At 64.2% G+C, this 230,686-nt stretch carries 168 protein-coding genes, 2 tRNA genes and 1 riboswitch (1 of these 171 cut by a window edge); of the genes, 75 read left to right on the top strand and 95 right to left on the bottom strand.

The genetic code is table 11. The annotated features are described in order from the left end of the window. On the top strand, positions 1 to 2,072 hold the 3' portion of the coding sequence (locus FFS30_RS13680; RefSeq protein WP_137913735.1) for a tetratricopeptide repeat protein. 154 nt of this gene lie to the left of the window's left edge; 2,072 of the gene's 2,226 nt are visible here — the last part of the coding sequence; the start codon falls outside the window, past its left edge; it ends in the stop codon at positions 2,070 to 2,072. Positions 2,073 to 2,252: 180 nt separating this feature from the next. On the opposite strand, the gene acpA is transcribed toward FFS30_RS13680, so the two are convergent. Beyond that, positions 2,253 to 3,833: an acid phosphatase gene (gene acpA, locus FFS30_RS13675; protein ID WP_249352449.1), complete on the bottom strand. Its 1,581-nt coding sequence runs from the start codon at positions 3,831 to 3,833 to the stop codon at positions 2,253 to 2,255. A 70-nt stretch (positions 3,834 to 3,903) separates the two neighbouring features. Here acpA and FFS30_RS13670 point away from each other — a divergent pair, with 70 nt between their 5' ends. Beyond that, entirely contained in the window at positions 3,904 to 5,145 is a 1,242-nt protein-coding gene (locus tag FFS30_RS13670) for a cytochrome c peroxidase (RefSeq protein ID WP_249352448.1), read from the top strand. A 77-nt stretch (positions 5,146 to 5,222) separates the two neighbouring features. On the opposite strand, the gene FFS30_RS13665 is transcribed toward FFS30_RS13670, so the two are convergent. The 5 genes from FFS30_RS13665 to FFS30_RS13645 form a co-directional block, all read right to left on the bottom strand. Continuing rightward, the gene (locus tag FFS30_RS13665) at positions 5,223 to 6,509 is read right to left on the bottom strand and encodes an energy transducer TonB (protein WP_171014606.1); all 1,287 of its coding nucleotides are present in this window, start codon (positions 6,507 to 6,509) and stop codon (positions 5,223 to 5,225) included. Positions 6,510 to 6,873: 364 nt separating this feature from the next. Continuing rightward, entirely contained in the window at positions 6,874 to 8,211 is a 1,338-nt protein-coding gene (locus FFS30_RS13660; protein WP_137913731.1) for an energy transducer TonB, read from the bottom strand. 119 nt (positions 8,212 to 8,330) lie between these two features. Beyond that, complete coding sequence (locus tag FFS30_RS13655; protein ID WP_137913730.1) at positions 8,331 to 8,897, bottom strand: hypothetical protein; 567 nt, start codon at positions 8,895 to 8,897, stop codon at positions 8,331 to 8,333. Between the two features lie 2 nt (positions 8,898 to 8,899). Continuing rightward, the gene (locus FFS30_RS13650) at positions 8,900 to 11,026 is read right to left on the bottom strand and encodes a TonB family protein (protein WP_137913729.1); all 2,127 of its coding nucleotides are present in this window, start codon (positions 11,024 to 11,026) and stop codon (positions 8,900 to 8,902) included. Beyond that, a complete protein-coding gene (locus FFS30_RS13645) occupies positions 11,016 to 11,387 on the bottom strand; it encodes a BlaI/MecI/CopY family transcriptional regulator (RefSeq protein WP_137913728.1) in 372 nt (123 codons plus the stop codon). The genes FFS30_RS13650 and FFS30_RS13645 overlap by 11 nt, the downstream gene beginning before the upstream one ends. 330 nt (positions 11,388 to 11,717) lie before the next feature. On the opposite strand from FFS30_RS13645, the gene FFS30_RS13635 reads away from it, so the two are divergent. Further along, positions 11,718 to 12,206, top strand: coding sequence for an 8-oxo-dGTP diphosphatase (locus tag FFS30_RS13635; protein WP_137913726.1), 489 nt, complete (start codon positions 11,718 to 11,720; stop codon positions 12,204 to 12,206). 24 nt (positions 12,207 to 12,230) lie between these two features. Here FFS30_RS13635 and FFS30_RS13630 read toward each other — a convergent pair whose 3' ends face one another. Next, entirely contained in the window at positions 12,231 to 13,064 is an 834-nt protein-coding gene (locus FFS30_RS13630; RefSeq protein ID WP_137913725.1) for an oxidoreductase, read from the bottom strand. Positions 13,065 to 13,174: 110 nt separating this feature from the next. On the opposite strand from FFS30_RS13630, the gene FFS30_RS13625 reads away from it, so the two are divergent. After that, positions 13,175 to 14,128, top strand: a complete 954-nt coding sequence (locus tag FFS30_RS13625) for an AraC family transcriptional regulator (protein ID WP_249352447.1) — start codon at positions 13,175 to 13,177, stop codon at positions 14,126 to 14,128. Between the two features lie 56 nt (positions 14,129 to 14,184). Here FFS30_RS13625 and FFS30_RS13620 read toward each other — a convergent pair whose 3' ends face one another. From FFS30_RS13620 to FFS30_RS13585, 8 genes are all read right to left on the bottom strand, one after another. Next, positions 14,185 to 15,639, bottom strand: coding sequence for a S41 family peptidase (locus FFS30_RS13620; protein ID WP_137913724.1), 1,455 nt, complete (start codon positions 15,637 to 15,639; stop codon positions 14,185 to 14,187). Positions 15,640 to 15,821: 182 nt separating this feature from the next. Beyond that, on the bottom strand, positions 15,822 to 17,612 hold the full coding sequence (locus FFS30_RS13615) for a metallopeptidase TldD-related protein (protein WP_137913723.1): 1,791 nt from the start codon (positions 17,610 to 17,612) through the stop codon (positions 15,822 to 15,824). Beyond that, positions 17,609 to 19,297, bottom strand: a complete 1,689-nt coding sequence (locus tag FFS30_RS13610; RefSeq protein ID WP_137913722.1) for a metallopeptidase TldD-related protein — start codon at positions 19,295 to 19,297, stop codon at positions 17,609 to 17,611. Before FFS30_RS13610 ends, FFS30_RS13615 begins: the two co-directional genes overlap by 4 nt. Positions 19,298 to 19,407: 110 nt before the next feature. Next, positions 19,408 to 21,405, bottom strand: a complete 1,998-nt coding sequence (tkt, locus tag FFS30_RS13605; protein ID WP_137913721.1) for a transketolase — start codon at positions 21,403 to 21,405, stop codon at positions 19,408 to 19,410. A gap of 84 nt (positions 21,406 to 21,489) precedes the next feature. Next, positions 21,490 to 25,131 carry a DUF748 domain-containing protein gene (locus tag FFS30_RS13600; RefSeq protein ID WP_137913720.1) on the bottom strand — a complete coding sequence of 1,214 codons (3,642 nt, stop codon included), beginning with the start codon at positions 25,129 to 25,131 and terminating at the stop codon, positions 21,490 to 21,492. A gap of 1,142 nt (positions 25,132 to 26,273) precedes the next feature. After that, positions 26,274 to 28,367 (bottom strand): S9 family peptidase, encoded by a 2,094-nt coding sequence (locus FFS30_RS13595; protein WP_137913719.1) that lies wholly within the window; start codon positions 28,365 to 28,367, stop codon positions 26,274 to 26,276. A 31-nt stretch (positions 28,368 to 28,398) separates the two neighbouring features. Further along, positions 28,399 to 29,781, bottom strand: coding sequence for a serine hydrolase (locus FFS30_RS13590; RefSeq protein ID WP_137913718.1), 1,383 nt, complete (start codon positions 29,779 to 29,781; stop codon positions 28,399 to 28,401). A gap of 105 nt (positions 29,782 to 29,886) precedes the next feature. Next, on the bottom strand, positions 29,887 to 32,736 hold the full coding sequence (locus tag FFS30_RS13585; RefSeq protein ID WP_137913717.1) for a valine--tRNA ligase: 2,850 nt from the start codon (positions 32,734 to 32,736) through the stop codon (positions 29,887 to 29,889). A 117-nt stretch (positions 32,737 to 32,853) separates the two neighbouring features. On the opposite strand from FFS30_RS13585, the gene FFS30_RS13580 reads away from it, so the two are divergent. Beyond that, positions 32,854 to 33,675, top strand: coding sequence for an arginase family protein (locus tag FFS30_RS13580; protein WP_137913716.1), 822 nt, complete (start codon positions 32,854 to 32,856; stop codon positions 33,673 to 33,675). Positions 33,676 to 33,723: 48 nt separating this feature from the next. Here FFS30_RS13580 and FFS30_RS13575 read toward each other — a convergent pair whose 3' ends face one another. The 3 genes from FFS30_RS13575 to FFS30_RS13565 form a co-directional block, all read right to left on the bottom strand. Further along, positions 33,724 to 34,317: an XRE family transcriptional regulator gene (locus FFS30_RS13575; protein ID WP_137913715.1), complete on the bottom strand. Its 594-nt coding sequence runs from the start codon at positions 34,315 to 34,317 to the stop codon at positions 33,724 to 33,726. 112 nt (positions 34,318 to 34,429) lie between these two features. Further along, positions 34,430 to 35,341 (bottom strand): peptidylprolyl isomerase, encoded by a 912-nt coding sequence (locus FFS30_RS13570; protein WP_171014605.1) that lies wholly within the window; start codon positions 35,339 to 35,341, stop codon positions 34,430 to 34,432. 155 nt (positions 35,342 to 35,496) lie between these two features. Then, the gene (locus FFS30_RS13565) at positions 35,497 to 37,824 is read right to left on the bottom strand and encodes a TonB-dependent receptor (RefSeq protein WP_137913713.1); all 2,328 of its coding nucleotides are present in this window, start codon (positions 37,822 to 37,824) and stop codon (positions 35,497 to 35,499) included. A gap of 371 nt (positions 37,825 to 38,195) precedes the next feature. Between FFS30_RS13565 and FFS30_RS13560 the strand changes: the two genes are divergently transcribed. The 4 genes from FFS30_RS13560 (at position 38,196) to FFS30_RS13545 (ending at position 45,227) form a co-directional block, all read left to right on the top strand. Continuing rightward, positions 38,196 to 39,716, top strand: coding sequence for a M14 family metallopeptidase (locus FFS30_RS13560; RefSeq protein ID WP_137913712.1), 1,521 nt, complete (start codon positions 38,196 to 38,198; stop codon positions 39,714 to 39,716). A 191-nt stretch (positions 39,717 to 39,907) separates the two neighbouring features. Beyond that, complete coding sequence (groES, locus tag FFS30_RS13555; protein WP_137913711.1) at positions 39,908 to 40,198, top strand: co-chaperone GroES; 291 nt, start codon at positions 39,908 to 39,910, stop codon at positions 40,196 to 40,198. A gap of 142 nt (positions 40,199 to 40,340) precedes the next feature. Continuing rightward, a complete protein-coding gene (groL, locus tag FFS30_RS13550) occupies positions 40,341 to 41,990 on the top strand; it encodes a chaperonin GroEL (protein WP_137913710.1) in 1,650 nt (549 codons plus the stop codon). A gap of 459 nt (positions 41,991 to 42,449) precedes the next feature. Further along, the gene (locus tag FFS30_RS13545) at positions 42,450 to 45,227 is read left to right on the top strand and encodes a TonB-dependent receptor (RefSeq protein WP_137913709.1); all 2,778 of its coding nucleotides are present in this window, start codon (positions 42,450 to 42,452) and stop codon (positions 45,225 to 45,227) included. Positions 45,228 to 45,314: 87 nt separating this feature from the next. Here the strand turns inward: FFS30_RS13545 and FFS30_RS13540 are convergent, their stop codons facing one another. Then, on the bottom strand, positions 45,315 to 46,889 hold the full coding sequence (locus tag FFS30_RS13540; protein WP_137913708.1) for a sulfotransferase: 1,575 nt from the start codon (positions 46,887 to 46,889) through the stop codon (positions 45,315 to 45,317). A gap of 497 nt (positions 46,890 to 47,386) precedes the next feature. On the opposite strand from FFS30_RS13540, the gene FFS30_RS13535 reads away from it, so the two are divergent. Further along, positions 47,387 to 50,221: a TonB-dependent receptor gene (locus tag FFS30_RS13535; protein ID WP_137913707.1), complete on the top strand. Its 2,835-nt coding sequence runs from the start codon at positions 47,387 to 47,389 to the stop codon at positions 50,219 to 50,221. Between the two features lie 40 nt (positions 50,222 to 50,261). Here the strand turns inward: FFS30_RS13535 and FFS30_RS13530 are convergent, their stop codons facing one another. The 4 genes from FFS30_RS13530 to FFS30_RS13515 all read right to left on the bottom strand — a co-directional run bounded on the left by FFS30_RS13530 (position 50,262) and on the right by FFS30_RS13515 (position 54,294). Then, the gene (locus FFS30_RS13530; RefSeq protein WP_137913706.1) at positions 50,262 to 51,842 is read right to left on the bottom strand and encodes a sulfotransferase; all 1,581 of its coding nucleotides are present in this window, start codon (positions 51,840 to 51,842) and stop codon (positions 50,262 to 50,264) included. A 73-nt stretch (positions 51,843 to 51,915) separates the two neighbouring features. Continuing rightward, positions 51,916 to 53,121, bottom strand: coding sequence for a fatty acid desaturase (locus FFS30_RS13525; RefSeq protein ID WP_137913705.1), 1,206 nt, complete (start codon positions 53,119 to 53,121; stop codon positions 51,916 to 51,918). Positions 53,122 to 53,248: 127 nt separating this feature from the next. Continuing rightward, positions 53,249 to 53,704 (bottom strand): PaaI family thioesterase, encoded by a 456-nt coding sequence (locus tag FFS30_RS13520; protein WP_137913704.1) that lies wholly within the window; start codon positions 53,702 to 53,704, stop codon positions 53,249 to 53,251. 5 nt (positions 53,705 to 53,709) lie between these two features. Beyond that, on the bottom strand, positions 53,710 to 54,294 hold the full coding sequence (locus tag FFS30_RS13515) for a TetR/AcrR family transcriptional regulator (protein WP_137913703.1): 585 nt from the start codon (positions 54,292 to 54,294) through the stop codon (positions 53,710 to 53,712). Between the two features lie 105 nt (positions 54,295 to 54,399). Between FFS30_RS13515 and FFS30_RS13510 the strand changes: the two genes are divergently transcribed. The 4 genes from FFS30_RS13510 (at position 54,400) to FFS30_RS13495 (ending at position 61,536) form a co-directional block, all read left to right on the top strand. Continuing rightward, positions 54,400 to 55,653 (top strand): acetyl-CoA C-acyltransferase, encoded by a 1,254-nt coding sequence (locus FFS30_RS13510; RefSeq protein WP_137913702.1) that lies wholly within the window; start codon positions 54,400 to 54,402, stop codon positions 55,651 to 55,653. Positions 55,654 to 55,869: 216 nt separating this feature from the next. Beyond that, positions 55,870 to 58,695 (top strand): TonB-dependent receptor, encoded by a 2,826-nt coding sequence (locus FFS30_RS13505; RefSeq protein WP_249352445.1) that lies wholly within the window; start codon positions 55,870 to 55,872, stop codon positions 58,693 to 58,695. A 97-nt stretch (positions 58,696 to 58,792) separates the two neighbouring features. Further along, positions 58,793 to 59,695: a MurR/RpiR family transcriptional regulator gene (locus FFS30_RS13500; RefSeq protein ID WP_249352443.1), complete on the top strand. Its 903-nt coding sequence runs from the start codon at positions 58,793 to 58,795 to the stop codon at positions 59,693 to 59,695. 95 nt (positions 59,696 to 59,790) lie between these two features. Next, on the top strand, positions 59,791 to 61,536 hold the full coding sequence (locus FFS30_RS13495; RefSeq protein WP_137913701.1) for a serine hydrolase domain-containing protein: 1,746 nt from the start codon (positions 59,791 to 59,793) through the stop codon (positions 61,534 to 61,536). An 85-nt stretch (positions 61,537 to 61,621) separates the two neighbouring features. Here the strand turns inward: FFS30_RS13495 and FFS30_RS13490 are convergent, their stop codons facing one another. The 4 genes from FFS30_RS13490 to dgcA all read right to left on the bottom strand — a co-directional run bounded on the left by FFS30_RS13490 (position 61,622) and on the right by dgcA (position 66,860). Further along, entirely contained in the window at positions 61,622 to 63,250 is a 1,629-nt protein-coding gene (locus tag FFS30_RS13490; RefSeq protein WP_137913700.1) for a serine hydrolase domain-containing protein, read from the bottom strand. Positions 63,251 to 63,262: 12 nt separating this feature from the next. Continuing rightward, positions 63,263 to 64,297, bottom strand: a complete 1,035-nt coding sequence (locus FFS30_RS13485) for a DUF1611 domain-containing protein (protein ID WP_137913699.1) — start codon at positions 64,295 to 64,297, stop codon at positions 63,263 to 63,265. A gap of 4 nt (positions 64,298 to 64,301) precedes the next feature. Next, positions 64,302 to 65,798, bottom strand: a complete 1,497-nt coding sequence (locus tag FFS30_RS13480; protein ID WP_137914043.1) for a D-aminoacylase — start codon at positions 65,796 to 65,798, stop codon at positions 64,302 to 64,304. 72 nt (positions 65,799 to 65,870) lie between these two features. Continuing rightward, positions 65,871 to 66,860 (bottom strand): N-acetyl-D-Glu racemase DgcA, encoded by a 990-nt coding sequence (gene dgcA, locus FFS30_RS13475; protein ID WP_137913698.1) that lies wholly within the window; start codon positions 66,858 to 66,860, stop codon positions 65,871 to 65,873. A gap of 52 nt (positions 66,861 to 66,912) precedes the next feature. Here dgcA and FFS30_RS13470 point away from each other — a divergent pair, with 52 nt between their 5' ends. Next, entirely contained in the window at positions 66,913 to 68,385 is a 1,473-nt protein-coding gene (locus tag FFS30_RS13470) for an amino acid permease (RefSeq protein ID WP_137913697.1), read from the top strand. 49 nt (positions 68,386 to 68,434) lie between these two features. Next, positions 68,435 to 69,247: a bifunctional DNA-formamidopyrimidine glycosylase/DNA-(apurinic or apyrimidinic site) lyase gene (gene mutM, locus FFS30_RS13465; protein WP_137913696.1), complete on the top strand. Its 813-nt coding sequence runs from the start codon at positions 68,435 to 68,437 to the stop codon at positions 69,245 to 69,247. 390 nt (positions 69,248 to 69,637) lie between these two features. Here the strand turns inward: mutM and FFS30_RS13460 are convergent, their stop codons facing one another. Both FFS30_RS13460 and FFS30_RS13455 read right to left on the bottom strand, forming a co-directional pair. Beyond that, positions 69,638 to 71,026, bottom strand: coding sequence for an MATE family efflux transporter (locus FFS30_RS13460; protein ID WP_137914042.1), 1,389 nt, complete (start codon positions 71,024 to 71,026; stop codon positions 69,638 to 69,640). A gap of 78 nt (positions 71,027 to 71,104) precedes the next feature. Continuing rightward, a complete protein-coding gene (locus FFS30_RS13455; RefSeq protein ID WP_137913695.1) occupies positions 71,105 to 72,406 on the bottom strand; it encodes an amino acid permease in 1,302 nt (433 codons plus the stop codon). 393 nt (positions 72,407 to 72,799) lie between these two features. On the opposite strand from FFS30_RS13455, the gene FFS30_RS13450 reads away from it, so the two are divergent. Next, the gene (locus FFS30_RS13450) at positions 72,800 to 73,960 is read left to right on the top strand and encodes a serine hydrolase domain-containing protein (protein ID WP_171014604.1); all 1,161 of its coding nucleotides are present in this window, start codon (positions 72,800 to 72,802) and stop codon (positions 73,958 to 73,960) included. On the opposite strand, the gene FFS30_RS13445 is transcribed toward FFS30_RS13450, so the two are convergent. Both FFS30_RS13445 and FFS30_RS13440 read right to left on the bottom strand, forming a co-directional pair. Continuing rightward, positions 73,957 to 74,373: a bleomycin resistance family protein gene (locus FFS30_RS13445; protein ID WP_137913693.1), complete on the bottom strand. Its 417-nt coding sequence runs from the start codon at positions 74,371 to 74,373 to the stop codon at positions 73,957 to 73,959. The two genes, FFS30_RS13450 and FFS30_RS13445, sit on opposite strands and share 4 nt — an antisense overlap. 65 nt (positions 74,374 to 74,438) lie before the next feature. Next, positions 74,439 to 76,907, bottom strand: coding sequence for a prolyl oligopeptidase family serine peptidase (locus FFS30_RS13440; protein WP_137913692.1), 2,469 nt, complete (start codon positions 76,905 to 76,907; stop codon positions 74,439 to 74,441). A 218-nt stretch (positions 76,908 to 77,125) separates the two neighbouring features. On the opposite strand from FFS30_RS13440, the gene FFS30_RS13435 reads away from it, so the two are divergent. The 4 genes from FFS30_RS13435 (at position 77,126) to hemC (ending at position 80,652) form a co-directional block, all read left to right on the top strand. Beyond that, positions 77,126 to 77,788, top strand: coding sequence for a carboxylesterase (locus FFS30_RS13435; RefSeq protein WP_137913691.1), 663 nt, complete (start codon positions 77,126 to 77,128; stop codon positions 77,786 to 77,788). Between the two features lie 16 nt (positions 77,789 to 77,804). Then, positions 77,805 to 78,884 (top strand): histidine kinase, encoded by a 1,080-nt coding sequence (locus FFS30_RS13430; protein ID WP_137913690.1) that lies wholly within the window; start codon positions 77,805 to 77,807, stop codon positions 78,882 to 78,884. An 81-nt stretch (positions 78,885 to 78,965) separates the two neighbouring features. Then, positions 78,966 to 79,700: a LytTR family DNA-binding domain-containing protein gene (locus tag FFS30_RS13425; RefSeq protein ID WP_137913689.1), complete on the top strand. Its 735-nt coding sequence runs from the start codon at positions 78,966 to 78,968 to the stop codon at positions 79,698 to 79,700. A gap of 37 nt (positions 79,701 to 79,737) precedes the next feature. Further along, positions 79,738 to 80,652, top strand: coding sequence for a hydroxymethylbilane synthase (hemC, locus tag FFS30_RS13420; protein ID WP_137913688.1), 915 nt, complete (start codon positions 79,738 to 79,740; stop codon positions 80,650 to 80,652). 78 nt (positions 80,653 to 80,730) lie between these two features. Here hemC and FFS30_RS13415 read toward each other — a convergent pair whose 3' ends face one another. Continuing rightward, positions 80,731 to 81,633, bottom strand: a complete 903-nt coding sequence (locus FFS30_RS13415; protein WP_137913687.1) for an endonuclease/exonuclease/phosphatase family protein — start codon at positions 81,631 to 81,633, stop codon at positions 80,731 to 80,733. Positions 81,634 to 81,654: 21 nt separating this feature from the next. On the opposite strand from FFS30_RS13415, the gene cutA reads away from it, so the two are divergent. Both cutA and FFS30_RS13405 read left to right on the top strand, forming a co-directional pair. Next, complete coding sequence (gene cutA, locus FFS30_RS13410) at positions 81,655 to 81,975, top strand: divalent-cation tolerance protein CutA (RefSeq protein WP_137913686.1); 321 nt, start codon at positions 81,655 to 81,657, stop codon at positions 81,973 to 81,975. Beyond that, entirely contained in the window at positions 81,975 to 83,759 is a 1,785-nt protein-coding gene (locus FFS30_RS13405) for an LTA synthase family protein (protein WP_137913685.1), read from the top strand. The genes cutA and FFS30_RS13405 overlap by 1 nt, the downstream gene beginning before the upstream one ends. On the opposite strand, the gene FFS30_RS13400 is transcribed toward FFS30_RS13405, so the two are convergent. Then, positions 83,760 to 85,112 carry an ATP-binding protein gene (locus FFS30_RS13400; RefSeq protein ID WP_171014602.1) on the bottom strand — a complete coding sequence of 451 codons (1,353 nt, stop codon included), beginning with the start codon at positions 85,110 to 85,112 and terminating at the stop codon, positions 83,760 to 83,762. Positions 85,113 to 85,230: 118 nt separating this feature from the next. Between FFS30_RS13400 and FFS30_RS13395 the strand changes: the two genes are divergently transcribed. Beyond that, entirely contained in the window at positions 85,231 to 87,078 is a 1,848-nt protein-coding gene (locus tag FFS30_RS13395) for a GGDEF domain-containing protein (protein ID WP_137913683.1), read from the top strand. Between the two features lie 159 nt (positions 87,079 to 87,237). On the opposite strand, the gene FFS30_RS13390 is transcribed toward FFS30_RS13395, so the two are convergent. Beyond that, a complete protein-coding gene (locus FFS30_RS13390) occupies positions 87,238 to 98,532 on the bottom strand; it encodes a cadherin-like domain-containing protein (RefSeq protein ID WP_137913682.1) in 11,295 nt (3,764 codons plus the stop codon). A gap of 300 nt (positions 98,533 to 98,832) precedes the next feature. Next, complete coding sequence (locus tag FFS30_RS13385) at positions 98,833 to 99,540, bottom strand: response regulator transcription factor (RefSeq protein WP_249352441.1); 708 nt, start codon at positions 99,538 to 99,540, stop codon at positions 98,833 to 98,835. Between the two features lie 494 nt (positions 99,541 to 100,034). Here FFS30_RS13385 and FFS30_RS13380 point away from each other — a divergent pair, with 494 nt between their 5' ends. Beyond that, positions 100,035 to 100,691: an ECF-type sigma factor gene (locus tag FFS30_RS13380; protein ID WP_137913681.1), complete on the top strand. Its 657-nt coding sequence runs from the start codon at positions 100,035 to 100,037 to the stop codon at positions 100,689 to 100,691. A gap of 293 nt (positions 100,692 to 100,984) precedes the next feature. Here FFS30_RS13380 and FFS30_RS13375 read toward each other — a convergent pair whose 3' ends face one another. Beyond that, positions 100,985 to 103,684, bottom strand: a complete 2,700-nt coding sequence (locus FFS30_RS13375) for a hypothetical protein (protein ID WP_137913680.1) — start codon at positions 103,682 to 103,684, stop codon at positions 100,985 to 100,987. 306 nt (positions 103,685 to 103,990) lie between these two features. Between FFS30_RS13375 and FFS30_RS13370 the strand changes: the two genes are divergently transcribed. Continuing rightward, positions 103,991 to 106,606: a serine/threonine-protein kinase gene (locus FFS30_RS13370; RefSeq protein WP_137913679.1), complete on the top strand. Its 2,616-nt coding sequence runs from the start codon at positions 103,991 to 103,993 to the stop codon at positions 106,604 to 106,606. A gap of 95 nt (positions 106,607 to 106,701) precedes the next feature. On the opposite strand, the gene FFS30_RS13365 is transcribed toward FFS30_RS13370, so the two are convergent. Next, positions 106,702 to 106,778: transfer RNA gene (locus FFS30_RS13365), tRNA-Arg, on the bottom strand. Between the two features lie 237 nt (positions 106,779 to 107,015). Between FFS30_RS13365 and queD the strand changes: the two genes are divergently transcribed. From queD to FFS30_RS13295, 14 genes are all read left to right on the top strand, one after another. Next, complete coding sequence (gene queD, locus FFS30_RS13360; RefSeq protein WP_137913678.1) at positions 107,016 to 107,372, top strand: 6-carboxytetrahydropterin synthase QueD; 357 nt, start codon at positions 107,016 to 107,018, stop codon at positions 107,370 to 107,372. A gap of 180 nt (positions 107,373 to 107,552) precedes the next feature. Next, positions 107,553 to 107,975, top strand: a complete 423-nt coding sequence (locus FFS30_RS13355; RefSeq protein ID WP_137913677.1) for a phasin family protein — start codon at positions 107,553 to 107,555, stop codon at positions 107,973 to 107,975. Between the two features lie 546 nt (positions 107,976 to 108,521). Then, positions 108,522 to 108,890, top strand: a complete 369-nt coding sequence (locus FFS30_RS13350; RefSeq protein ID WP_137913676.1) for an ATP synthase subunit I — start codon at positions 108,522 to 108,524, stop codon at positions 108,888 to 108,890. 39 nt (positions 108,891 to 108,929) lie between these two features. Next, positions 108,930 to 109,808: a F0F1 ATP synthase subunit A gene (atpB, locus tag FFS30_RS13345; RefSeq protein ID WP_137913675.1), complete on the top strand. Its 879-nt coding sequence runs from the start codon at positions 108,930 to 108,932 to the stop codon at positions 109,806 to 109,808. A 67-nt stretch (positions 109,809 to 109,875) separates the two neighbouring features. Then, positions 109,876 to 110,124: a F0F1 ATP synthase subunit C gene (atpE, locus tag FFS30_RS13340; RefSeq protein ID WP_171014650.1), complete on the top strand. Its 249-nt coding sequence runs from the start codon at positions 109,876 to 109,878 to the stop codon at positions 110,122 to 110,124. A 72-nt stretch (positions 110,125 to 110,196) separates the two neighbouring features. Next, a complete protein-coding gene (locus tag FFS30_RS13335) occupies positions 110,197 to 110,667 on the top strand; it encodes a F0F1 ATP synthase subunit B (RefSeq protein WP_137913673.1) in 471 nt (156 codons plus the stop codon). Positions 110,668 to 110,671: 4 nt separating this feature from the next. After that, positions 110,672 to 111,205 carry a F0F1 ATP synthase subunit delta gene (locus tag FFS30_RS13330; RefSeq protein ID WP_137913672.1) on the top strand — a complete coding sequence of 178 codons (534 nt, stop codon included), beginning with the start codon at positions 110,672 to 110,674 and terminating at the stop codon, positions 111,203 to 111,205. Positions 111,206 to 111,370: 165 nt separating this feature from the next. Beyond that, complete coding sequence (gene atpA / locus FFS30_RS13325) at positions 111,371 to 112,918, top strand: F0F1 ATP synthase subunit alpha (RefSeq protein WP_137913671.1); 1,548 nt, start codon at positions 111,371 to 111,373, stop codon at positions 112,916 to 112,918. A 95-nt stretch (positions 112,919 to 113,013) separates the two neighbouring features. Beyond that, positions 113,014 to 113,877, top strand: coding sequence for a F0F1 ATP synthase subunit gamma (atpG, locus tag FFS30_RS13320; RefSeq protein ID WP_137913670.1), 864 nt, complete (start codon positions 113,014 to 113,016; stop codon positions 113,875 to 113,877). A 78-nt stretch (positions 113,878 to 113,955) separates the two neighbouring features. After that, positions 113,956 to 114,354 carry a DUF5339 family protein gene (locus FFS30_RS13315; protein ID WP_137913669.1) on the top strand — a complete coding sequence of 133 codons (399 nt, stop codon included), beginning with the start codon at positions 113,956 to 113,958 and terminating at the stop codon, positions 114,352 to 114,354. A gap of 78 nt (positions 114,355 to 114,432) precedes the next feature. Further along, positions 114,433 to 115,866: a F0F1 ATP synthase subunit beta gene (gene atpD / locus FFS30_RS13310; RefSeq protein ID WP_137913668.1), complete on the top strand. Its 1,434-nt coding sequence runs from the start codon at positions 114,433 to 114,435 to the stop codon at positions 115,864 to 115,866. A 113-nt stretch (positions 115,867 to 115,979) separates the two neighbouring features. Then, positions 115,980 to 116,405, top strand: a complete 426-nt coding sequence (locus FFS30_RS13305) for a F0F1 ATP synthase subunit epsilon (protein WP_137913667.1) — start codon at positions 115,980 to 115,982, stop codon at positions 116,403 to 116,405. A gap of 199 nt (positions 116,406 to 116,604) precedes the next feature. Then, a complete protein-coding gene (locus FFS30_RS13300; RefSeq protein WP_137913666.1) occupies positions 116,605 to 116,997 on the top strand; it encodes a BlaI/MecI/CopY family transcriptional regulator in 393 nt (130 codons plus the stop codon). Next, positions 116,994 to 119,348 (top strand): M56 family metallopeptidase, encoded by a 2,355-nt coding sequence (locus FFS30_RS13295; RefSeq protein ID WP_137913665.1) that lies wholly within the window; start codon positions 116,994 to 116,996, stop codon positions 119,346 to 119,348. Before FFS30_RS13300 ends, FFS30_RS13295 begins: the two co-directional genes overlap by 4 nt. 79 nt (positions 119,349 to 119,427) lie before the next feature. On the opposite strand, the gene FFS30_RS13290 is transcribed toward FFS30_RS13295, so the two are convergent. Together FFS30_RS13290 and FFS30_RS13285 are read right to left on the bottom strand one after the other, a co-directional pair. Continuing rightward, positions 119,428 to 121,911, bottom strand: a complete 2,484-nt coding sequence (locus tag FFS30_RS13290) for an FtsX-like permease family protein (protein ID WP_137913664.1) — start codon at positions 121,909 to 121,911, stop codon at positions 119,428 to 119,430. A gap of 46 nt (positions 121,912 to 121,957) precedes the next feature. Continuing rightward, the gene (locus tag FFS30_RS13285; RefSeq protein ID WP_137913663.1) at positions 121,958 to 122,662 is read right to left on the bottom strand and encodes an ATP-binding cassette domain-containing protein; all 705 of its coding nucleotides are present in this window, start codon (positions 122,660 to 122,662) and stop codon (positions 121,958 to 121,960) included. On the opposite strand from FFS30_RS13285, the gene FFS30_RS13280 reads away from it, so the two are divergent. After that, positions 122,655 to 123,293 (top strand): arylesterase, encoded by a 639-nt coding sequence (locus FFS30_RS13280; protein WP_137913662.1) that lies wholly within the window; start codon positions 122,655 to 122,657, stop codon positions 123,291 to 123,293. The two genes, FFS30_RS13285 and FFS30_RS13280, sit on opposite strands and share 8 nt — an antisense overlap. A gap of 205 nt (positions 123,294 to 123,498) precedes the next feature. Here FFS30_RS13280 and rpmG read toward each other — a convergent pair whose 3' ends face one another. Both rpmG and rpmB read right to left on the bottom strand, forming a co-directional pair. Next, on the bottom strand, positions 123,499 to 123,663 hold the full coding sequence (gene rpmG, locus FFS30_RS13275; RefSeq protein ID WP_018972500.1) for a 50S ribosomal protein L33: 165 nt from the start codon (positions 123,661 to 123,663) through the stop codon (positions 123,499 to 123,501). A gap of 12 nt (positions 123,664 to 123,675) precedes the next feature. Beyond that, positions 123,676 to 123,912: a 50S ribosomal protein L28 gene (gene rpmB, locus FFS30_RS13270; RefSeq protein WP_137913661.1), complete on the bottom strand. Its 237-nt coding sequence runs from the start codon at positions 123,910 to 123,912 to the stop codon at positions 123,676 to 123,678. A gap of 296 nt (positions 123,913 to 124,208) precedes the next feature. Here rpmB and rplM point away from each other — a divergent pair, with 296 nt between their 5' ends. The 3 genes from rplM (at position 124,209) to FFS30_RS13255 (ending at position 125,219) form a co-directional block, all read left to right on the top strand. Further along, a complete protein-coding gene (rplM, locus tag FFS30_RS13265; RefSeq protein WP_137913660.1) occupies positions 124,209 to 124,646 on the top strand; it encodes a 50S ribosomal protein L13 in 438 nt (145 codons plus the stop codon). A 19-nt stretch (positions 124,647 to 124,665) separates the two neighbouring features. Next, entirely contained in the window at positions 124,666 to 125,058 is a 393-nt protein-coding gene (rpsI, locus tag FFS30_RS13260) for a 30S ribosomal protein S9 (RefSeq protein WP_137913659.1), read from the top strand. An 87-nt stretch (positions 125,059 to 125,145) separates the two neighbouring features. Then, positions 125,146 to 125,219, top strand: a tRNA-Gln gene (locus FFS30_RS13255). A 250-nt stretch (positions 125,220 to 125,469) separates the two neighbouring features. On the opposite strand, the gene FFS30_RS13250 is transcribed toward FFS30_RS13255, so the two are convergent. The 13 genes from FFS30_RS13250 to FFS30_RS13190 all read right to left on the bottom strand — a co-directional run bounded on the left by FFS30_RS13250 (position 125,470) and on the right by FFS30_RS13190 (position 141,917). Continuing rightward, positions 125,470 to 128,340: a type 2 lanthipeptide synthetase LanM family protein gene (locus tag FFS30_RS13250; protein ID WP_171014601.1), complete on the bottom strand. Its 2,871-nt coding sequence runs from the start codon at positions 128,338 to 128,340 to the stop codon at positions 125,470 to 125,472. Between the two features lie 110 nt (positions 128,341 to 128,450). Continuing rightward, a complete protein-coding gene (locus tag FFS30_RS13245; RefSeq protein WP_137913657.1) occupies positions 128,451 to 128,663 on the bottom strand; it encodes a DUF6229 family protein in 213 nt (70 codons plus the stop codon). A gap of 449 nt (positions 128,664 to 129,112) precedes the next feature. Continuing rightward, positions 129,113 to 130,285: an acyl-CoA dehydrogenase family protein gene (locus FFS30_RS13240; RefSeq protein WP_137913656.1), complete on the bottom strand. Its 1,173-nt coding sequence runs from the start codon at positions 130,283 to 130,285 to the stop codon at positions 129,113 to 129,115. 69 nt (positions 130,286 to 130,354) lie between these two features. Beyond that, complete coding sequence (locus tag FFS30_RS13235; protein ID WP_137913655.1) at positions 130,355 to 131,833, bottom strand: NAD-dependent succinate-semialdehyde dehydrogenase; 1,479 nt, start codon at positions 131,831 to 131,833, stop codon at positions 130,355 to 130,357. A gap of 25 nt (positions 131,834 to 131,858) precedes the next feature. Next, positions 131,859 to 133,007, bottom strand: coding sequence for a CaiB/BaiF CoA-transferase family protein (locus tag FFS30_RS13230; protein ID WP_137913654.1), 1,149 nt, complete (start codon positions 133,005 to 133,007; stop codon positions 131,859 to 131,861). Positions 133,008 to 133,029: 22 nt separating this feature from the next. Then, positions 133,030 to 134,190 carry an MFS transporter gene (locus FFS30_RS13225; RefSeq protein WP_137913653.1) on the bottom strand — a complete coding sequence of 387 codons (1,161 nt, stop codon included), beginning with the start codon at positions 134,188 to 134,190 and terminating at the stop codon, positions 133,030 to 133,032. Then, the gene (locus tag FFS30_RS13220) at positions 134,187 to 136,508 is read right to left on the bottom strand and encodes a TonB-dependent receptor (RefSeq protein ID WP_171014600.1); all 2,322 of its coding nucleotides are present in this window, start codon (positions 136,506 to 136,508) and stop codon (positions 134,187 to 134,189) included. The genes FFS30_RS13225 and FFS30_RS13220 overlap by 4 nt, the downstream gene beginning before the upstream one ends. A gap of 147 nt (positions 136,509 to 136,655) precedes the next feature. Continuing rightward, positions 136,656 to 138,101 carry an aldehyde dehydrogenase family protein gene (locus tag FFS30_RS13215; protein WP_137913651.1) on the bottom strand — a complete coding sequence of 482 codons (1,446 nt, stop codon included), beginning with the start codon at positions 138,099 to 138,101 and terminating at the stop codon, positions 136,656 to 136,658. 7 nt (positions 138,102 to 138,108) lie between these two features. After that, on the bottom strand, positions 138,109 to 138,879 hold the full coding sequence (locus FFS30_RS13210; protein WP_137913650.1) for a sugar isomerase domain-containing protein: 771 nt from the start codon (positions 138,877 to 138,879) through the stop codon (positions 138,109 to 138,111). Continuing rightward, a complete protein-coding gene (locus FFS30_RS13205) occupies positions 138,876 to 139,637 on the bottom strand; it encodes a nucleoside phosphorylase (protein ID WP_137913649.1) in 762 nt (253 codons plus the stop codon). Before FFS30_RS13205 ends, FFS30_RS13210 begins: the two co-directional genes overlap by 4 nt. Positions 139,638 to 139,669: 32 nt before the next feature. Further along, positions 139,670 to 140,512 (bottom strand): carbohydrate kinase family protein, encoded by an 843-nt coding sequence (locus FFS30_RS13200; protein ID WP_137913648.1) that lies wholly within the window; start codon positions 140,510 to 140,512, stop codon positions 139,670 to 139,672. Then, complete coding sequence (locus FFS30_RS13195) at positions 140,509 to 141,105, bottom strand: isochorismatase family cysteine hydrolase (RefSeq protein WP_137913647.1); 597 nt, start codon at positions 141,103 to 141,105, stop codon at positions 140,509 to 140,511. The genes FFS30_RS13200 and FFS30_RS13195 overlap by 4 nt, the downstream gene beginning before the upstream one ends. Positions 141,106 to 141,122: 17 nt before the next feature. Further along, complete coding sequence (locus tag FFS30_RS13190) at positions 141,123 to 141,917, bottom strand: GntR family transcriptional regulator (protein ID WP_137913646.1); 795 nt, start codon at positions 141,915 to 141,917, stop codon at positions 141,123 to 141,125. Between the two features lie 532 nt (positions 141,918 to 142,449). On the opposite strand from FFS30_RS13190, the gene FFS30_RS13185 reads away from it, so the two are divergent. Further along, complete coding sequence (locus tag FFS30_RS13185) at positions 142,450 to 145,875, top strand: mechanosensitive ion channel domain-containing protein (RefSeq protein WP_171014599.1); 3,426 nt, start codon at positions 142,450 to 142,452, stop codon at positions 145,873 to 145,875. On the opposite strand, the gene FFS30_RS13180 is transcribed toward FFS30_RS13185, so the two are convergent. The 6 genes from FFS30_RS13180 to rpoZ form a co-directional block, all read right to left on the bottom strand. Then, entirely contained in the window at positions 145,827 to 146,756 is a 930-nt protein-coding gene (locus FFS30_RS13180; protein WP_137913644.1) for a nucleoside hydrolase, read from the bottom strand. The two genes, FFS30_RS13185 and FFS30_RS13180, sit on opposite strands and share 49 nt — an antisense overlap. A gap of 88 nt (positions 146,757 to 146,844) precedes the next feature. Continuing rightward, the gene (locus FFS30_RS13175) at positions 146,845 to 148,170 is read right to left on the bottom strand and encodes a hypothetical protein (RefSeq protein WP_137913643.1); all 1,326 of its coding nucleotides are present in this window, start codon (positions 148,168 to 148,170) and stop codon (positions 146,845 to 146,847) included. A 22-nt stretch (positions 148,171 to 148,192) separates the two neighbouring features. Further along, a complete protein-coding gene (gene recG, locus FFS30_RS13170; protein WP_137913642.1) occupies positions 148,193 to 150,289 on the bottom strand; it encodes an ATP-dependent DNA helicase RecG in 2,097 nt (698 codons plus the stop codon). Between the two features lie 151 nt (positions 150,290 to 150,440). Then, on the bottom strand, positions 150,441 to 150,824 hold the full coding sequence (locus FFS30_RS13165) for a RidA family protein (RefSeq protein ID WP_137913641.1): 384 nt from the start codon (positions 150,822 to 150,824) through the stop codon (positions 150,441 to 150,443). Between the two features lie 356 nt (positions 150,825 to 151,180). Continuing rightward, positions 151,181 to 153,322 carry a bifunctional (p)ppGpp synthetase/guanosine-3',5'-bis(diphosphate) 3'-pyrophosphohydrolase gene (locus FFS30_RS13160; RefSeq protein ID WP_137913640.1) on the bottom strand — a complete coding sequence of 714 codons (2,142 nt, stop codon included), beginning with the start codon at positions 153,320 to 153,322 and terminating at the stop codon, positions 151,181 to 151,183. 99 nt (positions 153,323 to 153,421) lie between these two features. Beyond that, positions 153,422 to 153,712: a DNA-directed RNA polymerase subunit omega gene (rpoZ, locus tag FFS30_RS13155; RefSeq protein ID WP_137913639.1), complete on the bottom strand. Its 291-nt coding sequence runs from the start codon at positions 153,710 to 153,712 to the stop codon at positions 153,422 to 153,424. Between the two features lie 447 nt (positions 153,713 to 154,159). Between rpoZ and FFS30_RS13150 the strand changes: the two genes are divergently transcribed. Next, entirely contained in the window at positions 154,160 to 154,912 is a 753-nt protein-coding gene (locus FFS30_RS13150) for a VacJ family lipoprotein (RefSeq protein ID WP_343182329.1), read from the top strand. 27 nt (positions 154,913 to 154,939) lie between these two features. On the opposite strand, the gene FFS30_RS13145 is transcribed toward FFS30_RS13150, so the two are convergent. After that, a complete protein-coding gene (locus tag FFS30_RS13145; RefSeq protein ID WP_137913637.1) occupies positions 154,940 to 155,734 on the bottom strand; it encodes a DeoR/GlpR family DNA-binding transcription regulator in 795 nt (264 codons plus the stop codon). Next, positions 155,731 to 156,972, bottom strand: a complete 1,242-nt coding sequence (locus FFS30_RS13140) for an amidohydrolase family protein (protein WP_137913636.1) — start codon at positions 156,970 to 156,972, stop codon at positions 155,731 to 155,733. Before FFS30_RS13140 ends, FFS30_RS13145 begins: the two co-directional genes overlap by 4 nt. Before the next feature lie 257 nt (positions 156,973 to 157,229). On the opposite strand from FFS30_RS13140, the gene FFS30_RS13135 reads away from it, so the two are divergent. The 3 genes from FFS30_RS13135 to FFS30_RS13125 are packed head-to-tail and all read left to right on the top strand — an operon-like array spanning position 157,230 to position 160,643. Next, complete coding sequence (locus tag FFS30_RS13135) at positions 157,230 to 158,417, top strand: SIS domain-containing protein (protein ID WP_137913635.1); 1,188 nt, start codon at positions 157,230 to 157,232, stop codon at positions 158,415 to 158,417. Further along, positions 158,414 to 159,334, top strand: a complete 921-nt coding sequence (locus tag FFS30_RS13130) for a sugar kinase (RefSeq protein WP_137913634.1) — start codon at positions 158,414 to 158,416, stop codon at positions 159,332 to 159,334. The genes FFS30_RS13135 and FFS30_RS13130 overlap by 4 nt, the downstream gene beginning before the upstream one ends. Before the next feature lie 19 nt (positions 159,335 to 159,353). Then, a complete protein-coding gene (locus tag FFS30_RS13125) occupies positions 159,354 to 160,643 on the top strand; it encodes a D-tagatose-bisphosphate aldolase, class II, non-catalytic subunit (protein WP_137913633.1) in 1,290 nt (429 codons plus the stop codon). A 165-nt stretch (positions 160,644 to 160,808) separates the two neighbouring features. On the opposite strand, the gene FFS30_RS13120 is transcribed toward FFS30_RS13125, so the two are convergent. From FFS30_RS13120 to nudK, 8 genes are all read right to left on the bottom strand, one after another. Further along, complete coding sequence (locus FFS30_RS13120) at positions 160,809 to 163,787, bottom strand: TonB-dependent receptor (protein WP_137913632.1); 2,979 nt, start codon at positions 163,785 to 163,787, stop codon at positions 160,809 to 160,811. Positions 163,788 to 163,869: 82 nt separating this feature from the next. Then, positions 163,870 to 167,229 (bottom strand): TIM-barrel domain-containing protein, encoded by a 3,360-nt coding sequence (locus FFS30_RS13115; RefSeq protein ID WP_137913631.1) that lies wholly within the window; start codon positions 167,227 to 167,229, stop codon positions 163,870 to 163,872. A 408-nt stretch (positions 167,230 to 167,637) separates the two neighbouring features. Beyond that, a complete protein-coding gene (locus tag FFS30_RS13110; RefSeq protein ID WP_171014598.1) occupies positions 167,638 to 167,868 on the bottom strand; it encodes an STAS domain-containing protein in 231 nt (76 codons plus the stop codon). Next, entirely contained in the window at positions 167,865 to 168,503 is a 639-nt protein-coding gene (locus FFS30_RS13105; protein WP_137913629.1) for an ABC transporter substrate-binding protein, read from the bottom strand. Before FFS30_RS13105 ends, FFS30_RS13110 begins: the two co-directional genes overlap by 4 nt. 93 nt (positions 168,504 to 168,596) lie before the next feature. Continuing rightward, the gene (mlaD, locus tag FFS30_RS13100) at positions 168,597 to 169,109 is read right to left on the bottom strand and encodes an outer membrane lipid asymmetry maintenance protein MlaD (RefSeq protein WP_137913628.1); all 513 of its coding nucleotides are present in this window, start codon (positions 169,107 to 169,109) and stop codon (positions 168,597 to 168,599) included. A gap of 145 nt (positions 169,110 to 169,254) precedes the next feature. Further along, on the bottom strand, positions 169,255 to 170,022 hold the full coding sequence (mlaE, locus tag FFS30_RS13095; protein ID WP_137913627.1) for a lipid asymmetry maintenance ABC transporter permease subunit MlaE: 768 nt from the start codon (positions 170,020 to 170,022) through the stop codon (positions 169,255 to 169,257). Then, positions 170,019 to 170,855 carry an ATP-binding cassette domain-containing protein gene (locus FFS30_RS13090; protein WP_137913626.1) on the bottom strand — a complete coding sequence of 279 codons (837 nt, stop codon included), beginning with the start codon at positions 170,853 to 170,855 and terminating at the stop codon, positions 170,019 to 170,021. The genes mlaE and FFS30_RS13090 overlap by 4 nt, the downstream gene beginning before the upstream one ends. Before the next feature lie 142 nt (positions 170,856 to 170,997). Beyond that, entirely contained in the window at positions 170,998 to 171,573 is a 576-nt protein-coding gene (gene nudK, locus FFS30_RS13085) for a GDP-mannose pyrophosphatase NudK (RefSeq protein WP_249352436.1), read from the bottom strand. A gap of 86 nt (positions 171,574 to 171,659) precedes the next feature. On the opposite strand from nudK, the gene FFS30_RS13080 reads away from it, so the two are divergent. Further along, complete coding sequence (locus FFS30_RS13080; protein WP_137913624.1) at positions 171,660 to 172,415, top strand: DeoR/GlpR family DNA-binding transcription regulator; 756 nt, start codon at positions 171,660 to 171,662, stop codon at positions 172,413 to 172,415. Positions 172,416 to 172,424: 9 nt separating this feature from the next. On the opposite strand, the gene gmk is transcribed toward FFS30_RS13080, so the two are convergent. After that, positions 172,425 to 173,039, bottom strand: a complete 615-nt coding sequence (gmk, locus tag FFS30_RS13075; protein WP_137913623.1) for a guanylate kinase — start codon at positions 173,037 to 173,039, stop codon at positions 172,425 to 172,427. Positions 173,040 to 173,043: 4 nt separating this feature from the next. Beyond that, positions 173,044 to 173,922, bottom strand: a complete 879-nt coding sequence (locus FFS30_RS13070; RefSeq protein WP_137913622.1) for a YicC/YloC family endoribonuclease — start codon at positions 173,920 to 173,922, stop codon at positions 173,044 to 173,046. Between the two features lie 203 nt (positions 173,923 to 174,125). Here FFS30_RS13070 and rph point away from each other — a divergent pair, with 203 nt between their 5' ends. From rph to FFS30_RS13045, 5 genes are all read left to right on the top strand, one after another. Beyond that, the gene (gene rph / locus FFS30_RS13065) at positions 174,126 to 174,857 is read left to right on the top strand and encodes a ribonuclease PH (RefSeq protein ID WP_137913621.1); all 732 of its coding nucleotides are present in this window, start codon (positions 174,126 to 174,128) and stop codon (positions 174,855 to 174,857) included. Between the two features lie 30 nt (positions 174,858 to 174,887). Beyond that, positions 174,888 to 175,484 (top strand): RdgB/HAM1 family non-canonical purine NTP pyrophosphatase, encoded by a 597-nt coding sequence (gene rdgB, locus FFS30_RS13060; RefSeq protein ID WP_137913620.1) that lies wholly within the window; start codon positions 174,888 to 174,890, stop codon positions 175,482 to 175,484. After that, a complete protein-coding gene (hemW, locus tag FFS30_RS13055) occupies positions 175,481 to 176,662 on the top strand; it encodes a radical SAM family heme chaperone HemW (protein ID WP_137913619.1) in 1,182 nt (393 codons plus the stop codon). Before rdgB ends, hemW begins: the two co-directional genes overlap by 4 nt. Positions 176,663 to 176,667: 5 nt before the next feature. After that, complete coding sequence (locus FFS30_RS13050; RefSeq protein ID WP_137913618.1) at positions 176,668 to 176,862, top strand: CPXCG motif-containing cysteine-rich protein; 195 nt, start codon at positions 176,668 to 176,670, stop codon at positions 176,860 to 176,862. A gap of 63 nt (positions 176,863 to 176,925) precedes the next feature. Further along, positions 176,926 to 177,208: riboswitch (cobalamin riboswitch) on the top strand. A gap of 121 nt (positions 177,209 to 177,329) precedes the next feature. Continuing rightward, on the top strand, positions 177,330 to 179,171 hold the full coding sequence (locus FFS30_RS13045) for a TonB-dependent receptor (protein WP_137913617.1): 1,842 nt from the start codon (positions 177,330 to 177,332) through the stop codon (positions 179,169 to 179,171). Here FFS30_RS13045 and FFS30_RS24435 read toward each other — a convergent pair. After that, on the bottom strand, positions 179,138 to 179,263 hold the full coding sequence (locus tag FFS30_RS24435) for a hypothetical protein (RefSeq protein WP_283235211.1): 126 nt from the start codon (positions 179,261 to 179,263) through the stop codon (positions 179,138 to 179,140). The genes FFS30_RS13045 and FFS30_RS24435 overlap by 34 nt on opposite strands. Positions 179,264 to 179,391: 128 nt before the next feature. Between FFS30_RS24435 and pepQ the strand changes: the two genes are divergently transcribed. The 17 genes from pepQ to FFS30_RS12960 all read left to right on the top strand — a co-directional run bounded on the left by pepQ (position 179,392) and on the right by FFS30_RS12960 (position 198,501). Beyond that, entirely contained in the window at positions 179,392 to 180,717 is a 1,326-nt protein-coding gene (gene pepQ / locus FFS30_RS13040) for a Xaa-Pro dipeptidase (RefSeq protein WP_137913616.1), read from the top strand. Positions 180,718 to 181,117: 400 nt separating this feature from the next. Continuing rightward, positions 181,118 to 181,594 (top strand): EF-hand domain-containing protein, encoded by a 477-nt coding sequence (locus tag FFS30_RS13035; protein WP_137914040.1) that lies wholly within the window; start codon positions 181,118 to 181,120, stop codon positions 181,592 to 181,594. A gap of 180 nt (positions 181,595 to 181,774) precedes the next feature. Further along, positions 181,775 to 183,019, top strand: coding sequence for a histidine kinase (locus FFS30_RS13030; RefSeq protein ID WP_137913615.1), 1,245 nt, complete (start codon positions 181,775 to 181,777; stop codon positions 183,017 to 183,019). Next, the gene (locus FFS30_RS13025; protein WP_137913614.1) at positions 183,012 to 183,770 is read left to right on the top strand and encodes a LytTR family DNA-binding domain-containing protein; all 759 of its coding nucleotides are present in this window, start codon (positions 183,012 to 183,014) and stop codon (positions 183,768 to 183,770) included. The genes FFS30_RS13030 and FFS30_RS13025 overlap by 8 nt, the downstream gene beginning before the upstream one ends. A 25-nt stretch (positions 183,771 to 183,795) precedes the next feature. Beyond that, complete coding sequence (locus FFS30_RS13020) at positions 183,796 to 184,191, top strand: hypothetical protein (RefSeq protein WP_137913613.1); 396 nt, start codon at positions 183,796 to 183,798, stop codon at positions 184,189 to 184,191. A gap of 155 nt (positions 184,192 to 184,346) precedes the next feature. Continuing rightward, positions 184,347 to 185,093: an electron transfer flavoprotein subunit beta/FixA family protein gene (locus FFS30_RS13015; RefSeq protein ID WP_137913612.1), complete on the top strand. Its 747-nt coding sequence runs from the start codon at positions 184,347 to 184,349 to the stop codon at positions 185,091 to 185,093. A gap of 158 nt (positions 185,094 to 185,251) precedes the next feature. Beyond that, positions 185,252 to 186,193, top strand: coding sequence for an FAD-binding protein (locus FFS30_RS13010; RefSeq protein WP_137913611.1), 942 nt, complete (start codon positions 185,252 to 185,254; stop codon positions 186,191 to 186,193). A gap of 203 nt (positions 186,194 to 186,396) precedes the next feature. Further along, complete coding sequence (locus FFS30_RS13005; protein ID WP_137913610.1) at positions 186,397 to 188,355, top strand: acetoacetate--CoA ligase; 1,959 nt, start codon at positions 186,397 to 186,399, stop codon at positions 188,353 to 188,355. A gap of 9 nt (positions 188,356 to 188,364) precedes the next feature. After that, positions 188,365 to 189,792, top strand: coding sequence for a UbiA family prenyltransferase (locus FFS30_RS13000; protein ID WP_137913609.1), 1,428 nt, complete (start codon positions 188,365 to 188,367; stop codon positions 189,790 to 189,792). A gap of 1 nt (position 189,793) precedes the next feature. Continuing rightward, entirely contained in the window at positions 189,794 to 191,089 is a 1,296-nt protein-coding gene (locus tag FFS30_RS12995; protein ID WP_137913608.1) for an FAD-binding oxidoreductase, read from the top strand. A gap of 4 nt (positions 191,090 to 191,093) precedes the next feature. Further along, positions 191,094 to 191,834 carry an SDR family oxidoreductase gene (locus tag FFS30_RS12990; protein ID WP_137913607.1) on the top strand — a complete coding sequence of 247 codons (741 nt, stop codon included), beginning with the start codon at positions 191,094 to 191,096 and terminating at the stop codon, positions 191,832 to 191,834. Between the two features lie 13 nt (positions 191,835 to 191,847). Then, entirely contained in the window at positions 191,848 to 192,792 is a 945-nt protein-coding gene (locus FFS30_RS12985; RefSeq protein ID WP_137913606.1) for an NAD-dependent epimerase/dehydratase family protein, read from the top strand. Continuing rightward, on the top strand, positions 192,792 to 194,834 hold the full coding sequence (locus FFS30_RS12980) for a hypothetical protein (protein ID WP_137913605.1): 2,043 nt from the start codon (positions 192,792 to 192,794) through the stop codon (positions 194,832 to 194,834). The genes FFS30_RS12985 and FFS30_RS12980 overlap by 1 nt, the downstream gene beginning before the upstream one ends. A 106-nt stretch (positions 194,835 to 194,940) precedes the next feature. Next, complete coding sequence (locus FFS30_RS12975) at positions 194,941 to 196,236, top strand: NAD(P)/FAD-dependent oxidoreductase (protein ID WP_137913604.1); 1,296 nt, start codon at positions 194,941 to 194,943, stop codon at positions 196,234 to 196,236. A gap of 7 nt (positions 196,237 to 196,243) precedes the next feature. Next, entirely contained in the window at positions 196,244 to 196,702 is a 459-nt protein-coding gene (locus FFS30_RS12970; RefSeq protein ID WP_137913603.1) for a GtrA family protein, read from the top strand. A 178-nt stretch (positions 196,703 to 196,880) separates the two neighbouring features. Next, entirely contained in the window at positions 196,881 to 197,570 is a 690-nt protein-coding gene (locus tag FFS30_RS12965; protein WP_137913602.1) for an NAD-dependent epimerase/dehydratase family protein, read from the top strand. Next, positions 197,563 to 198,501, top strand: coding sequence for a glycosyltransferase family 2 protein (locus tag FFS30_RS12960; RefSeq protein WP_137913601.1), 939 nt, complete (start codon positions 197,563 to 197,565; stop codon positions 198,499 to 198,501). Before FFS30_RS12965 ends, FFS30_RS12960 begins: the two co-directional genes overlap by 8 nt. A 25-nt stretch (positions 198,502 to 198,526) precedes the next feature. On the opposite strand, the gene FFS30_RS12955 is transcribed toward FFS30_RS12960, so the two are convergent. The 16 genes from FFS30_RS12955 to FFS30_RS12880 form a co-directional block, all read right to left on the bottom strand. Further along, positions 198,527 to 198,904, bottom strand: a complete 378-nt coding sequence (locus FFS30_RS12955) for a GtrA family protein (protein ID WP_137913600.1) — start codon at positions 198,902 to 198,904, stop codon at positions 198,527 to 198,529. 41 nt (positions 198,905 to 198,945) lie between these two features. Beyond that, positions 198,946 to 200,727: a sugar translocase gene (locus FFS30_RS12950; RefSeq protein ID WP_137913599.1), complete on the bottom strand. Its 1,782-nt coding sequence runs from the start codon at positions 200,725 to 200,727 to the stop codon at positions 198,946 to 198,948. Between the two features lie 268 nt (positions 200,728 to 200,995). Beyond that, positions 200,996 to 201,670, bottom strand: a complete 675-nt coding sequence (locus FFS30_RS12945; protein ID WP_137913598.1) for a class I SAM-dependent methyltransferase — start codon at positions 201,668 to 201,670, stop codon at positions 200,996 to 200,998. A gap of 200 nt (positions 201,671 to 201,870) precedes the next feature. Beyond that, positions 201,871 to 204,045 carry a hypothetical protein gene (locus FFS30_RS12940; protein WP_137913597.1) on the bottom strand — a complete coding sequence of 725 codons (2,175 nt, stop codon included), beginning with the start codon at positions 204,043 to 204,045 and terminating at the stop codon, positions 201,871 to 201,873. Positions 204,046 to 204,202: 157 nt separating this feature from the next. After that, complete coding sequence (locus FFS30_RS12935) at positions 204,203 to 204,832, bottom strand: acetyltransferase (RefSeq protein WP_137913596.1); 630 nt, start codon at positions 204,830 to 204,832, stop codon at positions 204,203 to 204,205. After that, positions 204,829 to 206,541, bottom strand: a complete 1,713-nt coding sequence (locus FFS30_RS12930; RefSeq protein WP_171014597.1) for a glycosyltransferase — start codon at positions 206,539 to 206,541, stop codon at positions 204,829 to 204,831. The genes FFS30_RS12935 and FFS30_RS12930 overlap by 4 nt, the downstream gene beginning before the upstream one ends. Positions 206,542 to 206,552: 11 nt before the next feature. Continuing rightward, a complete protein-coding gene (locus tag FFS30_RS12925; protein WP_137913594.1) occupies positions 206,553 to 208,850 on the bottom strand; it encodes a glycosyltransferase in 2,298 nt (765 codons plus the stop codon). Then, positions 208,850 to 209,707: an ABC transporter ATP-binding protein gene (locus FFS30_RS12920; protein WP_212742474.1), complete on the bottom strand. Its 858-nt coding sequence runs from the start codon at positions 209,705 to 209,707 to the stop codon at positions 208,850 to 208,852. Before FFS30_RS12920 ends, FFS30_RS12925 begins: the two co-directional genes overlap by 1 nt. Then, entirely contained in the window at positions 209,596 to 210,381 is a 786-nt protein-coding gene (locus FFS30_RS12915; RefSeq protein WP_137913593.1) for an ABC transporter permease, read from the bottom strand. The genes FFS30_RS12920 and FFS30_RS12915 overlap by 112 nt, the downstream gene beginning before the upstream one ends. Positions 210,382 to 210,384: 3 nt before the next feature. Continuing rightward, the gene (locus tag FFS30_RS12910; RefSeq protein WP_137913592.1) at positions 210,385 to 211,536 is read right to left on the bottom strand and encodes a DegT/DnrJ/EryC1/StrS aminotransferase family protein; all 1,152 of its coding nucleotides are present in this window, start codon (positions 211,534 to 211,536) and stop codon (positions 210,385 to 210,387) included. 11 nt (positions 211,537 to 211,547) lie between these two features. Further along, positions 211,548 to 212,642 (bottom strand): GDP-mannose 4,6-dehydratase, encoded by a 1,095-nt coding sequence (gene gmd, locus FFS30_RS12905; protein WP_137913591.1) that lies wholly within the window; start codon positions 212,640 to 212,642, stop codon positions 211,548 to 211,550. A gap of 121 nt (positions 212,643 to 212,763) precedes the next feature. Further along, entirely contained in the window at positions 212,764 to 213,927 is a 1,164-nt protein-coding gene (locus FFS30_RS12900; protein WP_137913590.1) for a PLP-dependent aspartate aminotransferase family protein, read from the bottom strand. Between the two features lie 136 nt (positions 213,928 to 214,063). After that, on the bottom strand, positions 214,064 to 215,434 hold the full coding sequence (locus FFS30_RS12895; protein ID WP_137913589.1) for a pyridoxal-phosphate dependent enzyme: 1,371 nt from the start codon (positions 215,432 to 215,434) through the stop codon (positions 214,064 to 214,066). 222 nt (positions 215,435 to 215,656) lie between these two features. Then, entirely contained in the window at positions 215,657 to 215,881 is a 225-nt protein-coding gene (locus tag FFS30_RS12890; protein ID WP_137913588.1) for a YdcH family protein, read from the bottom strand. Positions 215,882 to 216,140: 259 nt separating this feature from the next. Next, positions 216,141 to 217,085, bottom strand: coding sequence for an OmpA family protein (locus FFS30_RS12885; protein WP_171014596.1), 945 nt, complete (start codon positions 217,083 to 217,085; stop codon positions 216,141 to 216,143). 29 nt (positions 217,086 to 217,114) lie between these two features. After that, positions 217,115 to 217,549 (bottom strand): DUF4398 domain-containing protein, encoded by a 435-nt coding sequence (locus FFS30_RS12880; protein ID WP_137913586.1) that lies wholly within the window; start codon positions 217,547 to 217,549, stop codon positions 217,115 to 217,117. A 71-nt stretch (positions 217,550 to 217,620) separates the two neighbouring features. On the opposite strand from FFS30_RS12880, the gene FFS30_RS12875 reads away from it, so the two are divergent. Beyond that, a complete protein-coding gene (locus FFS30_RS12875; protein ID WP_137913585.1) occupies positions 217,621 to 218,727 on the top strand; it encodes a PilT/PilU family type 4a pilus ATPase in 1,107 nt (368 codons plus the stop codon). 29 nt (positions 218,728 to 218,756) lie between these two features. Here FFS30_RS12875 and FFS30_RS12870 read toward each other — a convergent pair whose 3' ends face one another. From FFS30_RS12870 to hppD, 3 genes are read right to left on the bottom strand one after another with little or no spacing between them, the layout of a single operon-like run. After that, positions 218,757 to 219,755 carry a fumarylacetoacetate hydrolase family protein gene (locus tag FFS30_RS12870; RefSeq protein WP_137913584.1) on the bottom strand — a complete coding sequence of 333 codons (999 nt, stop codon included), beginning with the start codon at positions 219,753 to 219,755 and terminating at the stop codon, positions 218,757 to 218,759. Between the two features lie 16 nt (positions 219,756 to 219,771). Then, the gene (gene hmgA / locus FFS30_RS12865; protein WP_137913583.1) at positions 219,772 to 221,070 is read right to left on the bottom strand and encodes a homogentisate 1,2-dioxygenase; all 1,299 of its coding nucleotides are present in this window, start codon (positions 221,068 to 221,070) and stop codon (positions 219,772 to 219,774) included. Continuing rightward, positions 221,067 to 222,155 carry a 4-hydroxyphenylpyruvate dioxygenase gene (gene hppD, locus FFS30_RS12860; protein WP_137913582.1) on the bottom strand — a complete coding sequence of 363 codons (1,089 nt, stop codon included), beginning with the start codon at positions 222,153 to 222,155 and terminating at the stop codon, positions 221,067 to 221,069. The genes hmgA and hppD overlap by 4 nt, the downstream gene beginning before the upstream one ends. Before the next feature lie 138 nt (positions 222,156 to 222,293). Here hppD and FFS30_RS12855 point away from each other — a divergent pair, with 138 nt between their 5' ends. Beyond that, positions 222,294 to 222,764: a MarR family winged helix-turn-helix transcriptional regulator gene (locus FFS30_RS12855; RefSeq protein ID WP_137913581.1), complete on the top strand. Its 471-nt coding sequence runs from the start codon at positions 222,294 to 222,296 to the stop codon at positions 222,762 to 222,764. A gap of 54 nt (positions 222,765 to 222,818) precedes the next feature. Here FFS30_RS12855 and FFS30_RS12850 read toward each other — a convergent pair whose 3' ends face one another. The 3 genes from FFS30_RS12850 to FFS30_RS12840 form a co-directional block, all read right to left on the bottom strand. Further along, on the bottom strand, positions 222,819 to 223,817 hold the full coding sequence (locus FFS30_RS12850; protein WP_137913580.1) for an aldo/keto reductase: 999 nt from the start codon (positions 223,815 to 223,817) through the stop codon (positions 222,819 to 222,821). Positions 223,818 to 224,056: 239 nt separating this feature from the next. After that, the gene (locus FFS30_RS12845; protein WP_137913579.1) at positions 224,057 to 225,598 is read right to left on the bottom strand and encodes an oligopeptide:H+ symporter; all 1,542 of its coding nucleotides are present in this window, start codon (positions 225,596 to 225,598) and stop codon (positions 224,057 to 224,059) included. A gap of 267 nt (positions 225,599 to 225,865) precedes the next feature. After that, positions 225,866 to 226,732 (bottom strand): tryptophan 2,3-dioxygenase family protein, encoded by an 867-nt coding sequence (locus tag FFS30_RS12840; RefSeq protein WP_137913578.1) that lies wholly within the window; start codon positions 226,730 to 226,732, stop codon positions 225,866 to 225,868. Between the two features lie 198 nt (positions 226,733 to 226,930). On the opposite strand from FFS30_RS12840, the gene FFS30_RS12835 reads away from it, so the two are divergent. Beyond that, positions 226,931 to 230,686, top strand: a 3,756-nt coding sequence (locus FFS30_RS12835; protein ID WP_212742473.1) for a hypothetical protein, incomplete at its 3' end; no start/stop codon positions are given.

The following is a 230,686-nucleotide window of genomic DNA, read 5'->3' as shown; positions in this document are numbered from 1 at the left end:
GCGCCCTGCAATCCGGCAACCTGGCGCTCGCCGCGAAGCACTTCCGCACCTGTCTAAAACTGAATCCGGAGTCCGCCGAAACCTACAACAATCTCGGCGTCGCACTGCGCCGCATGGGCAGGCACGGCGAAGCCGTCGACGCATTCCGTTCGGCGCTGGCGATACGCCGCGACTACGCCAGCGCTGCCTACAACCTCGGCCTCAGTTTCGAGGCGATGAACGTGCCCGGCGAAGCCGAGAACGCGTACCGGCACGCACTGCAATCGAACGCAAACGACTTCAACAGTGTCAACGCGCTCGGCAATCTGCTGTTTCGCACTCAGCGAACGGCCGAAGCCGTGCCGTTGCTCAAGCTGGCTCGCCGGCTACAACCCGACAACGGCCACGCCAACGGCGTGCTCGCCCAAGCACTGCTTCAGCTCGACCTCTCGAACGAGGCACTCGAGTACGCACAGGCCGCCGCAACGATCGAACCCGACACCGGGAAATGGTGGGCCGCGCTCGGCCTGATCCGACGCCTGCGCCACGAAATGGAGCCGGCGATTGCCGCGCTGCGTCGGGCAATCGAACTCGATCCCGCCGATGAGCTGTCGAAATGCGAACTCGGCTTCGCTCTCGGCGAAGCCGGCGAGGTCGAAGAAGCGCGTGCGATCCTGCTCGCCGCCATGTCGAACGAGGACAACGCGGAGCGCCTGCGCTGGGCCGCGCGATTGTTGTTGCCGTCGGTCTACGCGAGCGAAGCCGAGGTCGACGCCGAACGCCTGCGCCTCAACCAAGGGCTCGAAGAGATCGAAGCGAAATTGGCGCTCGACACGCCGCATCAGCTTCAACGCACCTATCATGCCGTGCAAGGCGCAGCGATATTTCAGCTCGCCTACCAAGCCCGCGACAACACGGCTCTGCAATACCGCTTCGGCGCGCTGATCGATCGGGCCATGCGTGCCATCTCTCCAGGCATGCAAGCCTGCGACTGGCAAGCGCGAATGCACGGCGGTCGAATCCGCGTCGGCATCGTCAGCAATCACTTGATGCATCACACCGTATCGCGCTACTTCCGGCGTCTGCTGCTCGCGCTCGACCCGGAGCGTTTCGAGGTACATGTCTGGTACGGCGGCGAAACTCGCGATTTCAGCACCGAGCAAATCGCCGCTCGCGCCGCGAGTTTCACACAGACGATGGAAGACCCGCTCGACATCGCGGCGCGCATCCGTTCGACGCAGCTCGACGCGCTGATCTATCCCGAAATCGGCATGGATCCGCGCCATGCCCTGCTCGGCAGTCTGCGCCTCGCGCCGGTCCAGGCCATGCTCTACGGACACCCGGTCACCACCGGGCTCGCGAACATGGATTATTTTCTCAGCGCCGACGCGCTCGAGCCGGCGAATGCGCAGGAACACTATCGCGAAAAGCTGATCCGGCTGCCCGGACTAGGCACGTTACCCGAGCGGCCACCGCCGCCCGATGACGGCGCCTGGCTCGACGCCCATGCCGGCGGCGCACCGATTACGCTTTGTCTGCAGAATCACCTCAAGCTCACGCCGTCTTTCGACGATGTGCTCGCGCGCGTCGCGCTGGAAAGCGGTGCACGCATCGGCTTCTTCATACGCAACACCGGTGTCGCCCAGCGGTTTCGCCGGCGCATCGAGGCGGCATTCGCGGCGCGCGGCCTCGATCCCTCGCAGGCGTTGGCCTTTCTGCCGTCGAAGAGGCACGAAGATTATCTCGGCGCCATCGCGCGTGCGACGCTGATTCTCGACACGCCGGGCTTTTCCGGCGGCGCGACGAGCCTCGACGCGTTCAGCGCCGGCGCACCCGTGCTGACCTGGAACGGCACGATGGCGCGCGGCCGGCAGACGCAGGGCATGCTTGCGATGATGGGCGTGGACGGGCTTGTCGCTGCGGACGAGCAGGACTACGTAGACAAGGCCGTCGCGCTGATCGGCGACGCGCCGCGCCGCGAAGCGCTGCGTGCGCAGATCCTTGAACACAGCGCCGTGCTGTTCGAAGACAACGGCGTGACCGCCGCGTTCGCCGATTTCCTCGATACGGCAACGCGGCAGGCTGGCGTATAGCGGGAACCGCAGACTCGGACACGGATCAACACGGAAGGACACGAAAGAGAGCGGCCGGGCAATTTCATCTCTTAGCGACTGCGGCCTGAGATGACGCAATGCTCGCGAACGGTCTTCTTTTCCGCAGTCCGCTTTATCCGTGTCCTTCCGCGCTAATCCGCGTCGAAACCTCTCCGCCTCTCAGCGCGGAAGATCCCAAGCCTCGCTCAAATCGCCCATCGGCACCGCGCCTGCGGCCTTGAGCGCCGCGTCGCGCTGCTCGATGCCCGGCAGTGGCGCGAGGCGGTAGCGGCGGTTGATCAGGCGCTGGATCGAGCCGGTGTCGTATTGCGTATGGTCGACGTGATTGCGCTTGGCGTACGGCGAAATCAGGATCGCCGGAATGCGCGTGCCGGGCCCCCAGCGGTCGCCTTTCGGCGGCGCGACGTGATCCCACCAGCCGCCGTTCTCGTCGTAGGTGACGATGACGACCATGTTCTTCCATTGCGGGCTTTTTTCCAGGTGCGCGATCACTTCGGCAATGTGCTCGTCACCGGCGCTGACGGTCGCATAACCCGCGTGCTGGTTGAGGTTGCCCTGCGGTTTGTAGAACGTCACCTGCGGCAATTTGCCGGCGTCGATGTCGGCGATGAACTTCGCGCCGTCCATACCGCCGTCGCGCAGATGCTCGGCGCGCGCAGGCTTGTCGGGCGCGTAGTTCGCGTAGTAGTTGAACGGCTGGTGGTGATACTGGAATGCGATGCGCGAGAGTTCCTTGCCCTCGTCGAGCGCAACCTGCCAAGCGCCCGAGTACCAGGCCCAGCTCACGTTGGCCGCACTGAGGCGGTCGCCGATCGTCTCTGCAACCTGCGGGCTCAGCGTATTGCGCTTGTCGGCATCGGCATAACGCGCATCGCCGCCCTTGGCCGCGGTGTTGCCCGAAGGCTGGTACGGCGGCTGCATCGTATTGACCGCGTAGTAGTCCGGCGTGAGGTTGCCGTAGCGCACGAATTTCGGCGGCCCGTCGAGCGCCGACGCGGGATTCTTCGGATCGAGCTTTAAGCTGACGCCGTCGTCGTTGACCACGGAGACGTTGCTCGCATAGGTCTTCGGATCGGCCTTGGTCTTGAAGTCGAACGGCGCGCAGGCGCAGACCAGGTACTGGTGGTTGAGAAACGACGAGCCGAACGCGCCCTGGAACCAGTTGTCGGCGAGCGTGTACTTCTGCGCGATTTTCCACAGCGCCATCTTCGCGCCGTCGAAATGGCCCATGACCTCGCCACCCGCATCGCTGTACGCGGCGAACAGATCGTTCTTGCCGCCATTGATCTGCATCTGGTTGTTGTAGAAGGCATGGATCAGATCGTGCAGCTTGTAGTCGAGGCCGACGCCGTAGCCGTTGGGATCGTCGAGCGCGTACGGCCGGTTCGGGTGGCCGCGCGTCGCTTCGGTGGTGATCTGCTTCGGATCGGACGGATCGGTCAGGCCCTTCCCAGGCACGGGCGGCAGGCTCTTGAGCACGCTGCCGTCGCGGTCGCGCTGCAGGTACTGCTCGGGTTTCAGATTCTGCAGACCGTTCGCACCCGGAAAGTTGCCATAGAGATGATCGAAGGCGCGGTTCTCGGCGAAGATCACGACGATGTTTTGGATCGCGTCGAGTTTGGGCTTGGTCTCCGCGGCGCCCTGCTTCGGCGTATTCGACGTCGATGTATGCGGCGTGGTCTGGCACGCGGCAAGCAGGGTGACGGCGGCGGCAAGAGCGATCGGTCTCAAACTCGGCATGTGCATTCCCACTCGAAACAAGGTGTTGAGGCAAAATGGTCGCATGCGCCGCCTCAATTGTGTACTTTTTGTGACAGTCGCCAGCACCTGCGCCGCGCTGTTCGCCGCCGAAACCGATTCCATATCGTCCTATGCGCAGGCGCGTGAGCGTACCGCGCTGCTGCGCGAAGCCGGCCGCGCGATTTTTTCCGACCCGGCATTCTCGGCATCGGGCAAGCAATCCTGCGCAAGTTGCCACGATCCGGCCCGTCGCTACAACCCGCCGAATGTGCGCGACGTGCAGATCGGTGGCCCAGGCCTGCGCGAACAGGGCTTGCGCGCGCCGCCGACGCTGACTTACCTCAACCGCGTGCCGCCGTACGACAATCACTACTACGACTCCGAGGAAGAAGCCGACGGCTCGGTCGACAACGGCCCGACCGGCGGCCTGACCTGGGACGGCCGCGTCGACACCGGCGCGCAGCAGGCGGCGATTCCGCTGACGGCGAAATTCGAGATGGCGAACACGCGCGTCGGCGTCGCCGCGGCTGTGCGCAAGGCGCCGTATGCGGCGACGCTGCGACGCGCGCTCGGCGACGATGCGCTGGCCGACGACGAACGCGCTTTCGCGGCGGTCGTGCGCGCGTTAGGCGCGTTCGAGGAGGACTATGCCGAGTTCAGCCCGTACACGAGCAAGTACGACGCTTTTCTGACCGGGCGCGCCCAGCTCAGCGCGCAGGAGCGCCGCGGCCTCGACTTGTTCGATGACGAAAAGAAAGGCAATTGCGCGCAATGCCATCTGTCCAAACGCGGCCTCGACGGCACGCCGCCCGCGTTTTCCGACTACGGCCTGATCGCGCTCGCCGTGCCGCGCAACGCGGCGATCGCGCGCAACCGCGACGCGCGCTTCTTCGATCTCGGCGCCTGCGGCCCCGAGCGTACGGACAAGGCCGGCCAAGCCGAATATTGCGGACTGTTCCGCACGCCGACGCTGCGCAACGTCGCGCTCAGAAATAGCTTTTTCCACAATGGGAAATTCCACGACCTGCGCGACGTCGTCGATTTCTACGTCACGCGCGACATCACGCCCGAGCGCTGGTACGCAAAGGACGCCGTCGGCAAGACCATCGTCTACGACGATCTACCGGCGCCATACCACGCCAACATCAACCGCGATCCGCCGTTCGCCGGCCAGCATGCGAGGGCGAAACCTGCGTTGACCGCGACCGAGATCGATGATGTCGTCGCCTTTATGCGCACACTGAGCGACGGCTACCTCAAGGACAATCCGTATCGCGAGGAGCGGCGACGCGAGGCGAAACCGCCGCGTTGATTTGGCGCACGCGCCGGCCTTATCGCGCCGTGCGTGCGTTGCTTCGACGACCCGCGAACGCGATCCGACCTTCTTCGTTACGGCGCTCCGACGACGATGTCCTGCAGCGTGGCCGACACCGCCGGCAACGCCGCTTCGGCCTCGGCCGACGCAATCGGCGCGGCACCCGATAGACGGAATTCGACCGGCACGCGCACGTCGCTCGCGACCGCGCTGCCGTTCGCCAAAGCCGGATTGAACTGCCACGCCTGCACCGCTTCGAGCGCGGCCTCGCCGAGTTCGCTGGCCTCGACCGGCGCGACCACCTGCTCGACGCGCGCGGTGACAAGACGGCCGTCGGCCGCGAGCTGGCAACGCACGAACACCTTGCCGGCGATCTTCTCGCTCAATGCGTGCGCGGGGTAGACCGGCGCGGAAATGCGCCGATAGCTCGCCGCCTGCGCGCGCGACGGATTCGGCGCAGCCATCGGCAGAAAGCCGTTCGAGCCGGCGAGGCGGAACTTCACCGGCGTCGTGATCGTGCCGGCGACCGGACTGCCGTTGCGCAGCGCCGGCTTGTAGCGCCATTGCAGTGCGGCAGCGGCAGCGGCGCCGCCGAGATCGGCGGCGTAGGCCGGCTCGACCTCGACCGCTTCGGCCGACGTCGGCACGCCGCGCGCATCGACCGCAACGCTGACCTGCGCCTCGCCCTGCACGCCCGCGCGCGCGGCCTCGGCCGGATAGCGCGGCGGTTGAAGCATGCGTGAGCGCGGGATTTCCGCCGGTGCAGCGTCCGTCGCGACGACGGGTTCGGCATGCGTATCGGTAGCGACACGGTGTACGACCAGGGTCAGCATAAAGGCTTTGCTGCGCGTCGCCGGATTCTTGCCGTCGACCTGACCCGGGTTCTGCTCAACCGTCGCCGAATGGCCGTCGCGCACGATCGCGTAAGGATGGCTGATGAGATTGCCGTTGTACTTCAAATCCGAGGTCAGTTCGATCGTGCCGTCGGCGAGCGGTTTGAAGCGGCCGTCGAGCTGCCAGCGCTCGTCGCCACGCGCTGCGACCAGGGTAAAGGTCTCGCCAGCGCCGCTGCGCAGGCGCGCCGCCGCGCCGAACGGATCGCCCGACTTCGCCTCGACCTGACGCGCATAGAACTGGCTCTGCCAGCGCGCCGCTGCCGCCGCGTCATCGGCGCGGCCATCGACGACCTGGCCGTCGACGACGATCTTCGCCTCCGCCTCGAACAACGGCGCGGCCTCGCTTTCGGCCGTGACGACCGATGATGCGGGCGGCGCGTCCACAGCCGCTGCCGTCTGCAGCGCAGATGCGCCGATCAATCCGAATGCCGCGGCGGCAAGCCCTGCCGCGCATCGCCGTTTCATGCTCAATTCGTAGCGGATTGCCGCCATACCGATGTCCCCTGAGAAGTGCGGCGGCGATCTGCCGTCGCGATCAAAACCGTGACGACTTTAGCATTTCGATCGCCGAATGAGGACGGCGTAGATCGGCGCGCGCAGAAAAAACCGCAGCCCGATCTCGGCTGCCTTCATGTCTATCGCTTCTGCCGCAGAACGGGAGGCCGGCGAAAGCTTGAACGACGGAGAGCGCGGAGAAAACGATGAGCGTCGACTCTCTTTCCGTACTCTCGGTGTTCTCCGTGGTTGCCGCCTTTCGATCTTGCGTTGCAAGCAGATCGAACAAGCTCACCCAAGCCGCATCGTGCGCGGCTCACGCCAATGCGCGTGTTCAGTTCGCCGCGCCGGGCGCCACGACTTCGATAAGCTGCAACGTGCGCTTTGCCGGCAACGACGAGATGGCCAGCGCCGGCTTGACCGGCGCCGCCTGATTCTGGGCAAGACGGAATCGAAACGGCACGCGCACTGTGCTCGCGCTCGTGCGGCCATCCACCGTCTGCGGATTGAATTGCCAGGTCTTGATCGCTTCGATTGCGGCCTCACCGAGTTCCGCTGCCGCGGGCGGATCGATCGCCTCGACCTGCGCCGTCGTCGCTCTTCCGTCGGCGCCGACTTCGACCGACACGTACACCGTGCCTTCGACGCCGTTCGCGAGCGCATGCGCCGGATAGACCGGTGGCGACAGGCGGCGATAACTGGCGCCGAGCGGCCGCGCGGGATCGGGCTCGTTGATTTTGCCGCCGGAAAGCGTGAAATCGACCGGCACCGTCAGTGCGCCGCCAACTGCATGGCCGTTCTGCCGACCGGGTTTGTAGCGCCACTGCAACGCGGCGGCAACTGCGGCGCCACCGAGCTCAACCGCGGACGGCGGCTCAATGCCGAACACGTCGGCAAGTGTCGGCATGCCTTGCTCGTCGATCAGCACATTGACCAGCACCTTGCCTTGCACGCCTGCGCGCACGGCTTCGGGCGGATAGCGCGGCGGGTGCATGCGCCGCGTCTGCATATCGGCCGATGGCGGCGCATTGGCTGCGGGCGCCGCTTCGGCGGCCTCCGGCTTACGCTCCGTCAGATGCGCGCGCTGTTCCGCACTCAACGTCGACGCGTCGACGTGTTTGACGATCAGGTCGAGTCGGACGCCGGATGCGCCGGCACCACGTTCAGTAGCGTTCGAAGCGATCTCGACGCGCGCGCCGTCGCGCGCCGGCACGCGTACTTCGCGCACGAAGGCGCCGTTGTGCAGGAAGCGCGCATTGATTTCGTAGGCACCGTTCGCCTGCGGTAGCGAGGAGAGTTCCATGCGCCAGCTCTCGTCGCCGCGCTTCGCCTCGATCGTGAAGTTCTCGCCGGCACGGTTGAGCGGATGCACATCGTTGTCGTCGCGCGCGAGCGCATGCGTGGAAAATCCGCCGATCCAAGGCGACGGCGAACCGTCGAGCGGCTTCGCTCCCGCGATCATACCGCCCGTACCCATGACCGAGAGGCCGTCGATGCTCAGGGCAAAATCGGTTTGCACGATCGATGCGGGCCGCGCATCGGCAGCCGCCGGGGGATTCGCTGCATCGGGTGGTTGGGCCCAGGCTGTTTGTGCCGTGGCGATCAATACAAAAGCGAATAGGCGCAGGGTGGTCGCACCGTGGCGCGTGACGCAAGCTGAAAACAACGACATGACGATCCTTCGATTGCCGCGATGCCGCGCATGGTAGCAAAGGTTTCGCGGCGCGGTTCGGCGCGCTGCACGCGCTTTGTACTTTTCAACCGCTGCAGCGGCCTGCACCGCAGCGCGCGTCAGTTGTGTCGCGTCATCGCACCGACGACGGGCTTGCCGTCGCGTAGCTCGAAGCGGAAATCGAAATCGAGACTGAAGGGTTTCTTCTCGATGCTCGCCGGGCGCGAATCAACGATGTTGCCTTCGGCGTCCTTCACCTCTTCCCAGCGCGTGAATGTCAGCGGCGTGTAGAACCAGCCGCGCACCGCATCGCGCACCGCCTCGTCGAACTCGACCGGGCGCGGACTTGCCGGATCGGCCGGCACGATGCGCACTTCCTCGACCGTGCCCTGCGCGCCGAAGATCAGCTTCGCTTTCACCATCACCAGCGGCAGATGCAGCGCAATCATCGACGGCGGATAGACCGGCGGCGGGTTGTCGCCGGGCTGCGGAATCGTGGTCGATTCGTCGTCCTTTTCTTCGTAGTGCGTCGCCTGCGGATCGACGCTGGCCTTGTATGCCACCTTGGTGCGTGGCGGCGCGTGTTCCGGCTTGATCTCGTGCACGCAGCCGGCGAGGACGAACGCGCAGGCCGTCGCCAGCCACGCGCGCCCGCCAAGGCGGCAAGAAGGATTTCGCCGCCGCACCGTCAGCTCTTCGCTCCGGTGATCTGGATCGATTCGAGCGCACGCACCGATTCGGGATAGACCGGCGCCACATAGTCGACGGTCGACGGCGTCTCTCCCTCGATGCGGTACTTCATCGGCACCAGCACCTCGCTCTCGACCGCGCGCCCGTTTTGCATCGGCGGATTGAACTGCCAGCCCTTGATCGCGGCGAGCGCGGAATCCTTGAGCGCCAGCGCGATCGGCGGCGTGGCCTGATCGACATAGGCGTCGCTGACTTTGCCTTCGGCGTCGACGTGCGCACGCACGTACAAGGTGCCGGAGATTTTTGCCGCGATCATCTCTTTCGGATACACGGGCGGCCGCATCTTGCGATAGCTGACGCCAGCGTCGCCGGGCTCCGCGGCGACCGGCGCGAGCGGCTTGCTCGACTCGGTGTCCGACAGTACGAAGTTCACCGGCACCAAGATTTCGCCGGCGACCAGCCGGCCGTTCTCGACGGCTGGATTGAACCGCCATTGCATCGCCGTGGCGACCGCGGCATCGGCGAGAACGCGCGCCGACTGCGGCGGCTCGACGCTCTTCACTTCGGCCGAGGTCGGCGTGCCGTTTTCGTCCACCGCGACCCTGAGCATGACCTTGCCGCTGATGTGGTTGCGCACCGCTTCGGCCGGATACTTCGGCGGATACATGCGGCGATAGCTCAGATTCTCCGTCACCGCACTGTCGGGCCCGACACCGCCGCTCAGCTTGCGTGCGATCGCACCGTCGACCTTCCTCAAGGTGAAGTCGAGCTTGAAGCCTTTCGCGGGACCGTCGTTGATGCCGAACGCAGTCGCCGTACCGTCGTTCACGATCAAGCTCGGCATGCTGACCACGACCTGGTTGTGAAGCACTTTCGCGTTGAACGCGATCGTGCCGTCGGCGCGCGGCTCGGATACGCCGACGATCTGCCAGCTGTCGCCGCCTTTGCTCACGGTCGCATCCCAGGGCTGGCCGGCGCGGTTGAGCACGCTCAAGCCAGATCGGCCGCCGTTCACGACCACACCGTCATTCGTGTTGTTTAACTCGGCGCGCCAATGTCCGCCGTCGGATGGATTCTTGCCCGCGTCGGTCTTGCCGGTATCGAGAACGCGCTCGCCGTCGATCGTGACCACGAAATCGGTTCGCACGAACGTCGCCTGCGCCACCGCCATCGGCTCGGCAGTCGTTGCAGCTTCTGCCGTTGCGGCAGTCTTTTGCGGCTGTGCCGCCCAGCTCGTGTATCCCGCCGTCGATGCCAGCGCCACCAGCACCGCACTTGCGAGTGCGCGCCGCGGCGCGCTCGGTATAGGAAATTTCAACATTGCTATTCGCTCTTTCAATGGATGGCTCGTCGGCCAGTGACAACCAGCCGGAAGTCGCAGCTCCTGCCGCGACTCGCCGACCAGTTGTGCCTTCAACATCGCGTCGGCATACGACCGGCGCGCTTCCGGAAAACGGGACATGACCGCCGCGTCGCAGGCGATTTCCTGGTCGAAGCGAAAGCGCGAGGCGGCGAAATGGAACAACGGGTTGAACCAGTTGAGGCAGCGCAGCAGCGCGGCCAGCGCGTTGATCTGCGCGTCGCCGCGGACAAGGTGGGTGCGCTCGTGCGCAAGCACGAGTTCGCGTTCGCGCGGCGTGTAGCGCGACTCGAAATCGTTCGGCACGACGATGCGCGGGCGCAGTGCGCCGACCAGCGCCGGGCAGCCGGCCGTCGCCTGCGCACGCAGAGCGCCACCGTCGCTTGCGCTGAGCGCGCCGAGGTTCTTCACGTAGCGCCGTTGCTGCTGCACGAAGATCGCCACCAGTGCGAGCGTGCCGGCAATCCACAGTGCGAGCAGGTAAGGCGGCCAGTCGATCGCTGCCTCGGCCATCGCGGCCGGCAATTCGATCGGCGCCGACAGCGGCGGCGCGGATGGCGCGAGCGGCACTGCCGAGGCGAGCGGCCGTACCGGCGCGGGCAGGAAACTCGCGAGCGCGGCGACCGGCACGAGCAGCCAGAGCCGATAGGCGAAGGCAGCGCCGAGCCGGCGCCGGGCCGGCACGCGCAGGGCCAGCACGAGCGCCAGCGCGACACTCGCGGCGATTGCGCCGCGGCCCAGGGCAAAGAGCAGTTCATGCGTCATCGTCGAGCTCCTCGATCAGGCGCTTGAGTTCGGCGAGATCTTTCTTGCCGAGCTTGCCGGCCTCGGAAAAATGCGCCACGAGCGGCGCGACACGGCCGCCGAACAGGCGGTCGATCAGGCTCTTGCTTTCGCTGTGTACATATTCGGTGCGCTTGAGCTTGGCGCTGTACAGATAGCGCTTGCCATCGCGCTCGGCGACGATCGCGTGCTTCTTCAGCAGGCGGTTGAGCAGGGTCTTGATCGTCGGCTCCTGCCAGTCGGTCGTGTCGGCGAGCGCGGCGACGACTTCCTCCGCACTGAGCGGCCCTGCGGCCCGCCACAGCACATCCATCACCACGCTTTCGGCATCGCTGATCGACATCGCAAACTCCAATTACGCTCGTAATTGATATGGAGATTACGCGCGTAAATTGAAAAGTCAAGGACAGGATGTCCTTGTCCCCGCCAGCACAGGGATGTGTGATGAGCGGGGAGCCAGTTTCAGATGCTCGTCTACCGGCAAAGCGGTGAGCGGTGAGCGGTGAGCGGTGAGCGGTGAGCGGTGAGCGGTGAGCGGTGAGCGGTGAAGCGTCGGGTTTTCGTGGTGTTCGCGCAAGGGCGGCAACGCGGGTTTCGCGGTCGCGGCATTCGCGGGAATACGGGACGGCACCGTGCGCAGTTACAATCCGCGACTCGACGAAGAGAACTGCGCATGCCCTACACGCCCATCCTCGCTACGCTCGGCTACGTCCTCTCGCCTGACCGGCAGCGCGTACTGATGATCCATCGCAACGCCCGCGAAGGCGATCATCATCTCGGCAAGTACAACGGCCTCGGCGGCAAGCTCGAAGCGAACGAAGACGTCGTCGCCGGCATGCGCCGCGAGATTATGGAAGAGGCCGGCATTGACTGCCTCGACATGCACCTACGCGGCACTATCAGCTGGCCCGGTTTCGGCAAGCACGGCGAGGACTGGTTCGGCTTTCTCTTCGTCGTCACGCGCTACTCGGGCACGCCGCTCGATCGCAACGCCGAAGGCACGCTCGAATGGGTGGAGGTCGAGCGCATTCTCGATTTGCCGCTGTGGGAAGGCGACAAGCATTTCCTGCCGTTGGTCTTCGACGCTGACCCGCGCGCGTTCCACGGCATCATGCCGTACCGCGACGGGCGCATGCAGAGCTGGGCCTGCAGCCGCGTGTAGCAACCTCGCCGGCTCGCAGCCGAGTCAGCCGTCGGTCGAACGCGAGATTTCCTCCCAGCGATCGATCTCGGCGTTCAGATCAAGCAGCTTCCGGCGTACCAAGTCGAGCGCGTCGCTGCCGAGCAGCAGATGCGCAGGCGGCGAGTCGCTCGCAATCACGTCGAGCATTGCCCGCGCCGCTTTTGCCGGATCTCCGAGCTGCTTTCCGCTCTTTTGCTGGCGCGCTTCGCGGATCGGATCAAACAATCCGTCGTAGTCGGGAATCGAACGCGGCGTTCTGACCATGGAGCGCCCCGCCCAATCCGTGCGGAACGAACCCGGCGCCACAGCGGTAACGGCGATGCCGAGCGGCGCCACTTCTTTGCCGAGCGTTTCCGAAATGCCTTCGAGGGCAAACTTGCTGCCGCAGTAGTAGGCAATGCCCGGCAAGGTGATGTACCCGCCCATCGACGTGATGTTGAGGATATGCCCGCGGCGCCGCTGCCGCATATAAGGCAGCACGGCCTTCATCATGGCGACGGCGCCGAACACATTGACCTCGAATTGCCGCCGCATTTCCGCCAGCGGCGACTCTTCGAGAACGCCTTCGTGACCATAGCCGGCGTTGTTGACCAGCGCGTCCACCGCACCGACGTTCGCCTCGATCTCAGCCACCGCGCCGTCGATCGCATCGAAATCGGTCACGTCGAGAATGCGGCCTACGGCGCTGCCCGCAGCGAGCGTTTCGAACTCGCGCCGGGTCTGCGCGCTGCGCACGGTTCCGACCACGCGATGCCCCATTGCGAGAGCTTCCTGGGCGAGCGCCCTGCCGAACCCGCTGCTGACCCCAGTGATAAGCAAAGTCTTGGTTGCCGCCATCGCGCCACTCCTGAAGAATAATGAGAGGGTGCACAATAGACTCTTGTGAATGCGATTTTGACGCCTGATTTTCTTATTTTCTTGCCTATTCCTATGAGCTGCTGTCTGTCGTGAAAAAAGCCGAGCAGCCGCCGCGAGACGAACACCGGCGCATGGTCGCGCTGGTTCGAGGGCTCGCGCCCGACGAGGGATACAACCTCACGGCGCTGCCCGGCGTGCGCATCCTGCGCTCCGATCGAAGCCTGTCGCGCACGCCGGTTTTGTACGATCCCGGCATCGTCATCGTCTGCCAGGGCAGCAAGCGCGGCTATTTCGGCAACCAGGTTTACCTCTACGACGAGCAGCATTACCTCGCGGTTGCCGTGCCGGTTCCGTTCACGATGGAATCCGACGGCACGCCCGCACGTCCGCTATTGGCCGTCTATATCCATCTCGATTTTCAGATGGCCGCCGAGCTGATGATTCAAATCGATCGCCATCACCTGCCGGTCGATCGGCAGACACCGCTCAGCATGATGTCCAGCCCGATGGACTCGACTCTGCGGACCTCGCTGCTGCGCTTTCTGCAGGCAATGAACCGACCGTTGGAAGCGGCGGTTCTCGGACCGGGCCTGCTGCGCGAACTGTATTTCCGCGTGCTCACCGGACCTCAGGGCATGGCAATGCGCTCGGCGCTCGGCATGCACGGGCAATTCGGCAAGATAGGCAGAGCGCTACGCCGTATCCACCATGCCTACGCCGAGCCGATCAATCTGAGCCAATTGGCACGCGAAGCCGATATGAGCGTCCCCGCATTCCATCATCATTTCAGGACGGTCACGCGAACGTCGCCGATGCAGTACCTGAAGTGCACGCGGCTGCATCAGGCGCGTCTATTGATGGTGCGTCAAAGCATGACCGCGGAGGCGGCCGGCTACGCGGTGGGCTATGCGAGCGCGTCGCAGTTCAATCGCGAGTTCAAGCGGCTGTTCGGCCTGCCGCCCGTCGCGGAGGTGAAGCGCATGAGAAAAAATTTCGCGATACCTCCTGCGCAGGCAGCATCGGAATACGTCTCGTCGCACTGAGCGTTTCGCACTTTCCGCCAACACGAGAAGCGGATTCTCCGCGACAGTCCCCCGCGCTAACCGCCGTGCGCATTGGTAGTTCGTGCTGCGGCATTCTGCAATAGACGATCCAGCTCAGCCGTACCGATGTCGATATCGCGGCGAAAGCGCAGCGCATCGGGCGAAGTCGGCGCAGGCACCGGCGTCGCCACATCGGGCGGAACGCCGCTGACCTCGAATACCTTCCCATGCGGGTCCATGTAGATCTCGTTCGACAGGGAAAACGACCAGCCGTTGGGCAGGACTTTTTCCAGGCGGTCGGACAGCACGCCACGCGTCGGCTGGCCGATCTGTACGGTCGCGGGCAGCGCGCGCAAGGCCATCGTCGCCGTCTCCGCGGCGCTCACGGTGAAATCGCCGGTCAACACCGCGAGCGGCACGGGCAGGCGGTTCCCCGCGGACGGCCGTACCTGCATCGCATATGCCGGATGCGTCTTGCCTTTCTCATAGACGCGCTTGCTCCAGACTGGCCGCGGCGCCGCGGCGAAGCGCCCGGCGATCGCGAGCGCGATCGATTCCTCGCCGCCGCCGTTGTAGCGCAGGTCGACGATCACGCCCTTTACGCCGCGCAAGCCGGCGACGACTTCGTCCATCGCCGCATCGACCGAACGCACGCGTATATCCATCGGCACATGATCGTCGTCGCCCTCGCCGAAGCCGGCCATGGTGAAGATCGCCACGTAGCCGTAAGTCGCAGCGTCCTTGGCGTCGCCGGAGCGCGGCTTCAACTTACCGTAGTAAACCTGACGATTGCCGGCCTCCTTGGCCGCGGAGCTCAGCGGCGTGTCCTTGCCTTGCAGATAGGCCACGAGCTGCTTTTGCAAATAGTGATCGTCGAGCAGCACCGGCCCGTCCGGTCCCGCCTGCGTCGCGATCGGAAATTTCTTCACGCGCGCGACGCGTTTGCCATCGACCATCCTCACATGCGTGTCTTTCAGCAAGGCGAGCATCTCGGCGAAGATCGGAAACGGATCGCCGTCCTTCGGCAGCGCGGCGACGCGGGCGCGATAGCTCTCGCGCAGCGCCTGCCAATCCACACCGTGAGTGGCGAAGAACGCGTAGTGCGTGTCGAACGTGTTCCACAGATAGTCGAAGTTGCGCAGCGGGTCGCGGTTCGGCGGCGCGTCAGAGCAAGCGGCCGGCAGGCGGTCGAGCCGATCGACGGTCATGCCGGACACGATCAGATGCCAGGCCGCACCGGGCTCGCTCGCGTTGCGTATCCAGTCGCCATAACTGCCGCTGAATTGCGCAGGCGTCATAAACGATTGCCGCAGACATTGCGCACCGAGCGTCTCGTACAGCGTGACCTTCCCCGCCTCGACCTGGAAAATCGCGCCATAGCCGCGGCTCTGCCAGATCCCGGGCGGAAGACCCCTCTCGACGGGCGCGGCGCCGACGCCGAACGCAAGGCACGCCAGCAGCGCAGCCCATACCCCTTTGTCACCCAGGCACTTCCGCAACGACGGCATCATCACGATCTCCCATGGAGGCGGTTTGAGTCCAGTCTAAAGATGCGATGACAGAGCGAACGGTTTCTTACTTGCGAAAAAATTCCGGTAAGGGTTTGGGCGCTGCATGTTTCGGACACCTTTGCGTCCGAGGCACCGCGCACCGGCTTTTTTTGCAGATGCGCGCAACGCCGTAAGCGGCGCGCCTACTTCGCCAGCGGACTCTTGAGCAGCGGCGGCTTGACCGTGCTGCTGCGGTCGTCGCCCGCGGTCAGTTCCTCGAACAGCAGCGCCGGTGCGACGAACGAGACTTGGCGGTCGCCGTAGGCGCGCATGTAGAGCGAAGGCGTGTCGCCGAAGCCGACGATCGTGCGGAAGTCGCGCAGATCGACCTGGCCGAGGCGCACGTTGCGCACCGGTACCTTGCGGCCGTCGCGGTAGCGCAGGGTCGCGCGCAGTACGACTTCGCCGTTGCTGCCGCCGCCGAGCCAGTTGTTGTTACTGCCGGTCAGCAGGCGCTGCAGCGCGTCGTTGCTGTTGAGCCGCTCGATTTCCAGCGCGTAGGGCTGCTCGGCTTCGCCGGCCATGCGCTGCAGGTCGGCTTCGAGCGCGGCGTCGGTCTTGCCCTGCGCCGCATGCAGTTCCACGGTCGAACCGAACGGCGCGCCGCTGCGGTTGTTGCCCGGGCTGCAGTGCCGGCCGACCGGTGCGCGCGTGCACAGCACTTGCTTGAGGCGGCCGTTGACCACCAGTTCTTTGCGGCTCGCCGCCACGCCCTCGTCGTCGACCTTGAACGCGGACAGCAGGTCAGTGTCGCCGAAGCGCACGCGTGTCGGATCGTCGCTGACGCCGATACCCGGCGGCAGCACGGGCGAGCCGGTGCGCCGTTCGAGCGAACCAGTCGAAGCGCTCGCGCCCTTGCTCGAATAGGTGCGCGGCGCAGGCCAGAGCTGCTCGGCGAAATGGCCGCCGAACAAGTTCGCGGCGGCGTCGCCGGTGAACAGAATCGGACCGGTGTAGTCGTCGGCAAGGCGCGCGGCCTTGCGCTGGGCGATCACGCGTACGGCAAGGTCGCGCAGACGCGGTTCGAGCTTTTCTCGCGACGGCAGTTCGTTGAGATCGCGCAGGCCGATCGTCTCGTAGTCCCACACCGACAGGCCGTCGTCGGCGCGCGCGCGTGCGACTGCGCCGAACACAATTTCAGGAACGCGGCGTTCGACCGTCGTGCCTTCGCTGTCGAGGAAATAGGCATGGCGCGTGCGCAGCGACAGCCACACCTGCGACTGTTCGAGTTCGCGGTAGTCGGCGAACACGCGCGAGAGTTCGCGCACCAAGGCCTGTGCACGCTCGACGTCGAAAGGCACGGGCTTGGCGCCCTCGTCAGCCGCATGCAGCACCGGCGCAGGCGTCTGGTCGGGCTGGCGGTCTTGTTCGTCGCGCGCGGCGAGCACGCCGCGCTTGGCGGCGAGATCTTCGACAGCCTGCTTGTAGGCGCGGTCGGTGGCGAGCCAGAAGCTGCGGCGGATCGCGTCGTAGTCGTCCTCGGCCGCCAGTTCCATCAGGACCGGCTGGCGGCCGGCCATGCGGCTCGAATCGAGCTGGGCGTCGCCGACGCGCAGATCGACGCGGCCGTAGCGATAACTGCGCCGGCCCGAGAAGCCCATCGCGCCAAGCGAAGCCTGCGCTTCGAGCTGGTCGATTTCCTCGACGGCGTAGGCGATGAAGTACGGCTTGGCATCGCCGGCGACGCGCAGTTGCTTGAGCGAGCGCTGCATTTCGTCGCGCAGCGCGCGTTCGACCGCCCCATCGGCGGCGAATCCGCTCGGCGCGAACAGCACCGAGACGAGAATCGCCAACAAGACGGCGAGTCTCGAACCGGACCGCATCCGCGTGCAACGCGTGTCGACCGTACCGGCATCGACGCACCAACGGCGCCGCATCGCGGCTTTGCCGGCGGCGCTCGAAGCGAATGGATTGCCGCAACGGAGCGCGCTCATTTCGACGCCTCCGTCGACGGCGCTGGCAACAGCGGCGGGCGGTCCTGCGACTTCGGTTTGCGCTGCACTTCGATGCGGCGGATCAGCAGATCGGGAGCGACGGTCGACACGGGCACGAAGCCCGACTCCGCGCCGCACCAGCCGTGGAAGACGCCGTAGCGGCCGTCCGCGGCTTCGAGTTCGGCGAGCATGGTCAGCGGCGTGCCGACGAGATCGACGCCGCGCACGAGTTCTTCGTGGCCGTCCGCATAAAGCCGGTAAACCATGGTCGGCAGCAGCTTGGCGCCGCCGGTGCCCTGGCGCGCGGTCTCGGTGTAGCCACCGTCGAGATCGCGGATGATGAGGCCCCACGGCTTGCCCTGCTGGGCGATCTCGGCGAGCAGGCGTTGCTTGAGTTCGTCGTAGCCGACCGGCGCATCGACCGCGACGAGCATGTTCGACTGCCGCGCCACGGGCCGATAGCCGGGCTGCGAGCGGCCGTGGCCGTTCGATTTCGGAAAGCCTTCGACCGGCGTGCGTCCGAGCAGAAAACTCTTGAGCACGCCGTGTTCGATCACCGGCACGGGGCGCGCACGCACGCCGTCGTCGTCGGCCGCGTAGCCGCCCATCAGGGCCTGGCCGGCGAAATCGCTGCGGGTCGGATCGAACGTCACCGAAATCGACGCGGGCAGAATGCGTTCGCCGAGTTTCTTCTTCAGCGTCTGCGCGTCGTTCTCGTCGCGCAGACGGTGCGCTTCGAGACGATGGCCGACGACTTCGTGGAAGAATACCCCGGCCGCGCGATTTTCCAGGATCGCCGGGCCTGCATAGGCATCGACGACGGGCGCTTCGCGCAGCGCCTTGAGGTCGGCCATCAGGCCTTCGACGGCCTTCAGCACCGCCTCGTCGTCGGGCAGCGCATCGGGCTTGCTCGCGACGAAGCGCACCATGCCCGGCAGGTCCATGCCGTCGTCGGCCTTGGTCGCGGCGCGCACGTCGAGCAGATAGGTCAGCTCGGCGTGGCGCACGCGCGTGCCCTCGCTGTTGACCAGCCAGCGCGTGGTGCGTGCGACGCTGAGGCCGGCGCGGGCGAAATAGATCTTGGCGTCCTTGCGGAACGGCGCGCTGTACTTTTTCACCTTCGCGCGCCACAGCTCGGCGTCGATAGCGAAATCGAGCGCGGGTTCGACCAGTTCGAGTTTCCCCTCGCGGGTGAAATCGTCGGACTTGTCTTCGGCGGCCGTGCTCACGGCGGCGTCGGCCTTGGCCTTCTCCAGGTCTTCGACCGCCTGCCAGTAAGCGCCGTCGGTGGCGCTCCAGATCTCGGCGCGCAGCGAACGTTCGTCGTTGTCGATGCCGATGCGCTGCACGTTGTTGCCGCGCGCATAGCCGGGCGTACCGCTGGGCGACTGCGTCGCATGTGTGTTGTCGAACGCATAGTTGCCGGTGCGCAGCTCGACGCTGAGCGTGCGCATGCGATAGTTCGACGAATTGGTCAGCGTGCCGAACTCGGCGTTGACGTCGACGCGCTCGTCGTCGTTGACCCGGTAGCCGATGAAGTACGCCGGCACCTTGGCCTTGAAGTAAGCGCTTTGCGAACGCGCAAGCTCGGCCTGCATTGCGTCGAGAACGAGATCGTCCGCGGCATGCGCGGCCGGCAGCGCGGCCAACAGCGCGGCAGCGGCGAGGAACTTCCTGGGGAACAAGCGCGAAGACTCCAGTGACGATGTCGGGAACAAGACCTTGAACGGCTCGGTCTTGTTCCCGCAACTCTGCGTAGGCGGTGCCCTTCCCGCTCAGGGGAAGGAGGGCCGGCTTACTTCAGCGCCTTGACCGCGTCGGCCACCGCCGTCGCAGTGATGTCGAAGTACGCGTACAGCGCTTCGGCCGGCGCCGAGGCACCGAAACGGTCGAGACCGACGACGGCGCCGTCGAGACCGACGTACTTGCGCCAATAGGCGGTGACGCCCGCTTCGACCGCCACGCGCTTGCGGCACCACGACGGCAGCACGCCTTCGCGGTAGGCGAGCGGCTGGCGGTCGAACACTTCGGCGCACGGCATCGAAACGACGCGCACGTGGATGTCCTGCTGGGCGAGCTGGCGCATCGCGTCCATCGCAATGCCGACTTCCGAGCCGGTCGCGATCAGGATCGCGTCGAACTTCGCGCTCGCCGGATCGCTGAGCACGTAGCCGCCGAGCTGGATCAGGCCGACCTGCTCGTCGCTGCGCGCCTGATGCGGCAGGTTCTGGCGCGAGAAGATCAGGCACTCCGGGCCTTCCTTGCGCTCGATCGCAGCCTTCCACGCCACCGCGCTCTCGACCGCGTCGCACGGGCGCCAGACGTGGTTGTTCGGGATCATGCGCAGGCTGGCGATGTGTTCGACCGGCTGGTGGGTCGGACCGTCTTCGCCGAGTCCGATCGAGTCGTGCGTATACACGTGGATCGCGCGCGTCGGGATCAGCGCCGACATGCGCACCGCGTTACGCGCGTAGTCGGAGAACACGAGGAAGGTCGCATCGTACGGAATGAATCCGGCGTACACGGCGAGGCCGTTGCTGATCGCGGTCATGCCGAATTCGCGCACGCCGTAGTGCACGTAGTTGGCCTTGGCGTCGTTCGACTGCACGTCCTTCGAGCCTTTCCAGATGGTCAGGTTCGACGGCGCCAGGTCGGCCGAACCGCCGATCAGTTCGGGCAGCAGCGGGCCGTAGGCGTCGAGCGCCATCTGCGAGGCCTTGCGCGAGGCGATGGTCGGACCATCCTTCTGCATCTTGGCGATGAACGCATCGGCCTGTGCGGCGAAATCGGCCGGCAGCTCGCCCTTGGTGCGGCGCTCGAACTCGGCAGCGAGTTCGGGATGGAGCTTTTTGTACTTGGCGAAATTCTCGTTCCACGCGGCTTCCGCGGCGGCGCCTTTGGCCTTCGCGTCCCAGCCGGCATAGATCTCGTCCGGCACGACGAACGGCGGATAGTTCCAGCCGATGTGCGCGCGCGTCGCCGCGACTTCATCCTTGCCGAGCGGCGCGCCGTGGGTCGCCTCGGTGCCCTGCTTGTTCGGCGCGCCCCAGCCGATGATGGTCTTGGCGATGATCAAGGTCGGCTTGTCGGTGTCCTTGCGCGCCTGTTCGAGCGCGGCGGCGACCGCGGCCGGATCGTGGCCGTCGATCGGCCCGATCGCTTCCCAGCCGTAGGCCTCGAAGCGCTTGCGCGTGTCTTCGGTGAACCAGCCGTGCACTTCGCCGTCGATCGAGATGCCGTTGTCGTCGTAGATCGCGATCAGCTTGCCGAGCTTCCAGGTGCCGGCGAGCGAGCAGACTTCGTGCGAGATGCCTTCCATCAGGCAGCCGTCGCCGAGGAAGACATAAGTATAGTTGTCCACAATGCCGCAATCAGCCTGATTGAAGCGCGCCGCGAGCACCTTCTCGGCGAGGGCGAAACCGACCGCATTGGCAAGGCCCTGGCCGAGCGGCCCGGTCGTCGTCTCGATGGCCGGAAACTCACTCGCTTCGGGATGGCCCGCGGTCTTCGAATGCAGCTGGCGGAATTTCTTGAGCTGGTCCATCGGCAGGTCGTAGCCGGTCAGATGCAGCAGCGAGTACAGCAGCATCGAGCCGTGGCCGTTCGACAGCACGAAGCGGTCGCGCCCGGGCCATTTCGGATTCGCCGGATTGTGCTTGAGGAAATCGCCCCACAGCACCTGCGCGATGTCGGCCATGCCCATCGGCATGCCCGGATGCCCGGACTTGGCGGCTTCGACGGCGTCCATCGACAAGGCGCGGATGGCGTTGGCTAGTTCCTTGCGGCTCGGCATGGCGTTATTCGCTCGATCGGATCAGAAAAGGGCGCCTATTGTCGCCGATGCGGGCGCGCTTTGTCGCGCCCGCGGCTGCCGCGCTCATTGCAGCGTGAAGTCGGCCCGCGTGGTTTTGCCGGCGTCGTCGATGCCTTTCGCGTCGAGCTTCGGCGCGAGCGTCCACAGCCGGCGGTCCTCGATCTTGCCGTGCAGGAAGCCGACGATATGGCCGGCGCGGCGTTCGGCGAGATGCAGCATCGACGACTCGTCGACGGTCACGTTCGCTTCGAGCAGGCGGCGCATTTCTTCGGGCGGCTGCGACTTGGTCAGGAAGCCGAGGGTCTTTTCCTTTGGGAAATCGGCGTGCTTGTAGGCCGCTTCGAGATACTTGTCGGTCTCGGCCGGCGTGAGCGGCTTCGCCGACGCGGCTTCGTCGTCGCCGTGGTCATGCAGATATTCCTTGCGGATCAGTTCGTCGACGCCGACGCGGCGCAGGCCGTCGGTATCGAATTTCGGATCGGTGCGGCCGACGATGCCAAGATTGAGCGACGGCCGCTCGGTCAGCATTTTCGCGATCTGCGCGAGCTTGTCCCTGGCTGCATCGTCGAGGCGGTCGTCGCCCGCCGCGAACTCGACATAGCCGAGGCCTTCGCCGTCTCCGCCGCCGCCGCGGAACGCCGAGGCGAGCAGGCGGAACGGCGCCGTCGCCGCCTTCGCGATCATGCCGGCGAATGCGCGCCAGACCACGCCGCCGAGCGAGAACTGCGGATCGTCGAGCGAGCCCGACACGGGCACGTTGACGTCGATGACGCCGTTCGAGTCCTTGAGCAGCGCCACGGCGAGCTTGACCGGCAGATGGCTCGCGCCGGGGTCCTTGACCTCGTCGCCGAAGGTGAGCTGGTCGATGTAGATGTGGTTGTCGGCCTTGAGCTTCCCCTGGTCGAGCAGGTAGCTCACATCGGCGTTGAGTCGGCCTTTGACGATGGGGTAGCCGGTGTACTTGGCCGAATACGCCGAGAGATGGGTCAACTCGACGCCGTTCGCCTTGCCCTTGATCTCGACGTAGGCGATCGGTGTGAGCGGATTGATCTTGCCGTCGATGTCGACCTGCGCGTTGTCGTCGAGCAGGCCTTGCAGAGTGACTACGGCGGGCTCTCCGCCGTGGGTGCCGAACGCGCCGATCTTGCCGCCGAGACGGGTGATGTTGGCGGTGTAGTTCGGCTTGATGAAATTGTCGGTGTAGTTGAGATGGCCGCGAGAGAGCGTGATCTGACCGACCTGGATCGACGCCGCGGGCGCGGCCGGCGCAGCGGATTTCACCTCCACGGGTTTCGGCGCCGCCGGCTGCGGCGCCGGATTCGCCGGGCCTTCGGCGCGCGTCACCGACACGGGCTGCGCGCCGCCGGTGCCGGCGACGTCGGCGAGATTGAGCCGCCCGCTCGCGTTCATGATGATGCGCGCGTAGAAATCGCTCAGCGCAATGTCGCCGAGCTTGAGCTGCATCGGACCGGTGCTTTGCACGTAGTCGAGTGCGCCGATGTCGAGCGCGCGGAAGGTGAGGAAATCGTCGCCGGTCAGCTTGTCCTGCACGCGCACGCGGCCGAGCGCGACGCGGCCGCGGTACTCGGTCCTGGCCGGACGGCCCTCGCTGTAGTGCAGCTTGCCGTCGCTGCTCAGCACGGCCTGGGCGACGCGCACGTTGAGCGGCACGTCGGCGTACGGCTGGAAGCCGGCGACGTTCAGCTCCTTGGTCTTGATCTTGAGTTCGGCCTCCAGCGGCGTGGGCCGCACGCTGCCGTCGATCTCGAAGCTGCCCTTGTCGATCGTGCCGGCGAGGGCGAGCTTGAGCGGCTGCTTCATGTCGTCGCCGAGGCCGGCGATGTCGCCCGAAATCGATTCGACCGCGACCTCGCTCGGCTTCGCCGCCGAGTAGTCCTTGAGCTCCACTCTCGCATCGTCGAGGACGAGGCGCGCGATGCTCCACTTCCACACCGGCACCGGTTTGACCGCCTTGGCCGCGGCAGTCGCTGCGGCGGTGCTCTCGTCGAGCGCAGCCAAGTCGATCTTGCCGCCGTGGCTGCGCCGCGCTTTCACGCTGAGCCCGTGCACGACGACATCGCCGTGCCGCGCTTCGGCGGCGGCGAGATCGAACTTGGTCAGCGCAACGTCGAGCGCTTTCCAGGTGACGAGCGCCTCCTTGCTGTCGCGCATGCCGATCGCAACCTCGCGCAGATGCGCGCTCGCCGGCTCGATATGCAGATTGAACTTGCTCTTCCAGTCGGCATAAAAACTGCCTTCGGTGTCGAACAGTCCCTGCTGCACCTGGCCCTTGATCGCGGGCGCCGCGAACGGCTGCAGCGGCGCGACGCCGATGCCCTTCGCGCTCAACGTGCCGGTGTAGCGACTCGCCGGCAGATCGAGCTTGCCGCGCGTGGCGAGGCTGCCGCCGTTGAGCTTGCCGCCGACGTCGACCACCGCCGCGGCGTCGAGCGTGTTGAGACCGGTGACCGTGCCCGCGAGCGTATCGATCGTCAGCGTCGCGGGCGCTGCAACGGTGGCGTCCACGTAATCGAAGCGGCTAGCGGTCAGGCCGAGATTGGCGATCGCGACCTCGCTCGGCGGCGCCTTGTCGGCGGCCGGTTTCGGCGGCGCATAGAGGGCGTCGAAATTGCTGCGCCCGCCGGGCTGCGCGACGTAGCGCAGCTTGAGCTGATCGAGATTGACGTTGCCGAAACGGTAGCGCGAGATCAGCGGCTGCACGTCGGCGAACGAGGCGATCACGCGCGCGGCTTCGACGATCGGTATTTTCGCCTTGTCGCTCATGGCGAAATCGTCGAGCACGGCGACGCCGTCGAGACGCAGCCGCTGCCCGGCCTTGTCCTGGACAAAATGCGCGCGCACGCTGCCCGAGAGCAGGCCGCGCGGGATCGCGACCGGCAACTCGGCCGGCACGTAGGCCAGGTATTTCGGCAGATCGAGGCGGTCGAGAGTGAGGTCGATCGTCGATTCGAGACTGTCGTTGAACGGCTTGGTCTGGCCTTCGATGCGCAGCGGCCGGCCGTCGACGCGCATCGCCAGTAGCGGCTGCACAAACACGTCGACGTCGCGCGGCAGATTGGCGAGAAACGGAATGCCGATCTCGATGTCCTCGACACGATGCTGCGCGCCGGTCGCCTTGTCGTCGAAACGAATGTCGCCGCGATGCACGCTGATGTTCGACAGCGAGAAGCGCGCGGGCTCGGGCGGCGTGGATGGCGGCGCCGCCGGCGCAGGTGTCGCAGGTGCCGAAGCGAAGCGGTCGATGATGTCGGAGAAACTCAAGCGCTTGTCCGCCGTGCGCGCAAACGCGAACTGCGGATGCTCGAGCACGATCTCGTCGAACACCGGCGCCCAGCGGAACAACGAACTCCACGACGCATTGAGAACGAGCCGGTCGATATCAACGAACGGCGCCTTGCCGTCCGCGTCGGCCACATGCACTTGATCGGCACCGAGCTTGAGCGTGAACGGATTGAACTGCAGCGCGCCGATCGTTACGGGCCGACCGATCAGCTTTGCGGCATTGGCGTCGACCCAGCGATGCAGCAACGCCGGCACGGCAAAGAAGCCGAGCAAGGCGTAGACGACCAGCAGAATCGCCGCGATCAGCGCGAGCTTGCGCACGCGCCGCGACGTGTACAACGCCAGCACGCGCTCCCGCGCCCGGGCAACGTGAGTTTTCGGTGAGGCAGTCGATGCAGGCATGATGCGGATGTCCTCTCATCGAGACCGATGGGGCGATTCTCCCACAAGCGGCGGGTTTTTGACGGATTGCCGGTCGCTTGCGGTGGCGCGGTTCATGCTGTCGGGTTTGTGCCTATTCGCTGTTTGCGCGGAAGTGGCTGCTCGTTATTGCATGGTTGCTCGTCATTTCGGTGGGCGCTGGGTTTTCGGCAGCCGATGGACTGATTGGTCCTGCTTTGCTCGTCATTCCTGCGAACGCAAGGCTTTCAACAGCCGCAGGGCTGGTCATCCACCTTTTCTTTTGCTTGTCATTCCCGCGAAAGCGGGAATCCAGCTCTTGCTCTGCTCCGTTTAAGAGCAGAGCTTCCACTCGTCCTTTGGACGAGCGGGTCACTTTCTTGTCAACAGCGACAAGAAAGTAACCAAAGAAACGCCGCCTCGGGAGCCGCGCCGCCTGCGGCGGTTCGCGAGGTCATGCCGGGGTTCGCTCGATGGACATCCGTGTCCATTCGCGAACTCGCGCGCATGCTGCGCGCGACCCTATGGGCGAATCCGTCATGCCCTCGCCGCGACTGACGGGGACCCGAAGATCAAAAGACAGATCAAGAGCAGAGTAAAGGCAGAGCGGCTCGCGGAATGCCTGCTTTTTGCTCTGGCGTCGGCGCGCACGATGCGCGCTGCTCTGGCTTCCCCGGGTCCCCATTACATTGCGGCGGCAGCGGACGAAAAGGCCCGCTAGGGGCAGCGCGATGGATCGCGCCGATTCCGCTATTGCACACGGACGTGCAATTAGCGGAACCCGGCCGCTGACGCGGACCCGGAGCGCAGGATGCGCGCAGGGCGCAATGTTCTGGGGCGGCGTCTTTTGGTTACTTTTCTTCGCTGCTGAAGAAAAGTAACCCGCTCGCCCGCAGGGCGAGTGGAAGCTCTGCTCTTAAACAAACCAAAGCAAAGCAAAAGCTGGATTCCCGCCAAGAGCACGCGGGAATGACGAGCAAGGGCAAGAGCTGGATGACCAGCCCTACGGCTGGTGAAAGCCCTGCTTCCGCAGGAATGACGAGCGAAAGAAACAAAGCCGGGTGCGATGAATCGCACCCCTTACGCGCTAACTAAGCACGCTTCGCCGAAATGACGAACCAAGAGAGAAAAACCAACCTGCGCCGTCAGGGCGCCTTCGGCGCCTCATCCTTGAGCCAACGCGCCAACCACCCCTGCACTTCCGCATACCAGAACTTCGAGTTCTCCGCGTTGAGCACCCAATGGTTCTCGTCAGGAAACACGATGAGTTTGCTCTCGACGCGCTGGCGCTGCAGCGCGGACCAGTATTCGAGCGCGTTGTTGATCGGCACGCGGAAGTCGCGTTCGCCGACGGAGACGAGCGCGGGGGTTTTGAACTTGGCCGCGTAGCGGATCGGGTTCTGTTCGCGCCAGACCGCGTTCTGCTCCCATACCGGGCCGCCATTGCCGACTTCGCGGCCATAGATCGTGTCGGAGGTGCCCCACTGCGCTTCGAGATTGACCAGGCCCGCGTGGCTGACCAGGCAGCGGTAGCGCGTCGTCGTCGCCTGCATCCAGTTCGACAGGTGGCCGCCGTAACTCGCGCCCGCGGCGCACTGGCGGTTTGCGTCGATGAAGGAATATTTCTTGATCGCCTCGTCGGCGGCGGCATTGATGTCGTCGCCGGGGCCTTTGAGCGGATCGCCCTGGATCGCCTGCGAGAACGCTTCGCCGTAGCCGGTCGAGCCGACGTAGTTGGTCAGCAGCACGACGTAGCCCGGCGCGGCGAGCAGGTGATAGTTCCAGCGCAGCACCCACTGGTCGCGCCACTGCGAGAACGGACCGCCGTGCATGACGACGAGCAGCGGATACTTTTTCGCCGGATCGAAATGCGGCGGCTTCAACAATAGCGACTGCACGCGCTGGCCGCGCGCGTTGGTGAACCAGAAGTTTTCCAGCGGCGCCAGGTCGAGCTTGGCCGTCGCGGCGGTAGCGAACGAGGTCAGCTTCTGCATCTTGCCCGACGTATCGAGGCGCACGATCTCGGGCGGCTCGGTCGCCGATTCGTACTGTGCGACCAGCACCGGCGATTTCTCGCCGCCGCTGAGGCTTGCCCAGGTTCCGTGCACGGGCGCGCCGACCAGTTTGGCTTCCTTGTCGCCGTTCGCTGCGCGGTAGAGTTTTTCCTGACCGGCGTCTTCGGCGGTCAGATAGACGCTGCGGCTGTCGGGTGCGGGCGCGAAGCTGCCGAGCGAGAGTTTGTTCGGCAGTTCGATGCGCGTGCGCGCCGCGGCGCTCGGCCAGTCGATCACGGCGAGGCGCGTCGAGTTGTAGGTCTGCCCGGTCTGCGGCGTCACCGCGGCATAGAGGCTGCGGCCATCGGCGCTGAAGCGCGGCTTGCCGTAACTGTCGCCCGCGTCGAGCGCATCGGCGCCGGTCAGCCGCTTCGGCTCGCCGCCGGCAACCGGAACCTGGAACAGGTCGGCGTTGGTGAACTGCCACGCCGCGCGGTCGCGGTTGCGGCTGGCGACGAAGACGATCGAGCGGCCGTCGGGCGCCCAGGTCGCGCCGGCGTTTTCCTCGGGTGCGGAATAGCCCGGCAGCTTCGCGAGCGCGGTGCCGGCGAGCAGGTCGCGCGCGTCGTTCGCGCCGATCGTCTGCACGAACACGTGCGGGCGCTTGTCTTCGATCCACTTGTCGAAATTGCGGATCGGGAAGCCGGTGTAGACGTGGGCCTTGTACTTGCGCTCTTCGTGCTCCTTGGCGATGCGTTCGTTGTCCTTGTCGTCCTTCGCTTCGGTGTAGACGTGGCTGGTGAAAAGCAGGCGGTTGCCGTCGGGCGAGAACTCGGGTTCGGTCGCGCCGGTCGACAGCGTCGTCGCTCTGAGCGCCTCGCCGCCGCGGGCGAGATCGAGCACCCAGATCTGCGCGACCTTGTCGTCGCCGCGCTTGGCCGAAAACGCGATGCGCTTCGAATCGGGGCTCCAGGCGATGCCGCTCTCCGCGGTCTTGCTCGACGTCAGGCGCCGCGCCGGCACGCTGCCGTCGGTGGCGACGAGCCAGAGATGGGTCGCGCTCTCGTCCTTCTTGTAGCTCGGCTCGGTCACGTTGAACGCAGCGAACTTGCCGTCGGGACTGGCGACGGGCGCGCCGACGCGCGGCATCAGCCAGAGGTCTTCGTGAGTGATGACTTTTTTGTCTTCGGCAAACGCAGTCGCCGAAACCGCGAGGAGAACGAAAAACGAAATCTTCAACCGCATGGATGCTCCTACCGTCGCGAACGTGGTCGCGTCATTGATTTGCCTGTGCGTGCAACGCCGCGATGATCTGCACGATCGCCGACTCCACGCCGCCGTAGCCCATGCCCATACGCACGACGACGAGGCGCTCCGACGGCACGATGACGATATATTGCCCGAGCGCACCGCGCGCATAGAACATGTCTTTCGGCAATTGCGGCATGCCCCACGGCGCGTTCCACACCGGCACGCTGCCATGGTCGACAAGGTTGGTCCAAAAGCCGGCGCCATAGCCGGTGTCCAGCGTCTGCGTGCGGCTGTAGGCGACCCAGGTCTCCGGCAGGATGCGGCGGCCGGCCACGACGCCGTCGTCGAGATAGAGCTGGCCGAAGCGCGCCCAGTCGCGCGCCGACGCATACGAATTGCTCGCGCCGATCGGCGTGCCGGTCGCGTCGCAGTCGAGCTGCGCGGTGCGCATGCCGAGCGGCTCGAACAGTTCGCGGCGCGCAAAGCGTTCGACGTCGGCCGCGCTCTTGCCGACCGCGTCGCGCACGAGACGCGAGAGCACCATGTAGCCGGTGTTGCTGTAGCCCCAGGCGGCTCCGGGCGGGTGGTCGAGCGGCACCTTCGCTGCGTAGCCGGCCATGTCGCGCTCGAGGAACATCATGCGCGTCAGGTGATTGATCGGATCGTCGTTGTCGTCGAACGGCAGGCCGCTGGTCATGCGCAGCAGTTGATCGACGGTGACCGTGCGATGCGGATCGGAAGGCTCCTGCCATGCGGCGAGCCGCGCGGGCTCGCCGACGCCGAGCTTGTTCTCGCGCACGAGGATGCCGATCAGCGCATTGGTCAGTGACTTCGACAGCGAATGCGCCCAGATCGGCGTGTCCGGACCGTAACCCGGCGCATAGCGCTCGGCGATGAGCCGGCCGTCGTGCAGTACGACGAAGGCCTTGGTGTTGCGCGGGTCTTTCGGATCGGGTTCGGCGAAGGCACCGTCGAGCGCCTTGCGCAGCGCCGGGTCGGCCGGTTCGACAACGGCGTTCTGCTCGGCGAACGCATCGGCGAAACTCGGCGCTTCGATGCCGGCGGCCTCGGGCACGTCAGCGCCGTGGACGACGAGACAGCCGAGGCCTTCACGGTAGACCGTGCGCGCCGCGAACGCGCCGGCGACCGCCGCACGCACTTCGTGGTGATCGCGATCGACGGTGTAGCGCATCGCCCAGTCGAGCACACTGAGGCGCGGCCTTTGTTCCTCGGCATAGACGCGGTCCGGATCGACGTGCGAAACGAACGCCGCCGAACACAGCGAGCGGCTCACCGAACCGGTGGCGACGCGCAATACGTCCTTACCTTTCGGCGCGACCCAGGCCGCCGCGCCGAGCACGACGACGAAGATCACACCCAGTGCCCATTTCAGTATCCGCAGCCACATGCGTCATTGCCCTCGTCGAGTCCGCTCAATCCCTCGTTGACACGCAGTTGCCCTGCTCCGCCGCCGTTCGCCGCGTGCGTCCGCAACGCGGCGGGTGTGCGGCGGCTACAAATCCTTGAGGCGCTCCCACTGTTCGCGCAGGCCGTTCAGCGTCGTGGTGAAATCGGCGACGCGCTGCTTCTCCTGCTCGACCACGGCCGGCGGTGTCTTCGCACCGAAGTTGGCGAGCTTGGTGCTCGACTTCGCGATCTCGCCGTCGAGGCGCTTGATCTCTTTGTCCAGGCGCGCCTTCTCCGCCGACAGGTCGATCAGACCGGCAAGCGGGATCAGCAATTTCATCTCGCCGACGATCGCCGCAGCAGCGGCCGGCTCAGCCTCGCCGGCGTCGAGCCGGCGCTGCGATTCGGTGCGTGCGAGAAACGCGATCTGCGCGGCGAACTTGTCGACGCGCGCGCGATCGGCGGCACTGCCGTTCGCGTACAGCAGCGGAATCGTCTTGCCCGGCGCGATGTTCATTTCGCTGCGGATGCGGCGGATCTGGGTGAGCACCGTGCGCAGCCATTCGATCTCGGCGCTGGCCGCGGCATCGTCGGCCGGAAAATCTTCCACGCGCGGATAGTTGCGCTGGGCGATGCTGGTTTCTTTCAGACCGAGCAGCGGCGCGACCGACTGGAAAATCTCTTCGGTGATGAACGGCGTGATCGGATGCAGCGCGCGCAGCGCGGCTTCGAGCACGAACAGCAGCGTGTGCCGCGTCGATTCGGCGGCGGCCTTGTCCTCGCCGCCGAGCGCGGGCTTGGCGAGTTCGACGAACCAGTCGCAGTATTCGTTCCAGACGAATTCGTACAGCGCCTGCGCGACGAGATCGAAGCGGTAGAGCTTCATCTGCGCTTCGACTTCGACGAGCGTGCGGCGCAGGCGCGCGAGAATCCAGCGCTCGGCCTCGGTCGCGGTAGCCTTCGCGAATCCCGAATCGCCGGTTCCGAATCCCTGCCCCTCGCAATTCATCAGCACGAAGCGCGCTGCGTTCCAGAGCTTGTTGCAGAACGCCTTGTAACCTTCCGCGCGCTTGAGATCGAAGTTGATCGTGCGACCGTAAGTCGCCAGCGCGGCAAACGTGAAGCGCAGCGCGTCGGTGCCGACCGCGGCGATGCCTTGCGGATAATCCTTGCGGATGCGCTTCTCGACTTTCTCGCGCACCTGCGGAATCAGCAGCGAGGCGGTCGATTTCTTCACCAGCGATTCGAGGTCGATGCCGTCGATCAGGTCGAGCGGGTCGATCGTGTTGCCCTTCGACTTCGACATCTTCTGGCCTTCGGCGTCGCGCACGATGGCGTTGATGTAGACCTCGCGGAACGGCACCTTGCCGGTGAAGTACTGAGTCGCCATGACCATGCGCGCGACCCAGAAGAAGATGATGTCGAAGCCGGTGACGAGCACCGCACTCGGCAGGAACGCCTGATCCTGCAGCCAGTTCGCGACGATCTCGCCGCGCTCGTTCTTCACCGGCGCATCGCCCGGCCAGCCGAGCGTCGAGAACGGCCACAGCGCGGCGGAGAACCAGGTGTCGAGCACGTCCGCGTCCTGCCTCAGCACACCGACCGGCTGTGTCGTCGCATGCGCGAGCGCGTCGGCCTCGTCTTCGCCGACGAAGATGTTGCCGGCTTCGTCGTACCAGGCCGGAATCTGATGGCCCCACCAGAGCTGGCGGCTCACGCACCAGTCCTGGATGTTCTCGAGCCACTGGTTGTAGGTCGTCGACCAATTCTCCGGCACGAACTTGATTGCGCCGTCGCGCACCGCGGCGAGCGCGGGCTCGGTGATCGCCTTGCGCCCGCCCGGGCCGGGCTTGCCGTCGACGCGCGTGTCGCTCGTGAGATCGAGGAACCACTGGTCGGTCAGCATCGGCTCGATCACCGCGTCGGTGCGCTGGCTGACCGGCACCTGCAGCTTGTGCTTCTTGGTCTCGACGAGCAGACCCCCGGCTTCGAGATCGGCGAGCACGGCCTTGCGCGCAGCGAAGCGGTCGAGGCCGCGATATTTTTCCGGCGCGTTGTCGTTGATCTTCGCATCGAGCGTCAGGATGGTGATCGGCGTGAGCTTATGGCGTGCGCCGATCTGCCAGTCGTTGAAGTCGTGCGCCGGCGTGATCTTGACGCAGCCGGTGCCGAATTCGCGGTCGACGTAGTCGTCGGCGATGACCGGAATCTCGCGGCCGGTCAACGGCAGTTTCAGAGTCTTGCCGATCAGCGCCTGGTAGCGCTCGTCCTCGGGATGCACGGCCACGGCGACGTCGCCGAGCATCGTTTCCGGGCGCGTGGTCGCGACGACGAGGCCTTCACCGCCGTCGCTCGCCGGATAGCGGATCGACCACAGCGAGCCTTCTTTCTCCTCGTTGTTGACTTCGAGGTCGGAGACCGCCGTCATCAGCACCGGGTCCCAGTTCACGAGGCGGCGGCCGCGATAGAGCAGGCCGTCGCGGTACCACTGCACGAACACGCGCTTGACTGCCGCGGACAGCCCTTCGTCCATGGTGAAGCGCTCGCGCGACCAGTCGACCGACGCGCCGAGGCGGCGCATCTGGTTGGTGATGGTCGAGCCGGATTCTTCTTTCCATTTCCACACGCGCTCGATGAACGGCGCGCGGCCGAGATCGTGGCGCGACTTGCCTTCGACGGCGAGCTGGTTCTCGACGATCTTTTGCGTCGCGATGCCCGCATGATCGGTGCCGCCCTGCCAGAGCGTGCGGAAGCCGCGCATGCGGTGATAGCGCGTCAGCGCGTCCATGACCGTCTGCTGGAAGGCGTGGCCCATGTGCAGCGTGCCGGTCACGTTCGGCGGCGGCAGCAGAATGCAGTACGGCGTGCCGTCGCCGTGCGGCTTGAAGTCGCCCGCGGCTTCCCACGCGGCATACCACTTCGATTCGATCGCTTGGGGTTCGAAACTTTTTTCCATTCGTATACACCGGGCGCGGCCCGGGGCCGCCGCAAGAGTCGTGGGGGAATGCAGAATTGTACCGGTAATCCGCCGTCGCGCCCGGTAATATCGCCGCGTTAAAGCCGGAGACCGCAGATGGTGAAGATTTCTTTGCTCGGCATCCCGCACGACGACAACTCGTCGTACATGAAAGGCGCAGCCGAAGCCCCGCCGCTGATCCGCCGCGAATTGTTCTCCGACGTGTATACGAACTGGAGCGAGACCGGCGTCGACATCGCCGCGCCGGGACGCATCGTCGATCACGGCGATCTGCGTTTCGACGGCGCCGCCGACCCCTGGGACGTGATCGAACGCAACGTGCTGCGCGTGATTCAGCCCGGAGCGCCGCTGATCTGCCTCGGCGGCGACCATGCGATCACGCATCCGGTCATACGTGCCGTGTCGCGCCGCCATGCGCCGCTGACCATCGTGCACATCGACGCGCATCCGGACATCTATCACGAATATCAGGGCAACCCGCGTTCGCATACGTCGCCGTTCGCGCGGATCATGGAAGAGCAGCTCGCCGACCGCCTCATCCAGATCGGCCTGCGCACGGTCAACGACCATCATCGCGAGCAGTTCAAGCGCTTCGGCGTCGAAGCGATCGGCATCGCGCGCTGCGACGAACGCCTCGAACTCGCGCTGCGCTCGCCAGTGTACTTGTCGGTGGACATCGACGCGCTCGATCCGGCGTTCGCGCCTGGCGTCAGCCATCGCGAAGCGGGTGGCCTGTCGACGCGGCAGGTGATCCGCCTGATCCAGTCCATCGACCGGCCGATCGTCGCGGCCGACGTCGTCGAATACAACCCGCGCTGCGACATCTCCGGCATGACTGCCGGCGTTGCGGCGAAGCTGGTCAAGGAAATCGCCGGCATGATGGTCAGAACGAGCGGCGCGGAGCCGGCTCCGCTCTGAGCATAACCAGCGGGAACGCTGCGGCGGCGTGCCCGCCGGCGGCCCGGCTCAGTCCTCGTCGTGCTGTTCTTCGCCCATCACGCTCGGCGTGCCGACGTAGAGCAGGACGACGGTGGAGTTGGTGTCGTTGCGCGAGGAATGCGGCAACTGCGAATTGAAATGCATGCTGTCGCCGGGGCCGAGCACGGTCTCGATTTCGCCGACGCGCGTGTGGATGCGGCCCTTGATCACCATGACGAACTCCTCACCGTCGCGCTGGTCGGTCGGGAAGGCGTGGCCCGGCGGGATCTCCATGAGGATCGCGTCCATCATGCGATGGATCAGGCTCGAAGACAGATCGTAGAAGGTGACCGGCGAGTTGATGCGGATGCGCGGGCGTTCCTTGGCGCGGCAGACGATGCTGCGCTCGGTCGGGCTTTCGAGGAAGTACTGCAGATCGACTTTGAGCGCCTTGGCGAGCGCCATCAGCGACATGATCGACGGCACGGTCTGGTTGCGCTCGGCCTGAGACAGAAACGGCGCGGACAAACCCGAACGCGCGCCAAGCTCGCTCAGGGTCAGGCCGAGCTGCTTGCGCCGATGCTGGATGCGCGCACCCATGCCGATGCGCAGTTTTCGTTTTCGTGGTGCGGCCATGCTCATTCTTTTCTCCTCCCACCCCGAGGCGGCGCCGTCCGGCGCTGCGGATTCTAGCCGGCGTGGCTGTAACGAGTTGTATCGCCGTGCGCCATCGCGCGCGGCGATCCGCGTCCGTTCAGCGCGCCGCGGCCGGACGCACCGGCACGGCGACGTTGCACACGTCGATGTGCCCGGCCGGCACGGCATACCATTCTTCGCGATGGTTGCGCCGCGATTCGACGTAGGCGGCGAAGGTCGGCGTGTCGGTGCGCAGCACTTCGAGCTGCGTGCGCGCCGCTTCCGCCACGTCGGCGGCGACGCGGATGCTCTTGATCGGCGTACGCTGCTCTGGTTTCTCGTACATGCTGTAGGGACCGGTGCCGCGCGGCAGGGTCGAGAGCAGTTCCATGCCCTGCACGACGCGGCCGACCACAGTAACGTTGCGGTCGAGCTGGCGCGGCGCGGTGCCGATGACGACGTAGAGTTCCGGACCGCCGCCCGAATCGACCGGATTGAGCCGGCCGACGCCGACCGTGCCGTAGCAGTGCGTCAGCCAGGTGCGATGCGCTTTCATGTCGCGCGCCATGGCGAAGCCGTCGGAGAAACCGGTTTCGGGCGCGTAGCCGTCGGGATCAGGCAGGCGCGTGAACGGGATCTTCGCGTCCCAGGCGACGGTGAACTCGGGCGGCAGGCTGCGCTTGGCCGTCTTGATCGGTTTGCGCGTGGCCTCGTTCTCGTAGTCCGGGTCGTTCATCTGCACGACGTAGTTGTCCTGCGCGCGCACGATCGCGAGACCGTCGTAGTACTGCTCGCGCGTCAGCGCCTTGATGTTGGCGATGTGGTTCGGCGCGAACGCCGGCGCGAGTTCGATCACCACGCGGCCGGTCGGAAGCTCGATGTACAGCGTGTTCTGCGGATCGAGCGCGCGCCAGTCCGACGGCTTGGCCGCGGCGAGCACGGCGGCCGTGGTCGGCGCGGCGGAAGATTTGGCGGTAGGAGTCACGGGCGGCTTGGCGGTGTCTGCGGCGGCGTAGAGCGGCAGCATCATAGCCAGGCCGAGCGCGCAAAGCGAAGCGGTGCGCGCCGGGAAAGAATTGCGGGGATTTCGACGCTGCTCTGCCATCTCGTTTCCTCGAAAGTAGCCTAAAGATCCTGCCCGCCGCCCCCTCACGGCGGAGGCGACGGACAGGATGTTCCACAACCTCAGAACCAGTAGCGGAACGACGCGCCGATCGTGCGCGGCTGCACGCGGTAGGCGCCGTCCGGATAGAACGGCGTCGCCGAGACCTGGCGCACCACACCGTCGCTGTTGTTCAAGTTCTGCACGTACACCGAGGCTTCCATCGTCGCCCACTGCACGCCGGCACGCAGGTTGAGCGTGTCGTAGGCGTCCATCACGCGATACAGCGAATTCGCCGCGTTGAACTGCGTGGTGCGCTTGCCGACGTAGTTCCAGCCGCCCCAGACGAAGCCGTGCATGCCCTCGCCGAGCGGGAAGGTGTATTCCGCCGACGTGTTGAACGAGGTCTTCGGCACGAACGGCGCGAAGTCGCCCGCGCGCGCATTGAGCGGAGCCATGTCGGCGTCGAGCGTCGAGTGCGTGTACGAGCCGCCCGCGGTCAACTTCAGGCTCGAGATCGGACGCCAGGCGAGTTCGATTTCCGCGCCCTTGCTGGTCAGGCCCGCCGCGTTCTCGACGTAGTTGACGCCGCAGTTGAGGCCGCGGCGCACCTGCACGTTGTTCCACTTGATCAGGTACAGGCTGCCGTTCACCGTCAGATGGTTGTCGAGCAGGCTCGACTTGCTGCCGATCTCGTAGTTCCACAGATCGTCGGAGCCGTACTCCGGCGACGGATGCAGGCCGTTCGCGGCGATTTCCGCGCCGCAGAGATTCATCGGAATGACCTGGTTGACGCCGCCGTAGCGGAAGCCTTTCGCCGCCTGCGCGTAGACCTGGTTGTTCTCGTCGACGTCGTAGGCGACGTTGACCTTCGGATTGACGCCGTCTTCCTTCGAGTGCTGCATGCCGTTCGAGGTCGCGCCGCCGTTGAAGAAGCCGGACTGGTACTGCCAGTGGCGCTCTTTCCAGTCGAACGCGCGCAGGCCGCCGGTCAGCGAGAAGTTGCCAAGCTTGTAGGTCGCCTCGCCGAACAGGGCCGTCTCTTCGATGTGCACGTTCTGGATGCCCCAGAACGGATAGTCGGGCGGCGCACCGAAGTTGGCGCTCGGCAGGCCGGTCGCCGCGTCCCAGCCCGGATCGGGGAATGCGTTGATGTAGCCGCGGTTGCGCTTGTGGTAGTAGGCGCCGACGAGCCACTTCAGCGCGCCGTCGTCGTGCGACAGCGCGCGCACTTCCTGGGTGAAGTCGTTGAGGTGGGTCTGGTCGGCGAGCGACGCCATCGGCCCGTTGACCACGCCGAGCGACGGGAAGGTCGACTCGTAGATTTTGTCGAGATTCCAGCGGTTGAGCACGTTCATGTCGAAGTACGACGTCGCCGAGACGATGCTGCCCCAGCTCAGTTCCTGAGTCAGGGTCAGGTTCGACAGCGTGTAGTCCTGGTGCGAGTTTTCCGGCGACTTGTAGGCGCGCGTGTAGTTGCCGGTCTCGTCGAGGCCGCGGCCGTGATCGGTGGCGTCGTGACCCCAGATCGACAGATCGACGGTGAGGCCATCGCTCGGCAGCACGCGCAGGGCGACGCGGCCGCCGACGGCGTTGGTGCGGTTGATATTGTCTTCGCCGGTGGTCGTGTTCTTGATGAAGCCGCCGTTGCGGTCGTCGTACATCGACACGCGCAGGCCGGCCACGTCTTTGATCAGCGGCACGTTGATCACGCCGCGCAGGTCGTAACTGGTACCGCCGTGGTCGATGCCGGCGACCGACGCTTCGACGCTGCCTTCGACCGTGTCGAGCAGCGGCTTGCGCGTGACCAGGCGGATCGCGCCGGCCATCGAGCCCGCACCGTACAGCGTGCCTTGCGGCCCGCGCAGCACTTCGACGCGTTCAAGGTCGAACAAACCGAATTCGGGATTGAAGCCGTTGACCGAGACCGGCGAATCGTCGATGTAGAGACCGACGGTTTCCTGGGTCTGCGGATCGTCTTCCGACGCGTTGCCCGCATTGATGCCGCGCAGGATGATCTGCGAACGACCCGAGCCGGTCTTGAAGATGCCGAGGCTCGGCACGCTCGAAATCAAATCGGTGAAGTTCTGCGCGCCGGCATTGGTCAAGGCCTTGCCGTCGATCGCGGAAATGCTCAGCGGAACTTTCTGCAGAGATTCGGAGCGCTTGTTCGCGGTGACCGTCACCGTTTCCAACGAGGAAGACGCATTCGCGTCCGCCGGCTGCGCTTGCGCCTGCGGATCGGGATTCGCAGCGGCCGCATCGGCGGCGGCTTCGGTGTTGGCGGCGGCATGCACGCCGCCGAAAGCAAACACGGCAAGTGCACAGAAGACGGCGTGAGCGATCTTGTTGCGCGCCGGCTGCGGCAAAGAAGGTCGAGTGCCGGTGAAGGCAGCGGATTGCTTATTCATGGTGTTCCCCGGAGAAATGTGGAATGGGCGGGCGGCGGCATCCTGCCAGTGCGGCTCGTCAAGTTCCCCGAACGGCCTCGATGCCGTCCGGCGACTGACCTATCGAAGCCGGTGACGACGGCTGAAATACTCTGGTCACCGAATTTCGATATGTCAAAAAATTTTGATAGAGTGATACTGCTTTGATCGGCGACTGTCAAGCATGGCTCTGGTCATGGAGCCGCTGTTTGAAACAGGCAGTTCGTTCGCGACGGGGTATCGGAGTACGAACGGCAGCGCAAACGTGCCGCTCGTCCATCGACACCTCATGGCGAACGCGCGCCGATTGCAGACACAGACAAAGCCCGCATTCCATCATCCGAGGACACCGAATGACCGCATCGCCCGCACCGTCCCCGCTCACGCGCGCCGAGCGCAGCGGCTACAGCGAAACCTCGCTGCATGCCGACGTCACCGCGTTTATCGACTCACTCGAAGCACAGGGCGATCCGCGCCTCTGGGTTGGCGATTTCGGCACGACGCCGCAGGGCCGCAAGCTGCCGCTGCTCGTGCTGTCGTCGCACCGCCACTTCACTCCCGAAGCCGCACACGCCGCGGGCTTGCCGGTCGTGCTTATCGTCTGCGGCATCCATGCGGGCGAAGTCGAAGGCAAGGAGGCCGCGCTGATGCTCGTGCGCGACATTCTGCAGGGCCGCCACGGCGACCTGCTCGACCGGCTCACCGTCGTCGTCGCGCCGCTGTTCAATGCCGATGGCAACGATGCGCTCAGCGCCGACAACCGCAAACTCGACATTGCCAAACTGCACGGCCAGATCGGCCCCGCGCAGGTCGGCACGCGCGTCAACGCCGCGGGGGTCAATCTCAACCGCGACTATATGCGCCAGGAAGGCGCCGAGATGCGGCTGATGCAGACGCGCGTCTGCCAGCCGTGGAATCCGCATCTGGCGATCGACTGCCATACGACGAACGGCTCGATCCACCGTTTCGCGATGACCTACGACGTCCCGCACACAGTCGAGAGCGGCCGCCGCGAGCCGATCGAATACATGCGCGAACGCATGATGCCGGCGGTTTCCGCCGCGGTGAAACAGCACGACGGCCTCGACTCGTTCTGGTACGGCAACTTCATGCGCGACGAAGGCGGCCAGGGGCTTGGCTGGATCACCTACACGCATCATCCGCGTTTCGGCGGTAATTATCGCGGCCTGACCAACCGTCTCGATCTGCTGCTCGAAACGTATGCGTACCTTCCATTCGACGAGCGCGTGCGTACGGCTTACGGATTTCTGCGCGAATCGCTGAAGTACGCCGCCGCCCACGCCGCGGAAATCGTCTCGCTGTGCGCACGCTGCAGCGAACCGCCCGAGCGCATCGCCGTACGCTACCGCCTCGAAGCGTTCGCCGACCGCGATGCCGAAGTGCTGACGCGCGAACCCTACGCGCTCGACGGCGCGCCGATCAGCGTGCGCGTGCCGCACTACGCACGCTTCGTCGGCGATCACGTCGTCGCCCGGCCGCTGGCCTATGCCGTGCCGGCGCACGTCGCCGAGCACCTCGCGCTGCACGGTCTCGCGATCGAAGACGCGGTGCCGAACCAACGCCTGCTGGTCGAAGTCGCCAGCGTGCGCGGCACGGTCACCTCGGCGGGACGCGAGATTCTCGAAGCGAATGCCTCCGCGTATCTCGATGCCGACTATTCGCGCCAGACCCGCGCCCTGCCAGAAGGCTGGCGGCTCGTGCGTACCGCCCAGCAGCGCGGTGCGATCGCCGTCTACCTCTGCGAAGCCGGCAGCGACGACGGCCTGGTCGCCTGCGGTCTGATCGACATGCCCGCACCGGGCGCGGAGTTCCCGGCCTGGCGCGTGCTGGCGATCGAGCCCGCCGCGGACTGACGCTTTCCTCCGGCCACGGACGGCCGGATTTTCGTGTGCCCTTGAAAGCCCTTCGACGAGGCGCATATCTCGTCGGCGCGACGAGGCGTTTACAGGGGACTTGTTTCGTCGCTAAACTTGGCACTCAGCACACCGGAGTGCTAACAATCCGGACAAATTCCCCGTCTTTCAATTAGTTGAGGATAGATCTTATGAAACTTCGCCCACTGCATGATCGCGTGATCATCAAGCGCCTGGAAGCCGAGACCAAGTCGGCCGGCGGCATCGTCATTCCCGACACCGCGACCGAAAAGCCGATCAAGGGCGAGGTCATCGCGGTCGGCACGGGCAAGATTCTCGAGAACGGCAACGTGCGCTCGCTCGCGGTCAAGGCCGGCGACAAGGTGCTGTTCGGCAAGTACTCGGGCACCGAGGTCAAGGTCGACGGCGAAGAGCTGCTCGTCATGCGCGAGGAAGACCTCGTTGCGGTGATCGAGGGCTGAAAAGCGTGAGCGGAATAGCGGTAAGCGGTGAGCGGAAAGAGCCACGAGCTCCGACGGCCCTGCTTTTGCCGCTCACCGCTCACTGCTGACCGCTCACCATTCCAACCAACGCCGAACACATTTTCATATTGAGGACATTCCAATGGCAGCCAAAGAAATCCGCTTTTCCGAAGACGCACGCGCTCGCATTCTGCGCGGCGTGAACACCCTGGCCAATGCGGTCAAGGCCACCCTCGGTCCGAAGGGCCGCAACGTCGTGCTCGAGAAGAGCTTCGGCGCGCCGACGATCACCAAGGACGGCGTGTCCGTCGCCAAGGAGATCGAGCTGGCCGACAAGTTCGAGAACATGGGCGCGCAGATGGTCAAAGAAGTCGCTTCCAAGACCTCCGACGTCGCCGGTGACGGCACCACGACCGCGACCGTGCTCGCCCAGGCGCTGATCCGCGAAGGCCTCAAGGCCGTCGCCGCCGGCATGAACCCGATGGACCTTAAGCGCGGCATCGACAAGGCCGTCATCGGCGCCGTCGCCGAGCTGAAGAACCTGTCCAAGCCGTCGGCCGACAACAAGTCGATCGCCCAGGTCGGCACGATCTCGGCCAACGGCGACACGCACATCGGCGACATCATCGCCGAAGCGATGAACAAGGTCGGCAAGGAAGGCGTGATCACCGTTGAAGAAGGTTCGGGTCTCGAGAACGAGCTCGACGTCGTCGAAGGCATGCAGTTCGACCGCGGCTACCTGTCGCCGTACTTCATCAACAACCAGCAGAGCCAGCAGGTCGAGCTGGAAGATCCGTACATCCTCCTGCACGACAAGAAGATCTCGAACGTGCGCGAACTGCTGCCGGTGCTCGAAGGCGTGGCCAAGGCCGGCAAGCCGCTCGTGATCGTCGCCGAGGAAGTCGAAGGCGAAGCGCTGGCGACCCTCGTCGTCAACACGATCCGCGGCATCGTCAAGGTCGCGGCCGTCAAGGCGCCGGGCTTCGGCGACCGCCGCAAGGCGATGCTCGAAGACATGGCCATCCTGACCGGCGGCCAGGTCATCAGCGAAGAAGTCGGCCTCTCGCTCGAAAAGGCGACGATCAAGGATCTCGGCCGCGCGAAGAAGGTCGTCATCTCCAAGGAGAACTCGACGATCATCGACGGCGCCGGCGAAGGCAAGAACATCGAATCGCGCATCGCGCAGATCAAGGCGCAGATCGAAGAGACCTCGTCCGACTACGACCGCGAGAAGCTGCAGGAGCGCGTGGCCAAGCTGGCCGGTGGCGTGGCGGTGATCAAGGTCGGCGCCGCGACCGAAGTCGAAATGAAGGAAAAGAAGGCGCGCGTCGAAGACGCCCTGCACGCCACGCGTGCGGCGGTGGAAGAAGGCGTGGTCCCGGGCGGCGGCGTCGCCCTGGTACGTGCGCTCGACGCGATCAAGAAGCTCAAGGGCGACAACGAAGACCAGAACCACGGCATCATCATCGCCAAGCGCGCGATGGAAGCGCCGCTGCGTGAGATCGTCACCAACGCCGGTGAAGAAGCGTCGGTGATCCTCAACAAGGTCGCCGCGGGCAAGGGCAACTACGGCTACAACGCCGCCAACGGCGAGTACGGCGACATGGTCGAGTTCGGCATTCTCGATCCGACCAAGGTCACCCGCACCGCGCTGCAGAACGCCGCGTCGATCGCCGGCCTCGTCATCACGACGGAAGCCATGGTCGCCGAAGCGCCGAAGAAAGACGAAGGCCACAGCCACGGTGCACCGGGCGGCGGCATGGGCGGCATGGGCGGCGGAATGGATTTCTAAAAATCCAAACGCGGTCTGCGTCACGCAAAATAAAACCCCGCTTCGGCGGGGTTTTTTGTTGCTTGCAGGCTTGCGTCTGCGGGCTTCGCAGTCGACGTGACGGGTCGCGAACTCGCGGCCACGGGCGCGGCTGCTAACTCCACCTACATTTCTTTACCTATTCTCGTTTGACAAGAAAATAACAATTTCATTATCGTGCGTCGGTCGGGGGTACGACACGCCATTCGGTGGAGCGGATGGCACACAGACGTTGAGGTCGTACTCACGATGTTTTCTCGTGCATCGAGCAAGCGCGCTCGCCGCGTTTCATCATCCGAATCTTGTCGGGCTTTGCCTTCAGGCTGCCCGTTTGCGTTCGTCGAGCCCTCCCCATCTGTTCTGTCCCGATTGCCCGGCCGCTAAGGCTGGGCTCGCGTCATGTTCCGAAAAATTTTTCCTACAACTATTACGGAGAGGGTAATGAAACAGCGGCTATTGGTGTCTTCGATCATTATGGGCTTGTGCGCGAGTCTCGCCACAGGCAGCGTTATCGCGCAGAACGCGGATCAGAACTCGGCAGGGGCCGATCAGAAAAAGAAAGAACCGGCAGAGCTGCAGAAGGTGGTCGTCACCGGCTCGCTCATTCCGCAGGCGCAGATCGAAACGGCCTCGCCGACGATCACCATCAGCGCGAAGGACATGCAGAAGCAGGGCTTCGCCAACGTCTACGACGCATTGCGGTCCATGCCGATTGCCACCGGCGCCGTGCAGGACGGACAGTTCCAGGGCGGATTCACCCAGGGCGCGCATGAACTGAGCCTGCTCGGCCTCGATCCGGGCTTTACTCTGACCCTGATCGACGGCCATCCAATGGCCGACTATCCGCTGCTGTTCAATGGCACGAGCAATTTCGTCGACTTGACCAATATCCCTGTCGGCATGATCGATCACATCGACATCCTGCCGGGCAATCAGTCCGCGATTTACGGCTCCAACGCCATTGCCGGCGTCATCAACATCATCCTCAAGCAGAAAGTCGACGGATTCGAGGTCGACTATCGCGTCGGTGGATTCTCCAACGGCGGTGGCCAGAGCCAGCGCCTCGAACTGCTCGGTGGACACGATTTCGGCAATCTCAGCGTCGTCTACGGTCTGCAGATCAGCAATACCGATCCGATCTGGGGCTACCAGCGCGACCTGACCGCTTCGCAGAACGCGAACCCGAATCCGGCCGGGCGCTTCGGGTCTTCCACGTTCGGCTACTGGTACTACGACAACAGTTTCGTCCTGCACCGCGTCGATCCCGGCGCTGCGACCTGCGCCCAGGTCGCAGGCAATTTCCACGGCACGACCATCTACGATCACAGCGCCAGCGGCTATTACTGCGGTAGCCGCTATGAAACCGGCTACGGCACGATCAACAGCCAATCGCGCCAAGCGTCCGGGTATCTGAAAATCACCGACCGCATCAACGACAATATCGAGCTGTACGGCAATTTGCTTTTCAACGCCAATACGCAGCATTACAGCGATGGGCGGCGCTTCTGGAACGTCACCTTCCTCAATCAAGACACGCAGCGACTGGAGCTATTCCAGCACATCTTCTCGCCGGAGGAGTCGGGTGGTCTCGGCGTAGGAATGATCCACGATTTATCGCGCACCTATAATTTCTACGGCGGCGCGCGCGGCGGCATCGGCGGATCCAACTGGAACTACGACGTTTTCGTCGACCGTTCCGGCGCCTACAACGACACCAAGGAGCTGTGGCCGCTGAAGGCACCGGTCACGAGCTTCTTCGAGCAGCAGTTCCTCGGGCCGAAGCAGGGCACATCTTCTGGCTATCCCGTCTACTCGCCGAATCCGTCCAAGTTCTACCAGTCGTTGACGCCGGCGCAGTACGCGAGCTTCCAGGGCCAGATCGAAAGCCAGTCCAAGACCTGGACGCAGCACATCAATCTGCAGGTGACGAACACGGATCTGTTCTCTCTGCCGGGCGGCTCGGCCGGTATCGCCGGCGTTCTCCAGCTCGGCGACCAGTACTGGAGCAATCCGGTGCAGGCGTCGCTGCAAAACGGCGACTTCTTCGGCCGCACCGGCACCGCGGGCAACGGCCAGCGCTCCAACTGGGCGGCCGCAGTCGAATTGCGCGCACCCGTCCTCAGCACCGTCACGCTTACTGCTTCGTTGCGCTACGACAAATACGAGAACGACGGCGGCGGTAGTTACGACAAGCCGACCTACAAGCTCGGCGCGGAATACCGTCCGGTGGACACGTTGCTGTTCCGCGCCAACTACGGCACCGCGTTCCGCGCGCCCGACATGGCCTACACGTTCGGCGGTAAGAGCGGCTCCTTCCAGCCGGGCCTGACCGACTACTATCTCTGCGCCACCAAGCAGCCGGGCGACATCACCAAGTGCTCGTACTACAACACGGTCGATCCATTCATCCAGCACCAGGGCAATCGCGGACTGCAGCCGGTCACGGCGAAGTCCTGGGGCGGAGGCCTGGTGTGGTCGCCGACCAGCGACCTGACCTTGAAGGCCGACTACTACAAGATCAAGATCTCCAACGAGGTCAATCTGCAGAGCGCCGACACGCTGCTCGTGACCGAATCGGCCTGCCGCCTCGGCCAACTCGACATCAACTCGCCGACCTGCGTCGACGCGTTGAGCAAGGTGCAGCGCGGTCCGCAAGGGCAGATCACGCAGATCAACGTACTGCCGATCAATATCTCCAACGAATCGGTATCCGGCATCATCGCGTCGGCGAACTACAAGCTCGACGTGGGCCGCTACGGCGACTTCCAGTTCGGCCTGAACTACAACGACACGCTGAAGCACTCGCATCAGACCTTCCCGGGCGATCCGACCTACAACAACTTCGACGACCCGTTCAACGCGAGCACGATTGAGTTCAAGAGCATCCTCACCGGCTCGGTCACCTGGGACATCGGCCCATGGTCGACGACCGTGTTCGGCACGCGTTACGGTGCGATCCCAAATCACAGGGCCTATACGGTCGGATCTTTCGTTGCCGGTGCAGGCCACGTCGCGCCGTGGATGATCTACAACGGCTCGGTGTCCTACTCTTTCAGCGACGATGCGACGATGAGCTTCATCGTCAACAACATCCAGAACTCGATGCCACCGAAGGATCCGACCTACACGTCCGTGCCGTACTACAACTATCAGGTCTACAACGTGTACGGCCGCTCGATGTTCCTCGAAATGAACGTGAAGTTCGGACGCAGCAAGTAAGCATCTCTTGCAGGGGGCGCAGGCCAAGGATGGTCTGCCCCTCAGAACTTCATCGGGACGAGGGCTGGCATTATGCCGGCCCTTTTTTTATGCGCGGCTTTCCGACAGCGCGCGACGCAAAGGTTCGAGCTGACGCTCGTAACGTCGCCATTCGGCAAGCGACCTGGCGTGAATCGGTTCACGCACCTGGGCGGCGCTGAGCGTTGCCACGGGTCCTCCCGCCGCGCTCATATCGAGACACTGCGGCTCCCAAGGCAGCTCGCAGTGAGCGAGTATCTTGCGCACGCTGGTCTCGGTATCGGACACGAGCTCGGCATAGGAGATGTCGAGAATCCGGCCGGGCATGACCCCGTGCCAATGCTGCATCAGGCGCTCGTAGCGTCGATGGTGCGCGGCCAGCGCATCGAACGAATAGCTGTACGCGACCGCATCGCCGAACAAGGCTTTGTAATTGGAAAAACACAAACCGACCGGATCACGCACGATATGCAAAATCGGCGCTTGCGGCAGCGCTTTGTGAATGAACCCAGCCAGAAGATAGTTCGGCGGCAGCTTGTCGATGAAATGACGTTTGCCGCCCGCGCGCCATTGGGTCTGGCTTAGATAGCGTGCACCGACGGCGGCGTAGTCTTGTGTCGCCGCACGCTGCAGCATCACCTCGTCGATCATCGCCGGACTGTGATAGTCGAATTGCCAATGCAGCTGGCGGGCGAAATCATCGAGTTCGCCCGCGCTGGCAACCATCGAATGATTGGCGAGGATGCGTTCGAGCAGGGTCGTACCGCTGCGCGGCATGCCGATGATGAAGATCGGCGACGGATGCTCGGCCGGTGTATTCGCCGAGTGCAGGAATTCCGGCGTGCAGGTCTGCATCAGCAGATCGAACAGGCGCTGCTCGGATTCGTCGTCGTGCGGCAGACGCTGACGCATGATCTCGTTGCCGCGTTCGAGTGCGCGCCAGGCGTTGTCGGCATCGTCGAGGTCGTCGAACTCCTTGAACAGAGCAAACTCGAGCGCCGCGTGATCCACGCTTCCGGGCTCGGCTTGCGGCAGGCGCGCCTGCAGATCCTGCAGATGATTCCGCTCACGCGACTGCTTGCGCAGGCGAGCCCGCGCGAGCGCAGCCCGACCGAAGCCGGGGCGCGCAGCAAGGCAGGCCTGCGCCTCGCTCTCTGCTTCCGCGATGCGATCGTTGAACATGAGCTGGATGCAGCGGAAGTAGCTGAAGTCGGGCGTGTTGAGCCCATGCTCGCGCGCTCGCTCGATCACAGCCAATGCCTTAGCGTGCTCGCCGATGGTTTGATAGGCGTGGGCAACGCCGGCAAAGTCCGCAATTGTGCGCAGTTCCATCGCGGCGGCGCGATCGGCGCAGGCGCGCGCGGCGACGACTTCGCCGATGCGCAATAGAGACATGATCAGCATATTGAGCGTCGCGATGTCGTCCGGCGCCGCATCGACGGCAGCCAGCAATTGGCTGCTCGCGGCACGCACCTGCCCTTTCGCCATGGCGATTCCGGCCAACACGATGCGGGCTCTGACATGCTCGGGAATCAGCTCGATCAGTTCCTCGAGCGTGCTCTTCGCATCGTCGAACTGGTTTCCCGCAAGAAACGTTTGTCCTCGGCGCCAAAGGCGCCCCTCGCGTGTGGTCAATTCGCGCACGATGGGTATCCGTTATGTGTTCTACAAAGGCGGCGGGCTGCCGTCCGATTCGTTTTTATAGCCCTCGACGCGTTGTGATTCGCCAAACGATTCCTTCTGGCCCTGCCGCCTCTGCCCGGCAAAACACGCATGCCGAAGAGCGATAACAGGTAAAACTCGGGATTAAATGCAAATTGCGCCACAATTTCGCCCTTTCTAAGACATGAATTTGACAAGAAAATAACAATTTCATTATCGTGCGTCGATCGGGGGTACGACGCGCCATTCGGTGGAGCGGGTGGCACGTAGACGCTGAGGTTGCGCTCACGATGTCTTTTTCGGCGTTGAACAAAAACGTTCGTCGCGACGCATCATCCGGCTGTGCTCGGGCCTTTCATCGGGCCTGCCCGATCATTTTGATCGGGTCTTTCTCGTCCATTTCGTCCCGATTACCCGACCGCTAGCGATCGGGCGTGCATCGTGTTCCGAAAAATTTTTCCTACTGCATGGAGAGGGCAATGAAGCAACGCTTGTTGGTGTCTTCGATCATCATGGGCCTGTGCGCAAGCCTGACAACGAACGGCGCGTTGGCGCAGAACGCAGACCAGTCCACTTCGGACAGCGGCAAGAAAAGGGAGACCACCGAACTGAAAGGCGTCGTGGTCACCGGCTCTTTGATTCCGCAGGCGCAGATCGAAACGGCGTCCGCAACCCTCAAGATCACCGGCGCGCAGTTGGAGAAGCAGGGCTTCGCCAACGTCTATCAGGCGCTTCGTTCGATGCCTCTCGCCACGGGCGCAGTTCAAGACGGGCAGTCGTCGGGCGGCGGCTTCACGCCGGGCGCCCAGGAAATCAGCCTGCTCGGACTCGACCCGGGCTTCACTCTGATCATGATCAACGGCCATCCGATGGCCGATTTCCCGTTCCTGTTCAACGGATCGAGCAATTTCGTCGACCTGACCAATATTCCCGCCGGCATGGTCGATCACATCGATATTCTGCCGGGCAACCAGTCCGCGGTTTACGGCTCCAGCGCGATTGCGGGCGTAGTCAACATCATCCTGAAGGACCGCATCGACGGCTTCGAGCTGAATGCCCGCGTCGGTAGCTATAGCAGCGGCGGCGGACAAAACCAGCGCCTGGAATTCCTCGGCGGGCATACCTGGGGCAATCTCGATCTGACCTTCGGCCTCCAGCTCAACAATGAAAAGCCGATCTGGGGCTACAACCGCGACATCACCAAGTCCACCAATTCGAACCCGGACCCCAACGGCCGCTACGGCCAGCGCGACTTTCTCTACATCAACTACGGCCCCAACTACGGCTCGGGAACCTATGTCGATCCCGGTCAAGCCACCTGCAGCTCGCTCTCCAATCTATGGGGCGGCACTACGGACTACGAATACCGCCAGAAACTGGGGTACTACTGCGGCAGCAAGTACGCCGCCGGCTACGGCACCATTTTGAACAAGAACCGCTCAGGTACGGCTTATATCAATCTGAAGTATCGGCTCGACGACGATACGCAGGCCTATGCCAACATGCTGTACAGCGTCGGTTCGGTGACTTTCTCGAGCGGTGCAGGTACGTGGGCGACGAACAACAACAATGCGTTCTTCAACTCGAATACGGGAAATTTCGAGCTCTTCCAGCACCTCTTCTCTCCGGAAGAAATGGGGGGATTGGGTCCGAGCCTGGACACGCAGCTGAGCCGCCAGTACACGGCCTGGGCCGGGATCCGCGGCAGTTTCGGAAAGAACTGGGACTACGACCTGTTCTACGCGCGCTCACAGGACAACGTCTGGGAAAAATCCCCGTGGCTCCTCGGAGCGAAAGCCGATGCCTTGTTTGAGCAGTTGTTCCTTGGCCCGAAACAAGGCACTCAAAGCGGCTACCCGGTTTATGCGCCCAACGTAAACAACTTCTACAAGCCGCTCACGCCCGCTCAATACGCCAGCATCAACGGCACGATCCGCAGCAAAAACGTCGCCTGGACGCAGAATCTCAATTTGCAGGTCACCAACACCGACCTATTCAGCCTGCCGGCCGGCTCCGTCGGCTTCGCCGGCGTCGCCCAGATCGGCAGCCAGGCTTGGAACAATCCCAACGATCCGCGCGTCGTCGCGGGCGATTTCTGGGGACTGACCGGAACGTCGGGTAGCGGCACGCGCAGCAACTGGGCCTACTCCGGCGAGTTGCGTGTCCCGATCACAAGCATGCTGACGGCCAATCTTTCCGCCCGTTACGATCAGTACAAGAACAACGGCGCCAGCAGCGATGATCGCCCGACTTACAAGCTGGGCCTGGAATTCCGCCCGACCGACGCATGGCTGCTGCGTGCCAGCTACGGCACCGCCTTCCGCGCGCCGGACATGGCTTATGTCTTCGGCGGGAAGAGCGGCTTTTACAACTACGACGTCAACGATTACTACCGCTGCGCGACCGATCCTAGTCAATCGGGGTTGCCCATCGATCAGTGCAAGTACGCGGGGCTGGCGGTGTTTGCCGAGCACTACGGAAACCGCAAGCTGCAATCGATTACGGCCAAGTCCTGGGGCTACGGCGTGGTCTGGTCGCCCAACTCTGACTTCGACATCAAGGCCGACTACTACAACGTCAATATTTCCAACGAAGTCCAGTTGCAAAGCATGAACGGACTCCTGCAAATCGAAGCAGCCTGCCGTACCGGACAGATCGACATCAATTCTCCGACTTGCGTGACCACGCTCGCGCAAATAACGCGCAACCCGCCAGACAGCGCCAACCCGAATGCGCTACAGCAGGTCATCGTACTGCCGATCAATATCGCGAAGGAGAAGGTGTCCGGCATCATCGCGTCGCTGGACTACAAACTCGATCTCGCTCGCTACGGCAGCCTCGCATTCGCCGCGCAGTACAACGTGACTTTGGAGCATCGCCTGCAGCAGTATCCCGGCGACCCGGAAATCGACATGCTGCGCAGCCCCTACTATGCCTTCAGCGAGCAAAGCGGCCCGCAGTTCAAGACCATCGCGAATGCGTCGGTGACCTGGGACATCGGCCCGTTTTCAACCACGCTGTTCGGTACGCGCTATGGCAAGACGCCCAACTACATCGCCGCGAGCAACTCGACCGGCTATGCGACGCCCGGTTCGGGCAGCGTCGCGCCATGGATCCTCTATAACGGCAGCATCAACTACAGCGTCAACGACGATATGCGCGTGAGCTTCATCGTCAACAACATCAAGAACTCGATGCCGCCGAAAGATTCCTCCTGGACGGTTTATCCCTACTACAACGCCGGCAGCTACAACCCCTACGGCCGGCAAATGTGGCTGGAATTCGACTGGAAATTCGGCAGAAGCGGTTCGTAAACGCAATTCATCGAGGCCGGCCAGTCCGGCCTCGATGCTTTCAGGCTTGCCCTGACGCAATACCCGGAGGCTCGAACCACGCTTCATAGCGCCGCCACTCGCCTTTCGCGCGATCGTGGATGCCCTCGCGTACCTGCGCCGTGCTCAAAGTCGCGACCGGCGCGCTGTTGCGCGAAATGTCGATGCAGCCTTCCTCGAACGGCAGGCCACAGTGATCGAGGACGCGTCGTGCCATAGCTTCGGGCGCGGCGACCAGATCAGCGTAAGCCACGTCCAATATCCGTCCCGGCATGACTTGATGCCAGTGCCGCATCACGCGTGCGTAGTGGCTGTAATGAGCGGCGAGCGCAGGCAGATGGTAGCTGTAGGCGCAGGCATCGCCGAACAACGCCTTGAAGTTGGAGAAGCACACGTCCATCGGATCGCGCGACATATTCAGGATGCGCGCGTGTGGCAACGCGCGATGGATCGCGCCGGCGAGAAAATAGTTCGCGGGTAGTTTGTCGACGAAGAACGGCTTGCTCTGTGCGCGCCACTGCGTCTGTTCGAGATAGCGCGCGCCGATATTGGCGTAGTCGAGGCCGGGCATGCGCTGAAGCAGCACCGCGTCCAGCATCGTGTTCTCGTAGTGATCGGCCTGCCAGCGCAATTGATGCGCGAAGTCGTCGAGTTCGCCGGCCGATGCGACTTGCGAATGATTGCCGAGGATGCGTTCGAGCAAGGTCGTGCCGCTGCGCGGCATGCCGATGATGAAGATCGGCTGCGGCCCGTTCGCGCGCGCACTTTCGCGCGCCGACTGCGCTTCCGCGTGAATGTATTCGGGCGTCGACAATTCGATCAGGCGTTCGATAAGCGCATCGTGCTGCGCGATGTCGTACGGCACGCGCGCCTGCATGATCGCGTTGCCGCGTTCGAGCGCTTTCCACGCGTCGGCATATTCGCCGAGATCGTCGAGTTCCTTGAACTGGGCAAACTCGAGCGCCGCGTGTTCGACCGTGCCTTTTTCGACCACACCGAAACGCCGGCGAATATCGTCGAGATGCTGAGTGGCCGAAGTCACCTTGCGCAGGCGCGCACGCGACAAGGTTGCGCGACCGAAGCCGGGCTGTATGCGCAGGCAGCTTTCCAGCTGCGTCGCGGCACTGTCGAGCTTGCCGTTGAAGATCAGTTGGATGGCGTGGAAATAGCGCAGGTCGGCGTTGTCGGAACCGAGTGCGCGTGCACGCTCGATCAGCGCCAGCGCGCCCTCGTGCTCGCCGGTGGTCTGCAGCGCATGCGCGAGCGCAGCGCAATCGGCGCCCGACAACGTAGGCACCGACCGCGCCTGTGCAACGCATTCGCGCGCGGCGACGACTTCGCCGACGCGCAACAGCGCGAGCGCGATCTTGCTCGCCATCTGCGGCGCCAACGGGCGGGTCTGCGCCGCCTGCAGCAACTGCGCCGCGGTTTCGCGCACGCGGTGCTCGGACAGCAGAAGGCCGGCCAGCAGCAGCCGCGCATCGAGGTGCGCAGGCGCACGCTGCAGCAGCGACTCGCAGGTTATGCGTGCGGCGGTCAACTGGTTCGACGCGAGATAGCGCTGTGCCTTGAGCCACAGCCGATCTTCGGACGCGTTCGTCATGCCTGTTCCGATATGCACAAAAAACAAAACCCGCCGCAGCGGGTTCTGTTCAATTCGATCACGGCGACTGCCGTCATGCGCGTACCGGAGCGAGCGCGTAGCCGCGCAGGCGTGCGGCGAACGACGCGAGCGCGTGGATGCCCGAGGCTTCGGCTTCGCGGCACCAGTCGGTCAGGCCGTTCATCATCGCTTCGGCGCCGCCGCTGTTGCGTTCGAGTACCGTCGCCAGGCGCGCGCGGAAATCGCAGACCGTGCGCAGAGTCGGACGATGTTCGATCGCCGCGAGCATCTTCTGGCGCGAATGCTCGTCGAGCCAGCGGCCGCCGTTGCCGAGGGCGCGACGCAGCGCGCGCGGAATCCCGGCGATGCCTCTGCCGGCCTGCTTGGCGTCTTCGTGCAGGGTCGGCGCGATTACGCCGCGGAAGTAGTCGCTCATCACCTCGAACTTGTGCGAGACGAGCGCCTTGATCGTTTCGCCGTCCGGCAATTGCACGTTCGGCCGCACGTCGAGCGTCGGCGCCACGCGCAGTACCTTGGCAAGGCCGAACTTGCGCAGCACGCAGATCACCGCCCAGCCGATATCGACTTCAAACTTGCGCAGCGCGAACTTGGCCGAGCTCGGGAAAGCGTGATGGTTGTTGTGCAGTTCTTCGCCGCCGATCCACACGCCCCACGGCGACAGGTTCGTCGCCATGTCGGAGGTTTCGAAGTTGCGATAGCCCCACCAGTGGCCGATGCCGTTGACCACGCCGGCGGCCCAGAACGGGATCCAGATCATCTGCAGGGCCGAGATCGCCACGCCCCAGATGCCGAACAGGGCGATGTTGACGATGAAGGTCAGAGTTGGGCCCCAATACGCGTGTGGCGTATAGAGATGGCGCTCGATCCAGTCGTCCGGGCAGCCCTTGCCGTACTTTTCCAGTGTGTCCTGTTCGAGCGAGGCGACGCGGTACAGGTCGACGCCCTTCCACAGCACCGCGTTGATGCCGAAGATCTTCGGGCTGTGCGGATCTTCCTCGGTCTCGCACTTCGCGTGGTGCTTGCGGTGCACCGCAACCCACTCGCGCGTGACCATGCCGGTCGACACCCACGACCAGAAGCGCAGCACGTGCGCAACGACCGGATGGAAATCGACACCGCGATGACAGGCGCTGCGATGCAGGTACAAAGTCACCGCAAAAATCGTCAGCTGCGTAACGATGAGGAAATAAATGACCTTGAACAGCCAACCCGCTTGCAGCAGGCCGCCGTTAAGAAAATTCAGAACAGTATCAAGCATATGTTTCTCTTCCAGCCCCGACCCCTAGGTTAGCTTGAGACTATAAAGCAGGCGAAGAGTTCACGCCAGTGAAGCGGCGTAGTCATACGCTTGTTTGGACGGGGTTTCCGGCGCGAAAAAGCAGGCCCTATGCCTGCCGCTCGAAGACCAGCAAGGTCGACGTCGCCGAAGCGTAGAGCTTGCCGGCGGCGTCCTTCAGGGTGGCCTCGGCGAACGCCGCGCGGCGGCCGAAACTGAGCACGCGGCCCTCGGCGCGCAGCTTGCCGGTGTCCTTGGTGATCGGCTTGTGATAGGCGACCTTCAGCTCCAGGGTCGTGTAGCCCTGGGTCGGCGAGAGCTTGGAATGCGCCGCGCAGCCGCAAGCCGAATCGAGCAGGGTCGCCGCATAGCCGCCGTGCACGGTGCCGATCGGGTTGTACAGATGCAGCCCGGGCGTGCTCTCGAAAACGCCGTAGCCGTCGCCCGCATCGACAAAGGTGAAATCCATCGTATCGCCGATCGGCGGGCGGCCGCCCATCGCAATCAGCTTCTGCAGTTGTTCGAGACCGGTCAGACCGGTGGGGAGTTCGGCAACGATATCCATGGGGTTCAATCCAGTTGAAAGCGAAATTTCAGGGCCTGGCGCGAATGCGCCAGGATCGAATCGGAGCGCGCCTTGTCCGGCTCGGCGCGCGCGATCGCAAGCGCACCGACCAGCTCGGCGAGCATCGAATCGGCCAGCGCTTCGGCATCGGCGCGGCCGATCAGGCGCAAGGTGCCGGCAAGAATCTGCTGCATGCGCTGCATGCCCGCGGCGAAGCGCTGGCGTAGGGCGAGGCTCAGGCGCGGCAGGTCGCCGGCCAAGGCCGCGAGCGCGCAGCCGGCGCCGCGTGCGTCGCGATGGCGTGCGGAAAGATAGAAGTCGATATAAGCGACCAGGCCATCGTGTGGGGACAGCCCTTGCGTTTCCTCGCGGATGCGCGCGCGGCTTTCCTCGAACATGCGGTCGATGGCCGCGCCGATCAGCGCGTCCTTCGAGGCGAAATGCGCGTAGAAACCGCCGTGAGTCAGGCCCGCCTTGGCCATGACGCCGGCCACGGCCACACGGTCCGGGCCGCGTGCGCGGATCGCCGCGGCGGCGGCGGAAAGCAGCCTGTCGCGGGTCTGTTGCTTGTGTTCGACGGAATAGCGCATGGCTTGAAAGCACGTTATATGATGACTATCATACTATGGCCGCGATCGGCCGCAAGCCTCCCCCGAGATGCGCTGCCTCGGCGACCCTCTCATTCGGAGCACGTCATGAACGACATCTTCCTCGCCCCCGGCCTGCGCACCCCGTTCGTCAAGGCGGGCGGCGTCTACGCCAAGCATTCCTCGATCGCGCTGTCCGTGCCGCTCGTGCAGGCGATGGCGCAGCGCGCGCGGCCGGATTTCGTCATCTGGGGCCAGGTCATCACCCACCCCGACGTCTCCAATATCGCGCGCGAAGTTGTGCTCGATGCGCAGATCGATCCGACCATCCCCGCTTTCTCGACCACCCTCGCCTGTTCGACCAGTTTCATGAGCGCGATCGAAGCCGGCGCGATGCTCGGCCGCGGCGGCGCCCATCTCGCCCTGGTCGGCGGCAGCGAATCGATGAGCCACGTGCCGATCGCGCTGAAGCAGCGCGTCGCCGACGAGCTGACTTTCCTGTTCGCCAAAGACCCCGCGGCGGCGGCCGAGCGCCTGAGCAAGATCGGCGCGGGCGATTTCAACCTGCCGACGCGCGGTTGGGCGAACCGCAAAACCGGCCGCTCGATGGGCGAACACACCGAAGACACGGTCAAGCACTTCGGCATCTCGCGTGCCGATCAGGATCAGCGTGCGCTGCTCAGCCACCAGGGCGCGATCAAGGGCCAGGACGAGGGCTTTTTCGACGATCTGATCCTGCCGTTCGACGGCGTCGGTGCCGACAACCTGCCGCGCCGCGACACCTCGATCGAGAAACTCGCCAGCCTGAAGCCCGCGTTCGATGCGCAGCACGGCACGATCACCGCGGGCAATGCCTCGCCGTTGACCGACGGTGCCGCCTCGCTCTGGGTCGCCGACCGCGAAGGCCTCGCCCGCCTCGGCCTGCAGCCGACGGTGAAACTGGTCGACTGGGAACTCGCCGCGATCGACTACATCAACGGCGACGAAGGCATGCTGATGGCGCCCGCGCGCGCGATCGCACGCCTGCTCGCGCGGCACAAGCTCAAGTTCGCTGACGTCGCCTCGTGGAACGTGCACGAAGCGTTCGCCGCGCAGGTCGTCGCCAACCTGCGCATGGCTGCCGATGCGACCTATCGCAAGGAGCGCGCCGGTATCGACGCCGACCTCGGCGCCTTCCCGTGGGAGCGCGTCAACCCGCATGGCGGCTCGATCTCGATCGGCCATCCGTTCGCCGCGACGGGCGCGCGCGTGCTGAGCCAGGCGGCGAAGGAACTCGCTGCATTGCCCGTCGGTGCGCGAGGTATCGTCTCGCTCTGCGCGGACGGCGGCACGGGCACGGTCGGGCTGCTCGAACGCGTCTAAAAAAACTCCTCCAACGGAAACCGAAAACCCGCCGCGAGGCGGGTTTTTTCTTGCCTGCTCATCTCGACGCGCCGCACGCACGCCGTTCATCCGAGCGCCGACAACGTTTGACAATAAACTGACATTTGAATATTGTTGAAATTAAAATAACATTTGCCGCCGCGCTTCCAGCACGAGTCAGGCATCGGCTTTCTACAAAAAAACTGGGAGAGGGCAGTGAAACAACGAGTACTCGTGTCATCGATCCTGATGGGCCTCGCTGCGGGCTTCGCATGCGCCCACGCGTTCGCGCAAACCACCGACGCTTCCGCCGCGGACGGCGCGAAGAAAAAGGAGACGACCGAACTCGGCGGCGTCGTCGTCACCGGCTCGCTGATTCCGCAGGCGCAGATCGAAACGGCCTCGCCGACGATCCAGATCAGCAGCGTGCAGATGCAGAAGCTCGGCTTTGCCAATGTCTACGAGGCGCTGCGCAAGATGCCGCTCGCCAACGGCGCGGTGCAGGACAGCCAGTCGACCGCCAACTTCACCCCGGGCGCGCAGGAAATTTCGCTGTTCGGCCTCGATCCGGGTTTCACCCTGATCATGATCAATGGCCATCCGATGGCCGACTTCCCGCTCATGTTCAACGGCATGAGCAATATCGTCGACCTGACCAATATCCCGACCGGGATGGTCGATCGCATCGACATCCTGCCGGGCAACAACTCGTCGATCTACGGTTCGAGCGCGATCGCCGGCGTGGTCAATATCATCCTGAAAGACCGCGTCGAAGGTTTCGAACTCAACCTGCGCACCGGCGGCTACAAAGGCGGCGGCGGCGAGAATCAGCGCCTGCAATTTCTCGGCGGCCACAGTTGGGGCCAGCTCGATCTGACCTTCGGCGCGGAGCTCAACAACCAGCAACCGATCTGGGGGCGCCAGCGCGCGTTGACCCGTTCGACCGACGCCAATCCCGACCCGAGTGGCCGCTACGGTGTGCCCACGTTCGCAGTCGACAACTACGGCCCCGACCTGAGCGACGAGCTTAAAAACTATCTCGACCCGGGCGACGCCTGCGGATCGCTGAAAGGCTTGTTCAATGGCACCACCACGCGCGATTACCGGCCGAACCACGGTTATTTCTGCGGCAGCAAATATGCCAACGGCTACAACACGATCAACAACAAGCACCGCTCGGCGATCGCCTACGCCAATCTCAAATACAAGCTCGACGAGGAAACGCAGATCTACGGCAATCTCGTCTACAGCCTCAGCAAGGTGACTTTCAGCTCGAACTCGGCGTCCTGGAGTTCCAACGGCGGCCAGCCGCTCTACGACCAGAACACCGACAATTTCGAAATGTTCGAGCGCGTCTTCTCACCCGAGGAAACCGGCGGCCAGTGGCCGATGCTCGAATCGCAGATCAGCCGCACCTACACAGCCTGGGCCGGCATCAAAGGTGTGCTCGGCAAAGGCTTCGACTACGACCTCTACTACTCGCGCTCGCAGAACAACGTCGCCGACAAGAGCCCGTGGCCGCTGACCAAGCCGATCAACGAATTCTTCGAGAAGCAATTCCTCGGCCCCAAGCTCGGCACCACGAGCGGCTATCCGGTCTATGCGCCGAACATCGCCAATCTCTACAAGCCGCTGACGCCCGCGCAATACGCGAGTTTCAACGGCGTGATCCACAGCAAGAACTCCGCCTGGACGCAGAATCTCAACCTGCAGATCACCAACACCGAACTGTTCAATCTGCCCGCGGGCGCGGTCGGTTTTGCCGGCGTCGCGCAGATCGGCAGTCAGGCCTGGAGCAATCCGAACGATCCGCGCGTGATCAACGGCGAATTCCTTCAGCTCGCCGGCACCTCGGGCGGCGGCACGCGCAACAACTGGGCGTTCGCCGGCGAATTACGCGTTCCGCTGACGAGCATGCTGACCGCCAATCTCTCTGCGCGCTACGACCAGTACAGCGAGCACCGCGGCGGTACCGATGCGCATCCGACCTACAAGCTCGGCCTCGAATTCCGCCCGAACGACGCCTGGCTGCTGCGCGCCAACTACGGCAACGCGTTCCGCGCGCCCGATATGTCCTACGTTTTCGGCGGCAAGAGCAGCGCGTACCAGACCTTCAACGACAGCTACCTGTGCCAGACGCGCTATCCGGGCACGCCGATCGACCAGTGCCCGTACGCGCGCGAAAGCATCCAGACCGTGCACTACGGCAACCAGAATCTGAAATCGATCACGGCGAAGTCATGGGGCTACGGCCTGGTCTTCTCGCCGACGCCCGACTTCGACGTCAAGCTCGACTACATCAACATCAATATCTCCAACGAAGTGCTGCTGCAAAGCGTGAACGGCACCCTGCAGCTCGAAGCCGCCTGCCGCACCGGCCAGATCGACATCAAGTCGCCGACCTGCGTCGCCACGCTCGCGCAGATCGTGCGCAACCCGGCCGACAGTGCCAACCCGAACGCGTTGCAGAGCGTGACCGTGCTGCCGATCAACGTCGCCAAGGAGAACACGTCGGCCATCGTCGCCTCGCTCGACTACAAGCTCGACATCGGCCGCTACGGCAGCCTCACTTTCGCCGGGCAATACAACGTCACCCTGAAGCACATGATGCAGCAGTATCCGGGCGAACCGGCGATCGACATGCTGCGCAGCCCGTACTACGCATACACCGAGCTGAGCGGCCCCCAGTTCAAGACCATCCTTAACGGTTCGGTGACTTGGGACGTCGGCGCGTGGTCGGCGACGCTGTTCGGCATCCGCTACGGCAAGACACCGAACTACATCGCGCAGAGCAATACGACCGGCTTCGCCACGCCGGGCGCCGGCACGGTGGCGCCGTGGATCACCTACAACGGCAGCATCAATTACAACGTCAACGATGCCATGCGCCTGAGCTTCATCGTCAACAACATCAAGGATTCGATGCCGCCGAAGGATCGCACCTGGAACGTCGCGCCGTTCTACAACATCGGCAGCTACAACCCGTTCGGCCGGCAGGTGTGGCTGGAGTTCGACTGGAAGTTCGGCCGCGCCGGCAAATGAAGGAGCAGCGACACGCGCCGACCGCCGCGGCGCGTGTCATTCGCGCGCGGCGATGTTATCTTTCTGTCATCGTTGAGGACAGTACAAGGACGCGCCTGTGCCGCGGCAAAAACCCAAGGCGGACCAGAGACTCTTCGCCCAGATCGAAAGCGAAATGGACCAGTTCACCGAGTCCGAACGCCTGATCGCGAACTTTCTCCTGACCAATCGCCAGGGCATCCCGTTCGAGACGGCGAATTCGCTCGCCGCCAAGCTCGCGATCAGCCCGGTGACGGTAGGCCGCTTCTGCCGCCGCCTCGGCTACCGCAACTTCCGCGAACTCAAGAACGCGTTCAAGTTCGACGTCGCCGTCGCGCCGTGGCCGATCGGCGACGGCCTGCGTTCGGTGCTCCAGGCCGGCTCGGGCCAGCCGGCGCTGCAGCGCGATCTCGACCTCAACATCGCCGCGCTCGTCGAAGTCTACCGTCTCGCCGGCACGCCCGAATGGCAGGCCATCGTCGAGCGTCTCGCGCACGCGGCGAACCTGCATGTGGTCGGCTTCCAGACCGAGCGCGGACTCGCCGGCCATTTCGCTCACCTGCTGCAGTACGTGCGTGCCGGCGTGCGCGTCACCGATCTTTCCGCGGGCCATTTCTCCGAGATCCTGCTCGACGGCACCAAGAACGACTGCGTGGTGATCGTCGAGACGCGGCGCTATTCGCGCCAGGCGCAAACTCTCGCGCGGCATTGCCACGATCTCGGCTTGAACCTGGTCATCGTCACCGACAAATACTGTCACTGGGCGCGCAAATACACTTCGCACGTACTCGCCCTGCCGACCGAGAGCGGCCTGTTCTGGGACACGATGCTGCCGATCTTCGCCGCGCTGAGCCTGCTCGCCAACGGCGTTGTGCTCGAACTCGGCAGCGGCGTCGAGAAGCGGCTCGCGCAATTGTCCGAGCTGTATCAGGAATTCGTCGGCCACATCGGCCAACCCGGGCGCAAAGAGCCGGGCTCCTGAGTTTTCGCTGCACAGATCGGCAAGCATGACTTTTGCCGGTCGAGGCGAGGATTCGTGCGCGGGAATAATCGTCCTTTGCCCCGCGCAGGACTGTCATGCATCGCCGTACGTTCATCCATAGCTCCGTGGCAGCCGCGGCGGCGGCCGTTCTCGGCGCTTGCAGCAATCACAGAGCGGACATCGCCGCCGATCGCAGCGCGGCTTTGCGCGGATTCGTCGCCGAGCGCATGGCGCGCGGCAAGCTGGTCGGCGCGAGCGCCGCTCTCGTCGAAAACGGCAGACTGGCCTGGGCCGAAGGCTTCGGCTTGGCCGACCGAAACGCGGGCGCGGCCATGTCGCCGGCCACAGTGGTCGGCATAGGCTCGGTCACGAAGACGTTCACTTCCCTCGCGATCATGCAGTTGCAGCGGCGCGGGTTGCTCGACATCGACGTGCCGATCACGCGCTACGTGCCGCAGCTGCGCATCGGCACGCGCGGCGCCGATCTGCAGCAGGTGACGGTGCGTTCGCTGATGAACCACACCTCGGGCCTGCCGACCGACGTGTTCAAGTACACGGAGCTGGAGAAGGCGCGCTATACCGACGTCGTCGATCTGCTCAACGACACCGAGCTGGCGGCGTGGCCGCAGACGATCGGTCTGTATTCCAACATCGGCTACAGCCTGCTCGGCGTCGCGATTCGCAACGTCAGCGGCGAGGACTACCCGGATTACCTGAGGCGGCACGTCCTCGCGCCTTTGAACATGTCGCACTCCGGTTTCGCCGGCGACGCGGCCCTGTCGCCGCTGTCGGTGCTCTACTATGCCGACGGCCGCACCGCACCTGCGTTCGAATTGCGCGATCAGCCCGCCGGCGGCGTGTATTCCAATGTGGAAGACCTCTCGCGCTACGCGATCGCGATGATGGATGCGTGGCACGGCAAATCGAACGCCGTGATCGACGCCGACAGCGTGCGCCTGATGTTCACCCCGTCGAACGAGAACATCCTCGTCGAGAGCAACCGCAAGGGTCTCGGCTGGTTCACCTTCCGCAACTCCACTGCGTTCGCCATGTACCACGCCGGCAGCACGGGCTTCGCCAATGCGGCACTGCTGCTGTTCCCGCAGACGCGCGACGCGGCGGTCATTCTGGTCAACACCGTCGGCGGCGACCGTCTTGCCAACGAATATGCGTTCGACAAATTGAAAAGCCACGGTCTCAAAGTGGAGGACATCCGTCCGGTGCCACGACTGCCCGCGCTCGACAAACAGGCAACGCCCGTCGTGATGTCGGCCGAGATGCTCAAACAATGCGCCGGCGCCTACGCGCGCAAGCGCGACTTCGCTCTCGTCTCGCGCGACGGCAACGATCTGCTGCTCGTGGACGGCGACGAAACGTTGCGTCTGAAGAGTCTGTCCGACGGCAGTTTCCAGCCCTTTGCGACCGCGGCGACGACGACCCAGTCCGACCTCGACGGCGTGCGCTACCGCTTCGCCGACGCCGGCCCTTACCACGTGCTGTTCCGTATCGACGCGGACGGCGTGTGGCAGCAAGGCTATCGTCAGCCGGACTCCGCGACCGCAGTCGCATGGCGCGAACGGATCGGACGCTACGAGCTGTTCGGCTACCAGATCCAGGGCAACGAACGCATCGTCGCCGCCGAGATCAACGCGTTCGACACGCACCAGCCGCGCCTGCAACTGGTCTACAACACCGGCAAATTTGCGTACCCGCTCATCTTCGGCAGCGCGACGCATGCCGTGACGGGCGGACTCGGGCCGCAGACCACCGGCGAAGTCGTGCGCTTCAGCGACGACGGCAGCCAGCTTTTTTACTCCGGGCTGACCTTTCGCAAGGTCTAAGCCGAACGCAGCGCGAACCGCCGAAAAGCAGGATCGACAGGGCGTAGCGGTCGCGCGCCGCGCCCTGTCGATGCCATCTTCATCCTCAATGCGTTTTGCTGAAAACGACCCCACGCAAATCGGGCGTGAGCAGAACGGCGCTGCCGTCGGCGCGGAACTCGATCAAGCCAGCATGCCCGGCGCGGAACTTGTTCTCGGCGACCGGACGCAGCCGTGTCGTTTCCGTACCGAGCTTGGCCGTGAGCCCTTCCTTGCCCCCCGTCACCGTGAAGCCGATGTCGGCGTCGTCGCTGAAATAGCTGCCGACGTAAGGCTGCAGCGATTTCGGCTGCCACGGCTTGAGCAGACTGTAGACGTGCGGATCGATATCGAGGACGACGCGGTCGTTCGCAGGAAAAGCGACGTAGGCCATCTCCTCACCGCCGCTCAGCGGGTAGATGTTGCCCTGCCCCGCGCCGATCACGCCCTTGGCCTCGGACGAACGGATTTCCAGCCCCGACTTGCCGCGGCGCACTTCGAGCACCCCGCCGACGTCGTTCGCGTAGATGCCCGGCTGCACGGCGGATGCGGCGACGCCGGCGTGACGTTTGACGTTCTCGTTCGGCGGCGTGTCGGCGGTCGGATTGACCGGGCCGAGTTTGTCGCCGAGCCAGAGGTCGGCGAGCTTCGTCGTGTATTCGTGCGACTCCGCCTTCGGCGCGTTGCACAGTACGGCGACGCCGACGCCCTGATCGGGAAAACGCATCAAGTAACCGTGATAGCCGGCCCAGCCGCCCGAGTGCTCGATCGAGCGCAATCCGCGGTAGTGACCGACGTTGACGCCCATCGCGTAGTTGAGCTTGTCGCCGTTGTTGAGCACGCCGGTCTCGCTCATCTTTTCGACCAAGGCGCGGCCGCCGACGCGGCCGGTAGCGAAGTTCTGCTCCCACAGCGCTAGCTCGCGCACCGTGGTATGCACCTGGCCGTCGCCGGTCGGCTCCCAGGCGGATTCGTCGATCGCATAGCCGCCTTTGCCGTCGTCCCTATAGCCGCGCGCGAGCGCGGGCAGGTCGACCGGATAGTGATCGACGTAACTCGTCTCGCGCATGCCGAGCGGGCCGAAGATGTGTTCGGCGGCATAGTCGCGCATCGTCTGTTTCGACGCGCGTTCGACGACCACGGCGAGCAGGACATAACCGGTATTGCTGTAGACGTGTTCGCTGCCCGGCACGAAATCGGTGCCGCGCTGGCGCGCCATCAGTTTGAGCGTATCGTCTTCACTGAGCTTGTCGGCATAGTCGATACCCTTGATGTTGGCGAGCAGGTCGTAGTCGCGCAGACCGCCGGTGTGATGAAGCAGGTGGCGGATCGTCACCGGCTGCGCATATTCGGGCAGTTCGGGCAGGAACTTGCGGATCGAATCGTCGAGCGACAACTTGCCCGCCGCTTCGAGCTGCAGGATTGCGAACGCAGTGAACTGTTTCGAGATCGAAGCGATATTGAACAGCGTATCGGGCGTGATCTTGCGCTTCGTCGCCAGGTCGGCGTAGCCGAAGCCCCCGGCCCAGAGCACGCGGCCGTCGCGCATCACGCTCGCGGCGCAACCGGGCTGCGGCTTGCCCGTGGTCAGTTCGGTGAAGATCTTCGCCGACGCCGCGGCCGGATCGGCGGCGGCGTGTGCGGAAGCGGCGAAGGTCAACAATGTCGAAGCAAAAGCAGCGGCGGAGCAGCGCATGGTTTTTCCTCTTCAGGGAGTGGCTTCGGAAAGTACGGCCTCGCGCTGCGGAATCAGCGCGTCGACCACGGCGTCGGCGCCGGTCGCGATCGGATCGAAGGCGACAAGGCCGGTTTCACTGCGCACGGCGGCCAGCGCGCGCGCGCGTTCGGCATCGCTCATGCGATGCGTGTTGATGGCGATCGCGACGGCGCGCGCATGCGCATTGGTCAGGCGCGCGACCTGCTCGTTCAAGGCGATGCAGGCGGCGAGTGTCGGCAGCGGATAGTCGGGATAACCGTCGATATGCGTGCGGCGCGGATCGTGGCAGACCACGAGCGCGTCGGGCTGCGAGCCGTGCAGCAGCGCCAAGCTCACGCCCGCATAAGCCGGATGGAACAGCGAGCCCTGCCCTTCGATCACATCCCAGTGTTCGGGCGCGTTGCCAGGCGACAGCGCCTCGGCCGCGCCCGCGGTGAAGTCGCAAACCGTCGCGTCGATGGCGATGCCGCCGCCGGCGATCAGAATGCCGGTCTGGCCGGTCGCACGGAAGTCGGCGGCGATCCCGCGCTTCACGAGCGCGCGATGGATCGCGAGCGCGGCGTACTTCTTGCCGACCGCACAATCGACGCCGACCGTGAGCACGCGGCGCCCCGTGCGCTTGCGTCCCGAGGCAACGTCGAAGGTGCCGTTGCCGTGGCGCACGTCGAACAACTGCGCGCCCGATTCGCGTGCGGCGTCGCGGATCGCCGCAATGTCGCCGAGGCGCGTGTGCATGCCGCTGGCGACGTCGAGCCCGGCGCGGACCGCGGCGAGGATCGCTTCGACCCACTCCGGCTCGATCGCGCCGCCGAACGGCGCGACGCCGATCACCATCGTGCGGATTCCGGCCGCGGCCGCTTCGGCCGGCGTGTAGTCGCGCAGGCCGAGATCGACCGCGTCCTTGCTGAGCCGGTATTGGCCGCCGCACAATTCGGGACGCCAGTCGAGAATGCCGCTCGCAGTCTTTGCGTCGAGCGGGCGCGGCGTGTCGCCGAGGAACAGCAGATAAGGTCCTTGGATTTGCATGCGTTCAATGTCCTTTTTCGCGGAGCAGCGCGCGGCCCGGACGGGCACCGGTCGCTTTTCCGTCTTGATAAACCAGAGAGCCGTTGACCCAGACGCGCGCCACGCCGACCGACAGCGCGCCGGGTTCCTTGGTGGTGGCGCGGTCGGCCACCGTGGCCGGGTCGAACAACACGAGATCGGCGTAGGCGCCGTTGCGGATCTCGCCGCGGTCGGCGAGGCCCATATGCTTGGCGGCGAGCGAACTCATCTTGCGCACCGCCTCCTCCAGGGTCAGCAGCTTCTTCTCGCGCACATAGACGCGCAGCACGCGGGTGAACGAACCGGCGCCGCGTGGATGCAGATCGTTGAGCATGCCGTCGGAAGAAATGTTCGCGTGCGGCCAGGCGATGAGCTTGTCGATGTCGCGCTCGTCCATGCTCGTGCCGATCACTTCGATGTCGCCGTGGCTCGTTTCACTCTCGCGGATCAGCGCCATCGCCGCCGCGGGCTCGTCGATGCCGCGCATGCGCGCGATCTCGGCCACGGTCTTGCCGACCAATGTCGGATCGGGCGTGAAGCGCGACAGCAATAAACCGTTGGCCGGCGCGAGATGCTTGAGCACGAACTCCGCGGTTTCGCGGTTCTCGAAATCGCGCTTCGGCCAGAGCACGGTCAGCGTGCTCTGCCAGTTCGGATACGGATAGACGTCGAGCGTCGCGTCGATGCCTTCGGCGCGCGCCTTGTCGAGCACGCCGAGGAAACGATCGGCCTGGCCCCACCAGTCGGTCATGCCGAGCTTGGCGTGGCTGACCTGCACGGGCAGCTTCGCCACGCGGCCGATGTTGACGATCTCGTCGAGCGCCGCCCACAGCTCGCGGTCTTCGCTGCGCATATGGCTGATATAGCGCCCGCCGTACTTCGCCGCCTCGCGCGCGAGCGTCAGCACTTCGGACTTGTCCGAGTAAATGCCCGGGTCGTATTCGAGCCCGGTCGAGAGACCGAGCGCGCCGGCCTGCATGTCGGCGGCGAGCAGTTGGCGCATCTTCTCGACTTCGGCCGGCGTCGCCTTGCGCTTGAAGTCCTCGCCGAGCACCTTGTCGCGCAGCGAGTTGTGCCCCGAGTACGAGGCGATGTTGATCGCGGCCGGCTTGGCCTTGATCTTGCGGAAGAAATCGGCGAGCGGAATCTCGGAGCCGCCGTCCTGACCGGAGATGATCGTGGTCACGCCCTGGCTGACGACGGGCATCGCGTCGGGTTTCTTGTCAAGGCCGTCTTCGTGATGGCTGTGCGTGTCGATAAAGCCTGGCGCAAGCGCGAGGCCGTGTGCATCCACGACGGCTTCGCCCGGATTCGGTTTCAATTCTCCGATCGCGGCGATCTTGTCGTGCGCCACGCGCACGTCCGCGCGACGCGGCGGCGCACCGGTGCCGTCGACGAGCAGCGCGTCGCGGATCAGGAAATCGTCGGCGAACGCGGAAGCGCTGACCAACAGCGACAGAGCGAAAAGCATCTTTCCAGTCATCACGGCACCATCCGTTTATGTTAGAAAAATTTCATTGTTAATATTTATGAAAGAAAAATAACACAACTTCCTCTATCCCCACAAGGCGGCGGACGGCGGCGAGACGATGCCGCGTTCGTAGCGCAATCCATCGTCGCGGTCGCGGCCGATCAGCAGCGGGCCGTCGAGATCGGCGAAGCGCGCGGCGCCGGCTATCAGCATGGCCGGGGCCATCGCGAGCGAAGTGCCTTCCATGCAACCGACCATGAGACCGAAGCCGAGCTCGCGCGCCTGCGCGACCATACGCAGCGCTTCGGTCAGACCGCCGGTCTTGTCGAGCTTGACGTTGACCAGGTCGTAGCGTCCGCGCAGCGCGGCGAGGTCGGTGCTGACGTGCGCCGATTCGTCCGCGCAGATCGGCACGAGGTGGCGCAGGTCGGCCAGCGCCGCATCGGCGTTCGCCGGCAGAGGCTGCTCGATCATCGCAACGTCCGCGCGCGCCAGCGCAGGCATCACCGCGTCGAGCAGGGCGGCGTCCCAGGATGCGTTCGCGTCGACGATCAACGTCGCCATAGGCGCGGCCACGCGCACTGCCTCGACGCGCGCGATCACGTCGGCGGCATCCAGCTTGAGCTTGATCAGCGCGGCGCCACCCGCGTCGGCGGCCAGCGCGCGCGCATGCTCGGCCTGGCGTTCGGCGCTGTCGATGCTGATCGTCGTCGCCGTGCGCACCGGCTGCGGCGCGGCGATGCCGGCGAGTTCCCAGACGCGTTTGTTCGCCTGCTTCGCGCGCAGATCCCACACGGCGCAATCGATCGCATTGCGCGCGGCACCGGCCGGCGCGTCGGCGTGGACGCGCTGCCACGGCTCGCCCGCGGCGAGGCGCGCGGCGAGCGCGCGCGTGGTGGCGAGCACGCCTTCGATCGTCTCATTATAAAAACTGGTCGGCGTGCATTCGCCGCGGCCGACCGCACCGTCGTGCTCCAAGGTCGCCACGATCACGTCGGCGTAGTAATAAGTTTCGCTCGCGATCACGAACGGAGCGGCCAGCTCCCAGCGTTCGTGCCGGATGTCGGTGCGCATGGCGTTTTCCGCCTCTGGACAAGAATGATAGAAAGATGTCATAACATACATTATGAAAGATAAATTTCAAAACTTGGCGGCCGACGACGCCGCCGAACACGGACTGGCGCGCAGCCTCGGCCCGCTTCAGCTCACCCTGATCGGGATCGGTTCGGTGATCGGCGCAGGCATCTTCGTCATGACCGGATCGGCCGCCGCGTTCCACGCCGGGCCGGCCGTGGTGCTGTCTTTCGTGATCGCGGCGATCGCCTGCGGCTTCACCGCGTTCTGCTACGCCGAGCTGGCGGCGACCATGCCGATGTCGGGATCGAGCTATTCCTACGCGCTGCTGACTTTCGGCCGGTTCGCCGCCTGGTGCGCGGGCTGGCTCCTGCTGCTCGAATACGGCATCGCCGCCGCGACCGTCGCGGTCGGCTTCGCCAGCTACGCCACAGCCCTGCTCGACCAGCTCGGCCTGCATCTGCCGGCCACGCTGACCACGCCGCTGTTCGATCTCGAACGCGTCGGCGACGAATATCGGATGCGTTTCGGCGGCGGCGTCAACGTGCTCGCCGCCGGCGCGATGCTCGTGGTGACCGCCGTGCTCATGCGCGGCCTGTCGCAGTCGGTCGCGTTCAACACCGCTGTCGTCCTGCTGAAAATCGCCGCACTCGTCGTGTTTGCCGCGATCGGCGTCGCCTTCGTCGATCCGGGCAATCTCATTCCGTTCGTGCCGCCCGCGCAGAGCAACTTCGAGTTCGGCTGGCCCGGCGTGCTGCGCGGCGCCTCGGCGATCTTTTTCGCCTATGTCGGCTTCGAGACCGTATCGACCAGCGCCGCCGAAGCGCGCAATCCGCAGCGCGATCTGCCGATCGGCATCTTCTCCACGCTGACCATCTGCACCCTGCTCTACATGGCGGTCGCGGCGGTGATGACCGGGATCGTGCCGTACCGCCAGCTCGGCGTCGCCGATCCGCTCGCGCTCGCGGTCGACGCGATGCGCCTGCCCGCACTCGGCCTCGCGATCAAGAGCGCGGCGGTGATCGGCCTGCTGTCGGTGCTGCTGACTTCGATCTACGGCCAGAGCCGCGTCTTCTACGCGATGGCGCGCGACCGCATGCTGCCGGAAGTGTTCGCGCGCATCGACGCGAAAACGCGCACGCCACGGCGCGGCACGCTGTACGTCGGCCTGGTCATGTCTCTGCTCGCGGCGTTCATGCCGATTTCCGTGCTCGGTGATCTGATCAGCCTCGGCACCGCGCTCGCGTTCGCGATCGTCTGCGCCGCGGTGATGCGTCTGCGCGCGGTCGAGCCCGAACGGCCGCGCCCGTTCCGCGTGCCGCTCGGCGGCATCATGCTCGGCGGCTGGTGGATCGGCATCGTGCCCGTGCTCGGCATCCTCTTCGCCGCGCTGATGGCGCTGCCGCTGCTTATCGACATTCTGATCCGCGCCGCGCACGGCGACGTCTTTCCGGCGACGATCATCGGCGGCTACTTCGTCGTCGGGCTCGCGATCTACGCTTTCTACAAACCGCGTCAGAGCTGAGTTGCGCCGGCCTCAGCGCACGATGGCGTCGGCGCTGGCACAATAAGCCATGCCCGAACTGCCCGAAGTCGAAACCACGCGCCGCGGTATTGCGCCGCATCTGCTCGGCCACCGCATCGACGCGGTCATCGTGCGCCAGCCGCGCCTGCGCTGGCCGATTCCGCGCACCCTGCGCGAGAAACTGCCCGGCCAGCGCGTCGACGCTGTCGAGCGCCGCGCGAAATACCTGCTCGTGCATACCGAAGCCGGCAGCGCGCTGCTGCATCTCGGCATGTCGGGCTCGCTGCGCGTGCTCGCCGGCACGACCGAAGCGGGCACGCACGATCACGTCGACTGGCGGCTCGACGACGGACGCATCCTGCGCTACACCGACCCGCGCCGCTTCGGCTCGCAACTCTGGCAGCCGCTCGGCACGACCCACGAACTGCTCGCCGACCTCGGCCCCGAGCCGCTCGGCGACGGCTTCGACGGCGTGTACTTGTGGAAAATGTCGCGCGGCCGCGCCGCACCGGTGAAAACCTTCCTGATGGACCAGAAGATCGTCGTCGGCGTCGGCAACATCTATGCCGCCGAGGCGCTGTTCGCCGCGGGCATCCATCCGAGCCGCGCGGCCGGCTCGGTCTCGCTCGCGCGCTACGAACGGCTCGCGCAGGAAGTTAAGCGCATCCTCGACTACGCGATCACGCGCGGCGGCACCACGCTGCGCGACTTCATCTCGCCCGACGGCGCGCCGGGCTACTTCGAGCAGGAGTTGTTCGTCTATGGCCGCGCGGGCGAACCGTGCAAGGTCTGCGGCACGCCGATTCGCGTGGTCACGCTCGGTCAGCGCTCGACGTTCTATTGTCCGCGCTGTCAGCGCTGACGCGCTTGGCACCTTCGGCGGATTTGCTCTTTGTTCCAGCGTCCCCCTGCCGGAATTGCGTCCGGCATGCGGGCCGCTTTTCGAACAAAGCAGAGCTTCCACTCGTCCTTTGGACGAGCGGGTCACTTTCTTGTCTACAGCGACAAGAAAGTAACCAAAGAAACGCCGCCCCGGGAGCCGCGCCCTTCGCGCTGCGCGCTACGGGTTCGCGATGGCATGCCGGGGTTCGCTCGACGTACATCCATGTACGTTCGCGAACGCCGCGCGATCCATCGCGCGGCCCCTGCGGGCTGATCCGTCATGCCCTCGCCGCGGCTGACGGGGACCCGAGATCAAAAGACAGATCAAAAGACGGATCAAAAGCAGAGCTGCGTGTGGTGAATCGTGCCCTTACGGCCGCGCCGCGGCGGTCGACGCCAGCATGCGCGCCTTGCGCCAGCCGCCGTAGCGGTAGTACAGCGCCGACAAGGTCATCGACACGGCCGAGCCGACCGGGAAGCTCCACCAGACCGCGTCCGCGCCCCAGCTATTGACGAAGGAATAGGCGAACGGAATGCGCACGACCCACAGCGAGATGACGAGGATGATCAGCGGCGGGATCACCGCGCCCGTCGAGCGCACCACGCCGGCGAGCACGAACGAGATGCCGAACAGGATGAACGACCAGACCGCGATGTGGTTGATGTGCTGTGCGATCTCGATCGCACCGCCGTCCGCCGGCAGGAACAGGCCGAGCGCGCCGCGGTTGAACAGGTAGACGATCACCACGAGGCTGCCGGTCAGCAGGAAGTTGTAGCCGACGCCGGTCATCGCGACTTTATTGACGCGATCCCACAAGCCCGCGCCGACGTTCTGCGCGGCCATGCTCGACGCGGCCATGCCGACCGCGAGCGAAGGCATCTGGATGTAGTTCCACAACTGGAAACAGGCGCCATACGCCGCCGTGGTGTGTGCGCCGAAGCTGTTGACCAGCGAGATCATCGCGATCATCGACGTCGACATCACGACCATCTGCAGACCCATCGGCACGCCCTTGACGATCAGCGACTTGAGAATCGTCGGATCGATCTTGAGGTGATGCAGTTCGTCGCGGCCGATGCGCAGGAAATGCTTGCTGCTGTACAGATACGCGATCACGCCGACGAGGCTCAGCACAGTCGCGACCAGGGTCGCCGTCGCCGAACCGGCGATGCCCATGGCCGGCACCGGGCCGAAGCCGAAGATGAAGAGCGGGTTGAGCACGATGTCGAGCACGACGTTCACCGCAAGGAAGATGAACGGCGTGCGCGCATCGCCCGCGCCGCGCAGGGTCATGCCAATGAAGGTCAGCACATAGACGAACGGAATCGCGAGGAAGATGACGCGCAGATAGGCGATTGCGAGCGGCTTGGCGTCCGCCGGCATGCGCATCCATTCCATCAGCGGTTCGGAAAGGATGAGGCCGACCACGGCGATCGCTACCGAGGCGACGACGAAGAACACCAGGCTCGTACCGATCACGCGCTTGGTCTGGGCGATGTCGTTCGCGCCGATGCTCTGGCCGACCAGGATCGTCGCCGCCATGCCGATGCCGAACACGGCGCCGAGCAGGAAGAACAGGATCGTGTTCGCGTTCGACGCGGCCGCGAGCGCGGCTTCGCCAAGGCCGTGGCCGATCCAGATCGCGTTGACCGAACCGTTGAGAGACTGCAGCACGTTGCCGGCGAGAATCGGCAGCGTAAACAGGAACAGGGTCTTGCCGATCGCACCCTGGGTCAGGGCGTGATTCGGCCTTTGCATTGAGGACATGGGCGAGAGAGGGCAGCGCGCGAGGATGCGTATCCTGCCGCAGATACCGTGACGGCGATAGTCTTTTGGTCAGGCCGACGAGCGGGTAAAATACTCGCGACGGCGCAAAACGTAGAACGGCAATGCCGCGAGCAGCAGGCCGGCGCCCCAGAGCAAGGCTTCGGCCCCCGTGCCGATCAGCGCCCAGATCCCGTAGACCAAGGCGAACCCGGCGACCGCGAGACGCCACGCCGACGGTTCGCGCGACTGCCATTCGATCTTGAGCATCGCCGCCGCGCTGAACGCGTACGGCAGCAGCGCCGCGGCCGTGGCGAGGAGGATCGACGCGGTGAATACGGCGACCAGCGAGCCGGCGAAATTCGCCACCACGAGCACCGTCGCGAGCACGCTGCCGACGACCAGGCCGATGCGCGGCGTGCCGTGCGCGTCGACCTTGGCGAAGTAGGCAGGGAACAGGCCGTCGCGCGCCGCCGCGTACGGCACCTGGCCCTGGACGAGAATCCAGCCGTTGAGCGCGCCGAGGCAGGACACCGCCATCGCCGCGGCCATCGCCACGCCGGCACCGCTGCCCCAGAGCCGCGTCGCCGCGTCGGCAAACGGCGCGGTCGACATCTTCAAGCGATCGAGCGGCACCAGCCCGAGCACGACCGTGCACGCGGCGATCGTCACCACCGCGGCGAGCGCGACGCCGATGAAGGTCGCGCGCGCGATGGTCTTCTCCGCATCGGTCACGTGCTCGGCCGGGATCGTCGCGCACTCCATGCCCTGCAGCGCCCACAGCGCGAGCGCCGCGGTGATCGTCGTCACCGGCAGCCAGCCCTGCCCGCTCGGATTGAACGGGGTGAACGACGCGGCGTCGAGCCGGGTCGCGCCGACCGCGATGACGACGAACAGCGGCACGAGTTTGAGAATGGTGATGACGAGTTGCGCGATCCCGGCCGTGCGCACGCCGGCGATATTGAACGCGGTGCCGAGCCACAGCACGATCAGCGCGCAGGCCGCCTCGCGCCCCGGCAGCGCAAGTGCGGGGAAAATCACCGCCATGCTGCCGGCGAACGCGACCGCGATCGCGGCGACCGCGCACCAGACCGAAATCCAGTAGCTCCACGCCATGATGAATCCGGTGAACTCGCCGAAGGCGATGCGCGCGTAAGCGTACGGGCCGCCGGCGATCGGATGGCGTCGCGACAGATACGCGAACACGCCGGCCAACAGCAAAGCGCCCGTCGCCGACAGAGCCCAGCCGTAGAGACTCGCCTGACCGTACGGCGCCAGCGACGCGGGCAGCAGGAAAACGCCGGAGCCGATCATGTTGCCGACGACGAGCGCGGTGGCCGACCACAGACCGAGCGCTCGCCGCGACGTGCTCATGCGCGTCTTGTGTCCTCGCGAGGACAGCGATCGGAGTGCGGAGCGGGAAGGCGGACCGGCTGCGGCATGGATGCAGTATCCACGGTTTGCCTTCTGCTGGGAACGACGCGGAGACCACGGCCCGCATCGCTGCGCCGCTGTACCGGAAACGGGACGGATCGGACCGTGCTTCGGCAGTCGGGCCGCTTGCGCGGCCGCGCTCCGGCAAGTCTTCGATTCATCCCGTGCAAGCGCCGCTTCCGTTTTCGTAGTTTTCCGCACGCGCTGCGCAGCGCGAACAACGGCGGCAATCCGAAGAGTTGCTTTCGGCACATGTGCGCGTTGTGCATCGGGATATCTAATCGAGCCAGACCAAGCCCTTGGGCGCTTGGCCACCATCGAAGGAGCCAGGTCATGCTGAAGGCACTGATCGTCGTCTCGTGCGCCCTTTTTTCCAGCGCTTTCTCTTTGCAGGCGCAAGCCGCCTCACCGCAGGCCGCGGCAGGCGACGAAGCCGATCGCGTCGTCACGCAGTACATGGCGGCGAAAAAGATTCCCGGCGCATCCATAGCCGTCATCCAGGACGGCAAGGTGGTGAAAAAGTCCAGCTACGGTCTGGCGAATGTCGAACTGAAGGCGCCGGTGTCCGACGACACCCTGTTCACGCTCGCCTCGACGACCAAGGAATTCACCGCGATCGCGATCATGACCCTGGTCGAGGAAGGGAAACTGTCGCTCGACAAATCCATCCGCGACTATCTGCCGGAGCTTCCGGCCGCGTGGGCGCCGGTCACGATACGCCATTGCCTGTCGCATACCTCGGGCCTGCCAGACGGCATCGCGGCGGACGACGTCAACGTGCTGCCGCTCGCGGGCACGCAGGCGGAACTGATGAAATTGCTCGCGACGAAGCCGGTCGGCGAGCCCGGCGTGAAGATGGTTTACAACCAGGTCGAGTTCATGCTGCTCGGCAATATCATCGAACGCATCGGCGGCAAGCCTTACAAGGCATTCGTCGAAGACCGGCTGCTCAAGCCGCTCGGCATATCGAGCATGCGCTGGGGCGACGGCTGGGAAATCATCCCGGGCCGCGCGTCGCTGTATACCGCGCTGGAACCGACCGCGGACCGCTCCAAGCTGCAGATCGACGCGAACGGCGCGCCGGTATTTTCCCAGTCGGGTATCCACGCTTTCGGATCGAAGGGATTTCCCGATTGGGCGACCCCCGCCGCCTCGCTCAACGGAAACATCGACGCGATGGCGCGCTGGGAGGCTGCGCTGTGGAGCGGCAAAGTGATCAAGCCGGCGGCGCTCGCGATGATGGGCACCTTGTACAAACTGCGCGACGGCAAGACCGGCATGTTCGGTCTCGAATTCGTGCCCTATCCGGTGGAAGGACAACCCGGCATCTCATCGGGCGGCGGCGCGGCGGTGTGGATTACCACCTTGCCCGAAAGCCATCTCACCGCGATCGTGCTGACCAACCTGCAGGCGTCCTCCCCGCACGAACTGGTCAAGCAGATCCTGCACGTCTATCTGCAGCATCCCGCGACTTCGACGGCACAGCAGCCTTAGCCCTGCTCTTCGGTTCCGCGGCCGACGCGGAAAATATGCCCGTCGGGATGGCGGATGTGCATCTCGCGCACGCCCCAGGGCATGTCGGTCGGCGGGAACATCACTTCGAGGCCCTGCGCAACGCAGTGCGCATGCGCCGCGTCGACGTCGTCGACCCAGAGCGACATCCACACGCCCTTGTCGGCGGTTTCACCGTTTGCCTCGTCGCCGAACGTCGTCGTATTGCTGCCCTTGCCGCGGCTGCCCTGCGCGCCGCGGCAGAGGAAAATTTCGCAGGTGTCGGTGCAGACGCTGCCGAAGCTCAGCGGCTCGCCCCACTCGAAGCCCTTGCGCCAGCCGAACTTGGCAAACCAGTCGAAGCTTTGCTGAATGTCGCTGACGTTGAGAATCGGAGTCAGGGCATGGATACGCATGAGGTCGCTCCGTCGTGAACTTGGGTGCGCATCGTCGCGGCAGGCGCCGCGACGATGGCGACAGCTTATTTCAAGTTCGTCTCGAACAGCTTGTAGATGCGCTTGTACTCGTCCAGCCAGGAATCGGCGTTGGTGAAGCCGTGGCGGTCGAGCGCATAAGGCGAGATGGTGAAGTTGTCCTTGTGCAGTTCGATCAGACGCTGATAGAGGCGCATCGAATCCTCGAACAGCACGTTGTCGTCGATCACGCCGTGGCAGATCAGCAGCGCGTCCTTGAGGCCGTCGGCAAATTCGATCGGCGAAGAACGCTTGTAGGCGATCGGATCGTCCTGCGGCGTATTGAGGATGTTCGATGTGTATTCGTGGTTGTATTGCATCCAGTCGGTGACCGGGCGCAGCGCGGCGCCCGCGGCGAATTCGCCCGGCGCGCGGAACAGCGCCATCAGGGTCATGAAGCCGCCGTACGAACCGCCGTAGACGCCGACGCGCTTGGCATCGACGCCGTAGTTGTCGACCAGATACTTCTTCGCATCGAGCATGTCTTCCAGCTCGGGATGGCCCATCTGCCGGTAGATCGCCGTGCGCCAGTCGCGGCCGTAACCTTCGGAGCCGCGGTAGTCGATGTCGATCACGACATAGCCTTTCTGCACGAGCAGGTTATGGAACATCTGCTCGCGGAAATACGCCGGGTACTGCAGATGCACGTTCTGCAGATAGCCCGCGCCGTGGATGAACAACACCGCCGGGTGCTTCGCCGACTTGTCGAGATTCGCCGGCTTGTACAGCTTCGCGTAGACGACGCCCTTGAAATGCGTCGACGGCACTTCGACGATTTCCGGCGCAATCCAGCTCATGCCGGCAAACTGCGCGCTGCGCGTATCGCCGAGTTCGCGCGGACTACCCGAGCCGTCCGCATTCGCGATCGCAAGCTGCGGCAGGACGTAACTCGACGAATGCGTGACGAGCAATTGATTGCCGTCGTGGCTCAGGGTGAAATCCTGCATGCCCTTGTACTGCGTGATGCGTTCGAGCTTGCCGCCGCCCGACGGCACGCGGTACACGTCGTAGGCGTACGGCGCCTCCTGATTGGCGCGCACGTAGAACCAGCGTCCGTCGCTCGACAGTTCGGGACGCGACACCTCGAACTTGCCGCTGGTCAGCGCGACCGCCTTGCCGCCCGGCGCCTTGGTATACAAGTGCGCATAGCCGGTTTCCTCGGAGGCATACCAGAGCGTGCGCTGGTCGTTGAGGAAACCGAATTCGTTGAAGTTCCAGTTGATCCAGGCCGGATCGGTCAGGCGGTGCTGCGGCACGAGCGCATGGCGGTCGAGATCGACGGTCGCGATCCAGCGGTCCTTGTTGTCGATCGCACGCAACTGGATCGCGAGCGCCTTGCCGTCGCGGCTCCAGACGATGCCGCCGCCACCGCCGTCCTCGGCGCTGGAGACGATGCGCACGCCACGCGGCTTCGGCTTGTCCGGGGCCTTGTCCTTCTTCTCGTCCTTCTTGTCCGCTGCGGGTTTCTCGCCGACGGATTTGTCGGCGAGCTTGGCATTCTCCTCGCGCACACTCTTGAGCGGGTCGTCGTGGATGCCCGGCAGCGCGTCGAGCGCGAGCGGATACGCCTTGTGCTCGACCAGATCGAGCAGTTGCAGCGACTGCGGCGCGGGCGCATTGCGGCCGACGCGCACGCGCTCCTTCTCGAACTCCTCGTAGCCCGACTCGGTCACGTAGCGCGTCAGCTCGCCGCGTTTGCCCTCGTCGTGCTTCTTCGCCATGGTCACGACGAGCAGGAAGCGCGCATCGGGCGACAACTCGGTGTCGAGCACCTTCACCTCGTCGCCGAGGTAGAACGGCGCGGACGCGCGCGTGGGGTCGGCGCGGCGTAGTTCCTCAGCATGCGCGCGGCGGGCTTCTTTGTCGTTTTTGAGCTTCTTCAGCGTGGAGAAGGTGCGCAGTTGGAAATCGCGCAGATCGTCGGCCTTCGGCGCCGCCTCGGGATCGTTCTCCGCCTTGACCTGGGCGACGGTCGTGATGCCGCCGGCGGTCAGATCGTAGACGTACCAGTCGCCGCCGCCGCGAAAGCTCAGGCTGCGTCCGTCGGCGGAGAACTGCGGAAGACGATGGCCCTGCGCCGAACGCGTGACCTGGCTCAGCGCGCCGTTGCGCAAATCGCGCACGAAAATGTCGCCGTTGCGCACGAACGCCGCGCGCGTACCGGCAAGATCGTAGACCGCGCCGGTACCGTCGCTCGTCGCCATCGCTGCACCGTCGACGACGCCGTCGCGGCCCGCGGCGAGATCGACGCGATGCAGGTCGACGACCGCGGAATCCTTGCGCCTGGCCGAGTAGTACACCGCGCGTCCGTCGGCGGACCAGTAGGCGTTCTGCGGCGACGCGCCGATCCAGCCCGGATCGGCCATGACGGTTTCCAGGGTCAGCGCGGCCGCGGCGGCCGGCGCAGGATCGGCCTGTGCCGTGGCGGAAGCGAAGACGAGCGAAGCAGTGAGCAGGCTGAGCAGACGGCGTGACATGCGTGGTTTTCCGGTTGCGCGCAAAGCGCGCAGCATAGCCGAGGCCGGCGCGGCCGCCAGCAGCCGAAAGTCACGAGTCCCTTGGCGCGCAATTCGTTGCGGCCGGCTTCGTTCGCATCGCCGGGCCGGCTCGGCCGGTGTGACGAACCGCGCCGCGCCGGTCTTCACTCCGCGCAGGAAAAGCGTCACCATGCGGCACCGTCGAACCGGAACACTTCATGCCTCTGCCCGCCGTCGAAATCGAAACCGCTGCCAACCCGAAACACGCCGTGATCTGGCTGCACGGCCTCGGCGCCGACGGCCACGATTTCGAGCCGATCGTGCCCGAGTTGGTCGACCGCGCGTGGCCTGCGCTGCGTTTCGTGTTTCCGCATGCGCCGGTGCGACCGGTCACGGTCAACGGCGGCATGCCGATGCGCGCCTGGTACGACATCGCCGGCATGGACATCGCGCAGAAGCAGGACGAAGCCGGCATCCGCGCTTCGATCGGCGAACTCGAACAACTGATCGCGCGCGAAGTCGAGCGCGGCATCGCCGCCGAGAACATCGTTCTCGCCGGCTTCTCCCAGGGCGGCGCGATCGTTCTTGCCGGCGGCGTGCGCCACGCACAGAAGCTCGGCGGCATCGTCGCTCTCTCGACTTATCTGCCGCTCGCCGAAAAGACTGCGGCCGAAGCGAGCGCGGCGAACCGTGCGATACCGATTTTCCAGGGCCACGGCAGCGCCGACCCGATCGTGCCGCAAGCGCTCGGCATGCTGAGCCGCGATCATCTGCAGAGCCTCGGCTACGCGGTCGAGTGGCACAGCTACCCGATGGCGCACCAGGTCTGCATGGAAGAAATCCTCGAGCTGCGCCGCTGGCTCGGCGCGCGCCTGCGCTGAGGCCGCGCGCGCCGCGATGAGCGCCAACCCGCCGTCCGCCGCAAAACTGCCCGCAGCGACCGCGCCGTGGCTGCCGGATTTCTGCTCGCTGCCGGTGCTGCTCGCGGCGATGCTCGTCGCCGAACTGCTCATCGTCGTGATCATGCTCGCGCCGAGCGACGAATCGCGCGAACTGTTGCCACGCCTCGGCACGGCGACCGTATTCGCGCAGTGGCTCACCCTCGTCTGCATCGTCTGCCTGTGCCAGTTGCGCACGTCGCTCGCGCGGCTCGCGCCGCTCGCCGGCGTGCTCGTCGCCTACGCGATCATTCTCGCCATCGTCGCGGTCGGCAGCGCGGTCGTGTTCTCGCTCGACCAGGAACTCGGCGCCGGGCTGACCCTGCCGGCGCCGCTCGGCATGCGCTTCGTGCTGCGCAACACCGCCCTCGCCGCCCTCGTCGGCGCCGCGCTGCTGCGCTACTTCTACGTGATCGAGCAGTGGCGCGCGCGCGTGCAGGCCGAGGCGCACGTGCGCCTCGACGCGCTGCAGGCGCGCATCCGTCCACACTTCCTGTTCAACAGCATGAACACCATCGCGAGTCTGATCCGCACGCGTCCCGACGCAGCCGAGCACGCGGTCGAAGACTTGTCCGATCTGTTCCGCGCCGCGCTCGGCGCCGACGGCAAGCCGTCCACGCTCGGCGCCGAACTCGAACTCGCGCAGCGTTATCTGGCGATCGAGCAGTTGCGCCTCGGCGATCGCCTGCGCGTGGACGTCGATTTCGCCGCCGACCTGCCGCGCGACCTGCCGATGCCGGCGCTGCTGCTGCAGCCGCTCGTCGAGAACGCGATCCACCACGGCATCCAGCCACTGCCCGAAGGCGGCGCGGTGAGCCTGCGCGCGCAGCGCACGCGCGGCAAGAACGATGCCGACGGCGTGGTCGTCGGCATCGTCAACCCGCGCCCGCGCGAAGGTATGCGCACGCCGTCACGGAACGGCATGGCCCTGGCCAACACGCGCAGCCGGATCGAATACCATTTCGGCCGGCGCGGCGCGCTCGACGTGCGCGAAGGCGCCGAGGACTTCGAAGTGACCTTGTTTCTGCCATCATCCTGACGGCAGAAATGCGCAAGCAATTGCCCATGGCCGCACTCTTCAACAAACATCGGGTTGCCGGATAGGTATGGAACATCGTCCATGAAGGCCCTGATTGCCGACGACGAACCGCCCGCACGCGCGCGCATGGCGAGCCTGCTCGCTGAAGCCGGCGGCGTGGACGTCGTCGCCGAAGTCGGCGACGGCCGCAGCGCGGTCGAACTGGCCTCGCGCCTCGCCCCCGATCTGATTCTGCTCGACGTCAATATGCCGCTGATGAGCGGCCTCGAAGCCGCGCGTCATCTCGCCATGCTCGAGCCGGCGCCCGCGGTGATCTTCTGTACCGCCTACGACGAGCACGCGCTCGCCGCGTTCGAGGCGAACGCGGTCGACTATCTGGTCAAGCCGATCCGCCTCGAACGCCTGCAGGCCGCGCTCACGCGCGCGCGGCGCTACAGCGGCGCGGCGGTCGCCACGGTGCAGTCCGCCGCGGCACGGCCGCCGAACCGCACCCACCTGTGTGCGCGCATGCGCGGCAACCTCGTCCTCGTTCCGGTCGCCGACATCGATTATCTGATCGCCGAAGACAAGTACGTGCGCGTGCACCACGCGCGCGGCGAAGTGCTCGTCGAGGAATCGCTGAAGACGCTCGAAGCCGAGTTCGACGAACGTTTCGTGCGCATCCACCGCAACTGCCTCGTCGCCAAGCACCGCCTCGCCGCGCTCGTGCGCACAGGCGACGAGCGCGTTTTCGTCCGCCTCGCCGACAGCGACGAGCAGCTCGAAGTGAGCCGGCGCAACCTGCCGTCGCTGCGCAGGTTCGTCAAAGGCGGCTGAGATCGCGTTGTCGGCGCAAACCTGCAAAAATATACAAATGAACGTTCTCAGAATCGCCACGCGCCAGAGCGCGCTCGCCCTGTGGCAGGCCGAACACGTCGCCGCGCGCCTGCGCGCCGAACATCCCGAATTGAGCGTCGAGCTGTTGCCGATGACGACGCGCGGCGACCGCATCCTCGACCGTCCACTCGCGCAGATCGGCGGCAAGGGCCTGTTCCTCAAGGAACTCGAAGTCGCGCTTGCCGAACGCCGCGCCGACATCGCCGTGCATTCCTATAAAGACATGCCGATGGAACTCGATGCGGGCTTCGCCGTCGGCGCCGTGCTCGAACGCGCGGACGCGGCCGACGGCTTCGTCAGCGCGAAATTCGCGCGCCTCGACGAATTGCCCGAGGGCGCACGCGTCGGCACCTCCTCGCTGCGCCGCCAGGCGCAGTTGCGCGCGCTGCGCGGCGACCTCGAACTTCTCGACCTGCGCGGCAACGTCAATACGCGCCTGGCCAAGCTCGACGCCGGCGACTACGACGCCATCGTGCTCGCCTGCGCCGGACTCGAACGCCTCGGCCTCGCCACGCGCATTCGCAGCCGCCTCGCCGCACCCGCCTGGCTGCCCGCCGCGGCGCAGGGCGCGATCGCGATCGAACAGCGCGCCGACGACGAGCGCATCGCCAGACTGATCGCGCCGCTGCACGACGAGGCGACCGCGCGCTGCACCGGCGCCGAGCGCGCGATGACGCGACGGTTGCAAGGCAGCTGCGAAGTGCCGATCGCCGCCTGGTGCGTCGAGGCCGAGCACGGCCTGCAGCTCTACGGCTTGGTCGGCGACGCCGCGACCGGCAAGCTGATCCGCGCGTCCGCGGCCGCGCCGTTCGACGCGGAACCCGAATCGCTCGGCCGCGAAGTCGCCGAAGCGCTGCTCGCGCTCGGTGCGGGCGCCTTGCTGAAATCCTGAAGCAGGCGCGCGCGCACTCAGGGCGATGCGATCAATCCGGGCTCTTTCGCGCGCGGCGCGTGCGCGAAAGCCGCACCTCTACGGAAGGCGGATGCGCGCGGCGACCGGCAGATGGTCGGACGGGAACCGTGCGTTGTACGAATCGGTGAGCACAGCGTATTTGTATACTTCGATCTTCGGACTGACGAAGATGTAATCGATGCGCTCGGGCAGCGCCGAGTCGAGCTTGAAGTCGTTGAACGTGCCAGCCGGACCGTAAGGCAGCTCCGTGCTGAACGCGCGCGCGTCGTGCAACACCGACGCCATCGTCTTGATCTGCTCGGTGTCGGGCGTCGAATTGAAATCGCCCGTGCAGATCACCGGCTCGTCGCCGGCGATCTCCTTGATCTTGCGCAGCATCAGCTTGGCCGATTCGCGCCGCGCGATCTCGCCCTGATGGTCAAAATGTACGTTGAACACGAAGAAGCTGCGGCCGCCGGTGCGATCGCGCAGCTTCGCCCAGCTCGCGATGCGGTTGCAGCATTTCGCGTCCCAGCCCTTCGAGGGTTTGTCGGGCGTTTCGCTGAGCCAGAAGTCGCCGTGCCGTTCCAGCTCGAAGCGTCCTTTCCTGTAGAAGATCGCCGAATGCTCGCCCGCGTCCTTGCCGTCGTCGCGGCCGACGCCGACATGGACGAAGTCGGACAACTTGTCGAGATCGGCGATCTGGTCGGGCAGGCCTTCCTGCGTACCCACGATGTCGAACTCGTGGTAGCGGATCAGCGCCTTGACTGCATCGCGCCGCTGCGGCCAAGCGTTCGCGCCGTCGGAGGCGACGTTGAGGCGCAGGTTGTACGTGGCGACGTCGATCGGCGGCGACGGCGGCTCGGCCTGGGCCGGCGACAGCACGATCGCACCGAGCAGACCGATGAACCCACACGCAATGCGCCGCGCGTTGCCGGGTTGACGCAGATTTTTCCCGCGGCACGATACACGTTCGATCATCGCCCTCTCTCCGGATTCGACATGACCGCGATCATAGCGCTATGCACCTGCCCCGACGTGCGGAGCGGCGAACGCCTCGCCACGGCGCTCGTCGAGGAAGGGCTCGCCGCCTGCGTCAACCGCATCGCCGGCGTCGTCTCGACGTATCGCTGGCAGGGCAAGGTCTGCCGCGACGAGGAACATCTTCTCGTCATCAAAACCGTGCGCGAACGCTTCAACGCGCTGCGCGAGCGCATCGTCGCCCTGCATCCGTACGAGCTGCCCGAAGTGATCGCGCTCGACATCACTGCCGCGCACGCGCCGTATCTCGCGTGGATCGAAGCGCAGACGCACACGCCGTGATGCACGCACGCGTCCTCGCCGTGCTGCAGCAGCCGCGGTTACGCGCCGCGGCCGCGGTCGCCGCGTGCGTGCTGCTGCTCGCGCTGATCGTCGACCGCATCGATCCGGCCCTGCCGTGGCCGCCGAAGCTCGACGCGCTGAGCCTGATTTTCGCCAACACCATGCCAGTGCTGATCGCCTGGCTGCTCGCTTTCGCACTGACGCGGCGCCTGTGGTTCGCGTGCTGGCTGACCGCGCTCGCCGTCGTCGGCTTGTACGCGGCCAACGAAGCGAAGATCGCCCATCTCGAAGCGCCGCTGCTGCCGGGCGACCTGCGCCTGCTCGCCGAACCGGGCCCTGCACTGAACCTGCTCGGCCGCTACGTCGCCTTCGACCTGCGCATTGTCGCGCTCGCCGCGCTTGGTCTGCTCGTCAGCGCGTGGCTGTACCGGCGCCGCGCGACTTGGCGCCTCGCCGGCTGGCGGCGCACGGCGCTCGCCGCGGCAGCGGTATTGCTCGGCCTTAGCCTGGTCGCCGGCGCGGGGCCGTGGCGCCGTCTCTACGACGCCGACCGCCTCGGCTTCGAACCGTGGGCGCTTAGCGAAAGCACGCAGCGTATCGGTCTGATCGGCATCCTTCTGCTTTATCACTGGGAACTTGGCAGCGGCGACGTGCCCGCAGCCGACCGCGATGCCGCCATCGCACTGCTGCGGCGCCATGCCGAACCCTTGCGCGAACGCCTGCGCGCCGCGCCGCCCGCGCACGAACTGCCCGACATCGTCGTGCTACAAAGCGAATCCTTGTTCGATCCCGCGCGCCTGCGCGGTGTCGCCGAAGGCCGCTTTCTCGGCGGCTTGCGCGACCTCGCCGCGCGCGCTTCTGCGGGCGAGATGCGCGTGCCGACCTTCGGCGGCGGCACGATCCGTACCGAGTTCGAGGTGCTGACCGGCGCGCCGCTCGCAAGCCTCGGCGGCGTGCAGTATCCGTGGCTCGAATTGCGCGATGCACGCCTGCCCGGGCTCGTCTCCACGCTGGCCGCGCGCGGCTACGACACCGTGGCCGTGCATCCGAACGCGGCCGGATTCTGGAACCGGCGCAAAGCCTATGCGCAGCTCGGCTTCGAGCGCTTCGTCGACAGCCGCGAATTTCCACCCGACGCGATTGTCGGCCTGTTCACTTCCGATGCGGCACTGACCGATCGCGTGCTTGATGAGCTGGCCGACGCCGGGGCGCCGCGCTTCGTCTTCGCGATCAGCATGGAGAACCACGGCCCCTACGACTGGCGGCCCGGCCTCGACCCCGTGCGCTACCACGCCCTGCCGCTGCCCGCGCGTCTCGACGAAACTGGCCGCTTCTGGCTGGCCAATTATCTGTATCTGCTCGACGACGCCGATCACGAATTGATGCGTCTCGTCGGCGCGCTGCACCAGCGCACACGCCGCACCGTACTGCTGTTCTACGGCGACCATCTGCCGGCGCTGCAGCCGGTCTACGAGCAGCTCGGTTTCGACGACGGCCGCGAGGCCAAGGAACAGAGCGTGCCATGGCTGATCTACGACACTGCCGACGCGACGCCGCGTCGCGCGGATACGCAGAGCTGGCTGCTGCCCGCGCAATTGCTCAAGAGCGCCGGAGTGGAAGACGACTATTTCCTCGTCGTCGAAGCGCTGCGCGAACTGCTCGACCTCGGCAGCGAAGCGCCGGCCGACGACATCGGCCACGCACTGCGTTCGCTCGCCCGCGCACATCTGCGCGGCGAATTCGCCGATCTGCTTGCCGCTGCGCTGAGCGAACGCGAACTCTAGTCAGTCCGCGGGCAGTGTGGATTCGATGTGCGCTGCGAGCGGCAGACGGATGACGAAGATTGCACCCGCGCCCGGCGCGCTATGTGCGGTCAGGGTTCCGCCGTTGGCCTTGACCATGTTGTACGCGGCCGGAAGTCCGAGCCCTGTGCCTTCGCCCGCGGGCTTGGTCGTGAAGAACGGCTCGAACACGCGGCGCAGCACGTCCTCGCTCATGCCATGGCCGCTGTCGGCGAGGACGATCTCGGCCTGCGCCGATTCGCGCAACGAACGCAGGATGACGCGGAAACTTCCGCCGTCCGGCATCGCCTGATTCGCGTTGGCGGCGATGTTGAGCAGCATCAGCTCGAACTGCGCGCGATCGAACGAGATCGGCAAGGCTTCGCCGGCCGGCTCGTAGACGAGGTGCGTGCGCGGGTCGAACAGTTGCGCGAATATCGGGCGCATCTCGCGCACCGCTTTGTCCGCGTCGAACACTTCGGTGCGGGTCAGATCCTCGCGCGCGAAGTTGAGCAGTTTGTGCGACACCGCGGCCGCGCGCCGCGCCGCGCTCTCGACCCCGGCGAGGGCCTGCCGCATTTCGTCCGCATTGCCGCCGTCGCGGCCCTGCCGTGCATAGCCGAGGATCAGCGAGAGCAGGTGATTGAAATCGTGCGCGATGCCGCTGGCGAGGCGGCCGACCGCCTGCATCTTCTGTGCGTGCAGCATCTGCTCGCGCGAACGTTCCTTGTCTTCAATCTCGAGCTGCATGCGGTCGCGGATGCGCGCGAGATCGTTGCCGCGCTTGAGCGCGACGGCAAGGCTGTCGCGCAGCGCGGCGACCGCGCGGTCGAGGACCAGCGTGATCACGAGCAGGGCGAACAGCGTGCGCAGCAGATCGACCGCGCCGCTCGTGAACATGTGCAAGCTGTAGTACAGATTCGCCAGATCGCGCCAAGCGCCGACGAGAAAGATCGCGCCGAGCATGCCGGCGCACAGCCATAGCGAGCGCCGGCTCAACAGCAGGCCGCCGACAAGCACGGGATAGACCTGGCCGAGCTGGAAGCGCATCTGCTGCGCGAGCCCCCATTCGGCATACACGTAGAAAAGGAAGAGCAGGCTCGTCGCGACGAACAGATTCGCCGCGATGCGGAAATGTCCGCGATGCAGGATCAGAAAACACAACCAGACCAGCGCCGTGCTCGCCGCGGAGAGAACGACTGCGCCGGTGTCGAGCATGACCGGCTGCGGCCCGAGCTGGCTCGACAAGGTGCTGAGCGGCTGGGCGATGCCCATGCACACGAGCAGAATGCGCAGCATCGCCGCGTTGCGTCGGTCGAGCGGATCGGCGATCGGCGCGGGGCGCAGCCACGACACCGACGCGCGGCCGGCGCGCGGCGATTCTGCCGAGTGCGCCTCAGCGCAAGGACTGCCGTCTCGCATACACTGAAAGGTTGATCAGAGAACCGCCATTTTTCCCAAAGGATCGAGTGCGATGACCCGACGTCCCTTGCTGTTCGTTTCCGCTCTCGCCATGTGCGTACCGATCGCGCGCCATGTATCTGCGCAGATTGTACCTGCAGTCGATCCGGAGCAAGCCGCGATCTCGCAGTGTATGCAGCAGATGGGCCGCGCACCCCAGGAAGCGGAGCAGATGGCCGAGAAACGCCTCGCCGCTGGCAGGCTCTCCGCGTTCAGCGAAATCGGTTGGCTCGGCTGCCTCGGCACGGCGAAAGGTCTCATCGGCAAGCCTGCGGAATCGTCGGCGATCGCCGACCGCACGCAGGCACTGACCGACGCGCACTGGAGCGAATTCAACGACACGCAGAAATTCCTTTCGCTGACCGCGATCGGCAGCATGCTGCAGACCTCCGGCGACGTGGTCCGCGCGACCGGCTTTTTCATCCGCGCATACGAACTCAGCGCGGCCGAGTCGATGGTTCAGTACCGCATCAATGCCGCCGTGGCGATCAGCACCGTGTACTTCGGCCTCGATGCGCCCGAAGCCGCGGACCGCTACATCCGCAAGGCCTACGAACTGAGCCAGGGCCATGCGCGCAACCAGCCGTGGATCGACTACAACTTCTCCTTCAATTTGATGAAGATGAAGCGCTACGACGAAGCGCTCGTCGCCTTCGACAAGCTCGCGCAGCATCTCGACCAGGCCCAGGGCGACGCCTTGCTGCGCAACCGCGTGAACACCCAACGCGCAGTGATCTTCGATACGCAAGGGCGCCACGAGGAAGCCGCCGCGCTGCTCGACGCCTCGCTCGCGGGCCAGCGCGAGATCAAGGATATGCAGGGCCAGAGCTATACCCTGAGCCGCATCGCCGAACGCCGCTGGAACGGCGGCGAGCGCGACTCCGCACTGAGCACGGCGCAGCAGGCGTTCGGCTTGGCCGAACAGGGCAACTATCGGCAAGAGAAAGAAGACGCGCTGCGCCTGCTCGCCACGATCTACGCCGGCATGGACAAACCGCAGCAGGCGTTCGACGCGCTCAAGCAGGCCGACGCGATCACACTCGGCACGCTCAAGGCGCAGAACCTGCGCGACGTCGTCGCCGTCGACGCGGCGATCAAGGCGCGCAACGACGCGGCAAAGTCGAACAACGGCGAGCTGACCCGCGCGACGCCGCTGCTGCTCGGCGGCGCTGCGCTCTCCGTCCTGCTCGCGGTCGCCGCATCGGTGCTATGGCTGCGCGCGCGCCACCGCATCCGTCGTCTGCGCGGCATCGATCCGCTCACCGGCCTGCCGAACCGCAGCGCCGCGATCGCGCGTTTCGCTGCCGCGTCCGCGGACGCGGCAGCCGGTGCACGCGAGGCGCTGCTGCTCATTGCCGTCGACAAGCTCGACGCGATCAACGATCTGTACGGTTACGAAGTCGGCGACCGCGTGCTGCGTCAGCTCGCGCGCCGCGTGCGCACACTCGGCGGCGCGAACGACTTTGCCGCGCGCTGGAGCGAAGACAGTTTCCTCGTCGCCCTCGGCGGCGCCACGTTCGAGGAAGCGAATGCGCGCGCCGACGCGCTGCGCCGCCTCGTTGAGGAAGGCGGCATCGATCTGTCCGATGGCGATGCGGTCAAGATCGGCATCTCGATCGGCGTCGCCTCGAACCCGTTCTTTCCCGATGGCACGACGCACGACTGGCACGACGCGCTGCGTCTCGCCGCGCGCGCGCTGCAATCCGCTCGGCAGGCCGGCGCGAACGCCTGGGCCGGCATCTGGGGCGTGGCGGCGAAAGACGGAGGCTCGACCCTGACGATCGCACGCGCGCCACAGCAGGCGGCCGAATCGGGACAGGTCAGACTCGAAGCCAGCTCGCCGCTCGCCTGGCAGTCGTGAGCGTCATCGGCCGCAATAAGATCGAATCGTCGGCAGGCGGCGAACGGCCTGCACCGGTTTTACATACACACTAAGCGCGGACGAGCCCGGCATACGCCGGGCTCGTCGCAACCGAACCGGTCCAGCGCTGGACCGGTTCTATCCCCTGCCCTACGAACCTCAGCTGTCCGCGCCGCGGCGCGAACGCCACGCCATCGTCGCGATCAACGTCATCGCCAGTAGGATCAACATCCAACGCGAATTGATCGGCGCCGGCACCGGCGGTGTCGGCGGCACCGACGGCGTGTACGAAGCCGAACCGGCGACCGACTGCGCACAGCTCGCCGCACCGCCCGCCTTGTTCTGCGGATCGAAGCAGGCCTGCGCCGTGTTCGTCACCGGCACCGGCGATGTCACGTACTTGGCCTCGAAGATCACCTCGACACGGTTCGGACCCGCGATCGGATTCGTCTGGCCGAGGTCCGAGGCGAGCAGCACGTCGGCGACAAGGCGGTTGTTCACCGTATCGAACTGGCACGCGCTTACCGTCGAACCGCCGTAAGCCACGCAGCTCACGCTGCCGCTGACCGCGATCATGCTGGCCGGCAACGGATCGCGCACCTGCACGCTCTGCGCGGTCGGGTTGCTGTTGTTGTCGACGACGATCGTCCACTTCACGCTTTGCAGGTCGGCCGCGCGGCTCGCCGCCTTGGTGATGAACGGCGGATCGAACACGTTCGGCGCCTGCACTGTGATATTGACCGGCGCGCTCGAACACAGCTTCGCGTCGGGCTGAGGCGGCGTGCACACCGTGTAGGTGAACGTATCCGGTCCGTGATAACCCGGCGCCGGCGTGTAGGTGTAGCTGCCGTCCGGATTCATCGTCACCGTGCCGTGGCCCGGCGGCGTCGTCACGCTGAAGTTCGAGCCCGGCGCATAGACGTCGTTGCCGGACACATTGCCCGTGCCGGGCGCATCCTGCGGCGTCGTCAGCGTGTCGGCGTTGGCCTTCGGCCCGACCGTCACCGTCACCGTGGTCGAACCGCAGCGCGCCGGCGACGAGGTGTCGCAGACCTTGTACGCATACGTGTCGGTGCCGGTGAAGCCGGCCGCCGGCGTGTACGTGCACTGGCCCGTCGTGCTGCAGCTCACGCTGCCGTGCGCCGGCTGGGTCGGCACCACGCTCGACTTGTCGATCGTCGATCCGTTGGCCACGTCGTTCGCGGTTACGTCCGTCGTCACCGGCGTGCCGAACGGCGTCGTCGCGCTGTCCGGATTCGGCGTGATCTGGCCTGCGGTGACCGTGGTCGTCGTCGTGTTGTTGCCCGTGTTCGGATCGGGCGTGTCGCTGTCCGCGGTCGTGGTCAGCACGATCGGCGTCGCATCGACCGGCGTGAACGTCGTCGTACACGTGATCGTCGCGCCGCTCGCCAGGCTCGCCACCGGCACCGTCGGACTGCACGTCGTCTGCGCGCCCGCCGGGCCGCCCGTCACCGCGCAGTGCGCGTTCGCCGCGGCGTTCGGGCCGTCGTTCGTGCACGTCGTCTGCACCGATACCGGCGTGCCGATCGTCGCATTGACCGGAGTCGGACCGCTCGCGCGCAGATCCGCGATCGCGACCGGCGTCTGCACGCAGTGCGTATCGTTGGCCGAACACGAAGTCGGCGGCGTGCACGTCGTCTGACCGTCGACCGTGTTGCAGCCCGGCGGCAGCGGCGGCAGGCTGCAGCTCGAACCCACGCAGGCGTTCGGCACCGTGATCCGGTTCGCGATGAACCGCGTGCTGTCGGTGATCGTCGGCGTCGCCGCGAAGGTCACGACCACCGAGGCCGTGCCGTCCGTCGTGCCGACCTTGGCTGGCACCGTGGCGAAGATCACTTTGCACAGCGTGCCGGCCGCAGCGCCGGAGGCGCAGTCGGTCGTCGCCGTGGTCGTGCCGTCGCTTACCGAAACGAACGTGGTATTCGCCGGCACCACCTCATAGAGCGTATAGCCGCTCACCGCCGTGCCGCCCGTATTCGTCGCGGTCAACGTGTAACGGATCGTCTGGCCGCCGACGATCGGCGTATCCACGCTGCCGTCGAGCGTCTTCGTCACATCGATCGAGGCCGGCGTGTTCACCGTGACCGTGCTCGTCGCCGTGTTATTGCCGGGCGTCGGATCGGGCGTGTCGCTGCCGGTCGTCGTCGTCAGCGTCACCACGCCCGCGCTCGTCGGCGTGAACGTCGTCGTACACGTGATCGTCGCGCCGTTGGCGAAGCTTGCTACCGGCACCGTCGGACTGCAGGTCGTCTGTGTGCCCGCAGGACCGCCAGTCACCGCGCAGGTCGCGTTCGCCGCACTCTGCGGGCCCGCGTTCGTGCACGTCGTCACCACTGTCACCGGGGTGTTCGTCGTCACCGTCTGTGCGACGGCGCCCGTCGCGCTCAGGTCGGCCTGCGCCACGCCCGTCGAGACGCAGTGCGTATCACCGCCCGTGCAGCTCGTCGGCGGCGTCGTGCAGACACCGGTACCGGCGTTGCAGCCTGCGGGCGGAGTCGTCGTGTTGTCGGTGATCAGGTTGACCACCTTCGTGGCGCTTGTCGGCAACGTGCCGACCTTCACCGTGATCTTCGCCTTCGAAGTGCCGTTCGCCGGCACCGCATCGAAGCTCACCGTGCACAGCTTCGCGCCGGCATCGCCCGCGGCGCAGCCCGTCACCGTCGGTGTCGCGGTCTCCGCGGTCGCGCCGACGTAAGTCGTGTACTGCGGCAGTTCTTCGTAGAACGCGTAGTTCGTCGCGGCCGTACCGCCCGTGTTCGTCGCGGTCAACTCGTACTCGATCTCATCGCCCGGCTGCACGGGCGTACCCGCGGCCGGACTGGTCTGCACCTTCGCCACCGTGATCGCCGCCGGCGTATTCACCGTCACCGTGCTCGTCGCCGTGTTATTGCCCGGCGTCGGATCAGGCGTGTCGCTGCCCGCCGTCGTCGTCAGCGTTACCACGCCCGCACTCGTCGGCGTGAACGTCGTCGTACACGTGATCGTCGCACCGTCGGCAAGGCTCGTCACCGGCACCGTCGGGCTGCAGGTCGTCTGCGCGCCCGCCGGGCCACCGGTCACCGCACACGTCGCGTTCGCCGCACTCTGCGGACCGGCGTTCGTGCACGTCGTCACCACCGTCACCGGGGTGTTCGTCGTTACTGTCTGCGAAGTGGCACCGGTCGCGCTCAAGTCGGCCTGGGCGACCGAGGTCGAGACGCAGTGCGTGTCGCCACCCGTGCAGCTCGTCGGCGGCGTCGTGCAGACACCCGTGCCGGCATTGCAACCCGCAGGCGGCGTTGTTGTGTTGTCCGTGATCAGGTTGATCACGCGTGCCGCGCTCGTCGGCAGCGTGCCAACCTTGACCGTGATCTTCGCCTTCGAAGTGCCGTTCGCCGGCACCGCATCGAAGCTCACCGTGCACAGCTTCGCACCGGCATCGCCTGCCGCGCAGCCCGTCACCGTCGGCGTCGCGGTCTCCGCCGTCGCACCGACATAGGTCGTGTATTGCGGCAGCTCTTCATAGAACGCGTAGTTCGTCGCGGCCGTGCCGCCCGTGTTCGTCGCGGTCAGTTCGTACTCGATCTCATCGCCTGGCTGTACGGGCGTACCCGCGGCCGGACTCGTCTGCACCTTCGCCACCGTGATCGCGGCCGGCGTATTCACCGTGACCGTGCTCGTCGCCGTGTTATTGCCGGGCGTCGGATCGGGCGTGTCGCTGCCCGCCGTTGTCGTCAACGTCACCACGCCCGAACTGGTCGGCGTGAACGTCGTCGTACACGTGATCGTCGCGCCGTTGGCGAAGCTCGTCACCGGTACCGTCGGGCTGCACGTTGTCTGCGTGCCCGCAGGACCGCCGGTCACTGCACACGTCGCGTTCGCCGCACTCTGCGGACCCGCGTTCGTGCACGTCGTCACCACCGTCACCGGCGTATTCGTCGTTACCGTCTGTGCGACGGCGCCCGTCGCGCTCAGGTCGGCTTGCGCCACACCCGTCGACACGCAGTGCGCATCACCGCCCGTGCAGCTCGTCGGCGGCGTCGTGCAAACGCCCGTGCCAGCATTGCAACCCGCAGGCGGAGTCGTCGTGTTGTCCGTGATCAGGTTGATCACCTTCGTGGCGCTTGTCGGCAGCGTGCCCACCTTCACCGTGATCTTCGCCTTCGAAGTGCCGTTCGCTGGCACCGCATCGAAGCTCACCGTGCACAGCTTCGCACCGGCATCGCCTACCGCGCAGCCCGTCACCGTCGGCGTCGCGGTCTCCGCGGTCACACCGACATACGTCGTGTACTGCGGCAGTTCTTCGTAGAACGCGTAGTTCGTCGCCGCTGTGCCACCCGTATTCGTTGCGGTCAGTTCGTACTCGATCTCATCGCCCGGTTGCACCGCGGTGCCCGGCGCAGGATTCGTCTGCGCCTTCGCCACCGTGATCGCGGCCGGCGTGTTCACCGTCACCGTGCTCGTCGCCGTGTTGTTGCCGGGCGTCGGATCGGGCGTGTCGCTTCCGGTCGTCGTCGCCAAGGTCACCACGCCCGCACTGGTCGGCGTGAACGTCGTCGTACACGTGATCGTTGCGGCATTGGCGAGGCTCGTTACCGGCACGGTCGGGCTGCAGGTCGTCTGCGTGCCCGCAGGGCCGCCGCTCACCGCACAGGTCGCATTCGCAGCACTCTGCGGACCGGCGTTCGTGCACGTCGTCACCACCGTCACCGGCGTGTTCGTCGTTACCGTCTGCGAAGTAGCACCCGTCGCGCTGAGGTCAGCCTGGGCCACGCCCGTCGAGACGCAGTGCGTATCACCGCCCGTGCAGCTCGTCGGCGGCGTCGTACAGACACCCGTGCCGGCGTTGCAGCCCGCAGGCGGAGTCGTTGTGTTGTCCGTGATCAGGTTGATCATGCGCGCCGCGCTCGTCGGCAGCGTGCCCACCTTCACCGTGATCTTCGCCTTCGAAATGCCATTCGCCGGCACCGTATCGAAGCTCACCGTGCACAGCTTCGCACCGGCGTCGCCTACCGCGCAGCCCGTCACCGTCGGCGTCGCCGTCTCCGTAGTCGCACTGACGTAGGTCGTGTATTGCGGCAGTTCTTCATAGAACGCGTAGTTCATCGCGGCCGTACCGCCCGTGTTCGTCGCGGTCAGTTCGTACTCGACCTGATCACCCGGCTGCACAGGCGTACCTGCGGCCGGACTGGTCTGCGCCTTCGCCACCGTGATCGCGGCCGGCGTGTTCACCGTCACCGTGCTCGTTGCCGTGTTATTGCCGGGCGTCGGGTCGGGCGTATTGCTGCCCGCCGTCGTCGTCAGCGTCACGACGCCCGCACTCGTCGGCGTGAACGTCGTCGTACACGTGATCGTTGCGGCATTGGCGAGGCTCGTCACCGGCACCGTCGGGCTGCAGGTCGTCTGCGTGCCTGCAGGGCCGCCCGTCACTGCACACGTCGCACTCTGCGCCGCGTTCGGACCCGCGTTCGTGCACGTCGTCACCACCGTCACCGGCGTGTTCGTCGTTACCGTCTGCGAAGTAGCGCCGGTCGCGCTGAGGTCGGCTTGCGCCACACCCGTCGACACGCAGTGCGTATCACCGCCCGTGCAGCTCGTCGGCGGCGTCGTGCAAACGCCCGTGCCGGCATTGCAACCCGCAGGCGGAGTGGTCGTGTTGTCCGTGATCAGGTTGACCACCTTCGTGGCGCTCGTCGGCAGCGTGCCAACCTTCACCGTGATCTTCGCCTTCGAACTGCCGTTCGCCGGCACCGCATCGAAGCTCACCGTGCACAGCTTCGCGCCAGCGTCGCCTGCCGCGCAGCCGGTCACTGTCGGCGTTGCGGTCTCCGCGGTCGCACCAACATAGGTCGTGTACTGCGGCAATTCTTCGTAGAACGCGTAGTTTGTCGCGGCCGTACCACCACTGTTCGTTGCGGTCAGTTCGTACTCAATCTGGTCGCCCGGCTGCACAGGCGTGCCTGCGGCCGGACTGGTCTGGGCCTTCGCCACCGTGATCGCGGCCGGCGTGTTCACCGTCACCGTGCTCGTCGCCGTGTTGTTGCCCGGCGTCGGATCGGGCGTGTCGCTTCCGGTCGTCGTCGTCAACGTCACCACGCCCGCACTCGTCGGTGTGAACGTCGTTGTACACGTGATCGTCGCACCGTTGGCAAGGCTGGTCACCGGCACCGTCGGGCTGCACGTCGTCTGCGTGCCTGCAGGGCCGCCGGTCACCGCACACGTCGCACTCTGCGCCGCGTTCGGACCCGCGTTCGTGCACGTCGTTACCACCGTCACCGGGGTGTTCGTCGTTACCGTCTGCGAAGTAGCACCCGTCGCGCTGAGGTCAGCCTGCGCTACACCCGTCGACACACAGTGCGTGTCACCGCCCGTGCAGCTGGTCGGCGGCGTCGTGCAAACACCGGTACCGGCGTTGCAGCCTGCAGGCGGAGTGGTCGTGTTGTCCGTGATCAGGTTGATCACCTTCGTGGCGCTCGTCGGCAACGTGCCAACCTTGACCGTGATCTTCGCCTTCGACACGCCGTTGGCCGGCACTGCATCGAAACTCACCGTGCACAGCTTCGCACCGGCGTCGCCTACCGCGCAGCCCGTCACTGTCGGCGTTGCGGTCTCCGCGGTCGCACCGACGTAGGTCGTGTACTGCGGCAGTTCTTCGTAGAACGCGTAGTTCGTCGCGGCCGTACCGCCCGTGTTCGTCGCGGTCAACTCGTACTCGATCTGATCGCCGGGCTGCACAGGCGTACCTGCGGCCGGACTGGTCTGCGTCTTCGCCACGGTAATCGCGGCCGGCGTGTTGACAGTAACTTTACTCGTCGCCGTGTTGTTGCCCGGCGTCGGATCGGGCGTGTTGCTGCCCGCCGTCGTCGTCAACGTCACCACGCCCGAACTGGTCGGCGTAAACGTCGTCGTACACGTGATCGTCGCGCCGTTGGCGAGGCTCGTCACCGGCACCGTCGGGCTGCACGTTGTCTGCGTGCCTGCCGGGCCGCCCGTCACCGCACACGTCGCACTCTGCGCCGCGTTCGGACCCGCGTTCGTGCACGTCGTCACCACCGTCACCGGCGTGTTGACCGTCACGGTCTGTGCTACTGCACCGGTCGCGCTGAGATCAGCCTGAGCAACCGAAGTCGAGACGCAGTGCGTATCACCGCCCGTGCAGCTGGTCGGCGGCGTCGTGCAGACACCGGTACCGGCGTTGCAGCTTGCGGGCGGAGTCGTCGTGTTGTCGGTGATCAGGTTGACCACCTTCGTGGCGCTTGTCGGCAACGTGCCGACCTTCACCGTGATCTTCGCCTTCGACACGCCGTTTGCCGGCACCGCATCGAAGCTCACTGTGCACAGCTTCGCACCGGCATCGCCCGCCGCGCAGCCGGTCACTGTCGGCGTTGCGGTCTCCGCGGTCGCACCGACATAGGTCGTGTACTGCGGCAGTTCTTCATAGAACGCGTAGTTCGTCGCGGCCGTACCGCCCGTGTTCGTCGCGGTCAGTTCGTACTCGATCTGGTCACCCGGCTGCACAGGCGTGCCTGCGGCCGGACTCGTCTGCGCCTTCGCGACCGTGATCGCTGCCGGCGTGTTGACGGTAACTTTACTCGTCGCCGTATTGTTGCCCGGCGTCGGATCGGGCGTATTGCTACCGGCCGTCGTCGTCAGCGTCACCACGCCAGAACTGGTGGGCGTGAACGTCGTCGTACACGTGATCGTTGCGGCATTGGCGAGGCTCGTCACCGGCACCGTCGGACTGCACGTCGTCTGCGTGCCCGCAGGGCCGCCGGTCACCGCACACGTTGCACTCTGCGCCGCATTCGGACCCGCGTTCGTGCAGGTTGTCACCACGGTCACCGGCGTGTTGACCGTCACGGTCTGTGCCGTCGCGCCCGTCGCGCTCAGGTCGGCCTGCGCCACACCCGTCGAGACGCAGTGCGTGTCACCGCCCGTGCAGCTCGTCGGCGGCGTCGTGCAGACACCCGTGCCGGCGTTGCAGCCTGCGGGCGGAGTGGTCGTGTTGTCGGTGATCAGGTTGACCACCTTCGTGGCACTCGTCGGCAGCGTGCCGACCTTGACCGTGATCTTCGCCTTTGAAGTGCCGTTCGCCGGCACCGCATCGAAGCTCACCGTGCACAGCTTCGCACCGGCATCGCCTGCCGCGCAGCCCGTCACCGTCGGTGTCGCGGTCTCCGCGGTCGCGCCGACGTAAGTCGTGTATTGCGGCAACTCTTCGTAGAACGCGTAGTTTGTCGCGGCCGTGCCGCCCGTGTTCGTCGCGGTCAGCTCGTACTCGATCTGATCGCCCGGCTGCACGGGCGTGCCCGCGGCCGGACTCGTCTGCGCCTTGGCAACCGTGATGCTTGCCGGCGTGTTGACCGTGACCGTGCTCGTCGCTGTCGTGCAGATCGACGGATTGGCCTTGTCGCAAATCTTGTAGGTCACGGTCTGGCTGCCCGCGGGCGTGCCCGGCGCGACAGTCACCGCGCCGGTGGCCGGGTTCAGGCTGACTCCCGCATTCGTGCTCGACACCTGACTCAGCGTTACCGTGGTCAGCGTCGCCGGCACGCCGTTCAATGTGTCCGCGCCGTTGCCGTTGTCGTTGAGTACGTTCGAGTAGGCCGTGCCACCGGTGTTCGGCACGGTGGCGCCGACGTCGTTCTTCGCCACGATGGAGACGACGGGCACGGTCACCGTCGCAGTCTTGCAGTTGGTCGGATTGGCCGTCTCGCAAATCTGGTAATCGAAGCTGTAGTTGCCGTAGGCCGTGCCGGCGGCCACGTTGACCGCACCGGTCGACGTGTTGAGGGTGATGCCGGTCGGCAAGGTGCCGACCGCGGTGAGAATCACGGTGCCACCGGTGCCCGCCGTCGGCGTCGCACCGTTGAGGCTGTCGTTGCTGAGTACGTTCGTCACGCTGGTGCCACCGGCCGCGCTCGATACGGCGGTGCCGGTGTCGTTGTTCGCGGTGATCGCGCCGGCGACCTTGGTCGATCCCGACTGGCTGTTGTTCGCTGTGTTCGATTCCGGCGTGGTCGTGGCGATGGACACGTTGACCGGTATCGTGCTGCCGGCGGTCGCCGGGCTCGTGTACTGGAAGCCGACGGTCAGGCTCTGTCCCGGCGTCAGGCTCGTCGGCATGCCGCTGAACGAGACCTGGCAGCTCGAGCTGTTGTAGTTCGCCGTAGCGCCGGACGGCAGCGTCGGGAAGCTGACGCCGCTAGGGCAACTGCCGGCCGTGCCGATCGTCGCTGTGTAAGTGATGCCGTCCGCATTGGCCGTGGCGGCGGAAAGGTTGGTGTAGGTAATCGTGCCGCTGACCGGGCTCGACGGCGGCGTCGTAACCGGGACGCTGACCGTCGCGGCAACGTCGGCCGTGATCACCTTGGTCGTGCCGCTCGCGTTCGCGTTACCGCCGTTGGTCGAATTGACCGTCGTGCTGACCGGCACATTGCCCGCCACCGAAGGCGCGGTGTAGCTGAAGTTGAAGACGAGTTGCTGGCCGCTGGTCAGCGACCCCGGCATGCCGGTGAACGAGACCGCGCAGGTGGACGAGTTGTAGGTGAAATTCACTCCGCTTGGCAGGGACTGGAAGGCCACGCCGGTCGGGCAACTGCCCGGAGTGCCGATCACCGTCGTATACGTCACGCCGGTCGCAGTCGTGCTGCCGACGTTCTGGAAAACGAAAGTGCCGTTGACCGTCGCGCCCGGAAACACGGTCGGCGGCACCGACACCGACGTCGCCACTTTCGCCGGCGGCTGCGGATTGACGATGAGGTTGGAGTTCGGCAGCGACGCGGCCTGATAGGCCCACAGGTCGAGCGCCTTGGCGTCGCCGAATGCGGAACTGTCGCTGCAATCGCTGTTGGTGTTGCCGTAGCCCGGCCACCAGCGATAGTACTTGCCGCCGGTCTGCGCGCTCGAATCGACACCGACCAGCGAATACGTCGGCGTCGGCGGGACCTGGGCGGAAGACGCGCCGCAGAGATTGCCGTTGAGCACGCCGATGGCGACGTTGTTGCGCGTGACGTAACCGCGGTCGTCGAAGAACACGGTGTGATCGCCCGGCGTACCGTTGAGCTTGGTCAGGACCGGGCCGCCGTTGCCGTTGCCTTCCACGTCGATCAGCGGGAAATGGATTTCGCCATTGCGCACGATGAGCTGGAAGTTGTAGTTGCCGGCCGGGAAGGCCGTGCCGCTATTGTCCTTGCCGCTCCAGAAAGCGGTGTTCGCGCCGCCCGGCGCGAGACCGGTCAAGGTCGCGTTCGCGGTGTTGCCCGGATCGAAGTCGGTGCCGTTGCGGCTGACCACGATCTGGTAGGAAGTCGTGTTGGCAGTGCTGAACTGGAAAGTGCCGCCCGCACTGACATAGGTCTGGTTGCCGCCCTGCGCGCCGTTGAATCCGACCGACAGCAATTGCGGCGTCGCCGGCGTGGACGGGATGCCGAGGGATTGCAGAACGCGTCCCACTTCGACGGCGTTCGCGCCCGACGGATCGGGCGTGCTGAAGAAGATCGGCGCCTGCGCCGGCTGAGCCGCGAGGCCGGACTGGATGTTGCCGACGTACTGATCGGAGCCGCGCAGATCTTTGTACAGCGGCTGGCCGTTGTCGAGGAAGCCGGCCGCGTTGGCGTAGAGCGCGTAGGCGTTCGGATCGAGACCCTTGGAATCCTGCTGATAGCGATAGCCGTCGAGGGTTACGTAGTACAGCGTGTGAAACACCGGCCGCGGATTGTTGCCGGTGTAGCCGACCCAGGCGTAGGTGAACAGGCGGCCGTTCAAGTCGGCCGTCGAGGTGAGGTTCGCGCGCACGGTCACGTCCCACGCGGAAACCGTGCCGCTGCTGACGCGCGGCGGATCGATGATGCCGTTAGCCGTGGTGCCGCCCGTGCTCGCCGCGGTGAACACGACGCCGTACACGCCGGTCGTCGGCGCAAGATAGGCGCACGGGGCGTAGCCGTTGGTGACGGTGGCGCTGTTGTTGGCGCTGTTCGGGCCGGCGAGTTCCGCCGCGCGCGTGGAGATCAGGCCGCGCGCATTGCCTCCAGTGTCGTTGCCCGAGTAGCTGCCCGGATACGTGCCGCTCGCTGCAGCACACGAGAAATTGATCGTCGTCGGAACCGTTTCGCTGCCCTTCGCTCCGAACGACTGCGGGTTATAGACGCGAATATCGCCGCTGTTGCCGCGATTGCGCGAACCGAGCAGGATGTATTCGCCGGCTTCGGCGAAGACGTAGAGGAACTGGCTCTGCTTGGTTACGCCCGCATAGGAGCCGCCGTTGCGCAGATCCATTTCGGCACGACACGGATTGTTCCCATCGCACGTCGTCGGATTGCTCGAGTACGAGGCGGGAAACAGGGAGCGGCTGCCTTCGGCATGCGCCGAGCGTCCCAGCAAAACCGCGGCGGCGAGTACGCCTCCCGCCCATATCCATCGCCACACATGCGGTATCTCGATCCGGCTGCCCATCGATATTTCTCCACGGTTTCTAGGCAAAACGCGTCCGTCCGCGCAACCAAAGGGTTGTCGCGGCGGGTTCCTCCTGATTTCTCCGGGTCTGCCGCATTGCGTGCGAATGCGCGCAAGCGATGCCCGCCGGAACTTCACGGCAAGCTATGCAAAACCCATAGGGCGCAAAGCCCTGTCCCTGTGGCGCGCATGCTATGCAGCGATGCGGGAAATTACACTCACGAAAACTTGCGCACGGTCACACTGCATGTGTGCGCCACGCCCGCGGAGGTGAGATTGGGTGAGCTATCGCAGACGAAATCAGGATTCCGCGCGGCGCTCGTCCTTGGTGAAAATGATGTAGCCCTTGCCGCGCACGGAGCGCAACGGCAACGGCTTTCCAAGCTCGGCGGCGACTTTGCGCCGCAGCCGATGAATCAGCATTTCCAGGCGATGCAGATCGACGTCCTCGGCCGAATTGACGAGTGCGCGAATCAATTCGTCGTGGGTGACGAGTTCGCCAGGTGCGTCAAATAGCCGCGCCAGAAGACGCCGCTCGGAATGATTTAGCGTCATGCTGCCGCCGTCGGGCTCGCACAGTTGCCAGCCTTCGGGAGCGAGACTCCACTGCGCGGATTCGGTGTCGCTCTCGACGGCGCTCATGCGCATGCGCCGCGCGAGGCTGTGCAAGGTCGCGGCGAGCACTTCGATTTCGACCGGCTTGACCAGCCACGCATCGGCCGCTTCGGTCAGACCTTTCACCCGGTCCGCCGCGGCGCTGCGTCCGGTCAGGATGACGATGCCGATCGCGAAATTCTCGCGCAGCCGGCGCGCCACGCTGAAACCGTCGCCGTCGGGCAGGCCGATGTCGAGCACGAGCAGATCGAAAGTCGCCGCGAGCATCGCGCGAAACAGGTCGACCGAGGTGCCGAAGCCGGCGACGTCGAAACCGAATTTGCGCAATTGAGGAATGAGGATGTCCTCGCGCAAATCGGCATCATCTTCGAGTACCGCAACTTTCAGACGCACAGCAACCCTCTCCCCATGAAGGCGATCAAGGCAATGGCCTCGCACGAATTATTTGCGACCCGCGAAAAGCAAAAGCCTTCGCGCCCTGTCCGGATCATGTGCCGGGCTGGAATCGTCTATCAGGGGATCGATCAAAGCGCACCGCATCCACTCCGGATGCGGGCGACAGGGTGCTGGACGCCCGTCGCGATTTGGAATCCGGACCGGATCGATCCGGTCCCGCTGCTATCACTACCCTCTTGCCGACACACTCAACAACCGCTTCGACTATAGCATTTGCATTTCGCAATTTCTCTTGCTGCGGTCACGCAGAATTCACACTCGAACGCGAAGCACCCGATCTCGCTCGAATCGAGTCATCTTGAGAACAGGTTCACGAAGATCGCATCATCGAAGGCGCTGCGAAGAGCGAAGGCAGGCCACGCCGAGAGTGAATCCGTATACTCGATCGCCGTTACCGTCGCCGATCTTCGCCCCCGCAGCAGCCACCGCCGATGACCGATTCCGCCCCCATTTCGCCGCAAGCCGAAGGCGACGAAACGCTGACCGTGCTGCTGCACCGCTATACGGCCGGAGAACCCGTGGCGATGGCGCAACTCGCGCCGCGCGTCTATGCCGAATTGCGCCGCACCGCGCGGCACCAATTGCGCAAAGAACGCGCCGATCACACTTTGCAGCCGACGGCGCTGGTCAACGAGGTGTTCCTGCGACTCGCCGACGCGCACGATTTGCAACTCAACGACCGCGCACATTTCTTTCGCCTCGCCGCGCAGATCATGCGTCACGTATTGATCGACCACGCACGTGTCGGCCGCGCGCAGAAACGCGGCGGCGACGTGGCGTTCACGAGTCTCGACAACACGCTGGCCGGATGCACCCCGTCGGGCCTCGGCGCGGAGGCGCCCGATGCGCAGGCAAGCGAGCGCCTGGAACTCGATTTCGTCGCACTCGAAGCGGCGCTGGAGAAACTGCGTGCGTTGTCGGCGCGACAGGCGCAGATCATGGATCTGCGCTATTTCGCCGGCCTGCCGATCGAGGAAGTCGCCGCGCTGATGCAGTTGTCGCCGGCTACGGTCAAACGTGACTGGACGATGGCACGCGTGTTCCTGCGCAGCGAACTCGAAGCGGCGCAGGTCGAACCGCCGATCTGACCGACGCGGCGGGTGCGTGCGTCGCTGCATCCGTATTGCTCGCACAAACAGCGCGCCGAAAAGATAGACGATACAAGCGACAGCAGCGACTATGGCTTCGCTGCGTAAAGTCGACAATGCAAGCGAAACGTTGCCATTTGCGCTTGCTTGATGCTCCGACACATGCGCCAAATCCGCTGCGACGGCTATAGGCATGGAGGCGCGACTTGGCGCGCCTCTTTGGTTTTCCAATCAGACCGATCTGCCGATCCGATCGAAGGTGGCCGTCCCTGGCCTTGGGGGAAACAAAATCGTCAGCGGCGTGCATGCCGCCATAGCGCGCCACCGCACAACAGCAGCACGAGCAGCGACAGACCCTTGTGGTCGAGCAACGGCGCCTGCGCGAGAGGCGAGGTTGGCGCATCGACGACGGTCACGGCATAAACGGCGCTCGACGGCAAATGTCCCTGCGTCGTGCTGCCCGGATACGTCGCCTGCAACTGATGCACGCCCGCCATCGGGAAGTGCAGGCTGCACTGACCGTTGCCGGCGACGTCGAGCGCGGCAATGCACGAGGTACCGCCGCCGCTCACCGTGACCGTGCCGGCCGGAATCGCCGCGGGCCGTGCGTCGCGCGCCGCTGCCGTCGTGCCGGCAATCGATTCGATCGCTCCTGCAAATACGGCATCGCTGACGCGCACGCTCACCGCCACGCTGTCGCCGACACGCGGTGCGGACGGAGCCACGTTCATGAACTGCGTCGTCGTCGCGTGCGCGGCCGGAGCGAAGATCAGCGTCAACGTACAGTCCGCCGTCACCGCGGCTGTGGTCACCGTGTTGCCGGAGATCGCTGCGCCACCGCAGCCCACTGCGCCGGCCAGCGCATAGCCGGGATCGGGCGCGGCAGACACCGTGGCACGAGCGCCGTCGGCAACGCTTTGTGTGGCCGGCGCCGCCGTGCCGCCGCTGCCGTTGACGCCGGCGGTCACCGTCCAAGTCTGCGCCGCTTTCTGCGCCGAGCACTGCGCGGTGCTGCCGGCATGGAGACCCGAACACGACCACGTCCACGGTCCCGTACCTTCGATGCCGCTCGCGTCGCCCGCACTGCACAGATGAGTCGGAGGAGCGGTCAAGGTCTTGCCGTTGTCGCTGCCGCATACGCCGTCGAGCGGAATCGCGGTGAAGGTGAAGGTGACCGTGCAATCGGCCGTGACCGCGGCCGTCGTCACCTCGACCGGCGCCGAAGTGGTGCCCGGCACGATCGCACTCACGCCGCAACCGACGGCACTCTTCAACGCGTAGCCGCGATCCGGCGTAGCGGTGACGCGGGCAACGGCGCCGTCGGCGACACTCTGCGTCGTCGGCGCCGCAATGCCGCCGCTGCCGGAAACCACGGCCGTCACCGTCCAGTTCCGCCCCGCTTTCTCGGCCGAGCACTGCGCGGTCGCGCCGCCTCCGCTGCCCGCGCACGACCAGATCCACGGCCCGTTGCCGGCGACGGCGCTCGCGCTGCCGGCGCTGCACAGGTTGGTCGGCGGTACGCTCAGAGTCTTGCCGTGGTCGCTGCCGCAAACGCCGTCGACGGGCGGCACCGCGTCTTTGACGAAAACTGCGTTGACGTAGCAATAGTCGGTGACCGGGCCGGCGGTGAAAACATTGCCGTTGCGATTGCCCGGGCAGGAACTGTCGATCGGCGTGCGCAGGTGATAGCCCTGCGCCGGCGTCAGGGTGAACTGGACGCTGCCGTTCAGCGGGAGAATCTGCGTGGTGTTCGGTGTGATCGTGCCCGTGCTGCCGTCGGTGATCGGATCGCCGCTGGCCGCATCGCGCACGGTCGGCGTCACATCGAAACTGCCGGTGCATCCGTCCGACCAGGGCTGGTTGCCGGTGACGACGTTGTCCCAGGCCTGATTGATCGCCGCCTCGGGGCTGTTGCGCAACGGATTCGGGCACAGGATCGCGGCCATGGTCTGATTCGGCGGCGCCGGCGGCGAGCCGACCAGCAGGTTGTCGTAAACCCAGAAGGCGCGCATCTTCACGAGTCCGGCAAGCGAAGGAATCTGACCGCCGATCTTGTTGTGGCTCAGATAGAACTGCTCGATGTTGACCAGGTCGCCCAGCGGCGGAATCGAACCGGTGAGCTGGTTGTCGTTGACGTAGAAATTCCTCAGCTTGCCCAGTCCTTGCAGCGAGGGAATCGAGCCGCTCAACTGGTTGTAAGCGACGACCACGGTTTCGAGGTTGGCAAGGCCGTTCAACGCACCGATCGAGCTGAACTGGTTGACCGAAGCGTCGAACAGCTTCAGCGCGGTAAGGCCGGTCAGATCGGGAATCGCGCCGCTCATTTGATTGTTGTAGACGCTGAACTCTTCGAGCGCGACAGCGCCCGCGAGCGCACCGATCTGCCCGTCCAGCTTGTTGCCGTTGACGTAGAAATATCGGAGCTTGGTCAAGCCGGTCAGAGCGGGCGTCGAGCCGGTCAACTGGCCGCCTTGCACGCGGAACTCAACAAGACCGCTCAAGCCGGTCAGCGACGGCAAGGTGCCGGTGAACTTGTTGCTGCTCAGGTCGACATTGACCAGCTTGGTCATGCCGGCGAGAGCAGGAATGCTCCCGCTCAACTCGTTCTGCCGCAGATTGAGCTGAGTCAGTTCGGACAGCGTCGCGAGCGACGACGGCACCGTGCCGATGAGATTGTTGAAATTCAACTTGAGCACGGTGACGTGCGTCTTGCCCGCATCGCAGGTGACGCCGTTCCAGGTGCACTCCGTGCCGGCCGCGCCGAGCCAGTTGGTCTTGTTCGACCAGTTGGCGCCACCGGCACTGGCGTACAGATCGACGAGAACCTGCCGCTCTCCGGCAGGGATGTCGGCGCGCGCCGGCGCGCTCGCGGCGAGGCCGGCGACGGCGAATCCGAGCGACAGCACGGCGGCGCCGCGGCGTGCACCGGACGGCCGCGGTGCGGCGATGCTTCCGGCGCGGAGGAAACGAGATGAAAACCACTGCAACAACATGAATGCACTCCTTCGATGAACGACAACCGGAACATCCGCGCCGAGGCCGATCGTCGCCCTGCATCGCGATCGGCCTCGGACGAATGTCCCCACGGAGCCCGAAATCTGCGGCTCTCATCTGTCTGAGCGCAGCATTCGCGGAAACGGCTCAAGCACGATCTCGTTGTTGAATTTTTCTGTGAAAACGAACGCACCGCATCGCGATGAACCGATTTGCGCGCTTCTGCGCTTTTATTCACAGGCGCGGAATTGACCGACGCTCAAGCACGAAGGCCACGCTCACGACGGCCGCAATCCGAGGAAGAAATGAATTCCGAACGCTGGCAAAAACTCACCGAGATCGTCGGCGATTGCCTCGGCCTTCCCGCAGCGGTGCGCGAAGCGCACGTGCGCGCGGCCGCGAGCGGCGACGAAGCGCTGTATCGCGAGGCACTCGAATGGATCGCCAAAGCGGAACGCACCGAGGGCTTCCTCGATCAAGCCACTTCGATCGAGCGCGCCATCGACGCGCTGAACGACGACGACTCGCGCAAAACGGACTCGTGGATCGGCAGCCTGCTCGGGCCCTACCGCATCACCGCCGAGATCGCGCGCGGCGGCATGGGCCGCGTGTTCCGTGCGCGCCGCGACGATGCGCAGTACGAAAAAGAAGTCGCGATCAAGCTGATTCGCGCCGATCTCGGCAGCCGCGACGCGGCCGCACGCTTCGGCCGCGAGCGACGGATACTCGCCGGCCTGGATCACCCGGGCATCGCGCGCCTGATCGACGGCGGCAGCAGCGCGGACGGCACGCCCTATATCGTCATGGACTACGTCGATGGCATCGCGATCGATCGCTATTGTCGCGAACGCGGTCTCGATCTGCGCGCACGGCTCGAACTGTTCTGCGAGGTCTGCGCCGCGGTGCAGTTCGCGCACCAGAACCTCATCGTGCATCGCGACCTCAAGCCGAGCAACATTCTCGTCGACAACAACGGCGCGGTGAAACTGCTCGACTTCGGCATTGCCCGCCTCGTCGATGCGGGCGTCGACGAACCCGCGACGATCAACGCGTTTACGCCCGAGTACGCCAGCCCCGAACAGATCAAGGGCGAGGCGATCAGCATCGCCAGCGATGTCTACTCGCTCGGCGTGCTGCTTTATCGCCTGCTTACCGGACGCAGCCCGTACAGTGCCGACAAAACGCGCATGCACGAGCTGGTGCAAGAGATCGTCGCCACCGATCCCGAGCGGCCGAGCGCGAGTCTCGCCGCGCATATGACGAACGAAGCCCACGATCTCGGTCCGTTTCGTTTGCGCCGTCTGCAGCACAACCTGCGCGGCGATCTCGACAACATCGTGCTGATGGCGCTGCGCAAGGAGCCGTACCGTCGCTACGCCAGCGTCGATCAGTTCGCCGATGACGTGCGCCGGCATCTCGACGATCGCCCGGTGCTCGCGCGCGGCGGCACGTTCGCTTATCGCGCGCGCAAGTTCATCGTCCGCAACCGAGCCGGCGTCGCATTCGGCGTGCTTGCCGCGGCCAGTCTGCTCGCCCTGTCGGCGACTGCGCTGCATCAGGCGCATCAGGCGCGTGCGCAGTCCGCACGCGCGGAGAAGCAATTCGCCCGCGCAGAGAAACACTTCAGCAACGTGCGCACGCTCGCCAATCGTTTCGTCGGCGAGGTATTCGATCAGATCGCCAACGTGCCCGGCACGGCCAAAGCACAGCAGACGCTGCTCGACACGGGTCTCGATTACCTCAATCAACTCGGCGCGGATGCCGGCGACAACCGTGTATTGCTGCTTGAAATCGCGCTCGGCTACGTGCGCCTCGCAGAAATGCAGGAACGCCTGCTGATCCCGCCTGCGCAGCGCCAGCAGACGCTCGCACTCGCATTGCGCTCACTCGATCATGCCGAGGTGATCGGCGGCGCAGACGCGGCGTCGCGCCGGCAACGCCTCGTCGTACAGAAACTGCTTGCCATCTGCGTCAGCGAACAGCGCCTGTTCACCGAGGCGACGAAGCGCTTCCGGCAGCTCGCAGCGCTCGCGCGCAGCGCACGCGACGACAGCGAAACTTCGGCCGAGTTGCGCGTCCGCGCCGACGCGTTGGCCCAGTTCGGGCGCACGCCCGGCCTCGAGATATCCGCGGCGGAACGCATCGCACTGCTGCAGGAAGCCGGCAGTTTGTATGCCGAGGCGCGGGGCAGCGCAACGAATGAAGCGGACCGCAACGATATCGACAATTCGAAAGCGACCACCCTGTATTTTCTCGCCAAGTGGACGATGGCCTTTGCCGAAGCCGATCCGGCGAAACGCGGCGAGGCGCTGGCATTGGCTACCGACGCCGTGCATGCGCACGAGGAACTGATCGCACGCCGGCCCGATGATGTGCGTTTCTACATCAACCTCGTGCTCGAAGCCTCGACTGCCGCGATGATTGCGGGAAAGAGCGGCGACTTTGCCACCGCACGACGCTACTTCGCGAAATCGCGCCAATACGATGCCGAAATGCTGCGCCGCGATCCCTCGCAACCGCTGATCGCGCTGAATCGCGTGGGCTTATGGTTGCAGGAAGTCGAGACCGAGCTGCGTGCAAATTCCCCGCCGCGGCAACAGCTCGCGCGCCTCGACGAAATCGACGCGATGCTCGCCCAACAGCCGACCGCCCTCTTCGACCAGCGCAGCCGCGACGCGATACGCGCGTGGATCGACGGCATGCACGGCGAGTTCGCCCTGCGCCACAGCGAAGAGGCCGATGTCGCACCGATCGACCGGCGCAAGCTGAAACAGCAGGCGATAACGGCATTCGAAAACTCGACGCGCCTGCTTCCGCAGATTGCCGAATTCATCGACGAGAGCCAGCACGACATCGTCGAACTGGTCACCACCGGCGCAGCCCGTGCGCGCGCTTCGCTTGCGCAGATGCGTGGGCTGTGAAGGCCGAATACTTTTACTTTAGGGCACGCGAACGTCGCGGCGGGAAACCACTTCCAAGGCCGCCTCTCGACGGAGCAGTTCATTGAAAGTAGGAATGGCGCGCCCGGAGGGATTCGAACCCCCGACACCCAGCTTCGGAAGCTGGTACTCTATCCAACTGAGCTACGGGCGCGTTTTCGTTGAAGATTTGCTCGGCTGCGCTGCTACGAGTTGAGGCGGTAGCGGCCGGGAGCGGGACCATTATCCGCGAGATGGGCCGTCTGCGGAAGTCATAACGGCGAAAGCTCCACTCGCAGCCTCGGCGGCGAGTCGCACAAAACCTTCATTCAACCTGATTGAAGCGCATGCAGAGCAGGCGGCGAGCCGCACTGTTCCGCGGCCGGCATATCCGCTTCGGCGACAGGACAACATGGACATTTTCAAAATTTTCCACATCGAAGCCGCGCATCGGCTGACCGGCGTACCGCCGACGCACAAGTGCGCTCGGCTGCACGGGCATTCTTTCCGCATCGAAGTGCATGTGTCGGGCGAAGTCGATGCGGCGACGGGCTGGGTGATGGACTTCGCCGACGTCAAGGCAGCATTCGCGCCGATCTACGATCGCCTCGATCATCACTACTTGAATGAGATAACGGGACTCGAGAATCCGACCAGCGAACGTCTCGCTGCGTGGATCTGGACCGAATTGAAGCCGGCGCTGCCGCAGCTGAGCCGCATCGTCGTGCACGAAACCTGCACCGCCGGCTGCGCCTACAACGGCCCGTAGTATTTTTTGCGCACTGCGCAAAACCGATACGTGACGACCTCTTGGGAAATTCGCTGAAACCTATTTGTAACAGGGTCTGCAGCGCGAAAACTCCGCTTCGAAACGAACTTGTTGCATTGCACAAAAAGAGGCGGTATAGTCACTCCCACTAAACACCCCCTTTCTTTCGAGGCAATCATCATGTCCGAATACTTCAACACCCAGGCTCTCGCCCTTTCCAAGAGCTTCGCCGATGCGGCGTTCAAGGCTCACACGCTGGCCGTGGAAGGTCTGGAGCGCGTTACCAATCTCAACCTCAAGGCGCTGGAAACCAACGTCGCCGCCACGGTCGACTTCCTCTCGGAAGCCGCCGAAGTGCGTGATTTCGACGGCCTGAAGACGATCTTCCCGAAGGGCGTCAACCTGGTCAAGGATTCGGCCGAGAAGCTCTACGCGAATAGCCAGGAAGTGTTCGGTGTCACGGTCAAGACCGGCGAAGCGCTGAGCCAGATTGCCAAGGGCAGCTTCGAAGACGCCAACGACAGCTTCAAGAAGCAGGTCAATGCGGCGACGACCGACTTCAACAAGCAGGTGAACGCGGCGGCCAAGAAGGCCACGCGCTAATCGCAACCCTATTCCCGCAGGCAACCTGCGGAAATCGCGCTGCGGCAATCCTCCCTCCCCTTTTGTATTCCGCAGCGTTTGTTCAGCCGGATGGTCCGCCATCCGGCTTTTTTATTGCCTTTTTTTCGTACGGCCTAGGCTTGATCGCGAGTAGCCTTATACGCAACCGCGAGCAGCAAGTGCACGGAAACACATCGCGGCTAACGCCCCTAAACGAGCCGCGCGAAGACTGCGGCACAATGTCGCACGACTGATTCGTTTCCGACGATCGGGCGCGTATATTCACGAGGCCGCTACGGAAGCGACTCCTCTCCGCTCACGGTATCAGGCGCAAAACCGAAGATCGGCAACACCTATCGATGCCGCTTCCCGCAGCTGATCCGGACGACGCGAAGTTCAAGCAAGCCCGATTCAACGCCCGATCGTCTTGCGGCTGCAAATAGCTGCCGGGTATAATCTTGCTGCTTTGCGACAGGCGATGCTCTCCTTAGGTCCGGATTGCGTCGCCGCAGCCCTCTCGGCATCGCGATCTTGAAGCCGAATCCCATGCGGAACTCCATTGCTTATGGCCGACGCAATGCCGTTCGGATCGTGCTCTTCCAACTCGGCATAGCTGGATTGGTTGGCCTGGGGTTTTGTTTGCAGGATTGGCAGTCGGGGACGGCGGCCTGGTACGGCGGTGGACTGACCGTGATCGGGAGCGCCTTATTCGCATGGCGCTTGTACGCCGATGGCATCGCACCGACGCGGCGCATAGCGCGCGCGGTGTATGCCGCTGAAGTGACGAAATGGGTTTGGCTAGTGCTGGCGTTGTACCTGGGACTGGCCGTATTCAAACTCGCTGCATTGCCGCTGATCGCAGGTCTGATCGCGGCGCACGCGGCATTCTGGGCGGCGGTGGGAATTTTCCGCTGAAACATTGTTGGTTCTTTTTGATCGGGTAAGCACGAGTCCATGTTGCAAGCGCAAGCTGCCGAACACGAATCCGCCGGAGGCATGACCGAATATATCGGTCACCATCTGACCCATTTGCGCTGGCCGGCCCAGGATGGGTTCTGGACGCTCAACCTCGATACCCTTTTCTTCACGTTCGTCGTCTGCGCGGCTTTTCTCGCGCTGTTCCTCGGCGTCGCGCGTCGCGCCAAGGTGGCCAATCCGGGCAAGGTGCAAAGCTTCCTCGAAATGGTCGTCGTCTTTGTCGACGGCGCGGTCAAGGAAACCTTTCACGGCAAGAGCAAGCTGATTGCTCCGCTGTCGATCACGATCTTCGGCCTCGTGTTCTTCATGAACTTCCTCGACATGCTGCCGGTGGACTTGCTGCCGGGCCTGTGGATGCGTGGGCATGAACTCGCCGGCCACAACCCAGCTCATGCCTACCTGCGCATCGTGCCGACGGCCGATCTATCCACGACGCTGGGCATGGCGCTGACGGTGTTTCTGCTGATTCAGTATTTCGGCCTCAAGCACAAAGGGCCTGCGGTGTTCTTCGGCGAAATGTTCACGGCGCCGTTTCATGCGCACGGGACGGTCGGCAAGATCGTTCTCGCGCCGATCAATTTCCTGTTGCGCCTGATCGAAGAAGCTGTGCGTCCCGTGTCGCTATCGCTGCGACTGTTCGGCAACATGTACGCAGGCGAGCTGATCTTCATCCTTATCGCGGTGATGACGCTCGACGCGACGCTGACTCATTTCTCGACCTATCTGCTCGGCATCGGCCAATTCATTGCCGGCTTTGCGTGGACGGCTTTCCATATTCTCGTCATTACGCTGCAGGCCTTCATTTTCATGATGCTCACGATCGTTTATCTGAGCATGGCCGCCGAACGGCACTGATTTCCGCTTCCCCGTTTTTCACTTTGATTTATTTGAGGAGATAGTCATGGTACTTACTGCACAGGTTATGAGTTGGACGGTCATCGCCGCCGGTCTCTTGATTGGTCTCGGCGCGCTCGGCACGGCGATCGGCTTCGCCCTGCTCGGCGGCAAGTTCATCGAAGGTTCGTCGCGCCAGCCGGAACTGACCCCGATGCTGCAGACCAAGATGTTCATCGTCGCCGGCCTGCTCGACGCGGTGCCGATCATCGGCGTGGCGATCGCGCTGCTGCTGATCTTCGCCAATCCGTTCGTCGCCGCGCTGGCCGGCAAGTAAGCGCAGACCCCCTGAACAGATGAAACCCCACGTGTGCGGTGGCCTTGAGTCGCCGCCCGTCAGGAGTCAGCGATGATCCCCAATATTACTTTTGTCATCCAGGGTCTGGCGTTCTTCGCCGTCGTCTGGCTGGTCATGAAATTCGGTTGGCCGCACATCATGGCGGCGATCGAAGATCGCCAGCAGAAGATCGCCGAAGGTCTCGCTGCGGCCGATCGCGCCAAGGCGGAGCTGAAGGACGCCGATGCGCGCGTGGCCGACGAGATCAAGAAAGCGCGTGCGCAAGCCGCCGAGATCGTCGACAAGGCGCATCAGCAGGCGAACCAGATCGTCGACAAGGCCAAGGCCGATGCGTTGCTAGAAGCGGCGCGCGTGAAAGCCACGGCGCAGACCGAGATCGACGGCATGGTCGGCAAGGCGCGCGAAGCGCTGCGCGGCCAGGTCGCCACGCTCGCCGTGCAGGGCGCCTCGAAGATCATCGGCCGCGAGATCAACGCCGATGCGCACAAAGTCCTGCTCGATCAGCTAGTCGCAGAGATTTGATCGCATGAGCGAAACCCTGACCTTGGCCCGTCCCTACGCGCGTGCGGCGTTCGAATCCGCACGCGACGGGAATGCGCTCGCGGCATGGTCGGCGAACCTGGGCTTCACCGCCCAGGCCGTCGCCGATGCGCACATCGGTGCGCTGATCGGCAACCCTCGCCTGTCCAATGACGAGCTTGTCGGCTTGCTGCTGCCTCCGGGCGAGGCTGCGAGCGGCGCATTCGCGAACTTCCTGTCTCTGCTCGCGGACAACCGCCGCCTGGCCTTGCTGCCGGACGTCGCCGCGCTGTTCGAGGAGCTCAAGCGCGAGTCCGAGCGCGTGCTCAAGGTGACTCTGCGCTCCGCGACCGAGATTCCGGCGCAACAGGCCGACGCGATCAAGGTCGCGCTGGCCAAGCGTTTCGGCCGCAATATCGAGCTCGATCAGCGCATCGATCCTTCCGTGATCGGCGGCGCCGTGATCGATGCGGGCGACGTGGTCATCGACGGTTCGGTGCGCGGACGCCTGGCGCGGCTCGAAAGCGCGTTGCTGCAATGAAGAAACAGAGTGAGGAGCAAGGGCGAGCGTCACTTTCCTTGCTCCTTACTCGCGTGAGGCGTTAGGACTGCGGAGCGGATCTGTTTTTCGACTCCGCATTCCTAACCCCTTACTTTCAAATCCGATGCGCATCTGCAGGCAGATGCACAACACAGGAATCAAGCCATGGCCACCACTCTCAATCCGTCCGAAATCAGCGAACTGATCAAGAACCGCATCGAGCAGGTCAAGCTCGCCGCGGAAGCGCGCAACGAAGGCACGATCGTCTCGGTGTCCGACGGCATCGTGCGCATTCACGGCCTCGCGGACGTGATGTCCGGCGAAATGATCGAGCTGCCGGGCAACGGCACGGCGCTGGCGCTGAACCTGGAGCGCGACTCTGTCGGCGCGGTGGTGCTCGGCGAATATGAACACCTGCGCGAAGGCGACACGGTCAAGACCACCGGCCGCATTCTCGAAGTGCCGGTCGGCCCGGAAATGCTCGGCCGCGTCGTCGACGCGCTCGGCCAGCCGATCGACGGCAAAGGTCCGATCAACACCAAGCTCAGCTCGCCGGTGGAAAAGGTCGCGCCGGGCGTGATCGCGCGTAAGTCGGTGTCACAGCCGGTGCAGACGGGCTACAAGTCGGTCGACGCGATGATTCCGATCGGCCGCGGCCAGCGCGAACTGGTCATCGGCGACCGCCAGACCGGCAAGACCGCGCTCGCAGTCGACGCGATCATCAATCAGAAGGACACGGGCATCAAGTGCGTCTACGTCGCGATCGGCCAGAAGCAGTCGTCGATCGCCAACGTCGTGCGCAAGCTCGAAGAAAACAATGCGATGGCGCACACGATCATCGTCGCCGCGTCGGCATCCGACTCGGCCGCGATGCAGTACCTGGCGCCCTACTCCGGCTGCGCGATGGGCGAGTATTTCCGCGACAACGGCCAGGACGCGCTGATCATCTATGACGATCTGACCAAGCAGGCCTGGGCCTACCGCCAGATCTCGCTGCTGCTGAAGCGGCCGCCGGGCCGCGAAGCGTATCCGGGCGACGTGTTCTATCTGCACAGCCGCCTGCTCGAGCGCGCCGCTCGCGTCAACGAGGAATACGTCGAGAAGTTCACCAACGGCGCGGTCAAGGGCCAGACCGGTTCGCTGACGGCGCTGCCGATCATCGAAACGCAGGCCGGCGACGTCTCCGCGTTCGTGCCGACCAACGTGATCTCGATCACCGACGGCCAGATCTTCCTCGAAACCGACCTGTTCAACGCCGGCATCCGCCCGGCCGTGAACGCCGGTATCTCGGTGTCGCGCGTCGGCGGCGCCGCGCAGACCAAGATCATCAAGAAACTGTCGGGCGGCGTGAAGCTCGCGCTCGCGCAGTACCGTGAACTCGCGGCGTTCTCGCAGTTCGCTTCGGACCTCGACGCGGCGACGCGCGCCCAGCTCGAGCGCGGCCAGCGCGTTACCGAACTGATGAAGCAGAAGCAGTACGCGCCGCTTTCGGTCGGCCAGCTTGCGCTCTCGCTGTACGCTGCCGAGAAGGGCTATCTGGACGACCTGCCGGTCGCCAAGATTCTGCCGTTCGAAGCCGGCCTGCACGCGCACTTCGCCGCGAACTACGCCGACTGGCTCAAAGCCGCGAACGACAAGGCCGACTGGAACGACGCGATCGAAGCGACGCTCAAGAAGGGCATCGAAGAGTTCAAGAAGACGGGTTCCTGGTAAATCGGAGCGATGGGTGCTGGTAGTTTTTCCGGCCCCCGTTAGCAAGAGCCAAAGATAAAAGGAATCCCGGCTGTGCCGGGATAAAAGACGTATATATGGCAGGCGCAAGAGAAATCCGAACGAAGATCAAGAGCGTGCAAAACACCCGCAAGGTGACGCGCGCGCTGGAAATGGTCTCGGCATCGAAAATCCGCAAGGCGCAGGACCTGATGAAGGCCTCGCGTCCGTATGCGCGCGCGATGCGCCAACTCATCGGCCACATCGCCAAGGCGAATACCGAGTACAAGCATCCGTTCCTGGTCGAGCGCAGCGAGATCAAGCGCGTCGGCTATATCGTCGTATCGACCGACCGCGGTCTGTGCGGCGGCCTCAACTCGAACCTGTTCCGCAAGCTGCTCGGCGAAATCCGCGAGTGGCAGCAGAAGAACGTCGAGGTCGATGTCGTCGCGATCGGCACGAAGGCGAATGCGTTTTTCCGTCGCCTCAAAGTCAACCTCGTCGGCAGCGTCACCCATCTCGGAGAGAAACCGAAGGTCGAAGCGCTGATCGGCGTGATCAAGGTAATGCTCGATGCTTATACGGACAAGCGCATCGACCGGCTCACCCTGGCCTACAACGACTTCGTCAATACGATGACGCAGAAGCCGACGCTCGACCAACTGCTGCCGCTGCCGCCTTCGGCGCAGCTCGAAACGGCGCACGACTGGGACTACATCTACGAGCCGAACGCGGAAACCGTGCTCGATCACGTGCTCACGCGCTACATCGAGTCGCTGGTCTACCAGGCCGCGCTTGAGAACTTGGCGAGCGAGCACGCCGCGCGCATGGTCGCCATGAAGTCGGCCGGAGACAATGCGAAGAAGGCGATCGATTCGCTTACGCTGATCTACAACAAGGTGCGTCAGGCGGCGATCACCCAGGAAATTTCGGAGATCGTCAGCGGCGCCGCGGCGGTCTGACAGAACAGTGGGGAAGATCGTGACAAGGCAGTCGCGGCTTCGAGCAATGAACGGAACGACGAACCGGGAGTATCTCGAATGAACAATTTGAACAAGCTGTGTTCTGCTGCCGTGCTGGCATTGTCGCTCGCCGCCTGTGGCGGCAAGGGCGGTGATTCCGCGCCGAAGCCGACCGCAGCGCCCGCAACCCCCGCTGCGGCAGCCCCTGCGCCGGCTGCTCCGACGCCGACCACGCCGGCGGCTCCTGCCGCGGCAACAGCGACTCCGCCCGAATGCGACGCGTACTTCGAGCGTGTGAGCAAGTGTTTGGACAAGGCCGGCGAAAGCAATCCGACCGTTGTCGCAACGCTGAAGCAACAGTTGGACGGATCGAAAGCGCAGTGGGCAAATTTGCAGGACAAGTCGGCGCTGGCGAGCATCTGCAAGCAGTCCAACGACATGTTCACCCAGTCGGCACAGATGTTGAAGTGCGAGTGACTGCCATTGCTGATCTCCTTCGGCGTCCGCCGGAGGAGATCGGCAACAACAGTTAATCAAGTTCTAAAGGATCCCACTATGAGTCAGGGCAAAGTAGTTCAAATCATCGGCGCCGTGGTCGACGTCGAATTCCCGCGCGATGCGGTGCCGCGCGTGTACGACGCGCTCAAGGTCGACGGCACGACGATCACGCTCGAAGTGCAGCAGCAGCTCGGCGACGGCGTCGTACGTACGATCGCGCTCGGCTCGACCGACGGTCTGAAGCGCGGCCTCGTCGCGATCAACACCGGCGCCGGCATCAAGGTACCGGTCGGCACCGCCACGCTCGGCCGCATCATGGACGTGCTCGGCAACCCGATCGACGAAGTCGGTCCGATCGACGCCAAGTACCACTGGGAAATCCACCGTCCGGCGCCGTCCTACGACGAACAAGCGCTCGCGAGCGAACTGCTCGAAACCGGTATCAAGGTCATCGATCTCGTCGCACCGTTCGCCAAGGGCGGCAAGGTCGGCCTGTTCGGCGGCGCGGGCGTCGGCAAGACGGTCAACATGCTCGAACTGATCAACAACATCGCGACCCAGCACTCGGGTCTGTCGGTGTTCGCCGGCGTCGGCGAGCGTACGCGCGAAGGCAACGACTTCTATCACGAAATGCAGGAAGCCGGCGTCGTCAAGCTCGACAACCTGCCCGAGTCGAAGGTGGCGATGGTCTACGGCCAGATGAACGAGCCGCCCGGCAACCGCCTGCGCGTCGCGCTGACCGGCCTGACCATGGCCGAATATTTCCGTGACGAGAAGGACGCTTCCGGCAAGGGCCGCGACGTGTTGTTCTTCGTCGACAACATCTACCGTTACACGCTGGCCGGTACCGAAGTGTCCGCGCTGCTCGGCCGTATGCCGTCGGCGGTGGGCTACCAGCCGACCCTGGCCGACGAAATGGGCCGCCTGCAGGAGCGCATCACCTCGACCAAGACCGGCTCGATCACCTCGATCCAGGCCGTCTACGTGCCGGCGGACGACTACACCGATCCGTCGCCGGCGACCACGTTCGCCCACTTGGACTCGACCGTCGCGCTGTCGCGCGACATCGCCTCGCTCGGTATCTACCCGGCCGTGGACCCGCTCGCCTCGACCAGCCGCCAGCTCGATCCGAACGTGATCGGCCAGGAGCACTACGAGACCGCGCGCCGCGTGCAGGGCACCCTGCAGCGCTACAAGGAACTGAAGGACATCATCGCGATTCTCGGCATGGACGAGCTCAGCGAAGAAGACAAGGCCACCGTCGGCCGTGCGCGCAAGATCGAGCGCTTCTTCTCGCAGCCGTTCACCGTCGCGCAGGTGTTCACGGGCGCCGAAGGCAAGTACGTCACGCTCAAGGAAACCATCCGCGGCTTCAAGATGATCTGTGACGGCGAGTGCGACCACCTGCCGGAACAGGCGTTCTACATGGTCGGCGGCATCGACGAGGCCTTCGAGAAGGCCAAGAAGATGGCAGAGAAGAAGGCAGCGTAATTGCAGTGAGCGGAATAGCGGTGAGCGATCAGCGGAGAAAGCGAAAAGCTTCGACGCTCTCGCTCCTTCCGCTCACCGCTCACTGCTAACCGCTCACTTGAGGGTAAGCAAACATGGCCACCACAATTCGCTGTGACATCGTCAGCGCCGAGTCCGAAATCTTCCACGGCAACGCGACCATGGTCGTCGCCACCGGCGAAGAAGGCGAACTCGGTATTGCTCCGCGCCACGCGCCGCTGATCACCCGGCTCAAGCCGGGCCAGGTGCGCGTGATCGCCGAGAACGGCGAAGAGCAGTTCTTCTACGTTTCCGGCGGCATCCTCGAGGTGCAGCCGCAGGTCGTCACCGTGCTGACCGACACCGCGGTGCGCGCCAAGGATCTCGACGAAGCCGCCGCGCGCAAGGCCAAGGACGAAGCCGAGCGCACGCTCGCCAACCGCACCGACGCGGTCGAGATCGCCCAGGCCCAGGCCGAACTTGCACAGGCGCTCGCGCAGTTGCAGGCGATCGAGCGTCTGCGCCGCACGCTCAAGCACTGAGCGATTGCCGTCGCGATCGTCCTCGATCGCAGAAATCGAAAAGCGGCTTCAATCGCCGCCGCTTCCAACCGAAAAACGCCGGCCTAACGCCGGCGTTTTTTCTTTCTGCCTGCCCCACCCTGCCGCCATGACTTTCGGCCTGTTGCGTTTTTCATCCCGATCTTCTACAAATGTAGTACTACAGTCGTAGAAGAAAACGATGACGACACAGGATCTCGATCACGACGTCGCCTTGAGCGACCTGCAAATCGCCGTCGTGCGCGTGCTTTGGCAGCGCGGCGAAACCAGCGTCGCCGACGTTGCCAAAGTGCTCGCCGAAGAACGCGGGCTCAAGCACACCACGGTCGCCACCCTGCTCACACGCCTGGAAAAGCGCGGCGTCGTCGCCCAACGCCGCGAGGGGCGCCAGCTCATGTACCGCGCCTGCGCGAGTGAATCGCAGGTGCGCCGTTCGATGGTCGGCGGCTTGATCGGCATTCTCTTCGGCGGCGATTCGCGCGAACTCGTCGCGCATCTGCTGCGCGAATCCGAAATCGATCCTGGCGATCTCGAGCGATTGCGCAAACGTTTGCAAAAAGGGGAAGCACCGTGAACGTCGCACCGATATCGTCGCTCGCGGGTTGGTTGCTGACCGTTGCCCTGCACGGCGGCCTATTGTTGGCTGCGGCATGGTCGGCCGATCGTGTGTTTCGCCTGACTCCTTCCGCGCGCGAGTTGATCTGGCGCTGCGCGCTGTTCGGCGGCGTGATCACCGCCAGCCTGCAGCTTCTGGCATCGACGTCGCCGCAGGAATGGCGCCTGGCGCTGCCCGCAACGATGACGACCGAAACGCTGCGTGAGCCAACCCGGCCGAACGCGGAAGAAGCGAACTCAGAAAGGACGGACGCCGCTCCTGCCGCCGCCCAATCCGTCTCGATGCCTGCGCCAGATCAGGCGACGAGCGCTACGCCATCGAGTAGGCGCACCGAATACGCTGCACCGGCGGTGGTTTCACTCTCGTTTGCTGCGCGATTTCTGTCGCGCCTGCCCGCTCTCGTTCTGCTGCTGTGGCTCGCAGGTGCGGCGATCGCATCCTTGCGGCTCTGCGTGGGGCTGCTGAATCTGCGCCGCGCCCTCGCTCGCGCCAAACCGCTGGCCACACCCGTGGGCCTCGATCTCCCCGCGCTCACCCAGCGCGCGGGCCTGCACAATGCGGATTTGTATACTTTGCCTGACATCGCCGGCCCGTTCGCCTTCGGTCGCCGCATCTTCATGCCCGACTGGGCCCTGACCACGCTGGCTCCGGGCCAGTTGCAGGCGATGCTCGCGCACGAATTCGCTCATCTCGTGCGGCGCGATCCGCAATGGAAACTCACCGTCGAGTCCTGGCGCGCGCTGTTCTGGTTCCTGCCGTTTGCCGGCCTCGCCCAGCGCCGCCTCGACGAACTCGCCGAACTGGCCTGCGATGCCTCCGCCGCGCGCCACACCGGCGATGCGCGCGCCGTCGCCGAATGCCTCGCCGCCTGCGCCGAGCGTCATCTCGACGCGGCTTCCTACACACTGACGCCGGCGATGGCCGCGCGCGGTTCCGCCCTGATCCAACGCATCGACCGCTTGCTTGAAGGAGTTGCCATGTCGACCACCAAACCCAACATTTACCTGCGCGCCGCCGCGGCAGCCGCGCTGACCGCCAGCGCATTCGGCCTGCCGACCGTCGGCTTCCTCGATCCCGTCGCGCACGCACAGACGCCCCCGCAGTCCTCGCAGCGGCAAGGCAGCCGTACCACCTCCAGCTCTTCCCATTCCAGCGTGAGCATCAGTAACAGCAAGAACGGCGAAAGCCAGCAGATGCTGATGACGATCAACGACGACGCTCAGGATTTGACCCTGATCGCCAAAGGCAAGCTCGAATTCACCGCCGACGAGAGCGACATCGCCAGCTTGAGCCCGGGCGGCAGCGCGAGCTTGGAAGAGAAACGCGACGGCACGACGCGTCGTCTCGAACTCACCGAGCACGACGGCAAACTGGACCGCCGCTACTACGTCAATCGCCATGAACAGCCGTTCGATGAGGGCGGACGCGCCTGGCTCGCCGCTTTGCTGCCGCGCTTGATCCGCGACAGCGGCCTCGGCGCCGAGGCGCGCGTGCAGCGGATTTACACCAGCGGTGGCGCAGCCGCCGTGCTCGCCGAAATCGAGCAAATCCACAACGATTATGTGCGCGGCATATACCTCGGCCTGCTCGTCGACAAAGGCCCGCTGTCCCCGGCCGATCTCGACCGCTGCATGCGTCTTGCCGGGGAGATCGGCGGCGACTACGAAAAACGTCAGGCCCTAGCCAAGATCTTCGCCACACAGAAACTCGATACCTCCCGGCAGATCGTCTTTCTGCAGCAGACATCGCGCATCCACGGCGACTACGAACTCGCCGAGCTGCTCAGCAGCATCTTTCCCAAGCTCGACAACAGCGCCGAAGTGCGCGCGAGCTGGCTCGACGCCGCCACTCACATCGGTGCCGACTACGAACGCAGCCGCACATTACGCACGATGCTGACGCGCCGTGATCTGAGCGAACACGAACTCGCCGATCTGCTCAACGCCGGCGCGAACTTGGGCAGCGACCACGAACGCGCCGAACTGCTGATCGACATCGCCAAGCAAGCGCGCGATGTCGATGCGATCGCGCCGGCCTACGTGCAGTCAACGCTGAGGATCGGCAGCGCCCACGAGCACGCACAGACCCTGCTCGCCCTGATCAACGCCGGTAAACTCGGCACCGCCAGCGCGAACGCGGTGCTCGATTCCACAGCGAAAATCGGCGGCAACTACGAGCGCAGCCAAGTGCTCATGGCGCTTGCGCGCGCGATGCCCGACGATGCCGCCCTGGTCGCGCGCTATCACGAAGTCGCCTCGCATCTCTCGGAGTACGAGCGCGGCCAAGCCGAAAGTGCGCTGCGGCGCTGATCCATCGACCCGTCGCGATAGATTCAAAGAACCCGGCCGCACCGACTACACGCAAACGGCTTCGGACTGAAGCCGGGTTCTAGCCCTGCCGCAGCACCGCAATCGGCGGCGTGCGCGCGATCCGCCGCGTCGCCAGCCAGCCCGCAAGCGCCACCAGCGCCGCCGCGGTAAACACTACAAGCAGCAGCGAGGCAAACGGCGGAACGTAACCGTCGAAGCGGAACACGCGCAGCGCGAGCGTATAGCCGATCGCTGCCGAGCCAAGCGCGGCGATGCCGCCGGCGACGAGGCCGAGCGCGGCGAATTCACCGAGCACCGCGGCGCTGAGCTGTCCCGAATGCGCACCGAGCGTGCGCAGCAAGGCCGACTCGAAGCGCCGCTCGTCGGCCGTCGCCGCCAGCGCCGCGAGCAGAACCAGCAGACCCGCGGCCAGACTGAAACCGAGCACCGAGATCACCGCGCTGCTGACCCGGCCGATGATCTCGCGCACGCGATCGAGCAGCTGATTGAGATCGATCAACGACACGTTGGCGAAGTCGCGCGACAGCGCAGCGAGCGACACCGCGCGCGGCAGATGGAAACTTGCCACCGTGCTGTGCGCCAAGTCCGCGCCCGTGCGCGCATCGAGCATCAGGAAGAAATTGACGCGGAACGAATCCCAGCGCACGCCGCGAATCGAGGTAATCGTCGCAACGACTTCGCGCTCGCCGACACGCAAGGTCAGCGTGTCGCCGAGTTTCAGGTGGAACATATCCACCCACATCTTGTCGACCGACACTTGCGGACCCGCGTCGCCGCGCGCATCGGCATCGAACCAGCGACCTTGCAGAAGTTTGTTCGACACGGGCAGTTCACCGCTCCACGACAGACGCGTCTCGCCATTGATCCAGTTCGCCGCACGGCGATCGCTGTAATCTTCGGGCTTCGGCGTTTTGCCGTTGATCGCGACGAGCTTGCCGACCGCAAGCGGCAGCATGTTGAGATTGGTCGCGCCGAGCGCGGCGAGGCGCTCCTGCATCGCCACACGCTGATCGTCTTGCAGATTGATGAGGAAATAGTTCGGCGCATCGGAAGGCAGTTCGGCACGCCAACTCGCGAGCAGCGACGGACCGATCACGGCAAGCACGGCGAACGCAGTCAGACTCAGCGCGAGCGCGCCGGCTTGCAGCAAAGTCAGCGCACGCCGGCGGGCGAGATTGGCAAGACCGAAGCGCAGCGCGCCCGGCAGCAGCCTGCCGCCACCACGGACGATGCGCAGCAGAACCAATCCAAGCACCAAGCTCAGCGCGGCGACGCCGGTAAAGCCGAGGCCGAGAGTCAGAGCGAGTTGCGTGTCTCCCGCGCCGATCGCGATCAGCGCCGCAGCCACCGCAACGGGCAACAGGTACAGTGCGTCGAAGCGCCCGGCGCGATGCGCGTCGTCGCGACGGAATACGCGCATCGGTTCGACCTCGCGCAGGCGCAGCAGCGGCGGCAGCGCAAACCCGAACAACACGGCGACGCCGATCGCGAATGCGGCGAGCGAGGGCTGCCACGGTATGTCCGGCCGCGTGCCGGGCAGCAGATCGCCGGCAATGGTGAATACGATCTGCTGCAAACCAAGACCGGCGGCCACGCCAAGCAGGCACGCCGGCAAAGCCAGCAGGACGAGTTCGAGCAGCAGAGCTTGGAGAATCTCGCCGCGGCTCGCGCCAAGGCAGCGCAACAGAGCGACTTCCTCGCGCTTGCGCCGGGCGAAGCGCTGCGCGGCAAGCGCGATCGCGATGCCGGACAGCAGCGCGGCGAGCAACGCGGCCAGACGCATGAAATTACCGCCACGCTCGAACGCGCCGGAAAGATTCTGCTGCGCATCGGCGATCGTCACGATCTCGGCCGCATCGGGTAGCTTCGGCTTGATCGCGGAGGCAAATTCCGCGACCGCGTCTTCCGGCCCGGCGACGAGCAGACGATTGCGCACGCGGCTGCCCGCCGCGAGCAGGCCGATCGTCTGCGCATCGGTCAGCGACATCATCACGCGCGGAGCGAGGCGGAACAGACTGCCGCTGTCGGGCGAACGGGTGATTTCGCCGGCGACGACGAGATCGCGACCGCCGACCTGGATCTTGCCGCCGATCTTCAGCGCGAGCGCGTCGAGCACCGCGGGCTCGACATAGACCGAGCCCGACGGCGGCGCATGCACCTCGCGCTCGGCTCCGTTCGCATCGCGCACCGCGAGCACGCCGCGCAGCGGGAACGTGTCGTCACTCGCGCGCACGTCGACAAGGCGGCTCGCTTCACCGGCGAACACCACGCTCGGAAAATCGGCGAGACGACTGGTCCGTAATCCGCGCGTGTTCGCTTCGTCGATCAAATTCGGCGGCAGCGCGCGACTTGCATTGATCGAGAGATCGCCGCCGATCAACTCTGCAGCCGAGGCAAGCAGCGCGTGCTCGACGCGACTCGCCAATGTCGCCACCGCGGTCAGCGCGGCGACGGCGAGCACGAGCGCCAGCGCGAGCATGGCAAGCTCGGCGTGGAAGAATTCGCGCCGCAGGCTGCGCGCGGCGAAGGTCAGCGGTTTCATGCCCTTGCCTGCCCTTCTTCCACCGACGGAAGAAAGCCAAGCGCATTCACGTCGTCACCTCGTCGACGATGCGACCGCCGCTCAGCACGAGCCTGCGCGCGCAGCGCTCGGCGAGCGCCGTATCGTGCGTGACGAGAACCAGGGTCGTGCCGTGCTCGCGGTTGAGCGCGAACAACAGATCGCTGATCGCCGTCCCGGTGCCGCGGTCGAGATTGCCGGTCGGCTCGTCGGCGAACAGAATCTCGGGCGCGTGCACAAAGGCGCGCGCGAGCGCCACGCGCTGCTGTTCGCCGCCCGACAACTGCGCCGGATAGTGATGCTTGCGCGCCGCGAGACCGACGCGCGCGAGCGCATCGCCTGCGCGCGCGCGCGCATCGGCGCCGCCCTCGAGTTCGAGCGGCAGCATCACGTTCTCTTCCGCATTGAGTGCGGGCAGCAGATGGAAATTCTGAAATACGAAGCCGACGCGACGGCGACGCAGACGCGCGCGCGCTTCCTCGTCGAGCACGTCGAGTCGCTCACCAGCGAGTGCGATTTCGCCCGAAGTCGGACGATCGAGCCCGGCGAGCAGACCGAGCAAGGTCGTCTTGCCCGAGCCGGAAGCGCCGACGATCGCGAGGCTGTCGCCGCGCGCAAGGCTGAAGCTGACGCCGTCGAGGATGGTCAGACGACCATCGGGACCGTCGACGCTTTTGCTAACCTTGTCGGCACGGATCACGACTTCCTCACCGCCCTGCTTAGCCATGCTCATACTCAGATCATTCCTCGCCGCGCTGTTGTCGATTGCTGTTTTTGCCGTTGAAGCGGCGCCTTCCGCGCCCGCGCCGGGCCCGATCCTTGTGCTCGGCGATTCCTTGTCGTCCGCACACCGCATCGCGCCCGAGACCGGCTGGGTGCACCTGCTCGAGCAGCGCCTGCGCGGGCAAGGCTCGCAGCGCTCCGTCGTCAACGCGAGCATCAGCGGCGAAACCACGTCCGGCGGTCTTGCGCGCCTGTCCAAGCTGCTCGCCGAACACCGGCCCGCTCTGGTCATCGTCGAACTCGGCGCCAACGACGGCTTGCGCGGGCTGCCGCTCGCCGAAATCCGTACGAACCTCACGAGCATCCTGACCGCGGTCCGTGCCGCGGGCGCGCGTTCCGCCCTGCTCGGCATCGAGCTGCCGATCAACTACGGACCGCAGTACCGCGAGGGCTTGAGAGAAATGTATCGGGGCCTCGCGCGCGAATTCAATGCGCCGCTCGTACCGTTCCTGCTCGACGGCGTGGCGCTGAACCCGGACCTGATGCAGGACGACGGCCTGCACCCGAAAGCCGAAGGCGAGCCGAAGGTGCTCGAGAACGTCTGGGCGGTACTCGGATCGGAATTGGCACCGAAACGCTGAACGCGTACCGCAACGCGGGCTGCCAGGCAAAACGGCAGGCAAGAAAAAACCCGCCTCGCGGCGGGTTCTTTATGCCTGTGACCTAGGCACCGGACCTCGGATTAACGCACGACCTTGTGCACTCCGAGATGACCGCATTTATGAAAATGCTGGATCCCGTGTCATTGTACTTCCATGTACCGCACGGGATGAGTTCATCCTGAACTTACTTGATCTTCGCTTCCTTGTAAGCGACGTGCTTGCGCACGACCGGATCGTACTTCTTGATTTCCATCTTGTCCGGCGTCGTCTTCTTGTTCTTGTCGGTCGTGTAGAAATGACCAGTGCCCGCAGAAGACACGAGGCGAATTTTGTCGCGCTTGGATGCCATGTTCGTGCTCCTTTAGATCTTTTCGCCGCGGCCGCGCAGCTCGGCTAGCACGGTTTCAATGCCGTTCTTGTCGATCGTACGCAGGGCCTGGGTGGAAACGCGCAGCTTTATCCAACGGTTTTCGCTCGGCACCCAGAAGCGGCGCTCGTGCAGGTTCGGCAACCAGCGGCGTTTGGTTTTGTTGTTAGCATGCGACACGCTATGTCCGGATTGCGCGCGCTTGCCGGTGACTTGGCAGACTTTAGCCACAGCTTACTCCTCGATATGAGAACGGCTGCCCTTAGCCAGGGCAGAGACGGCCCGGTCGCACGAAAGCGGCCGGAGATCGCCGCGAAGCCCGCAGCGAGCCGCGCATTACAGCAGAATCCGGCGCTTCGCACAAGATAGCGGCGCGCGTGAGGCCCTCCCCTGCCGATCTGCGCCACGTTGCCCGGAGAAAAGTCTCGTGCAAAACAGGGCTTGCGCCGCGCATTATGATTCCGCTAAAATTCGCGGTTCCTCGCTTCACGCATCAACTTCGAGCCCGAAAAGGGCACAGGTTTCCCATGAAAAATTCCACTGTCAGCGCCAAGGCTGAAACGGTCAAGCGCGACTGGTTCCTCGTCGACGCCAGCAACAAGACGCTCGGCCGCCTCGCGACCGAACTCGCGGTGCGCCTGCGCGGCAAGCACAAGCCGGTCTACACCCCGCACGCCGATACGGGCGACTACCTCGTCGTGATCAACGCCGAGAAGATCGCGGTCACCGGCAAGAAGCTGGACGACAAGGTCTATCACCACGTCACTGGCTACATCGGCAACATCAAGTCGATCGCGCTGAAGGACCTGCTCGCCAAGCACCCTGAGCGCGCGATCGAAATCGCGGTCAAGGGCATGCTGCCGAAGAACCCGTTGGGCCGCGCGATGTACCGCAAGCTCAAGGTCTACAAGGGCGCCGAGCATCCGCATACCGCTCAGCAGCCGCAGCCGCTGAACCTCGCCTAATCTTTCGGAATCCGCATCCATGGCAATTCAACAGTCTTACGGAACCGGCCGCCGCAAATCCTCGGCCGCGCGCGTGTTCCTGCGCGCCGGCAAGGGCGCGATCGTCGTCAACGGCAAGCCGCTCGACGAGTTCTTCGGCCGCGAAACCTCGCGCATGATCGTGCGCCAGCCGCTCGAACTGACCCAGTCGACCGACAAGTTCGACGTGCTGGTCACCGTTGAAGGCGGCGGCAACACCGGTCAGGCCGGCGCCATCCGCCTCGGCATCGCCCGCGCCCTCGTCGAGCACGACGAAACGCTCAAGGCTCCGCTGCGCAAGGCCGGTTTCATGACCCGCGACGCCCGCGAAGTCGAGCGTAAGAAGGTCGGTCTGCACAAAGCTCGTCGCGCTACGCAGTTCTCGAAGCGCTAAGCGTTACCCGAGCCGTCGTCTCACGACGCCGGCTCGTACTCCCAAAACCGGATCGTCGCCAAGTCAGATAGACGATCCGGCCGGAATTGGGGGATCGTCTAATGGTAGGACTGCAGACTCTGACTCTGCCTATCTAGGTTCGAATCCTAGTCCCCCAGCCAAAACAAAAAGCCCCGCCATGTGCGGGGCTTTTTGTTTTGTTCGGACTTGGGTTCGACAAAATCGGCAGGATTGCCGATTTTGAACGGCGGAGCGAAGCAGAGCCGAGCTCGAAGGGCCGAGCGCCATGGATGGCGCGAGTAATCCTAGTCTTGCCACAGAAAAAGAGCCCCTGTGGAAGCGGGGATTACTGTTTTGACTGGGATGCCGACGACTCGGACTCTCAACCCGTACGTAATCTCCCCAATTAAGTCACGGCATCGATCGCCTTTCTCGCCGCACAGATCCAGATGTTCGCTCCAGTAACAACGGCGACGGCAACATGCAATCTGGATGCATGCGATTAAGACTGTGAATCGCCCCGGCAAGACCAGTCATTAGTCCTGGGGTAAACGCATCGCGAGCCATCCCGCCAACGACGCCGCGGTGTTCTTCGATGGAGGAAACGACCTGCGCGGCAGCATCAGCCGAATCCAGCCGGCAACCTTCCGGGTCCCATTTTTCGGCGCGCGTCAGCAGTTCCCATAGCGAGAAATCGCCGTGGCAGAGGGTGTGGCTCGAACCCCATTTGCCGTTTGCGGCCGCGACGGCGCGGCGCAGGGTCAGCAGATGTCTCGGATCGCCGCTGCGCGAGTAGAGGTCGCCCGCGGCCAGGCCGATGCCGACGCTGCCGTAGCACCAGTTGTGGAAGCTCTCGCGGGGGCCGCCGGGATCGGCGATGAACCAGTTGCCGACCGCTTCATCGTACAGCGCGGCCTGGAAGGCGAAGCCGGCATCGGCTAGGTTGCTCCAGCGTTGACGATCGGCCGCGCTGCCTGCGCCGGCCAGTGCCAGTCGCGCCAGCGCCCAGGCGACGCCGGTCGCTCCGTGGGCGAATCCACCAACCGGATAGGCAATGCGCGGGATCGGCCAATGCGCGCCGTCGCCGTTGCGTACGGCGATGGACTCCAGATGACTCGCCGCCTCCGCCGCCAGGTCGAGCCAACGAGCATCGCCGGTCGCTTGCGCCAGCCCGAGCAGCGGCGGGATCGCGCCTGCCGCGCCGCCGAGTATGTCGATGGCCTTGTCGCCCTGGAAGCCCAGCTTCTTCAACGCTTGCGCAAAACGGACGGCGCGGTCCAGGGATTCTTCCTGCCCGAGCAGATCGTGCAAAGTCAGCCAGATCCATATCTGCGCGCCGTAGCCGGTGAATCCGCCCGACAGTTCCTGCTTCTCGTCCGCTTCCATCGCGCGCAGAACCTGTAGCGCGCTTTGCAGTGTTTCAGCGACGCCGGCTACAGGATCGGCGCGGCCCTGGCGAGTCTCGTGGAGATAACCGGCCAACGCGACAATGACGCCACCGATGCCGAAGTAGAGATCCGTGGCGAGCGGTTGCACCTGCCAGCCGCTGCGATTGATTTCTGGCGTGATCCAGGTGACCGAGCCATCGTTGCCGCGCACCGAAAGGCGCAGCAGACGCTCCACGGCGTCCGCGGCGAGTTTGCGTCGGCGCTGGTCCAAATTGTCGCTATGCGGATGGCTGGCAGGGTTGCGGCGCGAATAAGGTTGGTCGGGCTGGTCATCGCTCAGGTTGAGATGCGTCGCCACGAGGGCGCTGCGCACGGTCAGTTCTTCCAGCTCCAGGCGCATGCCGCGCCAATCCGTCAGGGCCGCGTCGATGCGCTCGCGCGTCAGCGGCGCGGCGAAGATCGGCACGTCGCCGTAGCGCAGGTCGTCGATTTCCGACGCGATCTCCGCAGGCAACGACGGCGCCTGCGGCATCACCGCGGCGTTGCGTGCAAGCAAGTCGCGCGCACGTTCCACGGCCTTCGCCTCGTCGTACAGCGAAGCCGGATGCCACAGCATGCGCCCGATCTCCACGTAGGCCTGTGTCGCACGGCGGATATCGCGCGCCTGGCAGCCTTCGAAGTCAGCGAGCAAGCCGGCGAGCTCGCCGCGCGCGTCGAATGCACGCAGCCGCTCGGTGATTTCGAGGAAGCCTTCGCTGAGGTGGTTCCAGTACTTCGATACGTCCGGCTCGGGGCTGGGATGGTTCTGCGCCGGAAGCACGTCGATGTTGATGATCTCCATCCGCGCGTCGGTGGTGCCTTCGTTCGCGATCACCGGCAGATGCACCTGCGGCTGCTGGCCGGGAAGCGCGCCGGCCGCCGACATGTCGACGTTGAAAAACCCAAGTGCCGGCGCACGGTAAGGCACGATGCCGGTGCGCAACACCGAATTGCGGATCAGCTCGGCCGCCGCGTCGTAGGCTTCTCCGTAGCCGGAAGACCGCGCTTTGGGAAACATGGAGAAAAGACTTTCGACGTCGATCACGACGGGCACGGGCCCGCACGCGATGAGGTTTTCTTGATGGATGTCGGTGCCGCCGAGCGCACGCAGTATCGCCAGCCAGTGGCCGAGGTTGCGATAGAACGTGCGCTGTTCCTCGTCGGTAGCGCAATAGCGGTGCACGACGAACGCGGCCCAGCCGTAGTCGCCGCGATCGAGCACCTCAGGCACGCGAATGCGATCGGGCGCGTCGCCGAGAACGCGCGCGAGGAAGGTTTCGAGTACGCGGTCGATCCGTAGCGAACGAGGTTTGTAAATCACTTCGCCGTGTTCGAACGACAGCTTCGCCACGGACTGGCCGCCTGCGTGCAGATCGCCTTGGCCGAGACTCAGTTCGGTCAGTTTTCCTTGCGGTGGATTCGGCAGATGCGCGAGTTCTTTTCTGTCGGCAACGAAGCGCGCCGCGAGAGATTCGATCGCACGGCGCTGCGCATTCAGCGCGCGCGCAAGGCGCTCGTGCAAACTCGGATAGCGGCGATGCAGATGGTCGAGGAATTCGGGCCATAGCGCACGCTCGACGAACTGGGCGAAACAGGCTGCGTCGTCCGGCGCGGTCAGTTCGCCGGCGAGCTTTGCCGCCTGCAATTCCAGCAGCAGCGTGCGGTTGAGCTTGAGCGCCGCATTTGTGTTGAGGGCCGCTTCCGTGGCGCTGCGTATCGCATCCGTTTCGCTGGCGGCCAGCTCGGACGAGAGTTCGGCAAGCCTTGCGGAAAACTCGGCGCGGACCGCGGCGGTGAAATTCAGAATGATGGGAGCGAAGGATTCGTGCGTATTCGTCTCGGCCGTTGCTTGCACAAGCAGATTCCTTGCCTTATCGGTGGGAAATCCTGTTCGTTACGAGAGCGGAATTGCCAACGCGCAGCGCGCGATATCGAAGAAGCAGGCCGCGCGTTGGCAAGTGTGCGTCAACAGCAGGGGCAGATCGTTGCGCAAAGCCGGCCGCTGAACGAGCACGTCGTGGCGCCCGAGATGAGCACTTTGCCGAGACCCGGATCGGTCAACGCTGCCTCGGTAGCGTCATGACCTTCAACGAAAAGCGGGCCGGCGGGATTCACCAGGCCGCCGAATTTTTCCGCACCGCTGAGCCAACCAGAAACAATCGCGTCGTTCTGTTGCATAACCTATCTCCTTTAGTCCGTGCTTAGGGAAAGTTAGAACACAATGGAAAGGGCGAATACCGAAAGCGCGCCTTGTCGGGCTCTTGCAGAATCCCGCCCCCATTTCGAGCGTTGTTATAGACCACACGAATGGTTCGTCATCCGCCTCGTTTTTATGGAGTGGGCCGACGAACCACGGGGCACTCTGCTCCCGCAAAAATGGAGTGTCAAGGTTGAATAGCGAGCTAATGAGAACTGAATCGCGAACACTGGAATAATTTTACATTCGCGTGAAAATCATTCGAAACACGCGTTTTATCGCGGCATTCCGACATAACTGGCCTTCGGTTATTCGGCGTTGCTGCGGCGATTTCATGACCTCGGCACAGCTCTTTTTTCACGGTCTCGGACTTCCGTTGCCGCCAAAAAAAGAAGCCCGCAAAGGCTCGACGACGGCCAACCGGCGCCGCTCAGAACGCGTTGATCCCCGTCACCTCACGCCCGACCACGAGCTGATGCACGGTCTCGGTGCCTTCGTAGGTGATCACGGATTCGAGATTGAGCGCGTGGCGGATCGGGCTGTGCTCGGTCGTGATACCGGCACCGCCGAGGATGTCGCGGCATTCGCGCGCGATATCGATCGCCATGCGGCAGTTGTTCCACTTCGCCAGCGACACTTGCGTCGGCTGCATATTGCCGGCGTCCTTGAGGCGGCCGAGCTGCAGCGACAGCAACTGCGCGAGCGTGATCCGCCGCGCCATGTCGGCAAGCTTGATCTGCACCGCCTGGGTCGCCGCAATCGGGCGCTTGAACAGCATGCGGTTCTTGGCGTACTCGGTCGTCTCGGCAAAGCAGGCGATCGCCGCGCCGATCGGGCCCCAGGTGATGCCGTAGCGCGCCTGGGTCAGACAGCCGAGCGGTCCCTTGAGGCCCTTCACGTTCGGCAGGCGGTTCGAGTCGGGCACGCGCACGTTGTCGAAGAATAGGCCGCTCGTCACCGAGGCGCGCAGGCTCATCTTCTTGTGCACTTCCTGCGCGGCGAAACCCTTGCTGTTGGTCGGCACGATAAAGCCCTGGATGCCGTCTTCGGTCTGCGCCCAGACGATCGCGATATGCGCGAGGTTGCCGTTGGTGATCCACATCTTCGCGCCGTTGATGACCCAGTCGGAACCGTCGCGTTTCGCGTGCGTCTTCATGTTCGCCGGATCGGAGCCGCCGTGCGGCTCGGTCAGGCCGAAGCAGCCGATGACCTTGCCCTGCGCCATCTGCGGCAGCCATTCGCGCCGCTGCTCTTCGCTGCCGTAGGCGTAGATCGGGTACATGCACAGCGAGGACTGCACCGAGGCGAAACTGCGCAGGCCCGAATCGCCGCGTTCGAGTTCCTGGCAGACCAGGCCGTAGCTGACGCCGTTCATGCCCGCGCAGCCGTATTCGACCGGCAGCGAGGAGCCGAGCAGGCCGAGTTCGGCCATCTCGGGAATCAATTCGACCGGGAACCGCGCCTTGTCGAAGCAGTCGCCGATGATCGGCAGCACGCGCTCGTCGGTGAAGCGCGCGACGGTGTCCTGCACCATGCGCTCTTCTTCGGTGAGCAGCGAGCGGACGTCGTAGAGATCGACGGGGTTGAGGGCGACAGCCGGCATGAAAACTCCAAGGTACCCGGAAAATGAAATTGCGCTCGACAGCCGAACACGCGACAGCGCAACCTGCGATCAAGCGTCAACGCCGCCGAAGCACAGGTATTTGATTTCGAGATAGTCGTCGATGCCGTACTTCGAACCTTCGCGGCCGAGGCCTGAGGTCTTCACGCCGCCGAACGGCGCCACCTCGGTCGAGATAATCGCTTCGTTGATGCCGACGATGCCGTATTCGAGCGCCTCGGCGACGCGCAGCACGCGGTTGATGTCGCGGCTGTAGAAATACGCGGCGAGGCCGAACTCGGTGTCGTTGGCGAGGCGGATCGCCTCAGCCTCGTCGCGGAAGCGGAACAGCGGCGCGACCGGGCCGAAGGTTTCTTCGCGGAAGATCTTCGCCTGGGTTGGCACCTCGGTCAGCACGGTCGGTGCAAAGAAATTGCCGCCGAGCGCGTGCGGCTTTCCGCCGCTGACCAAGTGCGCGCCATGTGCAAGCGCGTCGGCGATATGGTCTTCGGTTTTTGCGAGTGCCGCGGCATCGATCAGCGGACCGATCGTCACGCCCACGTCGAAGCCGTTGCCGACCTTGAGCGTGGCGACGGCGTTCGCGAACTTCTCCGCGAACGCGGCGTAGATGCCATCCTGGACGAGGATGCGATTCGCGCAGACGCAAGTCTGCCCCGCGTTGCGGTACTTGCACGCGAGCGCGCCGGCGACGGCTGCGTCGAGATCGGCGTCGTCGAAGACGATGAACGGCGCGTTGCCGCCGAGTTCCATGCTCGCCTTCTTGATGCTCGGCGCGCAGCGCGCAAGCAGCTCGGCGCCGACTTCCGTGCTGCCGGTGAACGACAGCTTGCGCACGAGTGGATTGGCGGTGAGTTCGCCGCCGATCGCGCGGCCCGATCCGGTGATGACGTTGCACACGCCGGCCGGCAGGCACGCGCGTTCGGCGAGCACGGCGAGCGCTAGCGCGGAGAACGGCGTCTGACTTGCGGGACGCAGCACGCCGGTGCAGCCGGCGGCCCAGCCTGGGCCGGCTTTGCGCGTAATCATCGCGGCCGGGAAGTTCCACGGCGTGATCGCCCCGAACACGCCGATCGGTTCTTTGCGCACGAGGATGCGACGGCCGGGACGGTCCGGTGGAATCACGTCGCCGTAAACGCGCTTGCCCTCCTCCGCATACCACTCGATGAAGCTCGCCGCATAGGCGATTTCGCCGCGGCTCTCGGCGAGCGGCTTGCCTTGCTCGGCGGTCATGATGCGCGCGAGGTCTTCCTGATGCGCGAGCATGAGATCGAACAGCCGGCGCAGCGGCAGCGCGCGCGCCTTCGCGGTCAGCGCACGCCAGGCCGGCAGCGCACGCGCGGCCGCATCGATCGCGCGCGCGGTCTCCGCTGCGCCGAAATCGGGTACGCGGCCGACCAGTTCGCCGGTCGCCGGATCGGTGACGTCGATCGTCGAGCCGGTGCCGACGGGAATCCATTCGCCGCCGATAAAGTTAGCCTCGCGCAGCAAGCTGGGATCGTCGAGCCTGGAAAGCAGTTCGGCATTGGCCATAGATATTTCCGATAAAGGATTCGAATCAGGTTCGGCGCGCGAGTTCGGCGCGCACCTCGGCATCGTGTTCGCCGAGCCGCGGCGAACGACGGTTCGCGGCGAGAGCGCTTTCCGACATGCGGATCGGCGTGCGCAGCCCGGGAATGCCATCGTTTTCGACACGCATTTCGCGCGCCTGGAATTGCGCATCGGCGAAGACGTCGGCGACGCTGTTGATCGGCCCGGCTGGCACGCCCGCGGCGTCGAGCGCGGCGAGCAGGTCGGTGCGGAGGCGCTGGCGCGTCGCCGCCGCGAGCAGTTCCGCCAATTCGTCGCGGCGCTGCACGCGCTGCGCATTGGTCGCGAAACGCGCGTCCTCCGCCAGCGCGGCGAGATCGAGCAGGCGGCACAGGCGCACGAACTGCGCATCGTTGCCCGCGGCGATGATGATGTGGCCGTCGGCGACCGGAAAGGTCTGGTACGGCGCGATGTTCGGATGCGCGTTGCCGAGACGGCGCGGCGTTTCGCCGGACGCAAGGTAATTCATCGCCTGATTGGCGAGCACGCCGGTCATGCAATCGAACAGGGCCATGTCGATGTGCTGTCCGCGCCCGGTCTTCTCACGCGCGATCAGCGCGGCCTGCACGGCGACGACGCCGTAGAGGCCGGTGAAGATGTCGGCGAAGGCGACGCCGATCTTCTGCGGCTCGCCGGCCGGATCGCCGGTCAGGTCCATGATTCCGGACATGCCCTGGATCATGAAGTCGTAGCCGGCGCGCGGCGCATACGGGCCGGTCTGACCGAAACCGGTGATCGAGCAATAGACCAGGCGCGGATTGAGCACGGCGAGACTCGTATAGTCGAGACCGTATTTGCTCAATCCGCCGACTTTGAAATTCTCGATCAGCACGTCGGCCGTGGCGGCGAGTTCGCGCACGCGTTCGCGCCCTTCGGCCGAGGCGAAGTCGACGACGATCGAGCGCTTGCCGCGATTGCAGGCATGGAAGTACGCGGCGGTTTTCTCGTCGCCGTTTTCGATGAACGGCGGCCCCCAGGTGCGCGTGTCGTCGCCGGCCGGGCTTTCGACCTTGATGACGTCGGCGCCGAGATCGGCGAGGGTCTGCCCGAGCCAAGGACCGGCGAGGATGCGGGCAAGTTCGACGACGCGAAGGCCGGCGAGCGGCGCAGTAGACATGGTGGGGCTCCCGGCAAGTACGCTATGCAGTTCGAGCGTGTCGATCCGCAGCGATGAGCATAGCGAAACTCGCGACCAGTGCCGCCGCACCGACGATGCCGAGCGCGGTCGCGCCGGACGACTGGAACGCCACGCCGCCGACGAGCGGACCGAGCGCGGTGCCGAGGCCCTGCATCGCCGCGATCAGCGCGACGTAGCGCCCGCGCACGTCGCACTGACTGACGATCGACATCTGGTGCGGCAAGCCCGTACCGACGCCGAAGCCAAGGCCGGCGATGGCGAAGACGAACAGCGCGATCGTGCCGGCGTGGCCGAGCACGGCCATGCACACCGCAAGCAGGACGTAGCTTGCGACGAGCACCTGCCAACGGCCGATGCGCTTGCCGAGCAAGGCGATGCCGGTCGAACCAAGGCCGGTAAACAGAAGATTGGAAGAAAGCACCGACGTCACCGTCGAGCCGGCGAAACCGGCCTGCGTGCCGATGCGTTCGGCGAAGGCCCAGACCGCGGCGAAGGCAAGACTGAACAAGGCGATCGCCGCCAGTCCGCATACGAGCCGCAGACGTTTCTCCTCGCCTGCGCCGACACGCGTCGCGGCCGCGGCGTTGCCGAACTGCGCGGGCAGTTTCACCGCGGCCGCGGCGAGCAGGCCGATCAGCAAGGCGATCGCCGTCGTCATGCCGAACAGGCCGCTCTGCGGCAGGACGAAATGACCGATAAGAAACGTGATGACCGCGAGCGCCGGATAGCCGATCGCAATCGCCAGGGCGAAAGCGCGTTCCGCATTCGGCGCCGCGCCGAACACACGATACGCGATCGCCCAGAATGCGCCGAGCGCAAGGCCGATGCCGGCGCAGGCGATCAACGCTGGCAGATAACCGACACCGAATGCGAGACTCGCGAGGCCAAGCCAGACCAGCGCAACGCTGACTGCAACGGCCGCGCGCGGGGACATTCGCATGCTCCACCATGGCGCAGCGAGCCCGGCTATCGTGAAGCCGACGAGATAGGCCGAGCCGAGTGCGCCGGCCTGGGTGGCGGAAAGGCCACCGCGATCTTCCTGCAAACCGATGAAGAACGGCAGGAAGGCCCAGAACAGGCCGCCCGCGGTGAACAAGGCGATCGCCGCGCCGATCGCGGCGCGGTCGGGCGGCGCTGCCGAAGTGGATACGGTCGCGCTCACAGATCCATGCCGAAACTGACGCCGTAGGTACGCGGCATGCTCATGGAAACTCCGGCAAGCCCGGCGGCGACGACCTGATAGCCCTCGGTCACGTAACGGCGGTCGGTGAGATTATGCACCCAAAACTGCACGTGCCAACGGCTGGAAATATTGTCGAGCTTGACGCTCGCGTTGACGACCGTGTGCGTCGGCGTCATCAGCGCCTTCGTGCCGAGAAGATCGCGATAAATCTTGTCTTCGTACTTCACGTCGATTTCCGGCATCAGACGATAGCCGCCAGCGAGATCGATACGATAACGCGTGCTCAGGTTGTACTGCCATTCCGGCGAGTTGGCGAGCGGGCGTCCCTTGATGTTGACGACCTTGCCGAACAGATCCTGCACCCAGAGATCGCGCAGTTCCGTGTGCAGATACGCGCCGCCGAACGTCACGTCCCAAGCCGGCGTGATGCGCGTGGTCAGTTCGAGTTCGCCGCCGTAGATTTGCGCGCCCTTGCCGTTGGTCAGATACGGCGCATTGACGCCGGCACGGTTCTCGACGGCGGTGAGCTGTATGTCTTTCCAATCGTTGTAGTAGACCGCACCATTGAGCTGCACGCGCTTGTCGAGTGCGGTGAGCTTGAAGCCGCCTTCGTAGGTAATCGCGGTTTCCGCCTTGGTCGGCTGCAGCGATTGCGGACTGGTGATGAAGTAGGCGCTGTAAGTTCCGGCGTTGAAGCCACGTGAGACGCTGGTGTAGAGCAGCAGGTTCTTGTTCGGTTTGTAGTCGAGACCGAGCTTGCCCGACCACTCGCTCTGACTCAGATGACTGGTGCCGGCGAACGCCACCGCGGGTGCACCGCCGTCGGGCGTACCGACTTCGCGGTAGTCGTAATTGCGGCGCACGCCGCTGTCGCGCAGTCCGGCCGTGAGTTTGAGCGTGTCGGTAAGTGCGTAGTCGATCTGGCCGAACGCGCCCCAGGTGGAGGTGCGCAAGGTCGAGTAGTCGGCCGTCGACGCGCCGAACCAGTCGGAGAAGTTCGACACGAAGATCGGATTGCCCCCGAGCCGGTCGTGCGAGAAGTACACGCCGGTGATCCAGTTGAGCCGGGCCTGTTCGTTCGAGGCGAGGCGAAGTTCTTCGGAGAACTGATTGACGTCACTCGCGCGCACTGTGTCGATAAGATTGTTCGGGCCGGCGTCCTCGTCGTAGCCGGCGCGGCGCGTCATCCAGTCATAGCCGGTGACCGAAGTCAGCTTGACCGCGCCGAGATCCCAATTGACTTCGGCGCTGAAGCCCGCGCTCTTGTCGTGATTGCGGCCGAACAGGCTCAACGGATTGCGGTAGGGATCGCCGCTGGTGTTGTGGTAGCCGTTGAAGTCCACGCACTGCTGGTTGGCCAGGCCGATGTTGCCCGAAAGAAACGCCGGGCAAATCTGGCCCGCGTTCGGCTGCCCTTTCGGCACGAGCGCGGCAACCTGCGAGAACGGCCATGTGTCGGAACGGTCGATGCCGCCATGGAAATTCAGCAGCACGGACAAGGCGTCGCTCGCATCCCAAAGCAGTTGCGCACGCCAATAGGCCTGGCGCAATTGCCCGGTCTTGTCGCCGTTCGGATTGCCGTTGCTGAACGGCCCGCTCCATTGACGAACGAGACGCGTCGACAAACGATAAGCGACGGTGTCCGACAGCGGGCCGCCGATCGCGCCTTCCGCGGCGGCGTATTGGTAGCTGCCGTAATCGACGGTGAAATAGCCGTCGGGATCGAACGTCGGCCGCGCCGAAATGATGTTCATCGCGCCGCCGATGGTGTTGCGCCCGTACAGCGTGCCTTGCGGGCCCTTGAGCACCTCGACGCGGTCGAGGTCGAACATGCGCAGCGCGAGCAGCGGCGGCGATGACAGGTATACCCCGTCCGCATACACGCCGACCGACTGCGGTGAGAGTTCGGTGAAATTGTCCGCGTTCATGCCGCGAATCGTGATTTCGGGATAGCCGTTTTCGCCGAACGGGCCATGCACGTTGATGCCGGGCGAATAGCGCGCGAGGTCGGAAATCTTGGTCGCGCCCTTGTCGCGCAGATCGGAACCGACGAACGCGTCCATGGTGATGCCGGTGTCGTTGATCGATGCCGAGCGGTGCTCCGCGGTCACCGTGATCGCCTGCAATTCCGCCGTTTCCGGCGCGGCGCTTTTCGCCGGCTCGTCCTTCTTCGCCGGTTGCGTTGCGGGATCGGACGACGGTGCCGCTACGGATTCGTTGCCCGCGTAGGCGGGCGCAGCGCCGGCGAGCGCCGTGGTGGCGAGAAGAGCGAGAAGACTGCAGACGGATTGGTTCACGAGCATGCTCCCTGGCAAGCTGGCTGGAGAATTCCCCGTACGTGCGGGGGTTGATTATTTCTGCATTGTTGCAATGTATATATGACTACTTGACTAGTCAAGTAGTCATTCAATTTTTACGTCGATGCCCCCGAGCATTGCGGTTTCTCAGGCGCGCCGCACGCGCATGCGGATGGCCTTGGCCTGCAGGTAGGCGTCGAGTCCCTCGCGCCCGAGTTCGCGCCCCATGCCCGACAACTTCCAGCCGCCGAACGGCGCCTGCAGCTCGGAGGTGTCGTTGACGTTGACGCCGACCATGCCGAATTCGAGCCGGTCGGCAAGCGCCCAGCCGCGTTCGAGATCATTGGTATACAAATACGCGGCAAGGCCGTAAGGCAGGCCGTTGGCGAGCCGGAGCATTTCGTCCTGCGTCGCGAACCCGCGGATCGCGGTGAGCGGGCCGAAGGTTTCGGCGTTCATCGGCAGGCTGTCGAGCGGCGCGTCGTCGATCAAGGTCGGGCGAAAGAAATGGCCACGCTGCAATGCGGCGTCTTTCGGTGCGTCGCCGCCGGCGACGAGCTTGCCGCCTTTGGCGAGCGCGTCGTCGAGATGCGCGCGCGTGCGGCCGATCACACCGGCGTTGAGGGCAGGACCGTAGGCGATGCCGGGCTCGTAGCCGGGACCGAGCTTGATCGCCTCGGTCAGTGCGACAAGGGCATCGACGAAGCGGCGATGCACCCGCGCGTCGACGAGGATGCGGTTCACCGCGATGCAGATCTGGCCCATGTTTGAGAACGAGCGGCGCAGCGCGGCAGCGGCAGCGGCTTCGATGTCGGCGTCGGCGAGCACGATGAACGGCGCATGCCCGCCGAGTTCGAGGACCACGCGCTTCAGGTTGCCCGCGGCGCGCCGCGCGATATCCTGCCCCGCCGCCACCGACGCCGTGGCCGAGATCGCCGCGATATCGGGATGCGCGGACAGCGCCGCGCCGGCTACCGGGCCCGTGCCCGGCAGGTTGGCGAGAACGCCGGCCGGCAAGCCGGCGGCATGAAAACAATCGACCAGGCGCGCGATCGCGAACGGCGTTTCGTGTGGCGGCTTGATCACGATCGGGCAGCCCGCGGCGAGCGCGGGCGCGATCTTCCAGCAATACAGATCGACCGGATAATTCCACGGCACGATGCCCGCGGCGACGCCAATGGCCTGACGCGAGACGATGCTCTTGATGTTCGGGTCCGCGGTCGCGCGCAGTTCGCCGCCGAGACGGCGGCCTTCCTCGGCGTAGTAGCGCAGCACCTTGAGGCCGAAATCGACTTCCTTGCGCGCATCGGGCACGGGCTTGCCCTGCTCCAGCGTCAACAGGCGTGCGATCTCATCGCCCTCGGCTTCGATGCGGTCGGCGGCATCGAGCAGAATCGCCGCGCGCGCATCGGCGGGCATGTCGGCCCACGCCGGCAGTGCACGTGTGGCTGCGGCGACGGCACGATCGATGTCGGCCGCATCAGCGAGCGCAGTGCGCCCGACCCGATCGCCGGTCGCGGGATCGTGCACCTCGAACCAGTTTCCGTTTAGCGGCGCATGCCACTGACCATCGTAGAACAGTGTCGTTTCCATATGCGCCTCACATCGTCCGTTGCGAAAGGCGGCGCCACAGGTCGGCGTAGTTGAGATCGTTCTGGCGGTCGGCCGCGGCTTTCTCGGTCGTGTTCGGATTGACCATCAGCATCGGCTTGGCGCCGCGCGCGGCGAGTTTCTCCACCGTCGCCGCATTGATCGCCTGGCCGATTGCAATTGCCAGGCTTGTCGAGGTGGCGCCCGTGCGGCCGGCTACGCCTTCGACCGCGAGCGCCGCATCGCCTCTCGGCACGCCGGTGTCGATCACGACGTCGGCAATTTCGTAGAGATGCTTGGCGCTGGAATGGCGCGACGGCGTCGACGACGAATGCGGCACGCTGGTCACGCCGATGACGCGCAAACCGCGGCGCTTGGCGCCGAGCGCGATGTCGAGCGTCACCGCATTGAGCCCCGAATGCGAGAAGATCAGCATGGCGTCGTCGGGCTCGATCTGATGCGCCGAGAGGATCGCATCGCCATAGCCTTCCTGCGCATGGATGAAACGATACTGGCGCGCGCCCATGTCGCCGAGCACGCGATGGAACGAAATCATCGTGCTTTCGACGATGGGACGGAAACCGACCACGGTACCGGTGCGCGGAAACATCTCGAGCGCGGCGAAGGCGCCGTGGCCGGTGCCGAAGGTAAAGACGAGACGATCGCGCGCGATCGCCTCGGCGCAGATCTCGGCGGCGGCATCGATCGCCGCAGCCTGCGTGTCGAAGATGTTTTCGAGGCGTTGAGAAAGCAGCTGGTAATAGTCGCGAACGATGCTCATGTATGGGTCTCTTCAAGGCTGGCCGGAGTGCGCGCGAGCGCGTCGAGTCCGAAACGGAACAATTCGCTTTCACGCGCAAGCATCGTTTCTGCATCAAGCTTGTCGCGATTGAGGCTGTCGACGCTGGCGACGCAGAGCGTGCCGGCGCGCGCGCCGAGCGTCGCGGCTGCGGCGAACAGCGCGGAGCTTTCCATGTCGATCGCGTGCACGTTCTGCTCGGCGAGCGTGGCGCGCGTCTGCGCGACGCGCGCGGCATCGGCCGGATCGAGTGCGAACATGTCGCGATAAAAACCGTCGTAGCTGGCGAAGCGCGCGCGATGCCACGGGCGCCCGCTCGCCGACAGCGCGGCATCGAGGTTCGCGCACAGACCGGCATCCGCGGCCGCGCGATCGCACGGTCCCGCGTAGGCCTGCGAGGTGCCTTCGCGGCAGAGCGCATCGACGCCGACGACGAAATCACCGAGTTGGATCGGCGGCAAGGTCATGGCCGTGCCCATGCGCAGGAAACTGCGCACGCCAAGGTCGAACAGTTCGTGCAGGACGATCGTCGCGATCGGCGCGCCCATGCCGAATGCCGCAGCGGTGACGCGAGTGCCGTGCCACGTGCCCGTGATCGTGCGCAGCATGCGGTTTTCGCCGAGCCACTGCACATCGTCGAGCAGGTTGGCGAGACGATGGATGCGGGCGGGATCGCCGATCAACACGGCGCGCGACGCCACTTGATCGGAATTGACGCCGAGATACCAGGCGCGTTTCATCAGACTATGCTTCTCTTGAGGTTGCGGAAGAATCAGGCACGGCGCCGCTGCAACAACTCGTGCGACGCGCGCACGCCGGCCTGCACGGCGGTAAGCGGGTCCGCTTCGCCGCCGAGCAGCGCGGCGAGTGTCGCGCCGGCCAGGGTGTCGCCGGCGCCGGTCGCGTCGCCGATTTGCAGCGGGGTGACGGGAATCTGGAATGTCACGCCCTGCACGCGCACATGGATCGGGTCGGCGCCGCGCGTTTCGATGATGATCTGCGCCGGGTCGGCATCGGCCGTTGCCTCGTCGATCCATGCGCGTTCGTCGTTGTTGCAAAACACGTAGCGCGCACGCCGCCCGAGCCGCGCGCGCAGCTCGGGCGGAAACGAGATCGGATCGTTTTTCGCCACCCAAACGACGAGCGCATCGTCGCGCACGACGTCGAGCGCACGCAGTCCGCACGCGGCCGGACTGACGGTGACGACGACCACGTCGGCGCCGCGGATCAGGTCTTCCTGCGGCGGCGTCGCGGCGCTGCCTGCCGAACCGAAATCGATCAGGCAGGCACAGCGGCCGTCGTCCTTGTAGAGCAGCATCGACACCGGCGTCGTCTTGCCGGCCGCCGCATCGATGCCCTGCGTGCCGATGCCGTGGCGGAGACAGTGATCGGCATAGAGATTGCCCATGTCGTCGTCGCCGGTCCAGGTGACGATATCGACGCCGAGACCAGCCTGGGCGAGAGGCCGCGCGACGTAGAACGAGCATCCGCCCGGCCGCGGCCACTCGCCATGCGGGCGGCTGGCAATGCGGCTGGTCCAGCCCCAGCGCACGTCGCCGTCGACGCTCGCGGCATAGTCGAGGCTGGCGTAACCGAGGACGGCAATACGAGTCATGCGAGTACCTTGCAGGCGGCGTCGGTCGACCAGAGCCAGCCCATATAGCGGCGAATGTCTTCGCGCGAGGCGGCCGCGAGTTCGGCGCGGTTGGAGTTGGTGGCGTCTTCAACGAGCAGGCAGCGATAGCCGAGGCCGAAACCGTCCTGGATCGTTGCGCGCACGCAGACATTGGTCTTGACCCCGGCGACGACGAGGCGGCGTACGCCGTTTTCGCGCAAGAGCAGATCGAGGTCGGTGCCGAAGAACGCGCTGAAGCGGCGTTTGATCAAAGCGACTTCGCGCGGCGCGCGCGCAGACGGCGGCCCGAAGCCGGCGAAGTATTCTGCATTGAAGGAATCGCTTTGTCCGTGCGGCGGCAGCTTGTGCGATTCGAAATCGGCGAGCCCGGGCCGATGTACGTCGGCAACATGGACGATCAGGCGGCCGCCGCGCCGGGCGGCATCGAGCAGAGCGGAGAGCTGCGGCAGGATGCTCGCTGCCTCGGAGTAGAAATTCTCGCCGTCGGCATGGAAGAACGCGTTCTGTACGTCGACGAGAACGAGGGCAACCTCCCCTTCCGTTGCATCCGTCACTGGCGTTGTCCCCGGCATGGCGATCTCTTTCGGCCTCAGGCGATCTTCCAGCCGAGCCGCTGCTGCTTGGCGCGGTTCGGCCGTCCGCTCTGTGGCATGACGAGGCTGACCGCGTAGCTGTAGCTCTCGCCCGCGTAATCGGACTCGACGATTTCGAGCAGATTGCCGTCGACGTCGTAGCTCTTGCGATGCAAGGTCATCAGCACGGCGTGCGCGGGCAGCTTGAGCAGGCGCGCTTCCTGCGCCGTGGCCGTGCGTGCGCGCAGGATTTCTTCGGCGTGATCGACCGGGACACCGGCATCGGTGTAGGCGCGATACAAAGAAAAATTCGGCGCGCGCAACTCTTCGATATTCTCCGCATCGAACGCGCTCAACCGCTTCGCGACGTGCGCCGGTACGACGCAGTTGTGGATCGACCACGGTGCGCCGTCGACGAAACGCAGACGCAGCAGTTGCACCGCTGCCGTCGTGCAGCCGTACTGCAAGGCCTGCTCGCGGCTCAGATCGTTGCGCTGTAAAAGTTTGTGCGACGGAGTGCGACCCTGCTGGCGCACGGTTTCGGAAAAGCTCGCGAGCAGACCGGGCTGGCGATGCAGAGTCGGACGCGAAACGTAGGTGCCGGCGCCCTGGCGGCGCTGAACCAGCCCTTCCTGGATCAGCATCTCGATCGCACGCACGACCGTGCCGCGGCTGATGCCGTACTGGCGGCACAGTTCCGGCTCGCTCGGCAGCGTGTCGCCGGGGTTCCAGCGTCCCGACAGAATGCCCTCGCGCAACTCGTTCGAGAGTTTCAGATAAAGGGGCGACGCTTGTTTGGTCAGCGATGGCATGGCGGCATTCTCACATTGTAGAGTTGACTAGTCAACTGGTTAATTCGCGCAAAATTATCCACGCTGATCGAGGGGGGCCTCGACCGGCTCAACGGAAGTCTAGTGGATTGCCAAGGCATGCTGATTCGGATGGAGCGGGCTCTGCGCGTCCGCCGACGTCGTCGTGCGGTGAGCCAGAAACTTGACCGGATCGTCGTGCCACTCCTCGGCCCAGTCGGCGATCTGCCCTGGCCAGCCCTGGGCGGTATGGAGTACAGGGTCTCTGTCTAATGGATGACACGATGCATGGCAGCTCGACCAAACACATGGCCCTGCAAGCTCGCGAATAGCTATGATCGCGGATACCCGGGGCGGTGTTCGGCGGCCACGATGTCGGGCACCTCTCCGCAGTCTTTCTGCCGCGAAAACAGCTTTCGCAAGCACCTCCAAAACGCAGCCAAACAGCCCGGCCGCGGCGATTCAGCCCGAAAACGGCATAATCCCCACTCGGCTGCCGTGCGCAGCGCCCTATCGCATCCATCGCCGCGTTCTGATGCCTCATTCGTTCGCCCCATTCCGCGCTTTGCTTATTCTCGTGCTCGCCGCGGCGCTCGCACCGTCATTGCCGGCCGCCACAGCACAGCCCGCTCCCGCAGCGCAGCCGGGCCAGGATCTGCCGCCGCCGCTCGACGATGCGATCAGCAACGCGCTCGCCGCCCTGCCGCGTGCACGCGACCTCAATGCCGACCAGCGCAAGAAGGCCGAGGATTTGCTGCGCGACGCGCAGGCCGACGATCAGGCGGCCAGCGACGCCGTGGCGCGGCGCCAGAGCTTGCTCGATGCCGCGCTCAAGGCCGCCCCGGCCGAAACCGCGCCGCCGGCCTCGGGCAGCGACAACGGCCAGAACTTCGCCGACTGGCGCGCGAAACTGCCGAGCGACGAGGACTCGACCCAGCTTTCCAACCTGCTCGAAATCGAGCGCAACCAGCTCGGTGCGGCGCAGGCGTCGCTGCGCAGCCTCGAAGAAGCGCTGCAGAAGCAGACGCAGCGGCCGGACACGCTGCGCGACGAACTGGCAAGCGTGCGCGCGGAACAATTCAGCGGCGCATCGCCGACGGCCGACACGCCGCGTGCGCTCGCCACGGCGATGCGCCTGCGCGCGCAGGCGGCCGAACGCCTGCAGCGCTGCCGCATCGCCTTGCTCGAAACCGAGCAACGCACCTACGAGCCGCGCATCCGCACTTTGTTCGCGCAGCGCACGGCGGCGCGGCGCAGCATCGACGAGCACGACCAGCGCGTGCGCTGGCTCGAGAACATGGTGCTCGACCGCTATGCGAGCAAGATCAGCGATCTCGTCACCCAGCTTGCCGGCGAGCGCGACAAGCTCGAAGCGGCGCAGGCCGCGCCGGCGCTGCGCGAAGCTGCCGCAGAGAATCTCGCCCTCGGCCAGGATCTCGCGGCGACGATCAAACGCAACGCGAGCCTGCGCGAGCTGCAAAGCGCGTACACGACCGAACGCAGCGATACCGAACAGGCGGCGAAGAACACCAAGGCGCGCCTCGACCTCGGCGGCGTCAGCGAAGATGTCGGCGCGCTATTGCTCGCCGAGCGGCGCAAACTCAAGCCGCTGAACACGCTCAACCGCGAACTCGCCGACGTGCGCAACGAACTCGCGCAGAGCAAGCTCGCCGTGCTCGATCTGCGCGAGGAGCAGGATCGTCTGGAAAACATGGACGGCGCGATCGCCGCGGCGCTCGCTCGTGCCGGGCAGCCGCCGGCGATCACCGGGCCGCTGCACGACGGCCTGCAGCGCCTGCTGACCACGCGCGGCGATCTGTACACCCGGCTGATCGCGTCGAAGACGCGGCAGACGTCGGTCGCCGAAGACACCGAGCAGCAGCTTACCGGGCTGATCAAGACGACGACCGAACTCAACGGCATGCTCGACTCGAACCTGCTCGCGATACCGAGCCACGCGCCGATCGGCCTGGCCTGGTTCGGCGAACTCGGACATGTGCTGCGTAATCTCGCCCATCCGAAAGAGGCCGCGCAGATCGTCGGCGTCGCCGACAGCGTGCGCACCAGCGGCGCCCTGCCCGTCGCCGCGCTGCTGATGGTTTTCGCCGCGGTGTACGCGCGCCGGCGCGTGCCAGTGGAATTCGAGCGCGTCGCCGCACCGATGCGGCGCATCCGCACGGACCGTTATCGCTACACCATGTGGGCACTCGCGCTGACTGCGCTTGCCGCGGCGCCGATCGCGCTGCTCTGGACGATCCTCGCGCGCCTGTTCCTGCACACGACCCATGTCGATCCGCTCGAAGGCTCGCTCGGCCTCGCTACGGGCAGCATCGCCGTGCCGTGGTTCGTGCTCGCTTTCCTGCACTGGCTGAACCGCGAGAACGGCCTCGCCCATCTGCATTTCCGCTGGCTGCGCGCGCGCCGCGCCGCTTTGCGCCGCGCGGTGCCGTGGATCGCGCTCGCCGTGCTCGTGCCGACCTTCATCCACAATTGGCTGCGCGAGATCAGCAACGACGAGATCGACGCGACGATCGGCCGTGCGCTGTTCATCCTCGGCACGCTCGCCCTCTCGGCGATCGCCTGGCGCCTGCTCGGCCGCGGGCGCATCTGGGCGCAGCGCGGCGGCAAGCTCGACGACGAACCGGTGCGCCTGCGTCAGCTGACGCGCGTGGCCTTCAGCGCGGGCTTTATCGTGCTCGCCGTGCTCGCCGCGCTCGGCTACTTCTTCACCGCGATCGTCATCGCCGAGCATCTGCTGATGTCGCTGATCGCGATCCTCGCCGTTTGCGTGGTCCACGGCCTCGCCGTGCGCTGGCTGATCCTCGGCGAACGCCGGCTCGCACTCAAGCGCGCCGAAGACCGTCTGCTCGCGGAGGCGGAAGCCACCGGGCCGCCGGCCGAAGGCGAGACCATGCCCGAAGTCGAACCCGAGGAAGTCGCCGTCGCCGACCTCGGCGCGCAGACGCGCCGCGTGCTGCGCCTCGCCATCGCGCTTCTGCTCGGCGCGACCCTGCTCGTGATCTGGTCGGACATCGCGCCCGCGCTGAGCTTCCTCGACAACTACCGGCTGTGGTCGTCGACCTTCGCCGACGAGAACGGCAAGCAGGTCGCGTTCTACGTAACCCTGCGTTCGGTGCTCGAATCGGCCCTGCTGCTCGCGATGACCTTCATCGCCACGCGCAACCTGCCGGGCCTGCTCGAAATCGGCGTGCTGCGCCGCCTCAACATCGACGCACCGACGCGCTACGCCATCGTCAGCATCGTGCGCTACCTGATCGTGCTGATCGGCTGCTTGGTCGGCATCAGCCTGCTCGGCGTGCACTGGTCGAACCTGCAATGGCTCGCGGCCGGCTTGACCGTCGGCCTCGGCTTCGGCCTGCAGGAGATCTTCGCCAACTTCATCTCGGGCCTGATCGTGCTGTTCGAGCGGCCGTGCCGCGTCGGCGACATCATCACGATCGGCAACATCGAAGGCACGGTCACGCGCATCCGCACGCGCGCGACGACGATTCTCGACTGGGACAACAAGGAAGTGATCGTGCCGAACAAGGCCTTCATCACCGAACGCCTGGTCAACTGGACGCTGAGCGACACAACCACGCGCGTCGTCGTCAAGGTCGGCATCGCCTACCGCAACGACCCGCGCCTTGCGCAGAAGCTGCTGCTGCAAGTCGCCGGCGAGCACACGCTCGTGCTACAGGACCCTCAGCCGGTCGCCTGGATGATCGGCTTCGGCGATTCGACCCAGGATTTCGAGCTGCGCTTCTTCGTCGCCGAAATCGGTCAGCGCAATCTGGTGCGCAACGAGCTGGTCATGCGCATCGCCGACGTGTTCCGCGACCACGACATCGAGATCGCCTATCCGACGCGCGATGTGTGGTTCCGCAATCCGCTCGAAACGAACGCCGGCGCTCAGCGCGCGCCGACGGCCGATGCAAGCAGCGCCTCGAAACGCGACTGATCGACGTCGAGGACGATACGCGCGTTGGCGCGTTCGCCGAGGCGGTTTTCCCAATCGACGACAGTCGCGCCGCGCGTCAGGCGGCCGTCGAGTTCGACGGCGACGTGGCGTTCCTCTTCGCGCAGGACAATATCCGGTTCGAGTGCGACGGCCATTGCCAGCGCGTCGGCGATCAGCAGCTTCGGCCGGCCGCGTTCGCGCGACCAGGCGCGGGTCTTCTGTGTGATCGACGCGTAGAACTGCGCGCGCGCATCGCCCTTGTCCAGCATCGCCTCGAAACGTTCGAAGTCGAGGCCGTGGCGCACCGTCGCTTCCCAGTCAACCAGGGTGAAATGCGGCCAGCTCGAAAAGACCACGTGCGCGGCTTCCGGATCGAAGCCGATGTTGAACTCCGCCGGCACGGTGCCGTAGTTGCCGCGCCCGGTGACCGCGCCGCCCATGACGACGAACTTGGCCACGCGCTGCGGCAGGCTCGGATCGAGCTTGAGCGCGAGCGCGACATTGGTCAGCGGTGCGAGCGCGACGAGGACGAGTTTGCCCGCATGCTCGTGCGAAGCGCGCAGGATCGCGAGCGCGGCGTGTTCGCTTTGCGCTTTGCGCGTGCTCGGCGTATAGCCGGTGTCGCCGAAGCCGTCGCTGCCGTGCACGGCGGCCGCATCGGCCGCGGCGTGGACGAGCGGCGTCGCGCAGCCCGCGTACACCGGTGTCTGCGCGCCGATCACGTCGACCAGCTTGAGCGCATTCGCCACCGTGTAGTTCAGGCCGACATTGCCGGCCGCGACGGAGAGCCCGAGCACGTCGGCGCGGTCGTGCGCCATCAGGATCGCCATCGCGTCGTCGACGCCCGGATCGGTGTCGATCAGAATTTTATACTTTTGCATTTTTTCATTTCCTCATGCCGGCCGTCGCGGCCGTGCGGATCGAAGCGCGGCTTTCCGCGCCACGGCGATCAAAAACGAGGCGCACATTCTACTTGGTCTCGTCGGTCGCCGGCGGCGGCACGTCGAACGGCGGGAAGCCGAGCGCCTTGAGAGCGGCCAGCCTGCTCATCGTCAGCTCCGGCTGGTCGAAGTAGAGCGAACGCAGTAGTTGGGCATCGATGTTCGGCCAGGTCGTGCGTATTGCCGTCGCGATCGTGCGCGTTTCGCTGGCGACGCGTGCGGCCTTGCGCGTCATCTGCACGGTGTTGACGGCGGCGAACAGGACGACGACGGCGACCGCGATCTTGCCGAACCTGCGCGCCGACGACGAACGCAGATCGGCGAGCGCGATCAAACCGAGCCAGCCGAGCCAGAACAGCGAGGAAATGCTGACGTAGCGCGTGACGAAAGCATGCTGCGCGCCGTTGTCGGCAGCGCGCGCCACGGCGATAACGAATGCGCAGACGATGGCGAATACGAAAAAGCCGAGCCACGGCAGGCTTTTGCGCCGGTCGACGCTGCGCAGAAAAGCCCAGGCGCCGCTGCCCAGTGCCGCGAGCGCAAGCAGCGGCGCCGCGTCGGTCGCGAAGCGGCCGATGCCGCCGCCGAGAAAATTCAGCGCATAGTGCACGCTCAGCACGAGCGACGGACTCGCCGGAATTTCCGCCGCGTTGTACTTGCGCGTGAACGCGTAGGCGGCGAGACCGCAACCGCCCCACAGCACGGCCCCGACTGCGCGGCGCATGCGCGACTGATCCTCGCGCAAGATCAGCAGCAGGATCGCCGCCGGAACCAGGGCGATCGCCGTGGCGAAACTCAGATAGGCGAACACGCCCGCTAGCAGGCCGCAAGCGAGATTCGCCCACGACAACGTGCAGCGCGCAATAAAATCGATCGCGACGACCGTGCCAACCAGGCTCATGAACACTGCGACCTGCCAGCCCCACTGTAGATTGGCGAGGTGGCCCGGATAGAGCACGAGGAAAATCATCGCGAAGAAAATCGCCTGGGCAAAACGATCCTGCGTGGGCAAAGTGCGCCGCATCTGCATGACGACGAGGACGGCATACACGACGAGAAACACCCACGACACCGCGCAGTCGAGCCAGAGCTGCCCATGCGTAAGATGCGTGGTTGCGAGCAGAACCGCGTAGGCAGCCAGGTGAACATGCCCGGCGCGGAAACTGAAGAACTCCGTGCTGCCGAGCGTGCCATCGCGCCAGGCCTGATAGATCGGCACCATGTCGAGCTGATCCCAGAGCATCATCGGGATGTGCCAGAGCAAGGTCAGGATCAACAGCATGCCGGCGAGCGCGGCGAAGACCGCATATGCCGCGTTCAACCTGCCGCGATCCTGTGCACGCAAAGGATTCATCGTTCGTCCGTCGTCGAGAAGATCAAGCGCCGGCAAAACGCGCGGCGTGACCGATCCAGCGCACGATCAGGCGCTCGGCCAGATCGAGATGGTCGCGCAGGAGTACCTCGCCCGCGTGCTGTACGGCCGGCAGAAGGTGCGCGTCGCGCGTCAGATTGGCGACGCGCAGCGTCATCTCGCCGGTCTGGCGCGTGCCGAGCACTTCACCCGGACCGCGCAGTTCGAGATCCTTCTCGGCGATGCGGAAACCGTCGTTGGTCTCGCGCAACACGTCGAGGCGCTGACGCGCCATGCCCGAGAGCGGCGCCTGGTAAAGCAGTACGCAACTGGACTTGGCGCTGCCGCGGCCGACGCGGCCGCGCAATTGGTGCAGCTGGGCGAGGCCGAGACGTTCGGCGTTCTCGATCACCATCAGGCTCGCGTTCGGCACGTCGACGCCGACTTCGATGACGGTCGTCGCGACGAGCAGGGAAATCTCGCCGGCCTTGAACGCGTCCATCGCCGCCTGCTTTTCCGCCGGTTTCATGCGCCCGTGCACGAGACCGATGCGCATGCCGGGCAGCGCCGCAGTCAGTTCCGCATGCGCGACTTCGGCTGCCTGGGCCTCCAGCACCTCGGATTCTTCGATGACAGTGCAGACCCAGTAAGCCTGCCGCCCTTCCGCGCAGGCGGCGCGGATGCGTTCGACGACTTCGCTACGCCGCGTGCCGTTGAGCACGACCGTGGTGACCGGCGAGCGCCCGGGCGGCAGTTCGTCGATCACCGATACGTCGAGATCGGCATACGCCGTCATCGCCAGCGTGCGCGGGATCGGCGTCGCGGTCAGCACGAGCTGATGCGGTATCTCCGCGCCGGCGCGTCCCTTGTCGCGCAGCGCCAGACGCTGGTCGACGCCGAAGCGATGCTGCTCGTCGATGATGACAAGACCGAGGCGATCGAACTCGACGCCTTCCTGCATCAGCGCGTGGGTGCCGATCGCGATCTGCGCCGGGCCTTTCAAGCTTGCGAGCGCCGCCGTGCGCACCTTGCCCTTGAGCTTGCCGGCGAGCCAGACGACTTCGATGCCGAGCGGAGAAATCCATCGGTGGAAATTGACGAAGTGCTGTTCGGCGAGCAGCTCGGTCGGTGCCATCAGCGCGACCTGCTTGCCGGCTTCGATCGCGGCCAGCGCGGCGAGCGCGGCAACGACGGTCTTGCCCGAACCGACATCGCCCTGGACCAGGCGCAGCATCGGCGTCGGCGCGGCGAGATCGCGCGCGGCCTCGGCGGCGACGCGCGCTTGCGCACGCGTCGGCGAAAACGGCAGCGCAGCGAGGAAACGCTCGCGCAGCTTACCGTCACCGCGCAACGCAGGCGCAGAGTGCGCGCGTAGACGGTTGCGCAATTGCTTGAGTGAAAGATGCTGGGCGAGCAGTTCCTCGTACGCGAGGCGCCGCTGCGCCGGATGCGTGCCGAGATCGAGCTGGGCCAGATCGGCTTCGGGCGGCGGGCGGTGCACATACAGCAAAGCATCGCGCAACGAAGTCAATTCGTTCGTCTCGCGCAGCTCACGCGGGAGCAGTTCCAAAGCCTCGTCCTGCGGCAGTTGCGCCAAGGCACGTTCGATCAGGCCGCCGAGGCGCTTCTGGCCGAGACCTTCGGTCGTCGGATAGATCGGCGTCAGGCGCTCTTCGACCACGCTCACCGCATCGTCGGCGAGGCGCTGGTATTGCGGATGCACCATTTCGAGACTGTGCTGGCCACGCCGCACTTCGCCGAAGCAGCGCAGGCGCGTGCCGATCGCAAGCTGGCTCACCTGGGCGTTGTTGAAATGAAAGAAACGCAGGACCAGGGTGTGCTGCGCCTCGTCCGCGATCGCGATGCGCAGTTGCGGCCGGAAACGAAAACCCTTCTCGATCGCTTCGACGCGTCCTTCGACCTGAGCGGTATCACCGACACGCAGATCGCGCAGTGCGGTGATGCGCGTCTTGTCTTCGTAGCGCAGCGGCAGGTGGAACCAGAGATCCTGCAGCGTCGTCAGGCCGAGCTTGCGCAGCGATTCGCGCAGCGCGGGACCGACGCCGGCCAGGGCAATGGCCGACTCCCCTCCTTTGTTCGCGTTGGCGGCTGGCGCTGGCATGATCCTGCTTACCTTCTCCTTCGGACAAGGTACCCCGAAGGGGCGCATGAGGGAAAAGCCTCGCCGACTCCGACGGTGTCCAAAGTCGCGACGCGTCTCCCTCACCCGGCGCTGCGCGCCACCTTCTCCCGACGGAGAAGGGAAGATCGCGCTAGTCCACCACAGCGATCATGTCGATTTCGACCTGCGAGGCCTTGGGCAGACCTTTCACTTCGATCGTCGAACGCGCCGGATACGGTTCCTTGAAGTACTCGGCCATCACCGCATTGACCGCGGCGAAGTTGCCGAGATCGGTCAGATAGATGCCGACACGCGCAATCTGGTCGAAGCCGATGCCGGCCGCGGTCGCGACCGCTTTGAGGTTTTCGAAGACGCGACGCGCCTGGGTTGCGATGTCGCCCTCGACGAGCACGCCGGTCGCCGGATCGAGCGGAGTCTGACCGGAGAAATAGATCGTGTTGCCGACGCGCACGGCCTGCGAGTACGGGCCGATTGCCTTGGGAGCGTGATCGCTATGGATGATGGTGCGGGACATGAATAACCTCGGAGTTGAAGACTGGGGAGAGCATAAGAGCAAACCTCATTCGGGCGAAAGCGGAACGGACGCTTTGTGCTATTCGGGAGTAGAAAAACCAAAGTGCTGGATTCCGGCTTTCGCCGGAATGACGAGCGGGGGTTTTCGGGTTAAGCCGGAACGGGCGCGTTGTGCTTCTCGGAGTGACGGAAAACCAACGTGCCGGATTTCGGCCTTCGCCGGAATGTCGAGCGGGATTTTCGGGTTAGAGCTGGAACGAGCGCCTTGCGCTTTTCGGGAGTCGGAAAACCAAAGTGCTGGATTCCGGCTTTTGCCGGAATGGCGAACGGTGATTTTCGGGTTTCAGAGCCAGCCTGTCACACCGGATAGCGGTACACGCCATGCACGACACTCGCCCGGCGCACGCGGTACATCACCTCGTCGAGATGCTTGCGGTTGCGGACTTCGATCGTGAACATCAGCGTCGAGGTGTTGAGGTCGCGTTCCTGGTATTCGACGTTCTCGATATTCGAGTCCGCTTCGGCGATCGCCGCAGCGATCGTCGCGAGCACGCCCGGCTTGTTCTCGACCACGATGCGCAGGCGCACGCGGTAATCGCCGGTGACTTCGCTGTCCCAGCCCATCGCGATGATGCGCTCGGGCGTCTTGCGGTAGTCGGCCGCGTTCGGGCAGTCGATGCGATGCACGACGACGCCCTTGCCCTGTGACAGATAGCCGATGATTTCGTCGCCCGGCACCGGATGGCAGCATTGGCCGAAGCTGAGCACCCCGCGTTCGCTGCCGTTGATCAGCACTTTTTCCTGCGTGCGCCGCGTGGCCTTGGTCGTGCGCGCAGCGCCTTCGGCGAGCGCGGTCGCAACCTGGTCGGGCATGCGGTTGCCGAGCGCGATATCGGCGAGCAGTTCCTCGAGCCGCTTGAACTTCGCGTCGGCGATGTAGCGGTCGAGGGTCTTGAGCGGAATCGCGTCGAGGGTCACGCCCTGCGCTTCGAGCGCGCGGTCGAGCATACGGTGGCCGAGTTCGACCGCGTCCTCGTGCTGCAGATGCTTGAGGTTGTTGCGGATGGCGACGCGCGCGCGCGCCGACACCACCCATTCCAGCCACTGCGGGTTCGGCTGCGCCGACGGCGCGGTTATGATCTCGACCGTCTCGCCGGAATTCAGGCGCGTACGCAGCGGCACGAGCTTCTTGTCGACGCGCGCGGCAACCGCGTGGTTGCCGACGTCGGTATGCACGAAGTAGGCGTAGTCGAGCGCGGTGGAATTGCGCGGCAGGGAAAAAATCTTGCCCTTCGGCGAAAACAGATAAACCTCGTCGGGGAACAGATCGACTTTGACGTTCTCGAGGAACTCGGCCGACGACGCTTCGCGCGCCTGCGTTTCGACCAGGCCCGCGATCCAGTCGCGCGCGCGCGATTGCGCGGCATTGGCCGGCTCTTTCGAGGTTTTGTATACCCAGTGCGCGGCGACGCCGCGCTCGGCGGCCTGGTCCATTTCCTGGGTGCGGATCTGTATTTCGATCGGCGCGCCGAACGGCCCGAACAGCACAGTGTGCAGCGACTGGTAGCCGTTCGCCTTCGGGATCGCGATGAAATCGCGGAAGCGCCCGTCGAGCGGCTTGAACAGCGAATGGATCGCGCCGAGCGCGTGGTAGCACTGCATCGTCTCCTCGACGATGACGCGGAAGCCGTACACGTCCATGACCTGGTTGAAGGTCTTGTGCTCCTTGTGCATCTTCGAGTACGTCGAGTACGGCGTCTTGATCCGGCTCATCACCCGGCTCGGGATGTGCTCGGCGACGAGGCGCGCGGCGAGCGCCGCCTCGATCTTGCCCATCGCTTCGCGGCGGTTGCCGAGCACGCTCTTGATGCGTTCGGAAATGATCCGGTAGCGATCCGGGTAGAGCGATCGGAAGCCGAGGTCCTGCAGCTCGGAGCGGAACTTGTTCATGCCGAGGCGCTGGGCGATCGGCGCGTAGATGTCGAGCGTCTCGCGCGCGATGCGGCGGCGCGAGGCCGGCGCCATCGCGCCGAGCGTGCGCATGTTGTGCAGACGGTCGGAGAGCTTGATCAGGATGACGCGCAGGTCGCGCGCCATCGCCAGCAGCATCTTGCGAAAGCTCTCGGCTGCGGCGTCCTGCTGGTTGCGGAACTTGACCTTGTCGAGCTTGGTGACGCCGTCGACGAGTTCGGCGACGGTGGCACCGAATTTTTCCTCGAGCTCGGCGCGCGACAACTGGGTGTCTTCGAGCGTGTCGTGCAGGATCGCGGCGATGATCGTTTCCGCGTCCATGCCGAGATCGGCGAGGATGGTCGCGACCGCGACCGGATGAGTGATGTAGGGCTCGCCGCTCTTGCGCGTCTGCCCTTCGTGTGCGTGCGCGCCGGTGAAGTAGGCCTCGCGCACGCGCGCGACCTGCTCCGGCGACAGATAGGCGGAAAGGCGCTGTTCGAGCGCCAGCACGTCGGCAGGGACGGTTTCCTGCAGCGCCGTGCTCATGCTCGCGTTCCTAGCGTGCTACGCGAAGAGCGTGCGAAGCGTGTGCGCGCCAGCAGTGCGCGGCGCGCATGGAGGAAAAACAATGGCCTGCGCCATCGCTCACAGATCGTCGCCGCCCTTCAGGTCGTCGTCGACTTCGGCGGCGGCCCATTCGAGCGCTTCACGCTCGGCCTTCTCGCGCGCGGCCTTGTCGACTTCGTCGATCAGGCTCTGGTTGATCTTGCCGCCGGCGATCTCGCGCAGGGCGAGCACGGTCGGCTTATCGTTGGCCGTGTCGATCGTCGCTTCGGCGCCGTTGGCGAGCTGACGCGCGCGCTTGGTCGCCATGAGTACGAGTTCGAAACGGTTGTCGACCACTTCCAGACAATCTTCTACGGTGATGCGTGCCATACAAAAGAACCTCGAATAACGAATTGCGGAACCCAAATCGCGCAGCCGGGCCGGACGCCCCCGCGGGAATTTTCGAATCGTCTCGGATGCGCCGATTCGGCGGTGCTGCGTAAGGCCGGGCGGCGGATTCGCGTACTTGCACAGGAGGGCTGGCAGGCAACGCGCAGACTTGGGAAATCTATACGTTTCACATTGTAGCCTCCGCGGTAAGTCCGCGCAAACCGGCATTTTCTCGAACTGAACTGCTCCTGTACCTGACTCGGCTTGAAAGTGGGCAGGCGTGCCGCAATTGCGTAGAGTTACGCGCCAGACAGGGAAATGAACCGCCCAGCGCCTTGCGCGAGCGAGCCTTAGCGACGCGGAACGCCCACGGATAGCCAGACACCGATGCCGAAGACTTCGACACCTTTCACCCGCCTTGCCCTTCTCGCCGCAGGTGCCGCAGTTTTGGCCGGATGCGCAACGCCGACGCCGCGGCGCGACGATCCGTACGAGAAGTTCAACCGCAAGATGTACGAGTTCAACAGCTTCGCCGATCGTGTCGCGATCCGGCCGGTTGCGGTCGGTTATCGCAAGGTCACCAACGACACCACGCGGCGCCTCGTCAGCAATTTTTTCGCCAACGTCAAGTCGCCGATCACGATCGTCAACGACCTGCTGCAGGCCGAACCGAAGTATGCGTTCACCCAGACCAGCCGCCTCGTCATCAACTCGACGGTGGGCATTCTCGGCTTTTTCGATCCGGCGAGTGAAATGGGCATCGACGCGCATACGACCGATTTCGGCGTGACGCTGGCCAAGTGGGGCGTGCCGGAAGGCCCTTATCTCGTGCTGCCCTTGGTCGGCTCGACCACGGGACGCGATCTGGTCGCGACGCCGGTCGATTCGTATTTCCTCGATCCGCTGTCCTGGTACGCACGCGAACACGACTTCAAGTGGCACGCCGAGTACTTTCCGCAGGTTGCCTACCTGATCACGCTGCGTTCAAGCGCGATCGATGCCGAAGGCCTGCTGCAGGGCGTCTACGATCCTTACGTGTTCTATCGCGACGCCTATCGCCAGCGCCGCCTGTACAAGATCTACGACGGCAACCCGCCGATGGAAGCGATCCAGGCGCTGCAGGGTGACGAGAATCTCGACGTCGACAAACTGCTCGAAGAGCAGCAGCAGTACGAGAAGAAGCAGCAGAAACAGCCGTGATCGCGCCGGCCGGCGCGATTCAGCCGCTCAGACCAGAGTCACCCTGACGCCGGCGCCTTCGAGCGCCTGTACGTAGTCGGGCGTTGCGCCGGTGTCGCTGATGATCTTGTGCAGACTGGACAGCGGCGCGATCACCGAAAGGCTGCGCTGACCGAACTTGCTCGAGTCGAACACGCCGATCGTTTCGCGCGCGGCGCGGATCATCAGCGCGTTGAGCGTGGCTTCCTGCGGGTCCGGCGTGGTTACGCCGACCTCGGGCGCGATGCCGTCGACGCCGAGAAACAAACGATCGGCGGAAAGCTGGGCGAGCATCTGCTCGGCACCGGGACCGACCAGCGAATGCGAACTCGCGCGTAACAGGCCGCCGAGCATCATCACGCGGATCGCCGGGATCGCGCCGAGTTCGAGCGCGATGTGCAGGCCGTTGGTGATCACAGTCAGCTCGCTCCACTGGCGCGTGCGCAAGGCGCGCGCAATCTCGATCGTGGTCGATCCCGAGTCGAGGATGATCGTCTCGCCGTCCTCGACCAGCCGCGCCGCGGCCTGGCCGATGCGCCGCTTCTGCGCATGATGGCGGGTTTCCTTGATGCTCAGCGGCGTATCGACCGCATGCGCGGGCGCCGGCACCGCACCACCATGCGAGCGCACGATCGCCGCGTTGCGCGCGAGCGCTTCGAGATCGGCACGGATGGTCACCGGCGAAATGTCGAAACGCTGGGCGAGTTCCTCGACCGTGGCACGCCCCTGCTGCTCGACCAGCTCGACGATGAGGCGGCGGCGCTCTTCGACGAGCAGGCGAGGCGCGGGGGACGATGGGGTCATGCAGTCAGACCAAGCAGGCGGGCGGCGTTGTCGTGATAGATCTTGCGTAGTATCGCATCGGGCAGGCCGACGCCGTAGATGGCCCAGCGCCCCTGCGGCGGAATCTCGGCCGGAGCATAGTCGAAATACTCGTCCTCCGTCTCAAGGTAGCGATAGTAGATCTCGTAGAGCGCATCGCCGAGCAATTGCTGCGGCACCTCGTCGCCCCACGGCGACGGCACCGCGTCGGTGCCGAACAGAATGCGGTCCTGGTAGCGCTCGAAGAAATGCCGGCTCGCGCGCGGCTGGCGGCCGAGTTCGCCCACGCGCGCGCTGATGTCGACGTGCACGTTCGCATGGCGGTCCAGGCACGCGGAAATTGCGCCGAGGTCTTCGGCTTGGGAACCCACGTGCATCAGCACGAACGTGGTCCGCGGATGCCGCTCGATCACGCGGTCGCGCGCGGCGATCAGCTCGTCGTAACTCGGGAATCCTGCGCCGTAGAACGACCAGTCCGGGTGATTGGCGAGTTCCTCGTAGCGTTCGTTGTGCGCATCGGTCGGCAGGAAGAACGCGGCCGGGTCGGCGCTATGGATAAACACCGGCAGATCCAGGTCCGCGCAGGTCGCCCACATCGAGTCGAAACGGCGATCGTCGATCGTGACCAGTCCGCCCTGATCGACGCGTTCGCGCAGGTAGAGCCCGAGCGTCTTGAGCAGCTTCAGTCCGCAGGCGCCGGCGCGTTTGGCGTGTGCGAGCGCATCGGCCTGCCGCTGCGGGTAGTCGGGCTCGGCGACGTATTCGAACGACGGCTCGGTCATGGTCAGGAAGCGTCCCGGCGCAGCGTGGTCGAAACGCGCGATCGTCGCCTCCAGGCCTTTGCCGATGCCGCCGGTCAGGTTGACCATCGCGCGGATGCCTTTGCGCTCCATGAGCGGCAGCAGCTCTTCGGGCGAGGCGAACCAGGTCATCTCTTCGCCGAGCGATACGCCGCTGCGCGTCGCGGTCATCCACGAGAGATGCGTGTGCACGTCGATCACCGGGAAACGCGGCTTTTCGATGCGCGTCTCGCGCACGCGCAACATGCTGCGCGGGGCGAAATCGGCGAGGCGCAAGCCCGCTTTGTCGACATCGCGTGCGGTCTGCAGCGGATTCTTGCCGGCGTTGCCGCGCACGATCGAAAGCGGCGGCGTGCAGCAGAAACATTTCGCCCGCGCCGGCGACGCGGCGGCGGATTGGCGCTGTGTCGAGGTTTTCATCGTGTCATCCTAGGCCTTTCGCACGGCACGAAAAACCCGCAACCTGCGCGCGACGGCACGAGCGACCGCCGCCGCCGCCGTTGCGCCGATTTTGACCGTCTTTCGGCGGCCCAGGGGAAAATCAGCGGCAAGACCGGGGCGTCGTCGCCCGCATCCACCCGAAAAATCCTTGGAAATTTCATTTTGTTTCGTTTATTGTATTAATCGACGAAATTAACTTTCATTTTGCGTCAATTTTTTTTCAAATGCCAGTCACTATGGACAGTTCAACGCCTTCGATCGAACTCGGACGGCTTCTCGCCGGCAGCGCCGAGGAACAGCAGCGGGCGGGCTACGCGGACACGCTGCGCGAAATCCTGCAGCAGCCGCAGACCTGGCGCGACACCGCCGCCCTGCTCGCCGGGCCGGCCGCCGCGGCCATTCTGTCGCAGGCGTTGATTTCGCGCCCCGAGTACATCGTACTGACCGGCTCGGGCAGTTCGGTGCATGCGGGCGAATGCCTCGCCGGCGTGCTGCAGGCCGCCCTGCGCATCCCCTGCCGTGCCATACCGGCCGGCGACCTGCTGACCAATCTGCGTGGCATGCTGCCGCCCGGCAGCGGCCTGGTCATGTCGATCGCGCGTTCGGGCGACAGCCCGGAAAGCGCCGCCGTGGTCGATTCGATCCTCGCTGCGGCGCCGGCCTGCGCGCACTTGGTCGTCACCTGCAATGCCAACGGGCGCCTGGCGACGCGCTACCGCAGCGAGCCGCGCGTGCGCGTGCTGCTGCTCGACGCACGTACTAATGACCGCAGTCTGGTGATGACCAGCAGCTTCACCAATATGCTGCTCGCCGGCGGCGCGCTCGTGCAGAGCGAAGCCTACGCCGCGCAAACCACGTCGGCCGCCGATGTCGCACAGCGCTTGTTCGACAGGCATGCCGACGCGCTGGCGATGGCCGCGCGCAAAAATTTTTCCGCCGCCGTATATCTGGCCAGCGGTCCGGGCCTCGGCGCCGCGCGCGAGTCGGCGCTGAAAATGCTCGAAATGTCGGGCGGCGCGGCGGCGACGATGGCGGAAACTTTCCTCGGCCTGCGCCACGGCCCCATGTCCGCGCTGAACCGCCCGAGCCTCGTCGTCGCGTTCCTGTCGGCGCAGGCAAACGTGCGCGACTACGAATACGACCTGCTGCGCGAACTCGAGCGCAAGCGCCTCGGCCTCGCCCGCGTGATCGTCGGCGAAGGCATTCCGGCCGGTGTCGTCGCGGCCGGTGATCTGGCCATCGATCTGCCCGGCCTCAATGCGCTCGGCGACACCCAACGGCACATGATCGACGTCGTCGTCGGCCAATTGCTCGCCTTCTTCCGCTGCCTGCATCTGGGCCAGAAACCCGATGCGCCGTCGGCCGGCGTGCTCACGCGCGTGGTCGAGGAGTTCGTCATCCATGCGGCCGGCGAAGCGCGATGAAGCGCGTCGTCATCGCCGGCGAAATCAATGTCGATCTGATTTTCTCGGGCGTGCCCGAGCTGCCGCAATTCGGCCACGAAACGCTGGCGCAGAGTTACCTGCAATGCCCCGGTTCGTCGTCGATGATTCTGGCGATGGGCCTGGCGCGACTCGGCAGTCCCGTGCGCTTCATTGGACGCTGCGGCGACGATCCGTTCGGCCGCTTCTGCATCGCTGCGCTGCGCGACCGTGACGTAGACACTTCACTGATCTGCGCCGATGCCGCGCTGCGCACCGGCGTAACCGTGGCGATGTCCGCCCACGCCGACCGTGCTCTGCTGACCTGGTCCGGCGCGATCGCCGAGCTGAGTGCCGACGACGTCAGCGACGCCGCGTTCGCGCACGCCGATCACCTGCACGTCTCGTCGTACTACCTGCAGACCAAGCTGCGTCCGCAGCTCGGCGAATTGTTCGTGCGCGCGCGCGCCGCCGGACTCAGCACCTCGCTCGATCCGGGCTCCGATCCCGAGCGGCGCTGGGGGCGCGAGCTGATCGAGGTGCTGCGCCACGTCGACGTGTTCCTGCCAAACCAGAGCGAAGCCTGCGCGATCGCCGGCGTCGATACGCCCGAAGAAGCGCTGCGCGCGCTGGACAACGGCACCACGCGGATCGTCGTCAAGGCAGGCAGTCGCGGCGCGATGACGCTCGAAGACGGCCAGCTACTTTTCGCGCCGGCGAGCGCCGTGCAAGCCGTCGACACGACCGGCGCCGGCGACTCGTTCAACTCGGGATTCCTGCATGCGTGGCTGCAAGATCTGGCGCCGCTCGATTGCCTGCGCTGGGGCAATGCGTGCGGGGCCTTGTCGACGCGCGGCATCGGCGGCACGGCCACCCAGGGCACGCGCGAAGAAGTGCTCGCGCTGCTTGGCGCGAAATAGAAAATCCGGAACGACTGCCATGAAAGCGCTACTCGATCTCGTCGCACGCCATCGCTCCGGACAGGCCGTCGGCATCGCCTCCGTCTGTTCGGCTCATCCGCTCGTGCTCGATGCGGCGCTCGCTCACGCGCGCGACAATGGCAGCGCGGTTCTGATCGAAGCCACATCGAATCAGGTCAATCAGTTCGGCGGCTACACCGGCATGCTTCCGGCCGACTTCCACGCCTTCGTCATGGACAAAGCGGACGCGGCCGGCCTCGCGCGCGAACGCGTGCTGCTCGGCGGCGATCATCTCGGGCCGAACTGCTGGCAGGACGAGTCCGCGGCTGCGGCGATGGCGAAATCCGAAACCTTGATCGACGCCTACGTCGCCGCAGGCTTCCGCAAGATTCATCTCGACTGCTCGATGTCTTGCGCCGGCGATCCGCCGGTGCTGCCCGACGCCGAAGTCGCCGCGCGCGCCGCGCGCCTCTGCGCCGTCGCCGAACGCGCATGGCAGCGCAGCGGCGGTGAAGCGCCGGTCTACATCGTCGGCACCGAGGTACCGGTGCCCGGCGGCGCCAAAGAAGAACTCGACGAACTGCAGGTCACCCGCCCCGAAGCGATGGAAGCCACGATACAGGCGCATCGCGAGGCATTCTTCGCGAACGGCCTGGATACGGCGTGGCAACGCGTGATCGGCCTCGTCGTGCAGCCCGGCGTGGAATTCGACCATCACGACGTCGTCGATTTCCGCCCGGACAAGGCGCGCGCGCTGAGCGCCGCAATCGAGAAATTTCCCGGGCTGATCTACGAGGCGCATTCGACCGACTATCAGACGCCCGAGGCACTCGCCGCCCTGGTGCGCGGGCACTTTGCGATTCTCAAGGTCGGCCCCGGCGTCACCTACGCCTTGCGCGAAACGCTCTGGGCGCTCGCGACGATCGAAGACGAGCTTCTCGGCACCGCAAACGGCTCGGCGCTGCGCAAGGTCGTGCTCGAAGTCATGCGAGCCGAACCCAAATACTGGAACAAGTACTACACCGACGAGAGCCGTCTCGCCCTCGATCTGCAATACAGCCTCAGCGACCGCGTGCGCTATTACTGGGCGCATCCGCGCATCCGCGCAGCTTGCGACAAGCTGCTGCATAACCTCGATGCGAGTTCGGCGAGCGGCTCGTTGCCAATCGCCTTGCTGAGCCAGTACTTGCCGCGACAGCACGACGAAATCCGCGCGAGGCGCTTGGACAATTCCGCGAGCGCCATCCTGCGCTCCGGCGTGACCCACGTGCTGCGCCAGTACGCGCAGGCCTGCGCACCATCGGCTTAAACGCAAAGACGGCGCGACAACTTTTTTTGTTCGGCGATCCCGCCGCGGAATCGCGCGGCCGGAGCGCCGCAGCGACGCGGGCTCCTGCCCAATCCGGCCGCACTGTCCCAAACCTTGAAAGAGATAAAGCCGCCGGGCTCGTTCGCCCGGCGGCCGGCGTTGCGCTTAGAGGAACTTGTAGTTGAGCGAGACGCTGTAGACGCGACCGTAATTGTTCGTGTAATCGCTCGCGTCGCCGAGGAAGCTGTTCGGATCGTAGAACGGCAGGCGGTTGAACAGGTTCTTGATCGTGAATCCGACGCGCATCTTTTCGTACGGCTTCCACATTACGCCGAGGTTGGCGGTCCACCACGCCGGAACGCCGTCGCAATCCTTCGTATCGGGCTTGCCGTTGTAGGCCATGCACTTGCCGGGCAGCGAGTCGACGTCGGTCTGGTCGTAGGCCCACTTGGTCTTGCCGGTGTAGTTGACGAAGAGGCTCGTCGTGAAATTGCCGTAGGTCCAATCCGCATTCAGCGTCGCGCGTATCCGCGGATTGTTGTAGTAGCCGACGACATTGCCGTAATCCAGGCCCTGCGTCGGATCGAGCAGGACCGTGTCCATGCGGCGCGCAATCGTCGCTGCTACACCGACAGTCAGATCGCCCCAACTGTCGAGCGAAAAACGGCTGCGCGCGTCGATGTCGAAACCGTCGACCAGGGTACGTCCGCGGTTGCGGTACTGGCCGGTAAGACTCGCCACATTGCCGACGCTGTAGGTCGGCAGCGTCGCCGGACAACTCACGCCGCTCGCGGGATCGGCGCACATCGCGGCGAGCTGCGCGAGCGCGGCGCGATCCGCGTCGTTGATCGGGAATCGCGTCTTCGACACGATGTCGGCGGGCCGGGTGAAGTCTGGCGCGACGATCTCGTTGCGGCGGTAGATAAACCAATAGTCGGCCGACACGGACAGGCGCTTGGTCGGCTCGAACACAAAGCCGAGCGTAGAGATCTTCGCCTTCTCCGGCTGCAAGGCCGGATTCGGCTGGGTCATGCGCGCCACCGTGCGGCTGCAGTCGGCGTTGAACAGCGTATTGCCGAGATCGACGTCGCCCGGGCGCTTCGACTTCAGCAGCAGGTTGGCGATCGCATTGGTTTCGTCGCAGCGGGTCTGGTCGCGGTAGCCGCCGAGCTGAGCGAAGACACCGCCGGTGCCGGCCTCGGCCAGACTCGGCGCACGGAAGCCTTCAGAATAGGTGCCGCGCAGCAACAGTTCCGGCAACGCCTGATACTTGATGCCGATCTTCGGCGCGACGTTGGTATCGAAGTTCGGATACTTGTCGAGGCGCACCGCCATATCGGCTTCGAGCTTGTCGGTGATCGGTGCGACCGCTTCGCCGAACAGTGCCTTCGTCGTGCGCTTGCCGTCGAACCACGAGCCGCCTTGCTGGGTGATCAGGCCGTTCGCCGCATCGGTATTGCCCGGCGTGTAGAACAACTCGCGTGAAATGCTGAAGCCGAACGCGGCGCGCATCTCACCTGCGGGCAGCGTGGCGAGCGGGCCTTCGACCTTGCCGTCCCAGGTGGTGAGCCGGGTCCACGAGCGGATGTCGAAAGTCGGAAAAGCTTCGCGGATCAGCGCCGCGTTTTCGGGGCTGATGACGCCAAACTTGTAGGCCGGGTTGTCGGCCATGAGCGTGCGACCTGTGACCGGGTCGATCGTGAACGGACCGAACGCCTTCGCGAAACCCTTCAGATTGACGTTGATGGTCTGGTAGGTCACCGACGCCGTGCCGGCGGTGGTCAATGCGGTTTCCCAGTTCCAGTCGCCGACGTTGCCGCGCAGGCCGGCAAGCGCGCGATAGCTCTTGTCGGTGTTGCGCTGGCCGAAGTAGTTGTCGCCGGCATCCTGCAGCAAATAGTTCAGACCGACCACGCCGCCCATGAGCGCCTTCAGTTGGGTACTGGCGTGGTTGTAGACGTTGTTCGGACCCATGAACGGATAGCTGAAAGTATTGACCGTGGTGCCCGTGTTGCGCGCGAACCAACTGGTCGGCGCGCCGGACGTGCTGTTGAATGTGCGCGGGGTGCCGCCGTTGGCCTTGAGGTCGATGTCGGTGTAGGCGATTTCGGCGAACGCCTGCAGCGAGTCGTTCAACTGGAACGTGCCGTTGAGGTAAACCGTGGTGCGGTCCGACTGTGCGCCTGCATCGATCTGGTTGTTGAGCCAGGTCTGCCAGATGCAGCGCGGACCGGCGGTTTCGGTGGTCAACACATTGGGACAACCCGGCGCGGCCTGCTGTACGCGCGCGCCGGTCTTCGGATCGAACGCGAAATACGTGCCGGGATTGAACACGCCCGGCGCGCTACCGGTGCCGAGGCGAAAATTGTTGATGTAGTTCGGGTTGTTGACGTAGTACTGAGCCGGCTTCTTGTCGTACCAGTCGCTCAGCGGGATCGGATCGCGCCGGTACAGATTGACTGAGGCGTAGACGTTGTAGCGGTCTTCGGCGAGATTGCCGATGCCGGCGGTGATGCTGGCCTGGCGCTCGCCGTAGGAACCGATGCGCGTCGACGAATCGGAGGTGAGGCTCAGTTCCGCGCCCTCGTAGGCTTTCTTGGTGATGACGTTGATCACGCCGGCCACCGCGTCGGTGCCGTAGACGGCCGAGGCGCCGTCGGTCAGCACTTCCATGCGCTCGATCGCCGCGGCGGGAATCGCGTCGATGTTGACGAACTGGGTCTGAAAACCGGCCGGCGCGCCGTAGTACGACAGGCGGCGGCCATTCAACAGCACCAGCGTGCCCTGCGCGCCGAGGCCTCGCAGGTTGGCTTGCGAGGCGCCGTCCGAACCGGTGAACAGCGACTTGAAATCCTGCTGCGCCGGGCGCGCGGCCGGCAGGTTGTCGAGCACCTGCAGCAAGGTGCGTGCGCCCATGCTTTCGATCTCCGCCTTGGTGACGATCTGCAGCGGCGAAGCGGTTTCGATGTCGGTGCGCTTGACGTTGGAGCCGGTGACCTCGATGCGGCCGAGTTCGGTGGTTTTGTCGTCCTTCTTGTTCGAGTCCTGCGACACATCCTGTGCGGCGAGCGGTGCGGCGAGCGCTGCAAACAGGGCAGCGGACAGGCTGGTCAAAGCAATACGACGTTCACGGCTGGACGGCATCTTCGTTTCCTCGTTCGGCAGCGGCCCCCGCTGCGCGTTGGATGATGGGCGGATGTAATCGGGCGGATAAGACGAAAGCGGATCAGGGCGGGACGATGCTGGCGGTGTCGCCCTCCTGGCCGATCAGCAGTGCGTTGGCCCAGTTGCCGCAGACCTGCGCCGGGCGCGCGCCCTGCGCGCCGAGAGTGCGCAGGCTCAGGCGATGCAGGCCGCGGACGTCGAGTTCGGGCTTGACCACGCCAGGCGCCTTCACCAGGCCGCTGTCGTAGAGCAGGCGATCGTCACCCCAGACCTGGAACTGCATGCCGCCGGCATCGCGGCAGGTGTCGTCGATGCCGAGATCGGCGCGCAGCGTCTGCCAATTGCCGTCGAACTTCAGATCGACGCGGCTGTTCGCGCCGACGCCGAGGCCGCGGCGGAACTGCAAACCGTTCATGCGCATCTCGGCGCTGCCGCCGAAGGCGCGATCGCGCGCGATGCTCTTGGCCGACGCTTCCGGCAGCGCGAGTTCGGACAGATAGCGCTGCGACGACGGACGCTCGCCGACCTGATGTTCGAGAATATGGAAGGTCGACAAAGCGATCGGGCCGACATCGCGCGGCTGCAGTGCATCGACCGCGCGTGCCGCTGCGCCCTGCGCGGCGCTGACCATCGGATCGGTGCCGCTGGCGCCGTCGCCTTCCGGGTTCTGCACGCTGAGCACGCGGAAACGCAGCAGGCGGCCGGCATGCGGCGCGAACTCGATCTTCTGCATGCCCTGCTCGAGCTTGAGTCGGCCGACGGCGACCGGCTGGCCCCATTCGCCGTTGCTGTCGGCGAGATAGACCTCGTAATCGCGAACCTGACCGTGCTTCCAGTTCTTGTCGTTGCGCGGCGCCAGTTCAATGCCATCGATCAGGCGGCGCTCGCCGAAACCGATCGTCCATTCGTGCGCGCCGGTGCGCACGGCCTGATTGCGCACGCTGCGGAACCAGGTCGTCGCGTCGTCGTCGAACGCATTTTCCAGCGGATGCCCTGGCTCTTCCGCAGGGCGGTTGACCACGAGGAGACTGTCCGAAGGCAGCGCGCGACCCAGGGCCGGCGCCGGCGCAAAGACGTCGTCCGGCAATGCCTTCGCAGCAGGGATGTCGAGACGGAACGCGAGCGCGGTGCGGATATCGACCGGCGCGCTGCGCACGTGTACGGTGCCGCGGCGTTCGTCGGCATCGAAGTACCAGCCTTCGTTCGCAGCGTCGAATGCCGCACGGTCGGCGAGCTTCGGCAGCGCACGTCCGTCGAGTTCCACCGCTTTCGGCGCTTGGCGACTGAGCACGCGCAAGGCGTAGCGACGCTGCGCGAGTTGCCCGGCATAGTTGCCTTGCACCGCGCCGATGCCGACGCGCACTTCGCCGCTGCCCTGCTCGGGCGCGTGCATCGTCACGGTCTGCTCGCTCGCTTCGCCCTGGGCGTAGCGGCGCGTGTGGCCGTCGTCTTCGTAGAGCGTGTACTGCGATTCGCCCTGCGGATACAGATCGAAGGTCACTTCGGCGAGCGGCTTCTCGCCGTCGAACAGCATCGCCGGATACATCGGCAGGATCGCACCCGCGCGCACGAACAACGGCAGCGTCGCCAGTTCGACCTGGCGATCGATCTGCACACCTTGCGCAGCGGCCTGCAGTTGGCGGCCGTCCCAGTAATCGATCCAGCGTCCCTGCGGCAGATGGATGCCGCGGCGCCAGCCGCGGCTCGCGGCCTGGCTGCGGTAGACCGGCGCGACGAGCAGATCGCGGCCGAGCAGGAACTGATACTTGTACGCTTCGCTCCAGGCCTGCGGGTCCTGCGGGTAGTCCCACATCAGGCCGCGCACGATCGGCGTGCCGCTGCGCCCGGCTTCGCGCGCGAGGCCGTACATGTACGGAGTCAGGCGCATCTTCAGCTTGAGATAGTCGCGGTTGATGCTGCGGTAGGGCTCGTCGAACGCCCACGGATGCTTGCGCGAATTCGCCGACCAGCCGGACATGCCCATCAGCACCGGCGTGAAACTTTTCCACTGCAGATCGCGCGTGAACGTTTCGGCGCTGCCGCCGAAGATGCCGTCGACGTCGCCGGTCGCGTAGGCGTAGCCGGACAGGCCCGATCCGATCAACGTCGGGATGTGCCAGCGGATGTAGTCCCAACTGCCGCTCTGGTCGCCGGTCCACGCCACCGCGTAGCGCTGGATGCCGGCCCAGCCCATCACTGTCCACAGGAACGGACGCGAATCGGAATTGTTGAAAATGCCGTCGTAGGCGGCGTGGTTGGCGTCCATCGCGAACTGGTAGCCCTTGCCGGTCCAGGCCACGTCGAGCTTTTGCACGCGAGTGCCGGCCTTGCCGACTTCCCAGGCGATCTTCTCGACGCCGTTCTCCGTCCACAGGCCGGTCTTGAAGCCGTATTTGGCCAAGCCCTCCACGACTTTGGGCAGATCGGAGTAGCCGCAGCCGTAGCCGTCGTTCGGCAGAATCCACCCGCCCGGCATGTCGAACTCGCGGTATTTCTTCGCCACGCTGTCGATCACGTCCGGCGTGGTGCCGGTGGGGCCGTCGCTCCAGCCCGCGGGCACGGTGCCCGGCTTCTTCTTGTTGTCGCCGTCGTTGTAGCAGTCGGCGTCGCCGTAGGAGAACGCCCAGCGCGGCAGCAAGCCGGCGCGTCCGGTCAGCGCGGTGTAGCGGTCGAGCAATTCGTGCAGGCCGTTGCCGACGAAGTAGTACGCGTCGAAGCGGTCTTCCTTGTGCAGCAGGGTGGCCTGGTCGGCCTGGCGCAGGTCGTAGCTGCCGTCGCTCCAAGTGTTGCGCAGCATGCCCCAACCGTGTGAGCTGAGCAGCATCGGCGCTGGGCTCGGGCGGTCGCCCTCTTCCCAGCCGCCGGAATAGGAAATCTCCAGTTCGCGGCCCTTGAACTCGAAGCGGCCGTTCTGCTGCCCGCCGCCGTAGAAATGCTCGTCGGGCGTGCTCGACAGCACCTGCACGCTCTGCGTCTTGTCCAGATCGAGCGGCTGCAGTTCACGCCACAGTGGCACGACCTTGCCGGCATCGATGCGGTCGAGCGCAAGACGCAGCGGTCGTTGCTGGATATGCAGCACGAGCGCGTCGGTGCGGATGCGCAACTCGTCCGTGCCTTGCTCAATACTGGAGACGACTTTGCTCGCCGCCTGCGGCAGCACGATCGGCGTGGCCTTGTCGCCGGCCGGGAGCAGCTTGCCGCCGCGGCCGGCCTGGATGCGCAGCAGGTCGGCGCGCAGCAGTTCGATGCGGATGCGGGCGCCGTTGTCGGTGGCGAGTTCCCAGGCGGATGTGGTACCCGCGTCGGCAACGGGCGAAATGCCGCTCAGATTGCCGAGCGTTTCGGCGTGGAGCGGGCGCGACCCGATCGCCAACAGCGCGATCAAAGCCAGGAACCGGCCGCCGTTTCTTGCTTGCAACATATCCCCGCCCCCGGAGCCCGCAATACGCGGTAATTTGAAATGTAGTGATCGACTCTAGGGCAGATTCGGAATCATTGTCAATAAATTTGAAAGAAAAAGTAAGAAAATGAAATTCAAACGAAAGTTCATGCTGGCACCACGCTGGCGCCGAATTTCGGCCTGAGTTAGCCGCCCATTTCTAGCGTGTAGTCATCGGAGGCGAGGAAGATACGTGGACGAACACCCCGATCCGGCACGGTCGCGCTGAAGATCAACGAGCACCGCCGGGAGAGCTTTGTCAGTGTGTCCGAAGCGGAGCCCCACCCGATGCGGGCACGAGCCGCCAGCGCGATCCACGCGGCAGTGTTCCGCGATCGGCAGCGTATCGTCTGATTTACACGAACGAAGCCGCTATGCCGCGGCTGAAGCTCAGTTCAGATGGAGCAGCCCGTCGACATCGGACAGGCGCGCGAGATTGCGCAGAGCCTGCGGCGCGTTCTGATAACGCAGTTCGACGCCGCGCGTGCGTGCCTGCGCGGCCCAGGCGATCAATACGGCCAGCGTCGCGCTGTCCGCATCGGCCAGCTCCGACAAGTCCACCGTGTCCGCCGCGGGCGGATTGCGCAGCGCGGCGGCGGCATTGTCGAAGCTGATCCTCACTTCTTGACGCCTTCGGCGTCCATCGATTCGAGCGCTTTCGCGCCCTGGCTTTCGAGTCGCTGAGTCAGCGCGTCGAGGCTCGACTTCTGGATTTCCTCGGCGACCTGGTTGCGATAGTTGGTCACGTAGGAAATGCCCTCGATCACCACGTCGTAAGCCTTCCAGTCGCCCTGCGCGGTCTTGCGGAACGCATAGTCGACCGGCACGAGCTTGCCGTCGTCGAGCACGACCTGGGTGCGCACCAGGGTGCGCTTGTCGTTGAGTTCGCTCTGCTGCGGCAGCACGCGCACGCGGCCCTCGGTGTACTTGAGCAGGCCTTCGGCGTAGCGGTGCGTGATCGAGTTGTACATCGCCTTGGCGAAGCGCGCGCGCTGCGCCGGCGAGGCGGTGCGTGCGTTCTGGCCGAGTACGAGGATCGAGGCATAGTCGATGTCGAAGTGCGGCAGCACGATCTGATCGATGACCTTGATCAGGCCTTCGCGATCCTTGGCCAGTTCACCGCGCCGCGCCTCCATGGTCTTGCCGAGCTCGTCGACGAGGTTCTGCACGACCTGGTTCGGCGTCGGCGTGTCAGCAAACGCGGGAGCCGCCGTCGTCAGCGCGAGTACACAAAGCAGGGAATACAGAATACGCATAAGTCACCTTTTCAATTCGCCGACGAATGCCCGTGCATCCGCCCTTCCCGAAACTGCGCGTTGTGCGCAGTTCCCGTCCTTACATCTATGCGCCTAGGGCTTGGCCGGCTTGTCGGTGCCGGTGGCCTTGTCGCCCGCCGATTTGGCCGAGTCGCCGCCACCGACCAGATATTTGCCGATCAGTTCTTCGAGCTGCACCGAACTCTGGGTCAAGATCACCTCGTCGCCGTTCTTGAACATGTCCGGCGAGCCGCCAGGCTGCAGGGCAACATACTGGTCGCCCAATAAACCGCTGGTGAATATCGCGGCGGCCGAATCGTCCGGAATCTGGCTGTAACGTTTGTCGATCGACAGCGTGACCAGCGCATCGAGTTTGTCCGGCTCGAGCACGACCTTGTCGACCGAGCCGACGCGCACACCGGCGATCTTCACCGGCGCGCGCAGCTTGAGTTGGCCGACGTTGGTGAAACGCGCCTTGAGGCTGTAGCTCTCGCCCTGGCTGAAGTTCGCGACCGAAGTGGTCTGCGTCGCCAGATAGGCTAGCGCGGTGAAGCCGAGCAGGATGAACAGCCCGGTGCCGATCTGGAAGGATTGTCGTTGTGCCATTGCTGCGGTCCTTAAAACTTCCGCTATCCACGAAAGATAGGTAGAAAACTAAATCACTGAGAGCGCGGAGAGCGCGAGGAAAAGCAAAAGATCAGATTCGATTCTTCGATCTTCTCTGCGTTCTGCGCGCGTCGATCTTTCGATCTCACATCAAGAATGCCGTCATCACGAAATCGAGCGCGAGCGTCGCGATCGACGAGAACACCACGGTGCGCGTCGTCGCGTAGGCGACACCTTCGCTGGTTGGCGCGGTCGTATAGCCCTGGAATGTCGCGATCAAGGTGCAGATCGCACCGAACGCAACGCTCTTCCAGACGCCGTTGACCACATCTTTCCACACGTCGACGCTCGACGTCATATTCGACCAGAACGTGCCGTTGTCGAGGCCGAGCCAGCTCACTCCGACCAGGTGCGCGCCGAAAATGCCGAGCGCATTGAACACGCAGGCGAGCAGCGGCATCGCGATCAGGCCGGCAATGAAGCGTGGCGCGACGACGTAGGCGAGCGGATCGACCGCCATCATCTCCATCGCCGAGATCTGGTCGGTGGCGCGCATCAGGCCGATTTCGGCCGTGATCGACGTACCCGCGCGGCCGGCGAAAAGCAAAGCGGTGACGACCGGCCCGAGTTCGCGATACAGCGACAGCGACACCACCGTGCCGAGGGCCGCCGTGCCGCCGAAAATCGACAGCACGTAATAGAGCTGCAGGCCGAGGACCATGCCGACGAACAAGCCGCAGGTCATGATGATCGTCAGGCTCATCGCGCCGACGAACCAAATCTGCCGGACCGTTTCGCGGAAATGGCGCAAGCTGCGCGGAACCGCGGCGAGAATGCGCAGAAGGAAGAGACTGCACGCGCCGATCTGGGCGATGCCGTCGGTCAAATACGAGGGCTTGCGCACGGCGCTCACGCGCGCGCTCCGGTCAGGCCGAGCTGCGCCGCGTAGTCGGGCGCCGGATACTGGAACGGCACCGGACCATCCGCTTCGCCACTGAAGAACTGCTTGGTCCACGGCGTTTCGCCGCGTTCGAGTTCGGCGGGCTTGCCGTGCGCGGCGATCTTGCCGCCGGCGATCAGGAAGATGCTGTCGGCGACCCGGCTGATCGCGGCAAGTTCGTGCGCGACGAGGATGCTGGTGATGCCGAGCGTTTCATTCAAAGTGCGGATCAACTTGAGAATCTGGTTCAGCGCGATCGGATCGAGACCGACGAACGGCTCATCGTAGATGATCAGCATCGGATCGCGCACGATCGCACGGGCGAGCGCGACGCGGCGCATCATGCCGCCCGACAGTTCATGTGGCATCAGATCGGCCGCACCGCGCAGACCGACCGCCTGCAGCTTGGTCAGGACCAGATTGCGCAAGACGACTTCGGGCAGGCTCAAGTGCTGACGCAGCGGGAAGGCGACGTTCTCGAACACCGAGAAGTCGGTCAGCAGGGCCGAGTTCTGGAACAGGTAGCCGACCTTCTCGCGCAGCGCGAACAACTGCGCACGATCGAGACGCACGACATTCTGGCCGTCGACAAAAATCTCGCCCGCGTCGGGCGCGAGCTGACCGGTGATGTGGCGCATCAGGGTCGTCTTGCCGGTGCCGCTCGGGCCCATGACCGCGGTGATCTTGCCGCGCGGAATATCGAGATCGACCTTGTCGAAGATGGTCTTGCCGTTGAGCACGGTCGAAAGCCCGCGCACGCGGATCAACACATCGTCGGCAATGGGCGCTCGCTGTTCTTCGTTCATCTCAAGCCAGGAAACGGCGCTTGACGCGCCCAGACCCGACCACCTTACCCGAAGGCCGGCGGCAACGGAAGCTATGTGAAAAAGCGGTTAAGCGCCACCTCAGCCGATCGAATCACGCACGCGCCACAGCGTTTCGCGCCGCCTACGCGGCGAATATTTTCAGGGCCGCGTATTGCAGCAGCATGATCGTTTTGGCGTCGCGGATGCGGCCGTCGCCGGTCGCGGCAAGCGCCTCGTCGAAACTCATTTCGAGCACCTCGATGTCCTCGTCGTCGATGCCACCGCCGGCGTCGACGCGGTCGGCTGCCGCGTACTCGGCAACGAAGAAATGCAGGATCTCGGTCACCGACCCCGGCGACATATAGGCCTCGAACACTTTGCGTACGTTGCGCACGTCGTAGCCGGTTTCCTCGCGCGTCTCGCGGCGGATGGCGTCTTCGGGGCTGTCGGCGTCGAGCAGGCCGGCGCAGGTTTCGATCAGCATGCCGGTGGCGTTGCCGTTGACATAGGTCGGCAGGCGGAATTGCCGCGTCAGCAGCACGGTGCGGCGCGCGCGATCGTAAAGCAGGATGGTCGCGCCGTTGCCGCGGTCGTAAGCCTCGCGCGTGCGCTCGGCCCAGCTACCGTCGGCCTTGCGCATGCGGTAGTGGACGTTGCGCAGCACATACCAGTTGTCGGAGAGCACTTCGGTCTTGACGATTTCGATGTCGGGATTCACGCGGCAGGTCCGGGCGGGTTCGTGGGGAGCCGGATCGTATCGTGTAGAATCGTGCATAATCAAGAAAATTCGTGCAGAGAAAAATCATGCTCGGGCCGACACGCAAGGCGCATCTGCTGAAACATCTCAAGCGTCACGGGCAAATCGTGGCGAAGGATCTGAGCACGCAGCTCGACGTATCCGAAGACACCATTCGCCGCGATCTGCGCGAACTCGCGGCGAAAGGCGAGTTGCAGCGCGTGCACGGCGGCGCATTGCCGGCCGCGGCTGCCGCGACCGATTTCAGCGCGAGAGAACAGCTTGCGCCGAACGAGAAGATCGCCGTCGGCCGCGCCGCGGCCGCGATGATCCAGCCGGGCCAGATCGTCGCTCTCGACGGCGGCACGACGACACTGCAGATCGCGCGCCACCTGCCCAGGGATCTGCGCGCGACCGTGGTCACGCACAGCCCGAACATTGCGCTCGCGCTCGGGGAGCATCCGCTCGTCGAGGTCGTCATGATCGGCGGGCGCCTGTTCAAGCACTCGTTCGTCAACGTCGGCGCCGCGGCGGTCGAGGCGATACGGCACATCCGTGCCGACCTCTATTTCATGGGCGTCACCGGCATTCATGCGCGCGCCGGACTGAGCACCGGCGATCTCGAAGAGTGCCACGTCAAACGCGCACTGATCGCGAGCGCGGCGGAAACGCATGTGCTGGTGACGGCGGAAAAAGTCGACGCCGCCTCGCCCTACGTCATCGCCAAACTCAGCGAGATCGCCGGCGTCGTAGTGGCGAAAGACGTGCCGTCGCGCGCCGTGCAAGCCTACCGCCGGCTCGGCCTGTCGGTGCGGCGCGCCTGAAGCGCCGCTTCAGTCCTTGAGCAGATCGGCGAGCAGTGCGTCGTAGCGTTCGCGCTGTCCCGCTGCACGCAGTTGCCGCGCGGTGACGATGGAACGCAGGTCGGACAATGCGGTGGCGAAATCGTCGTTGACGACGATGTAGTCGAATTCAACCGAATGCGCGATATCCTCACGCGAATCGGCAAGGCGGCGGCGGATCGTCGCGTCGCTGTCCTGCGCACGCGAACGCAAGCGCCGTTCGAGTTCGGCGCGCGACGGCGGCAGGATGAAGATGCTGACCGTGTCCTTCATCTGCGCGCGCACCTGACGCGCGCCCTGCCAGTCGATTTCGAGCAGCACGTCCTTGCCCTGCGCCAGAGTGCGTTCGACCGCGGTGCGCGCCGTGCCCTTCAAGTCGCCGTGCACGACCGCATGCTCGAAGAACTCGCCGCGCTTGATCATTTCCTCGAACACGCCGCGCGAGACGAAGTGATAGTGCACGCCGTCGGCCTCGCCGGGCCGCGGCAGACGCGAGGTGTACGACACCGAAAGCAGGATGTTCGGCTCGCGCTCGAGCAGGGCGCGGGTGAGGCTGGTTTTGCCGCCTCCGGAAGGCGCGGCGATGATGTAGAGAGTTCCCGACATCGCCTTATTCTATATTCTGCACTTGCTCGCGCATCTGCTCGATCAGCACTTTGAGCTCCACCGCAGCCTGCGTGGTGCGCTGATCGACCGACTTGGAGCCGAGCGTATTCGCTTCGCGGTTGAATTCCTGCATGAGGAAATCGAGGCGGCGGCCGGCCGGGTCCGGCGCGGCGAGAATGCGCCGCGCCTCGGCGATGTGCGCGGTCAGACGATCGAGTTCCTCGTCGACGTCGATGCGCGAAAGCTGCAGCACTAGTTCCTGCTCAAGACGGCCGTTGTCCGCGCGCAGCGACTCCGCCGACTGGGTGATCTCGGCGAGCTTGGCTTCGAGCCGCGCACGCAGGCCTTTGCGAATCTCCGGCAGCCAGCCGCGCACGTCGGCGACGGTGCGCGCGATGCCGTCGAGGCGCTCACGCAGGAAACCGCCGAGGCGCTCGCCCTCGCGCGCGCGCGTCGCGACCATATCGGCGAGCGCGCGGTCGAGCAGATCGAGCGCGGCCTGGCGCAACCCGTCTTGATCGACCTCTTCGCGTTTGAGCACGCCGGGCCAGCCGAGCAGGCTGGCGAAATCGACGCTGAACTTGGGGAAGCGCTCGGCGAACACGCCCGCGGCTGCTTCGAGTTTGTCGAGCACGGCGTCGTTGAGGCGGATCTCGCTCGCCGCCGCTTCGCTCGCGCGGAAGCGCAGGTTCACGTCGACCTTGCCGCGCGTGAGCTTGGCCGCGACGCGCTCGCGCAGCACCGGCTCGATCGCGCGCAGCTCGTCCGGCAGGCGCGGATTGAGTTCGAGATAGCGATGGTTGACCGAGCGCAATTCGAAGCTCAACGCACCCCACGGCGTGTCGGCATCGGCGCTGGCAAAGGCGGTCATGCTACGGATCATGGGCGGTTTCATCGCGATTCGGGGCGCGAAGTATGCCACGCGCGCCGCCGGTTCCCGTCATTGCGCTGCACGGGCGAGGACGGTTCTCGATGCCGAAACCGTTCAGAAACCGCAGCGAATTCCTGCCCTCGCGGAAATCGCGGGCGAAAGAAATGCCTTCTCGTCTTACAATTGCGGGCCTGCTCGCAACGAACCTGTCTCGAATGTCCAATATCCAACGTCCCAGCGGCCGCGCCGCCGATCAACTGCGCACGGTCACGATCGAACGCCGCTACACGCGCCATGCCGAAGGCTCGGTGCTGATCGCGTTCGGCGACACGCGCGTCCTCTGCACCGCCAGCGTCGAAGACAAGGTGCCGCCGTTCCTGCGCGGCAAGGCCGAAGGCTGGGTCACGGCCGAGTACGGCATGCTGCCGCGCGCGACTAAGGAGCGCACTCAGCGCGAAGCGGCGCGCGGCGGCCAGGGCGGGCGCACGATGGAAATCCAGCGCCTGATCGGGCGTTCGCTGCGCGCCTGCGTCGACCGCGCCGCCCTCGGCGAGCGCACCGTGACCCTCGACTGCGACGTACTGCAGGCCGACGGCGGCACGCGCACCGCGGCGATCACCGGCGCCTATGTCGCCCTCGTCGATGCAGTGGAGACCCTGCTCAAGCGCGGCGCGCTGAAGAAAAACCCGATCGTCGGCGCAGTCGCCGCGATCTCGGTCGGTATCTATCGCGGCGCGCCCGTGCTCGATCTCGACTATCCCGAGGACTCGGCCTGCGACACCGACCTCAACGTCGTCATGAACGACGGCGGGGGTTTCATCGAACTGCAGGGCACCGCGGAAGGTCATGCGTTCCGCCGCGACGAACTCGACGCTTTGCTCGGCCTTGCGCAGAAAGGCATCGGCGAACTGCTGCAGTTCCAGCGCGAAGCGCTGACGCGTGCATAACCCGCGACCGCACCAACCACACCCTTACGCATGAAACGCATCGTCCTCGCCAGCAGCAATCCGGGCAAGCTCGCCGAAATCCGCAAAGTGCTCGCCGACACCGGCATCGAACTCGTCGCGCAAAGCGAATTCGGCATCGCCGACGCCGACGAAACCGGCATGACCTTCGTCGAGAACGCGCTGATCAAGGCGCGGCACGCGTCGCGCCAGTCGGGCCTGCCCGCACTCGGCGACGATTCGGGCATCTGCGCCGATGCGCTCGGCGGCGCACCGGGACTTTATTCCGCGCGCTATGCGGGCGAACACGGCAACAACGCGGCGAACAACGTCAAGCTGCTCGATGCGCTGCGCGGCGTACCCGACGCGGAGCGCGGCGCGCATTTCCACTGCACCCTGGCCCTGCTGCGCAGCGCCGACGATCCCGCGCCGCTGATCGCCGAGGGCCTTTGGTATGGCCGCATCCTGCACGCGGCGCAGGGCGGCCAGGGTTTCGGCTACGACCCGGTGTTCTTCGATCCGCAGCACGGACCCGCCGGCGAACTCGACCCCGCCGTGAAGATCCGCTTCAGCCATCGCGGCCTCGCATTGGCACGCCTGCGCGAGCTGCTCGACGCCGAACGGCGATGACTCTGCCGCCGCTCTCGCTCTACATCCACATCCCGTGGTGCGTGCGCAAGTGTCCGTATTGCGATTTCAATTCGCACAACGCGCCGGACACGCTGCCGCAGCGCGAGTACGTCGAGGCGCTGCTCGCCGATCTCAACCGCGATCTGCCGCTCGCACAAGGCCGGCCGCTGCGCAGCATCTTCTTCGGCGGCGGCACGCCGAGCCTGTTCGCGCCGGACAGCATCGCGCGCATCCTCGACGGCGTGAATGCGCGGCTCGATTTCGCGCCCGGCATCGAGATCACGATGGAAACCAATCCGGGCACGGTTGAGCACGGCGACTTCGCCGCCTATCGCAGGGCCGGCGTCAATCGCCTCAGCTTCGGCGTGCAGAGTTTCGACGACGACGCGCTCAAGCGCATCGGCCGCATCCACGATGCGCGGCAGGCTGAGCGCGCGATCAAACGCGCGCAGGACGACGGCCTCGACAATCTCAATCTCGACCTGATGTACGCGCTGCCGCAGCAGACCGTGGCCGGTGCGCTCACTGACGTCGACAAGGCACTCGCGTTCGCCACGCCGCATCTGTCGCACTACCAGCTCACCCTCGAACCGAATACCGCCTTCGCCGCGAACCCGCCTTCGCTGCCCGACGAGGACAGCGCCTGGGACATGCAGGAAGCCTGTCAGGCGCACATCGCAGCGGCCGGTTTCGTCCATTACGAAGTGTCGGCCTATGCGCGGCCGGGGCGCGAGAGCGCACACAATCTGAACTACTGGCGCTTCGGCGACTATCTCGGCATCGGTGCAGGGGCGCACGGAAAGTATTCGTCCCCCGCTGTCGACGGCGCGCTCGAAGTGCACAGGCGCTGGAAGCTGCGCGCACCGCGCGGCTATCTCGAGCACGCGAAAACGGAACGCGTGATCGGCGGCGACGACGCCGTGGCCGTCGAGCAGCTGCCGTTCGAGTTCATGCTCAACGGCCTGCGCCTGACCGCAGGCATTCCGCTAGCGGAATTTCATGCAACGACCGGACTCGGCCTCGATGCGATCCGCACGGAAATCGACGAGGCCGTTCAGCGCGGCTGGCTCGCAGTCGATGATCGCAATCTGCTGCCGACCGAATCCGGGCAGCGCTTCCTCAACGACCTGATCTCCCTGTTCCTGCCGGACAAGAAGGCGCCGGCGACGGAGGCTTGAAAACCATGAACACGCTGGAATTCGTCACCATCCACTGCCCGTACTGCGGCGAAGGCTTCGAAACCCAGGTCGATCTATCCGCGGGTTCACAGAGCTATGTCGAGGACTGCGCCATTTGCTGCAAACCGATCGAGATCGCGCTGCGCGTCAGCGACGACGGCGAACTGCTCGGCGTGTCGACGCGCACGGACCGGGATTAGACTCCGGCCCCGACCTGCTACGGGAAAGGACGCATAATCCTTGCTTCGGCCCCGACCTGTCCCTACACTGCGCGCCTCGCAGGTGCCCTGCGCTGCCTTTTCGGCGCAAGGTGAAACGGGAAGCTGATGTGAATTCAGCGCTGCCCCCGCAACGGTAAGCAAGTGCGCTCCGCGCGAGCGCGTCTCGATCTCAATGCCACTGTGCCGAACGGCACGGGAAGGCGATCGAACTGATGAAGTGTCCGCGATCGATGCCGATCGCGAAAGGCGCAAGAGGCCGTCCCGGCCGCGCCGCTCACTGCATCGCTTGCAAGCCCGGAGACCGGCCTGCGCGACCGCATTGCGGTCGATCAGCTTGCGGCGTTGCGGTGGGCAACGGACGGGCGTATCGCGCGTCGTTCCTGCGTCGACACCCCTTTCCAAACCTCCCGCGCCGTGCATTTTTCAGCCGACGCTCGGAGTACACCATGTCGCAAAAATCCATTCTCTCTCTCGCCGTCGCTGCCGCGCTTGCGGGCGTGAGCTTCGCCGCCACCGCCGATACGCCGGACGCGCAACTGCAGCCGACCATCGAAGTCACCGCCTCGCGCGTCGCGCAGACGGTCGACGCGAGCCTGGCCAGCGTCTCGGTCATCACGCGCGCCGACATCGAGAGAACCGGTGCGCCGGACCTGATCGAAGTGCTGCGCCTGCAGGCCGGCGTCGATGTCGCGCGCCTCGGCGGCGCGGGCATGCAGACCAGCGTGTTCCTGCGCGGCACCAACTCCAATCATGTGCTCGTGCTGATCGACGGCGTACGCGTCGCCTCCAACAACACCGGCTCGTTCGCGTTCGAGAACCTGCCTCTCGACGCGGTCGAGCGCATCGAGATCGTGCGCGGCCCGCGTGCGAGCTACTGGGGTTCGGACGCGATCGGCGGCGTCATCCAGGTGTTCACGCGCAAGCTCGACGGCGCGCACATCGCCGCCAGCTACGGCAGCTACGGCAGCGCCGACGGCAGTGTCGGCTACGGCATGCAGACCGACACCTGGGGCGTTTCCGCGCAGGCCGGCGGCCGCCACGTCGACGGTTTCTCCTCCTCGAATCCGCTCGCCGGCCCCTACGTCTACAACCCCGACGACAACCCGATGCAGAACCACAACCAGACCGCGCAGGCCTGGTACAAGCTCGGCACGCAGACGCTGTCGGCCAGCGCGTTCCGCAACGTCGGCACGCAGAGCTTCGACAACGGCGCCTACGGCCCGGCCATTTCGCACACGCTCGACCAGTCGATCGGGATCAATCTGGAAGGCGCGATCACGGCGGACTGGCAGCACCGTCTGTCGGTCGGCACTTCGCGCGAGAACATCGACACGGCTGCGTTCGGCTCGGCCTATCGCTCCACGCGCGAGCAGTTGTCGTGGACCAACGACTACACATTCGCGCCGAACCAGCATCTGACCGCCGGCCTCGATTATGTCTACGACCACGGCCGCAATCTCGACACCTTCGGCGGCACTACGGTGTACGACAAGACGCGCAACAACACCGGCGTGTTCGCCGGCTGGCGCGCCGACGCGGGCGCGTTCGACGGCGAAGTCTCGGGCCGCTACGACCACAACAGCAATTTCGGCAGCGAGTTCTCCGGCTCGATCGCCGGCGGCTACAAGTTCGCCGACAACCTGCGCCTCACCGCGAGCTACGGCACCGCGTTCAGCGCGCCGACGCTCGGCCAGCTCTACTCACCCGGCTACGGTGGCTACTACGCCGGCAATCCACTGCTCGACCCGGAGCGCTCGCGCACCGGCGAACTCGGCCTCGAATGGAAAGCCGACGACGCCAACCGCCTCGAAGCGCGCGCCTTTACCACGCGCGTGCGCGACCTGATCGATTTCTCGGGCAACAAATCGCAAGCGATCAACATCGCCCACGCCGCCATCGACGGGCTCGAACTGACCCACGGCTGGCATTCGGGTGCCTACTCGTGGACGAACACGCTGACCTTGCAGGACCCGCGCAACGAAGACACCGACAAGCAGCTCGTGCGCCGGCCGAAGCAGAAACTCTCCAGCGTCTTCGACGCCCAGCTCAGCGACGCGCTCAGCGCCGGCGCGGAAATCGTCTACGCGGGGCGCGCGGACGACGTCGGCGGCGCCAAGCTCGGCTCCTACACCCTGCTCAACCTGCGTGCGAGCTATACGATCAATGCGCAGTGGCGCCTCGGCGCGCGCGTGGAGAACCTCGGCGACAAGAACTACCAGCTCGCCTACGGCTACAACACGCCGGGCAGGTCGGGTTACCTGACCGTGAGCTGGTCGCCGGGCAAGTAAGCGCTCGGCATTCCGCTCAAGCCGAACGGCAGGATGTGGCGCGCGAGTGCGGCGGCGCTGAACAGCAAGTGCGCCGCCGCGTAAGCACTCATAGCTTCAACGTTCCGCCACGCGCAACCCGGCATTCGTTGCCGGGACGAAGACGCAGGGAGTCCCGAGATGCGGGATTCCCCGTGCCGCTTGCGGCACAATACGCGCGTACGAATTCCGGATGCGCGTCATGACCGATCTGCTTGCCAAACTCTATCCCGATCATCTCGCCACACTGACGGCGCGCAGCGACACCGCGCTCGCGCGCGGCAGCTACGATCATCTCGTCGTCGCCGCGGGCACGCCGCGCTATCAGTTTCTCGACGACCGTCCGTATCCGTTCGCGGTCAATCCGCATTTCAAGCACTGGCTGCCGGTGACCAAGGCGCCCGGCTCGTGGCTCGTCTACACGCCGGGGCACAAGCCGAAGCTGATCTACCTGCAGCCGCACGACTACTGGCACGTCGTGCCCGAGGCTCCGGCGGGATATTGGGTCGAGCACTTCGACATCGAGATCATTCGCGAAGCCGGCGAGGCGAAGGCGCATCTGCCGGCGAATGTCGCGCGCTGCGCGATCGTCGGCGAAGACAATGCCGCGGTCGGCGACTACGTGCCGAACAATCCGCAGGAAGTGCTCGACTATCTGCACTGGCATCGCGGCTACAAGACCGATTACGAACTCGGCATGCTGCGCGTCGCCGCCAAGCTCGGCACGCGTGCGCACCTTGCGGCCGAACGCGCGTTCCGCGCCGGCGCGAGCGAGTACGACATCAACACGGCCTATCTCAACGCCGTGCACGAGACCGAGAACGAGCTGCCCTATTCCAACATCATTGCGCTGAACCAGCACGGCGCGATCCTGCACTACACCGAACTCAACCGCGCGCCGCCGGCGCACGCGAACTCGTTCCTGATCGACGCCGGCGCGAGCTTCCACGGCTACGCCTCGGATATCACGCGCACCTACGCGGCCAAGCAGGCCGGCGAATTCCAGGCCTTGATCGATGCGGTCGATACGGCGCAGAAGGGATTTGTGGAAAAAGTACAGAAAGGCACGAACTACGCCGACCTGCATCTGCACGCGCATCATGTGCTTGCCGGCGTGCTGCGCGAACACGGCTTTATCCGCATGAGCGCCGAGGCGGCGGTCGCTTCGGGCGTGTCGAATGTGTTTTTCCCACACGGCCTCGGTCATCCGATCGGCCTGCAGGTGCACGACGTCGGCGGTTTCCAGAAGGACGAGCGCGGCGGCACGATCGAGAAGCCGGCCGGCCATCCATTCCTGCGCATGACACGTATGCTCGAACCGCGCATGGTCGTGACGATCGAGCCTGGCCTGTATTTCGTCGATCTGCTCCTCGCCGAGTTGAAGACCCGGCCCGAGGCCAAGGACATCGACTGGGACAAGGTCGATCACTTCCGCCAGTACGGCGGCATCCGCATCGAGGACGACGTGGCCTGTGGCGAAACGGCACCGGAAAATCTCACCCGCGACGCGTTCGCCGCCGCAGCATAAGCCTTCCTTATCGATCACGCCGCCAGCGCTTTGCCGCAGGCGGCGCACCAGGAGCTGGCGCACAGATAGCCCGTTCGCACTGAGCGTAGCGCCGCAGGCGCGAAGTCGAAGTGCCGAAAGCCAAAGTACCGCAAACCACGAAATCCCCGGTGTTTCGACTTCGCGAAGCAAAGCCTCGCTGCGCTCAACGCAAACGGCTGCTTATTTACCGATGAGTTCTTAGCGCTGCGTGCGCTGCGCGCCCGATTCCGCCGCGCGCGCTCCCGCCGCCGTCGCCGCGTACACAAAGAATCCTGCGCTTGTTTACTTTGCTTTACCCAGTTCCGGTAAACGTCGGCGTATCGTCGGCGTTGAATCCGCTGTGGCCACTACCAAACCATCCCCCACAACGGAGCAAATCATGTCACGCATCAGCAAACTCACCCTCGCCGTCGCGATTGCCGCTTTCAGCACGGTCCCGTTCGCCGCGTTCGCGCAGTCGAACCCGGCGCCCGCGGCGACCGCGACCACGCACCCGTCGCTGTTCGATCATATGTTGAAGAAGATGGACAGCAACGGCGACGGCAAGATCTCGTCGGCGGAATTCCAGGCCGCCGCGGCCGCTCGCTTCGACGCGATCGACACGCAGGGCAGCGGCAAGATCACCGCTGAACAGATCGCGAATTCGCAGGCCGTCAAGCAGCGCGACGAGAAGTTCGCCGAGCACGAAGTCAAGAGAATCGGCAGCAACGGCGCGATCACGCGCGACCAGTATCTCGCCGCGGCGCAGGCGCGTTTCGCCAAGCTCGACAAGAACGGCGACGGTTTCATCACCTCCGACGAAATGCCCGCCGGACGCTGGGCCCAACGCAAGCCGGGCGGTAACAACTCTCAGTGATTCTCGAGGATAGGCGCTCTCCCCCTTGCCTCAGGGCCGCGGAAGCGGCCCTTCTTTTTGCCCGATTTCGCACCGTTTAGAGTCGGCTTCGTCGCTCCGGCCCGGCTTTCGTCGCAAGTGCATTGCGCCGTGCGCGGCGCCCGCTATCCTGCGCTGCAATCCCATCGCGCAGGTTCCGCCATGCTGGCTTCGGCATTATTCATCTTCCGCACCGCGATCGCCTGGGGTGCGGCGATTCTCTTCATCAACATCGCCATCGAGGCGGTCGGCATCGGTCATCGCGGCCTGCTGAACTTCATCCTGATCAGCGGCTCGTTCCTGCTGTTCGGCGCGAAGATCGCACACGCGTTCCTGCATGTGCGCCGCGTCCAGCTGATCACCGGCAAGGTCGATGCGGATTCGCTGTCGAACCGACAGCGCCGGCATATGGAGATTCCGTTCGACCCGGCCGAGGCATTCGAGCTGGTCGACGCGGCGATCCGCGAATTGCCCGGCTCGACCGTCGTCCAAAGCGCACGCGACAGCCTGCACATTCGCGCGAACGTGACCCACTCCGACTATGCGGCGAAAACGGCGAAAAAATATAACTACCTCGGAGCGACGGGCAATCGCATCCTCGCGACGATCACACCGGGCGAGGGCACATGCAGCGTCACCTTGATCTGCGAGCCCGAAGGCGGCGCGTGGAGCGAGTGGTTCCATTTCGACGACGGCGGCAATCTGGAGAACGCCGAGGCAATCAAGAGGGCGATCGTGCGCCGCGTCGCCGAACGCCGACGCAGCGAGAAGGCCAGCGCCGCGCAGACCGGCAGCGAGAAGGAACTCGCCGTGGCCAAGCTCAACCTGCTGCACGCGCAGATCGAACCGCACTTCCTCTACAACACACTCGCCAGCGCACAGATTCTGACGCGCAGCGACCCGGCGCGCGCCGACGAAATGCTCGGCAATCTGATTTCCTACCTGCGTCATTCGCTGCCGCGCACGGAAGACGTGCCGTCGACGCTCGGCGCCGAACTCGAACGCGCGCGCGCCTATCTCGACATTCTGAAAATCCGCATGGGTGCGCGCCTGCACACGCAGATCGAAGTGCCCGAAGCGCTCAAAAACATACCGTTCCCGACGATGATGCTGCAGACCCTAGTCGAGAACGCGATCAAGCACGGCCTCGAACCGAAGTACGGCGGCGGCACGATCTGGATACTCGCGCGCGAAAGCGGCGGCGGCCTGACCGTGACGGTCGCCGACGACGGCCAGGGCTTCAACGCGCAATCGAGCGGCACCGGCATCGGCCTGAAGAATCTGCGCGAACGCCTCAGTCTCGCCTACGGCGCAGCGGCTTCGTTCGTCATCGCAGCGAATTTCCCCAACGGCGTCGCCGCGACGATCACCGTGCCGGCCACGACGACAGGAGCGACCCATGCCTAAGTGCATCGTTGCCGAAGACGAAGAACTGCTGCGCAACTCGCTCGTCGGTCTGCTGCGCGAAGCGTGGCCGCAGCTCGACATCGTCGCCGAATGCGAGGACGGCGGCAGCGCGCTCGACGCGATCGCGACCTACCAGCCCGAGATCGCCTTCCTCGATATCCGCATGCCGGGCCTGACCGGGCTCGAAGTCGCGGCGGCGGCGGCGGATGCGAGCCCGACCACGCAGATCGTTTTCGTCACCGCCTACAACCAGTATGCGATCGACGCATTCGACAAAGGCGCGGTCGACTATCTGCTCAAGCCGATCGCGCGCGACCGCCTCGCCGCGACGATCAAGCGCCTGCAGGCACGCAGCGCGCGCGACGCCGGCGCGCTCGCCGCGATCATCCAGCAGCTCGGCATTGTGCCGCAGATCGCCGACAAGCCGCCGCTCGCCTGGATCACTGCGAGCGCGGGCAAGGAAACCAAGCTGATCCTGGTCGACGACGTCGCCTATTTCCAGGCCGACAACAAGTACACCGTGGTCATGACCCGCGAAGGCGAAGCGCTGCTGCGCACGCCGATCCGCGAACTGCTCGGCCTGCTCGATCCGAGCGCGTTCAAGCAGATCCACCGCTCGACGATCGTCAATCTGAAAGCGATCGCATCGGTGGTGCGCGACGAGACCGGCCGCGGCACGGTGAAACTGAAGACGCGCCCCGAGACACTGACCGTCAGCCAGCCGTTCATGACCTTGTTCCGTTCCATGTGACGCCCGTATCCAGCGAGAACCGACCATGCGCACCAACCTCGTTTCCGCCCTGCTGCCACTGATCCTTGCCGGCTGCAATTATTCGCCGAGCACCTCGATCAACACGACGATGATCAGCACGACGACGATCAACGGCGTCGACGTGCTCGATTCGGCAATCCGCGAATCGGCATCGGGCAACATCGAGTTCACCTGCAATGACAGCGCGAGCGGACGTTGCTACTACGCCGTGTTCACCAGCGACTGCCGTGACGACGCGAAAACCTCCGGGGTAAACACCTGCACGACGCAGCGCATCGCCGATTTCGCCGTGGCCAAGGGCGAGTCCAAGTCGCTGAGCAATCTGCCGTCCGGCTACCGCCACTGCGTCGCGCGTTCGACGCCGGTGCCGCCGTACTGCACAAGCGCGCCGCAGGGCTGATGCCGAACGACCGCGCTTGGCGTCCGTTCATGGCCCGGCCGGCCGGCAAAGTGCGCTGCGGCGGCGTGGAGCTTTTGCTCCAATCAATCGGGTAGAATCGCATTCCCCCTCCGCTACGCTTGCGTACGGAACCCACAGCAGGGAATACGCGATCGATGAAAATTCTTGTCGGTTACAAGCGCGTCGTCGATTACAACGTGCGCATTCAGGTCAAACCCGACGGCTCGGGCGTGGAAACCTCCGGCGTCAAGCTCTCGGCCAATCCGTTCGACGACATCGCGCTCGAAGAAGCGCTGCGCCTGCGTGAGAAAGGCATCGCGAGCGAAGTCGTTGTCGCCACGATCGCGCCGGCCGACGCACAGGCGCACCTGCGCAACGGCCTGGCGATGGGCGCAAACCGCGCGATCCACCTCGTCACCAACGATGCGATCCAGCCGCTGACCGCGGCGCGCGCTTTCCTCAAGCTGATCGAGAAAGAACAGCCGCAGATCGTCATCCTCGGCAAGCAGGCCATCGACGACGACTGCAACCAGACCGGGCAGATGCTCGCCGCGCTGTGGAACCGGCCGCAGGCGACATTCGCCTCCAAGGTCGAAGTCAACGGCGGCGCGGCGAAAGTGACGCGCGAAGTCGACGCCGGGCTGGAAACGATCGAAGTCGATCTGCCGGCCGTGATCACGACCGACCTGCGCTTGAACGAACCGCGCTTCATCAAGCTGCCCGACATCATGAAAGCCAAGTCGAAGCCGCTCGAAACCCTGCAGCTCGCCGACCTCGGCATCGCCTCGGGCGATACGCTGAAGACGATGAACTACGCGGCGCCGGCGAAGCGCAGCAAAGGTGTGATGGTGAAGGACGCCGCGGAACTCGTCGCCGCTTTGAAGACGAAAGGCCTGCTCTAGTTCTTCCTTCTCCCGCCGGGACGAAGGTGCCCGCAGGGCGGATGAGGGAAGAGCCCATCCGCAACCGCAGGCTCCACTGAAAGCGCAAGGCCTTTCCCTCATCCGGCGCTGCCGCGCCACCTTCTCCCGACCGGAGAAGGGAAGCAAAGGAAACTCCGATGTCCAAAATTCTGATCATCGCCGAGCATCTCAACGGCAAACTCAATTCCAGCACGGCACGCTGCGTGAGCTGCGCGCAGGCAATCAAGGCCGACGCGATCGACGTGCTCGTGCTCGCCGACGCGCCCGACGCGATCGCCGCCGAAGCGGCGAAAATCGCCGGCGTGACCAAGGTGCTGACCGTCGCCAATGCGGCGAACCAGCACGCGCTCGCCGCGGTGTATGCGCCGCAGATCGTCGCCGCGGCGGCGGGCTACAGCCACGTGCTCGCGCCGTCGACGACGTTCGGCAAGGACCTCGCTCCGCGCGTCGCCGCCCTGCTCGGCGTCGCCCAGGTCAGCGACGTCATCAGCGTGATCGACGCGCACACCTTCACGCGTCCGATCTACGCCGGCAACGCGATCATCACGGTGCAGGCACCGGCCGATCAGGTACTCGTCGCCACCGTGCGCACGGCTTCGTGGGCCGCGGCGGCGGACGGCGGCAGCGCGCCGGTCGAAGCGCTCAGCCTCAGCGCCGAGCTGCCGACGCATACGCGCTTCGTCGAGCTTGCCCAGGGTTCGAGCGAACGCCCCGACCTGCAGAGCGCCGGCCGCGTCGTCTCGGGCGGCCGCGGCGTCGGTTCGGCGGAGAATTTCGCGATCATCTTCAAGCTCGCCGACAAGCTCGGCGCGGCGGTCGGCGCCTCGCGCGCCGCGGTCGACGCGGGCTACGTGCCGAGCGATCTTCAGGTCGGCCAGACCGGCAAGATCATCGCACCGGAACTGTATATGGCGATCGGCATCTCGGGCGCGATCCAGCATCTGACCGGGATCAAGGACGCCGGCACGATCGTCGCGATCAACAAGGACGGCGAAGCGCCGATCTTCGAAGTCGCCGACATCGGCCTCGTCGGCGATCTGTTCAAGATCATTCCGGAACTCGAAGCGGCGCTGGGATAAGGCCGAAGCGGCCGCCGCCGGGCGCGATCACTGCGCCCGCGGCAGTCGCCGCAAACACCGAAAGTCCCGGTTCGACGCGTCGAACCGCTCATCGAATCGCCTCCGCGTCGCTTTGCTCCGAGGTTTCCTCGCCGTCACACAGAGCCTCGCAGCGCTGATTTATAATCGGCCCTCGCCGGATATCGCCTAAAAGGGAACGCCGCTTGAATACCGCACGCCCCATCTGGGAACCCAGCAAGGAACGCATCGAGCGCGCGAACCTGTCCCGCTTCATCCGCTTCGTGCAGACCGAGCACAAGGCACCGGTCGAAGATCATTACACCCTCTACGAATACTCGATCCGCCAGCCGGAGAATTTCTGGCGCGCGGTCTGGGAATTCTGCGGCATCCGCGCCGCGGGCGATTTCGACCACGTGCTCGTCGACGGCGACAAGATGCCCGGAGCACGCTGGTTCCCCGGCGTGCGCCTCAACTTCGCCCAGAACCTGCTGCGCTACAAGGACGACCGCGTCGCCCTGATCGCGCGCAACGAATGGGGCCACGCGCGTGAATTCACCTACGCGCAGCTGCACGAGGAAGTCGGCAAGCTCGCGCACGCGCTGCGTGAGGCCGGCGTCGGCGCGGGCGACCGCGTCGCCGGCTTTATGCCGAATATCCCGGAAACGGTGATCGCGATGCTCGCGGCGACCTCGCTCGGCGCGACCTGGTCTTCGTGCTCGCCCGATTTCGGCATCAACGGTGTCGTCGACCGTTTCGGCCAGATCGCGCCGAAGGTGCTGTTCACTGCGGACGCATATCCGTACGGCGGCAAGAGTTTCGACTGCCTCGCCAAGATCCGCGAAGTGCTCGAGAAAATTCCGTCGGTCGAGAAACTCGTCGTCGTGCCCTACTCGGGCGCGGAGGTGAAGCTCGACGGCATCGCCCACGCCGTCGCGTGGCCGGACTTCGTCGGCAGCGAGACGCGCGAACTCGAATTCACCCCGACCGCATTCGATCATCCGCTCTACGTGATGTATTCCTCCGGCACCACGGGCGTGCCGAAGTGCATCGTGCACGGCGCCGGCGGCACCTTGATCCAGCATCTGAAGGAACTCGTGCTGCACACGGACCTGAAGCGCGAGGACAAGATTTTCTACTACACCACCTGCGGCTGGATGATGTGGAACTGGCTCGTCTCCAGTCTCGCGGTCGGCGCGACCCTGGTACTGTACGACGGTTCGCCTTCGCATCCCGACGCGCGCGTGTTGTGGGACCTGGTCGACGAAGTCGGCATCAGCGTATTCGGCACGAGCGCCAAATGGATCGCGGCGAGCGAGAAGGCCGGGGTGAAACCGCGCGAATCGCATAAGCTGACCACGCTGAAGACGATCCTCTCGACCGGCTCGCCGCTTGCCGACGAGAGCTTCGACTACGTCTACCGCGACGTGAAGGAACGCGTGCTGCTCGCCTCGATTTCCGGCGGCACCGACATCATTTCGTGCTTCGCCCTCGGCAGCCCGCTGCTGCCGGTGCACCGCGGCGAGCTGCAGTGCCGCGGCCTCGGGCTCAAGGTCGAGATTCTCGACGACGACGGCAAGCCGCAGCGCGGCGAGAAGGGCGAGCTCGCCTGCACCGCGCCGTTCCCGTGCATGCCGGTCGGTTTTTGGAACGATCCCGACGGCTCCAAGTATAAAAGTGCGTATTTTTCCAAAGTGGAAAACGTCTGGTGCCACGGCGACCACGCGCTGCTGACCGAACACGACGGCATCGTCATCTACGGCCGTTCCGACGCGGTGCTCAATCCGGGCGGTGTGCGCATCGGCACGGCGGAAATCTACCGCCAGGTCGAGCAACTGCCCGAAGTGCTCGAATCGATCGCGGTCGGCCAGGAATGGGACAACGACGTGCGCGTGATCCTGTTCGTGCGCCTACGCGAAGGCCATACGCTCGACGACGCCCTGCGCGAACGCATCAAGAAGCAGATTCGCGCCAATACGACGCCGCGCCACGTGCCGGCGAAGATTCTTCAAGTCGCCGACATCCCGCGCACGATCTCGGGCAAGATCACCGAAATCGCGGTGCGCGAGGCGATCCACGGGCGGCCGGTGAAGAACACTGACGCCCTGGCCAATCCGCAGGCGTTGCACCTCTTCGAGGCGTTGCGAGCGGAACTCGCGACTTGAGCTTGACCGATGACGGCCGCCCAGCAACGCGACGACATTCCGCTCTGCGTCGATCTTGACGGCACGCTGATCCGTTCGGACCTGCTAATCGAGTCCGCACTCGGACTGATACGCCGCAATCCGCTCAACATTCTGCGCTGCGGCGCGTGGCTGCTGCGCGGCAAGGCGGCGATGAAGCGCGAGATCGCCGCGCGCAGCGAGGTCGATGTCTCGCTGCTGCCGTACGACGACCGCGTCGTCGACCGGTTGCGCGACTCGTCGCGGCATCGCGTGCTCTGCACCGCATCCGACCGCAAGTACGCCGATGCCGTCGCCGCCCATCTCGGCGTGTTCGACGAGGTGATCGCGAGCGACGGCGAACGCAATCTGGCCGGATCGAACAAGGCCCAGGCTCTCGTCGAACTTTACGGCGAACGCGGCTTCGACTATGCCGGCAATGCCGCGCCCGACCTGAAAGTCTGGCAGTACGCGCGCAGCGCGATCGTGGTCAACGCAAGCGACGGCCTCGCCCGGCGCGCGGCCGCGGTGACCTCGGTCGAACAGGTGCTGCCGCACAACGGCGGCGGCCTGCGCACCTGGATCAAGGCGCTGCGCCTGCATCAGTGGCTGAAGAACCTGCTCGTATTCCTGCCCCTGCTCGCCTCGCACAAGCTGTTCCAGGTCGAAGCCGTCGTGCTGTCGCTGCTGGCCTTCGTCAGCTTCGGCCTGTGCGCTTCGGGCGTCTACGTGCTCAACGATCTGCTCGATCTCGAGTCGGACCGCAATCATCCGCGCAAGCGGCTGCGTCCGTTCGCGGCCGGCACGCTGGCGCTCGCCTCCGGTCTCGTCGCCGCGCCGGCGCTGACCGTTGCCGCTTTCGCGCTAGCGATCGCGGTCGGGGCGAAGTTCGCGATCGTGCTGTTCGGCTACTGGTTGCTGACCCTGGCCTATTCATTCCGACTCAAGCGCATCGCGATGCTCGACACCGTCGTGCTCGCCGCGCTCTATACCGTGCGCATCATCGCCGGCACCGTCGCGATCCATTCGGCGCCGTCGTTCTGGCTGCTCGCGTTCTCGATGTTCCTGTTCCTCAGTCTGGCCCTGGTCAAACGCTATACCGAACTGCGCAGCCTGCTCCAGCAAGGCCGCAGCCGCACCGACGGGCGCGGCTACGAAACCGACGATCTGAGCCTGATCCAGTCGCTCGGCGGCGCCAGCGGCTATCTCGCCGTGCTCGTGCTCGCGCTATACATCAACAGTTCGGCGAGCGAAGTGCTGTACCGGCACCAGCAGGTGCTGTGGCTGCTCTGCCCGCTGCTGCTCTACTGGGTCAGCCGCGTCTGGCTCAAGGCGCATCGTGGTCTGATGGACGACGATCCGGTGGTGTTCGCGTTGACCGACTATGTCAGCCGAGTCGTTCTGGCGCTGTGCGCCATCGTGATCGTCGTGGCCATCTGACATGCCCGCGGTCGGGACATCGTGGGGCCGCTATCCGCGCGCTAAGCAGACGGTCGCGCCGCTGCATTGGCGCGACGAAGGACTGCCCGACGCCGAAGGCAGCGTGCTCGCTTACGGCAACGGCCGTAGCTACGGCGACGTTTGCCTCAACGACGGCAACACCTTGCTGCATACGCGCGGACTCGACCGCTACATCGCCTTCGACCCGGCCAGCGGCATCCTGCGCTGCGAGGCCGGCGTGCTGTTCGCGGACATCCTCGATTTCGCCGTACCGCAGGGCTGGTTTCTGCCGGTCACGCCGGGTACGCGCTACATCACCGTCGGCGGCGCGATCGCCAACGACGTGCACGGCAAGAATCACCATGTCGCCGGCACGTTCGGCGAGCATCTGCTCCGATTCGAGCTGCTGCGTTCGGACGGCCGACGCCTGGAATGCAGTGCGGACGAGAACGCGGACCTCTACGCTGCGACAATCGGCGGCCTCGGCCTGACCGGCGTGATCGTCTGGGCGGAATTCCGCCTGCAGCGCATCGCCAGTCCGTGGATGGCGCAGGAGACGCGGCGCTTCGGCAACCTCGCCGAATTCTTCTCGCTGTCAGCGCAGTCCGAGCGCGACTACGCCTACACCGTCGCCTGGATCGATTGCACGGCCCGCGGCGACCGCTTCGGTCGCGGCATTTTCTACAGCGCCAACCATGCGCCGGCGAATGCCGCCATCGCTGCGCCGCGCCAGCGCCGGCTCAGCGTACCGTTCACGCCGCCGATTTCGCTGATCAACGGCTTGAGCCTGTCCGCCTTCAACGAGCTGTATTTCCGCCGTGCTCACGAAGGCCATGAGATCGTGCACTACGAGCCGTACTTCTATCCGCTCGATGCGATCGGCGAATGGAACCGCATCTACGGTCCGCGCGGATTCCTGCAATACCAGTGCGTCGTGCCGCCGGCCGCCGCGGAGACCGCCACCGCCGAGCTGCTGCGCACGATCGCGGCCAGCGGCAGCGGCTCGTTCCTGGCCGTACTCAAGGTGTTCGCCGACCGGCCGGCGGCGGGTATACTCTCGTTCCCGCGCGCGGGGACGACGCTCGCGCTCGATTTTCCGAACCGCGGTGCCGCGACGTTTGCCCTGCTCGACCGCCTCGACGAGATCACCGCCGCCGCAGGCGGCGCGGTCTATCCAGCCAAGGACGCGCGCATGAACGGCGCACGCTTTCGGCAATATTTTCCGCGCTGGCAGGAAATGCGCGGCGCTATCGACCCGAAATTTTCTTCCGGCTTCTGGCGCCGCGTGATGGAATGAGCTTATGCGTAAAGTCTTGATCATCGGAGCGACCTCGGCCATCGCCGAAGCCACGGCGCGCATCTTCGCCACGCGCGGCGACGCCCTGTTCCTCGTCGCGCGCAATGCCGACCGCCTGCAGGCGATCGCCACCGATCTCGGCGTGCGCGGCGCGGTGCGCGCAGCGCACGCGACCCTCGATGTCGCCGACTTCGCCGCGCACCAGGCGGTGATCGACCAGGCCGAGCGTGAACTCGGCGGCCTCGACACCGTGCTGATCGCGCACGGCACGCTGTCAGACCAAGCCGAATGCGAGAAATCCGTCGACGCCTTGCGCCGCGAGTTCAACGTCAACGCTCTGTCGACAATGGCCTTGCTCACGACGCTCGCGAATCTGTTCGAGGCACGCAAAAACGGCACGCTCGCGGTGATTTCTTCGGTCGCCGGCGACCGCGGCCGGCAGAGCAACTACGCCTACGGTTCGGCCAAGGCCGCGGTCAGCGCGTTTCTTTCCGGCCTGCGCCAGCGCCTGGCGAAGTCCAACGTCGACGTGCTCACGATCAAGCCCGGTTTCGTCGACACGCCGATGACCGCGGCGATCGCCAACAAAGGCGCGCTATGGGCCAAGCCCGACCAGATCGCCGCCGGCATCGTGCACGCGATCGACAAGCGCCGAAGTGTCGTCTATCTGCCGTGGTTCTGGAGCCTGATCATGCTGATCATCAAGCACATTCCCGAACCGATTTTCAAAAAGCTCAAACTGTGACGGACCGCATCGCGTGATCGCCAAGGATTCGAAAATCGTACTCACCGGCGCGGCAGGCCTCGTCGGCCAAAACCTGATCGTCGAACTCAAGGCGCAGGGTTATACGAACCTCGTCGCCATCGACAAGCACGAGTACAACCTCGGCATCCTGCGCCGGCTGCATCCGGACGTGCAGGCGATCCTCGCCGACGTCGCCGAGCGCGGTGAATGGGAAGCGAGCTTCGCCGGCGCCGCCTGTGCCGTGCAGCTGCATGCGCAGATCACCGGCAAGGACTCGCAGATCTTCGTGCGCAACAACATCGACGCGACGCGCATCGTGCTCGATGCGGTGAAACGCCACGACGTGCCCTACCTCGTACATATCTCCTCGTCCGTGGTCAATTCGGTCGCCGACGACGACTACACGAATACGAAGAAAGTCCAGGAGAAACTGGTCGTCAAGTCCGGCATCAAGCACTGCGTACTGCGGCCGACTTTGATGTTCGGCTGGTTCGATCCGAAGCACCTCGGCTGGCTGTCGCGCTTCATGGCGAAGACGCCGGTTTTTCCGATCCCCGGCGACGGCAAGTACATGCGCCAGCCGCTGTACGAGCGCGACTTCTGCCGCTGCATCGCCAAGTGCATCGAGACCCAGCCCGACGGCGCGGCCTACGACGTCTGCGGCGACACGCGCATCGACTATGTCGACATCATCCGCACGATCAAGCGCGCCAAGGGCCTGCACACCTGGATCGTGCATATCCCCTATTCACTGTTCTACACCCTCCTCAAGGTATACGCGCTGTTCAGCGGCAAACCGCCGTTCACCGCCGACCAGCTCAAAGCGCTCAGCGCCGGCGACGAATTCCACGGCGTCGACACGCGCGCGACTTTCGGCGTGACGCAGACGCCGTTCGAGGATGCCGTGCGCGAAAGTTACTGCGATCCGCGCTATAGCAGCATCGTGCTGAAGAGATGATGTCCACATCGGCCACTGCGAAGAGATTCATCGATCTCGCTACTTCTCGCTGTGCCACGATCGTCTTGCTGCTTGCGATTGCCATCGCGTCATCCTGCGCACACTGGTATGCATTGGCGGGAAATTACGGGCATCCCGACGAGGAGATTGCGCGCGCCGTCGTCGGCAAGGTGCTGGCCACCAAATCCAAGGATACGAATTGGGCGCGCACCGACGTCGTCGGCTTTCGCTACGATCAGTTCAATTTTTCATCCTACTACCTGGTCGCCGCCAAAATAGAAAAGCTCCTAGGTCATCGTGCCGAGGACATCAACAACAGTTCGGTGCTGATCAAAAATCTGCGCCAGCAAAACGTCATTTTCGGCGGGATCGTCGTTTTGCTTGCCGGACTGCTCGCCTGGCGACTCTCGAACCGTTTCGGCGCCGTCATCGGAGCCACGTTGACAGCGTGCAACGTGACGCTTTTCCAGGACGATCTGTATGCCCGTCCGGAAACATTCGTTTCCGTTCTAACCCTGGCTTTCGTACTGGTGCAGATCAGCTCCAATCTGAGAATCTGGATGATTCTGGCCTTGAGCGGGTTCATCCTCGGCCTGCTGGTCGCAGCGAAGATCACCTTCCTGCTGTTTTTACCTTTTCCGCTGCTGGCGATCGCCGCGCGCCTGCATTCCCGGCACTATGCCTACGCGCTGCCGCACCCATGGGCGATTGCTTCGGCATGCGCCCTCTATTTTGTCGGTATCGTTTTCGGTTTTGGTTACGGCGCACCTTATGCTTTGCATGCTCCGTGGGAATATCTGAATGGCCTCGGATTTTTATTCAAACAGTACAACGGCACCGGTTGGTGGCCGTATACGCTGGGCGACGCCGGCTTGCTCGCCCGACTCGCCAACGGCGTTGCTTATCTGGCCTATACGCAAGGCTGGCCGGCGCTGATCTTGTTCGTCGTCGGCGCTTTCAGCTTGCTCCGCGAGAGAAATCATGTCGTTCTGTTTGCTGTCGCCGGCCCGCTGCTGACTCTTTTGTACTTCATGCAGACCCGAACATTCTTCGAACGCAATTTCAGCCATGCGCTTCCGATTATGTTCGCCATGTCCGCACTCGGATTTGTATTTCTTGGTCGCTGTATTCGCGCTGCCCTCAATGCGCGCAGCGACGGCGCCGGCGGCTGGCTGGCTGCTGCGGCAGGTGTCGTTCTGGTTCTCGTCGCGCTGCCCGCATACTCGGTCAGCGCCACCCTCTACAAAACTTTGTTTGATGGAGATCGGGACAAACGAGTCGAAGCGATGACCAAGGACATCGGCAGCCGGCACTCTTTGCCGGTGCTATTCGCGTGGGCGGATACGGCAAAAATTTCTTCGCTGCGTGGTTCCTTCTGCGGAGCGGTCATTCACAAGATCTTCGATTTCGGCGATCTTCCGTCCAAACGAACGCTTCTGGAACTCCAGGCCAAGGGATATCGGGTAGAGGAACGGTTTCCCAGCCCATTCGACGGGTCGCCCGGATCGACTTTGCAATCAATTCACGGCCCAGGTTTTCTGTTCGTGAGCTCGCCTCCCGATACGCCGGAAAAGTCTTGTACGGCAAACCTAGAGCTACTGCAGAAGACCGACTATCACGCCATCTCCACATCAGCACAAATGTCGCCGGCATGGACTCTGAATGGATATCCGTCAGAGCTTTCATCGTCCGACTGGCCCTATCCTCTGTACGCTTCGTGGAGCGGATCCGACGGCAAAACGGGCCAGCTTGTCATAGGCCCGTTTGAGGCATGTGGTGACGTAGTCGTCCCCTACGTCGTGGGTCCGGTGCGTAGCGGCACACTGTCGATCGAACGCGATATCGGCGGGGTCCGCGAGGTCGTCACCGAGGGGCTGCCTCCTCCGGTCATCGATTGGACCGCAATACGCATCCACGCGGCGCCTGCGTGCGCGCGATACACGATCCGCGCCGAAGACGATGGCTCTGGCTGGGGGCAATGGATCGGCGTAGGAATGCCTGTAGAATTGCATCAGCCCAATCGGGGCCTACTCAAAAAATAGCGGCCCATGATTGCTCGTTCGATGCAGGCACGTCTGCCCGGGCGCCTGATCAAGCCAGCAAATGCTCAATCCGTCGCTGTGCGCGATCCAGAACGGTAATCGAAAAATGAAAAAAACTACGACGGCCGTCATCGGCGCTGGCCCAATGGGCCTGATCTGTGCGCTCGAATTGCTCAAGGCCGGCCATGAGGTCGACATCTACGAGCGCGACGACCGAATTGGTGGCATGTCCGCGCATTTCAATTTCGACGGCCTCGCGATCGAGCGCTACTACCACTTCATCTGCAAGACCGACTATCCGCTATTCGACCTGCTCGGCGAACTGGGGCTGTCCGATCGTCTCCATTGGACCGATACCAAGATGGGTTTCTACTGGAATGGCCGCCTGTACAAATGGGGCACGCCGCAAGCGCTGTTGCGCTTCGATGGTCTGGGCTTGATCGAGAAATTCCGCTACGCGCTACAGGTGATGAAGACTAAGAGCGTCAGCGACTGGACTGCGCTCGACAAGATCGGCGCATTGCCGTGGCTGAAGTCCTGGCTGGGCGAGCGCGCGTACAAAGTGCTCTGGGAGCGGCTGTTCTATCTCAAGTTCTACGAGCTGAGCGATCAGCTTTCGGCAGCGTGGTTAGGCACGCGAATCAAGCGCGTTGCGCTATCGCGACGCAATCTGTTCAATGAATCGCTCGGCTATCTCGAAGGCGGTTCGTCCACCTTGCTCGAAGCGATGCGCGCTCGCATCGAGTCGCTCGGAGGCCGTATTCATCTGCGCTCGGGTATTGAGAAAGTCACGACCGATGGCTCGGGCAAAGTTCGCGGCATCGTCGTTGCCGGGGCGGAGAGCGCGGTCGACAATGTCGTCAGCACGGCACCGATCCAGTACGTGCCTGCTCTTGTGCCCGACCTGCCCGAAGAATTCGCTGCACGAATCCGCGCGATCAAGAACATCCCGGTCGCCTGCGTCATCCTCAAGCTGAAGCAGCCGTTGAGCGAGAACTTCTGGATGAACATCTGCGACGAGAGTATCGAGATTCCCGGCGTGATCGAATACTCCAACCTCAATCCGGGAGCGGGGACGACGATCGTCTACGCGCCGTTCTACATGCCGAAGACGCATCCCAAGTACGCGCGCGACAACCAGTCTTTCATCGACGAAACGCTTGGCTACCTGCCGAAACTCAATCCTGCGTTCAAGCCGGACTGGGTGCTCGCGAGCCACTGCCATCGCTACGACTTCGCCCAGACGATCTGCCCGCCGGGATTCTCGGCGATGCTGCCGCCGATGCGCACGCCGATCAACGGACTCTATATGGCCGATACGTCCTACTACTATCCGGAGGACCGATCGATCAGCGAAAGCGTTAAAGTGGGACTGGAACTGGCACGATTGGTGGCATCGTAGAACTCCAATGGATCGCATCGAAGTCAACGAGGTGGAAATTCCGAGAGCACGTACGCCGCGGGAATTCCTGCGCTTTCTGTTTACCGGAGGCGCAGCGGCGGCAATCAATTTCTGCTCGCGCATCGTGTTGAACCAGTGGTTGACGTTCGCGCTCTCCGTCGTGCTGGCATATTTGATCGGGTTCGCTGTGGCCTTTGTGCTCTTTCGCCGCTATGTCTTCCCCAAATCGAATCAGCCGGTGCGCAAGCAGATACTCTGGTTCCTCACCGTGAATCTCGCTGCACTGGCACAAACCGTATTGATCAGCCTCTTGCTTGCCAACTACGTTCTGCCCGCCATGAGTATTTCGTGGCATTCGCACGAAATTGCCCATGCGGTAGGCATCGCAGTACCCGTGTTCACCAGCTTTCTCGGGCACAAGTATCTTTCCTTTTCTTCTGCAACGGCAGCGGACGGCAAACGATAGAAATCCTGATATCGAGAGCAATTCGACGTTTCAAGACATCGGGCGCCTAAATCTGCGCTCGAGCAGCACCCACACGCCGACTAGCTATCGGCCGCGCAAATGGCTATCGTTTTTGTGCAAATCAGGAAGTGACGGCGGTCAACGACGACGTCTTGGATAGTGCAACCAGGGATTCTGCATGATTATCGGCTCCGGTCTCCTCGCAAGAGCATTCATTCCAGTTCGGGCCTCGCTGAAGGATGTGTGCGTATATGCAGCCGGAGTCTCGAATTCATCCTGCTCGTATGAGTCCGAATACCAACGCGATTCCTCGCGGCTGCAAGCTACCCTAGCGGATACGCCGGACAGCAAACTGTTCGTTTATTTCAGTACCTGCAGCATTGTCGATCCAGGATCTGTCGACAACCGCTATACGCGGCACAAATTCGAGCTCGAAGCATTGGTGCGCCGGCGCCGCAGGTTCCTTATCGCCCGGCTACCCCAAGTAGCAGGCAGTACACCGAATCCGCACACGATACTGAACTATCTGTACGCGAGGATCGTGCGTTCCGAACGATTCGATCTATGGCGGTTCGCTCGACGCAATATCATTGATGTTGAAGACGTCGCCAAGATCACCGTCGACCTTATCGAGCAGGGGAGCGGCGACCACGACTTCGTCAACATCGCCAACAGCCGCGACTATTCGATGGAGGAGATCGTCGCCGCCCTGGAAGCAACGACGCAGCACGCGGCGGTGTTCAATTCAATCGAAAAAGGCGCCGAATATCACATCGACACCTCGACAATTGCCGAGTCCATACGCAGATGCGGCATATCGTTCGACGACGGCTATCTGCTCAGAACATTGGAAAAGTACTATGCCTGACCCGAATCTGCCCCTCATCGATACCTCGATAGTCGTACCCGTGTATCGAAGCGAGAAGATCCTTCCGCATCTGGTAGCTAAAGTAGCCGATGCCATGGCCGGTACTTCGCATCGTTTTGAACTGATCCTGGTAAACGACGCCAGCCCGGACGACAGTTGGAAAGTGATTCGGCAGCTCGCGCAGGAACACGCTTTTGTAAAAGGCATCCGACTGGCCAAGAATGTCGGTCAGCACAACGCCACTATGGCCGGTTTGTCGCAGGCAACGGGCGAAGTCGTCGTAATCATGGATGACGATCTGCAACATCCGCCGGAGTCCATCCTGCGCCTCGATGACGCGATCCGCTCGGGTTTCGATGTGTGCTACACGCGCTATGAGAACCGCCAGCATGCGGCGTGGAAGAGAATCGGCAGTTGGTTCAATGATCGGGTCGCGGGAATTTTGCTGAAGAAACCGCGCGGACTGTATCTATCGTCGTTCAAAGCGTTGCATGGGGATATCGCCCGGCAAGTCGTGCAATACGACGGACCGTTCGCCTACGTGGACGGCCTCATTCTCGACATTACGCACAACGTGCACGTCATTTCCATCCAGCATCAAGAACGGCTTGAAGGCAAAGGCAATTACAACCTGCGCAGATCGATATCGTTGTGGCTGAAGATGGCGACGAGCTTTTCCGTGTTCCCGCTTCGTCTCGCAACGGCGCTCGGCATGATCTTGACCTTCCTGAGCTTGGTCGCCGTTGCCCTGGTCGTCCTCAATAAGCTGCTGCATCCGGAGTTGCCGGCAGGATGGACGTCGCTAATCGCTGTGATTCTTCTCGTCGGCGGCCTGCAGACTTTTTGCCTTGGCGTGGTCGGAGAGTACTTGGGCAGGACCTATCTCAAGGTCAACAAAAAGCCCCAATTTGTAATTCGGGAGATCACGTGAAAACTGGTTTTTAATCAAAAATAGCTCAGATTTTCTTCGAAAAGACAAACTTCGAGTTAATTACAAATCCAACAATCACATAGACTGCGCAAGAAATAATTTGCGACAAAAACGGATTCCAGCCGGCCTCCAAAAGAGCTTTCAGCACACAAAAATTTGCAGAGAACGCAATCAAAAATCCGACAAAAAAGCGAACAATCTCTCGGCCAGAATGATTGTTTGATTGAAAAACAAAGAAGCGAAACTGCACATACGAAAGTACCAAGCCGACCAAATAGCCGAGCACATTGCTGAGCGTCGCGCTCATTCCGAGAAACATGCAGGAAAATATTACCGCATAGCCTACGGCGCTGTTAGCCAAGCCAGCAACGGAATATTTTATTAGTAGATTTTTCCACATCATGCGAACATCAATGTTTGATCTACCTTGATAGCTAGCATTCTTCAATGAGTCAACTTGAAGAAAACAACGTTTCCATCCGATCTCTCTAATATCGGCGCCGATCCAATAGCGCGGGAGAAATCGTCGATGATCGACACCCCTCTGTCGGCGAATCCTCTGCGATCGATATAAATTCCAGAGAAGCCTAGATTTTGGATTGCAACAATCTGCTCAGGCACACTCTTTTCTGCCAACCCCCGGAAAAATAAATCCCCCTCTCTGCCCTGCATTCCGCCAAAACTCCAACGCAAGGTTTTCGAGTTGGTGAACCCGGTAGCCAGCTCATAACCGCCTAGTTTCTGAAGTGGCCCGAAGTCTGGAAATCTCATATATGGCAATTGATAGATCGCCGACTCCGGTGGCATTGATGCCTCTATCTGGTGAATGAATTCTTCATCTACAGCCGCCGCTGCGGATCCGGCGGCAACAACCGAGCGATATGATGAGGGTGTCTGGTCCCAAAGCCCCGCGATTGTTGCCACGATTGCACATAGTGATGCGACAAATGAACTTCGATTGATGCGGGCACACCCATCGAGCAAAAGGCAAAATGCTAAAATAGAACCGAATTCAATAAAGATGCTTATTCGATCCCAGCCTCGAATCAACGGCGTTACGAGGATTGCGAACAAGACATTAAACCCTCCGACCGTTGAAATTAACAGCAGAGAGACAACCACCATGGCAGCTACACCAAAGGCCGGGCCAATCGGTTTTTGAACAAGGCCCGCCCCTACCGACAGCAGAATCGCCAGAAAACCTATGACGCCGACGATTCCCAGGGAAGCCGTTGTATTGGCGAGAGGGAAAGTCGAGTTATACATCGCGGTGAACGACCTCAGCGCTTCAACACGATGATCCGGCTGTGGCAGCAGCAGGGTCATTATCTTCAAAGAATACACTTCAGTCTGCAGCGGCACTCGCTGCGCAACCTCATGGTTTACGGCATGTGTTTGTCGATACACGATACTCGGCAAAAGGTTCAGTACGCAGCCGGAGAAAATCAGCACGCAGAAGAGCAGCGAATTTCTCAACGGGCGAAAAGTTACGGTCTTGAAGCTCGACGCTATCCCACAAACGAGCAGCACGATTGCTCCGAAAAATGCGTAGTAAATCCCAAACGAACTGAGCAAAAACGCCACAAACAAAAGGGATATCAACCGCCTTGGTTTTCGCAGCCCCCAATGCGTCTGTCCATAATAAATAAGATTTTTTCCATAATAAAAAAAAAGTGGTATACCAAAATACCAAAGATACAAATCGTGCCCGTACATCAATCGCGAAAAATGAAATGGCGCAAAGGCGAAAAGAATTGCTGCCATCGCGCAGTATATTTTTCTGATGTCGAATGACCTCAGAACAATGAACGCCGTGATAAATATAACGGGGAAGCTTAGGAGAAAATATAAATCCACAGCCGAAAAAACCGAACCCGTAAGATTTCCCAGAATCTTATAGATCAGAAAGCTACCCGCATCGGAGTTAGGAAAATCGTACGTTGTCGACCCAAAAGGAAATCCGCTTCGCTCGTTTATAAAATACCAGCCCTCGATCGATCGCTGCGCCATCCAGTGGAAAAACAAGGCATCACCGGCATACACATACGGGAGTCGAATGGATGGGACCAGACCGTTAGGCCATCCCATCAGCAAAATGCTGGCGAACTGAAAAGAGAAAATCGCACCGAGTATCAGCCACCTCCAGTCCGATATGAGATATTGCAGCAGCCCCTTCTCAACCGGAATTGATTCGTCTGAAATCTTTTTCGTTGCTTGAGAATTCATATACTCACCTGATGCAGGGCTCCGCCTGCCTTATACGTACGCCGATACTCAGATTGTCGCATTCACACTTCGTATCGACTTGACTGGCCACGGAAGTGTGATAGCCAATCGCCTTACGAAGCCATACGGAGAAAGCGCCTCAAAAATTTTCCGACGGCAATGTCGATTCCAAATAAATTTTGTAACGGAAGCTCAACAGTTCCACTTTTTTCGAACTCACGCAGACGCAAATGGCCCCCTCGGTTTTATCCAATTGTTCAGCGTTTAACTACTTGTTCGTCAATTCCAGATAGTACTGCGCACCGAGAGGTAACCACCCGAGCCAGTGCTCGATGGGCCGCAGAGCAGCGAGCGGCTTGGGAAAGAACAAGGTGTATTCCTTCTTCCTTACCCGCAGTCCGGCGCCCGCGGCTTGCATCATCAGGACATTGCGCGGAATCATCTCCGCATCGCGATCGAAAATGCATCGCTCGAAAACGTAGCGAGTCAACGGATTCAGCGGATTGTGCTCGAATATGCCCATGGCGGCGCCGGGCTGCAGCACATTCGCACATTGCGAAAGCCGTGTCGGCATCTCCACGCGAGGTATGTGGTGGAAAACGTTTGCGGCAAGGATGAGATCGTATTTTTCTTCCGCAACCTGTTGCCAGTCACTTGTTACATGCGCTGCTCCGCAGCGTCCCTTGGCCAGATCCACGGATTCAGTGGATGGATCAAACCCGAATATCTGCGAATGTGGAAATTTCTCGGCGAGAAAGATCAGACTTCTTCCCGCTCCGCAGCCGAAGTCCAGGATGCGCGTAATTGTCTTTCCGGCACACCTCCGGGCCAGATGTTCAATCTTGTAGCGGGCGAAGTATTCGCTCTCCTCCATTCCCGGCGGCATTGCAGCTACAAGATCTTGATCGTAGCTCTTGGCATAGCGATCGAATTCGTTATCCATAATTCTCTTGATCCTGCGATCGACCCATAGGCGCCGGCTGGACGATCGATGTTATCGATGCCGAAATAGGCGTGTCGCCGGCTTCGCGCAAAGCAATTTTACTCATCTGCAATTCCACCGCACAAACCCGGCAGGATGCGCGGTATTCAAGAACGTTGAGGCAGTCACCTGCCGCCTATGCGCGAAAAACTTCAACACTCTTACTTTCCGGTTCCTTGCCCAAGTGGTACTAGACTGAACGAATGCAGGCTTACCGAAAGCCCATAGTAGTCCGGATCGATCGGCGACGTGAACCCGATCTGATTGACGCCTGCGCGTAAAACGCCTGGCGCCACTCGCGCCTCGCATCGATAGAACGTTGTCCAGCGACACTCGACGTCGTGGCCATTGAGGCTGATCTTTGTGGCGTCGTGGATTTTCTCGCTGGCGAACATCGTGAAGTCTACGCGCAACGAATAATCTGTCTCGATCGGGGCGAGATCGAAAAAGAGGGCCGCGTTCGTACCGATCTTCCACGAGAAGGTCACCGGATACGGCTGGGTAAAGTCCCATTCAATGCCACGCCATCCAAAGCCCCGAATCGGAGGCGTCATGCTCCACCAACGTCCGAAACTACTCTCATAACGCGCGCTCGCGCTCGCATCTCCGAATGAGCTTGCGTAAAAGCTCCAGTCACTGTCGACAAGAACGGCGCGGTATCTGCGCGCGAAAACATCTTGACCGCTTTGCAGATTTGTCCGGTGCGTTTGCATAGCCGATCTGGGGGTCACACGCCCATCCACATCGACGTCGAGTACTACGGCATCTTTCTTCGCGACCAGCCAGTCGGCAATCGGCGAATCGTCCGCTGCGCGAAAAACCCATGCATCATTCGTTTCCTCACAGGCCCCCTTGTGCCCGTCCCGATCGACATCTTCCCATTCCAAAATTTGCGCATGGCAAATTGAAACCCGCTTCAATCTTCGCCCATAGATGTATTCAAGCGCGAATCGCAAATTGGTCGGGACGAACATCCATGTCTGTCCGAGATAGCCGCTATGGTCGACCACGATCAGGGTCTTATTTTCCGAACTGCCGTCGAAATTCTCTACGATGCCACGCAGCAAGCGTTTTTGTTCTTCAGCGATACCCACGTAATGGTGGAATTGAACTAGCTGTGCGCCAAGTCCGAGTGCCAGCAGCGCGGAAGCCACGCACCAGAACAAAGCCGTTGCAGCGAATCTCGCCGCCAGCAACAGGGTGCACCAAAAAACGGCAGCGCCAAAAGAGGCATAGAGAAAAGTGCGCTGACTGACGGCCACGTGTGAGATCGACAGCAGATACGGCAAATATCCCAGAGCAACGGCGGCCAAACCGATGCAGCCAAGCCGGAGGATACGAAGCGGATTCGGAACCACTTCTTGGTATTTGCGGGTGAGTATCCATACCAGGCCTATCAGCGCAAACACGGCAACGCCCAGATAGACGTAGCTTTGATATTCACTGACCAGCATTTTGAACGCGTCGAGCCAGCCGCCGTAGACAGCTCGCGCCATGCCAACCGAGAAGAGTTTCGGCAGCGCGTTCTTGAGTGCGGGAATCCAACCTTGCCCGTTGAGCAGGGTGGCCTGATACGTGGCGACCTTGTGGGACATCCAAAACGCGTAGACGCCATATAACACGCCCGCCGAAGCCCATATCAACAACAGGCCAAATCGTCTGCGCAACTCGTTGAGACAACCGTGCACACCGTCGCGCGCGATGACCAGCAAGAGAGGAATCGCCAAACAAATCAGGGCGGCCTCATACATGAGCGCCGCCGAGAGCAGCAGCGCTGCGGCGCCCAGGGCAAGCAGCGTGCTCTTGCTGCCGCGATCCCACGCCGCGAGGTAGACGCAGCACGCCAGTAGGCCCAGCGTGAGCGACCAGTTGATATGCAGCGCCCGGAACGGGAACTGCATCGTATCTGCCGGATACACGATGACCAGGGCGCCCGCAACGAGCGCGACGACCAGCGATCCGCTCGCGCGGAAAACCAGTTCACTCGATGCACAGCCTTTCAAAGTCAGCGCGAGCATCAGCAGGACATGCCAGGACACGAAGGAGTCTGGTCCGAAGACATAGGCGAGCGCGAATGGAAGGTGACCCAATGGCCGCAATATGTCCGACATCGGATGCGTGAGGTCGAGGAAGAACGTCGGCCCCAGACGCGCCATGTTGCTGAGCTCGGCCCACTCTTCGATCAAACCGGTCATGGCGAGGCCGAACGGCAGCCAGATCACTGCGACGCACACCGCAGCGACGGTGAAAAATATCGCCCAGCGCGCGAGAACGCTCATCTCTACTGCCGGCGTGCGCCGTCGGCCAGGACTCGGATTAATCAGATCAATCGACACCGCGGCCCCCTAAGCCAGTTCGGTCCGGCCAAGCCGGCAAAATATCGTCGAGAATTGCAAATCGTCCGTCGCGACGCTTCTGCTTGCGCGTCCAGCACGCGGACAAAATTTTTCCTCGGAAGCATCTCAGCCTGTCCGAGTTTCCTTGATCAAAGAATCAAGCGTCCTTACGCAAGGTTCTTGCAGGTACGCCGACGTATGTACCCGCGGCGGCGATGGAGCGATGCACCAGTCCACCCGCGCCGACTACGACTCGGTCGCAAACCGTCACACTATCGATAACGGTGGCCCCTGCGCCGATCATACAGAAATTGCCGATTCGGCTACGTCCCGCAATCGTAGCGTTTACCGAAATATGCGTGTAATCGCCGATTGCGCATTCGTGTTCGACGATGGCTCCGGTATTGACGATGCAACCTTCGCCAATCGTCGCAGCGGGGCCGACATGACTCGAACGCGCGATGAAAGTACCTTCGCCGATGTAACTGCCGACACCGAGGGTCGCATTGGGCGCAATCAAGGTCGCGATCGGGAAGCCCGCTTGCCGGAATTCTCCGATCTGGCGCTGACGCGTGTCGCCATTGCCGGAGGCGCTGAAGACAGCCCAGCCTTCCGGCATGGATCGACCCCAGGCGGCGAGCACCTCGAAATCCTGGAAAGATTCGCCTTGGCGTGCATTCGCATCGACGAACAACAGCTTCGATATACCCGCAGCCAATGCCACATCGGCGACGCTGCGGGCATGCCCGCCGAAACCGAAGATTACCAGCCCTGCCGGCGTCTTCATGCCACGCGCAAACGATTTGCAGCGCCGGGCAGCGCTTGTTCTTTGCCCGCGTCGGCGATGCGCTCCAGCGCATCGATATGCTCGTTGACCACGTCGCCCCAGGTCCGTTTCGCCAAAACGGAATAGGTCTTGGCTTGCAGCTGCAGCAACGCATCGCGGTGCTCGATGGCCCATTCGATGCGTTTGGCCATGTCGCGCCAATCGTAGGGCTCGAAGAAGGTCGCCGCCTGCAATTCAGAGTCGGTAAGAACTTCCTCGGCCACCGGAATCCGCGCCATCACTACCGGAGTGCCGACCGACAGGGCTTCGGTGAAGGTGAACGGACAGCCGCCCTCGCTCAAGCTCGGATTGACCGCAAGATCCGCCAGCTTGTAGCAGGCCGCCAATTCATGCACCGGCAGCTTGTAGAGACACAGCACATCGTTTTGCAACGAAAACTTCTCGATCAGCTCGCGCACAGGAGAAAACTCCTGCGGACTGCCGGTCAGCAACAATTTATGTCCAATGTGACGCTTCCTGAGCAAGTATTCGTAAGCCGTGATCAGCGCCGTCAGGTTCTTGTTCGGACGGAACTGTGTGGCATAGAAGAGATACTTGAACGAAGAGTTCAGGAACTCCGCCGAGTAGCCCGGCACGGAAGACCTGGCCAACGCACTGCGTATGAGTATTTTGCAGTAGAACCGTTCCGTCGCACCGCCGTCGGCGACGTTCTTCACACTGACCCACCGACTGAGATCGCTCGGCGCATGAAGGATGGTGGTGACGTCTTGCGGACGAACGCCATAACGTTCGACCAACGTTCCGTACTTGATCGCGTCGCTATAGGTGACGAAGTTCTGGCCGCCGCGTATCGCCTCCTCGACGGCCTCGAACGACTTCAAATATCGACTGCCGCCGGTCTTCGAGAACGTCACGGGGAATTCCGTCAGGACGACATCAGGCACGCACATGAGCTTTGGCGATCGAATCTTGTTGAACGCCGGCCAGAATGCAGAAGGGCTGTACCATGCACGGACGTCTTTCATGCCGTGAATGAGGCGAAGCATTCTTTCGCTTTCTGCCTCCTCCATGTACTTGTAGAGCTGTAGCACCCACTCGTTGTCTTTTGGCGCATGCAGCAATGCGCCGAAGCGGGAGGCAAGATACTGCAGTTGGGCAACGCCGATCCCCTTCGCCCGTTTCAGCGCCTCTTGTCGCACGAAGGCCGTGGCCGCACGCACACCGCGCTTCAAGCCGACAACAGCCGCAAACGCGACGACGGCAATCAGGAGAATCGGACTCAACAGCGCTGCGAGCAGCAGAAACAACACTCCGAACACCGCCAGTTCGAGAAACACTGGAAGCAGTGCGAAGACAGAATAGGCGTTACCGAGCCGACGCTCGATATGGCTGACCCACCAATTCAGCCGGTGCGTCAACGACGAAATCACGCGGTACCAAAGACTGCGATTGCGCACTCGATTCTTGTAGCGCACATACGCTTCGTACCAGCGCAGGATGACCGGCTTGCCGACAGGCGTGATCAGCTCGAAGCTGCCGGTGACGCCCTCTGTCTTGAACAGCGCCTGCAACCCTTCCTTCGCCCAACTCGGGCAGACCAGAACGAAGTGCAGATCCTTCCTGTCCTCCGCTCCTTTGAGAAACGACGCCATGTATCGCCCGAGGCCGTCATGCCGAAGATCGACGGTGGGCGGGTAAGCCAGGTACATGCCATATCGTTTCACAGACATTCGCGCACCACCTTCCAATATTCGCCGGCCAACTCGTCGATCGACTGCTTTGCGAGAACGTCCTTGGACGGCAGAAGATTCTTTCTCTCCCGCCAGGTGGCCTCCATCGCTTTCAGAATCTCAGCCATATTTCTCGGCCGCGTGGCGTCCATCCACTCGAGGTTGAGCGAAAACTGGGTATCCATTTCCCGCATCGCCGGATAGTCGCTGCTCAACGCCGGCACACCGAATGCCGCCGCCTCCACCACGCTGAAAGTGCCGTTGTCCATGCTTCCGGCATGCCAGAGGAACGCTGCTCCCGCCAAGGTCTTGCGGTAGCTTCCTTCCCCAAGCTCACCGAGCCAGCGCACCCGCTTCTTCAGAACCTTGCTGCTGTTGAACAATTCCGCGCATTTCTGCAGGTGCGACGGTGGGTTCTTCATCAAACCCGCGGTATTCACGCCGGTAACGACACACTTCAGCTGTCCGTCGAGTTCTTCATAGTAGATCTTGAGAGCTTCGATCGCGCGCTCGTGATTCTTGTGCGGGGCGGCATTCGTCGTCCAGAGAAAATAGTCTCTTTCTTCGACCGCTTGATCCTTTACTGACTCCAATTTTGAATAGGCAGGAGCGAGCATCGGTAATTTGAATAGCTTTTCGCCCGGCACGCCTGCGTACTGCAACGCATCGCGATAGGTGAACTCGGTTGTCACCATCACCCCCGCGGCGCGGCGCGCGGCGGCAAGAAATGTCTGGTCGGCACCAGGCGACATGATGGAGACGTAGCGCTGCAGATAGTCGTAGACCATCAGAAAATATGGGCGTAAAGGGAGCAAAGGCATGGAAAGCCGGTCAGACACAACAATCCACAGATCGCAATCCAACAGGTCGGCAACGCCATCACTCGGACTGATGTAGAGCAGCGACTGGGGCTCCCATCCTTCATGCCCGGCGAAGCGCATCGCCCGCCGCGCTTCAATGCCGTCCAGCGTGCTCCATGCGTACGGCCGCCTGGCGACGCCTTCTGGAAGATCGTCGAATTCCTCGTCTGGATACAAGGTGCGATCGTCGAGATGCAAGAGCACCACTTCCGCGTCTTCGCCGAATTGCCGACTACCGACGGAAATCGCCTGTGCGAGCAATTTGGCCGCGCGCAAAGTGCCGCCGCGATAGCCCACCGGGATGATGACAGCTATGCGCTTTTTTCGAGTGATGAGCGCAGGCTGATTTTCGCGGCCTGCCTGAAGATCTTCGACGACCGCGCGCATGCCCTCTCGCCACGCGTCCACGCAATTGTCGGCCCGCATCGGATCGAGCAACACGAGTTGGCTCTTGCAGATTTCCTCGATCAGGCCGCGGTCGTTGTCCAATAGCCGCTTTATTTTCCGTCGCGCGTCTTCGATCGTCTTGCAGCGCCCAGGCAAACCCTTACCACCCAAACGGTCGAGCAGGCCGCCGGCCATGAACACGAGCGGCATTCCCGCACGAACCGCCTCGAACGGGTGATAGTGAATATGGTTCGGCTCGGTCGAGTGGTAGAACATGAGCCGGAACTCTCTCATGTTTCTTTCGTGCACTTCCTGCGGCACGAAGCCCAGTACATTGGGCTTGCCCGGATCGATCGCCTGCGTCCCACCTATCGCATGCGGAAGATCACCGAACGATTTTTTGAAGTCGTTGTATACTTTTTCATAGTAGTCGTTGGTCGCGATATTGGGACAGACGAAGAAAATCTTCGCATCCCCACCAGTCCAGCGATCGTTGACCTCCGTATTGGCCAAGCCGAGCGGCAGGTACAGACGACGGCGCGCGATGTAGTCGGGCTCGACCTTGTGCAGATGCGGATACGCCTCTGCAAACCAGATGCGCCGCCCCATCGACTTGAATTTGTATACACCCTCGTTCGGTGACATCATCTTCAAGATGCTGTCGTAGGTGACACCTTGTGCAACGCCATACGTGCGCCACAACGCGACGCCTTTGAAATTATTGGCGATGCTGGTGAGGATTTCCGGCTTGTAGAAGATAAAGAACAGGACGTCGAAGTGTTTGTTCGCGATGTCCCATGCCTGCTTCGACGGAGAGCAGTACCAGTCCTGCTCGTTGAGTATCGCAAGATCGTCCGCCGGAATCGTCAGGTTCGCATCTTCCTCGTAGGTGACGGATGCGGAACGGAACTCGATGTCCGGAAGATATTTTTTCGGCAGGAAGATTTCCTTCACACCGATTCGCTTCAACATCGGCACTTCGAACTTTCGCGCCGACGTGTGATTCAGCAACCACATTACGCGCAGGGGTTTGTCGCTCATCACGCCAGTCCGTTCAATCGCTTGTAAGTGGTGATGCTTTCTTCCATCGGGCCGTCGAAGCGCAGTTCGCCGTGATGAAACACCAAGCCGCGTTCGCAGGTGGCGCGCAAAGTGACGAAGTCGTGCGAGGCCAGCAGAAGAACTTCGGAATTCTCTATCAATTCGCGAATGCGCTGCTTGGCCTTGACCATGAAATTGGCGTCTCCGGCGCCGATCACTTCGTCGAGCAGCAATACGTCGCCGCCGACCGCCGTGGTAATCGCAAACGCCAGGCGCACGAGCATACCCGCCGAATACGTCTTGATCGGATAATCGATGAATTCGCCCAAATCGGCGAACGCGACCACTTCATCCTCGATGCCGCGCATGAATTTCGGCGTGAGCCCGAGCAGCAACCCGCGATAGAGAATGTTTTCCCTTCCGGTCGCATCGGGCTCGAAACCCAAGCTGAGGTCGAACATCGAGCGCACGATGCCCTGCACCGACCGCGTCCCTGCAGAGATCGGATAAAGCCCTGCGACCACTTTGAGAAACGTACTTTTTCCCGCGCCGTTATGGCCGAGCAAACCCACGCGTTCGCCGGAGCTGATATCGACACTGACGTTCTTCAGCGCCTTGATGTCCTGCACCTCGACCTTTTCTTTTCCAACGCTGAATAACTTGGCCAGAGCGGTCTTCAGCGACCGCTCCTTGAAAGCGGTCGACGCATAGCACAGGTCGACATTTTTCAGGGAAATGAGAGTGCTCATAGATAGAAAATGACTTTCTTCTCTGCACGGCGCCCGCACACCCAAGCTATCAGCGACAGCACGACGATCAGGCCGAAACAGTAGGCGTAGTTTTCTGCGGTCGGCCATTCACCCTGCAGAAGCGGAGCACGCACGATCTGCAACAAATGGTATAGAGGATTGTAGTCGACGAGAAAATCCAACTTGCCGTTGCGAAACGCCTTCGCCTCGAAGTAAATCGGAGAAACGAACCACATCGCCTGCAGGATCAGCGTCATCGCATAAGGGAGATCGCGAAACCTCGTCGCGACATAAGCGAGCAAAGTCGACGTAGGCCACATGATCAGCGCGACGATGGGGAAAATCGTCAACGCCGCCAACCAGGGCCAGCCGAAATTCTCCGGCATCGCCAGCAATACCCAAATCACCAAGCCGAGACTGGCCAGCAGAAGAACGACCAGATTCGTCAGCACCGTCCTAAGGGTATAGATCGCCAGCGGATGGCCGTACTGCTTTATGTACGCGTCGGCCTGGACGAACGAGAGCGAGCCGCCGACCGCACACGCGGCGACGAAGTCCCACACCACAATTCCCGACAGGATGTACGGAGCGTAGCCCTTGATGGGCGTATTGAGCAGATTGCTGAACACGAACGAGATCAGCAAGGTCATGCCCAAGGGCTGGATCAGCGTCCACAATATGCCGAAGAAAGATCTTCGCCAGCGCGAGCGAAGATCCGACATGGCCAAGTGGACCCAGAAATGGCGGGCCGCCCATATGCCTCTGAAGTAGCTGCCGGCCATCGCTCAGATCGCGGAGGCGACCGCGGCGGAGCGCTGCGCTTCGGCAGACTTCGATCCCGCCGCTCTCGAACTATTTTCAAAGTAGGTGCGAATCGCACCGCAGATTTCGCCGACCTCGGCCGCCGTCAGCGCGGGATAACTCGGCAGATTGATGCCGCGCGCCGACAACGACTGCGCAACCGGGAAATGTCCCTCCGCCGCGCAGTGCGGCAAGGTGTGGCAGGGATGGAAAACCGGCCGCGTCTCCACGCCGGCGGCTTTCAGATGATCGCGCAGCGGCTGCCTGTCGGCGGCATCGTCGACGGCGATGGAGCACATCCAGTAGGAATGGACCGTGTCCGGCAGCTCGTCGTGGAATTTCAGCGGTAACCCGCGCAGCGCTTCGCGGTACCAGTCCGCGACCTGCCGTTTTTTCGCGATAATCGACTCCGCGCTTTCGAGCTGGGCCAAGCCGATCGCCGCGCAGATGTTGGTCATGCGGTAGTTGTAGGCGACGATGTCGTGCCAGTACTCGCGCGCGGGCGAAACGCCCTGGTTCTTGAGATGGTAGGCGCGCTCGATCACCGCCTTGTCCTTGGCCACGACCATGCCGCCTTCGCCGGTCGTGATGGTCTTGTTGCCGAAGAAGCTGAAGGTCGCGATATCGCCGAACGTACCGACGTGCTGGCCGCGATAATAGGTTCCGAATCCTTCCGCACAGTCCTCGATCAAGAGCAGCTTGTGCTCTTCGCAGATGCGCACGAGGCTGTCCATGTCGCAAGGCAAACCGTATAGATGGACCGCCATCACGGCACGGGTCTTCGGCGTGATCTTGCGCCGCACGTCTTCCGGGTCGATCTGCCAGGAGTGTTCGAGCGAGTCGACGTAAACCGGCTTGGCGCCGGTCTGCAAGATCGTGTTCACCGAAGCGACATAGGTCAGCGACGGCACAATCACCTCATCGCCCGGGCGGATTCCGACCGCTTCGAGCGCGAGATGGATCGCGACGGTGCCGTTGCATACGCTTGTGGCGTGAGGCGATCCGATGTACTTCGCGAAACCGGCTTCGAACCTGCCGATGAACTCACCCTTGGAAGAGATCCAGGTCGAGTCCAGGCATTGGTTGACGTATTCCTTCTCGCGACCGGTGAAGAACGGCTGATATACGGGGATCATGAGCCGTCGTCTCACTCGTTGTAGTTGAAGTACTTGAACCCGTTCTGGCGCGCCAGCTCGTCGCGCTGCGCTTCCTTGAGATCCTCGCGCATCATCTCGGCGACCAGTTCCTGGAACGTCGTGCGCGGCTCCCAACCGAGCTTCTGCTTGGCCTTGCTCGGATCGCCGAGCAATGTCTCGACCTCAGCCGGCCGGAAGTAGCGCGGATCGACGGCGACGATGCACTTTCCGCTCGCCTCGTCGTAGCCCTTCTCTTCCTCACCGACGCCCTGCCAACGGATGCCGATACCGATCTCCTTCGCCGCGAGATCGACGAATTCCCGCACCGAGTGCTGCTGGCCCGTCGCGATGACGTAGTCCTCAGCGGCCTGCTGCTGCAGCATAAGCCACTGCATTTCCACGTAATCGCGCGCGTGGCCCCAATCGCGCAAGGCATTGAGGTTGCCCAGATACAGGCATTCCTGCAGGCCGAGCTTGATTCGCGCCAGCGCGCGCGTGATCTTGCGCGTGACGAAAGTCTCGCCGCGAACCGGCGATTCGTGATTGAACAGGATGCCGTTGCACGCGTACATGCCGTACGCTTCGCGGTAGTTCACCGTGATCCAGTACGCGTACAGCTTGGCCACCGCATACGGCGAGCGCGGATAGAACGGTGTCGTTTCCTTCTGCGGAATTTCCTGCACGAGGCCGTACAGCTCGGAGGTCGAGGCCTGGTAGAAACGCGTCTTCTTTTCGAGCTTCGCGATGCGGATCGCTTCGAGCAGGCGCAGCGCGCCGAGCGCATCCGAATTGGCCGTGTATTCCGGTTCCTCGAACGAAACGGCGACATGACTCTGCGCCGCAAGGTTGTAGATCTCGTCCGGCTGAACTTCCTGCACGACGCGGATCAGACTCGACGAATCGGTCAGGTCGCCGTAGTGCAGGGTCAGATCGAAGCCTTTGTTGTGCGGATCGTGGTAGAGATGATCGATGCGATCCGTATTGAACAGCGATGCGCGCCTGCGCAGGCCGTGCACCGCATAGCCCTTGGCGAGCAGCAGTTCAGTCAAATAAGCGCCATCCTGCCCCGTAATGCCCGTGACGAGGGCAACCTTCTTCTGGCTCATAAAGCTCCGATTACATCCAAGGAAATTCGATATTTGCGGCCCCCAACCGCTGAATTTGGCATTTTACCCCGGGTTTCAGCTGCGGCGCAGCAATCGCTGCGCCGGCCGACCCGGTTTCTTCTCAGCTTAACGCCGTCGTCAGCTCCGCGCGCAGGTCGTGCACGTCTTCGACGCCGACCGAGAGACGGATCAGTCCGTCGCTGATGCCGAGGCGCTTGCGGTTCGCCGCCGGGATCGACGCATGGGTCATGATCGCCGGATGTTCGATCAGGCTTTCGACACCGCCAAGCGATTCGGCCAGTGCGAACAGCTCGCAGCGCTCGAGCACGCGCCTCGCCTTGCGCAGGCCGCCGCGAACTTCCACGCTGATGATGCCGCCGAAGCCATCCATCTGCTTCTTCGCCAGCGCATGTTGCGGATGCGATTTGAGCCCTGGATAGATCACGCGCTCGATCGCCGGATGCTTTTCCAGCCAGCCGGCAAGTTCCATCGCGCTTGCGCAGTGCGCGCGCATACGTAAATGCAGGGTCTTGAGTCCGCGCATCGCGAGAAACGCGTCGAACGGACCTGCGATTGCGCCGACCGAGTTGTGCAGGAACGCCATCTGCTCGGCGAGTTCATGATTCTCGCCCGCGACGACGATGCCGCCGACCATGTCGGAGTGGCCGTTGAGGTATTTGGTCGCCGAATGCAGGACGAGATCCGCGCCGTATTCGAGCGGCCGCTGCAGCATCGGCGAACAAAACGTATTGTCGACGACGAAGATCAGACCATGTTTGCGTGCGAACGCACCGACTTTGGCGAGGTCGACCAAGGTCAGCATCGGATTGGTCGGCGTCTCGGCCCAGATCATGCGCGTGTTCGGCTTCAGCGCGGCCTTCAGCGCAGCCTGATCGTTGAGGTCGAGGAACGTGAAATCGAGCCCCGCGCTGCGTCGGCGCACGCGCTCGAACAACCGGTAGGTGCCGCCGTAGAGATCGTTCATCGCGATCACATGGCTGCCCGAATCGAGCAGATCGAGCACCGTGCTCGCCGCGGCGAGGCCAGAGCCGAACGCATAGCCGCGTGTACCGCCTTCGAGGTCGGCGACGCAGCGCTCGTAGGCCATGCGCGTCGGATTCTGTGTGCGGCTGTATTCGTAGCCCTTGTGCACACCGGGGCTGGACTGGACGTAGGTCGAAGTCGCGTAGATCGGCGTCATGATCGCGCCGGTCGAGGGGTCCGGGGACTGGCCGGCATGGATGGCGCGCGTGCCGAGGCCGAGGGATTTGCTTGACTTGGTCATGGATTGGCTTTTCTTTGGAAAGTACGGTCACGCATCATTGCTTTGCGGTCTTCGCGATCGGCGACAGCCGCATCATCAATGCGAAGGACGCCCGAACCAGCCCGACTTTCGAGATCGGGACGATCGCCGAAACGTCTCACTGCACGCGGCGACGCAAGTAATTGAGCAGATCGATGCGCGTGATCAGGCCGAGGAACTTGTCGCCGTCGACGACGATGGCGACATGGCCGGCGTCGAATACCGGCAGCAACGCCTCGATCGGCGACTTCACGTCGAGCTTCTGCAGCTTGCCGACCATCGCGGTCGACACCGGATCGCGGAAGCGCGATTCGTCGCCGTACACGTGCAGCAACACATCCGACTCGTCGACGATGCCGACGATCTGGTCGCCGTCCATCACTGGTAGCTGCGAGACGTCGTAGAGCTTCATGCGCTGGTACGCGGTGACGAGCGGCTCGGCCGGACCGACGACGACAGTATCGCGCTGCGAATACGGCCGCAGGATCAGGTCGCGCAGATCGCCGTAGTGCTGGCGTTCGAGGAAGCCGTTGTCGAGCATCCAGTAGTCGTTGTACATCTTCGACAGGTACTTGTTGCCCGTGTCGCAGACGAAAACGAGCACACGCTTCGGCGTCGTCTGTTCCTTGCAATACTTCAACGCCGCGGCAAGCAGGGTGCCGGTCGAAGAGCCGCCGAAGATACCTTCCTTCGCGAGCAGTTCGCGCGCGGCGAGGAAGCTCTCTTTGTCGCTGATCGCATAGGCTTTCTTCACGCGCGAAAAATCCGAAATCGACGGCAGGAAATCCTCGCCGATGCCCTCGACCATCCAGCTCGCCGACTTGGTCGACAGCGTGCCTTCGTTGATGTACTGGGCGAGGATCGAACCGACCGGATCGGCGAGCACGAGTTCGACGTTCGGCGCGGCCTTGGCGAAATGCCGCGACAGGCCCGTCATCGTGCCCGAGGAGCCGCAGCCGAACACGATCGCGTCGAGCTTGCCGTCCATCTGGCGCAGAATCTCGGGGCCTGTGCTCTCCTCATGCGCACGGGGATTGTCGGGATTGCCGAACTGATTGATGAAATACGCGCCCGGTGTGTCCTTCGCGAGCTGCTCGGCCAAGTCCTGGTAATACTGCGGATGGCCTTTGGCGACGTCCGAGCGCGTCAGCACGACTTCGGCCCCCATCGCCTTTAGGTTGAAAATCTTCTCGCGGCTCATCTTGTCGGGCACGACGAGGATCAGCCGATAGCCCTTTTGCTGAGCGACCAGGGCCAGACCGATGCCGGTATTGCCGGCCGTGCCCTCGACGAGGGTGTCGCCGGGCTTGATCTTGCCGGCCTTCTCCGCGGCCTCGATCATCGACAGACCGATGCGGTCCTTGATCGAACCGCCGGGATTGGCGCTCTCAAGCTTGAAATAAAGCTCGCAAGAGCCCGCGTCGAGACGTTGCGCGCGAACGATAGGCGTTTCGCCGATCAGCTCGAGCACGCTGCGGTGTACGGCCATGAAAACTCCTGTATGCGCCTGCCGGCATGAACGCCGACGATGGGGCCGCCAATGATACAGGAGAGCATCCGACCGGGCCGTTGCAATCAGGCACTCGGCCTCGCCGGAAGTCGCATGGCGGCGCAGGGGCGCGATGGATGGCGCCAGGTACTGCGTCCTATAGGGCGGGTGCGATCCGTCGCGCCCCTGCGCCGCCGGGATTTTGAGTTCGTGCGGCGGCCGTCAGTGCATCGCCTGGTGACGGTCCCACAATTCGGTGAGACGATCCTTGGCGCGCAGTTTTTCGCGCTTCATCGTCATCAGGGTCATGCTGTCCATCGGCAGCACGCCGATTTCGGCATCGTGCACTTTCTTATCGAGATCCTTGTGATGCCGGTACAGGCTGCGAAACTCCGCGTCGCTGGCCAGGAGGGCGTCGACTTCATTTTTCTGGCGGTCTTCAAACATCGGCCAATCTCCTCTTTCGTAGGCGCAAGCCGGAGTCGCCCGGGCCACGGGACCGGAAAGCAGTTTGCGCAAGATCAGGAAAGGGAGCCGAGAGCGCATACCAAGAACGCTTCACCGCGACGGGTGAAGTGCAGGCGCGATGGAAGGCGATGGCTGCACTCATGGGCTCGGATACCGAGCCCCGCTCAGGACGAGACCCGGCAGTTCCAACCTACTCCTTTGCGCCCGGCCGCGCAACCCTGGCCGGGCGAAGGGCGGATCAGTGGTCGGAGAAGGTCGCGACGGCGCCGCGCGAGGCCCCTGCCTTAAGCCCGGCGCCGACCGTCGTGATGCGCTTGGCCGGCACGCCGGCGGCAACCAGGGCATCGCGAATCGCCTGCGCGCGCTGCTGCGACAGGGCGAGATTGCCCTTCGCGTTGCCGCCGTCATTCGCATAGGCCTCGATGCGTACCGACTTGTTTGTTGCGGCCGCGGCGATCTTGCCGATCTGCGCGGTGCCGGGGGCCTTGAGTACGGCCTGGCCCGGGGCAAAGGCGCCCTCGCCGAGGGTGATTGGCGCGGCCTTGGCGGCGGGCGCCGCGGTCGGAGCCGGCTTGGCGGCGCCAGCGGCCGGTTTGGCGCCGCTCGCCGCGAGAAGTTCGGCTTCCTTGCGCGCCAGTTCGGCCTCGCGCGCCTGCGCATCGGCGAGTCTGCGCGCCTGGGCTGCCTGCTTTTTCGCCGTTTCGGCCTGCTTGGAAGTCTGTTCGCTCTGCGTGCGCGCTTCGTCGGCCTCGGCGCGCAGACGTTCGGCTTCTTCCGCCTGGGCGGCGCTCTGGATGCGCTGCCGTTCGAGTTCGAGCCGCGCCTGCTCGGCGTCGCGCCGGCTCGCCGCGATCAGAATCTGGTCGTGCTCGCGATCGAGCGCCTGCATCTTGCGCTCCTGTACGACCGCCTGGGCCGCGGCGTAGGCGATATCGATGCGGCGCTCGGCGAGGAAAACGTAGTGGTCGTGCAGCTTGCGCTTGCCGCCGAACTCGGCGAGGTTGCCCAAGGCCTGTTCGGCGAGGGCGATCTCGGCCGGTGCCAGCGACCCGAGCGTGCGGTCGTTGGTCAACTGATTGAGCTGGCCGCGCAGGCGGTCATAGTCGGGATCGTCCTTGGCCGCCCAGGCATTGACGGAGACGGCAAGCACCGACGCCAGCGCCAGAGTCCGCGCGACCCGCATTCCGAATCCCGAATTCCGCATCCCGACTTTCACTGAAACCCCTCCTGTTTCGGCTCGGCCGGCACCGACAGATCGCTGCGCAACTGCGCATTTTCGCGCGTTCTGGCGTCGACTCGCTCGCGCGCCTTGCCGAGCCGCGTCTTGGCCTGGGCGAGCTCGCCCGCGACGCGCGCCTCGTCAGCGAGCTGCGCCGCCTGGTCGTAATCCTCCTGTTTCATCGCGGCGCGCGCCTGACCGAGACGCTCCTGCGCCGCGCGCAATTCGGAGGGCGCGTAAGTCGACGCGCCCGCATCGCGCGCCGTCTCCACGCGCCGCGACGCCTCCTGCATCTCGGCGAGCGGCGGCTTGGTCTGCGCGCAGCCTGCGATGCAGGTCACAAAAACGGAGAAGCCCGTCAGGGCAATGGCACGCAGGGTTGTCATATCATTTCGCAGGTAAAAAAGGCTCGCCGTCGGTTCGCGCATTGTCCACAAAGCGCAGGCATGATGGCAACGGCCATATCGGGTCGCAAGGCAACAGGGGCAGAAGTCAGCGGATGGATATCAGCTATTTCCTCAATTTGATGAACGAAAAGAACGCCTCGGACATGTTTCTGTCCACCGGCGCTCCGATCAATATCAAGATTTCCGGTTCACTCACGCCGCTCGGCAGCGCCGCCATGCCGTCGGGACTGGTCAAGCGCATCGCCTACTCGATGATGGACGAGAAGCAGGTCGCCCTGTTCGAACGCGACCTCGAGATGAACCTCGTCACCCAGCTCAAGGACGTCGGCCGCTTCCGCGTCAACATTTTCCGCCAGCGCGGCGAGATCGGCATGGTCATCCGTGCGATCAAGAGCACGGTGCCGAGCATTGCGGAACTGCAGCTGCCGCCGGTGCTCAACGAGCTGATCATGGAACCGCGCGGCCTGCTGCTCGTCGTCGGCGCCAGCGGTTCCGGCAAGTCGACCACGCTGGCCTCGATGATCGATCACCGCAACACGAATTCGCCGGGCCACATCCTCACCATCGAGGACCCGATCGAGTACCTGCATCAGCACAAAAAATCGATCGTCAATCAGCGCGAAGTCGGCTTCGACACGCACACCTTCCGCGACGCGCTCAAGAGCGCGATGCGCGAGGCGCCCGACGTCATCATGATCGGCGAAATCCGCGATTCCGAGACGATGGAGGCCTCGGTCGCCTTCTCCGAAACCGGCCACCTCTGCCTCGCCACGCTGCACTCGAACAACGCCGACCAGGCGCTCGAACGCATCCTCAACTTCTTCCCAGAAGGTGCGCACCGCAACGTGCTGCTGAACCTGTCGCTCAATCTGCGCGCGGTGATCGGCCAGCGTCTGGTTCTCGGCAAGGACGGTCAGCGCATTCCCGCAGTCGAGGTGCTGATCAACACGCCGCACATCCGCGACATGATCCGCCGCGGCCAAGTGCACGAAATGAAGGAAGCGATGGACCGCAGCTTGTCCGAAGGCACCCAGACCTTCGACCAGGCCCTGCTCAAGCTCTATCGCGAAGGGCGCATTGATCTCGACGAGGCATTGTCGAAAGCGGACTCGCGCGACGGACTCGCGCTCAAGATCCGCCTCGGCGAAGGCACAGAGGAAACGCCGATGCTCGATACCTTCGAGATGCCGAATCTGTAAGCGCGATCGTCGTCGATCGCGAGCGCGCTTCAGGCGCGCTCGATCTTCTGTTCGATCGCGCCGAAGATGCTGGTGCCGGCGCGGTCGAGCATTTCGATACGCACCGTGTCGCCGAACTTGAGAAACGGCGTCGACGGCTTGCCGTCGCGGATCGTTTCGAGCGTACGCCGCTCGGCCAGGCACGACGCGCCTTTGCCTTCGTCCTTATTGGCGATCGTGCCGGAGCCGACGATCGTGCCGGCCGACAGCGGCCGCGTCTTCGCCGCATGCGCGACGAGATCGGCAAACGAGAACTGCATGTCGTCACCGGCCTCGGGCGCACCGAACCACTGACCGTTGATGTGCGAGGTCAGCGGCAGATGCACTTTCGCGTCCTTCCAAGCCTCGCCGAGTTCGTCCGGCGTCACGAACACCGGTGACAGCGCCGAACGCGGTTTGGACTGGAGAAAGCCGAACCCCTTGGCCAGTTCGCCCGGAATCAGGTTGCGCAGGCTGACGTCGTTGACCAGGCCGACCAACTGGATATGTGCCGCCGCCTGCGCGCTCGTCGCGGCCATCGGCACGTCGTCGGTGACGACGACGATTTCGGCTTCGAGATCGATGCCGTATTCCTCGCTGGTGACACGCACCGCGTCGCGCGGACCGTAAAAGCCGGCGCTGACCGCCTGGTACATAAGCGGATCGACATAGAAACTCTCGGGCACCTCGGCACCGCGCGCGCGGCGCACGCGCTCGACGTGCGGCAGATAAGCGCTGCCGTCGACGAATTCGTAGGCACGCGGCAACGGCGCGGCGAGCGCGACCACGTCGAGTGCGAACACGGACTCGCCGTTGATCGTCTGCGCGCGCGCTGCGTCGTTGAGCAGTTCATAGACGCGATGCAGGCGCGGCGCGGCGTTGTGCCAGTCTTCGAGCGCGCGCTGCAAGGTATGCGCGATGTCGGTCGCGCGCACCGCGCGCGTGAGATCGCGACTGACCACGATCAGCGTGCCGTCGCGGCCGCCTTCTTTGAGACTTGCCAATTTCATTGCCGAGGATTCCTTGTCAATTCTGCGGAAGGCGGAAATGTTTCTTCAGCCCCTGCCAACATTGGTAATAGTCGCGCTGCAACTGCGGCGATTCCAGCGCCTGCGTGGTCGGACGGATCACCGCGCGCGTCTCGAACATAAAGGCCATGGTATCGACGATGTGATGCGGCTTGGCTGTGTCCGCCTCGCTCGCCTTGTCGAAACTTGCCGCGTCGGGGCCGTGCCCGCTCATCGAATTGTGCAGGCTCGCTCCGCCCGGCACGAAGCCGCCGACCTTCGCATCGTAGGCACCGTGCACGAGGCCCATAAATTCGCTCGCGATATTGCGATGGAACCACGGCGGACGGAACGTGTCTTCGGCGACGAGCCAGCGCGGCGGGAAGATGACGAAGTCCATGTTCGCCGTGCCGGGCGTATCGCTCGGCGAGGTCAGCACGGTGAAGATCGACGGGTCGGGATGGTCGTAGGAAATCGAACCGACCGTGTTGAACCGGCGCAGATCGTATTTGTACGGTGCGTAGTTGCCGTGCCAGGCGACGACGTCGAGCGGCGAATGATCGATTTTCGCCGACCACAGATGGCCCTGAAACTTGGCGATCAGCTCAAAGTCCCCTTCCAGATCTTCGTACGCGGAGACCGGCGTCAGGAAATCGCGCGCATTGGCCAGACAATTCGAGCCGATCGGGCCGAGGTCGGGCAGGCGCAGCAAAGCGCCGAAGTTTTCCGCGACGTAGCCGCGCGCCTCGCCGTCGAGCAGATCGACACGGAAACGCACACCGCGCGGGATCACGGCGATTTCCTGCGGTTCGATCTCGATCACACCGAATTCGGTCGCCAGGCGCAGGCGCCCAAGCTGCGGCACGACCAGCAGTTCGCCGTCGGCATCGTAGAAATAGCGGCCCTGCATCGAGCGGTTCGCTGCATAGACATGGATACCGATACCGTGCTGCGTCGGCGCGCCGCCATTGCCGGCGACAGTGATCAGGCCGTCGATGAAATCCGTCGGCTCGCTCGGCAACGGCCACGGATCCCAACGCAGTTGGTTCGGCGTCGCCGGCGCTTCGTCAAAGGCGTTATGGAATTTTCCACCGTTGCGCAAAGCGAACGGCGCATGCACCGCCGCCGGGCGTATGCGGTACAGCCAACTGCGCCGGTTCGTATGGCGCGGCGCGGTGAACGCCGTGCCCGAGAGCTGCTCGGCATAGAGACCGTGCGCTACGCGCTGCGGCGAATTGCGGCCTTCGGGCAACGCGCCCGCGACCGCTTCGGTCGCGAATTCGTTGCCGAAGCCGGACTGATATTTCAGTGCACTCACAGCACTCCACGCTCCATCTGCTCGCGTTCGATCGACTCGAACAGGGCCTGGAAATTGCCTTCGCCGAAACCGGTGTTGCCCTTGCGCTGGATGATCTCGAAGAAGATCGGGCCGACGCAGTTCTTGGTGAAGATTTGCAGCAGCAGCTTCTTTTTCGTTTCCGGATCGGCGTCGATCAGGATCTTGTTCTGCTTCATGCGCACCACGTCTTCGCCGTGGTTCGGAATGCGCTGGTCGATCACGCTGTAGTACGCGTTCGGCGTGTCGAGGAACTCGATGCCGCGCGCGCGCATTGCCTCAATCGTCTCGTAGATGCTGTCGGTGAAGCAGGCGATGTGTTGGATGCCCTCGCCGTTGTACTGATCGAGGTATTCGTTGATCTGGCTCTTCGGATCGGACGACTCGTTGAGCGGGATGCGCACCATGCCGTCCGGCGCGGTCATCGCCTTCGACAGCAGGCCGGTCTTCGCGCCCTTGATGTCGAAGTAGCGGATCTCGCGGAACTGGAACAGGCGCTCGTAGTAATCCGCCCATTTCCCCATGTTGCCGAAATAGAGATTGTGGGTGAGATGGTCGATGAAGGTGAGGCCGAAACCGCGCGGCATCATCTCGGCGCCGGGCAGCCATTCCCAATCGGGGTCGTGGATCGTGCCCTTCTCGTCGTAGCGATCGACGATGTAGAGCATGCAGCCGCCGATGCCCTCGATCACGGGAGCGGCGACGGCCTTCGACGTTTCCTTGTTCTCGATCGACTTGGCGCCGTTCTTCAGCGCCTGCACGCGCACCCACTCGGCGAGCTTGGACACGCGGATCGCGAAGCCGCAGGCGCACGGGCCATGCTTCTTGGCAAAGTCGGCAGCGAACGAATCCGGATCTTCGTTGATCAGGAAGGTGCAGTCGCCCTGGCGGTAGTTGTAGATCGGCCGAGTCTTGTGCCGCGCGACCTGGACGAAGCCGAGGTTGCGGAACAGCTCGTGCAGCTTCGCCGGCTCGGGCGAGGCGAATTCGACGAACTCGAAGCCGTCGATGCCCATCGGATTCTCGAACATCACCGGCTGCGCGCCGGCTTTCAGTTGTGCATTCATGGCATGCTCCACGCGGCCCGCCGGCCTGCTGTTGTTGGGGAGGAAGGCCGGGAGCGGGCGCTCTCGATCTTCGCAATCAATGGACGATTGCAATACACTAGTTTCAATTGAAACCAATTGCAAGCGGATTCGCCGCCGATGAATACGAAGCCCACGACCAAGCATCACGTCCTCGAACTGGAGCAGTTTCTGCCGTACCGGCTGTCGGTCTTGTCGAACACCGTCAGCCAGGCGATCGCGGACTGCTACGAGCGCCAGTTCGCGCTGTCGATCACGGAATGGCGAGTGATGGCCGTGCTCGGCCGCTATGAAGGCGTGTCGGCACGCGAAGTCGCCGAACGCACCGCGATGGACAAGGTCGCGGTGAGCCGCGCGCTATCGGGCCTGATTGCCGCGGGACGCGTGCGCCGGCGCATCGCCGAGCACGACAAGCGCCAGTCCGTACTGCAGCTCACGGCGAAAGGCTGGAAGGTCTACGACGAAGTGGCGCCGCTCGCGCTCGAACACGAACGTCGTCTGCTCGCGCACCTGAGTACGGAAGAGCAGCGTTGGCTGACGCGCATCCTCGAACGCCTCTGGCAGGCGGAACTGGAAGAGATTGCGCGCTGAAGATTCGCCGCGCCGCCCATTGCGGGCAACGCGGCGCCAACTCAAACCCAAAGATCAGGCGTTGAGGAGTTTCATGCCGCTCTCGTGGTAGCGCTCACCGACCGCGGCGCCCTTCGGAGCAACGGCGGCGATACGCGCGAGTTCGGCCGGCGACAGCTCGATCGCGTCCGCGGCGATGTTTTCTTCCAGACGAGCGACACTGCTGGTACCCGGGATCGGCAACACGTCATGGCCTTGCGCGAGCAGCCATGCCAGAGCCAGTTGCGCCGGCGTACAGCCTTTTTCCGCTGCGACTTCGGCGACGCGTTCGGCCAGGGCAAGATTCTTGTCGAAATTCGCGTCAGAAAACCGCGGATTGCCGCGGCGCCAGTCGGCCGCCGCCAGATCATCCTTGTGCTTGAAGCGGCCGGCAAGAAAGCCTCGTCCGAGCGGACTGTAGGCGACCAAGGCAATGCCGAGTTCGCGCAGCACGGGCAGCAAGGCCTCTTCCGGCTCGCGACTCCACAACGAATATTCGGTCTGCACCGCGGAGATCGGATGTACCGCATGCGCACGGCGCACCGTTTCCGGCGCGGCTTCGGACAGGCCGAGCCAGCGCACCTTGCCCTCGCGCACCAGTTCGGCCATCGCCCCGACCGTTTCTTCGATCGGCGTCGCCGGATCGATGCGGTGCTGGTAGTAAAGATCGATATGGTCGAGGCCGAGGCGCTGCAGCGACGCTTCGCACTGCGCACGCACATATTCGGGACGACCGTCGACGCCTTCGTTGCTGCCGGGCCGGTCGCCGGCGACGACGATACCGAATTTCGTCGCGACGAACACGTCGTCACGGCGCCCCTGGATTGCCCTGCCGACCTTGGCTTCCGAATCGCCGTAAATATTCGCCGTGTCGAGCATGGTCATGCCGCGATCGAGCGCATGCCGGATCAAGGCAATCGCGCCCGCATCGTCGCGCAGGCCGCTCGAATACACGTCGGCAATGCCCAGGCTCATGCAGCCCAGGCCGATGGAAGATACTTGCGGACCGTTGCGGCCCAGATTACGCATTTGCATGTCGCGACTCCGTGGGGATAAGACGGAGGCAAGTCTACGAGCGGCACTAACGCGGAAAAATCCCGCCGCAGCGGATGCACTTGTAAGGCTGCTTAAACAATGGGCCGGGACTTTCACCGGCCCTCGCTTCAATCTTTCTTCCGATACCGGCGAAGAAGCCGGCGCCCCGGCATTGCGCTACTCGCCACGCTGCGTCGGCCTTCCTTGGCTACGACCGAGCAGGCGCAGGAATCCCTGCGTCACTTCACTCCGTGCATCAATTTGCTGATCAGCGGCGCGACGAGCAGCAACAGCACGCCCGCGACGACCAGCGCCCAGAAGCCGAAGGTGTAGCCCGACAGAGCCGATGCGGTGGTCATGCCGGTATCGCCCGAAACGATGCCGGCGAAGATGCCCGATAGGTTGTTGCCGTTCGCCGTGGACAGGAACCAGCCGCCCATCGCGAAGCCGACGTAGCGCACCGGCGCGAGCTTGGTCACCATCGACAGACCGATCGGCGACAGGCACAGCTCGCCGACCGACTGAATCACGTAGACCATGAACAGCGTCCAGAACGGGATCAGGCTTTTGGCGTTGACGAGATAGGTCAGCGCAAACATCAGCAGCAGGAAGGCAAGGCCGTTGAAGATCAGACCGAGGCTGAACTTGCGTGCGATCGACGGCTCGGCGTTGCGCTTGCCGAGCCAGACCCAGATGCCGGCGATGATCGGCGCAATGGTGATGATCGCGAGCGAATTCACCGACTGGAACCAGGCGACCGGGAATTCCCAACTGCCGAACATGCGATCGACGATGTTCTGGGCGAGGAAGTTGAACGAGGAGCCGGCCTGCTCGAAGAACATCCAGAACATCACGTTGAAAACGAAGATGATCAGCATCGCAATCACCTTGTCGCGCGCGACCGCGCCTTCACGCATGCCTTCGATGAGCAGCATCGCGGCGAGGCCGATAAAGAGGATGCCGAGGATCCAGGCCAGCGCTTCGGCGCCGAGCTTGGCGAGCAGGTAGTACATGACCGGCACGCCGACGACGAGATAGCCGGCGACGAGACCGAGGTTGCGCGGGCTCAGCGAGGTCTGCGCGGACTGGCCGACGCCCTGAAGCTGCTTGCGGCCGAACCAAAACCAGAGCCAACACAGGATCATGCCGATGCCGGACGCGAAGAACACCGCCTTGTAGTTCTGCTGCATCGGCGTGTCGGTGAGCCAGCCGGCGAGCCAGCCGGTGACGATCGGCGAGACGAAGCCGCCAACGTTGATGCCCATGTAGAACAGGGAAAATCCAGCGTCGCGCCGATTGTCGCCCTGGCTGTAAAGCTGGCCGACCATGGTCGAGATATTCGGCTTGAACAAGCCGTTGCCGATGATGACGAGGGCCAGGCCGAGCAGCATCAGGTCCATCTTCGGCAGCATCATCACGAACAGGCCCGCGCCCATGACAATGGCGCCGGCCAGGATCGAGCGTTGATGGCCAATCAACTGGTCGGCGATGTAGCCGCCGAACACGCCGGCCGCGTAGACGAGCGCGAGATAAGCACCGTAGATGTTGCTCGCCGGCTTCTCGCCGCTCGCGTCGCCGTTGTAGAACTGGGCGACGATGTAGAGCGCAAGCGCCCAGCGCATGCCGTAGAACGAGAAGCGCTCCCAGAACTCGGTCATGAACAACATCCACAATGGGCGTGGATGGCCCAGTGTCTCCGGGAACGTCAATCGTCCCGCCGCCACGTCGGCGGCCGCGTCGCCGCTCGTCGTTCCTACCGCCCCTGCCCCGGTTGCTGCCATGTCTTGCTCCGTTTCGATTCGCGTCTGTTGCGCGATGTGAGTTGGGTAGCGCCCGAATCCTCTCGCTGTCGCTCGCGCGAAAGCGGGAATCCGGCTCGTCTTTCTTGCGCTCCCGAAGGAGCGGCGAGATCAGAAACGGGATTGCCGCCTTCGCGGGAATGACGAGCAGAACTGTCGACGGCGCCGCGAAAAACGAACATGTAACCGCTTCGCCATTCGCGCGTCAAACAAAACCGATGCCGCGCTGCGGGATTCGGTGCCGGTCCGTCAGGGCGCCCGATGGGTGCCGATGGTTGTCCGCACCTCGAACAGTTCGGGGAAGAACGTCAGTTCCAGCGCCTTCTTGAGGAAGCCGACGCCCGACGATCCACCCGTGCCGCGGCGGTAGCCGATGATGCGCTCGACGGTCTTCATATGGCGGAAACGCCAAAGCTGGAACTGGGTTTCGAGATCGACCAGGTCCTCGCACAGCGCGTATTCGCGCCAGTAGCGGTTCGTGTCCTCGTAGATGCGCTCGAACACAGGCAGCAGTTCGCTGTCGGACACGTGCGGCTGCAGCCAGTCGCGCTCGATGTTGCGCACTGGCACCGCGTGGCCCCAGCGCGCGAGATAGCGCAGGAACTCGTCGTACAGACTCGGCGCCTGCAGCACTTCCTGCAGGCGCGCGTGCGCCGCCGCGTCGTGCTCGAACACGCGCAGCATCATCGCGTTCTTGTTGCCGAGCAAGAACTCGACGACGCGGTATTGCAGCGACTGAAAGCCCGACGACGGCCCGAGCACGTCGCGGAATTCGAGATATTCGGCTGGCGTCAGTGTCTCCAGCACCGACCACTGCTCGGTGAGCTGACGCAGCACCTGCTTGACCCGCGCGACGATCTTGCCGAACTGCCAGACCCGGTCGGAGCGCAGGCATTCGATCGCCGCGCCAAGCTCGTGGATCATCAGCTTGAGCCACAACTCCGACACCTGATGCTGGACGATGAACAGCATTTCGTCGTGATGCGGCGGGCTCGACAGGGGTTTCTGCGCGGACAGCAGCCGGTCGAGCTGCAGATAGCCGCCGTAACTCAGACGATCGCGCAGATCGGTTTCGATGCCGGCTTCGAGTTCGCGGCGGTTGTCGCTGATGCCCATCTGCGATGCTGTTCCCGGACTGACTGGAGGGCGCCGATTTTCACACAAGGCGCGGCCGAAGTCGGCGAATCGCGTTCGTTTCCCGCCTGCCGACACTTACAACGATGAACGAAAATCCACAATCTGCCTGTTGCCTGCTGTAACAAATAGTGCTGAGAATGTGGGTACGGGCAGTCAACACTTACCGGGGAAAAATCCATGCTTACACATCAAGGCGCCATGCCTGGCGTCCGCTTTTCTTTTTTTGCTCGTGCGTTTTCGCACTGTCGCAATCTCGCACTTCTCGCCGCGATCGCATTGCTCGCGCCGACTCTGGCGCTCGCGCAAGTCAGCATCAGCGCCGTCAACACCGCGTATACGCAGGACTTCAACAGCCTAGCGTCCAGCGGAACCACGAACACCTGGACCGACAACAGCACGCTGCCGGGCTGGTACTACACACGCTCGCCGACCGCCGCGGCGGTCTACTCGGCCGGCAACGGATCGAGCAATACCGGCTCGCTCTACAGCTTCGGCGTCGCCGGCGTGAATCCGGCCACCGACCGCGCCCTCGGTTCGGTCGCTTCGGGCAGCAACACCTATTACTACGGCGTTCGCCTGGTCAACAATACCGGCGTCGCCATCACCTCGCTGGCGATCAAGTACACCGGCGAAGAGTGGCGCGTGGCCAATGCCACAGCGCAGAAACTGCAGTTTCAATATCAAATCGGCGCGGCCGGCACCGTCACGGGCATCAATGCCCCGACCACCGGCTGGACGGCGTATACCGCGCTCGACTTCACCAGCCCGGTAACCAATGCCACCGCCGCGGCGCTCGACGGCAACGATCCGGCGAACCGCACCAATCTGAGCAGCACGCTGACCGTTAATATTCCGGCCGGCCAGGAAATCTGGCTGCGCTGGGTCGACATCGACGATCCCGGCTCCGACGACGGTCTGGCTATCGACGATTTCTCCGTGACCGCCAACCCGAGCGGTGGCGCGTCGACCAATCCCGCCGCGACTGGCACGGCAACGCCTAATACGGCCTCGCCCGGTGACGCCGTGACGCTGTCGATCAAGGTTACGCCGGGCACCAACCCGGCGAGCACGTTCACTTCGCCGAGCGCCGTCGTCGCCGCGGACATTTCCGCGATCGTCCCGGGCGCGACCAATCAGGCGTTCACTTATTCGAGCACGGACGGTTTGGGCAATCTGAGTTACACCTTCAGCGCCACTATCGATCCGGGCACCGCGACCGGCACCAAGTCGCTGCCGATCACCGTCACCGACGACCAGAGCCGCACTGCGGCCGCCACCGCGATCTCGATCAGCGTGCGCACGGTGACGCCGGCAACGATCATGGACATCCAGGGCCACGGCTCGCGTTCTTCCTACGCGGGAACCGGCACGACCCTCGGCACCGCATATATCCGCACGCCGACCACGGGACGCCAGAATATCGTCACCGCCGTCGGCCCGGCCGGCTTCTTCATGCAGGATGCGCAGGGCGACAACGACCTGACGACCTCGGACGGCATCTACGTCTACACCGGCAGCGGCAGCGCGCCGGCCGTTGCGGTCGGTGACTCGGTCGTGGTCGTGGGTCGCATACAGGAATTCAGCGGCTCGACCGAAATCGCCGGCGGTCCTTCGTACACGGTCCTGAGCTCGGGCAATCCCGTGCCGGCCGCTTACGACCTCAGCCTCAACTTGCCGAACACCGATTCGAGCAGCGGCATCTGCACCGGAACCGGCTCGAACATCGTCGTGCCCTCGGCCGACGGCCAGACGCGCAACGACGGCTACCAGGCCGCCAACTTCGCCTGTCTCGACGGCATGCTCGTGACGATGAGCAACGGCACTGTCAATGCGCCGACCTATACCACCGCGAACAGCGGCATCACGCCGTCGCCGGCCACGCCGAACAGCGGTTTCTACGCGGTCGCCGGCGATGCGCGTTCGTTCCGCAAGGCAGGCATCCTCGCCAACGATGCGAACCGCACGGTCAACATACCGACCTTCTGGGGCGCCCCGGAACTCGTCCAGGTCTACTACCCGGGCCTCGGCGTGACGCCAGCCAGCCTGCCGCAAGCGGCGAACATGCCGGCCGGCGGCATTTACAGCGGCGGCCAGAAAATTCGCCTGACCGGCATCATCCAGGGTTACCAGTCGGCCACGATGCCCGATCCGACCTATGAGCTGTATCCGCGCACCGGTGCCGACCTGCAGTTGGTCGGCGATCCGACCTACCCGGTCGCCGTGCCGGATCCGACCGCTGGCAAGCTGCGTGTCGGCACGCAGAACATGCTGCATTTCTTCAACGCCTCTTTCGACGGCGTCGACACCTCCGTCTACACCGATCGCTGCCTGGCCCAGCCATCCGACGTCGCCGGCAACCTCAGCGGCCTCAACACCCCGCTCGCCGGAGGCGCCGACGATACCTGCCCGACGCCGGCGCAATACCAAACGCGCCTGAGCAAGATGTCCCTGCAGATCCGCACCATACTGAAGGCGCCCACCGTGCAAGTCGTGCAGGAAGCGGAGAATCTGACCGTGATGCGCGACCTCGCCGCAAAGATTCAGGGCGACGATTCCTCGATCGCCTATCAGCCTTATCTGCTCAAGGGCAACGATCCGGGCGGCATCAATATCGGCATCTTCGTGCGCGCCGGCGTGACCGTGAACTCGGTGACCCAGCTCTATCTCAACACGACGACCTCAGCCTGCAGCAGCGGCACGTCCTGCCTGCTCAACGACCGTCCGCCCGTGCTGCTCGACGCCGAATACCAGGGTTACCATTTCCGCGTACTGGCGATCTACGACCGCTCGCTCGGCAGCCTCGGCGCCGCCGGCAAAGACTACGTCGGCCAGAAGCGCCGCGTGCAGGCCGAGCAGGTTGCGTGCATCGTGCAGGCCCTGCAGACCACGGGTATGGCGGTCGACTGCGATCCCGCCGCACCGGGCTCGGCGGCCGGCAATGCACGTCAGGATTCCGCCGGCAACGTGACCTCCAATCCCTACCCGATCACTGGCGATGCGACCACGCCGGTCATCGTGCTCGGCGACTTCAACGCCTACGAATTCAGCGACGGCTACGTCGACGTCACCGGCACGATCATGGGCACGGTCGATGCGACCGCTTCGCACAGCGTCTATCCGCCGAGCAACGGTTACGTGCGGCCGACCCCGGTCATGTTCGACACCGGCAGCACGGTGGCGCAGGCGCAGCACTACTCGTACAACTTCGGCGGCTACCTGCAGGAAATCGATCACATCCTGCTTACCGACGTGGGCAAAGGCGACTTCGTCTCGGTCGATAGCGGCCGCGGCAATTCGGACACGTCCGTTGCCTCGCTCACCCTGACCCAGCCCGGCACGGCGGTGCGCACTTCCGATCATGACGGCCAGGTCGTCACGCTCGGCTGGGTCGTCACACCGAACTCGACCGGCTCCGGTTCGATCACTCCGTCCACCGTGCAGACCGTTTCGACGACCAAGGCCGTCGTGTTCACCGTCACGCCCGCCACCGGCAACCAGGCGACCGTGACCGACAACTGCGGCAACGCGGGCGCAGCGGCCGGCACCTTCAACTCTGCCACCAACACCTACACGATTCCGCCCGGCGTGAAAAGTGACTGTCAGGTCAGCGCGACGTTCGGCACGATTCCGTCCTACACAGTCACGACGACTCTCAGCGGCACCGGCGGCAGCATCTCCGCACCGGCGCAGTCGCCTGTGCAGCAAGGTCAATCGACCACGTTCACTGTGTCTGTGTTGACCGGCTATTCAATCGCCTCGGTCACTGGCGATACCTGCTCGCCCAGCGTGCAGAGTGGCAGCACCTACACCACCGGTGCGATCACCGCCAACTGCACCATCACCGCCTCGTTCACTGCGAACGCCGTCAACGGTGCCTGCGGTACGGACAACGGTCAGACCCTGACCGTCGCTCCGACCAATCTCTGCTCGGCC

Source organism: Rudaea sp. 3F27F6 (assembly GCF_005503555.1).
In the GTDB taxonomy this organism is placed as follows: Bacteria; Pseudomonadota; Gammaproteobacteria; order Xanthomonadales; family Rhodanobacteraceae; genus Rudaea.
This window is presented reverse-complemented; position numbering and strand designations above follow the sequence as displayed.

What these genes read in the sequence shown, in the direction of transcription:
- acpA (WP_249352449.1), bottom strand. Translation starts at nt 3,833, where the DNA reads ATGCCGAGTTTGAGACCGATCGCTCTTGCCGCCGCCGTCACCCTGCTT.
- FFS30_RS13665 (WP_171014606.1), bottom strand. Translation starts at nt 6,509, where the DNA reads ATGAAACGGCGATGCGCGGCAGGGCTTGCCGCCGCGGCATTCGGATTG.
- FFS30_RS13660 (WP_137913731.1), bottom strand. Translation starts at nt 8,211, where the DNA reads ATGTCGTTGTTTTCAGCTTGCGTCACGCGCCACGGTGCGACCACCCTG.
- FFS30_RS13650 (WP_137913729.1), bottom strand. Translation starts at nt 11,026, where the DNA reads ATGACGCATGAACTGCTCTTTGCCCTGGGCCGCGGCGCAATCGCCGCG.
- FFS30_RS13645 (WP_137913728.1), bottom strand. Translation starts at nt 11,387, where the DNA reads ATGTCGATCAGCGATGCCGAAAGCGTGGTGATGGATGTGCTGTGGCGG.
- FFS30_RS13635 (WP_137913726.1), top strand. Translation starts at nt 11,718, where the DNA reads ATGCCCTACACGCCCATCCTCGCTACGCTCGGCTACGTCCTCTCGCCT.
- FFS30_RS13630 (WP_137913725.1), bottom strand. Translation starts at nt 13,064, where the DNA reads ATGGCGGCAACCAAGACTTTGCTTATCACTGGGGTCAGCAGCGGGTTC.
- FFS30_RS13620 (WP_137913724.1), bottom strand. Translation starts at nt 15,639, where the DNA reads ATGATGCCGTCGTTGCGGAAGTGCCTGGGTGACAAAGGGGTATGGGCT.
- FFS30_RS13615 (WP_137913723.1), bottom strand. Translation starts at nt 17,612, where the DNA reads ATGAGCGCGCTCCGTTGCGGCAATCCATTCGCTTCGAGCGCCGCCGGC.
- tkt (WP_137913721.1), bottom strand. Translation starts at nt 21,405, where the DNA reads ATGCCGAGCCGCAAGGAACTAGCCAACGCCATCCGCGCCTTGTCGATG.
- FFS30_RS13600 (WP_137913720.1), bottom strand. Translation starts at nt 25,131, where the DNA reads ATGCCTGCATCGACTGCCTCACCGAAAACTCACGTTGCCCGGGCGCGG.
- FFS30_RS13595 (WP_137913719.1), bottom strand. Translation starts at nt 28,367, where the DNA reads ATGCGGTTGAAGATTTCGTTTTTCGTTCTCCTCGCGGTTTCGGCGACT.
- FFS30_RS13590 (WP_137913718.1), bottom strand. Translation starts at nt 29,781, where the DNA reads ATGTGGCTGCGGATACTGAAATGGGCACTGGGTGTGATCTTCGTCGTC.
- FFS30_RS13585 (WP_137913717.1), bottom strand. Translation starts at nt 32,736, where the DNA reads ATGGAAAAAAGTTTCGAACCCCAAGCGATCGAATCGAAGTGGTATGCC.
- FFS30_RS13580 (WP_137913716.1), top strand. Translation starts at nt 32,854, where the DNA reads ATGGTGAAGATTTCTTTGCTCGGCATCCCGCACGACGACAACTCGTCG.
- FFS30_RS13575 (WP_137913715.1), bottom strand. Translation starts at nt 34,317, where the DNA reads ATGAGCATGGCCGCACCACGAAAACGAAAACTGCGCATCGGCATGGGT.
- FFS30_RS13570 (WP_171014605.1), bottom strand. Translation starts at nt 35,341, where the DNA reads ATGATGCTGCCGCTCTACGCCGCCGCAGACACCGCCAAGCCGCCCGTG.
- FFS30_RS13565 (WP_137913713.1), bottom strand. Translation starts at nt 37,824, where the DNA reads ATGAATAAGCAATCCGCTGCCTTCACCGGCACTCGACCTTCTTTGCCG.
- FFS30_RS13560 (WP_137913712.1), top strand. Translation starts at nt 38,196, where the DNA reads ATGACCGCATCGCCCGCACCGTCCCCGCTCACGCGCGCCGAGCGCAGC.
- groES (WP_137913711.1), top strand. Translation starts at nt 39,908, where the DNA reads ATGAAACTTCGCCCACTGCATGATCGCGTGATCATCAAGCGCCTGGAA.
- groL (WP_137913710.1), top strand. Translation starts at nt 40,341, where the DNA reads ATGGCAGCCAAAGAAATCCGCTTTTCCGAAGACGCACGCGCTCGCATT.
- FFS30_RS13545 (WP_137913709.1), top strand. Translation starts at nt 42,450, where the DNA reads ATGAAACAGCGGCTATTGGTGTCTTCGATCATTATGGGCTTGTGCGCG.
- FFS30_RS13535 (WP_137913707.1), top strand. Translation starts at nt 47,387, where the DNA reads ATGAAGCAACGCTTGTTGGTGTCTTCGATCATCATGGGCCTGTGCGCA.
- FFS30_RS13530 (WP_137913706.1), bottom strand. Translation starts at nt 51,842, where the DNA reads ATGACGAACGCGTCCGAAGATCGGCTGTGGCTCAAGGCACAGCGCTAT.
- FFS30_RS13525 (WP_137913705.1), bottom strand. Translation starts at nt 53,121, where the DNA reads ATGCTTGATACTGTTCTGAATTTTCTTAACGGCGGCCTGCTGCAAGCG.
- FFS30_RS13520 (WP_137913704.1), bottom strand. Translation starts at nt 53,704, where the DNA reads ATGGATATCGTTGCCGAACTCCCCACCGGTCTGACCGGTCTCGAACAA.
- FFS30_RS13515 (WP_137913703.1), bottom strand. Translation starts at nt 54,294, where the DNA reads ATGCGCTATTCCGTCGAACACAAGCAACAGACCCGCGACAGGCTGCTT.
- FFS30_RS13510 (WP_137913702.1), top strand. Translation starts at nt 54,400, where the DNA reads ATGAACGACATCTTCCTCGCCCCCGGCCTGCGCACCCCGTTCGTCAAG.
- FFS30_RS13495 (WP_137913701.1), top strand. Translation starts at nt 59,791, where the DNA reads ATGCATCGCCGTACGTTCATCCATAGCTCCGTGGCAGCCGCGGCGGCG.
- FFS30_RS13490 (WP_137913700.1), bottom strand. Translation starts at nt 63,250, where the DNA reads ATGCGCTGCTCCGCCGCTGCTTTTGCTTCGACATTGTTGACCTTCGCC.
- FFS30_RS13485 (WP_137913699.1), bottom strand. Translation starts at nt 64,297, where the DNA reads ATGCAAATCCAAGGACCTTATCTGCTGTTCCTCGGCGACACGCCGCGC.
- FFS30_RS13480 (WP_137914043.1), bottom strand. Translation starts at nt 65,798, where the DNA reads ATGACTGGAAAGATGCTTTTCGCTCTGTCGCTGTTGGTCAGCGCTTCC.
- dgcA (WP_137913698.1), bottom strand. Translation starts at nt 66,860, where the DNA reads ATGCGCACCGACATCCGGCACGAACGCTGGGAGCTGGCCGCTCCGTTC.
- FFS30_RS13470 (WP_137913697.1), top strand. Translation starts at nt 66,913, where the DNA reads ATGAAAGATAAATTTCAAAACTTGGCGGCCGACGACGCCGCCGAACAC.
- mutM (WP_137913696.1), top strand. Translation starts at nt 68,435, where the DNA reads ATGCCCGAACTGCCCGAAGTCGAAACCACGCGCCGCGGTATTGCGCCG.
- FFS30_RS13460 (WP_137914042.1), bottom strand. Translation starts at nt 71,026, where the DNA reads ATGCAAAGGCCGAATCACGCCCTGACCCAGGGTGCGATCGGCAAGACC.
- FFS30_RS13455 (WP_137913695.1), bottom strand. Translation starts at nt 72,406, where the DNA reads ATGAGCACGTCGCGGCGAGCGCTCGGTCTGTGGTCGGCCACCGCGCTC.
- FFS30_RS13450 (WP_171014604.1), top strand. Translation starts at nt 72,800, where the DNA reads ATGCTGAAGGCACTGATCGTCGTCTCGTGCGCCCTTTTTTCCAGCGCT.
- FFS30_RS13445 (WP_137913693.1), bottom strand. Translation starts at nt 74,373, where the DNA reads ATGCGTATCCATGCCCTGACTCCGATTCTCAACGTCAGCGACATTCAG.
- FFS30_RS13440 (WP_137913692.1), bottom strand. Translation starts at nt 76,907, where the DNA reads ATGTCACGCCGTCTGCTCAGCCTGCTCACTGCTTCGCTCGTCTTCGCT.
- FFS30_RS13435 (WP_137913691.1), top strand. Translation starts at nt 77,126, where the DNA reads ATGCCTCTGCCCGCCGTCGAAATCGAAACCGCTGCCAACCCGAAACAC.
- FFS30_RS13430 (WP_137913690.1), top strand. Translation starts at nt 77,805, where the DNA reads ATGAGCGCCAACCCGCCGTCCGCCGCAAAACTGCCCGCAGCGACCGCG.
- FFS30_RS13425 (WP_137913689.1), top strand. Translation starts at nt 78,966, where the DNA reads ATGAAGGCCCTGATTGCCGACGACGAACCGCCCGCACGCGCGCGCATG.
- hemC (WP_137913688.1), top strand. Translation starts at nt 79,738, where the DNA reads ATGAACGTTCTCAGAATCGCCACGCGCCAGAGCGCGCTCGCCCTGTGG.
- FFS30_RS13415 (WP_137913687.1), bottom strand. Translation starts at nt 81,633, where the DNA reads ATGATCGAACGTGTATCGTGCCGCGGGAAAAATCTGCGTCAACCCGGC.
- cutA (WP_137913686.1), top strand. Translation starts at nt 81,655, where the DNA reads ATGACCGCGATCATAGCGCTATGCACCTGCCCCGACGTGCGGAGCGGC.
- FFS30_RS13405 (WP_137913685.1), top strand. Translation starts at nt 81,975, where the DNA reads ATGCACGCACGCGTCCTCGCCGTGCTGCAGCAGCCGCGGTTACGCGCC.
- FFS30_RS13395 (WP_137913683.1), top strand. Translation starts at nt 85,231, where the DNA reads ATGACCCGACGTCCCTTGCTGTTCGTTTCCGCTCTCGCCATGTGCGTA.
- FFS30_RS13390 (WP_137913682.1), bottom strand. Translation starts at nt 98,532, where the DNA reads ATGGGCAGCCGGATCGAGATACCGCATGTGTGGCGATGGATATGGGCG.
- FFS30_RS13380 (WP_137913681.1), top strand. Translation starts at nt 100,035, where the DNA reads ATGACCGATTCCGCCCCCATTTCGCCGCAAGCCGAAGGCGACGAAACG.
- FFS30_RS13375 (WP_137913680.1), bottom strand. Translation starts at nt 103,684, where the DNA reads ATGTTGTTGCAGTGGTTTTCATCTCGTTTCCTCCGCGCCGGAAGCATC.
- FFS30_RS13370 (WP_137913679.1), top strand. Translation starts at nt 103,991, where the DNA reads ATGAATTCCGAACGCTGGCAAAAACTCACCGAGATCGTCGGCGATTGC.
- queD (WP_137913678.1), top strand. Translation starts at nt 107,016, where the DNA reads ATGGACATTTTCAAAATTTTCCACATCGAAGCCGCGCATCGGCTGACC.
- FFS30_RS13355 (WP_137913677.1), top strand. Translation starts at nt 107,553, where the DNA reads ATGTCCGAATACTTCAACACCCAGGCTCTCGCCCTTTCCAAGAGCTTC.
- FFS30_RS13350 (WP_137913676.1), top strand. Translation starts at nt 108,522, where the DNA reads ATGCGGAACTCCATTGCTTATGGCCGACGCAATGCCGTTCGGATCGTG.
- atpB (WP_137913675.1), top strand. Translation starts at nt 108,930, where the DNA reads ATGTTGCAAGCGCAAGCTGCCGAACACGAATCCGCCGGAGGCATGACC.
- atpE (WP_171014650.1), top strand. Translation starts at nt 109,876, where the DNA reads ATGAGTTGGACGGTCATCGCCGCCGGTCTCTTGATTGGTCTCGGCGCG.
- FFS30_RS13335 (WP_137913673.1), top strand. Translation starts at nt 110,197, where the DNA reads ATGATCCCCAATATTACTTTTGTCATCCAGGGTCTGGCGTTCTTCGCC.
- FFS30_RS13330 (WP_137913672.1), top strand. Translation starts at nt 110,672, where the DNA reads ATGAGCGAAACCCTGACCTTGGCCCGTCCCTACGCGCGTGCGGCGTTC.
- atpA (WP_137913671.1), top strand. Translation starts at nt 111,371, where the DNA reads ATGGCCACCACTCTCAATCCGTCCGAAATCAGCGAACTGATCAAGAAC.
- atpG (WP_137913670.1), top strand. Translation starts at nt 113,014, where the DNA reads ATGGCAGGCGCAAGAGAAATCCGAACGAAGATCAAGAGCGTGCAAAAC.
- FFS30_RS13315 (WP_137913669.1), top strand. Translation starts at nt 113,956, where the DNA reads ATGAACAATTTGAACAAGCTGTGTTCTGCTGCCGTGCTGGCATTGTCG.
- atpD (WP_137913668.1), top strand. Translation starts at nt 114,433, where the DNA reads ATGAGTCAGGGCAAAGTAGTTCAAATCATCGGCGCCGTGGTCGACGTC.
- FFS30_RS13305 (WP_137913667.1), top strand. Translation starts at nt 115,980, where the DNA reads ATGGCCACCACAATTCGCTGTGACATCGTCAGCGCCGAGTCCGAAATC.
- FFS30_RS13300 (WP_137913666.1), top strand. Translation starts at nt 116,605, where the DNA reads ATGACGACACAGGATCTCGATCACGACGTCGCCTTGAGCGACCTGCAA.
- FFS30_RS13290 (WP_137913664.1), bottom strand. Translation starts at nt 121,911, where the DNA reads ATGAAACCGCTGACCTTCGCCGCGCGCAGCCTGCGGCGCGAATTCTTC.
- FFS30_RS13280 (WP_137913662.1), top strand. Translation starts at nt 122,655, where the DNA reads ATGCTCATACTCAGATCATTCCTCGCCGCGCTGTTGTCGATTGCTGTT.
- FFS30_RS13285 (WP_137913663.1), bottom strand. Translation starts at nt 122,662, where the DNA reads ATGAGCATGGCTAAGCAGGGCGGTGAGGAAGTCGTGATCCGTGCCGAC.
- rpmG (WP_018972500.1), bottom strand. Translation starts at nt 123,663, where the DNA reads ATGGCATCCAAGCGCGACAAAATTCGCCTCGTGTCTTCTGCGGGCACT.
- rplM (WP_137913660.1), top strand. Translation starts at nt 124,209, where the DNA reads ATGAAAAATTCCACTGTCAGCGCCAAGGCTGAAACGGTCAAGCGCGAC.
- rpsI (WP_137913659.1), top strand. Translation starts at nt 124,666, where the DNA reads ATGGCAATTCAACAGTCTTACGGAACCGGCCGCCGCAAATCCTCGGCC.
- FFS30_RS13245 (WP_137913657.1), bottom strand. Translation starts at nt 128,663, where the DNA reads ATGCAACAGAACGACGCGATTGTTTCTGGTTGGCTCAGCGGTGCGGAA.
- FFS30_RS13240 (WP_137913656.1), bottom strand. Translation starts at nt 130,285, where the DNA reads ATGCCGGCTGTCGCCCTCAACCCCGTCGATCTCTACGACGTCCGCTCG.
- FFS30_RS13235 (WP_137913655.1), bottom strand. Translation starts at nt 131,833, where the DNA reads ATGGCCAATGCCGAACTGCTTTCCAGGCTCGACGATCCCAGCTTGCTG.
- FFS30_RS13230 (WP_137913654.1), bottom strand. Translation starts at nt 133,007, where the DNA reads ATGTCTACTGCGCCGCTCGCCGGCCTTCGCGTCGTCGAACTTGCCCGC.
- FFS30_RS13215 (WP_137913651.1), bottom strand. Translation starts at nt 138,101, where the DNA reads ATGGAAACGACACTGTTCTACGATGGTCAGTGGCATGCGCCGCTAAAC.
- FFS30_RS13210 (WP_137913650.1), bottom strand. Translation starts at nt 138,879, where the DNA reads ATGAGCATCGTTCGCGACTATTACCAGCTGCTTTCTCAACGCCTCGAA.
- FFS30_RS13205 (WP_137913649.1), bottom strand. Translation starts at nt 139,637, where the DNA reads ATGAAACGCGCCTGGTATCTCGGCGTCAATTCCGATCAAGTGGCGTCG.
- FFS30_RS13200 (WP_137913648.1), bottom strand. Translation starts at nt 140,512, where the DNA reads ATGACTCGTATTGCCGTCCTCGGTTACGCCAGCCTCGACTATGCCGCG.
- FFS30_RS13195 (WP_137913647.1), bottom strand. Translation starts at nt 141,105, where the DNA reads ATGCCGGGGACAACGCCAGTGACGGATGCAACGGAAGGGGAGGTTGCC.
- FFS30_RS13190 (WP_137913646.1), bottom strand. Translation starts at nt 141,917, where the DNA reads ATGCCATCGCTGACCAAACAAGCGTCGCCCCTTTATCTGAAACTCTCG.
- FFS30_RS13185 (WP_171014599.1), top strand. Translation starts at nt 142,450, where the DNA reads ATGCCTCATTCGTTCGCCCCATTCCGCGCTTTGCTTATTCTCGTGCTC.
- FFS30_RS13180 (WP_137913644.1), bottom strand. Translation starts at nt 146,756, where the DNA reads ATGCAAAAGTATAAAATTCTGATCGACACCGATCCGGGCGTCGACGAC.
- FFS30_RS13175 (WP_137913643.1), bottom strand. Translation starts at nt 148,170, where the DNA reads ATGAATCCTTTGCGTGCACAGGATCGCGGCAGGTTGAACGCGGCATAT.
- recG (WP_137913642.1), bottom strand. Translation starts at nt 150,289, where the DNA reads ATGCCAGCGCCAGCCGCCAACGCGAACAAAGGAGGGGAGTCGGCCATT.
- FFS30_RS13165 (WP_137913641.1), bottom strand. Translation starts at nt 150,824, where the DNA reads ATGTCCCGCACCATCATCCATAGCGATCACGCTCCCAAGGCAATCGGC.
- FFS30_RS13160 (WP_137913640.1), bottom strand. Translation starts at nt 153,322, where the DNA reads ATGAGCACGGCGCTGCAGGAAACCGTCCCTGCCGACGTGCTGGCGCTC.
- rpoZ (WP_137913639.1), bottom strand. Translation starts at nt 153,712, where the DNA reads ATGGCACGCATCACCGTAGAAGATTGTCTGGAAGTGGTCGACAACCGT.
- FFS30_RS13145 (WP_137913637.1), bottom strand. Translation starts at nt 155,734, where the DNA reads ATGACCCCATCGTCCCCCGCGCCTCGCCTGCTCGTCGAAGAGCGCCGC.
- FFS30_RS13140 (WP_137913636.1), bottom strand. Translation starts at nt 156,972, where the DNA reads ATGAAAACCTCGACACAGCGCCAATCCGCCGCCGCGTCGCCGGCGCGG.
- FFS30_RS13135 (WP_137913635.1), top strand. Translation starts at nt 157,230, where the DNA reads ATGGACAGTTCAACGCCTTCGATCGAACTCGGACGGCTTCTCGCCGGC.
- FFS30_RS13130 (WP_137913634.1), top strand. Translation starts at nt 158,414, where the DNA reads ATGAAGCGCGTCGTCATCGCCGGCGAAATCAATGTCGATCTGATTTTC.
- FFS30_RS13125 (WP_137913633.1), top strand. Translation starts at nt 159,354, where the DNA reads ATGAAAGCGCTACTCGATCTCGTCGCACGCCATCGCTCCGGACAGGCC.
- FFS30_RS13120 (WP_137913632.1), bottom strand. Translation starts at nt 163,787, where the DNA reads ATGCCGTCCAGCCGTGAACGTCGTATTGCTTTGACCAGCCTGTCCGCT.
- FFS30_RS13115 (WP_137913631.1), bottom strand. Translation starts at nt 167,229, where the DNA reads ATGTTGCAAGCAAGAAACGGCGGCCGGTTCCTGGCTTTGATCGCGCTG.
- FFS30_RS13105 (WP_137913629.1), bottom strand. Translation starts at nt 168,503, where the DNA reads ATGCGTATTCTGTATTCCCTGCTTTGTGTACTCGCGCTGACGACGGCG.
- mlaD (WP_137913628.1), bottom strand. Translation starts at nt 169,109, where the DNA reads ATGGCACAACGACAATCCTTCCAGATCGGCACCGGGCTGTTCATCCTG.
- FFS30_RS13090 (WP_137913626.1), bottom strand. Translation starts at nt 170,855, where the DNA reads ATGAACGAAGAACAGCGAGCGCCCATTGCCGACGATGTGTTGATCCGC.
- FFS30_RS13080 (WP_137913624.1), top strand. Translation starts at nt 171,660, where the DNA reads ATGCTCGGGCCGACACGCAAGGCGCATCTGCTGAAACATCTCAAGCGT.
- gmk (WP_137913623.1), bottom strand. Translation starts at nt 173,039, where the DNA reads ATGTCGGGAACTCTCTACATCATCGCCGCGCCTTCCGGAGGCGGCAAA.
- FFS30_RS13070 (WP_137913622.1), bottom strand. Translation starts at nt 173,922, where the DNA reads ATGATCCGTAGCATGACCGCCTTTGCCAGCGCCGATGCCGACACGCCG.
- rph (WP_137913621.1), top strand. Translation starts at nt 174,126, where the DNA reads ATGTCCAATATCCAACGTCCCAGCGGCCGCGCCGCCGATCAACTGCGC.
- rdgB (WP_137913620.1), top strand. Translation starts at nt 174,888, where the DNA reads ATGAAACGCATCGTCCTCGCCAGCAGCAATCCGGGCAAGCTCGCCGAA.
- hemW (WP_137913619.1), top strand. Translation starts at nt 175,481, where the DNA reads ATGACTCTGCCGCCGCTCTCGCTCTACATCCACATCCCGTGGTGCGTG.
- FFS30_RS13050 (WP_137913618.1), top strand. Translation starts at nt 176,668, where the DNA reads ATGAACACGCTGGAATTCGTCACCATCCACTGCCCGTACTGCGGCGAA.
- FFS30_RS13045 (WP_137913617.1), top strand. Translation starts at nt 177,330, where the DNA reads ATGTCGCAAAAATCCATTCTCTCTCTCGCCGTCGCTGCCGCGCTTGCG.
- FFS30_RS24435 (WP_283235211.1), bottom strand. Translation starts at nt 179,263, where the DNA reads ATGAGTGCTTACGCGGCGGCGCACTTGCTGTTCAGCGCCGCCGCACTC.
- pepQ (WP_137913616.1), top strand. Translation starts at nt 179,392, where the DNA reads ATGACCGATCTGCTTGCCAAACTCTATCCCGATCATCTCGCCACACTG.
- FFS30_RS13035 (WP_137914040.1), top strand. Translation starts at nt 181,118, where the DNA reads ATGTCACGCATCAGCAAACTCACCCTCGCCGTCGCGATTGCCGCTTTC.
- FFS30_RS13030 (WP_137913615.1), top strand. Translation starts at nt 181,775, where the DNA reads ATGCTGGCTTCGGCATTATTCATCTTCCGCACCGCGATCGCCTGGGGT.
- FFS30_RS13025 (WP_137913614.1), top strand. Translation starts at nt 183,012, where the DNA reads ATGCCTAAGTGCATCGTTGCCGAAGACGAAGAACTGCTGCGCAACTCG.
- FFS30_RS13020 (WP_137913613.1), top strand. Translation starts at nt 183,796, where the DNA reads ATGCGCACCAACCTCGTTTCCGCCCTGCTGCCACTGATCCTTGCCGGC.
- FFS30_RS13015 (WP_137913612.1), top strand. Translation starts at nt 184,347, where the DNA reads ATGAAAATTCTTGTCGGTTACAAGCGCGTCGTCGATTACAACGTGCGC.
- FFS30_RS13010 (WP_137913611.1), top strand. Translation starts at nt 185,252, where the DNA reads ATGTCCAAAATTCTGATCATCGCCGAGCATCTCAACGGCAAACTCAAT.
- FFS30_RS13000 (WP_137913609.1), top strand. Translation starts at nt 188,365, where the DNA reads ATGACGGCCGCCCAGCAACGCGACGACATTCCGCTCTGCGTCGATCTT.
- FFS30_RS12995 (WP_137913608.1), top strand. Translation starts at nt 189,794, where the DNA reads ATGCCCGCGGTCGGGACATCGTGGGGCCGCTATCCGCGCGCTAAGCAG.
- FFS30_RS12990 (WP_137913607.1), top strand. Translation starts at nt 191,094, where the DNA reads ATGCGTAAAGTCTTGATCATCGGAGCGACCTCGGCCATCGCCGAAGCC.
- FFS30_RS12980 (WP_137913605.1), top strand. Translation starts at nt 192,792, where the DNA reads ATGTCCACATCGGCCACTGCGAAGAGATTCATCGATCTCGCTACTTCT.
- FFS30_RS12975 (WP_137913604.1), top strand. Translation starts at nt 194,941, where the DNA reads ATGAAAAAAACTACGACGGCCGTCATCGGCGCTGGCCCAATGGGCCTG.
- FFS30_RS12970 (WP_137913603.1), top strand. Translation starts at nt 196,244, where the DNA reads ATGGATCGCATCGAAGTCAACGAGGTGGAAATTCCGAGAGCACGTACG.
- FFS30_RS12965 (WP_137913602.1), top strand. Translation starts at nt 196,881, where the DNA reads ATGATTATCGGCTCCGGTCTCCTCGCAAGAGCATTCATTCCAGTTCGG.
- FFS30_RS12960 (WP_137913601.1), top strand. Translation starts at nt 197,563, where the DNA reads ATGCCTGACCCGAATCTGCCCCTCATCGATACCTCGATAGTCGTACCC.
- FFS30_RS12955 (WP_137913600.1), bottom strand. Translation starts at nt 198,904, where the DNA reads ATGATGTGGAAAAATCTACTAATAAAATATTCCGTTGCTGGCTTGGCT.
- FFS30_RS12950 (WP_137913599.1), bottom strand. Translation starts at nt 200,727, where the DNA reads ATGAATTCTCAAGCAACGAAAAAGATTTCAGACGAATCAATTCCGGTT.
- FFS30_RS12945 (WP_137913598.1), bottom strand. Translation starts at nt 201,670, where the DNA reads ATGGATAACGAATTCGATCGCTATGCCAAGAGCTACGATCAAGATCTT.
- FFS30_RS12935 (WP_137913596.1), bottom strand. Translation starts at nt 204,832, where the DNA reads ATGAAGACGCCGGCAGGGCTGGTAATCTTCGGTTTCGGCGGGCATGCC.
- FFS30_RS12930 (WP_171014597.1), bottom strand. Translation starts at nt 206,541, where the DNA reads ATGTACCTGGCTTACCCGCCCACCGTCGATCTTCGGCATGACGGCCTC.
- FFS30_RS12925 (WP_137913594.1), bottom strand. Translation starts at nt 208,850, where the DNA reads ATGAGCGACAAACCCCTGCGCGTAATGTGGTTGCTGAATCACACGTCG.
- FFS30_RS12920 (WP_212742474.1), bottom strand. Translation starts at nt 209,707, where the DNA reads ATGGCCGACCGCAGAAAACTACGCCTACTGTTTCGGCCTGATCGTCGT.
- FFS30_RS12915 (WP_137913593.1), bottom strand. Translation starts at nt 210,381, where the DNA reads ATGGCCGGCAGCTACTTCAGAGGCATATGGGCGGCCCGCCATTTCTGG.
- FFS30_RS12910 (WP_137913592.1), bottom strand. Translation starts at nt 211,536, where the DNA reads ATGATCCCCGTATATCAGCCGTTCTTCACCGGTCGCGAGAAGGAATAC.
- gmd (WP_137913591.1), bottom strand. Translation starts at nt 212,642, where the DNA reads ATGAGCCAGAAGAAGGTTGCCCTCGTCACGGGCATTACGGGGCAGGAT.
- FFS30_RS12900 (WP_137913590.1), bottom strand. Translation starts at nt 213,927, where the DNA reads ATGACCAAGTCAAGCAAATCCCTCGGCCTCGGCACGCGCGCCATCCAT.
- FFS30_RS12895 (WP_137913589.1), bottom strand. Translation starts at nt 215,434, where the DNA reads ATGGCCGTACACCGCAGCGTGCTCGAGCTGATCGGCGAAACGCCTATC.
- FFS30_RS12890 (WP_137913588.1), bottom strand. Translation starts at nt 215,881, where the DNA reads ATGTTTGAAGACCGCCAGAAAAATGAAGTCGACGCCCTCCTGGCCAGC.
- FFS30_RS12885 (WP_171014596.1), bottom strand. Translation starts at nt 217,085, where the DNA reads ATGCGGGTCGCGCGGACTCTGGCGCTGGCGTCGGTGCTTGCCGTCTCC.
- FFS30_RS12880 (WP_137913586.1), bottom strand. Translation starts at nt 217,549, where the DNA reads ATGCGCGAACCGACGGCGAGCCTTTTTTACCTGCGAAATGATATGACA.
- FFS30_RS12875 (WP_137913585.1), top strand. Translation starts at nt 217,621, where the DNA reads ATGGATATCAGCTATTTCCTCAATTTGATGAACGAAAAGAACGCCTCG.
- FFS30_RS12870 (WP_137913584.1), bottom strand. Translation starts at nt 219,755, where the DNA reads ATGAAATTGGCAAGTCTCAAAGAAGGCGGCCGCGACGGCACGCTGATC.
- hppD (WP_137913582.1), bottom strand. Translation starts at nt 222,155, where the DNA reads ATGAATGCACAACTGAAAGCCGGCGCGCAGCCGGTGATGTTCGAGAAT.
- FFS30_RS12855 (WP_137913581.1), top strand. Translation starts at nt 222,294, where the DNA reads ATGAATACGAAGCCCACGACCAAGCATCACGTCCTCGAACTGGAGCAG.
- FFS30_RS12850 (WP_137913580.1), bottom strand. Translation starts at nt 223,817, where the DNA reads ATGCAAATGCGTAATCTGGGCCGCAACGGTCCGCAAGTATCTTCCATC.
- FFS30_RS12845 (WP_137913579.1), bottom strand. Translation starts at nt 225,598, where the DNA reads ATGGCAGCAACCGGGGCAGGGGCGGTAGGAACGACGAGCGGCGACGCG.
- FFS30_RS12840 (WP_137913578.1), bottom strand. Translation starts at nt 226,732, where the DNA reads ATGGGCATCAGCGACAACCGCCGCGAACTCGAAGCCGGCATCGAAACC.